The sequence below is a fragment of the Flavobacterium panici genome (assembly GCF_024499525.1).
GTDB classification, from domain to species: Bacteria; Bacteroidota; Bacteroidia; order Flavobacteriales; family Flavobacteriaceae; genus Flavobacterium; species Flavobacterium panici.
In genome coordinates this window covers 4,729,059-4,959,744 of sequence record NZ_CP100437.1, presented here as the reverse complement: position 1 = coordinate 4,959,744, position 230,686 = coordinate 4,729,059, and the positions used below count along the sequence as shown (strand labels likewise).

Genomic DNA, 230,686 nt, shown 5'->3' with positions numbered 1-230,686 from the left:
GTAAAATAGGGAAGCATAGCTTTTAAAACCCGTTCATCAACACGAGTGGTGGCATTATTATCAAGGTAAATATGTTTCTGATTTGGCATAGTAAAAACTTAATCTCGTAAAAATACAATTTTCAATGTAAATAATAAATCTGTTTCTGTGTCTGGTTTTTTTAACGCAAAGAGCGCAAAGGTTTTTATCGCAAAGCGCGCAAAGGTTTTTTTAAAGTTAATTATCTAGATAATTGCAAAGTTCGCAAAGCTTTATCAATCCCTGCTTTGCGAACTTTGCATTCGCTTAACATAAAATGAGATTAAAAATCTTTGCGCTCTTTGCGTTAAAAAAACACCCCAATATTCAAATCCCAGCTTTGCGAACTTTGCCTTCGCTTAACACAATGTGAGACAAAAAAACTTTGCGCTCTTTGCGTTAAAAAAAACATCCCAAATATCAATTCCAGCTTTGCGAACTTTGCCTTCGCTCAACACAATGTGAGATAAAAAACCTTTGCGCTCTTTGCGTTAAAAAAACACCCCAATATTCAAATCCCAGCTTTGCGAACTTTGACTTCGCTTAACACAATGTGAGACAAAAAACCTTAGCGTTCTTTGCGTTAAAACCCACACCGAAATTGTAATTATTCTAAATAAGCACAATGTTTGAATTTCATAACTTTTTGTGGATTAAGATTGTTAAATTTGTTAGAATACCCAAGAGTTTTTGCTAATTTAAAAGAGAGATGGAATGGCTTCTAAAAAAACAAATCCAGATAAAGTAACAGAGAATGACTCAAATTCCCGTCGCGACTTTATAAAAAAATCAGGACTTTTTACCGCCCTTGCTCTGGCGCCGCCTTCGCTGGTTATGGCTTCAGAGAATAAGTGGGATGAAAAAATAGCGGAGTATTTAGAAACAGTACCGCTTTCTATCGAAGTAAATGGCAAAAAACACAATCTTAATATCGAGCCTAGAACTACTTTACTCGATTTATTAAGAGAACAATTATTGCTGACCGGAACAAAAAAAGGCTGTGACCACGGACAATGCGGCGCGTGTACGGTTCACGTAAACGGAACCCGAATTTTGTCGTGTCTGACTTTGGCAACTATGCAGCAAAACGCTCAGGTGACTACAATCGAAGGACTTTCAAAAGGAAAAAAGCTACACCCAATGCAGGAAGCTTTTATCAAGCATGACGGATTTCAGTGCGGTTATTGCACGCCGGGACAAATCATGTCGGGAATTGCCTGTATCAAAGAAGGCCATGCCAACAGCCGCGAAGAAATTAGAGAATATATGAGCGGAAACATCTGTCGATGCGGTGCTTATCATAATATTGTTGATGCCATAACTGAAGTGAAGGAAGGAGGGAAAGAATTATGAAAAATTTTCAAATAATTAAAGCATTATCTTCAAGTTCGGCGGTATCGAACATCAGCAAAGAAAAAGAAGCTATGTTTATTGCCGGCGGAACAAATTTGGTAGATTTAATGAAAAAGAATGTGGTGGCTCCAGACAAACTGGTAGACATTACAGGATTAGATTTAAAGAAAATAGAATTCCTAACCGGAAAAGTTTCAATAGGAGCCTTGGCTAAAAACAGTCAGGTAGCCGAAGACGCATCGATAAAAGAAAAACATCCTTTACTGGCTTTGGCTTTAGCAGCCGGAGCATCCCAGCAAATCAGGCACATGGCAACTGTTGGCGGTAATATGCTGCAAAAAACACGATGCTCGTATTTTTATAATACAGATATGCCATGCAATAAAAGAACTCCCAAAAGCGGCTGTGGTGCCATTGGAGGTTCTAACAGAATGCATGCAATTTTTGGAGCTTCAGACAGCTGCATTGCCGTTCATCCGAGTGATATGTGCGTGGCATTGGCAGCATTAGATGCAAATGTTTTAGTCGAAGGTCCAAAAGGAAAACGACAAATAAAATTTACAGATTTTCATCGTCTGCCGGGAAATACTCCTGAGAAAGACAATACTTTAGAAAATAAAGAATTAATTACTTCGGTAGAAATTCCACATAATAATTTCACCAAAAATGTGCATTATTTAAAAGTTCGTGACAGGACGAGTTATGCTTTTGCATTAGTTTCTGTTGCTGCGGCTTTAGATTTAAAAAATAATGTAATAAATGATGTTCGACTGGCAATGGGCGGTGTAGCACATAAACCATGGAGATTAACTGAAGCAGAAGAATTCCTGAAAGGGAAAACAGTTTCGGAAGAGATATTTAGAAAAGCGGCAGATTTGTCAATGAAAGGTGCGAAAGCATTTGGAGGCAATGATTTTAAATTAACGCTTGGTCCCAATGCAATAACAGAAGCACTTACAATAGCAGCATCAAAATAATTAGAATTATGAGCAAGACAAGTAATATTAATAGAGTTGACGGATTTGCTAAAGTAACGGGATCAGCAACTTATTCTGCCGAATATAAAACGCCCGGAGTAGTGTATGCCTGTTTGGTTGGAAGTACAATTGCAAAAGGAAGGATCAAAACCATTGATACTAAAAAAGCAGAATGGGCGCCGGGAGTTCTGGCTGTCATTACGCATTTAAATGTGGATAAACCTTCCGGATATCAAAAAGCAAAAGACAAACATAATTTTGGACAGCCGTTGCAGATTTTCAAAGATGATTCGGTTTTGTATTACGATCAGCCAATTGCGTTGGTAATTGCCGATACTTTTGAGCGTATGCAATATGCAGCGAGTTTAATTAAAGCTGATTATTATAAAGAAGAACATTCAACTGAACTTCAAAAAGCCGCCGATAAAGAGAAAAAAGTTGAAACGGATAAAGGGAATGATTACCACAGAGGAGTTCATGACGGTTACAAAAATGCAGAAGTAATTTTAGAAGCCGATTATACGATCCCGACGGAAGTTCATAACCCAATGGAGCTTGCGAATATTATTGCAAAATGGGATGGAAACAAACCCATTTTATATACTAAAAGTCAAGGTGTTGAAGGAACGCGAAAAAGTGTTGCAGGAGTTTTTGGAGTGCCGGTTGAAGATGTAGAAGTACACTCTGAATATCTTGGAGGCGCATTTGGAATGGGATTACACACTTGGCCGTATGAAATTGCAGCATTAATTGGGGCAAAGAAATTGAACCGCCCTGTAAAATTAGTTTTGCACCGCGAGCAGATGTTTACCAATGTTGGTTTCAGACCTTATACCATTCAAAAAATGGGTCTTGGTGCAACAAAAGCTGGGAAACTTACAGGTTTGACTCACGAAGCCGTTGCGATGACTTCCAGTTATGAAGATTTCATGGAAGGAACGGTAAACATGTCCCGATTTATTTACGATTGTGAAAATGTTTCGACACGTTACAGAATTGTTCCGTTAGACACTTGTACGCCAATCTGGATGCGTGGTCCGGGCGAGGCAACAGGTTCTTTTGCATTAGAATGTGCAATGGACGAACTGGCCTATAAATTAAACTTAGATCCAATTGAATTTCGAAAGCTGAATTATGCCGAGAAAGATTTGGAACAAAATAAACCGTGGAGCAGTAAATATCTTTTAGAGTGTTATGAAGGCGGAATGGAACGCATTGGCTGGAAAAACCGTAAAAATGAACCAGGTTCTGTGAAAGAAGGAGACTGGCTTGTAGGTTACGGAATGGGAACCGGAACTTTTGGCTGTTATAGAAGTCCAACTTCTGTAAAAGCAAAATTTTTACCCGATGGAAATTTAGTGCTTCAGTGCAGTGTCAATGATATGGGTCCGGGAACGGCAACTATGATGACGGCGATTGGAGCTGAAATAACAGGTTTACCTGCAGAGAATGTAATTATTGAAATGGGAAAAAGCGGATTACCAAAAGGTCCAACACAAGGAGGATCGGCAACAACTTCGTCTGTTGGTTCTGCAGTTCATGATGCTTGTAATTTGCTAGTAAGTAAAGTGTTGGGATTAGCGACTGAAAATCCAGTTTTAAAGGGAACTCCAATTACAGATTTGACTTTTGCAAATGGAATCGTTTCTTCAACAAAAGATACTGCCAAAACTGTTGCTTTAACTTCTTTGCTTAGTGCTAATAAATTAGATGGATTAGAAGTTGAAAATCAATCAAAAGGAACGGATGAAGCTAAGAAATATTCGATTTATTCGTTTTCAGTTCACTTTGTAAAAGTATTAGTGAATCCGAATTTGGGTAAAATACGTTTGGCGCATGTTGTTTCTTGTGCGGATATCGGAACGGTTATCAACCAAAAAACTTCTGCGGGACAAATGTACGGTGGGGCAGTAGGAGGTATCGGAATGGGATTAATGGAAGCATTGGAAATCGATCATCGTTTTGGTCGTCCAATCAACAATAATTTCGCCGATTATCATGTTCCCGTAAATGCCGATATTGAAAAACAGGAAGTTTTCTTCGTTAATAAAAAAGACCCAATCAGTAATCCGATGGGAACAAAAGGTCTTGGTGAAACGGCTTTGGTAGGAATGGCTCCTGCAATTGCAAATGCTGTTTTTAATGCCACAGGAAAACGTGTACGAGATTTGCCAATTACGCTGGATAAAATTATAGAAACCGTTAAGGTTTAAAACAAAAAAGAGACATTGAAAAATGAACTGCCCCCAAATAGTGTCTAACTTTTTGGGGGCAGTTCAAAATGGCTCTTTTTTTTATATCTGAAAATGATTAATTATTTAACCGTAATAGGCAATTCAGCAGTTGTTTTATCCCACCCAATAACTAGATTAGCTACATTACCCTGAGTTGTAAAAGCAATTGACAAAGCTTCGATTACTTCATTTACTGGCTTTACAGGAACAGAAACTCTAATAACATCTTTGCTTTCGTCATAAGCATAACCGCCCCATAAATCTAATTCTTTATTGATAATGATAGTCCATTTATCTTTTTCAGGAATTGCAAATAAACTGTAAGTTCCTGCTGGAATATTTTTTCCGCCAATTGTTACTGCTTTGTAAAATTTAATTTCTGTATTTTCATTAGCACCAACTCTCCAGATTTCTCCGAATTTCACAACGTCACCAAAAATAGTTCTCCCTTTTACAGAAGGTCTTGCGTAGATAACTTTTACAACCGGACTAGGATTGTCTGTTTTTTTGAATTTAACAGATTTGTTTGGGAAATAAGAAATATCAACCGGACTTGCATCAAGCGGAGCAAATTTTACTACATCTTGAGCTTGAACTGTAAAGGCAGCAAATAAAGTAACTGCCATTAAATAAAATTTTTTCATAAGGTTACAATTTTTAGAATAACTACAAAGTAAGTTAATAATGAAGAAAAATCATATAAATACAGTCTGTTTTTTGTTAATGAATTGGTAATGGTTCTTAATTTATTTTTCTTCTTTTTTCTTTTTGTCGTACCAATTCTGCATAATGTAAAAAGCCTTTTTCTTTTCACCGTCATTTGAAATTAGACCTTTACGATTGTAACCGTCCTGAATACCCGGAAGAAGTCTTTTTGGCGATCTGAAATCAACTAAAATCCAAGGACTTAATCCGCTTAAATGAGGGATTTTTTCAATCATTTTCAAATTCTGAATGTATAAATATTCCTGATATTCTTCTGTCCAGCGTTCGGTTTTATCTCCGTGAAAGCCAGCTTTTGCATCACCTCCAAATTCTGAAACAAAAACAGGTTTGTTGTATGGAGTAGTCCAGAATGTTTTTTCGGCATTTTCTAAGTTACCGCCGTACCAGCCTAAATATTGGTTAAAAGCAATAATGTCAAGTGATTTACCAATTTCATCGTCAATTTTTCCGTTACGCGTTAATAAAGCCGCACTGATTAATCTTGTATTATCCAGTGATTTTGTATGCGTTACCAAATTCTTGATAAAAGTGTTTCTGGCATCAGAAATCGGAGTTTCATTTGCCATAGACCAAATCACGATACTAGCTCTGTTTTTATCTCTGGTAACAGCAGCAGTTAACTGATCTTGAGCATTTTTATAGGTATTTTCATTTTTAAATTCAACTGTCCAGTAAACCGGAATTTCTTCCCAAACCATTAATCCCATTTTATCAGCTTCTCTGATAATGTTTTCGTTATGTGGATAATGCGCCAAACGAACATAATTACAGCCTAATTCTTTTGCCCAGTTTAATAAACGTAAAGCATCTTCCTGAGAATTTGCACGTCCGCCTTTGGCATTTTCTTCGTGAATAGAAATTCCTCTTAAAAAAACCTGTTTTCCGTTTAATAAGATTTTATCTTCTTGTGTTTCAATCGTTCTAAAACCAATTTTATCATTTAATTTCTTTCCGTTAAAATCGATTGTAACATCATATAATTTCGGATTTTCCGGTGACCAATAGGAGGTTTTTTTAGCTGGAATTTCAAAATTTAAAATTCCGTCACCACCAATTTTTCCTTTGTAATTGATTTTTAATTCCGGAATAGAAATCGAAGCCTGATTTTGCGTAGGATTCAAATTATTGATTTTGATAAAACCAGAAATAATATTGGCATTATTCTTTTTAAGCTGAATGGTGTAATCTTCAATAAATGCAGATTCCTCTTCGATTAAAGTAACATCACGCGTAATTCCGCCATAATTCCACCAATCGGTATTAACTGTCGGTACATCTTCTTTATGACGCGTATTATCTACTTTAATAACCAAATAATTGTCTTTTGGTTTTACAATCGTAGTAACTTCATAATTAAACGGAGTAAAACCGCCTTCGTGAGTTCCCAGTTTTTTTCCGTTTAAATAAACATCGGCTTTGTAATTGATGGCTCCCAAATACACAAAAAGACGTTTATTAGCGGCCAAATTGTAGTCGAAAGATTTTTTAAACCAAACATTTCCTTCGTAATATTTTAGTTCTGTAATCTGCGAATTCCAGTCGCCCGGAATATTTATTGTTGGCGATTTATCAAAATCATATTCTACCAATTCCTGTTTGTTTTGCGCATGATAATTACTAAAAAATGCACCTTTTGGCGCTTTTTCCTGTTTATCATATTGATCAAGGTGAAAGCTGTAAAAGCCTGTTTGATACGGATCAACAATGTAATTCCAAACGCCGTTTAAAGATGTTGTGTTTCGGTTTGGAACGTTTGAAATTAAACCTTGAGATTGTCCGGCAGCGAACGTTGTCAGGAATAATAGTGTTAGGATTTTTTTCATTTTTTGTAATCTTTGGTTTGTGTAATATGTATAGTTCCTATGGAACATTATTTATGGGCGTAATATTCATTTCAACGGATTTCATCCGTTGCTACCGACCTGTCGTTCCTAACGGAACTTTTTAGATTGACCTTGGGCTTAGTTTGTCATTTCGAGGAACGAGAAATCGCACTAGAATTTCCACAATGTTAATCGCCAATCTTTGTCGATCCCCGCGTGCGATTTCTCGTTCCTCGAAATGACAAACTTCACGCTTATTTTTTAAAATCTTTTTAATCCTTTTAATCTGTGGCAAAAAAAACTTTCTGTCTTAGCGCTTTAGCGGCTAAAAATCTTATTGAACAGGTACTTTCAAATATTCACCTTTAAAGCTCTGATTTAAAGCCGTCATTTCAACAGGATCACCAGAACCATCAGGAATAACTTCAATAGACGCTTTTCCGTTTGCCATTTTTATCGATTCACTTCCAGTTGGTGTTCCTTGATTCTTCAAAGTTTTTCCACCTTTCAAACATTGAAAATAAACACTTTCTTCATAATCTAAGCAGCGTAAGTTGTTATTATCAATTGCAATTGCCGTAACCAGATAATTACCATTTTTTAGTTTCTCTGAAGACAATTGTAAAGACGAAGCCGTATCATTTTTATTGAAACGATAATTAACCTTAATCGTATCCGAAACCGTTTTACCGTCTTTATTTTTACCAATGGCAACTAAAACATTTTCTCCTTTTTTAAAGTTGACATCCCAAGTTAGCCCATTTGCAGGATATAGAGCAAGATTTCTTTGCTTTTCCCCAAGAGATTTTCCGTCATGAAATAAGGTAACTTTTTCGCAATTACTAAAAACATTTATAGTTCTTGGCGTATTTTCTGGACCTTGGCGTTCTGTCCAGGTGTGTGATTCTATGTAAGCGAAGGGCTCTTTACCCCAATAACTTTTAAAAACATAATATGCATCTTTAGGGTTTCCGTTTCGGTCAACCAATCCTTTTTGGTTCATATACGGAATATCATCTTCCGGACGTAAAGGCGTTGCAAAATCCTTAAATGCCCATTGTACATTTCCCACAAAATTTGGGTCATTCTCGGATATATGCAAGTGCCAGTCAAATAAATCAACGATATAATTTTCGCTCCAATCTCCAATTTGAGCAATATTGGCCACTTTAGTCTGTACAATTGCTTCTTCCCAGCCTTCTGCTTTTATAACATTTTCGCCTGTTACAGGGTTCTCGCTGTGACGTCCAACGTGACTGTCTCCGCCATATTCGGCGTGGATGAAATGTTTGTATTCTTTTTTGTAAACATCAATTGCTTTTTGGTAGCTTTTGTAACTTCCAGAATACCAGCCAGACCAGATAGAAGGGGAGAAGACATCCACAATATGTGAACCTTCATAATATTTTCTAATTGCCGTTTTTCTGGTTGGATCCAGTTTATGGGCAATGTCGTTTAGTTCCGTTAAAAAGACATTTGTTTTTTCTGTATTGTCTCCGTTTGGAAAATCAGGGAGCCAGTTCATTTCATTTCCAAGCGACCAAATTATGATACTTGGATGATTGTAATTTTGGTTGGTGATTTCTTTCAGCATATTTTTAGTATTCGTCTGCCAAAGTTCATCACCAATTCCACCGCGGCACCAAGGCAATTCATCCCAAACCAATAAACCTAATTCATCGCAGGCTTTATAAATTTCAGGATCTTGCGGATAATGTGCTAAACGAACAAAGTTAGCACCCATATCTTTTATTGATTTCATGTCGGCCCAATGTTGTGCATTGCTCATTGCCGCGCCAACTCCGGCTTGTTCTTCATGGCGATGTGTTCCGCGAATCAATAAACGTTTTCCGTTTAAATAGAAAGGACCATGATCTTTAAACTCAAACCATCTAAAACCTACTTTCTCAGAAACGCTGTCTTTAATTTGATTTTTTTCTGATAAAACAGCCGTTAAGGAATATAAATTTGGTTTTTCGGTATCCCAAAGTTCCGGGTTTTTGATGTTTTCGAAAGTGATTGTCGAAGTTTTATCAGAAACAGAAATAGTTTTACTCGCTACTTTTTTTCCTTTCGGATTTTTAAGTGTTACGGTTAACGATAAATCTTTTGAATTATCTGCATTTATAAAAGAAGAAACAATTTGTACCGAAGCTTTTTTAGCCGAAACTTCTGGCGTTGTAATCTTCAAATTATCAATATGATTTTTGTATTTCGAAACAAACCAAACATCGCGCGTGATTCCGCCATAAATGAAAAAATCACTTTTTTGAGATGGAATAATTTCGATGTCGTAACTATTATCAACACGAACAAAAATATCATTGTTTCCTTCTTTAATAAAGTTCGTAATGTCTATAGAAAAGCCAATGTAACCGCCAATGTGTCCGCCGGCTTCTTTTCCGTTTACATACACTTTTGTTGTAATATTTGAACCTTCAAAGTATAACGAATACACTTTGTTTTTATCAATTTGTGGAATATTTAATTTCTTTTGATACCAGCTTGCGTCACGTCGATAGCCCGGATATAAATCGGTTGCATCTTCGGCATTCCAGGTATGTGGTAAATTTATTGAAGTCCAGTTTGAAGCTTTTTGAGCTTCGGTAAGATTTGAAGTATGATTTTCAAGATACAGCCAGTTATCGTTTAAATTCATCTTTGTCTGAGCAAAACTGCTGCTCAGACAAATCTGAAAAAAAACAAAAAGCGCAAAAATTGAAAATGTATTGTGTAAATAATTCTTCATGTGTGTTTAGGTTCAAAGGTTCATAGGCTCAGAGGTTCAAAGGTTTTTAGGTTCAAAGGTTCAGAGGCTCAAAAGCTAAAACCTTTGTCGCTTTGTAACTCTGTACCTTTGTACCTTGTATCACTTTTTTCTAAGTACCGCTTCCAGAAAATAATAGTCGGCGTAGATTATTGGCTCGTCAATTTCATCATGTTTTGGCCAGTTTCCTGTGCTGTGATCGAATAGAAAAGGAGCCTTAATTTTAGAATCTAAAATATATTTATCAGTTTGAACCGATGCTATTAGTTTATCGGCAAAAGCCAGATAACTTTTATTTTGTGTATAACTATACAATTCATATAATCCTGATGCCATTACCATTGCGGCAGAAACATCTCGCGGCGAATTTGGAATACTCGGATCTTTTAAATCCCAATACGGAATTCCGTCTTCTGGCAGGTTTTTATTCGTCATAAAAAACTTTGCTGTCGCTTCGGCTTGTTTTAAATAAGCCGGATCTTTTGTATATCGGTACGACATTGTAAATCCGTAAACTGCCCAGCCTTGTCCTCGTGCCCAAACTGAATCGTCATTAAAACCTTGTAAAGTAGTTTTCTTTCTAACTTCACCCGTATTCGGATTATAATCAATTACGTGATAACAGCTGTTGTCTGCTCTAAATTGATTTTTTAAAGTCGTATTAGCGTGCTGAATGGCTACGTCACGGTATTTTGGATTTCTGGATATTTTAGAAGCTTCAAAAAGCAATTCCAAATTCATCATATTATCGATGATAACCGGATAATCCCAAATTTCTTTGTTAAAATCCCAGGAACGAATGGAACCCACTTTTGGATTAAACCTTGTGCATAAAGTTTCAGCGCCTTTAATAATTACCGCTTCGTACTCTTTCTTGTTTTCCACTTTCAGCGCTTCTCCAAAACTGCAAAACACTTTAAAACCTACGTCATGCGAATTACTGTTAACACTTTCCTTTTTGCTGAAAGGAGTCCATTTTTGAGCCTGTTCTTTATATTTTGAGTCGCCTGTTAATCGGTATAACTGCCAAAGATTTCCGGCAAAAAAACCGCTTGTCCAGTCTCTTGAAGGAACTTTGCGAATCTCATTGGTTTTGATATTCATGCTTCTTGGCATCGACAGAGAATCTACCGGATAATCGAGCAACATTTTGTAACGTGTTTCCAGTAAATTATTTGCCGCTGCAGTGCTTTTTGTTTGAGAATTAATCCCGGACTTGCACGCTGTTACCAGCGATGCAAACCCAAGGATTAAAATGAAACTAACTTTATTCATATTACTAATTAATCTAATTTTTAGTTTCTAGACTTTGTTTTTAGACGCGAATTTTACGGATTCGCATTCGCGAAAACGCTGATTGAATTTTTTTCTCTCGCAGATTTGGCAGATTTGGCAGATTTTTTTATTTCCTGCAGATTAAAAATGTTTTTTTAATTCAATCTGCTCAATCTGTCAAATCTGCGGGAGACAAATTATTAGTGACATAAAAAATCCGTTCAAATCTGCGTTTTCGCAAAGCGAATCTGTAAAATCCGCGTTCAATATAATTATGCTAAATTAATAACCCGGATTATTTGGTTTTAAATTTGGATTTATTGCCAATTCTGTTCCCGGCAATGGCCATAAATAATCTTTGTTTGGATCAAAATTTGCATGCGGTTCTAAACCAGCAGGACCAAATACTTCAGGACCATTTTTCAATCTTTTGATATCATACCATCTGATATATTCAAAAGCCAGTTCTAATCTTCTTTCGTCAATAACCATTTTTTTGAAATCAGCTTTTGACAAACCTGGTGTTACATTTGCAGGGAAAGAAACTTGTCTTCCTCCTTTATTTCTTGCTCTTGCACGAACTCGGTTTACATAACCATCAGCTTCTGTAGTTCCCGGATTAATTTCGTTTAAAGCTTCGGCAGCTGTCAATAAAACTTCGGCATAACGCATTGTAATATAATTATGCTGAGAAGTTCTTCCGTTTGCACCCGCTTTCCCCGGAAAACGGAAATATTTTGCAATATGCGGACGTGGCGCTTTTTCGTTGTCGCTTGAAGGATAAACCTGCAATGATCCGCCTGGACCGGTTTTCTTTCTAATAATAGTATCAAAACTTACGGCTCTTCTGTAATCTCTTTGATCCCAAGTATTAAACACTTTTAATGACGGAACGGCAACAGAAAATCCTTGTCCGTAGCTGTAACTATCATCTTTTAATGAACCTGTAAAAAACGCCGTATAATCCTGACCGTAATTTCCAGATGTTAAGTTATTAAAATCTACTGTAAATAATGGTTCTTTTAATGAAGCTGCTTTTGTAGCATTAAATAAATCCTGAAAATCTGCATCAAGACCTAAACCAAATTTTGTTTCGTTTGTAATAACATATTTTGCTTCGTCATACGCTTTTTGATATTGACCCAAAGTTAAATAAACAGAAGCTAAATATCCTGCTGCAGTCCCTTTTCCTGGAACGGCTTTTACTTTTGGTTTATCATCCAGCCATTGTTTTGCAAATTCTAAATCGGCAATAATTTTTGGATACACATCGGCTTCTTTTGTTTTAGTGATAGAGTTTACCTGAGAAACATCGTTTACCACAAAATCAATGTACGGAATATCTCCAAAAAGGCGTACTAAATGATAGTAAGTAAAGGCTCTTGCAAAATAAGCCTGAGCCACAATTGCGTTTACTTTTGCAGGATCTCCAGGCGTTTTTTTAGCACCTTCAATAGCCTGATTTGCTGCCGTAATGATAACATACGACTGTGGCCAAAAGTTTGCTACAAGTGCATTTGTATCATTCATACTCATATCGTTTACATCGATACGTGCGGCTTGTGTAGTTCTATCACCAATGTCAGACATATCGTCGCGAAGCATTAAGGCAATTGTAAATTCTCTTCCCCAATAATTGTTATGTGCAATGTTTGCAAAAGCTCCGTTTACAGCGGCCTGTAAATCGTCGGTATTATTGAAAAAGTTTTCTGGACGAATGACCCCCACCGGATGTTCTTCTAAATCAGAACATGCAAAAAAGGTAAGTGTTCCCAAGAAAAGAAAAGCTATATATTTTTTCATGATATTTTTATTGTTAGAATTTTACGTTTAGACCCATTGTAAACGTTCTCACGTTTGGATAACCTCCATAATCCAATCCTAAATTGGTATTACTTCTTGAGTTGTTGTCGTTTAAGTAACTCGTTTCAGGGTCAGTTCCCGGATAATCAGTAATGGTCCAAAGGTTTTGTGCACTGATGTAAAAACGAACTTTGCTTAATCCGAATTTAGAAACAACATTCTCACTTAAACTATATCCTAAAGAGATGTTTTTTAAACGGATGTAACTTCCGTCATAAACAAATCTAGACGTAACTCTTTTTGTTCTTGCTGCATTTTTAGGAACATTTGTATCTGTATTTGTTGGAGTCCAAGCATCTAAAACTTCTGTTGTAGCATTGTTGTTTCCAGATGCTAATTCCATTAAGGTATAGTTTAGGATTTGTCCGCCTTCTGAACCTTGAAAGAAAATATTCAAATCAAGATTTTTATACGTGAAATCATTGTTTAAACCAAAGATGAAATCAGGATTTGGATTTCCGATAATCGTTTTATCTTGTGAATCTAATTTTCCGTCACCATTGTAATCCCTGAATTTTTCACCACCCGGAGTAGTTTCAAAGTTTCCTGGTAAAACAGTTTCTCCCTGCTGAATTACACCATCATAAATAAATCCGAAGAAAGAACCAACCGGCTCACCAACTCTCAAAATTTGAGATTCTGTTGCCAAAAAGTGACCTGGAGTTGAGTTGATCAATAAATCTTTATTATCAGCTAATTTTAATACCTTGTTTTTGTTTGAAGAGATATTAAAACTTGTATTCCATGTAAAATCCTGACCAATAAAGTTTTTAGAATTAATACCCAATTCCCATCCTTTGTTTTCTAATTCTCCAACGTTTTGAAGCTGAGAAGCAATTCCAGAAACTCCCGGAAGCGGTCTGTTGAATAATAAATCTTTTGTGATCGTTTTATAATAATCTGCCGTAATGCTGATTCTGTTATCAAATAAACCTAAATCAATTCCGTAATCTTGTTGATAAGAAGTTTCCCATTTCAAATTCGGATTATCTAAAGATGTCAATTGAACCGCATTTACAATAACGTCACCGCTCACATCATAAATTTCAGAGAATCTTGATAAAGTAGAGTAGGCACCAATAGATGGATTTCCTGTTGCTCCGTAACTTGCTCTCAATTTAAGATTAGAAATTGTTTTGCTGTCTTTTAAGAAATTTTCTTTACCAATATTCCATCCAATTGCTCCAGAAGGGAAAGTTCCGTATTTGTAGTTTTTACTAAAGCTTGAAGAACCATCTCGTCTGGCCGTAAAAGTTAGTAAATACTTATCATCGTAATCAAAATTCAACCTTCCGAATGCAGAGATTAATTCAGTTTCAGATAAATTAGAATCTGGTTTTAAGAATACAGTTCCCGCGCCAAGATTTCTATATGAATTGGTATTTGTTAAAAATCCTCTTGAAGCAGCGTATGAACTTTCGTTTTTGTTTTTTTGGTAAGAGTAACCTCCAAGAACCGTTAAAACTCCTTTTTCGATAATTTCACGTTTAAAAGTCAAATAATTCTCTGTTAAGAAAGAAGAAAACCTTGTGTTGTTTACAGAAGCTTCTCCTTTGATATTTTTTCCTGCAATTAAAGTTGAAGGAATAAATCTTCCTGTTTGAGAGTTGTTATCCGTTAAACCTAAAGTCGTTTTAAAATCTAAATCTTTTGTGATTTTGTATTGTGCAAAGAAATTGTTTCTGTTTACAATAGAAACTGTTTCCAAAATATTTTCCATTGCCGTTGCATACGGATTGTCAATGTCATCACCAATCGGTGCAGTTGTTGTATACGTTCCGTCTTCGTTATAAATTCCTTTGTCTGGCATAAATCTGTAAGCCGATGCAATTACACCTGCAGCTCCAGTTCCTCCGGCTCCAGTCTGGCTCACAATTCCGTCTTTGTTTTGTTTACTCGTAAAAGTGTTTAAACCCACTTTAAATTTAGGAGATAAATCAGCTTCAAGATTGGCAACAATCGTATATCTGTCAATTCCTGAATTAATTACAACACCATTTTGGTTGAAATAAGTTCCGGAAACATAATATTTCACAGTATCAGATCCGCCTGAAAATGATAATTGTGTATTCGAAATCATTCCGTCACGATAAATAACATCCTGCCAGTCAGTGTTTGCAGGACCTTGTGTATGTGTTGTAAAACTTTTTCTGTAGGCCGCAAACTGATCTGCATCTAATAAATCAAGTTTATTGTTTACAGTCTGAATAGAAGTAGAGTTGCTGAATTCAATTACCGGTTTTCCTGGTTTTCCCTTTTTAGTCGTAACCATAATAACCCCGTTTGAACCTCTTGATCCGTAGATTGCCGTTGCCGAAGCATCTTTTAAAACCTCAATAGAAGCAATATCCTGAGGAGCAGGCATTGAAACTCCTGCAAAACCGTCAACCACAACAAGAGCATCTCCACTCGCATTAATAGAAGTTCCGCCACGAACCCTGATTTTTACAGGCGCACCCGGCTCACCTCCATTATTACTTTGTACCGAAACCCCTGCTGCACGACCTTGTAAAGCCTGTTCTGCACTTAAAACAGGATAAGCAGTCAATTCTTTTGCCGTTACAGAAGATACTGAACCTGTAATGTCGCTCTTTTTGCGAGTTCCATAACCTACTACAATTACTTCTTCAAGATTTTTAGTATCTGGTTTTAAACTTACATTGATGGCAGTTTTGTTTCCAACCGGAATTTCAACGCTTTGATATCCTACGAAATTGAATACTAAAACAGCATTTTTCTCAGAGACAAAAACAGTGTAATTTGCATCCATATCTGTAGTAGCTCCAACAGAGGAATTCTTGATATAGACATTAGCACCAGGTAAACCGAGTAAATCTTCGCTCGAAGTTACTTTTCCTGTAACTTTTCTCTCCTGTGCACTCATCATGATAGTTGCCAGTAAAAAAGTTACTAGTAAATACCATCTAAACGATTTAATTTGTTCGTCTGTAAACATTCATTTTTTGGTTTTAAGGTTAATGTTAGAGAAAGTAGAAAAACAATAGACTCATTCCGATTATCATAATGACAAACAAAATTTGCAGCAATAAAAAGTTTGTTTTCCTGATTTTCATATCGCAAATGTATAGGCCGAAAACGATATAGAAATACAAAAAAGGGTATCTAAAAATACAGATACCCTTTTTTAAGCCCTAAAAACAGTGGGATTTTTAAAATACGACAGTAGATTTATAAAATTTGTCAGCAAATTGTGACGGAGTTTCTCCGTATCTTTTTTGGAAGCATTTGCTAAAGTACTTCGGATTGTTAAAGCCGACTTTATAACTGATTTCTGAAACGTTTAATTTGTTTTGTTCCAATAATTGAGCGGCACGTTTTAACCTGATTTCATGAATGAATTCATTTGGCGTAAAATTAGTCCACGCTTTTACTTTTAAGAATAACATGGTACGGCTTACACCTAATTCTGAACAGAAAAACGGAATATCAAATTGTTCGTTCGAAATATTATCTTCTACAATTTTAAATGCTTTTTTCAATAATTCTTCGTCGAGAGATGAAACCGTAATTTCAGAAGGAATAAAACTGTCTTCGCTTGAAAATTTAAGTTTTAAACGTTCGGTTGAGTTTAAAAGATTTTTAACGCGAAGCCTGAATTCCATTAAATTAAATGGTTTACTAATGTAATCATCGGCACCGCTTTCCAGTCCTTCAAATTTATAAACTAATGAAGATCTCGAAGTCAGCAAAATAACCGGAATATGACTCGTTTTTAAGTTTTCTTTAATTTTAGAACAAAGTTCAGTTCCCACCATTTCGGGCATAATAACATCGCTAATAATCAAATTCGGAACAAATTTTAAAGCCTTTTCAAAAGCAATTTTTCCATTCTCGGCTTCAATAATATTATAATCTTTTTTGAGCAGGTTTTTCATGAACTTTCTCAAAACCTTATGATCTTCAACAAGCAGAATGGTTTGTTTTTCTTCATTAACAATTAAATCGTCAATGTCTTCATTTTCTATAGTTTCCGAAGGTTCAAGCTGCGCCGTGTATTGCGCAATATCATCGCTGATTTTAAAATCAGGAATAATCTCGCTGTCTAAAAGATGTTCACGACCAAGCGGAAGCGTTACTTTAAAAATAACACCACCCGAAGTTTTATTGGTAACATCGATTGTTCCTTTATGCAGTTTTACAATATTTTTTACAATCGAAAGCCCAATTCCGGTTCCTTTATTGTAATTTTTCTGAACCTGATTGTGTGTTGGTACTTCAAAAAACAAATCAAAAATTTTATCAATATGTTCTTCTGAAATTCCCACTCCAGAATCTTCAACCTCAATAAAAAGATTTTCAGGATCGTGATTTATTTTAATGTTGATCGTTCCGCCTTTAGGTGTATATCTAAACGCATTCGAAATCAAATTATAAAATACACGTTCCAATTTATATCGGTCAAAATAAACCGATATTTCTTCATCTGAAGTTTCAAAAGTATAATCGTAACCGCCGTCTTTGGCATATTCTATAAATGATAAAAAGATTTCTTTAGTGAATTTTACAATATTTCCGTTAGCAGATTCTAACGTAACCTGATCATTCTCCAATTTTCTAAAATCCATTAAACGGTTAATTAAACTTAAAAGATGATTCGCGCTTCCTTCAATTACCAAAAGCTTTTTGTACATTTCGTTCGTTCCGTTATAATCAGCCAGAATTTGCTGCAATGGCCCTAAAATCAACGTTAAAGGCGTTCTAAATTCATGCGAAATATTAGTGAAGAAATCTAGTTTTGCACGGTTATTTTCTTCAATACGTTTCGTTTCAAGATATTCCAGTTCTAATTTCTGTTTCAATCTCGCTTTCGATTTCATAATCCAGATCAAACCGTATAATCCTAAACCAATTACAATTCCGTACAATAAAAATGCCCAGATACTGCGCCACGGAGCCGGATTTACAACAACCGTAAGCGTTGCCGGAGTTTTGTTCCAAACGCCGTCGTTATTAGCACCGCGAACTTCAAAAACATAAGTTCCCGGATTTTGAATCGCAAAATTAGCTTCAGCATTTTTAGTCGTTGTCCAGTTATTTTCCAATCCAATTAATCGATAACTGTATTGATTGTTTTTTGATCGAATGTAATTTGGAATCGCAAAATTTATCGAGAAATTAGCTTTATCATAATCTAGCGTTATGGTTTGTGTAAAACCAATGCTTTTTTCTAAAATGCCGTCTTTATCTTCTGCATGAATAGTTTCGTTCTTGATTTTCAAATCGGTAATTAAAACCTGAGGTGAATATTGATTTAGGGAAATTTTTGCAGCATCAAAATAGGTTGCCCCAGACGGACTTCCGAAATAAAATTGATTCGAATCTAATTTTAAAGCCGAATTATCATTGAATTCATTACTAGCCAATCCGTCTTTTTGATCATAAATTACAATATTCTTTTTCGTTGTATTGTATTTGATAATTCCCAAATTAGTGCTGATCCAGAGATTTTTATCATCATCTTCTAAAATGGAATGAATAGAAGTAATTACCGTATTTCCTACTTTAAGATTAATGTGAATGAATTTTTTTCCGTCAAAATAATGTAAACCTTTAGCTTTTGTTCCCACCCAGATTTTATGTTGAGAATCCTGAAACAAAGTCAAAATATCATCACCGGACAAAGCGGCATGATCGTAAAAGAAATGCTGAATTTTATATTTTTGCGGATTGAAATTTTTTAACGGAATTCGGTTTAAACCATTTTGAGTTCCAACCCAAACGTAATTTTGTTTGTCAACTAAAATAGTTCGGACAATATTATTGGTCAGAAAAACGGGTTTTGTATTATCATTTCCAATAATTTGAAAAGTTCTACTTGCTGTATCGTAACGAATTAAGCCTTTTCCGAAAGTTCCAATCCATAAAACAGGACCTTCGGTTTTAAGCGAATAAACACCGCTTTCTTTCAATAAAGCCAGTAAATCTGGAGTAATTCGATTGTCTTCAATTCTTTTTGAAATCGTGTTGTATGCCGATAAACCTTTAGAAAAAGTTCCAATCCATAAAATATGATCGTCAGAAAGACACATTGATTTAATATCATTTTTATTGGATTGTCCGGTTTTGCTGTTAATGTAACTTACGGCTTCGGTATTTTGATTGAAAATCGTTATACCGCCGCCTTCTGTTCCAAAATAAATATTGTGATTTTTATCGGCAATGATCGAACTAACTACGTCAAAACTCATCGGAATCTTTTTCGAGTTCTGATTGTAATTAGAGAAATTGACATTTGAAACGTCCCAAAGATTCACGCCTTTGTAATAACAGCCAATCCAGATCGAACCTTTTTTATCCATATAAACAGATTTTACTTTATCGATTCCATTGTTGTTATTGCTGTTGTTTATTTTTTGCAGACTTTTATCTTGTCCTAAAATGTAAATTCCGTCATAAGCACCAATCCACAAAGAACCTTGTTTGTCAATTATCAAAGATCGAATGTCTGTATTGATTTCGCGGTATTTCGCAGTATCTAAAAAAGGAACATAAGCTTTTTGTTTTTGATCGAATTTTAAAAGTCCTTTATTTTTTGTCCCAACCCATAAATTACCTGTTTTATCTTCAATAACCGATTGCACCGTTAATAAATCAACAGGATTTAACGGATAATTTTTAAACGAAAATTTACTGCCTTTTCTGCTTGTCAACTGGCATAAACCTTTTGTAGTTCCAATCCAGATTTCACCTTTTTTGGTTTTTACAATGCTTAAAATATTATTGCTGGGAAGTGTAGAAGTATCTGTATCTGAATGAAAAACCGAAGTGAAATTTCCTGTCTTTTTATTCAAAATTGTCAATCCTTTTGAAGTTCCAAACCACATTTCGCTGCCAATTTCTTTAATCGTCCAAACCGCATTATTGCTTATCGTGTGATTGGCTTTGGTATGCAGATATCGGGTAAATTTGCCAGAAACAGGATCGTAACAATTTAAACCATTGTAAGTTCCAACCCAGATTTTTCCCGAATTGTCTTCAACAATTGCCAAAATATCATTGTTGCTGATGGAAGATTTATCATTGACATCATTCCTGAAAATAGTAAATCGGCTGCCGTCGTATTTATTCAATCCGTCGCGCGTACCAAACCACATCTGTCCAAACTTATCCTGATGTATGGCAATAACAGAACTCTGCGAAAGCCCGTCGGTTGTAGAAATATTTTTAAGGCGGTATTTATTTTGGGAAAACATATTTCCGAAAATAAGTACGGTTACGAGAAAAGCTATTTTGTATTTCATAGCGTTTATTTTTTTAGGTTCAAAGAGGCAAAGAATCAGAGGTGCAAAGGTTTTTATATTGATATAGAATTTAAAACATAGCCAGCGGTTTCAACCGCTGGAACGCAAAGTATTGTCTCATTTTTGTCATTTCGACGAAGGAGAAATCTCCACAAGTAGCTCGGCAACGAGAGTCCAATCTTTGTAGAGTTTCTCGAGGAGATTTGCTTCGCCTATTCGCTATCGCTCGGGTCTCCTTCGTCGAAATGACAAATAGTACTTATTAATCATTAAAATGAGCAAATAAAACTTTGCGTCTTAGCGACTTTGCGAGATTAAAAAAGAACTTTACTTCAATCGCTTTTTTAATTGATAATCATATAGCGACGGGATTTTTTCTATCGGCGTGTTTAAAAATTCAATATAGGGATCGACGTCGTATTTGATTTCAAATTTTGTATTTCCGTGTACGCCAATAATTCTGGCGAAAGCACCGTCTTTCATTCCGTATAATAGAACAGGTTTTGACTGATCTGGATTTTCGACCTGAACATTTAAATTCCAAAACGTACTGAAAGGTCCGTGCGAAGGTTTCCAATATTCAGCACCGCCGCCGCCAAATAAAAAGTAACTATTGTTTTTATCTGCCGTAATATGAACCGTGATATTATCAAACAAATTTTGATGATTTGCTCCAGAATGCTGATCTAAAAGCGCATCGGCAAATATTTCACAATCCTGATATACGTTTTTAGTAGAAAAAGTATTGAAACTCAACGGATGAACCGCTTTATTGTAGATTTTAAGATTCTTCACCAAAACATTATGAACGCCACCTAAAGTTACCGTATAATGCGACAAATGCGGTCCATCGGTAATAATATTCTGAACCGTAACATTTGAGATTTCTTCGCCTAAAATACCGCTGTCGGCATTTGTGATTTTTACATCATTCACCCAGCTGTTAAAAAGACGGGTCAGGAAAATAGCATTATTTCCCGGTTCAACATGATGCGCCACTCTCGGAATATCAGGAAAAGTAAAACGAAGATGTTCAATTCCTACTTCATTTAAATGTTTCCATTCTACCAATTGCGCCTGATAACTTGGTTTAATCGAAATCGTCAAAGGCGTTTTAATGGTAATTTTTGAATTTGAAATCTTCACAATTTCAACCTGCTGTCTTACAATAGGAAGTTTTGGAAACTGCCAGTGATGCGAGCCTGGTTTTACTTTTGCGCCCTGATATAAATCTTTAATGATTTCGCCGTTTTCACCATCTTTATTAAACAATTGCAATTCGACAATATCACCAACTTTCAAATTCTTTACATCAGAAACATTGATCGTAAATTCACCCATTTTCCCAGAACTGATTTTCGCGAAAACATTAGAATCCGGTTCATATTTATCCAGATAAGATTTTACGCGTTCACCCGGAACCTGTGTCCATATGAAACCGCCAGACCATGCATATTGTGAGAAAGGAAGATCAACATTATTTTCAGGTTCGCGCTGTCTTTTATCAAAAGTGGTAAGATATTCACGAAGTTCCGCCAAAGATTCAGGATCTTTAAGATACATCATTGGTCTTGGGCAGTAAATTTCAGTTCCATTTTCGCCAGAACCTGTACCGCGAAGTACAAAATTGCTTCTTTCGATATAGACAATTTCACTCAGAATAATTTTGCCTTGAGGTAATTGTAAAATAACATTTCCGTCAACAGCATTGGCTGCTTTTAAAGCCTTCAATAAAGCTTTTGAATCGTCAAGATTATCATTTGCTTTTACGCCAAAGTTAACAGCATTAATAATTTTTCCGTTACTTTCTGGAATTTGGCTTTCGCCGAAATGATATCCCGCAAAACTAAAATCAGGAAGATAATCTGTTTTTGAAGTAATAATTTTGGGTATTTCCTGCGCCAATACAGCATTCATAAAAAAGCTGCAGGATATAAGAATGGTTTGGCGAATCATGGTTTTGTGGTTTTTGTGGTTAGTTAGTTTTATTGTGGTTTGCCACGAAGGCACTAAGTTTTTTTTTCTCCCGCAGATCTCGCAGATTTAGTGGATTTTTTTGTCATTTCGACGTAAGGAGAAATCGCACTAGAAATTCCGTGTAGAAATTCTCCAATCTTTGTTGAGCTTGTGCGATTTCTCGTTCCTCGAAATGACAAACTAAACTTTTAAATTATCTGCTTAATCAGCAAAAATCTGCGAGAGAAAAAAAATCTTTTTAATCCTTTTAATCTGTGGCTTAAAAAAATCTTAGCGCCTTCGTGGCAAACCCATTATAATAAAGATCGCTTAATCCCTAATTCAAGTCCTCGTAATTCTGCAAGCCCTCGTAAACGTCCAATTGCAGAATACCCTGGATTTGTTTTTTTCTTTAAATCATCCAGCATTTGATGTCCGTGATCCGGGCGCATTGGCAATTTAGTTTTGTTTCTTTTCTCCACTTCTAAAATCGCTTTTACAACCTCGTACATATCAACATCTCCTTCAAGATGGTTTGCTTCATAGAAACTTCCTTCCTCATCTCTTTGTGTACTTCTTAAATGAATAAAATTCATTTTATCACCGTGACGTCTCACAATTCCCGGTAAATCATTATCAGCTCTAACGCCATATGAACCAGTACACATTGTAAACCCGTTTGATTTAGAAGGTGCTGCATTCATTAATTCAATCAAATCTTCCTCCGTACTAACAACTCTTGGTAAACCTAAAATTGGGTAGGGCGGATCGTCAGGATGAATTGCCATCAAAACACCTTTGCTTTCGGCTACCGGAATAATCTGTTGTAAAAAGTAGAATAAATTATCTTTTAAAGCCTGCCTGTCTATATGATGATAACCACTTAATGTAATTAGAAAATCTTCAACAGAATAAGCTTCTTCGGCACCCGGAAGTCCAGCCAGAATGTTTCTTTGCAGTTTTACTTTATCTTCATCCGTCATAGCCTGAAAATAGCTTTTGGCTTTTTGGGTCTGTTCTGCAGAATATTCTTTTTCTGCGCCCGGTCTTTTCAAAATGAATAATTCAAAAGCCGCAAAAGCATTAATGTCAAAACGTAAAGCTTTCGAACCGTCTTCAACTGTATAGGACAAATCAGTTCTTGACCAGTCTAAAACCGGCATGAAATTATAACACACACATTTAATTCCGCATAAAGCCAGATTGCGAATGCTTTCCTTATAATTTTCAATGTATTGAAGATAATTCCCCGTTTGTTTTTTAATGTCTTCGTGTACCGGAATACTTTCTACAACCGACCAAGTCAAACCCGAAGCACCTTTTTTAGGATCTCCGTTTTCGTGTTCAATCTCCACTTTTCGTTTAATAATTTCTTCAATACTCCAAACTTCTCCGTTTGGAATATGGTGTAAAGCCGTTACGATTCCGGTTGCTCCGGTTTGTGCAATATCTTGTAAAGAAACAGGATCATTTGGTCCGAACCATCTTAATGTTTGTTCCATTTGTTATGTGTTTTTGGTTTATTCTCCTGCAAGGTTTTCAAAACCTTGTAGGTATTTTAATTTATAATAGTCTATAATTTAGACCTACAAGGTTTTGAAAACCTTGCAGGACGTGAGAAATCTTAAATACTTGTTGCGGCAAAACCTCCGTCAACTTTTAGGATTGTTCCCGTTACGAATTTTGACATATCGCTGCATAAAAATAAAAGCGCACCGTCTATATCTTCAGGAGTTCCAAATCTTCCCATTGGTGTGTGATCAATAATTTTTTCGCCACGCGGAGTTAATTTTCCTTCTGGAGTCAATAATAATGCACGGTTTTGTTCTCCAATAAAAAATCCCGGTGAAATCGCATTTACACGAATTCCTTCGCCATATTTTTGAGCTAATTCAACCGCCATCCATTGTGTAAAATTGTCAATTGCCGCTTTTGAAGCAGAATATCCCACAACTCTAGTTAAAGGTCTTTGTGCCGATGCTGATGAAATATTAATGATATTTCCTGATTTTTGTTTGGCAAAAAGCTCCGCAAAAACCTGAGTTGGAAGCATAGTTCCAATGATATTCAAATCGACAACTTTTTGTAAATCATCTGTTTTCATATCATAAATGGCTTGATCCGGCTGAATCGTTGCGCCCGGCATATTTCCTCCTGCTGCATTAATCAGAATATCTAAACGACCGTACTTTTCAACGATAAAGTCTTTTGCTTTTTCTAATTCTTCTTTGCTTAAAACATTCGCCTGAATCGCAAATCCTTGTCCGCCATTTGCTTCTATATCCTTTACAGTTTTGTTTGCTTTTTCAATCGATTGAGAAACAATTCCCACAATTACGCCTTGTTTAGCCAAAACATTTGCAAAGTTGCTTCCTAATACTCCGGCACCGCCCGTTATAAGTGCAATTTTTCCTTTTAGATTAAATATTGAATCCATTCTTATTTTTATGATTTATAATTTTTTTGAACCTGAAATTTGAAACCTGAAACTTGAAATTTTTATATCTTAACTTTAAATACCAGTTTTTTCAAAAAACCTTCGCCAATCATCGCGGCATGAACATCTTCGGGAAATAAAATAGCAAATTGTTTTTCCTGAAGTTCAAAAAACATATCCGGTTTGTCGTGGAAAAAACGAACATCTCTTTCGTCGCTGTAATCGCCATTTGGACTAACACATTTTTCTCTTGGTTTCCATGCAAAAGTTTCAGGGCCTTGTATTGAAATTTGAATGTCAATGTTTTTATCGTGGCATTCAAAGCCTTTAATACTTTCTTCTCTCGTACTTCCGTCGCCGTGAATTACGATTAGTTTTAAGCCTTCATTAATTTCTATAGTTCCCGCTTCAAGATTGGCAATATCAGTTTGATTTACGTACTCAAAAGCTTTTTGAAAATTAGGATGCAGACTGTAATATTTAGCTGCATTATGTAATGAATCTACAATCATTGGGTAAAATTTTGTTTTGGTTTTCTAAATAATAATATAAAAATTGTCTGCCGTTTTTATATTATGTGTATTTTTACGTGTACGCACACGGTATTTTACAAATGTATGTAAATTGTAATGTAAAACAACTTATTTTTGCTAAAAAAAATAATTTATACCAAAGAGCTTTTATTATTTTAACTAAAAAAGAATCAATATCATAACAATTAAAAAAATTGCCGAATTAGCCAATGTTTCGCCCGGAACTGTTGACAGGATTATACATAATCGCGGTCAGGCTGCACAGGAAACTGTAGATAAAGTCAATGCTATAATTGAAGAATTTGGCTATAAGCGAAATATTCTCGCCAGTAATCTGGCCTTGAATAAGAAGTTTCATTTTGCGGTTTTTCTTCCTAAATATGAAAAATTAGAATATTGGAGAAGTCAGGTTGAAGGTATTGAGAAAGCCGCTTTGGAGTTTAGCAAATTCGGAATCGTTCTGGATTATTTCTTTTACGATTTTAACGCAGCTTCTTTTAAGGAATCTGTCAAAAAAGTCTTGGAGTTCGATTGCGACGGATTATTATTTGCTCCAATATTTTATGAAGATTCCGTTCAGTTTTTAAATGAATACAAAAAGAAAAATATTCCGGTTGTCATGATCGATTCGAATATTTCGAATGAAGATGATCATGCTTATGTAGGTCAGGATGCTTTTCAGAGCGGTTATCTGGCCGGAAGATTAATCAGTTTTGCGGTAAAAAACGAAAGACACGTTTTGATCTTTAAAATTACCCGTGAAATAGAAAGTACATCGGTTTACTTGCAGCGAATCGACGGATTTTATTCTTTCTTTAAAGGAAATGAAGAACTTACTAATTTTAAGTTTTCAGAAGTTACTATTAAAGATTCGGGAATCGATCAAATGAATCTGGAGATGTTTTCAGGAATCAGCAGTATTTTTGTACCGAATTCAAGGGCTTATATCGTCGCAAGATTTTTGGAACAAAATAATATAAAAGGCATCCGAATTATTGGTTACGATTTATTAAATGAAAATATCGAATACCTAAACAAAGGTGTAATTGATTTTCTAATCAACCAAAGACCCGAAAGCCAAGGTTATATGGGAATCAATTATTTATACAAAAAACTGGTTCTTCAGGAAGATGCAGAACGTACACATTATATTCCCTTAGAAATTATCTTAAAGGAGAATTATTTTCCTGCAAGGCGTTGAGTTTAATTGCCCACGGGTTTTACGGATTAAACTGATTGACGCAGATTATTTAAAAAAAAAACAGCGTAGACCCGTTCAATCCGTAAAACCCGTGGGCCAATCTTATTTCTTAACCTTCACGACTAAAGGATTATTTACTTTCTCTGCAAAAGAAGTCAAATAGGTTTCCCATTCTTGTTTGGTTTGAAACGGACTTCCTTTTTTCCATCCAAAACCAACATAATAAATTGCTTTGTTGTTTTTAACTGAGATATCTCCGTAAAGATTGCTCAAATCTTTCTCATCAGTAACATGATTATCAAAACTCGTTAATGTCCCTTTTGGAGCGACTAAACCTAAACCAATTTCAGAATCGTCGATTGGTTCCCAATAACTCAGCCAGCCATTTTTTAAATTAGTTCCAATAGTTCCTTTTTTCTCATGAAGCGTAATTCCCGCAGAAACTGTTTTAGTTCCGGTAATGTTGATTTCAAAACGTGAAAACTGACTTCCGTAATCTAAACTGATTAATTTCGATTCCGTTATTTTATTTCCTTTTGCATCCCAATCCGCATACGTTAAAATGAAACTCGTTCTGATTGGCCCGGTTGTAATGGTTTTCCAGCTTACGAAATTCTTAGAGAAATAATATTTACCATCTGCTTTTACAGCAATTCCGCCAATTCCGCGGCTGTCGCCAACATGGAAATTATCCAAACCTTCGCCAGTATCTTTGTGATATGTTCCCGTTCCGTTAGTTGCTTTTTCGTACCATTTATTGATAATAGGATAATCAACTCTTTTTAGCCAAGCGTCAATTCCGCTAGTTAACGTTCCGCCTGCGATATTGTCTTCAACCATTTTTTGAGCTACAGGCCCGTAAGTTCTAAACGCCACTTTATTGTTTTCCCAAGCATAATCATCTGTTCGTTCCGGAACAAATCTTGAATAACAACTCACAATTTTCGATGCCGAAGGATTAGTTCCAACAAAAACTTCAAAATCCTGTTTTGACGAGGCTTTTATTTTAGGTTGAAATAAAAGTACATCCGCAGTTCCGTCACCGTCATTGTCTACGGTTTGGGTTTCTAAAAATGAATTATTGCTGATGTCTTTTACAGCATAATTTTCAAGTTTAGAATCTGCAGCTAATCCGAGTGATTTTTTTGTGAGTTCAACGGTTTCAAATTCTCGATCAACTTTCAGATTATTGCTGACCGTTATGATTTTATTTTGAGCCTGAATGGTAAAACTTCCAGCCAGAATTGCGGTGAATAAAAAATGTTTTTTCAAAATATAATAGTTTTAATTTTTTGCTTTTTTTATTTCATAAAAATACAAATCTAAACGGCACTCTGAATACATAAAAGGAGTAATAATGTACAAATCGTTGATATTGAATTTTATATATGTATTTTTTTTCTACTTTTAAGAGATCAATTTAAATATTCTAAAACCATGAAAAATAGATATTTATCGATTATGATCTTCCTTTTGATTTTTACGAATTTAGAAGGACAAACTATTAAAAATACAGAGCAGTTAAAAGAGAAACTAAAAGCAATAAACAGCCAGATAACAGATTCTTTTTTACATAATGACAGTAATGTTATAATACAATATTATGATGATGCAGCGCCAGTTTGTATGCCCGAATATCATAAAGCATTATATACAAAAGAAGATATAAAATCCTATTATGAGCAATGGCTTTCTAACTTTAAAATAAATGCTTACAAACGAGATATTTTTGAAGTTCAGCTGATTGATAATTATGGAATTGAAATTGGAACTTTCCATATTGATGCAGTAAACGATAAAGGCAGTGCGCTGGTTTATGACGGAAAATATTTGAATGTATGGAAAATAGTAAAAGACGGGAAACTCACTTTGATATCAGAAATATGGGGAGCAAACAAAGCAATTGACGGAACTAATTTCGCTTCTATAAAAACAAAAGAAAGTGATATCCCAAAACCTGCTGTAAAAAAGTCTTTAGAGGATGAAGTCAATAAACGAAATAAACGCATCGCCGAACTCGTAACAAAAAGGGAAGGCGAGAAACATGCGGTTGAATTCTTTACAAAAGATGCTATTTACCTAACATACGATACGCCAATGTTTATTGGATTTGAAAATATAAAACCATATTTCGTTGAACACGAAAAACCAAATGGAGTTTCAATTGATTCGATATCCATTAAAGCAAGCAGAATTATTCCAGTAAAGAATTTTGTTATCGAGTACGGTTATTATTATGTCGATGTTTCGTGGGACAATAAAAAGGGAAGGGCAATTGTAACCGGAAAAAGCATTAATCTTTGGAAAAGGGATGAAAACGGAATCCTAATGCTTTATCGTCAAATGGTTAACCATAATTAATCTCTGATATTCCAAAAAGTATAACGATATTTATAGACTAGATTTTTGAAAAAATAAATAACAGCCTCATGAAGAAACAAAGCGCCGGCATATTACTGTATAAATTTGTAGACAAAACAATCTTTTTCTTTTTGGTGCATCCGGGCGGACCGCTTTGGAAAAACAAAGATTTAGAAAGCTGGTCGATTCCAAAAGGGGAGTTCACAGATGATGAAGATCCGCTTGACGCTGCTATACGCGAGTTTAAGGAAGAAACGAGTTTTGAGGTCGATGGTGATTTTATTAAACTGGAATACGTAAAACTAAAATCGGGTAAAATTGTTCATGCCTGGGCGGTTGAATTTGACGTGGATGAAACTTTGATAAAAAGCAATGATTTTGAAATGGAATGGCCTCCGAAATCCGGAAAAACAGAAAAGTTTCCCGAAGTTGACAGAGGCGAGTGGTTTCAAACTGCCGAAGCTTTAAAGAAAATAAATCCCGCACAAGCCGATTTTATAATTCAGATGGTTTCTAAAATTTCGGCTACGTTATAAATCAAAACTAGTTTTTGAATTAATTTTAGTAATTTCCATTTTGGTCATCTGGTTAAATTAATCAGAGTAATTAAAAGTTAAAAATAAGATATGGAAGTTAAAGGTATTATTTTCGATTGTGATGGAGTTTTAGTCGATACAGAAAAAATTGGTAACGGAATTCTGCTCGAAATGGCAGCAGAACATGGTTTTGAAATGGAACTTGAAGATGCCTATCGCAATTTTAACGGCCGTAATTTAAAAGACTGTTTCCGACATATTGAGGAAGCTATCGATCAAAAACTTCCCGAATCTTTCGAGTCAGATTACCGCCAGAAAAGTTTTGAGGCTTTTAAAACGCAGGTGAAACCAATGGAAGGTGTAGTTTCGTTTATCGAAAAATTAAAGATTCCGTATTGCGTGGCTTCGAGCGGTCCAGTTGATAAAATCAGATTGAATCTTGAAGTGGCTGGTTTACTGAATAAATTCGAAAACAAGATATTCAGTTCCTACCAAATTAGCAGTTGGAAACCAGATCCGGGAATCTTTTTATTTGCCGCCAAAGAAATGGGTTTTGATGTAAAAGAATGTGTTGTTTTAGAAGATAGTAAAGCGGGTGTAAAAGCGGGCGTAAGCAGCGGTTTTAAAGTTTATGGTTTTGCTAATGGTTATAATAATGCTGATTTAGAGGAAGAAGGAGCGGTTCTTTTTCATAGTTATGAAGAGTTGAGTGAGATGTTGGGAGTTTAGATTTTAGAATTCAGATTTTAGATTTATGCTTTGGGTTAAACCCGACAGGTTTTAAAAACCTGTCGGGTTTAGTCACAGGACGGGGCTTCGACTTCACTCAGCCTGACATGGCGGGAGATTAAGTTATTTAAGTTGTCAGCCTGAGCGAAGTCGAAGGCACACAAAGTATGTCCGCATTTTTTGTCGTTCCTCGCAATGACAAGATTGCGAATAAAAGCGCAGAACTTTGTCAAAGTTTAAAACTTTGACAAAGTTGACAACTGTCGATATTAGAATTTAATTTTTTGAAATTTTCCTCTTACAATTACTAATTTGTTTGATTAAATTGTAATTTGTTGCATTAAAATAAATTTTTATATATTTGAATTTCGACATTCTCTATTTTGGTTTGATAATAATGAATAATTGTTATTAATACATTTAAAAAATGAATGTTTTTTGCCTGGAAAAAGGCTTTCCCCAAGAGTCAATTTCCTAAAATGTGATTCCCAAAAATCACACAATAACCTACAGACAGAAACAAAATGACGAAATGTATAATTAGAATTTTAGTTTTATCGATAATACTCGTTCCTCCAATTGTAAAGGCGCAGATTAAAAAAATTGGAGTTCCTTTTATAACCAATTATAATCCGAAAACGTACAAAGCGGCTTCAGAAAACTGGGATGTTTTACAGGATTCTAAGGGGATGATGTTTTTTGCCAATCATTTCGGGATCATGCAGTTTGACGGTGTTCGCTGGAGCATTGTAACGCAGCCCGAAAACAAAAGTATGGTTCGTTCGCTTGCCATCGACAAAAAAGACAAAATGTATGTGGGCGCACAGGGCGATTTTGGTTACGCTATTCAATTGCCAAACGGGCAGTACCAATACACCTCTTTAGTAAAATTACTTCCGGAGTCGGCGCGAAATTTTGGTGACGTGGTACATACCGTTATCCGAAATAATGAAGTCATTTTTTTCTCTTATGAAGAAATATTTATCTACAAAAACAATAAAATCAAGGTTGTAAAGTCTAATGTAAAATTTGATGATTTCTTTGAAGTCAATAAGGAAATCTATGTTTTGGATAATGCAAAAGGTTTACTGCAGTTAAAAAATAATGCATTAACGGCGATTACAAACAGTGATCAATTTGCCGGAATGAAGATTCGAAAAATCTTTCAAACTAAAAATGGACTTTTGTTACTTTCACAAAAAAACGGACTTTTTACTTTTAAAGATAATCAGCTAAAGCCATTTGTAACAGAAGCAGACAATGTTTTGAAGCAAAATCAAATTTCTACAGGGATTCAGCTTTCTGATGGATATTTCGGAATTGGAACCCGACAATCGGGATTGATAGTCATAGATGGTTCGGGACATTTGATTCAGCATATTAACAAACAAATGGGTTTGCAAAATGATTATGTAACCAATTTAAAGGTTGATAAAGAAGGAAATTTGTGGGTTACATTAAAGGAGGGAATTTCGCTGATTCAGATTTCTTCGCCTTTATCCAGAGTTTTAGATACTTCAAATTCAGAAACCAAAATATACTGCAGTCAGATTTATCAGGACAAATTGTATATCGCTACAGATAACGGTTTGTTTTGGATGGATTGGCTTTCTTATAAAAACGGAAAACATGAAAATGCCAACTTTCAGCACGTTACGGGAATGTCTGAAAATGTTTGGAATATTGGTGTTTTTGGAAATTCACTTTTGGCTTTCGAAAAAAACGGAATCTTTGAAGTTTCCGGTAATTCGGCAAAATTATTGGCAAAAACAGATGGAGCGTGGAAAGGAATATTAGCTCCTAATCATCCTGATTTATTGATCGTTGGCGGTTATAACGGAATGTATCTTCTCAAAAAAACAAATAATACGTGGGTTTATCAAAATAAAATAAAAGGTTTTGAAGAAAGCAGCCGTGTTATCGAAACCGATAAAAACGGCGATTTTTGGATTGCTCACGGTTACAAAGGCATTTATAAAATTCAGTTTAATAAAACATTCGATGCGGTTTCAAAAGTGGAGTTTTACAATCAAAAGAATGGTTTTCCGTCGAGTTTGTTTTTGAATACTTTTAAAATTGATGATCAGATTCTTTTTGGAACAACAAAAGGAGTTTACAAACAAGATTCTCATTCGAAGAAAATGATTCCCGAACCCGTTTTCAGGAAATATCTTGGAATGGAAAACCATATTCGCTTATTAAAATCGGATAATCAGGATAATATCTGGTACGTTTCTGGAGAAAACACAGGAAAAATAACTAAAAACCCAAATGGAAGTTTTGAGGTTGAAGAACTGCCTTTTAGAAAACTCAGATATTTATACGTTCCGGGTTTTGAGAATATTCAAACCACAGCCAGCGGCGATGTGTTTTTTGGTACGCAGGATGGTTTAATTCATTATAACACTATTAAAAACAAGCAATATCAAACGAAATATAAAGCGGTAATTTCAGAGGTTAAATGTATTTTTCCGAAAGACAGTCTGTTATTTTCCAGCCGATTTGATGTACTTCCAAATAAAACAAAAGAAGCATGCGAAGAAATTTCCAATGTTTTATCGCATTCACATAATGCGCTTCATTTTTCTTTTTCATCGCTTTTTTATGATGAAGCCGATGCTACAAAATACGAATATTGGCTTGAAGGTTTTGAGCCAAAGTGGTCAGAATACAGCCTTCAGACAGAAAAAGAATATACAAACTTACCTGAAAACGAATATGTTTTTCATGTTAGGGCAAAAAATATTTATGATGTCGTAAGCGAAGAAGCCGTTTTTCGTTTTGAAGTTTTACCGCCTTGGTACAGAACAATCTGGGCTTATATTTTGTATTTAATACTTTATAGTGTTGTGATCTATTTTATTATTAGATATCAAAAATCTTTGGCTGAGCGTGATCGCCAGCAATTAATCCTAAATCAGGAAAAAGAATTGCTTCGAAGCCGTGCCGAGCTTAACGAACAAAGATTGACATTGGAACAAGAAAATATGGCCATTGTTCGTGAAAATCTTCAAACTACGATAAATCTTAAAAATGCCAAAGTAGCTTCGAATACCGTGAACCTTATTCATTTAAATGAAATCCTGCTTTCGATAAAAGAATTGATCGGACAGATGGATAAGAAAAACGACGCCAATGTGAACTTTAGTTTATTGACCAAAATAAACAAATTGATCGATCACGAATTGCAGGGTGATAAACATTGGAACGAATTTGAAGAAATCTTCAATCAATTGCATGATAATTTTATGCAGAGGATGAAAACAACTTATCCGGAATTGACTCCGCGCGATATGCGATTGTGTGCGTATCTGCGAATGAACTTTAATACAAAAGAAATTGCTCCGCTTTTAGGAATTTCTGTTCGCGGAGTTGAAGATACCCGATACAGAATTCGAAAAAAATTGCAGCTTCCGTCTGATGCAAATATCACAGAATTCATTCTAAATTTCTAGGCCATTATTTAAACACATAGGAACATAGTTTTACTTTGTCTAAAAAAAGGCGTTTCACTAGTTTAAACAAATAGCTATGTGTAAAAGCGAGCTTTTTTTATAATCTCAAATAAGAAGCAAGAAGAAAATCTATGTTTCTATGTGTTTAAAATTTTCACGCCTTTAAAATCTCTTGCAGCTTTTTACAAACTTTACAATTAAGAATAACTTCTAAAAAACGGGATTTCATCTCGTAAGTAATATCCTAAGTAGTTTTACGCCTTTTTTCTTCATTTTTTTTAAATCACCGTAGTCAAACCGTACTCGAAAATGTAAGTGTAGCCTGATTTATTTGTTAATATTGTCGGATTATTATTAGAATAAGAACCCATTTCTGCAAAATAGGTTTTTGTCGAGGTAATAAACTTTACTAACAAAAAACTAAAAAAAATGAATCAAAATGACCCTTTTTTCGGCCGACCACCGAAAGACAATTTCTATTATTTTAAACGATTTTTGGCTGCGGCAATATTTGTGTTGCTGCCAATTTTGAATGTCCAGGCACAATGTAAAACATTAGTTTGGTCAGATGAATTTAACGGTACTACTGTTGACCTAACCAAGTGGCAGAGTATTTCAGGAAACGGTTGTCCGGCGCTTTGCGGATTCGGAAATGCTGAGGCTCAGCGTTACGACCCAAATCAGGCGACAATTGTAAAAGAAGGAGCAAACAGTTATTTGAACATTCAGGCAAAATACGAGCCGAATGGTGCATTTCCTGATCAGCCTTACGCTTCTTCAAAATTAACTACAGAAGGAAAGTATTCCCTTAAATACGGAAGAGTTGAAGCCCGCATGAAGTTATCAAACGGACAAGGTGCATGGCCTGCGTTCTGGATGCTTCCGGTAGGAGGAAACTGGCCGTATACTGGTGAAATTGATATCATGGAAGCCAAACACAGAAACCCACAATCTGTAGACGGAACAATTCATTACGATGGAAACGGATATCATTTTACGGGAAGAAGTTATAGCTCTCCAACAGATTTATCTACAGACTTTCACGTGTATGCGGTAGAATGGGGACCAAATTTTATTAAATGGTATGTTGATGATGTTTTATTTCACACCGCAACTCCAAATACTACTGTAAACGGCGGATGGCCTTTTAACGATAATCAGTTTTATATTATTTTAAATCTTGCTGTTGGTAGTGCAGGAACACCTTATACAAGTGTAAATGGGGCAGGAGTAGCACCCGTTCCGGCTGATTTTCCGGCAAAATTGCAGATAGATTATGTTCGTGTTTATGACGGAAGTTATAAATATGGCGTTGCCGGAGATGCAAAAGTGTATCAAAATGAAACGGGTAAAACGTATTCTATAAATGCTATTACCGGTGCAACTTATAATTGGACAGTTCCTGCGGGAGCAACAATTACTGCCGGACAGGGAACAAATGCAGTAACTGTAAATTGGGGAACTGCAGGCGGAGATGTTTCGGTAACAGCAACAACTTCGGGCTGTACGGCAAATACATATAAACTGGCTGTAGCGACAGAACCTGCCATTCCTGTAGAGAAAATTCAGGAAGATTTTCAAACGAACAGAAATGTTGTTTACGGAAACAAAACGGGAGTTTTGACAGAAGCCGTAGCAAATCCTTCTGCAACCGGAATTAATACTTCGGCTTTGGTTGGAAGATATGTTCGTAACTCATCTGAATTGTACGATGTTTTCAATATCAAAAATGTAGTAATCAGCAATGCAAATGATTATGTATACGGAAGAAAAAGAATTTCTTTTGATTTGTATACTTCGGCTCCGGTTGGAACTAAAGTTTCATTGCAGTTAGAAAATAGCAATGTCACCACAGCGACAAATTATCCGTTAGGAAGACACAGCGGTTACAAAGCAACTACAACAGTTCAGAATAAATGGGAAACAATTGAGTTTGAATTCGAAAAAATTATCGATGCCAATACAAGCGCTTTGACGATTAATAATGTGGCTTTACTTTTTGAATCGAATTCAAATTCTGGCGCAACATATTATTTTGATAACCTGTTGACAAGAGCTACACCAGAAAAACCAATTGTTGCCACAGATATATTGCAGAATTACGACGGCATCAACAAAATTATAAAAGGAACTACAACAGGAACTTATTCGGTTGTGGCAAATCCGGGTTCAAATGCTGTTAACTCGTCTGCAAATGTGGCGAGATACGTTAGAAACGTAACCGAACAATACGATGTACTTTTCTTTAATACGCAAAGCACGATTGAAGATGCTGGTTTATTAAAAAACCAGACGAATAAAATCATGATTGATGTGTATACATCGGCACCAATTGGTACGGTTGTAAGTTTGAATTTAGAAAACAGCGCAACTTCACTTCCTGCTAATTACCCAACGGGAAGAAACAGTAATTATGTTGCGATTACGACGAAACAAAACCAATGGGAAACGTTGACTTTTTATTACAATTCAAGCCCAGATGCAGGAACTTCGAATTTGGCAGTAAACCAAATGGTTTTATTGTTTAACTCAGGTTCTTTTACAAGCGACACCTATTATTTTGATAATATCAGAATTGGAGCAACAAAACTTCCGGATACATTTACGCCTGGAGTTGTTTACGAAGATTATCAAACGGTTCACAATATTACATTTAGAGACGCTATCGGAACTTATACAGCAAACGTAGCAAATCCGAGTGCGACAGGAATTAATACTTCATCAAATGTTGGAAGATATGTTCGTAAGTCAACAGAATTATATGATAACTTCTCATTCAATACGACTTTAACCAATATAGGAGATTTCAAAGCGGGAACTAAAAAATTCGCTATGGATGTTTATACTTCTGCTCCGGTTGGATCTGTTATTTCATGGCAGGCAGAAAGCAGTGCTTCGGTTCCGTCAAATTATCCGGTAGGAAGACACAGTATTTATCAGGGAGTTGTAAAACAAACTAATACTTGGCATACGGTAACTTTTACGTATGTAAGCACGCCAGACGCTTCGACTTTAGACAGCGAAGTAAACCGTTTTGTTTTCTTATACGAGCCGGGAACAAATTCTGGAAACACGTATTATTTTGATAATTTAAGAGCTTTAAATTTAGTTTCGACAGAAACTCCAGTTGGATTACCTGCACCATGGGTTAGTACAGATTTGGGTGCGGTAACACCAGCGGGAGAAGCAACACATTCTAGCGGAACTTTCACTATAAAAGGTTCAGGAACTGATATTTGGGAAACCAGCGATCAATTTCAATTTGTAAATCAATCTATTACTGGTGATGCCGAAATTATTGCCAAAGTAAATTCGTTAACAAATACCAATACATACGCAAAAGCGGGAGTAATGTTTAGAGAAACACTTACAGCAACTTCTAAACATGCTATGACAGATGTTACACCGGCTGCAGGCGTTGAGTTTTTATCGAGAAATGCTACTTCGGGAGTAACGGTTGCAGATGTTGCCGCGGGAACAGCTCCAAAATGGGTTCGTGTGGTACGTGCAGGAAATGTATTTACTTCTTACACATCTGATAACGGTACAACGTGGACACAACTTGGAACTCCAAAAACAATTACAATGGCAAATACCATTTATGTTGGAATGGCGGTTACCTCTCACGCAAACGGAACTTTAGGAACGGGAGTTTTCAGCGATGTTATTGTTAGAAATATTACAGCAAACCCGAATGTAAATTTAGCTTTGTCAAAAACGGCAACGGCTTCTACAGAAGAAAATGCAACATTGTCAGCCAGTAAAGCTACAGACGGAGACGGAACAGTTTCAAGATGGGCAAGTTCTTTTGCAAATGCGACAGAATGGATTTATGTTGATTTAGGAAGTAACTACAACCTGAATCGTGTAGTATTGAAATGGGAAGCAGCTTTTGCAACGCAATACAAAGTACAGCTTTCTACAGATAATGTTTTTACCGAAAACGAAACAATCAACACACAAACTGCCAGCGATGGAGGAACGGATGATTTAACCGTAAGCGGAACTGGAAGATACCTGCGTATTTTATGTACAACAAAAGCTTTGGCTCCTTACGGATATTCATTGTATGAAATTGAAGCGTACGGATCTGCTTCTGCAGCTAAAAAAGCGAATATTATAGTTGAAGAAAGTGCTCCGGAAAGTGTTGTTTTTGCCATCTATCCAAATCCGGCAAGTAACTATATTCAAGTTGCCATTCCTGAAAATTTAGACAACAAAATCATCACGATTTATGACAATTCAGGAACGCTGGTTCTTCAGAATAAACCGGAGAAAGAAGCAAGTGAAAGCGTAATTGATTTGAGCAGACTGACAAAAGGAATTTATATACTGAATTTCAAATCAGATCAAAAAAGCTGGACAAAAAAGCTAATTAAGAAATAATTAAAAATCCGTTGGGTGTAGTTTGTTTTAAAATAAACCCTCTCATTCAATTGTAAGCTGGAATTAAATTTAAATGGATAGCACCAAATAATTGCACCTGACGGATGATTAAAAAGTCATGATTTAAAAATGACTTCAGTTTAGAATCTATTTACATAAACCCCACAATTATTTAGATATGAAAAAAAATAAACTTCAAAGATTTTCACTACTGACAGCACTGTTTTTGGTGTTTTCAAATTTTATGTTCGGGCAGGGAGCCATTCCTTTCACGATTAGTAATACTTCTACATTTAATGATAATGAATTGTATGTAGCCATTGTTGGTATCGATTATACCACCGGAAACCATGTTTGGGTAAATGCCAAAACAAGTCAGGTTTTACCAATGAGTTCTTCTTATAATACCGTTACGGGGCCAACAATTGGAGGAAATACCGGACCGGGACAAAATTCAAAATACGCAGCTTGTTTTACCAAGCTGAGTGAAATTCCAAACAAAACTTTCACGCTGCCATTAATTGCAGGCTGCCGAGTTTTTATTTCTAAAGGTTCGCAGTTGTATTTTTACTTTTTTGGTGCCAATGGAGCTCCTTCGGGATATACATCGCCAAATCCGCTGAATGCAACAGATCCAAATCAGGGAATTTTATATGAAATAATCGAATTAACGAACAATCAATATGGTTTCTTCGGAAATCCTTCGAGAGTAGATTCGTATAAATATCCAATGGGACTGGAATTATTTGGCGCAAACGGATATCAAAAGAAAGTTGGTGAACTAAAAAAACACGCTGATATTGTTGCTGCTTTTAAAGCCAATGTTCCATCAGAATTTCAAGGTTGTGTAAACAATACAACAGGTGAAATTACAGCTCCGTCAAAAACACCTGCTTTTGCAGATGGAACAGGAGGAACAACGGTTGGGCCACAAGCCAATTATTTAAAATCCTATATCGACGCGATCTGGAATAAATATAAAAATGAAGATTTAATCTTTTATGCCGGAGACGCCGGAGTTTTTAAAGGAAGAGTTATTGGCGAACAGCTTGAAATGGTTGGACAATCTGGAGGATTTGTTGGCCGTACAGGAAGGGTTCAATACAGACCAAGTACTCAGGAAGCTCTTGAAGGAAAAGGTGTTCTGGACAGAAGATTGGTTGACGGAGATTTAGATCTTGTGATTCAGGCGCAATTAACTGCTGCAATCAACAGACACGTTGTAAATACTACAACAGCAAATCCGGGACAGCAAAACTGGTACGATGCCTCAAAATACTATCAGGTAAACCCAACAAACCATTATTCTAAATTTTGGCATTTACCGGGAATCAGCATTGATAATTTAGCGTATGGATTTGCTTATGATGACGTTGCAGATCAGTCGCCATCATTGCATTCGCCACAGCCAACAAAAGTAATTGCCGTTTTTGGAGGTTATGCAGGAACGGTTCCTTCTGTTCCGGCTTCGACAGATGTTATTACAGTTTATAAAGATTGTAATTACACAGGTTTCTCTGGCGGATTAACTATTGGAGATTATAATTTAGCTCGTTTAAATACTTTAGGTGTTTTAAATGATGATATTTCTTCATTAAAAATCACACAAGGATATCAGGCCATTTTATATCAGGATGATAATTTTACCGGAGCTTCTACCGTAATTAATTCTGATAATTCTTGTTTAAACACTACTTGGAACGATAAAGTAACTTCTATCAGAATCCTTGCAAACGGAACTACAACTTTAGGAAACCAGACTTTCTTTTTACAAAACAGAAACAGCGGTTTATATATGGATGTTTGGAATGCAAGTTTATCTAACGGAGCAGGAATTAATCAAGGCGCGCTTAATTCTGGAAACAATCAAAAATTTACGTTTACACATTTAGGCGACGGATTGTATAAAATTATTGCCAACCACAGCAGCCAGTCTTTAGACATCAATAATTTTAATAAAGCAAACGGTGCACGTTTAGAGCAATATCCATACAATGCAACAACAAATCAGCAGTTTGTATTGGTTTCTACAGGCGATGGTTTCTATAAAATTGTAGCAAGACACAGTGGTAGAATTGTTGAGGTTGCAGGAGCAAGTACAGCTTCTGGAGCAATTATACAACAATGGGATAATAACAACCAAACTTGCGGACAATGGAAATTAGTTCCTGCTACAAGTTCGCAGACTTCAGTTTTAATTCAGGCCGAAGATTACTCAGCAATGAGTGGAATTCAGGTTGAAGCAACTACAGATACAGGCGGAGGCTCAAATGTAGGTTACACAGAAACAGGAGATTGGTTAGCGTATAACAGCATTAATTTCCCAACAACAGGTTCTTATTTAATTGAATACAGAGTGGCAAGTGCCGTTACTGGCGGCAGATTATCATCTGATTTAAACGGAGGAACAATTGTTTTAGGAAATGTTGATATTCCAAATACCGGAGGATGGCAAAACTGGCAGACGGTTTCGCAAACGGTAAATGTAAATGCAGGAACATACAATTTCGGAATTTACATTCAAAATACCGGAATGAACATCAACTGGATTAAAATTACTAAAGTTGGTGCGGGTGCAGCTGCTAAAACGGCTTCGGTTCAACCAGCAGAAGAACCGGTAGAAATTGCTTTAAATGTTTATCCAAGTCCGGTTGAAAATACATTGTATGTAACCACAGATCTTTCTGGCGGAAACGTAAAAATAGTCGATTCACAAACGGGATCTACTGTTGCCTCTCAAAAAATCAATAATAACAGTTTTGATGTTTCGCATTTGAAGCAAGGAATCTATTTTATTGTTTTTGAAAAAGAAGGCAAACAGACGATCAAACGTTTCATAAAAAAATAGTTTTAAAAACGATTTTAGGCTTTAGATTTTAGATAATAATTAGGGAGCGTTAGTTAGTTTGACCCAATTAGATTGCACTGCGATCAAATCTAAAATCTGAAGTTTGAAATCCAAAATTTTTCATTTCCCCCAATATTTACAAATTTTTATTAATCTATTAAACAATTTATTATGAAAAACAATTACCGAAGAATGCTGCAGAAATGCATTATTATTTTAGTGTTGGGTGTTTTTAACTTAGCTGCGGCCCAGCAGAAAAAAGTAATCGCTTATGTCCCGAACTGGGTTGATTTAAATGCTTTAGCAGGAACTATCCAGTACAGTAAATTAACGCACATTAATATTGCGTTCGAAAATCCTGATGCAAACGGATATTTAAGTTTTAATTCTGGAAATAATGCCATTATTAATACTGCACATGCTCAAAACGTTAAAGTTTTTGTTTCTCTTGGAGGAGGTGCCATTTCTGAAGGCGGTGCCATTCGTGACAATTATTTTAATTTAATTACGCCGGGAAACCGTACCGCTTTTATTCAAAAACTGTACGACTATGTGGTCGCTCACAATTTTGACGGAATCGACGTAGATTTAGAAGGTCCGGCAATTAACGGCGATTACGGCGGATTTGTTATTGCCTTGGCGAATAAATTACATGCCAATGGAAAATTGATTTCGTCAGCGCTTTCAGAAGGATATGGTGGTGCAAATGTACCTGCATCTACTTTTGCGGCTTACGACTGGATTAATATCATGGCATACGATGCAACTGGGCCATGGCAGCCAAATAACCCGGGACAGCATTCTCCATACAGCATGGCTGTAAATCAGTTTAATTACTGGACAGGAAGAGGATTACCTGCAAGTAAAGCAATCATTGGATTACCATTTTACGGATATGGCTTTGGAGCATCTGCAAATCAGGGAATTTCTTATGCTAATATCGTAGCTCAATATCCGGGAGCAGAAAATTTAGATCAGGTTGGAAATACAATTTACTATAACGGAATTCCAACAATTAAAGCAAAAACAACTTTTGCGATTCAAAACGCAGGCGGAGTTATGATTTGGGAATTATCTCAGGATGCAACAGGCTCTAAATCATTATTAACTGCCATCAATCAGGTTATTACAGGAAGTAATCCTCCTGGAACAGGAACTTTAATACAAGCCGAAAGTTATAATACAATGAGCGGTGTTCAAACAGAAGCTACAACAGATACAGGCGGAGGTTTAAATGTAGGTTATGCTGATACAGGAGACTGGATGGCATATTACAATATTAACTTTCCAACATCTGGTAATTATGTTATTGAATACAGAGTTGCAAGTGCTGTTAACGGAGCAAGATTATCATCTGATTTAAATGCCGGAACAATTCAGCTTGGTGCAGTTAATGTACCAAATACTGGCGGATGGCAAAACTGGCAGACAATTACGCAAACTGTAAATGTAAATGCCGGAACGTATAATTTCGGAATCTATATTCAAGCTTCAGGAGTAAATTTAAACTGGTTTAGAATAACGAAATCTGCTTCTGGTTTAGCGGCAAAATCGGTAGCTCCGGCTGCTGAAACTCCTGCAGATATTGCAAGCGTTACTATTTATCCAAACCCAACAGAAGATACACTTTTCTTTAGTTCAGAAGTTTCCGGAGCAAATGTAAGCGTTATCAATTCTGAAGGCGGCGCTACAGTTTCGTCACAAACAGTAAACAACAACAGTATCAATGTTGCTGATTTGAAAAAAGGAATTTACCTGATTTCATTAGAGAAAGATGGAATCAAAACGGTAAGACGTTTTATTAAAAAATAAGTTTTACATAAAGCACTTTTCTTCTTTGTTTCGGCAGAGAAGATTAGTGCTTTTGTTTATAGAGTATTTTTTAAACACATAGAAACATAGATTTTTTCTTCTGAAATAAAGGAAATTCAAAAAACTAGTTTTTACACATAGCTAAACGCAAAACACTATGATTGTTTATGCGAGTGAAACGTCTTTATCCATAATGAACTATGTATCTATGTGTTAAAAAAAGCTCCATTTAAATTGTAACCCCCTTTAACCCCAATTATATGAAAAATAATTACAGATTTCGGTTAAGTTTACTCTTGATAATTTCCTTTGGATATTTTGCCACGGCGCAGACTTCTTTAGGTTCGAGCAAAACATTTTTGAGCAAAGTAAAAAATGAATTAGTTACTTCTACGACTGCAAAAGGTATAGAAAAAACAATTCTGCTTCAGGCAGCCGATTCCAAAAGCTTTAACGGAAAAATAAATTATAAAGAATCAGATCAGTCAAGTGAATTTTTAATTGGAGAAATTAAAAATGTTGCAGAATCTTCTTTTTATATTAGAATAAAAGATCAATCTCTTGAAGGTCATATTATTTTAAAGAAAACCAGAGAAGCCTACAAATATTACTCTGATGCACAAGGAAATGCTTTTGTTTCTAAAGTTGATATTAATACTTTGGTTTGCATTGATTATAAAAACCTTCCATCAAAAGCAGCAAATAAAACATCAGCGACAGCAGAAATTGCTCCGGCATTGCTAAACCTACAAAGTTTACCGGGTGCAGCAGGCTGTGTTTTATTAGATTTTGATGGTTATTATATGCCTGCAGGAAATCTTTGGAACAATGGTAATGCGATTAACGCAGCTGCTTCAGGAATGAGTGATGCAGCAGTTCAGCAGCATTGGGAAGTAGTTTCAGAAGATTACAGACCTTTTAATCTAAACGTAACCACAAGCGAAGCTGTTTTTAATTCTTACCCAAGAAACAGAAGAATGCGTGTTGTAGTAACGCCAACAAATACGGCAGCTCCGGGCGCGGGTGGTGTAGCTTACATTGGTTCTTTTAACTGGGATAATGATGTGCCTTGCTGGGTATTTATTACTTCCGGGAAATCAGGTGGTGATGCTTCTTCTCATGAAATTGGTCATACTTTTGATCTTGGTCATGACGGACGTACGAATCCTGCCGAAGATTATTTCGTAGGTTTAGACGGAACTTCGTGGGCTCCAATTATGGGTGCAGGATATTACAGACCTGTTGTACAATGGAGTAAAGGCGAATACAATTTTGCTAATAATTTACAAGATGATGTAGCGATAATTGCAGGCTCTAAATTTGGAGTTGGATATCGCGGCGATGATTACGGAGATAATACTGCTTCTGCAGCCACTTTAGATTATAATGCAAGTGGAGCAATCAATCAAAAAAATGGAATTATTTCAAGTGCAGCTGATTATGATTTCTTCACTTTTACAACTGGCGGCGGAAATGTTTCTATAAATGCCAACACTGTTTCAAGAGACGGAAACCTGCATCTTTTATTAAGATTATATAATTCGGCAGGAACAGAAATGGGAACGTATTGGAATTCTGATCCGTTTGCTTTAAATGCTTCTATGAATGTAAATCTTCCGGCTGGTAAATATTTTGTCGGCGTTGATGGAAACGGAGCAGGAAATACCGGAAGCGGCGGTTATTCGGCTTATGGTTCTATCGGAAGTTATTCGGTTACAGGAACAATTCCTCCGGGAGGAAACATCAATCCAACTACTGGTGTAATTACTGCTTATAAAGATTGTAATTATACAGGTTTTTCAGGCGGATTAACTATTGGAGATTATAATTTGGCACGTTTAAATTCTTTAGGAATTTTAAATGATGATATTTCTTCGCTTAGAATTACGCAGGGATTTCAGGCTATTTTGTACCAGGATGATAATTTTACCGGAGCTTCAACTGTAATTAATTCTGATAATTCATGTTTGAATGCAACCTGGAATGATAAAGTAAGTTCGATTCGAATTTTGGCAAATGGAGTTACCACTTTAGGAAATCAAACTTTCTTCCTTCAAAACCGAAACAGCAATCTAAATATGGATGTTTGGAATGCCAGTTTAACAAACGGAGCAGGCATTAAACAAGGAACTGCAAATACTGGAAACAATCAAAAATTTACGTTTACACATTTAGGTGACGGTTTATACAAAATTATTGCCAATCACAGCGGACAATCATTAGACGTAAATGGTTTCAATACAGCAAATGGTGTAAGTGTAGAGCAATATCCGTATAACGGAACTACAAATCAGCAATTCATTCTGGTTTCTACAGGCGATGGCTTTTATAAAATTGTTGCCAGACACAGCGGAAGAATCGTTGAGGTTGCCGGAGCAAGTACTGCAAATGGTGCCAATGTGCAGCAATGGGACAATAACAACCAAACGTGCGGACAATGGAAATTAGTTCCTGCTACAAGTTCGCAGACTTCAGTTTTAATTCAGGCCGAAGATTACTCAGCAATGAGTGGAATTCAGGTTGAAGCAACTACAGATACAGGCGGAGGCTCAAATGTAGGTTACACAGAAACAGGAGATTGGTTAGCGTATAACAGCATTAATTTCCCAACAACAGGTTCTTATTTAATTGAATACAGAGTGGCAAGTGCCGTTACTGGCGGCAGATTATCATCTGATTTAAACGGAGGAACAATTGTTTTAGGAAATGTTGATATTCCAAATACCGGAGGATGGCAAAACTGGCAGACGGTTACACAAACGGTAAACGTAAATGCCGGAACATATAATTTCGGAATCTACATTCAAAATACCGGAATGAACATCAACTGGATCAGAATAACGAAAGTTGGAGCAGGAGCACCGGCTGCATCAAAAGATATAGATGAAAAAGTTGAAGAGGTTGTATTTAATGTTTATCCAAATCCGGTTTCAGAAACACTTTTCTTTACAAAAGATGTTTCGGGAGGAAATGTTAAAGTAATAGATTCTCAAGGTTCTGTAGTTTCATCACAAAAAAGCAATGACAATAGTCTGAATGTCTCGCATTTAAGACAGGGAATTTATTTTGTTGTTTTTGAAAAAGATGGACAAAAAACAATAAAACGTTTTATAAAGAAATAATCCATTTCGCCATAATGGTTTTATACATTAAATTTTAGGTTTTAATGTAAAGGCTGTCAGTAATGACAGCCTTTTTTTGTGATGAAAATTTTACCGCAAAGTCCGCAAAAAATACGCAAAGTTCGCTAAGATTTTATAAACATTCTGAGGACAGCTAACTAAAGTTCACAAAGCTTTGTGATCTTTAGTTTATTTAAAACTTACTTAAAAAAAACTTAGCGAACTTAGCGTAAATCTTTGTGGCTTTGCGTTAAAAAAAATAGAAATGACAGCCTTTTTTTTTGTTGTCAATATTTTATTTAGAGTTAGATAATTTTATGTGTAGTCCCTACGGGACATTTTTCGAGGGGCGATAATCTATGTTCTACCGATATTTAACCTCTAACGAGGTAAACTTACTGCAATTTAGAAAACTCCGTTAGGAGTTAAATATCGGTAGAAAAAAAAATGTGATCACAATATAATTGTCCTGTAGGGACTATACATTTTTTATAATAATTATTAGTTTGATTTTTATGCGGTAATTGCTAGGGGGTGTCCCTGCGGGACATTTTTCGAGGGGCGATAATTTCTGTTCTACCGATATTTAACCTTTAACGAGGTAAACTTATTACAATTTAGAAAACTCCGTTAGGAGTTAAATATCGGTAAAAAAAAAAATTTGACCACAATATAATTGTCCTGTAGGGACTATACATTTTTTATAATAATTATTAGTTTGATTTTTATGCGGTAATTGCTAGGGGGTGTCCCTGCGGGACATTTTTCGAGGGGCGATAATTTCTGTTCTACCGATATTTAACCTTTAACGAGGTAAACTTATTACAATTTAGAAAACTCCGTTAGGAGTTAAATATCGGTAAAAAAAAAAATTTGACCACAATATAATTGTCCCGTAGGGACTATACATTTTTTTATAATAAATTATTCGTTTGATTTTTATGCGGTAATTGCTAAGAGAGTTGTCCCTACAGGACAATTTTGCTTACGTCATATTCTTTTTTCTACCGACCAGAAATTCCTAACGGAGTTTTTAAAATTTTTGTAAAATTACCTCGTTAGAGGTAAATCGTCGGTAAAAAAATAAACGACTCGTTCCACAAATTGTCCCATAGGGACAACTGAAATTTTAACCAATCGAAAATTCCGCAAAGCACGCTAAGATTTTATAATATTTTGATTCGCAGCTAAATGAAGTTCGAAAAGCTTTGTGATCTTTAGTTTTTATTAAAAACTTACTTAAAAAATCTTCGTGAAATTTGCGAAAAACCTTTGCGAACTTTGCGTTAAAAAAACAACCTCAATAAAAACATTATCATTCGATAACAATAACATAAACTCATTTCATCTTTAAATCGATAAAATTGCTGCTTATTACTTTTAATAAATTCCCCATTTTGCAAAAGCTTAAACCCTATGAATTTAAAATTTACTTCGCCAATAATTATACTCTTTATAATAATCTTCAATCATACCATTTCAGCCCAAAACCAAAAGAATTTAGACGGCGTTCAGGTGGCATTTTTATCTGATGTTCATCTTCAGGATTTGTTTGGAAGCTTTTCTGATAATGATTTTAAAGGTGTTTTGAATACCAAAACCGGAAAATATGCGTTAATAAGAACGATGGCCTCGCAGTTACATTCGACGAGAATTTTCAATGAAAATTATTTTGCCTTCATCGCCGCTCTTGAAGATATTGCAAAAAGAAAAATAAAATATGTTGCACTTCCGGGCGATTACACCGATGACGGACAGCCGATACACGTGCGCGGATTGAAGAAAATTTTAGATCAGTACCAAAAAAAATATGGTATTGAATTTTTTATAACGACCGGAAATCATGATCCGGTTGGACCATTTGCTCAGGAATCGGGAAAAGAAGATTTTTTAGGAAAGGAAGGAAAAAGCCAACCCATTTTTAGCAAAGACGGCATGTATAAGCCAAACATGAATATCGAACAGCCAGTTGTCATAACAGCCGATATTGCTAAAATGGGTTATTTAGGCATAACTAATGATCTGCAAAACTTCGGATTTTATCCGAATAAAAAATACAAATTCTGGTCGACTCCTTTTGCCAGTTATAATTCCCAAAACTACAATTACAAAAAAGCCGTTGAAGCTTCACAATTAACCAAAAGAGTTTACAATGTTGCGCCTGGATTTGAAGTTCCGGATGTGAGTTATGTTGTGGAACCAATTGATGGCCTTTGGTTAATGGCAATTGACGGAAATGTTTATATTCCGAAGAAAACCGATGGTGATCCAAAAGATTCTAAAAGTTATTCAGAAGCCAGTACAGGTTATAATAATGTACTTTCAAATAAAAAACATCTTATAAAATGGGTTCAGGATATTTCGGCGGAAGCCAAACTTCGCGGTAAAACTTTAGTTGCTTTCAGTCATTTCCCAATGATTGATTTTAATGATGACGCTTCCGCGGAAATAAAAGAGTTATTAGGTCCGAATAAATGGCAGTTAAACCGAGTTCCTGTTGAAGAAGTAGCACAGGTTTTTGCCGATGCGGGTTTGAAGATTCATTTTGGCGGACACATGCACATCAACGATACAGGATTACGTACCACTGCAAAAGGTAATACTTTGGTCAATATCCAAACACCGTCGCTTGCGGCTTATATTCCGGCTTATAAATTATTGACGATTAAAAAAGATAATCTGGTCGATATTCAAACTATTACTATTGATGAGGTTAAAGGATTTGATGAACTTTTTGATTTGTATAAAATGGAATATCAGTTTTTGCAAAGTCAAAACGCAAAAGACATTTGGAATATCGATATTCTAAAAACTAAAAATTACCACGATTTTACCGATTTTCATTTGAAAGAATTGGTTCGTTTGAGATTTTTATCTGATGACTGGCCTTCTGCTTTTAAGGATTTTATTCTAAATGTTTCGGCTAATGATTTATTGGTTTTAGCAAATCTTCAATCGGATAAAGATTTTGATTTTATTCTGAAAAATAAATCACAGTTTCAAAATGAATGGAACGAAGCCGAATTGAAATCGGAACAAATTTTAGCTCAAAACAATCTCAAAAAAGAAGATTTTAATTGGACAGGAAATGATCTTTTAATTGACTTTTATCGTTTTAGAAGCGCTGATGAATTGGCTCTAGTTGATGTTGGAGAAAAGCGGGTGGCAGCTTATAAAGTTTTATCGAAGTTGTATTTAGAGAATTCTAAAGAAGAAGTTGCTAAGCCTCTGCAAAAACAGATGAAGTTATTTCTTGTCATCTTTAACAAATTCATGCATGAAGTTCCTGCAGATCATTTTACAGTTGATTTGGAAACGGGTGAAGTTAAAAGCTTGAAGTAATTTTAGCTTGTAGCTGTGATTTTTTTAACGCAAAGGGCGCAAAGGTTTTTCGCAAAGAACACAAAGTTTTTTAAAAGAAGATTTTATAAAAATCAAAGTTCACAAAGCTTTATCAATTATAGCTTTGTGAACTTTACGTTTATTAATAAACGCAAACAAAAACCTTTGTAAACTTTGCGAAAAAAACTTTGTGCTCTTTGCGTTAAAAAAAATCACAGTCACAATCTTGAAAACTGTGACTGCAACTGTAAACTAAAATCTAATTACCATTAACCGGATCAACTCTCACATAAGTCCCGTCATCATATTTAATTTGATAAGGAGAATTAAAGAAAGTACTTGGCAGGTAATAATCAGTAGTGATGATTTGTGCTCCTGAAGTTTTTGCAGCTTTGAAATGCGTGTAATCGTTTGCTCTTGCTTCTTTTGTGTCAGCATCGGCTCTGGTTCTTATAATGTAGCCTTTTTTAACTAAATCAGCTATTGTAGCGTCTTCAGGATTGTTTCTGAAAATTGTTGCCGCTTCTGGTTTTCCTGGCTCGGCGTTGATGAAAACCGCACGTCCTTTTAATGACGGATGATTTAAAGCATATAAATCTCTTTTTGCACCGTTATTATCCAAAATAAACAAGAATTTACCTTTTGCTTTTTTCAGCGTTGGCCAGTTGTTGTTTAAAACGGCTTCTTCCAGTGTTTTGTATTTTCCACGAACCATATCTGGCGTAATCAATTTATTTCCTAAACCTTTGCGAAGTTCTTTGTCTAAAGCATCAAAAAGTTCAGACGTGAATTTCTCAGCTTTTGTTCCCAAGTAGCTGTCATCGTCTTTTGGTTCTAAAGTAATAAAAACCGGAACGTGATCAGGATTTGCGTCAGACCATTTTTTTAGTTCTGCAAGACAGCCTTGAAGCGTGTAGCAAGAAGTTCTAAAATCGATATCAATCATATGAAAAACTTTAAAACCCGGTTTTTTCATTTCTCCATTTGGGTCGTAAGCTTCTTGTGATTTTACAATGTCAAGGCCTTTTGGATGTACAAATTTTCCACCTTGAGGATCGCCCTGAACATCAATTTCTAATTGGCGTAAACCTTTATTCAACTGATCTGTAAGACTGATATGTGTGTATTGTAAACCTTTCAGTGAACGTGTAGTATCTTTTGCCTGAATAAAATTGAATAAGTCAAGTTCGATATTATGACGATAACTGTTGTGCGAACCAATAACTTGTATCTGGTTGATTTTTAAATTCTCATTTTGCGCTTGACTCAATTGTACTGTCCCGGCAAAAAGCAATGCAAACAAAATTTGTTTCATGATTTTTAGATGAAATTAGGATTAAAAAGTATGGAGACGCAGCAAAAGAGAATTGCATTTTAGAGATTACTAATGTAGCGCCGCAATTTAATTTTTGTGTTAGCTAAACGAAAAGAAATCGCAAATCGATTATCATTTTTGCCCGAAAATCGTAGTATTAATAAAACAAAACATTTCAAAATTTAATTTAAAGATAACTTTCAGGCAAAAACTATTGGTATAACATTTCCTTATTTTACATCACTTAATGTGATTAAAATAACCAATGAAGAATCCTGAAATTTTTGAAAAAACGTATACTGATTACTGGCAGAAACTCAATGCCTTCTCCTATACGATGACTCAGGATAAAGACTTAGCGCAGAATATTGTTCAGGATGTTTTTATTGATTTATGGGAACGAAAAGACGATTTGAACATTAATGCAATCGAACCTTATTTATTCAGAGCAGTAAAAAATCAGATCTTTAAACATTATCAAAATAATCGGTTCGACAAGACGATTATGGAAGATAAATTTGAAGATTACATTATTGACAACTTTCAGTCAATTGATCCCGAATTAATGGATTTACTTTATTCCTTATTAGACCAACTTCCGGAGAAAAGAAAAGAGGTTTTATTAATGTATAAATTTCAGGATATGTCAATTGATCAAATTGCAGAAGAACTTGGGATTTCAAAACAAACGGTGAAAAACCAAATTTCATCGGCATTAAAACAATTACGCGAAGGCTTGAAAGATCTGGCCTGGATAGCTCCAATTATCTTTTTTAAGCAAAATTTTTAAGATAACTTTCTGTTAATGGTTTCATAATATTTCCGAATAGTACGATTTTAAACTTTCGGTACTTATAGGTAACAATAAGTATTATGATAAAAAGAATCAAGCATAGTTTAGAATATCTTATAGATAAAAGTTCTCGAAATAAAACTTCAGAGGCAGAAGAAAATCTGCTGCATAATTTTGCTTTAAGCGAATACCAAAATTCAAATTGGGATGAATCTTCAATGGGAAATTCTGTTGAAGTTTCTAAAAATATATACGACGGAATTCAACTTCGAATTGTACATAAAAAAACATTCAATTTTAATCCGTACCTAAAATATATGGCGGCTGCCAGTATTCTTTTTCTTGCTGGTTTAGGTTTTTTCTTTAAGCCTGATTTTGCAAAAGAAAAACAATTATCATTTAAAACGTCATCGAATCCCAAATCTATCAAATTAAGTGACGGCTCGAAAATTTATCTGGCAGCAAACTCATCATTTCAGTATCCTGAAAAATTCGAAGGCGACGAAAGAAAAGTCGTTTTATTAAAAGGGAATGCATTTTTTGAAATTGCCAAAGACAAAAAGCATCCTTTTATAATCACTTCGGGCGAGCTTAAAACGAGAGTTGTGGGAACTTCATTTCACATTCAAATGTCAAAATCAAAATGTGAAGTCATTGTTGTAACCGGAAAAGTAAATGTGACTTCAAAAGGGCAGAGCGTTGATTTAGTTCCAAATGAAGAAGCGCTTTTTGAATCACAAAAACTGACCAAACAACTGGCTGATAAATCATTTTTGGTCAATTGGTATAATACAGATGTGACGCTGGATCAGACTACACTTAAACACGTTATCACCATTTTACAATATAAATACGGAGTTTCATTTCAATATGATAATGAACAAGTATTAGCAACGCCGTTAACGGTATTCATTAAAAAAGACGCAGCATTAGAGAATGTTTTAGAACAAATAAATTATATCACAAACCTAAAATTCAAAGTTTATGGCGAAATAGTAAAAGTGGATTAAAAACAAAAAAGCAGTTGCTGAGAACAACTGCCATTAATAATTAAGTATCGTAAAAAAACCAATAACTTAAATCATGTATTTTAAACCTTCTTATTTAAATCTAAAGAGTTTCATCTTTTTAGTACTAGCGTTACTAACCATTCAGAGTGGTTTTAGTAAAACTATCTTAAAAAAATCAAAAGTAGAAAATAAAATAGAAAAAGCTACACTTGTTTCTATTTTTTCAAAATTAAGTCAGAAGACTGACTATAAGTTCAGTTACGGACAAGCTGTAATTGCTGATAACACATCGTATGTTGTAGATTATAGTAAAGAATCGGTTACATCAATTTTGAGTGATCTTTCAAAAAAAGCTAATTTCAATTATAACATCAACGGAAAATTAGTTTTAATTCAGAAAACAACTTCGGCTAAAATTTCTAAACCCGTAGATGCTGAGAAAATCAAAGTAAAAGGAAAAATTGTTGACGAGAACGCAGTGCCAATGCCCGGTGTAACGATTTTAGAAGCTACAACTAAAAATGCCGCAGTTAGTAATTTTGATGGAGAATTTGAACTTTCTGTTGAAGAAGGAAAAACGCTGGAAATTGCTTATTTAGGATATAAAACTAAAACGGTTACGGCTCAAAAAGGTTTTATGACTATTCAATTAGAACCAAACACTTCAGAATTAAGCGAAGTTTTAGTGGTAGGTTACGGAAAACAATCTAAAAAAGATGTTACAGGAGCGGTTACACAATTAGAAGCTGCAAATTTCAAACAAGGAGTTAACGTTTCTGTAGATAATTTAATCCAAGGAAAAGTTGCGGGTGTACGTGTGGTAAACACAAGTGGTGAGCCTGGAGCAGGAGTAAATGTTACCATTCGTGGAGTTGGATCTATCAGAAGTGGTAGTACACCTTTATTTGTTGTTGACGGAATGCCATTGACTAATGATGATGTGAGCCCTTCTGGAAGTAATGTTGGATTTGGTAACTCATCTGCAAAAAATCCATTAAACTTTTTGAATACAAGTGATATCGAATCGATTACAGTTCTTAAAGATGCTTCGGCTGCAGCAATTTACGGTGCAAGAGGATCTAACGGAGTTGTGTTAGTTACAACTAAAAAAGGTTCAAAAGGAGAAGGAACATTAACTGTTGACTCTTATATGGGAGTTTCGACTGTTGCTAACAAATTAGATGTTTTAAGTGCAAGTCAATATACAGGAGCTATTAAAGATAAAGCATTTGATCATGGTGGAAACACAGACTGGCAAGATGTAATTTACAGAAGTGCTATTACTAAAAACAATGCGTTGTCTTTTGCAAAACAAACAGAATCAGGGAATTATTATGCATCTGTTGCACAAATGGATCAGGAAGGTGTTATTCGTAACAGTAATTTCAAACGTCTTTCTGGTAGAATCAATGCTGTAGAATCATTTTTAGACAACAAACGTTTAAAAGTAAAAATGAATCTTACTGCAAGTGAAACTAAAGATGACGGTGTTCCTACAAGTGATGATGGTGGTTCAAACGGACAGTTAATTGTTCATACTTTAATGGCAAACCCAACAAGATCAGTTTTTGATGAAAACGGAAACTACACAAACTTTAACATGAATGCGCATTATAATCCTGCTTATTTATTGAGTATTTATGAGGATCAAACGCGTACGCTGCGAGTTTTAGGAAATTTTGAAGCTTCTTTGAGAATTATTGACGGATTAGAATATAAATTAAATGTTGGTCTGGATCGTTCTACAGCAGAAAGAAACACTACTATTTATCCAAACGTGACGGATTTGAACCCAAAAGGAAAATATGTTCAAAATAATTTAGATTCTAAAAACTCATTAGTAGAGCACTATTTGACTTATAATGTTGCATTAGATAAACATAAAATTGAAGCTTTAGGTGGTTTCTCTTATCAAAAATTTGAAAGATCAGGAACAAGTTTCAGTATTGACGGAATTGCTGCTCAGGGAGTGGGTATAAAACCATCAATTAACCCTGGATTTGCCGGAATTCAATCAGGAACTACAGGTTATGCTCAGGAAAATGAATTACAATCGTATTTTGGAAGATTAAATTATTCATTTAATGACAAATACCTTTTTACAGCTTCGATGAGAGCTGACGGTTCTACACGTTTTGGTGATAACAATAAATACGGTTACTTCCCGTCATTTGCTTTGGGATGGAATATTTCTAAAGAAAGTTTCTTAGAAGATGCAACCGCTATAAATAACTTAAAACTTAGAGCGAGCTGGGGACAAACAGGAAACCAGGAAGTTCAAAACAAATTGACTAAAGCAAGTTATTCATTATCTGGTCCAGACGGATATTATTTATATGATGATTTGAATTTGGTTAACGGAGTTTCTGTAACAAGAACAGCAAATCCTGATTTGAAATGGGAAGTTGTTACACAATACAATGTAGGTTTAGATTTCAGTTTATGGAATGATAAATTGTACGGAACTGTTGATTATTTCAACAAAACAACTACAGATGCGATCTTAAACGTTCCTTCAAGCCCTTTAAAACCAACAACAACTGTTTGGACAAATATTGACGGGAAAATTGTTAACAAAGGTTTTGAAATCATGTTAGGTTCAAAAATTATTGATACTAAAGATTTTAGCTGGAATGTTGATGCAAACGGAGCAACATTAAACAATAAAATCGAGGACTTACCAGTTTCAGAAATCTTAACAGGAACTATTTCAGGACCTGGACAATCTGGAGTAAATGCAAATATTTACAAAAGTGGTTATGCAGCAGGTTCATTTTATTTGCTACAACATGTTGGTTTTGATGATAAAGGCGGAAACATTTTTAAAGATCAAAACGGAGACGGTAAAATTGATAACAGCGACAGAATTATTATCGAAGGAGCTTTACCAACTTTTTACTACGGATTTAATAGTGATATGAGATATAAAAACTTTAGTTTTTCATTCTCAATCATTGGACAAACAGGTGGTTACTTATTGAATAATACAGGATTGAACGCATTAAATATTAACAACCTTGCTTCTGACAGAAACGTTGCTACAGGTTATTATGAGTCTGGTGCAAATCCAACAAACTCACCAATTTTATCTACACTTTTCTTAGAAAAGTCTGATTTTATTAGATTGAATGCAGCTCGTATTGGTTACAATTTTGATTTAAAAGGTCAAAACTGGATCAACGGATTAACACTTTATGTAACAGGAAATAACCTGATCACAATTACAAACTATACAGGATATGATCCGTTAATCAACAGTCCAAAATCAAACGGAGGAAATCAATCTATAGGTATTGATTACGCTGCTTACCCAACTTCGAGAACGTTCAGTTTTGGAGCAACTTTAAAACTATAATAAAATATGAAAACAAAGACATCTTTTAGCATAAAAATTATAACGATATTCTCTTTTATTTTTCTATTAAACAGCTGTACAGATCTTAATGAAGCTGTATTAGATGAAAAATTAGGAACAGATGCTACAGACCCTGCAGGTTCGCTTGCTGCCGCTTATGACAGACTTGGAGACGGAACTTTTACAGATCACGGAGCTGTTTTTGCAATGCAGGAATATACTACAGATGAGGCTATTTTACCAACTCGCGGAAGTGACTGGGGAGATGGTGGAAAATGGAGAGATATGCATGAATTTACATGGACTTCAAGTAATGCTATTATTGTAGGTAACTGGGATTTATTGACAAACGGAATTACACGTTCTTTAACGGCAATTAAATCATCTGAAGAAAATACTTTTCCTGAAAAGAAATTATTTTTAGCAGAAGCAAAAGCTCTTTTAGCCTATTATACCTATACTACATTAGATCTTTACGGACAAGCTCCATATAGAGATCCGTTGAATGTAGATGCACCGATACAAATTTTAAAAGCAGATACTCAAATTGACCAATTGATCAAAGATGTTGAAGCGATATTACCAGATTTGGCTGATATTGGAACTCAAAGAACTTACCACGGAAGATTTACAAAACAAGCTGGTTATGCTTTTTTAGCGACAATGTATTTAAATCGTGCGACATTTAAAGATCGTTACAATGCTTCATCAAACTTTAATTTTAATGAACCAGCTGTATCAGGTACAGGAACAGATATGGACCGTGTTATTTATTACACTTCATTACTAATTGATTCAGGGAAATTTAGTTTAGAAAGCGACTTTTTCAAAAACTTTGCAAGAGACAACGATAATGGTAAAGAGCTTATTTTTGCAATTTCTCAAAAGATAGATTATATCCGTAACGGATCTAACAGTTTTGCTTATGTATGTATGGAGCGTAACCAGAGAACATCTGCTTTAAACAGAGGAACAAATGCAGCATGTACAACTCCTGAATTTTACGCAAGCTGGGATGGAAATCATGACGATCCAAGATTTGAGCAGCATTATCAATATGCTGATGGTACATGGTTTATGAATGATGGTACAGATGTAAGTGTGCCTGCAACAGATATTGTTCCTAAAAGCAGCCCAGCACAACCTTGGTTCCATTTTAACAGAGGTATTCAGGCCGGACCACAATATGGTCCTGTATTATTGACTTCTGCATCTTTTCAAATGATTGGTAACCGTATTAAAGTTTCTCCATTAGTTATGGAAAAAAGTACTACTACGAGAATGGATTTTACACCATCATTAACGTTTGCAGATCCTACTAAATCTGTTTTTGCTCAAAATGAAATCAATCAGGGTGCTCGTGTATTTAAATATGAGTTTGATCCGGAAGGAGGAAACGGAAACAGTAATGTTGATATTCCTTTATTCCGTTTAGGTGGAATGTACGCTATGAGAGCTGAAGCACTTTACAGAAAAGGAAGCACAGGACCAGCAATGGATGATTTGAACAAATTGCGTACAAGCAGAAAAAGAGAATCATTATTTGCAAATGCTCCGGGAAAAGCGCTTACTTCATTAGATGGGGCGCAATTATATAAAGAATTAGGTTTCGAATTATACTGGGAATTACAAAGAAGACCAGAGAGCATCCGTTTTGGAAAATTTGATTTAGCTGGAACAGCAAAAGCTGCTACTCAGCCATTCAGAAGATATTTTCCAATTCCACAAACAGTTATCGATCAAAAACTGTTTAAACAAAACCAAGGATACAATTAAGAGTTTGTGTTAGTTTATTTTTTATTTTTTTTGAAAAAAGCCTGTCTTCGAAAGAAGCAGGTTTTTTCTTTTAAGGGACAAAGGTTTTTTTTGAAGGAGCAAAGGTTCAGAGGTTTTTTCTGTAGAGACGCACAGCAGTGCGTCTCCCGTCCAATATTCCGTTACAAGAATCCATTCTCAATAAAACGTGTTGTCTCACATAATTTTAGACGCACTGCTGTGCGTCTCTACGGAAAATCTTTGTCGAGTCGATGTGTTAACGTTTGATATTTGTTTGGAACTGTAGAGACGCACAGCAGTGCGTCTCCCGTCCAATATTCCGTTACAACAATCCATTCTCAATAAAACGTATTGTTTCACATAATGTTAGACGCACTGCTGTGCGTCTCTACGGAAAATCTTTGTCGATAAAATTATCAACATCCAATATCCCGTTCTAACAAAAAACCTTTGTCCTTTTGCACTCTAAACCTTTGTCTCTTTAAAAAAGAACCTTTAAAATATATAATAAACAATTAAGAAAAATGTAAGATTTAACTGTTTCAAAATGAGTAAATTTGAGTAGCATTTGATAGTGTATATCAAAAGAATAAAACAACTATTTAAATAACTCAAAAAGTGTAAAAACCATGATACATCAAATTGACACTACCGATAACATTGTTGCCTTTAGAGCATTGGCAGAAGTAACAAAAGAAGATTTTTTAACCGCTGTGGTTCCCGCAGTAGAACATTTAGTAAAGCAAACTAACGAAATCAATTTTTTATTGGTACTCGACACTGATATTAAAAATTTCACAGCCGGTGCATGGCTTCAGGATGCACTTTTAGGATTAAAACATTTAGGGAAATGGAATAGGGCGGCCATCGTAACAGATTCTGAAGATATTATCTCTTTCACAAACGGTTTCAGTTATGTAGTTCCCGGAGAATTCCACGGATTTAAAAAAGAAGCTTTCAACAAAGCCTTAAACTGGGTTGAAGGAAATATAAATTTGCCGGCTAATTAATAAATTAGCTAATTAGAGAATGCGACAATTAGATAATTGATCATCAGCAAATAAAAACAAACATGACATTAATAGAAAATGCCCGTTAGGTTTAAAACCTTAACGGGCATTTTCGCAATTAGCAAACGTTTTTCTTTTATTACTTTGCTACTTTTTTATAAACTGCTGCAGACAATAAAGGCAGTGCAAGACTTCCTACAATTGCGGCAGCTTTATTATGTCCGGTTTTCTTTAAAACAGCTCCAACTAAAATAGAACCAAATCCGGCAATAGCCAGCTGTTTTACAGAAAGATTAGCAGTATTATTTTCGATAGGTTTTATTCCGTGCAATAATGGGTCAATGAATTGTAAATTTTCCATGATTTTTATTTATTTAATTAATTTATTTAATTATACGTATTTCTATTTGTTAATATTCTTTTCGTTATCAGTTTCAGTCTCAATTTTTTCAATTTCCACTTTTTCTTTTTTTATAGCTTGTCGAAGAAGTGCAAAAAGACTCATATAGACATTTGCCATAAACACCAGCGAAAACCCGGCCAAAATATAACCGCGCCAGTCGTTTAACAAAAGTTTATAATCTGTCAAAAATAAAAAACCAATTGTAACGTAATGACTAAAGCAATATTCGCAGGTAAAAAGATAAAAGAACTTTCTCGTGAGTAAAAACTTCTCATTTTGAGACCGTTTTACACACCATTCATGAGGTTCTCTAAAAATCTCTTCGTGCGTTATAGTCCAGCTGATACAAGCTATGGGAACAGCCAGTATAAACAGCCAGAAAATTTGAGTTGCTATAGTCATAAACTGATAATGCTTTAACTAGTTTTTCTTATTCTCTCGGGTGATTTTCCGGATAATGTTCAGCGTCAAAATCGTCTAACTCTTCGTCATTATCAAGATCGCCGTCTTTTTCTAAATCATCATCAAAATCTAAATCCGGATCATACTCATCATCAAAATCATTTTCTTCACCTTCATTTGTAATGGCATCATCTTCATTTATTATTCTTTCCTCATTTGGAATATTTTCTGATCTAACATTAGAGTTTTTTTCGAAATCCTGTTCAGGATGTTTCAAATCTTCGATAAACTCTTCCTGATATTGATAAGGATCTTCATCTCTTGCATAATTGTCATTATCTATCAGTGTATTTTGCTCTATAACATCAGGATCGCTTTCGCCAAATTCCCAATTATTTTCTTTCTTTAAATCCTGTTTGTATTGATCTTCATTAGAATACGTCCCATCTACAAGCGTATTTTGATCTATAAAATCCGGATCCGTATGACCGTAGTCATAGTTGTTTTGCTTTTCCATGGCTTTACGTTTTAAAGTTGTGTTTTACAAAGTTAGCAAGCGCATAGACGGAATGTTTTACAGGAAAATAAATTATAGTTGCATAATTAACAGTTGGTTATATAATACAAAGTATTATTGAAAGAAATTGGTTTAGATAATTCTTCAGATGAGAATAAGCTTTTCACCCTAAATTAATATTTAAAGGACTTTTATGAGATATTCTAAATATTTGATGTTAGTTAATTTTATAGAAATTTCAATTCATAGAAATAACATGTTCCATCGGAACATTTCATTGGTAGACTTAAATAGCATTATTTTTTATTACGTTCCGTAGGAACGTTTGACAATATACACAAAGATGGCAAACACATACACACAATTACATATACAATTTGTATTCGCAGTAAAATTCAGAAAAGGATTAATTGCAGCAGAATGGAAAGACAGATTACATCAATATATAACAGGCATAATCCAATCAAATCAACATAAAATGCTTTGTATAAACAGCATGCCAGATCATATTCATATATTTATAGGAATGCGCCCGACGCAATCTGTTTCTTCACTAATTCAAAATGTAAAGACAGAAACAAGTAAATGGATTAAAGAACAAAAATTCTCTGTGAATTTTGCTTGGCAGGAAGGTTACGGAGCATTTTCATATTCAAGGAGTCATGTTCCGAATGTAATTCATTATATACAAAATCAGGAACAGCATCATAAAAAAGAAACATTCTTAGAAGAATATCAGAAGCTTTTAAAAGCATTTGAAATAGAATATGATGAAAAATATATTTTTAAAGAGCCACTCTTGTAATATCAAACGGATGTTCCATAGGAACATTTCATCGGTAGAAAAGAATAGATGAATGAAATAACGTTCCGTAGGAACGTTTGATTAATAATAGAGAACATTTTGTAATACAATTTTGAAACTGCCAATTATGTATTATCAAACGTTCCTATGGAACGTAATGAAAATGCACATACTTTTTTTTCTACCGATGAGATGTTCCTATGGAACATTCTATTGGTTAAAGATTTTTATGATCTGAGGATTATTAGAAATATTTTCTCCAGCTTTTTTATTTCATTAAATTTGACTTATCATAACACATTAAAACTTTTTGCAGGAAATGCAATGTTATAGACAATCCTAAATTTACTTGGATTAATACATAATTAAAGAATAAAAGAAATATGAAAAAGCAATTTTTAATTTTACTGTTTTTATTGCAAATCTCTGCAGTCTTTGCACAGAATCAGGCTGCTGAACCTTCATCAAAAAAAATTATCGGAACCTGGTATAATGATGCTAACCGAAATGCAAAATGGATATTTGGTTCAGATGGAAAATTGTATAATTATGACAAGGATACTTTTAAGGTTATGTTTCGCTATACTATTTCACATGCCTGCCAAAATAATTCAGATGATAATACCGAATTTATAACTTTAATGGATAAAGACGGAAATGAATTTTGTTTTAAAATAAATGCCATAAACGAAAATAAAAATGGGATTTTATCTTTAACCAAAATGGATACGATGCAGCCACTTCGTTTTGTCAATAATGTAAATATTAAAAGCGGAATGTAATTCCAAACGTTCCTAAGGAACGTAACGAAAACACGCATATTTTTTTCTACCAACGAAATGTTCCATAGGAACATTTTTTTTGTTTTGAGAAATAAAACTTTGCGTCTTTGCGCCTTTGTGGCAATTTTTTTTCCTGCATTAAATTTTCATTAACAAAAAGTAAGATTTCATTAGTTTATATTTGTAAGGCACAAATTAATCCTAAAGCACTGTACCTCATGAAAATCAAGTCTTTTTTGTATGTATTTCTATTTGGTATTTTTTCAATTTCAGCTTATAGTCAGAACGTGAAGCTGTTAAATATCAATCAGCTTAATGAAAGAATCAAAAATGGAAAAGACAGCACATATGTAGTGAATTTTTGGGCAACCTGGTGCGCACCCTGCATTAAAGAACTGCCGCATTTCGAAAAACTCAGCGCAGAACACAAATCCGAAAAATTGGCCGTTTTATTAGTAAGCCTTGATTTCAAATCGAAATTAAGTTCGAATGTCGTTCCTTTTGTGAAAAGAAAAAACCTTAAAAATGAAGTATATCTTTTAAACGAAAGCAGTCCGCAGGAATTTATCGACCGAATTGACCCAAGCTGGTCAGGAAGTATTCCTGCAACACTTTTTATCAAAGATGACAAACGAAAATTTGTAGAAAGTGAATTTACCTATGAACAATTATTAACTGAATATAAAAAACTGTAAACCCATAAACCATGAAAAAAATAATTCTATTATTCGCATTGGCACTTTCTGCCTTTTTAGCGCAGGCACAAACTGGAACAACTCTTAAAGCCGGAGATACCGCACCAGATTTTAAGTTAAAAAATGTAGACAATAAAGAAGTTTCTTTTGGAAGTTTTCCAAATGCAAAAGGATATATCGTTGTTTTTACTTGTAATACATGTCCATACGCTGTAGGTTACGAGCAAAGAATCATTGATTTAGATAAAAAATTCAAACCACAGGGATATCCGGTAATTGCAATTAATCCAAACGATCCCGAAGCTTCTACAGCAGATACTTTCAACAAAATGCAGAATTTAGCAAAAGAGAAAAAATATCCTTTCCCATATTTATTTGACGCAGGACAAAAAATTACTGACGAATACGGAGCAAAACGTACACCTCACATTTTTATCGTTTCTAAAACTGCAAAAGGAAATGTAGTAGAATATGTTGGAGCAATCGATAACGATCCGGAAGGAACAAAAGCAGAAAAAGTAAAATATGCCGAAGATGTAATTGCATCTTTAAAAAGCGGTCAAAAACCATCTGTAACACAGACTAAAGAAATTGGCTGTACAGTAAAAAGAAAAGCAAAAGCTTAATTATCAGAATTTAATTTGTTTAAAAAACGCCTCAGAATATGAGGCGTTTTTTTATACAATTGTTTCGCTGATTTTATGCTCTTTAAGTTCCAGTTCAGCAATAATTTGTCTTTTCATTATCGTCTGAATATAATCTTTTGCTTCAGCATAAGAAATATCATATTTACGTGGAATATCCTGAAAATGAATAGGAAAATCAGCTAATAATTTATCGTAATAAATATCTAGTTCTTTTTTGTTTGGCATTTCAAACTTTAATTTAATTTGAAATCTTCTTAGCAAAGCCGTATCAATACTGTTGTAAAAATTGGTAGCACAAATCAGTAAACTATCCGTTGGTAAATAATCAATAAGCTGAATAATTGTGTTTACCAAACGTCGCATTTCTGCAACATCTTTATCATCGCTTTCACGGCTTTTTCCAATTTGATCAAATTCATCCAGAAACAAAACAGCTTTTTCGCGAATCGCTTTGTCGAAAATCGCCTTTACATTTTTAGATGTTTCACCAATTTTAGCATTGATTAAAGTACTCAGGTTTATAATAACAATATTTTTATTCAAAGCCGTTGCAATAGCTTTTGCAGTTGTCGTTTTTCCGCAGCCCGAATGTCCGTGAAGCAGGATTTTATTATCAACTTTAAGGTTGTATTTTTTTAATTCCTCGATGTATTTATGCTCTTTTATGGTTTGAAGCAAAGCAGATTTATTCTCTTTGCTGAAAAGAAGATCTTCAAGCGCAATTTTTTCAGTATCGGTTACAACCAGTTCGTACAGATTCATTTGAGATTTTATTTGGTGCAAAATTAAACTTTATTCTGCAATATTTTCATTCCAGATTTCTTTCCCTAAAAATCGGTTTCCAAAAATAGAAGTTCCTATTCGTACAATATTTGAACCTTCGGCAATAGCCAATTCTAAATCCTGAGACATTCCCATCGAAAGTTTTAAATTCGTTATTCCTTCAATTTTGGCATCGTAAATTTCATCTCTTATTTCTCTAAGTAAACGAAGTGACGGACGCATTTTTTCTTTCTCCACATCTAATAAACCAATCGTCATTAATCCTTTGATTTTTAAAGTATCATATTTCCTGATTTCTTTTATAAAGGAAATAACTTCTGAAGGCTGCAATCCAAATTTACTTTCTTCAAAAGAAGTATTCACCTGAACAAAAACATCAAGATTTCGGTTTTCTTTTTGAAGCTGTTTGTGTAATTCTTCCGCAAGACTTAATCTATCAAGAGATTGAATACAACTTACATATTTCAAAACATCTTTGACTTTATTGGTTTGTAGATGACCAATAAAATGACGTTTGATTTTTAAATCTTTTAACTCTGAATCCTTATCTCTGAACTCCTGCATTTTATTTTCACCAATCAGGTTTTCTCCGGCTTCGATTGCAATTCGTATTCTCTCGGCAGGAACAGTTTTCGTTGCCAATAATAATTGCACATCAGAAACATTTCTGCCCGAAACTTTACAGGCATTTTCAATACGATCGTGAACCTGTTTCAAATTAAAAATAATATCCTCTTTCATACTCACAAAGGTATCACAATCGTGGAATACAAAAAAGATCCAGTTTTTTCTATATAAACTAGTCCAGTTTATTTGAAGAACCAGACCAGAAAATGCTCAGAAATGACAAAACTGGATTATTTAATGGTTAGGTATCCTGCCTAATTTTGTCTTGGCAATGAAGTCAAATTAAAATCAAATCAAAATGAGTAAATCAATTTTTTATCATGCAGGTTGTCCAGTTTGCGTAAGCGCAGAACATGACATTTTAAATTTAGTAAAAGATGTTGAAGTAGTAAACATCGGAGAAGACAGATCTCGAATTGCTGAAGCTCAAAAGGCTGGTATAAAATCTGTTCCGGCTTTGGTAACGCCAAACGGAAATGTATTGCACATTAATTTTGGTGCTTCTATGGAAGAAGTGATTGGGTAAATACAAATAGTCATCAAACTTTGTCAAAGTTTTAAACTTTGACAAAGTTGACTTATTAGAGCAAACAATATACTTAAAACAAAACAAGGAATTTAATTTTAAACACATAGAGACATAGTTTTTGAGAACGTAGTAAAAGGCGTTTCACTTGTTTAAACAAACATAGCTATGTGTGAGAAACTAGTTTCTTTTTGTACTCTTTAAAAAAGCAAAAAAAATCTATGTTTCTATGTGTTTAAAAATAACAACACAACAAATAAAAAAATAAAAATAAGATGAAAGTAGCAGTATGGGATACTTATGTAACCCGAAAAGACGGTAAAATAATGCATTTTGATATTTTAGTAGATGAAACTACGGAAGATGCAAATCAGGTTTTTGAATATGGAAAAGCATACCTTAAAACAGTTTTACAGGAAGGTCAGCCTTTGACCTCAAAAGAATGCAGATTTTGTCATATCGACAAAGCACCTGCAGATATCGAAAATCAAATTCTTAAAGACGGTTTTTCGATTATTGAAATGGAAAACTGTTATTAATTTTTCGCTTAGAATTATTAATTCATAGACTGAAAGTGTGGGGACTTTCAGTCTATTTTATTTGCTATAAATTATGAAAAACATCTTCAATTTAGAAACACAAAACAATAGTTTAGACGGAAAAATTACAGCAGGATTTGAACGCTTATCTCAGGTCTTCAGGATTTTGTTGTGGGAAAAAGCCAAGAAATACGATTTGAGTCCGATACAGATTCAGGTTTTGATATTTATAAAACATCACACCAAAAATAAAGCAACAGTAAGTTATCTGGCGAAAGAATTCCATTTAACAAAAGCTACAATAAGCGATACGATCAAAATTTTAGAACAAAAAGAATACATTATAAAAGTTGTAAATGCCAGCGATTCCAGAAGTTCTACAATTGAGCTCACGGCAAAAGGTTTAGAAATGGTTTTGGTAACCGAAGATTTTACAGATCCTTTATTTGATTTGGTAAAAATTGTACCCGAAAAGGAGAAATCGGTTTTATGGAAAAATCTTAGTTCTGTAATTGAGCAATTGCATAATCTGCAAGTTATAAATGTTCAGAGCACGTGTCACAATTGCGGGTATTTTGTACAGCAAAACGGAAATAAGTATTGCCGATTAATGGACATTCAATTAGAAACAAAAGATATCAGATTAGATTGCAACGATCACAAACCGGCTCGGTTATAAATATTTTGAAATTGCTTTTATTCCTTCTTCCATTTGTTCTTCTGTAAGCGATGCATATCCTAATCTAAATCCATTTATTGGAGTGCCAAAGCTGAATTTTTCCGGAAACATAATTTTGATTCCTTTAGAAAGCAATTCGGTACAGATTTTTTCTGAGTTAACAATTTTATTCGGAACAATCCAAAAAGCCAAACCGCCTTCTGGTTTAATAAAAGTAATTTTATCTTTTAAATGAAGTTTGCAAAGACTTTCAAAATGATCTCTTTTGGCTTTGTATATGAGGTTTGTTTTTTTAAGATGCCTTTTGATTTTTCCCTCATTAATAAGATGCAGAACGGCTTCTTCCATAATATTATCGCCCTGCACATCAATTATTCTGCGGTGATTGGCTATTTTTTCAATATTTTGAGAAGAACTTGCAACGTAACCAATTCGCAAAGCCGGAGCTACAATTTTACTCAAAGTTCCAATATAAATAAAGTTTTTCGCATTACTGTAACTCGAAATCGGCAGAATTGGACGCTGTCCGAAATGAAACTCATTATCATAATCATCTTCAATAATCGTAAATCCGTATTGATTCGAAAGTTCATTAAGTTTTAATCTTTTCTTTAAACTCATCGTAACGGTTGTTGGAAACTGGTGATGCGGCGTTACATAAATTGCTTTTACAGAAGAATGTTTTTTAAGATGATTTTCAACTTCTTCTAAATCCAAACCATCTTTGGTAACGCTAACCGGAAGCAGACTTGCACCGGCATTTTCAAAAGCTTCCCAGGCAGGTTTATAACCTGGATTTTCAATTATCACATAATCGCCTTTTGATAATAAACAATGCGCCGCCAGATACATCGCCATTTGACTGCCGCGCGTAATGCAGATTTCATCCACAGAAACATTCATTCCGCGTTTAAAATTCAACATTTGTACAATCGCTTTTCGAAACTCAATATTGCCAAGTTCATTGCTGTAACCCATAATCTGCCAGCGTGATTTTCTGTTGAAAATTTCACGATAAGCACGGGCCAGATCGTTCATAGGAGCCAGGCGGCTGTCGGGAAGCCCGTCATCAAAAACAAGATGCGGTTTATGGTTTTCGACTGCAACATTAACTTGGGTTTCTGCTTTTTTATTTATGCTGATTTCAGGAAGAATATCGGCAATAAAAGTTCCTTTTCGGTCCATCGTAATTAGCCAGCCTTCGGCAATCAAAACATCTAAAGCTTCGATTACCGTATTTCGGTTCACATTTAGTAGTCCGGCCAGCTGACGGCTTCCGGGCAAAGCATTTCCGCTGGTCAGTTTACCTGATTTTACCGCATTGATAATAGCATCAGCAATTTGCAGGTAAAGCGCTTTGTCTGATTTTTTATCTAAGTGGATTTCAAATTGCCAAGGTCTTAACATCTGGACTAGTAGTTTAAATTAAAAATGCATTTTGTGGATAGACCAAATTTACAATAATTTTGTCGTGCAGTAAATAAAAAAACAGCCAGAACTGATCATTAGTTTTGGCTGTTTTTTGGTTTTAGAATTCTCCTTTTTTCATATAAGGCTGACCCCAAAGTATACTTTGCATTAAAACACTTTTTACCCAGGCATTATACATTTTATCAACATCGGCGGCACTTGCTCCGGTTTTTGCCAAAAATGGTTTTAACGTCGTTGTAACCGGAATGGTTAAAGCCGGAATATAACGATAATTGATCACAGGAACAGAAGTAACATTGTCTGTTTTATTTTTCTTGGTGGTGTAATGTCTTAAACCAATTTCATATTGGTAATTAAGCCAATCCTGATCGTATTTTGCTTCGGCTGTTTGAAGAATCCACATTTTAAAACGACCTCTGACTTTTGCCAAATATTCTCCGTCTGGTTTTCCGGTTTTAGTGTTACCAAAAAAGTAAACCAATTGCGGTGTCGATCCCACAAATCCGTACCAAACATCCAAAATGGCATCTGTTTGACCTTCAAGAATGTCGTGGCTCATTTGTAAATACTTTACATCTTCTTCAGAAAAAAGTAAAGATTGTTCTAAAAGTTTTAATTCTTCAAGGGTAAACGGTGATTTTGCCACTTCTTTAGTTCCGTATGTATAACCGTGCGGTGCTTTTGTTTCCTGCGCTGCCGCTTGCAGGGTAATAACAAGTACTACTGCTAAAATTGCTTTTTTCATCTTTTTGATTTTTTGTTAGGACATTATCGTCATGACAAACTTAGGTAGGCATCCTAACTAAAAAATGATCCAGTTTTTTGATTTATAATGCTAAACTGGTTTAAAAAGCTGTAATTATTTTATACCAATTCCAATAATTTTTCAGTCGTAATTACTTCTGCAAATTCCTTATGCAGACTGGCTAAAGTAGTTTGATGAATTAATTCAGAATCGAATTTTTCTCCATTTATTCCTATTCGGTCAAACGTGGCTGTGGCATCGGCAATTAACAAAGTTTCATAACCATAATTACCGGCCATTCTGGTTGTTGTAGAAACGCAATGATTGGTAGTTAAACCCACAATAACAAGATCAGTGATATTTTGCGAGTCTAGTCTTTCTTTTAAATCTGTACCAATAAAAGCACTATTTACATTTTTTATGATTCCAGGTTCGCCATCAATTGGTTTTGCTTCATCTTTAATTTCAAATCCCGCATTAGAAGGATGTAATTTTGAATTTGGATGTACAGAACTGTGCACAATGTGAAAAATGGGCAATTGCAGTGTTCTCCATTTTTCAAGAATTTGTGCAATTTTGGTTTCAGCATCTTTATTGTTTCGGTTGCCGCCCCAAAAGTCTTCTTCATTAAAACCTTTTTGCACGTCAATTATGACCAAAGCGGGTTTTTTTTCTCTAAGTTTCATTTGTTTATCTATTTGATTAGATTACAAATGTACTTTGGAACTAAATGCAGAAAAAGGACAAACAATAGTCGGTTTAGGACAATAGGTTTTTGATGGAAGAACTTAAATTTTCACTATTTTGATGCAGTACAATTTTTAATTGTTTAGAAGTTTTATAACCGCACAAATGTGCAATATGTTCAATTTTATAATCAGAATTAGCGAGAAGACTTTTTGCTTTTTCAATTCTTAATTTGGTGCGGTAATCTGCAATTGTTACGCCTGTTTCTTTCTTAAAAATTCGGGTTAGATTTCGCGGACTTACATAAACTAATTCGGCTAGGAATTCAATAGTCGACGTTTTTTCTAAGTTGTAAATAATCCAATCCTGAATGGTATGGATTTTTTCATCGCGATGATTTCGGTATTGTAAATAAACACTTTCCTGTTCTTCGGTTCCGTTTCTTCTTTTATAAACTACAAGTTCTTTGGCAATTTTTGACGCGATTTCTTTACCGTGTCTTTCTTCAATTAGAAACAAAGCCAAATCAATTCCGGTAACAATTCCAGCACTTGTGTAAATGTTTTCAGACTTCGTATAAAGTGTATTTTTTTGTGTTTTTACAAGAGGAAAATCAGTTTTAAGTTTTTCAACAAATTTCCAGTGTGTCGTACATTCTTTATAATCTAAAAGTCCAGATTTTGCCAAAAGAAACGCTCCAGTACAAACGCTGCAAATTGTAGTTTGATTTTGATTTGCTTTATGCAGCCAGTCAAAAAAATCTGGATCATCAGAAATTGTATGTAAAGCGCGCGTGCTAAATCCGGAAATAAAAATAATATCTTCTTTCTGCGGACTAACTTTTGTAAAATGAATTAATGAAGAAAGTTCTAAACCAGAATTTGAACTTACAGAAGATTGCCCGCTAATAAATACCAGCTGATAATCCAAACCCAAATCACGAGCTTCCTGAAACACTTCGACAACACCGCTCAAATCAAGTAAAGTTACTTGCTTTGGGATATAGAAATAAACCGATGGTTTGGTTTTTGTCATTCTTGGAGAATTCTCGTTTATTTTTTCAGTTTGGTTTTAAAAAAATCGATAGTTCTCGTCCACGACAGCGTTGCCGCTGCTTCATCGTATCTTGGCGTTGTATTGTTATGAAAACCGTGATTTACATTTGGATAAAAATAAGCGGTATTTTCGACTTTATTTTTATTTAAAACTTCCTGAAATGCCGGCCAGCCTTCGTTTACGCGTGTGTCTAAACCTGCGTAATGCAATAGGAGCGAAGTTTTTATTTTTTCGGCTTCTTCTTTTGTTGGCTGTCCGCCGTAATACGGAACTGCTGCTTTTAAATCTGGAACTTTCACCGCCATCATATTCGAAATCCATCCGCCAAAACAAAACCCGACAACGCCAATATAACCGTTACAATCTGGGTGCGCTTTAAGATATTCGTAAGCAGCAATAAAGTCTTCGAGCATTTCTTCTTTGGTACGTTTCTTTTGCAGTTCTCGACCTTCGTCATCATTGCCGGGATAACCGCCTAATGGCGACAAGGCATCTGGTGCAAGAGTAATAAATCCTTCAATTGCCGCTCTTCTTCCCACATCTTCAATATACAGATTAAGTCCGCGATTTTCGTGAACCACAATTATTCCGGGTAATTTCTTTTTAGAATCAGCAGGCTGCGATAAAAGCCCTTTTATAGAACCTCCGCCTTTTGGAGAATCGTAGTTGATGTAGCCCGTTTTTAATCTAGGATCTGTTGGCTGCACCAAAATACTGTCGACATAATTGGGCGTCATAAAACTTAAAAGTGACGGAAGTGTAAGCGAACCAACCGCAAATATGGAAAGTTTTTCTACAAACTGTCTTCGGTTAATTTTATTATGTGCATAATCATCATATAAATCAAATACTTCCTGACTGATATCTTCTTTGGTTATTTTGTTATCCATGATCTTGATTTTTTGGGATAACTAAATTAGGGAATAAAAAGTTAATTGTTGATTATGAATTATGAATATTCCTTAGTGAATAGTTTTAGCTGGAGAAACTGAAAACTGTGAATGCGACTGAAAACTTCCGTTTAAAGACTTTTCAACTTCTTCATAAAAACTGGAAACACTTCATTCAATTCATCAAACAAAGGATTATTTCGGTGTTTCAATTTTATTTCGCTGAATAATTTTAAACCAAGTGCAAATTGTGTGGCTTCGTGCGGGTTTTCGAATATATTTTTGTCCTTTATTTTTTGGATGATTCCGAAAATTTCGTCGTGATTATCGAATTCTATTCCCAGTTCTTTTGCCGGATGCGTGTCGCCGTTGGCATATTCTTTTAAGCTTAGGGTTAGATAATATTTGTTGGATCTTTTTTGCATGATATTTTAATTTTCAATATTATTTCAGCCATTTATCGACAATAGTTTTAAATGTTTCTTTGTATTGTTCGCCCACAGTAATTTCCGTTTTTCCAATGAAAATTGAATTCTTGGTAATGGCGTTTATTTTGTCAAGAGAAACGATAAACGAACGATGAACACGCATAAATTTTGCCGATGGTAGTTTTTCTTCTAAAGCTTTTAAGGATATCAGCGAAAGCACTCCTTTTTGAGAATCGTCAAGATGTACTTTTACATAATCTTTTAAACTTTCGATATATAAAATTTCTTTAAGTGGAATTCGAACCCATTGGTATTCTACTTTTAAGAAAATAAATTCATCATCTGCCGCAACTGTCTGGAAGTTGTTTGAAGCTTCTTCTGTTATTTGCAATACTTTATTTGCAGCACGCAGAAACTCCTCATAACTAAAAGGTTTTAAAAGATAGTCGACTGCATTTACTTTATAACCTTCAATAGCATAATGATTGTAAGCCGTTGTAAAAACGATTTTTGGCACTAAACCCGGCTGTTCCTGCAAAAGTCTCGCCAGTTCCATTCCCGTTAAATTAGGCATATTGATATCCAGAAAAACAAGATCTGGCTGTTTTTCCCGAATTAAACTCATGGCTTCAACAGCATTATCACAGCTTGCCGTTAATTGTAAAAAAGGAGTTTGTTCGATAAAAGTTTCGACAAGTCTTAATGCGAGAGGTTCATCATCTACTGCTATACATTTTAATGTTGTCATTACTCTAAGTTTATTTGCAGTTTTACATCATACATTCCGTTTTTACCAATGCCGGCTGTCAGCGTATGTTTATTTGGGTAAATTAAATGAAGTCTGCGTTTTGTATTCGTTAAACCAATTCCGCCTTCATCAGTCGTTGCTGTTTTTTCGAAATAGGTGTTTTTTACCTCAAATTCAAGATTACTTCCGTCTTGTCTCAGCGAAATATAAATTTCACTTTTATCCGTAGCATGAATGCCGTGTTTAAAAGCATTTTCTACTAAAGGTAGTAATAACATCGGAACAATTGGGTAATCGTGTATCTTTTCCGGAATATCGGTTGTAATCGTTAATTTTTTGTTTGCACGAAGTTTCATCAGCGAGATAAAATCTCTCATAAACTCAGCTTCTTTCAGCAATGTCGTTGTTTCTTCGGTACTATAAAGTAAGTAGCGCATCATTCGGCTTAACGTATGAAGCGCATTTCTCGAATCTTCAATATTTGTATAAGTAAGTGAATAAATACTGTTTAGGGAATTAAAGAAAAAATGCGGATTGATCTGCGCTTTCAGCATCGCCAGTTCGGCCATCGTTTTATCCTGTTCCAGTTTTTGTTTGTGCTGTGCGGCTTTCTGCCAATGCTGTAACATTGCCCAGCTCGTGCTGATTCCTAAAACCAATAAAGTGAGCATTAATACATAATTGTCAAAATATGGATTTCGGTATTTTTTAAACCCTAAAACTAAACTGATTTTATTGTGAAGATCGGTTTGAGAAGTATAAAAATAAGCAATAACCTGCATGGCAAAAACGGTGAGAAAAGCCCAAATCAAAAACGGAGAAGTATTGTCTTTTATAATGGTTTTTGGAACTATGATTTTGGCATTAGAATAAAAAATGATAATTAGTAAAACCAATACAACGATCTGCCAAATCCAAAACACACCGGGAAGTATTACATTCCAGGTTAAAGGCATGTAAAACAACATGATAAATCCCAATAATACCCAGCTCAGAATATGAAGTCCGGTAAAATAATAAGGTCTGTATATTTTTGGTGCCATTTCGAATTTTATCTTTTTTTGACAATATTACTCTTTATTTAAATGCGATTTTGAACCAATCGCTAAAAACAGAATTACAGTCCGTAAAAACCATTTTTGAGCCGATGAGTTTAGGAATTAAACGCTTGTTTAACTTTTAAAAAATCCCATCGTGTGTCAGGCTATCTTTATCGATTGTCATTTGCTCTCCGTCTATTTCAAAATTTTTGCTTGTTATATTTTATTTCTTTTGTTGTCATATAATCGATAATTAGATATTATTTCAAATGAATAAGCAATCATTTTTAAGCATTCTCGCAGCATCAGTTCTTATCGCATCTTGCGGTAAAAATGATAAATCGGCTCAGGCCGGAGGCGCACCGCAGGTTAAAGAGTATAAAACGCTGACTTTACAGCCGGAATCTGCTACATTAAACAGCGATTACCCAGCCAGTATTCAGGGACAGCAGAATATAGAAATCCGACCTAGAGTTGAAGGATACATCGATAAAATCTTTGTTGATGAAGGAGCAGTTGTAAAAGCAGGGCAGCCATTATTTAAAATAAGCGCGCCAGAATATGAGCAGCAAGTTCGTACAGCATCTGCCAGTATTAAAAGTGCTCAGGCCGATTTAAGTGCAGCAAAACTGGCTGTAAACAAAGTAAGGCCATTGGTTGAAAAAGGAATTATAAGCAAATACGATTTAGAATCAGCACAATATACTTATGAATCTGCTGTAGCCTCTTTAGCTCAGGCAAATGCTGCTTTAGTAAATGCTAAAACTAATTTAGGATATACAACTGTAACAAGTCCGGTTGACGGCGTTGTAGGTTCGATCCCGTTTCGTTTAGGAAGTTTGGTAAGTTCTAATACAGCTGAACCTTTAACTACAGTTTCTAGCATTGGAAATGTGTATGCTTATTTTGCTTTAAATGAAAAAGCACTTTTGAATTTTACTAAAGATTCAGGAGCTTCATTAAACCAAAAAATCAAAAGTCTTCCGGCAGTTTCTTTATTGCTTTCAGATGGTTCAGCATACGATCAAAAAGGTAAAATAGAAACCGTAAACGGATTAATTAATACCGAAACCGGAACGGTAAATATCAGAGCTCGTTTCCCAAATCCAAGAGGAGTTATCAGAAGCGGAAGCAGTACAACTGTTAGAATTCCAAATGACGTTAAAGATGTAATTATAGTTCCTCAAAGTGCCACATTTGAACTTCAGGATAAAATATTCGCAGTAGTTTTAGGAAAAGACAATAAAACTAAAAATGTGAATATCACGGTACTTGAAAACACAACTAATAATTATTATGTAGTAACAAGCGGTTTAAAAGCAGGTGACGAAATTGTATTAGAAGGAGTTGCTGCTCTTAAAGAAGGAAGCGAGATTAAAGCTCAAAATCAAAAAGCAGAAACAGTATACGCCGATTTAAAATAAAAGAAATGTTTAAAAAATTTATACAAAGACCTGTACTCTCGACAGTAATATCTGTTATTATTGTCATTTTAGGTGTTTTGGGCCTAATTGAGTTACCTATTTCTCAGTATCCGGATATTGCGCCGCCTACGGTAAACGTGTCGGCAAGTTATACGGGTGCCAATGCAGATGTGGTATTAAAAAGTATTGTAATTCCGCTTGAAGAGCAAATTAATGGTGTAGAAAACATGACCTACATGACTTCTTCTGCAACCAATGACGGAAATGCATCGATCAAAATTTTCTTTAAAGTAGGAACAAACCCTGATTTAGCAGCGGTAAACGTTCAAAACAGGGTTTCAAGAGCAACAAGTTTACTGCCTGTAGAGGTAACTCAGGCTGGGGTTACAGTAACTAAAAGCCAGAGTAGTAACTTATTGATTTTCTCTTTATACAGTGAAGATAAAGCTTACGACCAGACATTCCTTCAAAATTATGCGAAGATCAACCTTGTACCGCAAATTCAGCGTGTAGTTGGAGTAGGAGATGTAACCGTTTTTGGTGCCAAAGATTATTCGATGAGAATCTGGCTGAAACCAGACGTAATGCAGCAATACAAACTGATTCCAAGCGATATTTCGGCTGCTTTGGCAGAACAAAATATCGAAGCTGCACCGGGTAAATTTGGTGAAAACGGAAATCAGGCTTTTCAATATGTAATTAAATACAAAGGACGTTTAACAAGTGCCCAGGAATTTGAGGATATTGTTATAAAATCTGTTGGAAACGGGCAAATGCTTCGCCTTAAAGATGTGGCTAAAGTTGAGTTAGGATCTTTAAGTTATGCTTCAACTATTAAAACAAATGGTGTAGAATCTGCAGCGATGGCAATCAGCCAGACTCCGGGATCGAATGCGCGTGACGTAATCAACAACTCTAAAAAGTTGATTGAAGAAGCAGCGAAGAGTTTTCCAAAAGGAGTAAAATATACGATTCTGGTTGACGTTAACGAAAACTTAGATGCCTCTATTGAAAAAGTAATTCATACTTTGATCGAAGCTTTTATACTGGTTTTCATTGTAGTATTTATTTTCCTTCAGGATTTTAGATCTACTTTAATTCCGGCAATTGCAGTTCCGGTTGCAATTGTGGGAACGTTTTTCTTCCTGAGTTTATTCGGGTTTACGATTAATTTATTGACACTTTTTGCAATGGTACTTGCCATTGGTATTGTGGTCGATGATGCGATTGTGGTCGTCGAGGCGGTGCACGCCAAACTCGATCACGGTTATAAATCGTCTAAGAAAGCTACGATAGATGCCATGAGCGAAATTTCGGGAGCCATTATTTCGATTACATTGGTAATGGCAGCGGTATTTATTCCGGTTACTTTTATCAACGGATCAACAGGGGTTTTCTACAAACAATTTGGTATCACGCTGGCTGTTGCGATTATTCTTTCGGCAGTAAACGCTTTGACTTTAAGCCCGGCTTTGTGTGCTTTGCTTTTAAAACCACACGCAGACGATCATAAACATAAAAGTTATTTACAAAGATTTTATACGTCGTTTAACGTTGCATTTGAAAATGTAACCGAAAGATACAAGCGTTCGGTAAGTTTCCTTTCGGTTAAAAAATGGATTGTATTAGCAGCTATTCTTATTGCTGGTGCCAGTTTATTTTATATGATGAAAACTACGCCGTCTGCTTTCGTTCCTGCGGAAGATCAGGGAACTGTTTTTGCCAATATTAGTTTACCACCTTCGGCTTCGATGGAACGTTCTGATGTAATTGCCAAGAAAGTAGACAGTATTGCGAAAACTATTCCGGGAGTAAAAAATACACTTCGTATTGTGGGACAGAACTTTACGGCTGGAGCAGGAAGTGCTTACAGTATGGTTATTGTAAAATTATATCCTTGGGATCAGCGTGAGTTAAGTGTTAATGATGTTATCGGACAGCTTTTTGCTAAAACAAGCGGTATTCGTGAAGCTAATATTTTCTTTATTTCACCGCCAACAATTCAGGGTTTTGGACAAAGTGGTGGATTCGAATTCCAGCTTCAGGATAAAGGCGGACACACGACTGCTGAATTCTTTAAAGTGAATACAGAGTTTTTAGAAAAATTATCAAAACGTCCGGAGATACAATACGCAACAACGCCGTTTAATCCTGGTTTTCCTCAATATATGATGGATATTAATTTGGCAAAAGCCAAAGATGCAGGAGTTTCGATAAATTCGATTTTATCAACAATGCAAGGATATTATGGAGGATTGTATGCGTCGAACTTTAATAAATTCGGAAAACAATATCGTGTAATGATTCAGGCTTCTCCTGAATTCCGAACCAATACCGAAGGACTGAACAAAATCTTTATTAGAAACAGTGCCGGAAACATGGCGCCAATTACAGAATTTGTAAAAATGACCAGAGTTTTTGGGCCGGAATCTATTTCAAGATTTAACCTTTTCTCTTCTATTGCTATTACAGGAGCGCCAAATCCTGGATTTAGTTCCGGTGATGCGATTAAAGCAATTCAAGAAGTGGCAGCAGAAGATCTTCCGGCGGGTTATGGATATGAGTTTTCAGGTTTAACACGTGAGGAACTAGCCTCTGGAAGTGAAACGATTTTCATCTTTATTTTGTGTTTGGTTTTCGTTTATTTCTTACTAAGTGCACAATACGAAAGTTACATTTTACCATTTGCGGTATTATTCTCGATTCCGTTTGGGTTAGCCGGAGCGTATTTATTCTCGATTATTTTTAAACTGAACAGTAATATTTACCTGCAGATTTCCTTAATCATGTTAATTGGACTTTTGGCCAAGAACGGTATTTTGATTGTCGAATTTGCTTTGGACAGAAGACGAAAAGGTCTGCCAATTGTACAAGCTGCAATTGAAGGAGCCGTGGCGCGTTTACGACCAATTTTGATGACTTCGTTCGCCTTTATTTTAGGATTAGTTCCGTTGATGTTTGCTACCGGAGCAGGAGCTGTGGGGAACAAATCGATTGGTACAGGAGCAGTTGGAGGGATGTTAATTGGAACCATTTTAGGAGTATTTGTTATTCCGGTTTTATTTATCATTTTCCAGACTTTACAAGAAAGAGTGAGCGGCCCTGCAAAAGATGGTTATGATGATGAAGACGATGACGAGGAAATTCAGTTAATAGAAGCTCACAAAGAGTAAAATTAAATTAAAACAGAGATGACTAATAGTTCAAATAAATATATTCTTATGGTAATTGCAGCCACGCTTTTAAGTGCGTGCTCGATTACCAAAAAGTACGAACGCCCAACAACACTCTCGACAGATAAACTGTATCGTGATGAAGCTTCTGCCGATTCGACTACGATTGCAGATATGCCGTGGCAGAGCGTTTTTAAAGATGAAAAACTGAATGCATTAATTCAAAAAGGATTAGACAATAACCTTAATTTGAAAAATGCAATTGAGAATATCATACAGGCACAAGCTTCACTTCGTCAAAGTAAATTAGCGTATTATCCAACCTTACAATTGGATGCCAATGCAACCCACACGAAACAATCAGAAGCAGGGCTAAACTTTCCCGCGGGAATCAACATTAATACCTTAACTACGACTTATAAATTAGGTTTAAGTACGTCTTGGGAAGCTGATATCTGGGGAAAACTGAGCAGTTCTAAAAGAGTGGCTTTAGCAGCTTATTTAGCTACAGATGCGGCGAAACAAGCGGTTCAGACGCAATTGATTTCAGATATTGCGAACAATTATTTTAGATTGCTGGCTTATGATAAATCTTTAAAAATCACACAGGAGACATTAGAAAGTCGTATTAAAAATGTGGCAACCATTAAAGATTTAAAAGAAGGCGCAATTGTAACAGGTGCGGCGGTTGTACAAAGTGAAGCTAATCAGTATGCGGCAGAAGTTTTGATTCCGGATTTGAAACAAAGTATTCGTGAAACCGAAAATGCTTTGAATATCTTATTAGGACAAGCTCCGGGACCAATTGACAGAGGTGAATTAGGAACGCAGGTTATTCCTGAAAATATCGCCGTTGGAGTGCCTTCGCAGTTATTACAAAACCGACCTGATGTTCGTCAGGCTGAGTTTAATTTTAGAGTTGCTTTTGAATCTACAAATTTGGCTAAAACCTATTTCTATCCAAGTTTAACGCTTACAGCAAGCGGTGGATTTTCGAATTTAGAGTTAAAAGATTTCTTTAGTAATTCTATTTTTTATTCGATTATTGGAGGATTAACACAGCCTATTTTTAATCAGGGAAAAAACAAATTGAGATTAACAACTGCGCAGTCGCAGCAATTACAAGCTTACAATAACTTTCAGCAGAGCCTTTTAACAGCGGGTCAGGAAGTTTCGAATGCTTTGTATTCGTATCAAATGGCCGTTGAAAAAGAAGATTCAAGACAAAAACAAATTGAAGCCCTTGAAAAAGCAGTCGATTTTACGCAGCAGCTTTTAGAATACAGCTCTGCAACTAACTATACAGATGTATTAACTTCTGAACAAAATCTTTTAGCGGCGCAATTAAGCGGAATCAACGATAATTTACAAAAATTGCAAGCCGTTGTGAACTTATACAGAGCTTTGGGCGGAGGCTGGAAATAAAATTGTTTCAATTTGAATATTACGTTCGTCGTCAAAATTCAGACCTTGGTCTAAAAGATAATTTAGTGTAAAAAAAAGATTATATTTTTGATTGGTTAAAAATATTAGTATATCCGCCATTAAATTAAATTGAAACATGACTAAAACGCCTCAGAAATGGGGCGTTTTAAATTTTAGTTCATTTGGTTTTTCTGCCTTTAATTTTTTGCAACTATTAATTGTCAAAGATTTGTCATTTCGACCGAAGGGAGAAATCGCACAAGATTGTCGACAAAGATTGGAGATATGCTTTACGGAGTTTCTAGTGCGATTTCTCCCTTCGGTCGAAATGACAAAACTATATATTGAAGCTTAAAAACATGAAAATAATTAACGATATATATCGGTTGAAAAGTACTCTTCGTCGATTGATTTAATGTTTTTGTATAATGGATATTGTAAATGTAGATTTTGGCACTACTTTAGATTAATATCTACTAAAATTAATATTTAAAACTCAAAATCATGAAAAAATTAGTATTCGCCTCAGTATTATTTATGAGTGTATTTTTTGCCCATGCTCAGGTATCAGTCAATGTAAACATTGGAACGCCTCCAAGCTGGGGACCAGAAGGGTACGATAACGACAGGTATTATTATTTGCCTGACATCGATGTGTATTATGATGTAAACCAAAGTGTATTTATTTACGACAACAGCGGAAATTGGACTCGTGCTAAAAGGCTTCCTTCAAGATACAGACAATATGATTTGTATTCAGGTTATAAAGTAGTTTTGACCAATTATAGAGGAGACGCTCCGTATACGTATCATACCAAACACAGAGCTAATTATCCAAAAGGTTATCACGGAAAACCTCAAAAAAACAGAGGCCCAAAACCGGAAAAGTACAACAAACCTAAAGGTGAGCATAAACACGATAATAAAAACAACAATAAATCTAAAAAAGATTCCAAAAAAGACCACGATCATTCCCTCAATGATCATCATTAATTAAATAAACATGACAAAAAACGCCTCAGTAATGAGGCGTTTTTTTATAAATAAAATTGATGTAAGATTTATTTTCATCATTCACAATTCACAATTAACCATTCGCAATTAACCATTCACAATTGATTGACATTTTTTACTTTATGCCCATACAAACCAAACGATAAAATAATCACAAAACAAACCAGAGGAATTATATATCCAGACTGAATATCATCGTGTTTCATATCAATTAAAGTTCCCATTGCGTATGGAAGAATCGCTCCGCCTACAATTGACATTACCAGCCATGAAGAACCCGTTTCAGTATTTGATTTTAAACCAACCAATCCTAAAGAGAAAATAGTTGGAAACATAATTGACATAAAAAATCCGATGCCGCCAAGTGCATAAATAACTACAATTCCGGTTCCGTAAATGGCTAATAAACAAAGTACAATACTGGCACCACAGTAAATCGAAAGTAAGATATAATCTTTTACAAACTTCAGGAAGAAAGTACCAATAAAACGCCCTGCCATAAACAAGAAACCATAAACACCAAGATAATATCCGGCTGTTTTTTCGTCTAAATGTGCACCTTGTTGTGCAATTCTAATAAAGAAACTCGTGATACAAACCTGTGCGCCAACATAAAAAAACTGCGCCACAACTGCCCAGCTTAAATGACGGAATTTTAAAACAGAGAAAAATCCCGGTTTAATTTCAGCTTCGGTATGTTGTGGTTTCATAGAAGGCAAATGCATGAAATAGAAAATAATCGCAACTAAAACCAATACACTTCCTAAAATAATATAAGGCATTTTTACTGCCGCAGCTTCACCTAATAAATAAGATGCTTTTTCAGCTTCAGGCATCGCTGCCATTTGTTGTGGAGTATGATTTTTTCCTGATAAGATAAATAACGAACCCACAATTGGAGCCACCATAGCTGCTAATCCGTTGAAAGAAGCCGCTAAATTCAATCTTTTAGAAGAAGATTCAGCAGGGCCCAAAATCGCAGCATACGGATTGGCACTTGTTTCCAGAATTGTTAATCCGCAGCCAATTACAAATAAGGCGAATAAAAACAATTCATAAGTTCTTGAATTGGCAGCAGGCACAAATAAAAACGCTCCGGCAGCGAAAACCAGTAATCCGGTAATGATGCTGTTTTTATAACCAAATCGTTTAATGAGCATTCCCGCAGGAATCGCCATTATAAAATAAGCAAAAAACACCGAAGTATCAATCAATGTCGATTGGCGGTTGTTTAATTCACACGCTTTTTTTAAATGCGGAATTAAAATAGAATCCAGATTATGTGCCATTCCCCAAAGGAAAAATAGGCTGGTAATTAAAATAAATGGCAGAAGATAGTTTGTTTTTCGGCCTTCGGTCGGCACTTCGTGAAGATCGCCTGTTTGGTTTGTTACTTGCATTTGTTAGATAGTTTTTTTAAAGGTTCTAAGGTTCTGAGGGACAAAGGTTCAAAGGTTTTTTCTGTAGAGTCGCACAGCAGTGCGTCTTTTCTAAAGGTATTGAGAGGAGAAAAAACCTCTGTCCCTTTGCCACTTTGAACCTTTGCACCTCAAAAAGAATTATTTCTTTTTGACCAAAAGAAGGTGGTCGCAGACCAAAACCACTTCACCTCTTTGGTTGATGATTTCGACATGTTCTGTTACGGTTCCCATTTCTGGATTTTTTGCTTCTCCTTTTTCTGAAATGGTAATTTCAGAATGAATTGTATCACCAATATGAACCGGTTTTACGAATCGCATTTTATCGTACCCTCTTGAAAAAGCTTCAGGATTTATTTCTGATGCCGTTAATCCGATACCAATAGCAAATACCATAGTTCCGTGTGCAATACGCTGTCCGAATGGCTGTGTTTTGCACCATTCCTCATCCATGTGATGCGGGAAAAAATCTCCCGTGTGTCCGGCATGAACCACAAAATCGGTTTCTGTAATGGTTCTTCCTAATGTAACTCTTTTATCGTCAAGTTGATAATCCTCGAAAAATGTTGATTTGAAATACATATATTTTTTGTTTTTTCACCATATAAGTTATATAAGGTAATTTAAGCAGTGCGTTGAGTTTAAGAGCGCTTATTTTAGGTCATAAAAGCTTTGCACAAAATGATTTAAATGAACTTATGTAACTTATATGGTTTTAAATTATTTATTGCTTTTTCCACAAAGTGATTAAATGAACTTATATCACTTATATGGTTTAAAATTTTATAGTTCAGTGAGAGAAATACCGCCGTTTGTATTGCTGATGTAGCAGGCTTCAACGACTTTCATGGTGTCTAAAACGTCCTGAACGCTTGCTAATAATTTAGAATCTGAGCCTTCTTTAAAGCGCATGAGATTCGACATTGTTCCAATAAAAGCTTCTGGAAACCATGAACCTTCAAGGTTGATTTTTTTCCATTCGTATTGACCTACTTCGTTCTCAATTGCATATTCAAAAATGTCAGGAAGTCCGTCGGGATAATTCATTAATAAACCCATTTTGGCTTTGATTGCGCCTTTTGTGCCTTCCCATTTAATGTAGCTTTCTTCATGATTTGGGCCAAAATGATGATCATGATTCGTATTGATCACCACATGTTTATCTTCGCCATAATCTAAAATAATCGTAGAACGGCTCGATGATAATTTTTTAAGCGGATGTTTGGCTGTTTTTGCCATCACACTTTTCGGATTTCCAAGAAACGAGCGAATGCAATCGATATAGTGAACACTATGAAAAAGAATTTCCAATCGAGGATGTTCCTTAATCAGTGGAAACAATTCCCAAGGCGTATTTACCGTCACTTTAAACTCAAAATCGTATAAATCACCAAGCAAACCTTCGTTAATTAAATATCTGGCAGCACTTACAAAAGGGGAGAATCGAAGCTGAAAATTGATCGCAGCCACAAGGTTTTTTCTTTCGCAGACTGCTACAATTTCTCTTGCCTGAGCCAAATCATTTCCCATTGGTTTCTGAATCAAAACCGCGGTACCGTCAGGGAGTTGCTCTAATATTTCGATATATTGATCAGGCAGAACCGTAATGTCGTAAACCGCATTTGATGGTGCATTTTTAACCGCATCGGCAACATTCTCAAAAACATGCTGAATCTCAAATTCTTTGGCTAAATCGTGTGCTTTTGCAATCGTTCTGTTGGTGATACCAAAAACTGTAAAACCAGCCATTTTATAAGCAGGCAAGTGTGCATCTTTTACGATTCCGCTTGCGCCGATAATGATAATTGGCTGTTTGGTTTCGGGCAGTAAGGGTTTATATGGAATATTCATTTTGTATTATGTTTAAGTTCAGTTAGCGGCGCAAACTTTGTCAAAGTTTTAAACTTTGACAAAGTTGACTACACGTAATCAGTTCGTTAGTTTTTCAATATTTTCCTGTGTTTCTTTTAAAAGTGTTTTCGACGAAATATCTGTTTCAATTGCTTTTAAAACCATTTGATCTATCAATTCGGCTACTTTTGGCCAAATTGGCGTTTGTGGCAAAGTCAAAGCATTTTCATGCAGCATTTCCAGTTTATGATAATATGGAATCGTTTTGTTGATTTCAGTATCATTCCAAGTTGATTTTCTGCACCCGATTCCGCCTTCGATTGTCAATAATTTATCGCTTTCTGCTGTTGTTGCAAATCGTAAAAAATCATAGGCAAGTCCTTTATTTTTACTTCCAATGCCAATTGTATAAAGCCAATACACATTTAATGAAGCCGTTTTGTGGTTTTCATCATGCGGTAATTCGGTAATATCCACTTTACCTTTTACTTTTGATTCTTCAATTACTTCACACATCGAAGCAAATCCAAACCAATTGATTGCCATTGCGGCTTGTCCTTCGGCGAAAGCCATTCCTGCTTCAACAGAACCAAAATTCTTCGAACCCGGATGAACTGCATTTTTATTATTAACGATTTCTCTATAATAATCTAAAGCTTCAATTGCTTGACTATGATTGATATTTATTTTGTTTAGAGGATTTAAAAGAGATCCCCCGCGCGTCCATAACTGCAGGCAGAAATCGAAAACCATATTATGACCGTCAGGATAATTGGCAAAAACACAGCCGAATAAGTTACTTTCCGGCCGATTAAAAAATATGGCAATTTGGGTGAATTGCTCCCAAGTTTTTGGAGGGAACAATTCGTAACCAAATTGTTTCTTGAAGTTTTCTTTTTCGGATAAATCTTCAAATAAATCTTTTCTATAAATCAAACATTCAGGTCCATCGTGAAACGGAAGTCCGTAAGTTCCGCCATTAATCTGCTGCAGATTTAATAACGATTGATGCCAGCCTTCAGGATAATCCTGCGGCGGATTTTGATTGATAAAAGAAGTTAAATCCAGAACAGCTCTTTCATTTGCGGCATCAAAAATCCAATCGGTATTTAAGTGTGCAATGTCCCATTTTCCGTTTTTTAAACCTTTATTGGTGATGGTTTCTTCATAAAGATCGTGCAATTCCAGCGGAATCATTTCAGCCTCAATCTCAATATTGTTTTTCAAACAAAATGCATCCCACAGTTTTTGCAGGGTACTTTCAAAAGGAGAAAATTTTCTAACAGCGATTCTAAATTTGTCCATACTTATGCTATAAATTCTTTTATAATTCGCTCGTTATCTTGTCCTAATTTTGGAGAACCTTTATCAGATGTAAAATATTCGCCATCAATTTTTATAGGACATCTTGTAGTTTTATACGAATAACCGTCAAGCATTTCAACTTGCTGCGTAAATTCTAAAACTTTAAAACCATCTTCTTTGAAAAGCTGTTCGTAGTTTAAAACTCCCGCACACCAAATATCTGCAGGTTCTAAAATATCCAACCAAAACTGGGTTTCCTGTGTCAATAGGTGAGAAGCCAGAATATTTTTTATTTCGTCTCTAAGCGTAAATTTATTCTCTGGAAATTGTAACAATTCATCACATTTTAGCAATGAAGCCAAAACGGGAATCGATCCCATTGCCAAAGCCAGATAACCGTTTTTAGTTTGGTAAATTCCGTATGGCGCGCCTAAATAAGCGTGCGCATTATTAGTTTTAGTTCTCACCGGCAATTCTCCGCCATCATTAAAGAAAGTGGTGATCGTTTCAAACTGAAAATCAAAAGCCGATTCCAACATACTTACCTGAACCGTTCCGCCTATATTTTGGGTTGCTTTTCGATACAAAGCCGCTAAAATTCCCTGTGCTAAATGTGCGCCGGCCAGCATGTCTACAATCGATAATCCCATTGGTACAGGACCATCTTCCTGATTACCACTTAACCAGGTTAAAGCCGTTAAAGATTGCAATAACAAATCCTGTCCGGGTAAATCTTTAAGTTCAGGATGATTTCCAAAACCTGAAATCGAACCATAAATCACCGTTGGATTTATCGCTTTTACGTCATCATAACTTAAACCAATGCGCTCCATAACGCCTGGTCTGAAATTATGCATGACCACATCGGCTTTAGCTAATATTTTTTTTAATTTTTGAAGTTCCTCCGGCTGTTTAAAATCAATAGCAAACGATTCTTTATTTCTGTTTATGGTATGAAAAACAGACGATTCGCCGTTCATGATTAAGTCAGAAGTATATAAGGTTCTGCAAATATCGCCAGTTCCCGGTTTTTCAATTTTTATAACGCGTGCGCCCAAATCTGCCAAGCGAAGACTCGCCGACGGACCCGAAAGAAACTGACTAAAATCTACAATTAAATAATCTTCTAAGGGTTTCATTCTACTCGTTTAAAAATTGTTCGTGTATTGCTAAATTATCTTCGCCCACTTTTGGGGCTGCTTTTGTACTGCTTAAAATTTTACCGTCAAGTTGAATCGGACTTCGGGTTGTAACCAAAATTTTGCCGTCTGAATTTTTTACAGTTTGTTTTAAGTGCAATTCTTTTACAAAAGGCTGTTGGTCTAAAGTTTCATAATTCAAAACTTTTCCGGCCCAAATACCTTGTTTTTGAAGTAATTCTAACCAATAATCTGCTTTTTGTTCGGCTAATTTATCGGCTAAAAGAATTCTGATTTCGTCTCTTTTTTCAAACCAAAGATGTTTATCAGCATATTGATTTAAATCGACTCCAAGCGTATTTCCAATGAAAAGTAAATCGCCCATTGCCAGCGAAATATAATCGTCTTGTGTTTTGTAAACTCCGTAAGGCGCACTTAAAAAAGCGTGTGCACTTCCTTTAATATCACCTCGTTCCGGCTGTTGTCCGCCATCGTTTAAGAAAGAAGTAATCGCTTCAAACTGAACATCTAAAATAGATTCCAGTAAACTAACTTCAACCAAAACACCTTTTCCGGTTTTGGCTCTTTTTAATAATGCAGCTAAAATTCCCTGTACGAAATGATTGCCGCACATTAAATCGGCTACAGCCAGTCCAAACGGAACGGGTCCCTGACTTTTTCGGCCGCTAAGCCAGCTTAAACCGGAAAGTGATTGCAAAAGCAAATCTTGTCCCGGTTTTTTTGCCCAAGGCCCTTTATTGCCGTAACCTGTTATGGTTCCGTATATTATCTTCGGATTTATGGTAAGCGTTGTAGTAAAATCCAATCCGATTTTTTCCATTACACCCGGTCTGAAATTATGTGTCATAACATCAGCCTTTTCGATTAGTTTTTTGATTAAAACCAAATCGTCGGGATTTTTTAAATCGGCTGCAAAAGATTCTTTATTTCTATTAATGGTGTGAAATAAAAGACTGCTGTCGTCAACAAAAAGATCTTTAATGCTTAATTGTCGGCACGCTTCGCCTTTTATAGGACGTTCAATTTTAATAACTCTTGCGCCTAAATCGGCTAACTTTAATCCGGCAGAAGGACCCGCCAAAAACTGGCAGAACTCTAATACAATTAATCCTTCTAATGGTTTCATGAATTTTGCAGTTTTAAGGATTTAGCATAAAGTCCATTTAATGTATCTAAAACCAGTTCCTCGTCGCCGCCATTCATTAAATAATCACGAACTACATCGCCGGCATGATCCTGAAAATACATGTGTCCGGAATATCTTGGTCGTAGAAAAGCTCTTTCTAAAGCAGGTAAAGTATTTTTGAAATAATTGTTGGTTATTGAATTGATTCGGTCGTTTTTCCAGGCTTGTAAATGTCCCGGCTGCCCTCCGTTATCGGCAAAAATATTCTGCTGTACTTGAGACGATCCTGTAAATTCAGCATAACGAATTGCTTCGGGAATATGTTTGCTGAAGGAAGAAACCGCTAATCCTGTTCCGCCCAGAGAACTAATCATAGGTGCATTATTCAGCTTAACCAAATCATAAAAATGAAGCAGATTTTTGCTGTATCCAGCTCTTGAATAATTAGAATATCCGTAAGCAAAAGGGCAGTAAGCAATTTCATTTGAATTGACCATTGCTTCGTAAACCTGAATTGGATTTCGGTTAAAATTCTTCGGATCAATTAATTGTGCCAACTCACGAAACATCTGCAAAGCTTTTTTTCCTGTTTCTACAGAAATAACTTTCTCTTCAGACTGAAACGGAGCTTCGCTTAAACTGCAGCAAAACATATAAAAACTCATTAAAACATCAACCGGAATTCCGGCAAATGCAACCAATCCTTTTTTGGCTAAAGCCAATAAATCATCATATGTCTGAGGCACTTCAAGTCCCTTTTTTTCTAAAATATCCAAACGTGCAGCAGCAACCGGAGTCGCGGCATCAATTGGCAAAGCCCATAATTTATTACTGAAAACATAACTTCCGTATGATTTACCTACGGTATTTATTTCCTGATCTTTAATATAATCAGCAGGCAGATAATCTGAGAGTGGGAGGATAGCATTTGTATGTGCTCCAAAACCAGTCCATGGATGATCGATAACCAACAAATCAAATCGTTTTGCTAAATCTTCGATCGAAGCATCTGCAAATTCTTGTAAACTTCTTTTCTCCCAGGTAATTTCGATATCCGGATTTAACTCGGTAAAGCGTTGTGCCGTTGCAACCATCGGTAATAAACCTCTTGTATGGTTCCACGTTATGCCTTTTAATACTGCCATTTTTCTTGAATTATGTATTTGGAAAATAATAAATGTAAAAAATACAATTACAAAATTAGGAATTAGATTGAATTGAGCAAGAAAATGTAACTTTTTACATTGATTTTTTTATCAAAAGTTTTGAACAAGGCATATTTTTTTACAAAGCAAATAAAAATTGTTATAATTTATTAAAGAATGATCATTTTATTATATTAGTAGAAAAATAAAATGCAAAATTATATTTAATCGATTACATTTGTAATTGTGTATTTTACATTTATTAAATTAACCACATTTATTGGTTCCATTAATTGAGATTCTTAAATATTAAATTATATTAAAATGTTTTCATTACAAAGTAAAAAAGCAGTCATAACAGGAGGCGGAAGCGGAATAGGAAGAGCAATTGCGGTCTTGTTTGCCAAACAGGGAGCAGAAGTTCATATTATTGATTTATCTATTGAAAGTGCGCAGGATGCTGTTGACGAAATTAAAAATGCAGGAGGAAATGTGTTTTCGTATGCGTGTAATGTTTCCAGTCAGGCTGATGTTAAAGCGACTTTTGAGAAAATAGGAAGCATTAATATCTTAATTAATAATGCCGGAATTGCCAATGTTGGAAAAGCCGACACGACTTCTGAAGCTGATTTTGATCGTGTAATTGACGTAAACGTAAAAGGAGTTTACAACTGTTTGTTTGCTGCGATTCCACAATTTAGACTTTCAGGTGGTGGTGTAATTTTGAACATGGCGTCAATTGCGGCGTGGGTTGGAATCTCAGACAGATTTGCTTATTCAACTGCAAAAGGAGCTGTTATGGCAATGACTTTATCTGTAGCGAGAGATTATTTAAGTGAAAATATCAGATGTAATTCTATTTCTCCGGCAAGGGTTCACACACCTTTTGTAGACGGATTTATCTCTAAAAATTACGCCGGAAAAGAAGAAGAAATGTTTGAAAAATTGTCTAAATCACAACCAATAGGCCGTATGGGAAAACCAGACGAAATCGCAGCTTTGGCTTTATACTTATGCAGCGAAGAAGCCGGATTCATCACCGGATGCGATTACCCAATCGACGGAGGATTTATTAAATTAAACAATTAGATACTGAGATTCTAAGATGTTAAAACTCTAAGAAAAAGCTCAGTATCTTAGAATCTCAGCATCTTAGCAACTTTTAAAAAATAACCTAAAAATAAGAATACAATGAAATTAATACGTTTTGGAGAAATCGGAAAAGAAAAACCAGGAGTTTTAATTAATGAAAAAAGATATGATGTTTCTTCTATCGTTTCAGACTTTAACGAAAGCTTTTTTGAAGATAATGGTTTAGAAAAATTACAAAAAGCATTAGAAAGCAATCCTTCTTTACCAGAAGTTAATGCAAGTGTACGTTTGGGATCTCCGGTTGCGAGACCTTCAAAAATAATCTGTATAGGATTAAATTATGTAGATCACTGTAAAGAAACTGGTGCTCCAATTCCAACAGAGCCAATCATCTTTTTTAAATCAACGACTTCTTTATGCGGTCCGGATGATGATGTAATTATTCCGAAAAACAGCGTAAAAACCGACTGGGAAGTGGAGTTAGCATTTGTTGTAGGCAAAAAAGCAAGTTATGTTGAAGAAGCAGAAGCTTTAGACTACGTTGCTGGTTATGCATTATTGAATGATTACAGCGAAAGAGAATTTCAAATTGAGCGCGGCGGACAATGGGCAAAAGGAAAAGGATGCGATACATTTGCGCCTCTTGGACCATTTTTGGCTACGAAAGATGAAGTAAAAGATGTTGATAATTTATCGATGTGGCTGAGTGTAAACGGTAAAAAATACCAAGACAGCAACACGTTGAATTTGGTTTTCAAAATTCCGTATTTAGTACATTATTTAAGTCAGTTTATGACTTTGCTTCCGGGCGATATTATTAGTACAGGAACGCCTCCGGGAGTTGGTTTGGGTATTAAACCAGATCCAATTTACTTAAAAGCAGGCGATGTTGTAGAACTTGGAATTGAAGGTTTGGGTACAAGTAAGCAGACTGCAGTTGCATATAAAAAGTAATTATTAACTCGTTGAGTATAATTTTTTTAACACATAGAGACATAGATATTCGATACTCAAAAAAAGGCGTTTCACTTTCAATAACAAATCCCGAAGCTTCGGGACTATGTGTAAATGATGTATCATTTATTTTGTCTTCTTGTTTAAAAAGAAAAAATCTATGTTTCTATGTGTTAAATAAAATTTCACGAATTGTGTTCTACGAGTATTTTAAAAAAATCAAAGATGAAATTTATTGTATGCGAAAAGCCGCAGGAATTTAAATTAAAAGAAAAAGAAATTCCCGAACCAAAAGACGGTGAAGTTCTCTTAAAAATAAAAAGAATTGGAATCTGCGGCACTGATATCCACGCTTTTGGCGGAACGCAGCCGTATTTTGAATATCCCAGAATTTTAGGCCACGAACTGGCTGCAGAATATGTAAAAGGAAATGCAGCAGGTTTTAAACCGGGCGATAAAGTAACTTTTATTCCGTATTTCAACTGCGGAACTTGCGTTGCCTGCCGAAACGGATTAACAAACTGCTGTGTAAATATCAAAGTTTTTGGAGTACACATTGACGGCGGAATGGCTGAATATGTAACGATTCCAGAGCAGTATTTACTTCACGGTCAGGGATTAGATTATGATGAACTGGCTTTGGTTGAACCATTGGCAATTGCAGCGCACGGAGTACGAAGAGCGGCTGTTAAGTCAACTGATACGGTTTTGGTAATGGGAGCAGGACCAATTGGAATTGGATTGATTCAATTTGCTAAAATTGCGGGTGCAAAAGTTATCGTAATGGATATCAACGATTACCGATTAAATTTCTGTAAAACAGAATTAAATGCTGATGAAACCATCAATCCGCTAAATGATGATGTAGCGGCTAAATTAGCTGAATTAACAAACGGTGATATGGCGAATGTAGTGATCGATGCGACTGGAAATCAAAAAGTAATGAACAGCGCTTTCAATTATATTTCGCATGGCGGAAGATTTGTTTTAGTTGGGCTTCAAAAAGGTGAATTGAGTTTCAGTCATCCTGATTTCCATAAAAGAGAATCTACTTTAATGAGCAGCAGAAATGCGACTATTGAAGACTTCGAATATGTAATGAAATGTTTGAAAGAAGGCAAAATAGATCCTAAAAAATACATTACGCACAGAACTAGTTTCTCAGAAATGATTACTGATTTCGGACAATTAATTGATCCTAAAAATAATGTAATCAAAGCGTTAATTGAGATAGAATAAGATTATAGTTAAAAATTTTACGCCACAGTTTGTCATTCCGAGGAACGAGGAATCTCCACGAGAAACTCTACAAAGATTGGCGAATTTCTAGAAGGAGTTTCTTGCGAAGATCCTTCCTTCGTCAGGATGACAAAAATGAGAAAAAATAAACACATAGAAACATAGATTTTTTTGTTCGTAAAAGAGAGTAAAAAAGAAACTAGTTTCTTAACACATAGCTATGTGTGTTGATGCAAGTGAAACGCCTTTTATTAAGTATCAAAATCTATGTTTCTATGTGTTTAAAAAACCTAACTACTATTAAACTTTAATAACCACAAAAATGGATTTAAATTTAAAAAATAAGATTGTTGTCGTTTCCGGTTCGGCTGGAAAGGAAGGCAGTATTGGAGAAACAATTATTAATCGAATTGCAGATGAAGGTGCGATTCCGGTTTTGGTAGACAGAAATGCAAGGGGTTTCGCTTACGCGGAAGCTTTCCAAAAAAGAGGAATAGATTCTTTATTTGTGCAGACCGACGTTACTGATCCTGTAGAAATCGAAAATGCGGTTAAAACAATCGTAGCAAAATACGGAAAAATCGACGCTGTTATCAACAATGTTGGTGTAAATGACGGTGCAGGATTAGATGCTTCTTATGAGGAATTTATGGATTCTTTGAAATTAAATGTCGTGAGTTACTTTTTGCTGGTTAAATACGCGCTTCCGTACTTAAAAGAATCAAAAGGAAATATCTTAAATATTGGTTCAAAAGTAGCTTTAACAGGGCAAGGAGGAACTTCTGGTTACGCTGCTGCAAAAGGCGGAGTTTTAGGACTCACAAGAGAATGGGCAGTAGATTTAATTCAATTTGGAATCCGTTCGAATGCGATTATTATTGCAGAAAGTTATACTCCGGCGTACGAAGACTGGATTAAAACATTGGCAGATGGAGAAACCGTTTTAAAGAAAATCAATAAAAGTATTCCGTTTGAAGGCAGAATGACCAAAACAGAAGAAATTGCAGATACGGCGCTTTTCATTATTTCTGATCGTTCTTCGCATACTACAGGACAATTTGTTTTTGTTGATGGCGGTTACGTGCATTTAGATCGTGCTTTAATCAACGATATTAACTAATTCAGGATGAATAACCGAATTGATTCTCATCAGCATTTTTGGATATTTGATCCTGTTAGAGACAGCTGGATTGATGAAAGTATGTCGAAAATTCAAAGTGATTTCCTGCCGGAAGATTTACTGCCTTTGCTTAAAGAAAACAAATTTTCGGGTTGTGTAGCGGTTCAGTCAAGTCAGTCTGAGGACGAAACCAATTTCCTTGCAGATTTGGCTTCAAAAAATGATTTTATAAAAGGAATTGTAGGCTGGGTTGATCTTCGTGCAGATAATATATCAGAACGTTTACTTCATTTTTCTTCGAATAAAACAATTAAAGGATTCCGACACGTTGTACAAGGTGAAGCCGATGATTTTATGTTTAGAGAAGATTTTCGAAACGGAATTTCTGCTTTAAAAGAGTTTAATTTTAGGTACGATATTCTGATTTTTCATCGTCAGTTACCGGCTGCGATAAGTTTGGTAAGAGATTTTCCAGACCAAAAGTTTGTGATTGATCATATTGCGAAACCTGATATTAAATCAGGCAATATTGATTCCTGGAAAAAGGGAATCGAAGAAATCGCAAAATACGACAATGTATGGTGTAAAGTCTCCGGAATGGTCACAGAAGCCGATTGGAAAAACTGGAAACCAGAAGATTTAAAACCATATTTAGATGTGATTTTTGAGAATTTCTCAACAGATAAAATACTATACGGTTCAGATTGGCCGGTTCTAAACGTAGCTTCTGATTATAAAGAGGTTGTAAAAACTTTAGAAGATTATATTTTGAAGTTTTCTATCGAAGATCAAAATAAGATTTGGTTTGAAAATGCGTTTGCTTTTTATAATCTCTAAGAGATTTTTTGCCACAGATTAAAATGATTTTCACAGATTTTTTTCTTTGTCAAAGTTCAAAACTTTGACAAAGATTTTCACTCATAAACTTGTCGAATATAGCCCGTGGTTTCAACCACGGGGACGTAATATTGTCACGCTTCGTATTGTGTTCCCGTGTTTGAAACCACGGGCTATGTTTGAAGATAGGAATTAAATTAGGTTATAGTTTGTCATTTCGACCGAAGGGAGAAATCGCACTAGAAATTCCGCAATCTGTATCGCCAATCTTTGCCGATTATTGTAGTGAGATTGCTTCGTTTCTCGCAATGACAAAGCGTTGTGTTTTTACTGTTTCAAAACATCATTCCCAGAATCCCATTTCTTCTGCCAGGCCGCATATTTCTTCAAAACCTTTTCTGGTCTATCCGTATACCACGAATAACCGCTTCTGCGCTCTCGGCTTACTTCTGCCAAAGAATACAAAAACTGACTGTCTCTATCGCAGAATAAAGGTTTATGAGTTCCTAATTCATAATATCTCGTCCAGATTGGCGGAGCTGTTGAATCGGTTACGATGCGTACATCGTTGGTGATTTTTTTATATTTAGATTCCATTTCCGGAGCTTTAAAACTTTCAACTCTGGTATTGTATATTTTAGAATCCTGAAACCATTTTACAGCACTTTGCACCGAGTTAATTATCTTCTCATTCGGATTGTCGAATGCCATTAAAAATAGCACAACATCAACACTTTCGGCATTGCAGATACTTGGCGGTTCAAACTTTCGTGCCCACGCAGGTAAAAGTGTAATTTCATCATGCTGCTGACACCAGGCCGTTAGTTTTCCATCGTCTTTAATCTGCATTTTTAAAATACAGGTAATGCCTTTTTCGTACGATGCTGTTACTTTTTTTCTGATTTTAGGGTCGATAAAAGCAAAATCAGGATCATTGTTTACAATCTTTTTTAAAAGATTCATAATGCCCATATAAGCGCCGTCATTAAACGTAATATGTCGGCTGTAACCTTTTTCTAAAGGAAAATATTGAGGCCAGCCACCGTTACCATATTGTGCTTCCAAAATAAAATCAATTCCTTTTAACGCACCGTCTTTATATTTAGCGTCTTTGGTCAAAGTATAAACCTGAGCCAGATAATTGACATGTGTGTAAGTTGTTTCATTGTCAAAAGTTGTATGCAGAATTGGTTTTGTTTTAATAACCGTATCGATTTGCTTTGGAGTTAGAATTGCTTTCATATCGTAATTCTTTGGCCATCCGCCATTATTACGCTGAAAAAGCAAAATATTATCAGCAATTTTCGCATAATCCGTTTCAGCATATTGAGGCTGATTCGGAACCGGATTTACAATATTGGTCGCATCTTTAATGTGATACCAATGATTGGTTCCATCTGTAAAAGGTTTTGTACTGATTATTGATTTTTCCTCTTTGTTAGTTTGTGCATTTAAATGTAGAAACGAAAAAGCACACAGACTTAAAACAACTGCTTTTGAACTATTGATAAAATTCATTTTTGAAATTGGGATTAAAATTTTACAGCTCCTTTTGGAACATCATTTCCAAGTGTAGTTGTTTTAGAAAAATCTAAATTTTTAGAAGAAACCAATTCGATATTAGCGTTTCCTTCACCATTGATATTTACAGCTTTGGCAGATGTAGAATTGAACTCGATATTGTTCAAAGACATATTTTTTGCATTGTAAACTTCGAATACCGTGCTGCTTTCTATATCCAGTTTAGCATTGGTGATTTTAATTCCGTTGGCATCAATAATCGAAAATCCTTTTTCTGCCGTAACTGTTAAGTTTGAGATTTCGATATTTTCTAAATTCATTTCAGGAAGACCTTGTAAAAATACCGCTTGCTGCGCACCTTTAATCGTAATGTTTTTGATTGAAATGTTTTTAAACTGAGGAGTTTCTTCGTTTACCGGAATCGCTTTTGTACTCACAGTATTTCCGCCTTCGGCTAAAGTTTCGGCGATCGATTTTCCTCCATAATATAAATCAAAGGAAATTGCCTGAGATGGAATATCAGTCATAAAAATATCCGAGATATAAATGTTCTCCACAATTCCGCCGCGTCCGCGAGTACTTTTAAAACGCAGCCCAACATCAGTTCCCATAAAAGTACAGTTTGAAACATGCAGGTTTTTTACACCGCCAGACATTTCACTTCCAACCGTTACACCACCGTGTCCGTGATATACAATGTTGTTTCTTACGATAATATTTTCGCACGGAATACCTCTTTCGCGTCCGTCTTTATCTTTGCCAGATTTAATGCAAATCGCATCGTCTCCGACATCAAAGCTTGAATTTTCAATTACTACATTTTTACAGGATTCTACATCAAGTCCATCGCCATTTTGAGAAAACCACGGATTTCTAACGGTTATATTTCGAACAATTAAATCTTCAATTAATAAAGGGTGAATATTCCACGCAGGAGAATTTTGGAAGACTGGTCCGTCAAATAGGACTCTTTTGCTGTTTTGAATACTAACTAAAACTGGACGTAAAAAATCGTGAATAGCTTCAAAATCTTCCTTTGTTTTCAAATCATGACGAATATTCTGATCGGCACCTTTAGCACCTTTTAAGTATTGTTCAGAAGGGAACCAGCTGTCTTTTTTTTCATTTAAAACTCCGCCAGAAGCGACAAATTTCTTCCATTGCTCATCTGTCAGTTTGCTCTTTTTAACTTGGCGCCAAGCTTCACCAGAACCATCCCAAACACCATTTCCTGTAAAAGCCACATTCTCTAAGTTCTTGCCGTAAATAGGAGAGATGCATCGCCAAGTATTTATGCCTTCAAAACTGGTTTCTATGATGGGATATAAAGTTTTATCTGTAGAGAATTTAATTAAAGCGCCAGTTTGAGCGTGAAGTTCGATATTGCTTTTTAGAATGATCGGACCACTCAGCCAAATCCCAGAAGGTATAATTAATTTCCCGCCACCTTTTTTAGAAAGCGCATCTATAGCATCAGCGAAAGCTTTTGTGTTTAAAACATAACCACCATTTACTGCTCCAAAGTCTTTTAAATTCACACTGTAGTTTGGAATTACAGGCTCTTGGACTTCAGCCATTTTAAACTCAATATTTTTATAAGTATCAGCAGATTTCTGTGCAGAAACTGTATTGAAACTCAAAGCAAAAGAGGCGAGAGCAATACATAAAAGGGTTTTTCGGTTAGTTTTCATTCGTATTATATTATAGTTAGTATTTAAGGTTCTGAGGTTCTAAGTCGCTAAGATGCTAAGATTCAAGTGAGAAACATAGTATCTTAGTGATTTAGTGTCTTAGGAACTTTTTTTAGATTTACTGGTAATTCAATTTTTTATGTTGTAAAATTTTATTTAATGAATAAAATTATGCGTTTTTAATTTGAAATATTTAATGTAATCGATTACACAAATCTATTGAAAAAATATTATGAAATACTAGTTTTTGCAGGTTTATCACAGATTTTTTATGAATTTAACTTTTTTGGATTGGGAAATCAGAAAATAATTAAAAGCCGAATTTTCTAAGTGAATGTCTCGAAGTCAATATTACAGGAGGGTACAGGATGCTTGTAATTTTATATTCTTTTAAATTGTCCCTGTTATTTGGTAAAAGTGTTAAAAATACAATTATTTGTAAAAATTATAGCGCTTTAAATAAATGCCTCGTAATTTTATCTCAAGAAAAAAATCAATACTATAAATAATGCGTTTAATTCCTTTCAACAAATTACTGATTGTTTTTTTAATGGTATTCACACTTTCGGCAAGTGGTGCTGAAATTTGGGTTTCGCCATCAGGAAAAGATTCAAACCTCGGAACAAAATCAAACCCGCTGGCAACAGTTCACATGGCAATGCGAAAAGCCAGAGAACTTCGTCGCTTAAAAGATCCGTCGATAAAAGGTGGTATCAGAATCATAGTAATGAACGGAACATATTATTTAAACGAACCATTATTTGTGCGCCCTGAAGATTCTGGAACAGCAGAAAGTCCAACAACAATTGAAGCCGATGTAAATGCAAGACCCATTATAAGCGGTGGAATCGAAATTAAAAACTGGACAAAATCGACAACGGTTATCAACGGACTTAAAAAAGGTGCTGTTTGGGTGGCTGATGCTCCTAAAAAAGCTGGAAGTTTGATTGATTACAGACAATTGTGGGTAAATGGCAAAAAAGCTGTAAGAGCTAAAAATACCGCCGGAACTACAATGGAACGTATTTTATCCTGGAATCATGAAGAACAAACCTGCTGGATTCCGTTTAAAGACAAGTCGGTTAAGTTCGAACCGGGAATGGAAATGTTTATCGTACAATGGTGGTCGATTGCGAATCTTCGAATTAAAAATATTGAAGTACAAAAAGACAGTGCCAGACTTTCATTTGAAGAACCAGAAAGCCGTATTCAAAGCGAACATCCGTGGCCTGCACCTTGGATTTCTAAAAACAACGGAAATTCAGCTTATTTCTTAAACAATGCTCTTTCACTTTTAAACGAGCCTGGAGAATGGTATTTGGACAAGAAAAATGCTAAAATCTATTATGTTTCGAGAGCTGGAGAAGATATTAATTCGGCAGGTATAACCGCACCAGTTTTAGAAAATCTAGTTGAAGTAAAAGGAACGATCGATTCTCCTGTAAGTCATTTTAGATTTAAAGGAATTTCATTTCAGTACAGCAATTGGCTTCGTCCTTCACAGCAAGGTCACGTTCCATTGCAGTCGGGTTTATATTTGTTAGACGCTTATAAATTGAAACAGCCGGGAACACCTAATCAGGCGAGTTTAGAAAATCAGGCTTGGGTGGGAAGACCACGTTCGGCGGTTGAAGTAAATTATGCTCATAATATTCAGTTTGAATCTTGTCGTTTTGAGCATTTGGCTTCGACTGGTTTAGATTTAAATAAAGGAACAAATCACAATACTGTAAAAGGAAATTTATTTAAAGATATTGGTGGAAGTGCCATCAATGTTGGAATTTTCTCTGAAGAAGCTTTTGAAGCGCATTTGCCTTTAATTATAAAAGATGAAAGAGAAATGTGTTCGGATGAAGTGATTTCGGATAATTTAATCACCAACGTAACCAATGAAGATTGGGGAACTTTAGGAATTAGTGCAGGTTTTGTTCGAAATATAACCATTGAACACAACGAAATTTCAGATGTATCGTATTCCGGAATGGCGATGGGCTGGGGTTGGACGCACACACCAAACGTGATGCAGAACAATAAAATTATAGCGAATAAAATTCATCATTACGCCAAACATTTACATGATGTTGCGGGAATTTATACGCTTTCGGCTCAGCCAAACAGCCGAATCGAAGAAAATTATATCGACAAAGTTTATAATAGTCCGTATGCACACGATCCGTTTTTATGGCTGTATTTATATACCGATGAAGGAAGCGAAGGTTTTACGATAAAAAACAACTGGATTGCCGAAAAGAAAATCCTTAAAAACCATAATGGTCCAAAAGGAAATATTTGGGAGCATAACGATCCGTATGTTAGTGCTAAAATTAAAAACAATGCCGGAATCAGAGCGCCTTACAAAGATTTAGAAAAAGAAGTCGTAATCGATGAAAAATGGGGATTGCAGGAAATGCCAAAACCGTACGCGATCGAATTGATAGGTTCTGATTTTGATATCGAAAAAATCAAATCGACTTTAGTTGGTTTTAGAATTGTAGGTCAGGAATTGTACCAATGGAAAAATCATTTGGTGATTTACGGAAAAATGAATCAGCCGGAAAGAACAAAACGAAAATTGGCGGGCGCTTTTCCTTCTTTAGAAATAAAAATCTATGAAGATTTAGTTTACGATTTCCAAAATTTTGAAAGATGTAAAGATTCAAAACCAGCATCAGATTGGGAAAATATTGTTTTAACAGCAAATCTTCCTGCTGATGAAAAAGGGCAAAAAGAATACGTGGAGTATCATAAAACGCAATTTGAAAAATGGCCAGAAGTAGCCAAGGGTTTCTGTAATGCCGATTTTCAGCAATTGCAGGTTTTCAAAAAAGACAGACAATTGATCTTGGTAATCAGTATTCCGAAGGGTGAAAATTTGGATAAACTAAATCCAAAAACAACCCAAAATAATCCACGTGTAGACGAATGGAACGCCTTAATGAAAAAATACCAAAGCGGAATCGAAGGCGCGAAACCAGATGAAACCTGGATTTTCTTAAACAAAGTAGAAGCGAAATAGTACGTTACGTTAAACCCGACAGGTTTTTAAAACCTGTCGGGTTTGTAATGCAGAAAATATTTTGCCACAGATTAAAAAGATTAAAATGATTTTTCTAATCTGTGAAAATCCTTTTAATCTGTGGCAAGAAAAAAAATCTAAAATCTAAAATCAACAATCTAAAATAACCACACCTCATGTTAAAAATAGCCATTCTGGGACTTGGAGAAGGACGAAGCACAATGTCTGCAGCAATCGAAAGTTCAAAACTAGAACTTGTTAAAATATGCGACCGAAACGAAGAATTGTGTAAACAACGAGCAAAAGAATTCGATTTTCATTCGTACACAACCAATTACGACGATTTATTAAACGATGCGTCAATTGATATTATCGCAATTTATACACCCGATCATCTTCATGCACAACATGTAAAACAAGCTTTGTTAAGTGGAAAACATGTTGTTTGTACAAAACCGTTTATTGATGATCTTTCGGATGCAAAAGAGCTTTTAGAATTAAGTAAATCAACTGGAAAGAAAGTTTTTATTGGGCAAAGTTCCCGTTTCTTCGAACCAGCAAAAAGACAAAGAGCTGATTTTGAAGCAGGTTTAATTGGAGATTTGATTACGATTGAAGCCCAATATCATGCCGATCACAGATGGTTTTTAAAGAAAGAATGGTCGCTTTTGCAATCGTTTAAATGGTTGTACGGAGGTTTGAGTCATCCTGTAGATTTCATTAGATGGTATTTGCCCAATATTCAGGAAGTAATGGGTTACGGAATGATCAGCAGTAACGGACAAAATGCAGGATTGAAGAATGAAGATACGATGCATTTTATCTTCAAAGCAACCGATGGAAGAATTGCCCGTGTAAGTGGTGTTTATACTTCGCCGACTCAGCCTGCGCAACGTGACAGCGGAATGAGCACAATTTTAAGAGCTACAGAAGGAGCAAGCCAAGCCGATTATCACGAATTGCGTTATGCCGTTACAGATAAAACTGGAGAAGAAAAAGTAATTACTTGGGGCGATAGTACGATAAAATATTATTTCCGTTTTGAAGGACAAAGTCATCACGGCGGAGAATATCAGAATTATTTAGAATATTTTGTAGATAGTATTGAGCAAGGTTTTGAAGCTTATCCAAACATGGAAGAAGGTATTGGAACCGTGGCTTTGTTACAAGCAATGGACAAATCTTTGCAAACTGGAATGCCGGTTAAAATTGCCGATATTCTTAACGAATACGGACTATGAACAGTATCTACGATAAGTTAACCACGCTCGATTTCGTAATTGTTACGGGTTATTTAGTGGCTTTATTAGTCATTGGATATGTGGTAAGTATGAAGCAGAGAAAGAAAAACGAAACGCTTTTTCTGGCCGGAAACTCCTTAAACTGGTACAGCATCGGGTTTAATATGTGGGGAACCAACGTTGGGCCTTCGTCATTGTTGGCTTTTGCGAGTATTGGTTACGCTACGGGAATTGTAGCCGGAAATTTCGAATGGTACGCTTTTGTGTTTTTACTGCTTTTAGCAATGGTTTTTGCACCAAGATATATTGCCAGCAAAGTAAGCACGATGCCCGAATATATGGGAAAACGCTACGGCGACAGTACGCAGAATATTTTAGCTTGGTACGCTTTGGTAAAAATATTAGTAAGCTGGCTGTCTTTAGGATTATTCAGCGGAGGCGTTTTAGTACGTCAGATTCTGGGAATCCCGATGTGGCAAAGTGTTACTGTTTTAGTGATTTTCTCTGGAATTTTTACCTTTGCAGGAGGATTAAAAGCGATTGCAAAAGTCAATGTTTTTCAGATGATTTTGCTGATTGTAGTTTCGTTAACGCTTTCCTTTTTAGGTTTACAAAAATTAGGCGGAATAGATGTTTTAATTGCCAAAACGCCATCTAACTTTTGGAATTTAGTACGTCCTTCTGATGATGCGCATTATCCATGGCCGGCTATTTTATTAGGATATCCCGTTGCTGCAGTTGCTTTTTTCTGTACAGATCAATCGATGGTGCAGAGTGTTTTGGGAGCTAAAAATTTGGAACAAGGACAATTGGGCGTAAACTTTATTGGATGGTTAAAAGTTATGGCGTTGCCGTTGTTTATTCTTCCCGGAATTTTGTGTTATGCATTATATCCCGAATTAGGAAGCAATTCTGATTTAGCTTATATGACCATGGTTACGAATCTTTTCCCAAGCGGAATGAACGGTTTGGTAATCTGTGTGATGATTGCGGTTTTGGTGGGAACAATTGGTTCTTCTTTAAACGCTTTGAGCACCGTTTTTACGAATGATATTTATGTAAAGAAAATAAATCCAACGGCGACGATTCAAGATCAAATTAAAATTGGCCGATTAACAATTGCTGCTGGATGTGTTTTTGCGATTCTGATTGCTGTTGCGATTGATAATATTAAGGGACAGAATTTATTCAACATTTTTCAGGCGGTTTTAGGTTTCTTGGCACCTTCTTTATCTGTTGTTTTCCTTTTGAGTGTCTTCTGGAAACACACTACCAAAAAAGCCGTAAATGCAACACTTTCTTGGGGTTCGGCATTTAGTTTGTTTGTAGGGGTTTTATATCTATGGATTTTCCCTGCCGATAAATATCCAGCTTGGCCTCACTTTTTATTGATTTCGTTTTACATTTTTGCTGTGCTTTTAATTACAGCGGTTATTATTTCTTTAACCGATAAAAATCCTGAAGTTAATGTTTCAGATGAAAGAGATATTCCTAAAACTAGTAAAAAGGTGAAGCTTTTGTTTGGTTTGTTGGGATTGATGATTTTGGCCTTGTATTTGGTTTTTAATGGGAATTAAATTCTCTTCGAACTCTTATAATTTTAAAAACGCTTCTTTGATAAAAGGAAGCGTTTTTTTATACTTTTTAAAAATTAACACATAATATAATAATTTAAAAAAGAAAGTTAATACTTGTTAAAAATTGAAATAAAATTGTAAGTTTGTTTTTATCGATAACTTTTTTTGAATAAAGAAAATAGAAATCTTGCGATAAAATTTAAATGGATTTAAAATGAACTATAAAGTAAAAGTTCGGTTTATATAAGAACTTTTAATTATCTTTGCTAAGTTGGTATTATGAGGATTATTGGGAAAAAGACGATTTTAAAAATTAAAAAGAAAAATATAGGCAATAAAAAATTATGCGATGAAATTGATAAGTTAATTGTTGATTTAGAAAGGTTTAATTCTAATGAAAATACTATTGACGAAATTAGAAATGATGCAGATTGTGTGCACAACGACGGTTTTTATTTCTTCAATATTAATATCCATAGAACACTTATATTAATTGAGTTTGATGATGATGGCGAGGCTACAATTGTATGGGCAGGAACGCATCAGGAATATGAATCAACATTTAAAAATAACAAAGCAACTATTGAAAAATGGTTACGTAAAAATAACTATATAGAATAATGAAAACACATTTTGATATAGAAAAAATAGTAGAAAGAGGCGTAATCACAAACGAACTTGATTATGAAAGAGCTCTTATTGCTGACCGAAAATTAAGGCTTTTGGCGAAAGATAATACACATTTTAAAAACTTAAGATCTAATTTGCGTGACATAATTGAGAAGTATGAAAATTCGGAATGGAATGATGTAGATAAAATTGATGATCAAAAAATTTTAGAAAGTGATAAATCTGAACGCATAGCAGAACTAGAGAGATTATTTCTTGAAAATAGAAAAAAAATAATAAGAAAGAAACTCAAAGAACTTGAATTGACTCAGGAAAACCTGGCTTTAATTTTAGGTCATAAAAGCAAAACGTATATGTCTGAACTTATGAATGGTATTAAACCATTTACTTTGAGAGATTTAATAGTGATAAATCGATTATTAAAAATAGAAATAGCGGTTTTGATTCCAGTATTCCTTTCAAAAGAAGATCAAGCTAAAGTACAAGAAGCTGTAATAAAATTGGGTAAACCAAAGGTAAAGCTAACCAGCACTGATTTAGTTTTGTCGTAAACTTTTAGAATTTTCAACTCATAAAAAAAACGCTTTCCTAATAAGAAAGCGTTTTTTTTATGATTTATTTCCAGTAGAAACCAACAACTCCCGAATATCAACCTTCAAATATTTAGCAACCTCATAAAGCGTTTCAATTGAAGGCTGATATTCATTAGTACACCAACGCGAAACAGTTGCTACTGTTTTACCTAAATGTTTGGCTAATTCCTTATTGCTTCTATTGTTTTCAACTAAAACAACTTTTATTCTATTTAATTTAAGTTTCGACACAATGATAATTTATTGCTATATTATGCAAATATGATGCATTTTAAATATAATAAAAAATATAATAATATTACTCAAAAGAGTCATGAAATTATAATTTAACAATATGTAATTATAATTTGTAGTATAATTTTTACTATTTTTGGTTCGTAAAAAGAGAAATATAATGAAACAATCAGCGAAAAGACGATTAAAAATACAGCCAAAACATATTGCAAGATCATATCATCGATACGTTATATTTCCAGAAATTCGTCTTTGCGGAAAATGGCTTCAGAAAATCGGTTTTAATTATGGGAATTTCGTAACGATTGAACATCAGCAAAATAAAATCATTATTACAACCAATAATGAAATTGAATCGAAACAAAAATCATCTATTTAAACATAACCCGTGGTTTCAACCACGTGGATGCAATAGATAACATTCCGTTTATCAAAATACGTTTCCCGTGGTTGAAACCACGGGCTATGTTTTGAAAAAGATTGCACACAAAGCAAGGCTATTTTATAAGTTGCCTCCAGTTTTAACTGGAGGTATATGTAAAAAGAATAGAAAAAGGCTTTAGCCAAATTGTTGATATTTTGGCTAAAGCCTTTTGAGCTTTGTATTTTTTCTCATCCCGATTTATCGGGACGCAATTAAAATCTTATATTAAAAATAAAAACTTTGCGTCTTAGCGGCTTTGTGGCATAAAAAAAATTACTCAAGCTTCTTTTTCTTCTCTAAATTAGGCAAGAACCCAGTAATAATCCCAATTAAAGGCAGGAACGCACAAATTTTAAATACATATTCGATACTTGTAGCATCGGCAATTTTTCCTAAAATAGCAGAACCTAAACCGCCCATTCCGAAAGCAAATCCGAAGAAAAGACCCGCTACAAGTCCGACTTTTCCAGGCATTAATTCAGTTGCGTAAACTAGAATCGCTGAGAATGCCGAAGAAAGAATCAACCCGATAATTACAGATAATGTTCCAACCCAAAATAAAGAAACGTAAGGTAACATCAAAGTAAACGGAGCAACACCTAAAATAGAAACCCAGATTACATATTTTCTGCCGTATCGATCACCAATTGGCCCTCCAATCAAAGTTCCTGCAGCAACTGCACCCGAGAACAAGAATAAATATACTTGTGATTGCTGAATCGTAATGTGAAATTTATCTATCAAGAAGAAAGTATAATAACTAGTAATACTGCTCATATAGAAATACTTAGAGAAAATCAGAACCAATAAAATAATCAACGAAGCAATTACACGGTTTTTAGACAAATGATGTGTTTCGATTTGGTGAGAAGCTTTATTCGCATTTCTTTCCGATAAATGTGCAGTGTACCAAATCGCAATTTTATACAAAGCAAAAACACCAACCAAAGCGATAATACAAAACCAAGCGATATAAGATTGTCCGTGCGGAATAACAATAAAAGCAGCTAATAAAGGTCCGATTGCACTTCCGGCATTTCCTCCCAATTGAAAAATAGATTGTGCCAAACCTCTTTTTCCGCCCGAAGCCAAATGCGCCACACGCGAAGATTCAGGATGGAAAATCGAAGACCCAATTCCGATTAAACTCACTGATAATAATAAGTAAACAAAACTAGAAGATATCGAAACCAGAAAAAGTCCAACCATTGTAAAACACATTCCAACAATCAGCGAATAAGGTTTTGAATTTTTATCGGTATACATTCCCACAAACGGCTGTAAAATAGAAGCCACCATTTGATAGGTTAAAGTAATAATACCAATTTGGGTAAAACTAAGATCAAAATTTTCTTTAATTAATGGATAAACTGAAGGTATAACAGCCTGTAAAAGATCATTAATTAAATGAGAAAAACTGATGATAAATAAGATCGAATAAGTGGTTTTTTTAACTATGTCAGGATTTGCTTTAATAGTGTCCATGAGATATTTTTTGATTTTTAAATTAGGTTAAAAAACAACAGCTGTATTATTTTTTGCAAAGATTAAAAGAATACTAATGTCAGAATTGCTATATTTGGACAATGAATAACCAGATTCGGACATATCGAATGGCGCAGGAATATGGATACAGAGTTGATCCATCGATTCCTGTTATTGGCTACACCGAAATGGTAACCAATGAAATGTGTATTTCGCACTCACATCCACGTGGACAACTTATTTATGCGACACGTGGTGTAATGAATGTTGTCGTGGGCAATCATATTTGGGTTGTAAATCCGTTGCAGGGCTTGTGGCTTCCGGGCGGAGTGGAACATCAGGTTACTTTTCAGAAAGACGTTAATTACTACAGCGTTTTTATCGATCCATCTGCAATGGAAGGATTGCCAACAAACAGTTTTTCTTTTGATATTCCGATGTTTTTAAAACAGTTGGTTTTTAAAATCATTTCTTTTGGAATCGAAGGAAATTTGACTCCACCACAAAAAAGAATCATTTCTGTTTTCTTGGATGAATTGGCTTTAATTGAGCCAAGCGCTACTTTCCTGCCAACAACCAATCACGAAAGACTTCAAAAAGTGGTTGAGCTTTTAATGGAAGATATTGCCAGCAAAAACACGATAGAATATTACGCCGAACTTTCTTTTATGAGTACTAGAACGTTATCCCGTTTATTTATTAAAGAATTGGGAATGAATTTCAGCGATTGGCGTACACGTTTAAAATTGTTAGAAGCCATAAAACGTTTAGGCGAAAAACAATCCATCAAAGAAATAGCCTTCAATTTAGGTTATGAAACTACAAGTGCTTTTATTTATATGTTTAAGAAGCATTTGGGCAAGACACCTTCTAATTATATTTTAGAAGATGAAAATGAATCTGAGAGGATGATTGCTTAGATTATAATTTATACAAAAATAACCACAATCATTGTCATTTCGACGAAGGAGAAATCTCCACAAGAGGCTCGACAAAGATTGAACATTCGTTGCGGAGTTACTTGCGAAGATTTCTCCTTCGTCGAAATGACAAAAAACACTAAAATAATTAGAATCCGTCTCATCAGCGTCCCATAAAATTGTAACATCATTTTTTTTAGTACTAAAAAAGTGATAAGCCATAATTTTTCCCTTAAAAAATTGTCAAAAAGTACTGTTTTTTATGAAATAGCAGGATAGTGCAGGTTGTGAAATGTAAAGATAACACTTATCTTTAGTCCCAAAATAAACTTACTATGCTAAACCGCTTTTCCATTTTTAAAATTTTACTTCTTTTTGTTGCTCTTTTTTCTTGTTCGCTATCATCAGCACAGGAAAAACCAAAAGAAGCGACATGGATCTGGTATCCAGGAGATTTTGAAGTTTGGTTAAGCAATAAAATGCAGGTAAGACGTACAGAACGCGAAGCTGTATTTCCACCGCTTTGGCAATATTACAGTCCTTATGCTTTGGTCACTTTTCAAACAGAAGTAGATATTCCACAACCAGACGAGGTAAAAATCTTCTCAGAAGGACCTTTTCAATTACTTTTAGATGGCGTTCAAATTTACGGACAGCCAAAATCAATTGCAGTTCCTGCCGGAAAACATAAAATTTCCTTTAAAGTTTACAATCAGGAAGTATTGCCAGCTATTTATATTTCAGGTCAATACGTTAAATCTGATGCTTCGTGGAAAGTAACCAATGAAGATAAACTTTGGATTGACGAAACGGGAAAAGCCCAACAATCTGGTACGCCTTGGGTTCCAGTTGGTTCTTGGAATTTTAATTCGCCGGAAAATAAACCTTCAGAATTTAAATTGACAACTAAACCTTTAAATGCAAAGAAAACCGAAAAAATAGGAACAGGTCAGTTAGTAGATTTTGGTAAAGAAACTTTTGGTTACATTAAAATTCACGGTTTAAAAGGAAAAGGAAAACTAGTATTGTATTATGGAGAATCTCGTGAAGAAGCGCTGGATTCTGCTAAATGCGAAACTTTAGATCATTTATCTTTTGATGGAAAACAGCCTGAAACTTATACACATGATGGTTCAAAAGCATTCCGTTATGTTCAGGTACAAGCAGATGCAGGAGTAAAATACGATTCTATTTCGATGCTTTATGAATATTTGCCATTAGATTATCGTGGTGCATTCAAATCATCTGATGAACAATTGAATAAAATTTGGGATGTGTCGGCTTATACGATGCATTTAACTTCTCGTGAATTTTTTATAGATGGAATCAAACGTGACCGTTGGGTTTGGTCTGGCGACGCTTATCAAAGTTATTTAATGAATTATTATTTGTTCTTTGATTCGGCTTCTGTAGAACGAACACTTTTAGCCCTTCGTGGAAAAGATCCTGTAACGGCTCACGTCAATATCATCATGGATTATTCACTCTATTGGTTTGTAGGCGTTTACGATTACTATTTACACACGGGCGACACGAAATTCATCAAAACTTTTTATCCAAGAATGAAATCACTTATGGATTTCTGTTTAGAAAGAAGAAACAAAAACGGATTTCTGGAACCACTAGAAGGAGATTGGGTTTTTATTGACTGGGCAGACGGACTTCCAAAAACAGGCGAAGTTAGTTTTGAACAAATGCTTTTAGCGAGAAGTTTAGAAGCGATGGCAGTTAGTGCAGAAATTGCTGGTAAAAGTGAAGATCAAAAACAATATCAAAAATTAGGGAATGATTTAAAAACAAAATTGTTTGATGTGTTTTGGGATAAAAAAGAAAACGTAATGAAGCATCAGCGTATAGACGGTAAAATGCAAAACATTGTAACCAGATATGCTAATATGTTCGGTATATTTTTTAATTATTTTACTGAAGAACAAAAACAAAGTGTGAAAAATAAAGTTTTGCTCAATAAAAATGTTCTTCAAATTACAACACCGTACATGCGTTTCTACGAATTGGAAGCCTTATGCGCAATGGGAGAACAAAACTACGTTTTAAAGGAAATGAAAGATTATTGGGGCGGAATGCTAAATGAAGGCGCAACCTCTTTCTGGGAAGAATACAATCCGAACAAAAAAGGAACGGAGCATTTAACGATGTACGGTCGCCCTTATGGAAAAAGCCTTTGCCACGCTTGGGGAGCAAGTCCGATTTATTTGTTAGGAAAATATTATTTAGGTGTAAAACCAACTGCACCAGGTTATTCAGAATATGAAATCAAACCAAATCTTGGCGGTTTAAAATGGATGGAAGGAAAAGTGCCAACACCAAACGGAGAAGTTACCGTGTATTGCAACACTAAAGAAATCAAAGTAAAAGCAGGCGAAGGAGAAGGAAAATTGATTTTTGAAAGTGCCAGCAAACCTAAAACAAACTCTGGAACAATTACAGAATTAGCAAAAAATAAATACCAGTTGATTGTAAAACCGAATGTGGAGTATAAAGTGAGTTATAAAGCGATTTAGTTCTTAGTCCTTAGTACCTAGTAATTAGTAATTAGTTTAGTTTGTTACGTTTAGTTTGTCATTTCGACGAAGGAGAAATCTTCGCAAGTTGCTCCGCAAAGTTTGATCTGCAAAGCGTGCTCAGCAAACGAAGATTTCTCCTCCGTCGAAATGACAAGATTGGGGAAATTTAGAAGTCAATAAAAAATAAAAAACCAATGTTTCCAAAAAACACAAAATACAACTTCAAATTAAAAACCACATTCCTAATGCTGTTAACTGTCTGCATTCAAGGCACAGCACAAACGACATGGAAAACAGCATCATTTGAAATCGTAAAATCCAATTACAAAACTTTCAAAACCACTCAATACGCTCACGTATTTTCGGGAAGTAAACATAATATAGTTCGTTTAGCTCCAGAATTACAAGGTTTAACGGGAATTGAACTTCCTTTGGATCAATATAAAAATGGAACAAATGCCCCTTTACAATTAAAATTTAAAGAGCCTGTTCAGGTTTTAATTGGTGTTTTTCAAGAAAATAATTCAGAATATCTTCAAGCTGATAAACTTCAAAAGTCTAAATTAATTTTAGAAAACGGATTGACGATTACAGGTTTAGCTCCAGTAAATGTTTATGCGATTTCATTTCCAAAAGGAACACAAACTTTAAATCTTGGAAAAGGATTATTTGCTGTTTTAGGAGTTGTAAAAGCTTCTGAAAAGCTAGAACCAAGAAATGCCAATTTTCCAGACGGAAAACTTTGGAATCCAACTTTTATCGTTGAAGGATTTTCAGATGAAAAACCACTTTTCGAAATTATCGGCGGAGAAAATAAACCCGTTATTGATGAAGGAATGTCTGGAACAGAAGGAATTCAAGGAGGTTTTGAAGGAGGACGTGTGGTAAAAGTCGGAGATACGTATCATATGTTTCCAACTGAAAGAGCAGGAGAAAAAGGTGTTGATTACTATTACGATCGTGTAAAAACCAAAATTGGACATTGGACAAGTAAAGATGCCATTCATTGGAAAAGAGAATCAACCATTTATCAAGCAAGCGGAACTTACGCCGTTACAGAAGATGATAATCCAATGAACGATCGTCGTGCAGCCATCTGGTCGTATATGCCGGTTTTTAATGAAAAAGCAAACAAATGGTACGGCTATTATTTGGCTTATACAGTAAGTAAAACAATAGAACCAAATCATTCATTCGGAAGAATTTGGCGTTGTGAATCAACTGTAGACGGAATCAATGGAATTGGCGGCCCTTATAAAGATATGGGAATCATTATGGAACCCGGATTAGATTCTCAGCCTTGGGAAGGACGTCAGGGTGTTGCGTCATTTTTTCCATACCAAGTGGGCGATAAATATTTCGGCTTTTACAGCGGCGCTTATCCGTTTAATTCTTGGGCAGATTATCCAAAGAAATCGGGAAAAGGCTGGTTTGTGGCTTTAGCCGAATCCAAAAGTTTAGAAGGTCCTTGGTTGAGAATGAACAAAGGTCTGGAACCTATTAAAACCATGCATCCGCAGTTTGTAGAAAATCCAATTGTAAGTCAATTACCAAACGGTCTGTACATCGCTATTTTCGACGGTGGCCCAGACGGCTGGGGACACCATTTACCTAACATGATTGCGTATTCGTTATCGGCTGACGGAGTGAATTGGGCAGAAGCACATTATTTACCAATAGAAACCAAAGTTGATAAATGGTGGGATATTATGAGAACGCCTTTGTGCTTAATCCCAGAAGGAAATGACGTTTACACAATAGTTTATAATGCAATCGACTTAAAAAGAAGATTTCATCCAACAGGAATGGTAAAAGTAAAATTGAATAGAGATGTGATGGATTCTAAATTAAAAGAGTTGAAGAAATAAAAGAGAGTGGGAAGAAGAAAGATGCAAGAAGCAAGATTTTAGAATATAGAAAATAGAGAATAGAAAATAGAGAATAGAGAATAGAGAATAGAGAATAGAGAATAGAGAATAGAGAATAGAGAATAGAGAATAGAAAGTAAAAACTTTGCGACTCTGCGACTTTGCGAGATTAAATCTTTCCAAAACAAAAACTTAGAGCCTTAGCGCCTTCGTGGCAAAAAAACATAAAAATGAAAATTAAATACCTAATTCTAACCATTTCAGCACTTGCTATAACCAGCTGTGCGACCAAATACAAGAAAAGAGAAATTACCGACAGCGTAATGCAGGAGATTTACGAGGAAATTAAAACACCTTATAAATACGGTTTGGTAATGGTTCCAACTGACAACTCATACAAAATGGATTGTCCGAGTGTATTTAGAAAAGACGGCAAATGGTATATGACCTATTTAATTTATGACGGAAGAGGTTATGAAACTTGGTTAGCAGAAAGTGACAATCTTTTAGACTGGAAATATCTAGGAAAAGTAATGTCTTTCTCAGAAAACGAAAAACACTGGGATGTCAATCAAAAAGCAGGATATATTTCGTTGCAAGATCCAACTTGGGGCGGAAGTTACGAATGGGAAAAATACGATGATAAATACTGGATGAGTTATTTTGGTGGAGACAGCAAAGGTTATGAAGCCGGCGTTTTATCAATTGGAATGGCATATACTAAAGAAGCGCCAACAAAACCACACGAATTTCAGAGATTAGAAAATCCGGTTTTGACTCCAAAAGACAAAGACGCCAGATGGTGGGATAATAGTACGATGTACAAAAACAGTGTGATTCGGGATAAAGATAAATTAACAGGACACAATTTTATCATGTACTATAATGCCCGTGGCGATAGTATAAATCCCGCTAAAGGCGCTGAACGTATTGCTATGGCTGTATCAAACGACATGAAAGAATGGAAACGTTACGGCAATAAACCATTAATCAACCATCATAAAGGAATTTCGGGAGATGCTTATATTCAGCGTATTAATGATACTTGGGTAATGTTCTATTTTGGAGCTTTCTGGACGGGTTGGAATCAAGGTGCATTTAACCGTTTTGCCGTTTCAAATGATTTAGTAAACTGGACGGACTGGAAAGGCGACGATTTAGTTAAATCATCTGAACCTTACGATGATATGTTTGCTCATAAATCATTTGCCGTAAAACACGACGGAGTAGTTTATCATTTTTACTGTGCCGTTAACAAAGCAGAACAAAGAGGAATTGCAATTGCAACTTCTAAAGATCTAGGAAAAAGCAAATTGAATTTTGTGGCTCCGCCGGAGAAAAAAGTGAAGAAGAATTAAGACTATAGTACAAAGTATTAAGATAAAGTATGTTTTAAACCTGTCAGGTTTAATTCCACAAAATAAATAAAGACCCAGTTTGTCATTTCGAGGAACGAGAAATCACACTTGTAACCATAAAAATTGTCGATTATAGTTGCGGAATTTATAGTGCGATTCCTCCTTCGTCGGAATGACAAAAAAACTAAAAATAAAATAATGTTTCAGTCAATTCAAAATAATAACTTTTCAAGGTTTCGATTTTCGATACCAACATCGGTATTCACATTTTTCATCTTACTTCTAACAACTTACACTCAGGCCCAATCCGTAACAGGAGAACCAGCAGGAATCCCTGAATTGCATAAAAAATATGAATTCGCTCCTTGGGAAGATCCAACGGTTACAAGCATCAACAGACAGCCATCAAGAGTGACTGCTTATTCATATGCAAGTGTTGAAGACGCTTTAAAAGGTGATAGAACCAAAAGCCGAATCCAGATGCTAAATGGCGATTGGGATTTTAAATATGCCGTAAATTTAAAAGAAGCATCAAAAGATTTTTATAAAAATACCGTTTCAGGCTGGGACAAAATCGAAGTGCCTTCGAATTGGGAAATGAAAGGATATGATAATCCAATTTACAAAAGTGCCGTTTATCCGTTTAGACCCATAAATCCACCTTATATTCCTAAAGATTATAACGGAGTTGGTTCTTACCAAAGAAGTTTTACGGTTCCAGAAAACTGGAAAGATATGACCGTTACTTTACATTTCGGAGCTGTAAGTTCAGGTTTTGAGGTTTGGTTAAATGGAGAATTTTTAGGTTATGGCGAAGACAGTTTTCTGCCATCAGAATTTGATATTACGCCTTACTTGAAAGCAGGAGAAAATGTAGTTTCAGTTCGTGTAATCCGTTGGACAGATGGTTCTTATTTAGAAGATCAGGATCACTGGCGCATGAGTGGAATCCAGCGTGAGGTTTTCATTATGGCCGAGCCAAAACTGCGTATTCAGGATTTCTTTGTTCAAACCAAATTAGATAAACAATACACAGATGCGATTTTTAAACTGCGTCCGAAAGTGGAGAATTTAACAGGAGAAAAAATAAAAGATTACACGATGAATGTTCAATTGTATGATGGTAATAATACGGCAATGTTCAAAGAACCGCTTCAAAGACCTGTGATTGATTTGATCAACGAAAGTTATCCTCGTCTGGATAATGTACGTTTCGGATTCTTTCAAGAAACCATTAAAAATCCAAAGAAATGGAGTTCAGAAGAACCGAATTTATACACAATGGTCATTTCCATAAAAGATAAAAACGGAAATGTTACCGAAGCCAAAAGTTGTAAAGTTGGTTTCCGTTCAATTGAATTTTCGAAAGAAAATGGAAAAATGCTCATTAACGGAAAAGAAACCTATGTATATGGCGTAAACCGTCACGACCATCATCCAACAAGAGGAAAAGCGGTTACGAGAGCAGATATCAAACAAGATATTACCACGATTAAAAAGTTCAATTTCAATTTTATACGCACAAGCCATTATCCAAACGATCCTTATTTCTACGAATTATGCGATCAATACGGAATTATGGTCATGGACGAAGCCAATCAGGAAACACACGGAATTGGCGGAAAACTAAGCAACGATCCAAAATGGACAAATGCTTATTTGGAGCGTATGACGAGAATGGTTGAAAGAGATAAAAACCATCCATCGGTTGTCATGTGGAGTTTAGGAAATGAAGGTGGAAAAGGACCAAATCATTCGGCAATGTCGGGCTGGGTTCACGATTTTGATATTACACGTCCCGTACATTACGAACCAGCGCAGGGAAATGCAAAATTAGACGGTTATATCGATCCGCTTGATCCGGGATATCCAAAAACAATTGATCATGCGTACCGATTCGAAAATCCGCAGGATGATTCGTATGTTGATATGGTCAGCCGTTTTTATCCGGGCGTTTTCACACCGAAATTTTTAGTCGATCAAAAGAAAGATACTCGTCCGATTATTTTCGTTGAATATTCTCATGCAATGGGAAATTCAGTTGGAAATTTAAAAGAATTATGGGATGAATTTCGTTCGCTTCCAAGAGTTATCGGAGGCTGTATCTGGGAATTTAAAGATCAGGGATTAGTGAAATTTGATTCCAGATCTGGTCAGAATTATTTTGCTCACGGAGGAGATTTTGGAGAAAAATACCACGACGGAAACTTCAATACAAAAGGAATTGTAGATTCTAACGGAAAACCAAAAGGTTCTATTTTTGAGAATAAATGGGTGTATCAGCCAGCGGTTTCGACTTTAAACGGAAATCAGTTAGAAATCAAAAATCGTCAATCGGTTAAATCATTAGAGGGTTACATTCCCGTTTTAAAAGTGTTGGAAAACGGAAACGTAATCAAAACTCAGATTTTAAAACCATTTAAAGTAGAAGCAGGACAATCAACAACCTTAGATATCAGCTCTTATCTTCCAAAAATGAAAGCCGATGCAGAATATATTTTAAATATAGAATTCCAGCTTTCAAAAGATGAATTGTGGGCTTCAAAAGGTTATGCTGTCGCGGAAGATCAGTTTATATTAAAAAAGAAAGAAGCCGTTTCTCCAGAATCTAAAAAAGAAATTTTAAACGTTTCTGAATCCGATTCAGATTTTAAAATCAAAGGAAAAACTTTTGATATTACGATTGGAAAAACAAACGGAGCTTTGAGTTCTTATATTTTTAACGGAGAAGAACAAGTTTTTGCACCGCTATTGCCAAACTTCGTAAGACCACTTACAGACAATGATAAACGTGGTTGGAAATCGCAAAAGTTGCTGAAACAATGGTACAAAGCAAAACCAAAATTGGTCAACATTTCAATTGATAAATCAGCTTCTGAAATTAAAATAACAAGCGATTACGAAGTTATAAAAGATAGTGCGAGCGTAAAAGTGATCTATAATATTTTTCCAAACGGATTAATAAAAGTAGATTACAGCTTAAAAGCATCAAACAAATTACCAAACATTCCAAAAATCGGAATGCAGATGGGAGTTCAAAGAAAATTCGATCAGATTTCATGGTACGGAAAGGGAGAATTAGAAAATTACAGCGACAGAAATTTTGGTTCGTTTGTTGGGAAATATTCGCTTCCAATAAATGATTTCATAGAACATTACCCAAAACCGCAGGAAAACGGAAACAGATGTGATGTAAGATGGATGGCATTAAGTACTCCACAAAAAAATAATGGTTTTTTGGTTGTAAACGATTCTAAAGTTTTAAGCATGAGTGCATGGCCTTATACACAGGAAAATCTAAGTTCGGCAGGTCATACATATGATTTGAAAGATCCAGGATTTTTAACAGTAAACATCGATTTAATTCAAATGGGAGTGGGAGGAAATGATAGTTGGACGATTGTTGCACAGCCATTAGAACAATATCAGATTAAATCAGGAGATTATCAATATAGTTTTTATTTGACGCCTTTCAGTGGTTCAAAAAAACAATTGGAAAGTAGTTTGAAGCAGTTTAAATATTAGTAATTTATAATTAAAAATTAAAAGGTATAGTTTGTCATTTCGAGGAACGAGAAATCGCACACGTATGTCGACAAAGATTGAGATTTCGTTTGAGGAGTTTCTAATGCGATTTCTCCTTACGTCGAAATGACAAATAAAAACGAATATTAAAACCTGTCGGGTTTACAAACGAAAATAAAACAGTAAAAATGTTTCAAAAAAAACACCTCTTTTTTATCCTCCTTTTTGCAAGCTTCGTCTCCGCACAGGAAATCTATAAAAAAGAAAATACCTTTTTTCAGCCTACCAAAGAATCCTCAAAACCGTGGACGTATTGGTATTGGATGCAAAGCGCGTATTCTAAAGAAGGCATCACAGCCGATTTAGAAGCGATGAAAAGGGCAGGTATTGAAGGTGCGTATTTAATGACGATTAAAGGACCAGCAAATCCGCCTTTGATTGATCCGCCTGTTTTGCAGTTAAGCAAAGAATTCTGGGATTTAGTGCATTGGGCTTTAACAGAAGCCGATCGGGTTGGAGTAAAAATTGGATTTCATCCTGCCGATGGTTTTGCCGTTGCCGGAGGCCCTTGGATAACGCCCGAAATGTCAATGCAAAAGGTAGTTTGGAAAGATACTATTGTTAGCGGAAACAACTTTAAAAATCTAAAATTAGCCGTTCCAAATCATTACAAAGACTATTATCAAGATATTGCAACTTTTGCTATTCCGGTAAAAGAAAGTTTTATTACTTCGGATAAAAAACGTCCAAAAATAACATCAACCAATCCCGAATCTGATGCGACTATTTTAAGTTCATCAGATAAAGACGGATTATTTAGAATGCCCAAAAAGGGTTGGATTCAGTATGAATTTGATGAACCTTTTTTATGCAAATCCATTCAAATTGAAACCAAAGGAAACAATTATCAGGCGCATCGTTTACTAATTGAAGTCAGCGATGATGGAAAAAACTTCAGAAGTTTAGGAAGATTAACAACACCGCGTCACGGCTGGCAGGATGTTGATGCATTTTATACGCATAGTATTGTTCCCACAAAAGCTAAATATTTTAGATTCGTTTACGATCCCGAAGGAACAGAACCAGGCGCAGAAGATTTAGATCCTGCAAAATGGAATCAAGGTTTAAAAGTGTCAAAAATCTATTTATCAAACGAACCTTTAATTGACAATTACGAAGGAAAATCGGGAGCTATTTGGCGATTAAGTCCGCAGACAACCGAAAAAGAAATTAGTGCTGCAGATTGTATCGATCCATCAAAAATGATTAATATTTCGAAGTTTGTACATGCAAACGGCGTTTTAAATTGGAACGCTTCCGCGAAAGCGAATTGGAGAATTATTCGTTTTGGGCATACTTCAACAGGACATGAAAATGCAACAGCAGGAGCGGGAAGAGGCTTGGAAGTTGACAAATTTAATGCTGAAGCCATTCGTTTTCAGCTGGATCATTGGTTTGGCGAAATGCTTCGTGTTGCGGGTCCAGAATTAGCTTCAAAAGTGGTTAGAATTCTACATATGGACAGCTGGGAATGTGGAAGCCAAAACTGGTCGCCTGTTTTTAGAAACGAATTTAAAACCCGCAGAGGGTATGATATTGTAGATTATCTGCCTGTTATGGCGGGAATTCCTGTAAAAAATATCCAGACTTCAGAGAAGGTTTTATATGATGTTCGAAAAACAATTTCAGAATTGGCCGCCGAGAATTTCTTTGGGACTTTACGACAAATTGCTGACGATGCTAATGTAAAATTCAGTTCAGAAAATGTGGCGCCAACTATGATGAGCGACGGACTTTTGCATTTTAAATATATTGATTATCCAAGTGGTGAATTTTGGCTGAAAAGCCCAACACACGACAAACCAAACGATATGTTAGATGCTATTTCGGGCGGGCATATTTATGGAAAAGATATTATTCAGGCAGAAGCTTTTACGGCTTTAAAAATGGATTGGGACGAACATCCGGGAAATTTAAAAGTGGTTGCCGACAGAAATTATGCTCTGGGAATTAACCGTTTTTTCTACCACGTTTTTGTACATAATCCGTGGCTGGACAGAAAACCCGGAATGACTTTAGACGGAATTGGATCGTATTTTCAAAGAGACCAAACTTGGTGGGAACCCGGAAAAGCCTGGTTTGAATATTGCCAGAGAGTGCAGTTTCAGTTACAAAAAGGAAAACCCGTTATTGATTTAGCTGTGTTTATTGGCGAAGATTTACCGTCTCGTTCAATGCTTCCGGATCGTTTAGTACCTTTTATTCCGAATGTTTTTGGAAAGGAAAGAATTGAAAGTGAAGTCATTCGTTTGAAAAATGAAGGACAGCCAAGCGCTAAAATGCCAAAAGAAGTTAGCTTTTCTAAAAACTCAACCGATTTATCGCAATGGATCAACGCGATGAATGGTTACCAATACGATTCGTTCAATTCAGATGTTTTGATAAACCGCGCAAAAGTAGAGAACGGAAAAATCTCTTTTGGAGGCGGAATTGAATATGGAGCTTTATTGTTTCCGGGAAGTCATAAAATGGCACCAAATAAGCTGCTTTCTTTGGCTTCCGCCGAAAAAATATTGCAATTAGTAAAAGATGGTGCAACGATTTTTGTTGATGAAAAACCAAATTTACAACCGGGTTTACAATCGGATTCAGAGTTTAAAAAGTGGCAGAATGTAATTGATGAAATTTGGAACAACTCCAATTCTTCTAAATGGAAAATCGGAAAAGGAACTGTTGTTAAATTGCCATATTTAGGAAATGATTTTACTTCTATCGGAATTGCTCAAGATGTTTATTTTCCAAATTTAAATAGAGCTGATTCTGAAACATTAGCTTGGGCACATCGTAAATCGGAGACGGAAGATATTTATTTTATTTCCAACCAAAAAGCTGAAAAAAGAACGTTTGATGCATCTTTCAGAATTTCAGGAAAAGTGCCACAATGGTATAATCCTGTGACAGATAAAACTTCTGTTTTAGCCAATTGGAAAATAGAAAACGGAAGAACAATTGTTTCGATAACATTTGATGCCAACGAATCTGGTTTTGTGATTTTTAAACAGGAAACACAAGAAGTTTTAGTAAAAGGAAAATCTTCTGAATTTGAAAAAGTTCAGACTTTAGATGAAAACTGGGAATTACAGTTTGATGCGAAATTTAAAGATCCGAAAGAAGTCGTAAAAATCGATAAACTTTTCGACTGGAGTACTTCCGATAATGATCAAATTAAGTATTATTCGGGAACTGTGGTTTATAAAAAAGAGTTTGTCTGGAAAGGAAAAGATGCCGATAAAATCTGGCTTTATTTGGGTGAAATTGCGAATATCGCAGAAATCAAAATCAATGGAAAAGATTGTGGGACGCTTTGGACTTTCCCTTTCAAAACAGATATTTCAAAAGCTTTACAAAAAGGAAAAAATATTATAGAAATAAAAATCACAAATACTTGGGCAAACCGACTAATGGGCGACCAAAAATTTCCAAAAGAAGAACGATTAACATGGACAAATGCGACATTTCGTTTGGAAGGAGAACCGTTGCTTAAAGCTGGATTATTTGGCCCAGTTTTGCTTGTGAAAGAAAAGATTAAATAATTTTTTTGCCACAGATTAAAAGGATTAAAAAGATTTTCTAATCTGTGATAAAAGAAAAGAAAATTAATTGCCTCCAGCTTTAGCTGGAGGTTTAAAAAGATAATAAAATAAGGGCTTTAGCCCAAAAAAATAGTTTGGTTAAAGCCTAAGATGTTGAAGAATGTAACCTCCAGCTAAAGCTGGAGGCAATTGAAAAATAAAAATATCCGCAGATTAATAATCTTTTTTAATCCATTTAATCTGTGGCAAAAAAAATATAGAAATGAAAAGATCAATTATTGTATTAGTAGCGATTTTAGCCAGTTTTCAAATCAATGCCAAAATCAAATTACCAGCTTTGTTTACTGATAACATGATGTTGCAGCAAAAATCAAATGCGCCAATTTGGGGCTGGGCAGAAAAGAACGCTAACATTGTAATCAAAACGTCATGGAATTCTAAAATCTATAAAGTAAAAGCAGACAATTCAGGTAAATGGAAAACAGAATTACAAACGCCATCATTTGGCGGGCCATTTGTAATTGAAGTTTCAGAAGGAACTGAAAAAGTGACCATCAAAAATATTTTGATTGGTGAAGTTTGGTTGTGTTCAGGACAATCCAATATGGAAATGCCATTGAAAGGATTTCAAGGACAGCCCGTTAGAAATGGAAATGAAATTATCGTAAGATCAGCAAATAAAAACATTCGGATAATCACCATTCCGCGTGCTACTGTTTTAGAACCTTTGCAGGATTTTGAAGGAAAATGGGAAGTAGCTTCTCCAAAATCAACTTCAAATTTTAGTGCAACGGCTTGGTATTTTGGTTCACTTTTGCAAGAAGTTTTAGACGTTCCGGTTGGATTAATTCATGTTTCGTACGGAGGTTCAAGTATGGAAGCGTGGATGAATCAGGAAATGCTGAAAGATTTTACAAGTGCTAAAATTCCGACTACAAAAGAAGAATTGGCAAAAGATCCAAATCGTGTTCCGACGACTTTATTTAACGGAATGCTTTCGCCTGTAATTGGTTATGGAATAAAAGGCTGTATTTGGTATCAGGGAGAATCGAATTATGAAAGAGCTTCTGAGTATACTTCTCTGATGAAAAAAATGGTTTCAAGTTGGAGAGCTTTATGGAAACAAGGCGATTTTCCTTTTTACTATGCTCAGATTGCACCGTTTAATTATGCTTCTTTTCATCCAAAAGATTATTTAGAAAAATACAATTCGGCTTATATAAGAGAAGCGCAGTTGAAAGCTTCAAAGGAAATTCCGAATTCAGGAATGGCTGTTTTAATGGATGTTGGTGAAGAAAATAATATTCATCCAATGGATAAAGAAAAAGGAGGGAATAGATTAGCTTTTCAGGCTTTGGCAAGAACGTACGGAATTGAAGGTTTTGAATTTGAAAGTCCGAAATATAAATCTATGGAAATAAAAGACGGTTCGGTTACGGTTTCTTTTGATGATGTTGCAAACGGAATTACATCTTATGACAAAGAGGTTTTAGGTTTTGAAATAGCAGGAGAAGACAAAGTTTTTTATCCCGCAAAAACGGTTTTAAGAAGGAAATCAGTTGTTCTGACTTCAGATAAAGTTAAAAATCCAGTTGCTGTTCGCTATTTATGGAAAGATTTTGCAAAAGCGGAATTGTTTAGTGCAGGCGGTTTGCCGATTTCTTCGTTTAGAACGGATGAATGGTAATATACGGAAGCTCCTGCAAGGTTTTCAAAACCTTGTAGGTGTCTGATTGACTGTCAACTTAAAAAAAATATACCTACAAGGTTTTGGAAACCTTGCAGGAAAGAAAACGATGAAAAATAATATAATATTTATACTTCTCTTCACAACGCTTTGTATCAAAGCGCAAATTCCTGCGCTCGATAATTATAATCAGGTTTGGAATACGCAGAGCAGCAATTCATCAGAATCTATGCCTTTGGGAGGCGGAGATATTGGTATGAATGTCTGGGTTGAAAATGGCGATTTGTATTTTTATTTTTTACGAAGCGGAACTTTTGATGAACATAATACTTTATTAAAATTAGGTCGGGTAAAAGTGACTTTAAGTCCGAATCCTTTTGCCGGAAAAGAAGGTTTTCATCAGGAATTAAAACTCAAAGACGGATATATCTTAATAGGGCAGAATGACACTAAAATCAAACTCTGGGTAGATGTTTTTAAACCAATAATCCATTTAGATTTAAAAAGTAAAACTTCGCTTAAAATGACGGCATCTTATGAAAACTGGCGTTATAAAAATCGCGATTCAAAAGGAAAAGCTAATAATGCGAATTCTTATAAATGGGCACCTCAGGGGGATATTATTACCTATAAAGATTCCATTTCATTTGAAAATAACGGAATAAAATTCTATCACAGAAACAGAGAAAATACCGTTTTTGATGTAGCGGTTAAACAGCAGAAGATGGAATCGGTAAAAGGGCAAATGCTGAACCCGATTGCGAATTTAACTTTCGGTGGACTTATGACTGGCGATAATCTAAAACCTAATGGAACGTATTTAGGAAAATACCAATCGACAGATTTTAAAGGTTTTACTTTATCAAGTATAAAACCATCTAAAAAGCATTCTTTAGAAATTTATTTAAACACCAGCCAATCTGATTTAAATACTTGGAATACTGGACTGCAGCATCAGATTTCATCCAATAAAAATACTTCAAAACAAGCAGAAAAAAACACTATAAAATGGTGGAATGATTTCTGGAACCGCAGTTTTATTTTTACTCAAAAAAATCAATCGATTGAGAAAGATTCGGTTTATCAAATTGGACAGAATTATCAGTTGTTTCGATATATGTTAGGATGCAATGCGTATGGAAAATATCCAACAAAATTCAACGGCGGATTATTTACGGTTGATCCTGTTTTTACTAATGCAGCTTTAGATTTTACACCCGATTTCAGGAATTGGGGCGGAGGAACGATGACGGCTCAAAACCAGCGATTGGTTTATTTCCCGATGGTAAAAAGCGGTGATTTTGATATGATGAAATCGAAGCTGGATTATTATTTGAGTTTACAGAAAAATGCTGAGTTAAGAAGCAAAGTTTACTGGAACCATAACGGTGCATCTTTCACCGAACAATTAGAAAATTTCGGATTGCCAAATCCAGCAGAATACGAATGGAAACGCCCCGCAGATTACGATCCGGGAATGGAATACAATGCATGGCTGGAATATGAATGGGATACGGTATTTGAATTCTGTCAAATGATGTTACAGCAAAAACAATACGCAGGGGAAGATATTCAGAAATACAATTCGTTTATTATAAGCTGTCTTCGATTTTTTGATGAGCATTATCAATATCTGGCGAAACAGCGAGGAAGAAAAGCTTTGGACGGAAATGGAAAATTAATTTTATATCCGGGTTCGGGCGCTGAAACTTATAAAATGGCGTATAATTCTAATAGTACAATTTCGGCTTTACAAGTTATTACAGATAATCTTTTAGAACTTTCTTCGGAACAATTATCAAAAGAAGAATTAGAATATGTAAAAGGATTTCAAACGAGAATTCCGCCTTTAAACTTCGGAGAAATCGATAATAATAAAGTATTAGTTCCGGCAAAATCTTGGGAAAGAGTTAATAATTCTGAGGTGCCGCAATTGTATCCTGTTTATCCTTGGGGGATTTATGGCATTGGAAAACCTGATTTAGAAACCGCGTTAAATACATGGAAATACGACTCTGATGCTTTAAAATTCAGAAGTCATATTGGATGGAAACAAGATAATATTTTTTCGGCTCGTTTGGGTTTAACCGAAGAAGCAGCAAAATATAATACTTTAAAAATGGCGAATTCAGAACGACGTTTCCCTGCATTTTGGGGTCCGGGATTTGACTGGGTTCCAGATCATAATTGGGGCGGATCGGGAATGATTGGCATGCAGGAAATGCTTTTACAGGAAACGGATGGGAAAATTTATCTTTTTCCTGCATGGCCAAAAGATTGGAATGTTCATTTCAAATTACATGCAAAACAAAATACTACAATTGAAGCCGAACTTCTAAATGGAGAATTGAAGTTTTTAAAAGTAATTCCGGAACAAAGGAAAAAAGACATTATAAATCTGTTAGGAATTTCAATAGAAAAAAAGAAAAAATTAAACTAACTAACTATTACCAAATAAAATGATTAAGAAATTACTAAGTGCTGCAGTTTTGTCTATGCTTTTGACAGCAAACGGACAAGCACAATCAGTTCAAAATACTGATAAACAAATTGTAAAAGTAGACTTCGATTTTTTTCAAAGAAAATTGGAAGAAGTTCATGATGTAAGTTATGATTCCTGGGTTGTCAGCGATCAAAAAGAAGCCGAAAAAACGTTTAATAATGTAGCATTTAAACTAAAAGGAAACTTTACCTCAAAATGGTATAAAGTGGGGATGAACGCTCCGTTTTATAATAAATTAGGAAGCGACGGTTTGGTTACGGCTGAAAATTTAGAAATGAAAATCAGCGGATTAAAAGCGGGAAAACACACGCTTTTGACTTTTCATAATACTTTTGATGTAATTACAGGAAAAACTTTTTCGCCTATAAAAATATATGTAAACGGAAAGTTTGAGCAGACTGTAAATGCAAGCCAAAGAGCCAATGCTAAAATTGATGCAGCGATGGCGTATATCACTTTTAATGCAGAAGCAGGCAAAGATGTAATTGTTCGTTTTGAGATTGATCCAGCTTCAAATCCAGAAGTTATAAAACAGATTGTAATCAATGGTTTTGAAATTGATACGCCAAACTTGATGAATCAGGCGCGTACTCCGGAACCAAGAAACAGAGACGAACATGTTGAAGTAAGTAAAAATTTGATTTTAAAATGGGATGCTGTAAAAAATGTGGCATTTCATAAGTTGTATTTTGGGGAAGATAAAAATGCGGTAGAGAATGCAACAGAATCTTCAAAAGAATTTAAAGGAAAATTGACTGATAAATCATATTCAGTTTCTGATTTATATTCAGGAACAACTTATTACTGGAGAGTGGATGAAGTAGATAATAATGGTCAGGTAACTTTAGGAAATGTTTGGTCGTTTAAACCTGCACAATTGGCTTTTCCGGGAGCAGAAGGTTACGGACGTTATGCTGTGGGAGGACGCGGCGGAAAAGTAATTGAAGTAACAAACTTAAATGACGATGGACCGGGAAGCTTACGTGATGCAATCAATCAGGAAATTGGACCGAGAACAATTGTTTTTAATGTTTCGGGAAATATAAAACTGGCTTCGAGATTAGTGGCAAATCAGCCTTATATTACTATTGCAGGACAAACTGCTCCGGGAGAAGGAATTACGATCAGCAGAGCGCCAATTGGATTAACAGGAAATGATGGCGTTGTCCGATTTTTAAAAGTGAGAATTGGCGGCGGAACTACTTATGACGGAATGGGATTAACGGGTGCTGATTACAGTATTATTGATCATTGTTCTATCAGCTGGACAATTGATGAATCTTTTAGTTCGCGTGGTGCGCATCATATTTCTTTACAAAGAACTTTAATTTCTGAAGCTTTGAATGTCGCTGGACATGATAAATATGAAGTTGGGAAAATGCACGGATTTGCGGCTACAATTGGCGGTGATATTGGAAGTTTTCATCACAATTTACTGGCTCATAATTACGGAAGAAACTGGAGTATTGGTGGTGGTTTAAACGGAGATGGTTATTATACAGGAAGATTGGATATTACAAATAATGTGGTTTACAATTGGGGACAAAGAACTACAGACGGTGGTGCAAACGAGGTAAATTTTGTAAATAATTATTACAAACCGGGCGCTTCGACTAAAATATTTGTAGCGTTAAATGCGCAGCACGAAGGAGTTGGAAAAGGAATGCAGCGTTATTATTTCAACGGTAATATAATGCCAGGTTATTTTGATGAGAAATCTCAGGAAAAAGGGAGAAAATCTACTATAAGCCATAATGAGAAAGTAGAATATGAAACATTTGTTGACAAGCCATTTTTTCCTTCTTATATAGAAACACAATCGGCGAAAGCGGCCTATAAAAATGTACTTTCAGATGTTGGTGCAAATCAGCCGTTTTTTGATAAACATGATAACAGAATTATTGATGAAACTTTAAAAGGAACGTTTAGTTTTAAAGGAAGCAAAAGTGGTTTAGGTGGAATGATAGATAATGAACAAGATGCAGGCGGATGGCCAAATTTCGCTTCAGAAACGCGTCCGGCAGATTGGGATACAGATCACGATGGATTACCAAACTGGTGGGAAAAAGCTTTTGGCTTAAATGAAAATTCAAAAGCGGGAGATTTTTCAGATGCTAATCAAGATACAGATAAAGACGGTTTTACGCAGTTGGATAATTATTTAGATTGGCTTGCTCAGCCTCATTATTTTGTAAATTCAGGAGAGAAGAAAGTTTTAAACGCTGCGGATTATTTCAAAGGTTATGAAAATAAACCGGCGTATACTTTCTCTGATCTTAAAAATGGAAAAGTGGTTTTAAAAGGAAAGGAAATTGAGTTTACAACCGTTGAAAAAGGATTCGCTTCTTTCGTCCTAACCGTAAAAGATACAGACGGAGATTCAATGAGCAGAACGATTAATTTCTTTGTAAAATAGAAAAGAGTCTGCCACGAATTACACGAATTTTCACTAATTTTTTACGCAGTATAGTAAAAAACAATTCGCGGAAATTCGTGTAATTCGTGGCAAAATAAAAATCCGTATAAATCCGCGTTTTGCCAAAGGCAATCCGTGTCATCAGCGTTACAAATTCATCACAATAAGAAAAAATGAAAAAGAACATCATCATCTCAAGTTTGTTTCTTTCAACCGTAATCTTTGCACAGAATAAAGGTTTGGTTGCGAATTCAGAAAGCCCGTATTCAAAACTGCAAAGTGTAGGTTTGCAAGATGTAAAATGGACAAATGGTTTCTGGAAAGAACAATTTGATATAGAAACCAAAAATACATTGCCGTATATGTGGGATTTGTATCATAATGAAACTTCGCATGCTTACAAAAACTTCGAAATTGCAGCAGGTTTAAGCAAAGGAACTTTCAAAGGACCTTCATTTCATGATGGTGATTTCTATAAGATTTTTGAAGGAATGGCAGCAACGTATGCCGTTACAAAAGATAAAAAACTGGATGCCGAAATGGATAAAGCCATTGCGCTTTTTGCAAAAGTACAACGCAAAGATGGTTATATTCATACCCCCGTTTTAATCGACGAACGCTGGGGAACTTTAGGCCCGGAAGAAGTAAAAAAACAATTGGGTTTTGAGAAATACAATATGGGACATTTAATGACTGCAGCTTGCATTCATTATCGTGCTACAGGAAAAACAAACTTTTTGAATATTGCAAAAGGTGTTGCCGATTTCTTGTATGATTTCTACAAAAAAGCTTCACCAGAATTAGCTCGAAATGCGATTTGTCCATCACATTATATGGGAATTGTCGAAATGTACAGAACGACTAAAAATCCAAAATATCTGGAATTAGCCAATAATTTAATTGACATTAGAGGAACCACAAATGACGGAACCGATGATAATCAGGATCGAATTCCATTTAGACAACAGACAACTGCAATGGGTCACGCTGTAAGAGCGAACTACCTATACGCCGGAGTTGCAGATTTATATGCAGAAACGGGAGAAAAGAAATTATTAGACAATTTAGAATCCATTTGGGATGATATAACGTATCGAAAAATGTACATTACAGGAGGTTGCGGATCTTTATACGATGGAGTTTCGCCGGACGGAACGTCTTATAATCCTGCCGATGTACAAAAAATTCACCAAGCATACGGAAGGCCTTTTCAATTGCCAAATGCAACGGCTCATACGGAAACCTGTGCCAATATTGGAAATGTGTTATGGAACTGGAGAATGCTTCAAATTACGGGCGATGCCAAATATGCTGATATTGTAGAATTGGCATTATACAACAGCGTTCTTTCTGGAATGGATTTAGAGGGAGAAAAATTCCTGTATAACAATCCGCTGAATGTTTCTAATGATTTACCATTTCACCAACGTTGGGGAAATGAACGTGAAGGCTATATTGCATTATCAAACTGCTGTGCGCCAAACGTAACGAGAACAGTTGCTGAAATAGGAAATTATGCTTACAATATTTCGAAAGAAGGTTTGTATGTCAATTTATATGGAAGTAATCAATTGAAAACAAAATCTTTAAATGGAGAAGAAATCGAAATTGAACAGCAAACCAATTATCCTTGGGACGGAAAAATAACCTTGAAAATCGTAAAAGCTCCAAAAGATTTACAAAATTTCTTTTTAAGAATTCCAGGTTGGAGTCAGAATGCTTCGATTTCAGTTAATAATTCAAAAATTATTGATAAAATCGTTTCTGGAACTTATCTGAAATTAAACCAAAAATGGAAAAAAGGAGATGTAATTGAATTGAATCTCCCGATGCCAGTTGAATTAATGGAAGCTAATCCGTTGGTGGAAGAAGTTAAAAATCAGGTTGCTGTAAAAAGAGGACCTTTGGTATATTGCTTAGAATCAGACCAACTTCCTGCGAAAATAAGCGTAAATGATGTGGCTTTGAATTTGAAATCAAATTTTGCGACCAACAATTTCACATTGAACAATAGAAACTTAGTAAGCATTGATGCGGAAGCCGTTATAAATTCGAATAATTCATGGAATAAATCTTTGTACAAACCACTTTCTTCTAAAGATGCAACGGCTGTACAAGTTAAATTGATTCCGTATTTTGCATGGGGAAATAAAGGAAAAGGAGAAATGACGGTTTGGATGTCGCATTAAAATTATATATAGATTCCTGTTTTTTCGTAGAGACGCACCGCAGTGCGTCTAACGTAACGTAGCCACAATGTTTGATATACATGGCGTAGACGCACTGCGGTGCGTCTCTACAGATAAACTTTGTCTAAAAATCCTAACATTAAATACTATGAAACATATTCTGTTTTTATTTCTAATAACACTTTCAATATCAGCCCAAACACTAGATAATAAATTGATATTAACCGTTGCTCAAGATGGTTCTGGAGATTTTAAAACCATTCAGGAAGCGGTAAATAATGTCAAGGACAATTCAGAAAAACGAGTTGTAATAACAATTAAGCCAGGAAAGTATGTTGAAAAATTGGAAATTCCAGCTTCAAAACCATTCATTACTTTAAAAGGTCTTGACCGAAATAAAACCATTATTTCATTTGACGATTATTCGGGAAAACCGCTTCGTGAAAATGATCTGTCTGGAAAGAAGACTTTTGGAACTTCAACTTCGTATTCTTTCTTGATTAAAGGAAATGACTGTACACTTGAAAATCTTACCATTGAAAACACAGCAGGAAGAGTAGGACAGGCGGTGGCGCTACATATAAAAAGTGATCGGGTTATTGTAAAGAACTGTAATATTTTAGGAAATCAGGATACGTTATTTTTATCACAGGAAAATACCCGCGCTTATTTTGAAAACTGTTTTATAAATGGTACAACCGATTTTATCTTCGGAGCGGCAACAGCTTATTTTTATAAATGTACAATTGAAAGTTTAGCGAATTCCTATATTACAGCCGCTTCAACTCCGCAAGGTCAGGCATATGGATTTGTTTTAACAGATTGTAAACTTACTGCAAAGGACAAATCGGTAGATAAAGTTTTTTTAGGAAGACCGTGGAGACCTTATGCACAAACGGTTTTTATAAACACAGATATTGGTTCGCATATCATACCAGAAGGCTGGAACGCATGGATTGATACCAGATTTCCTGATAAAGATAAAACAGCTTATTATGCAGAATACGGCAGTAAAGGTTCTAGCGCAAAAGATTTGTCACAACGAGTATCCTGGTCGCATCAGTTGAAAAAAGGGGATATTAAAAAATACAATCGAGATTTGGTTTTAAATGGATGGAATCCAAATAAATAATGATCAGTTTTAGGACTATAGGTTTTTTTTAGATTTTGTATCAAAAAAAGCACTTCGATTTTTTTATTGGTCAGATTTTACGTTTAAAAAAAATATTTTTTTAGTAAAATTTTAAGGAATGTTTTGTAAAGCGAAAACGTTTTCAGGTTGTAAGATTTCTACTTTAAAAAATGGCTTTTCTTTAAAAAGAGAAGCCATTTTTTCGTTTAATAATGCTAAACTTAACTCATTAAATAACAGTATTTCAGTACCTGATTTTGCAGAAAAAACAGCTATTTTTTGTTTTTAATGCTAATTCTTCTGTATTTGTTTTAAAAGCAGTTCTTCTATTTAATTATACTCAAACTTATTACTCGTTTTTTCTATTTTGTCTATTTTTTCCTTCTTTTTTTTATTAATATTGTTTTTTTGAGTTAGTTTTTTTTAGATAATGCCAGTAAAGCAGGATAGAACAGGACGGTTCTAATTCGTCATCGTTATATTTTTGGTATACAAAATAAATGTGTTTTTAACATTTAATTTAAAGCCTATTAAACTTTTTTTAATTTTTGATATCTTTAAGTGAAACACATTTAACATGACTAACTAACACTAAATAAAACCTAACCAAAACAAAAACATTTATGAAACAAGCACTTTTAAAGAGATGTAGCTTTCTTTTGTTTACACTGATGAGTGTGATGAGTTATGCTCAAAACTCAAATCTAGTTACAGTAACAGGAACTGTGACTGATCATGTGTCTGGTTTACTTCCAGGAGTAAACGTAACAGAGAAATCTACAAAGAATAATGTTACGACAGATTTTAATGGTCAATTTCAAATTAAAGTTAAGCCAAATGCAACTTTAGTTTTTTCTTTTATCGGAATGAGAAAACAAGAAGTAGCAATTGGAACACGTACAACTGTAAATGTTAAACTAACAGAAGATTCAAACGAATTACAGAATATTGTTGTAGTTGGATATGGTTCTCAGAAAAAAGAGAAACTTACAGGAGCTATTGCTACAATTAATGCAACAGATATTCAGGAGCTTCCGGTGTCAAATTTATCAGATGCCTTAAGAGGTTTAGTGCCTGGTTTGAGCGTTATAGATGGAGGCGGGCGTCCAGGCGATGCAGGGTCAATCGAAATTCGTCAAACTTATGGTTTCTCAAAAGATGGTAGTTCAAAAACACCATTAATTGTAATTGATGATATGATTCAGGTAGATCCTGTTACAGGTAGAGCTTCTTTGGAAGCATTTAATAGATTAGATCCTTCAGAGATAGAAAGCATGACTGTTTTGAAAGATGCTTCAGCTGCAATTTATGGATCTCGTGCATCTCAAGGAGCAATTGTTATTAAAACTAAAAGAGGAAAAAGCGGTGTGCCTTCATTTTCATATTTTAGTCAGTTTGCTGTAAACGATGCTGTTAGTCACAGTAAAACGATGAGTGCATATGACTATGGTGTTTTTTCTAATAGATTTTTTACTGGAGGAAATAATATTGGTACTAATGGATCATACCTTTTTACTCCAGCAGAATTAGAAGAAATGAAAGGATTGAATTATGACTGGTTAGAAGAAGCATGGAAGCCTGCAATACAGCAAAAACATACTTTAAGTGTAAATGGCGGTACAGAAAAAGCAACTTATTTTGCTGGGATCAATTACTTTACGCAAGGAGCAAATTTAGGAAAGCAAGATTATAATAAATGGAATTTCCGTACGGGTATGACAGCAAAAATCTCAAGTTCTTTAGATTTTTCTGCAGCAGTTTCCGGAAATTCAGGTGATATTGAAAAATCATTTACTAAAGCTTCATCTGGTATTAATGATAGTAGTTATGCTTCTGCATCAGGTGGAGAACAGGCAGATTACGGATTTTTGCTTCATATGCCAAAATATATTCCGTGGGAAACTGTTGTAGATGGCAAGGAGTATTATATGTCACCATTTGCTCGTACAGATCGTACATTAGGTAGTGCAAATGCAAATAATACAATTGCAGGATATAATTATTTTGCTTCCATAAATAATGGTTCTAAACAAATTTCAAGTGATTTTTCTTATAATGTAAATATGTCACTTAACTGGAAAGTTCCATTTATTAAAGGATTGTCTATTAAAGGAACTTATTCAAGAACACAAAATTCAGAAAGTACAGAGCAAGTACAATTACCATACGATTTGGCAAGAATAATGGGGTATGAAAAATTAGACAGCCATTTAGCTAGTGCAGCATTGCCAACAACTACAAATAATGGAGTTGATAATTATTATGTAATTGAAACTAATACTCGTAGTTCAAGAGTATACTATGATAGTTTTAATTCTAAAGCTATGCAAGCCAACTTTTTTATAGATTACAATAGAACATTTGATAACCATGAAATAGGTGCTATGTTCTCTGTAGAACGTTCAGAAACAGAATTCAACAGCACGCGTTTAGCATTTGAAAATACAGGTAAAGATTATGCAGGTTCTTACCAAACTGCAGGTACCTTAACTACAAATTCAACGGCATTAAAAGGAGAGCAAGGAACTTTGTCTTATTTAGGACGTGTTAATTATAGCTATAAATCACGATATATGCTTCAGTTCCTTTTTAGAAGTGATGCATCTACAAAATTTGCACCAGAAAACTATTGGGGATTCTTCCCTTCACTGCAAGCAGGATGGATTGTTTCAAAAGAAGACTGGTTTACTAATAACGTATCATGGATAGATTTTCTTAAGGTGCGTTATTCAATTGGAAAAACAGGAAATGATAACATTAATCCGTGGAGATGGATGAAATTGTATGATGTAAATGCAGACAAAGGATTTCAGTTTGGATCAAACGGAGGAATGTTAGGAGGATCTGTAACACCTAGAGTAGAACCAAACAGAAATGTAGGATGGGATGCGACTGTAAAAAATAACTTGGGTATTGATTTAGCGGTATTAAAAAACAGATTGTCTTTAACAGCTGATTTTTACTATGATAAGTCTAAAAACATGTTAACAGGTATGGCTGGTGTAGTTGGTGTACCAATTTCTGTAGGTGGAGGATTCGCTGAAGAAAATTACGCAGCGGTTGATTCTTGGGGAGCAGAGTTTAGCTTGGCATGGAAAGATAAGATTAATAAAGACTTTAATTATAATGTTGGCGTAAACTTTGGTTTATCTGATAATGAAATTAAGAAATATCCTGAACCAGCTTTAATGCATCCATCTAATAACCTGACACAAGCCGGTCAGTCTACATTTTTCCCACAATGGGGATTCAGAACATGGAAAGGAACTTCAACAGGAGATGGTATCTTACGTACAGATGAAGATGTTACTAACTACTGGAATTATTTAACAGCAAATGCAGCAGCAGTTGGTGGGGCACCAAATTACATGGGAATTTCTTCTGTATCAAATATGAGACGAGGAATGCTTGCTTACGAAGATGCCGGAGGACAGTTTAATGATAAAGACGGTACTCAGGCAGGGCCAAACGGGCAAATTCAAAAAAATGAAGACTACGTAAAATTGGTTAACAAAAACAGAACTTACGGATTTACTACAAATTTAGGAGCAAGATATAAATCGTTTTTCTTCAAAACACAAATTGCTACATCTTGGGGAGGTTATCGCGCTATAGATGTTGTAAAACAAGGAACAGGATCTACTCATAATATGTGGGCACGTGAAACTTTTTGGAATGATATGTATGCAGATGACAATCCAAATGGAAAATATCCAAATTTAGCTAATCAGGATTATATTGCTGTTCCATCTGATTTCTGGCAGTTAGATACATTCCGTTGTACAGTAAGAAACTTAACATTAGGGTTTGACATGCCAAAAGAGATTTTAGATAAAGTTAAAATTGCAAAATGGTCAATTGGTGTAACGGGTAATAATCTTTGGGATTTATATAACCCTTATCCAGATCACTACCGTAATATGTACGATAGTTCTTCTGAGAATTATCCAACATTAAGAACATGGGCCGTTACATTTAATATTACATTCTAATTTAATTAATACTAAAGATGAAACTAAAAATTAATAAATATATAACTTTAGCACTTGTTGCAGTGTTAAGTGCTTCTTGTAGTGATAGTTTTTTGGAAGAAAAGAAAAATTACGGAAGTGTAGATGATTCATTTTATGAAAGCCAGGAAAAAGCTAACTGGTATGTTAATAATGTTTACTTTGATTATTATTCTGCTTTTAAGTCTCCTAACCAAAGTTTAGTTGGGTCTTTTACAGATGTATATTCTAAAATGACCGAAGAAATAGGAGGAATACAGCCCCTTATTAATCCAACAATTACGTATGTAAATGCAGCTGATGGATCTGGTTATTACGGAGGAAAATTGGAAGACAAAATTAATAATGTTCCTTATAACAGAATTAGAGACTGTAACTCTTTTATTAGGGATATAGATGTAAAAGGAGCTAATTTAGACAAAACATTTCGCGATCAGGCAAAAGGGCAGTTATATTATTTACGCGCTGTTCAGTACTTTGATTTGATGAAAGTATATGGAGGTGTTCCAATTGTTACAGAAGTTCAGACTCCAAATTCAGAAAACGAAGAAATTAAAGTACCTAGAGCTACAGTAACTCAAGTTGTAGAGCAAATCGTAAAAGATTTAGATATGGCGGCAAGTTTATTGCCTCCAAATTGGACAGGCGAATATGGACGTGTTACAAAAGGTGCAGCTTTAGCAGTAAAATCTAGAGTATTGTTAACATATGCAAGTCCATTATTTAATAAAAACTGGGATAATTCTAACGAACGTTGGGAAGCAGCATTAAAAGCTGGTTTAGAAGCTGAAACGGCATTAACAGCAGCAGGCTATGGACTTTATGGAAACTCAGCCAAAGACTGGCAGAATATGTTTGCCCTTGGCGGTAATGCTTTCTGTTCTGAAGCGATTACAACACAGCTTTTAACAGTTACTAATAGTAATGTAGCAATGAATAACTCTTGGGAAAAGGCTATTCGCCCAATAAGCCAGGGTGGAACAGGTTCTCTTGAAGCCCCTAAAGAAATGATTGATTTATTTCCTATGGATAATGGTGCAAGACCAACAACTGCAAATGGTTATAATTCATTTCTTTTCTTCATGAAACGTGACCCAAGATTTTACAGAACATTTGCTTTTTCTGGAGTTAAATGGGATTATAAAGAAAGTGCAAAACCAGTTGTTTGGGCTTATCGTTGGTTAGACGGTTCAAATAAATCTTACTATAGCGATTCAAACAATGAGACAAGTCCAGCTTTAGTTAGAAAAATGACAGATGTAACGGCTACTAATGCAAGTAGTTTTCAATATTCTGGAAATGATATTTTAGAATATCGTTATGCAGAATTATTATTGAATATTGCTGAATGTTATGCTGCATTAGGACAAACAGGTAATGCTACAGCTTATTTAGGAAGAATTAGAAAAAGAGTAGGTATCAGTGCTACAAATAATTACGGAATAGGAACACTATCAGATAAATATGCAGCAATAGAAGCCGTATTATACGAAAGAAGAGTTGAGTTAGCTTACGAAGGAAAACGTTTTTGGGATATTCAACGCTGGATGCTTTATGATAACGCTACAGTTTCGGGAACGACTAGCGGAAGTACTATTACTAAATTAGGGTTACAGCCAATAAATGGTACACAAAGAACAGGAAACTATTTGCAATATAAAAATACAGCAACAAACGCAGATCCTTTAGCAGCAGCTCGTGCAAGTATTTCAGCAGATCCGGATTCAGCTAATTTCCAAACACAGTTAACAGCTTTAGCAACATTCTATACAGATAACTTCGTATTTGTAGCGCCGCCAACTCCTATGGATAATGTTAATAATGCAGCGGTTAAAATTAAATTTAATCCGAACTATTACATTATGGGATTACAAAATACAGTTTTATCACAAAACCCTTGGTTGAAACAAACAGTCGGTTGGAAAGATGCTTCTGGTGGTGATGGAGATTATAATTATCAAGAATAAGATAAGCACGATGAATTGCCCTAAATCATTAAGCATATCTAATAATAAAAAACAAAATTAAACATGACAAACCTTCACCTGTATTCTACTTAGATGCAGGTGATTTGTTTAAACAGAATTACCAAAATCAAAATTAACATGAAAAATTCCGCATTATTTATCTTGACACTCCTGTTTTTGGGAAATGCAAAATGTTTCGCTCAGTATCCAAAACTAAGTGCAGAAGTTCAGGCGCAGGAAAAAGCTATTAAAGACGAAGCAAACAGACTTTCTGATGAAGCTTGGACGAAAGCTTTAGTAGTTATTGAAGAAGAAGCAAAACACGGCAAACCATACATTCCGTGGGCATCTCGACCAAATGATTTACCTCAGGCAGAAATTCCTGCTTTCCCGGGTGCAGAAGGAGGAGGAATGTTCACTTTTGGAGGTCGCGGCGGAAAAGTGTACACGGTAACAAGTTTAGAAGACCGCGGACCAGGAACGCTTCGTGATGCATGTGAACAAGGAGGAGCAAGAATAATAGTATTTAATGTTTCAGGAATTATCAGAATCAAAAGTCCATTAATTATTCGTGCACCATATATTACGATTGCAGGACAAACAGCTCCCGGAGACGGAATTTGTGTTGCCGGAGAATCAGTTTGGATTGATACACACGACGTAATTATCAGACACATGCGTTTCCGCAGAGGAGAAACTTTCGTTGGGCGTCGTGATGATGCAATTGGAGGAAATCCTGTTGGAAACATTATGATCGACCACGTATCAGCAACTTGGGGATTAGACGAAAATATGTCAATTTACAGACACATTTACAGCCCGGGCCCAGGCTATCCAGATATAAAAGTGGGAACCGTAAATATTACAATCCAAAATAGTTTATTTGGAGAAGCTTTGGATACTTACAACCACGCTTTCGGAAGTACTTTAGGTGGTGAAAACTGCTCATTTATGAGAAACATGTGGGCTAATAATGCAGGAAGAAACCCTTCTATCGGTTGGAACGGAATTTTCAATTTTGTGAACAATGTGGTTTTCAACTGGTACAACAGATCTACAGACGGAGGTGATTACACAGCAAATTACAACATCATCAACAACTTTTACAAACCAGGTCCGGTTACCGATTTATCTCAGCCAATCAGCTATAGAATCTTAAAACCAGAATCAGGAAGAAGTAAATTACCTTATATGGTTTTTGGTAGAGTTTACGCAAACGGAAACGTCATAAACAATAACGAAAAAGTAACAAAAGACAACTGGGACGGCGGAATTCAACTTGAAAATAAAAAAGGAGAATTAATGTCTTATGATGAAGCAAAAGTTTATTTCGATAAAATGAAAGCAGACAAACCTTTCCCAATGCCTTGGTTCAACAAATTCATGACAGCAGAAGAATCGTATGAATTTGTACTTAAAAATGTTGGAGCAACTTTACCAATTAGAGATAAAGTTGACGAAAGAATAGTAAGAACAGTAAAAACAGGAGTTCCTGAATATGCAAAAGGATTAGAGAAAAAAGAATTCTATCAATTCGAACACAGACGTTTACCGATGGATTCTTATAAAAAAGGAATCATTACAGATATTTCTCAAGTTGGAGGATATCCGGAATACAAAGGAAAACCTTATGTAGATACAGATAAAGATGGAATGCCGGATGCATGGGAGAAAAAATACGGATTAAATCCAAACGATCCATCTGATGCACAAGGAGATTTAAACGAAGACGGATATACAAATATTGAAGATTACATCAACGGTGTAAACCCTGCAATAAAAGTAAACTGGAAAGATCTTGCTAATAATAAAGAAACATTAGTTCGACCAATATTAGATTTAAAATAAGAAACATTTTGAAAACATTCTTGTTTCGCAATGAAATGAGAATGTTTTTAAATATTAAAATAGCACGAAAAGATGGCATTAAGAAAATTTAATATCAGTTTTTTAGCATTGGTTTTTGCAGTTTCAGCTTTAAATGCACAGCAGCATATAGATCCCGAATACATCAAAGTAACCAATGAAAGAGCAGCAAAAATCGTTGCCAAATTAGACTTAAAAGATGCTAAAAAAGAAACATCAGTTTCAAATATTATAGCACAGCAATTTAGAGATTTAAGCGAAATTCAGGATGGAAGAGACGCTGAAATCAAAAAAGTGAAAGAAGATACAGGTTTAGCAAAAGAAAAGCAAAACGAAAAGGTTGATAAACTGAAATCAAAAGCAGACGAATCAATTGAAAAACTGCATAAATCTTATCTTAAAAAACTAAGTAAAGAATTATCAGAAGACAAAATTACTGAAGTTAAAAACGGAATGACGTATGGCGTACTCCCAATAACTGTTGCAGGTTATAACGATATGCTTCCAAATTTAACTGCAGAGCAAAAAGATTATATCTACAAAGCTTTAGTAGAAGCCAGAGAACATGCAATGGACGGTGGCTCATCTAAAGAAAAACACGGATGGTTTGGTAAGTACAAAGGGAGAATCAACAACTATTTATCAAAACAAGGTTACGATCTAAACAAGGAAAGTGCTGACTGGCACAAACGTATTGAAGAAAGAGAAAAAAGTAAAGTGAAAGATTCTACTTCAAAAGAATAATACACTATAAACTTTACACCAAAAACTATAAACCTTAGATTATCTTTTCATGCAGACTATCTTCCCAATAACCACATTAAAAAGAACCATGATGATTTTTTCATTTTGTTCTTTCTTTACTTCAGCATATGCACAATATCCGGAAATTCCCAAACCGCTTCAAGACAAAGCCGATGCAATATTGGCCGATGAAGAAAAAAGGTTAGCCGAAATCTGGAAAAATAATTACAGTACAATACAGGCAGAAGCTAAACAAGGAAAACCTTATTTACCTTGGGCATCTTACCCTAAAGATTTTGTTCAGGCAGATATTCCTGCTTTTCCGGGAGCCGAAGGCGGCGGAGCTTTTACACAAGGCGGACGCGGCGGAAAAATATTTGTAGTAACCAGCTTGGAAGACAGCGGAAAAGGAACTTTTCGTGAAGCATGCGAAGCTGTTGGAGCCAGAACAATCGTATTCAATGTTTCTGGAATAATTCAGTTAAAAAAGAGAATCAGCATGCGTGCGCCGTACGTTACAATAGCAGGACAAACTGCTCCGGGCGATGGAATTTGCATAGCAGGAGAAACTTTGGAAATTGATACACACGACGTAATTATCAGACATATGCGTTTCCGTCGTGGAGCAACAGAAGTAACCAGAAGAGATGACGCACTTGGCGGAAATCCAATAGGAAATATAATCGTAGACCATTGCTCTGTAAGCTGGGGATTAGACGAAAATATTTCATTATACAGACATCAGTTTGCGGCAAATGAAAAATCAAAATTAGAAAAACTGCCAGCTTGTAATATTACCATTCAAAACACCATTTCTTCAGAAGGTTTAGATACTTACAATCATGCCTTCGGAAGTACAATTGGCGGATTAAACAGCACGTTTATGCGTAATTTATGGGCCGATAATATTTCAAGAAATGCCTCAATCGGAATGTACGGTGATTTTAATTTCGTAAACAATGTGATTTTCAATTGGTGGAATCGTTCACTTGACGGAGGAGATTATCGTTCAATGTTCAACATTATCAATAATTATTTCAAACCGGGACCAATAACACCAACAGATCAGCCAATTCGTTACAGAATTCTAAAACCGGAATCAGGATATATGAAACCAAAAACATACGGAAGAGCTTATGTTTCTGGAAACTTTATCGTTGGTTCCCCAGAAGTTACAGCCGATAACTGGAATGGTGGTGTACAATTAGAAGACCTTCCTGAAGCAGAAGTAAAATCATATTTAGAATATATCAAACAGCCAAAAGCTTTTACAATGCCTCATATTACGATTATGAAAGCAGAAGAAGCCTATGAATTTGTTTTAAATAATGTGGGAGCAACAATCCCTAAAAGAGATATTGTTGACGAAAGAATCATCAAACAAGTTCGCACAGGAAAAATTGAAGTTAAAGACGGTTTAGAAAACGCAATAGGAAAAGATTTTATTAAAAGAAGATTACCTGCAGACTCTTATAAAAAAGGAATAATTACACATCCTGATCAAGTAGGAGGTTATCCAGTTTACAAAGGAAAAGCCTATAAAGATTCTGATAATGACGGAATTCCAGATGCTTGGGAAAAGAAAAACGGTTTAAACCCGAATGATCCTTCAGACGCCAACAAAGATGCAAACGGCGACGGATACACAAACATCGAGAAATATTTTAACGGAATTGATCCAAACAGTAAAATAGACTGGACAAAAACCGAAAACAATACAGATACATTAGCAAAATCAAAAGGGTTATTGCAATAATGATTTAATCTCAAACAATATATATCCATTTAGTTTGTCATTTCGAGGAACGAGAAATCTCCGCAAGAAACTCCGCAAAGTTTATTAATTTTTGTCGATCCAGCAACGAAGATTTCTCCTTCGTCGAAATGACAAGATTGGAGAAAGTAGGATTTTATAAATTTATTGTTTCTTAAATGGCTAATTTTAAAAATCTAAAATCTAAACTCTGAAATTTAAAATAAGAAAAAGTGAATTTCAATCAACTAAAAAATATAATCTTCCTTCAAAAAGATAAAATAGTTTTGTCTGGTTTGGCGTTGTTTTTCAGCATCAACATCACAGCACAAAACAATTTCCCAGCTATTGTCAAAACCAAAGAAGGAAAACTTTCTTTTACTGCAGACAATAAAGGAAATCAAATACCTGATTTTTCATATGCAGGATATATGGCTTCCGAAAAAGCAATTCCAAATGTGGAGAATAAAATTTTTGTTCCGAAACAAGAAGAAGACGCTACCGAAAGAATTCAGGCAGCAATTGATTATGTGAGCAATTTGAAGCCAAATAAATCAGGTTTCCGTGGAACTATACTTTTAGACAAAGGAACTTTCAAAATTAGTGGAACTTTATTCATTAAAAAATCAGGAGTCGTTTTACGAGGAAGCGGAAATACTGAAAACGGAACAATTCTATTAGGAACCGGATTAAAACGAGAAGCACTAATTAGAATTTTAGGAATTGATGATAAAAAATTAGGCGAGACTTTTGAATTCAATACAGCTTATACACCACTTGGAACAAAAAAAATCCAATTAAAAAACACCTCTAAATTAAAACCATCTGATGAAATTATCATCAGTAAACCTTTAACCGATAATTGGATTAAAGAATTAAAAATGGATGATTTTGGAGCAGAAACCGGTTGGGTTGGTTGGAAGAAAAATGATTGGGATATCACATGGAATAGAGTCGTAACCAACATTAATGGCAACGAGGTAACGCTAAACGCACCATTGACAATGACTCTTGATGATGTTTACGGAACTGCAAAAGTAACTTTATACACTTGGTCAGGAAGAATTGAACAAATCGGGATCGAAAATATTCTGATGAAATCAACTTATGATCAGTCAAAACCAAAAGACGAAGAACACAGATGGCTAGGAATCAGCATCGAAAACACAAAAAATGCGTGGGTAAAACAAGTAAATTTCAAGCATTTTTCTGGAGGAGCAGTCGCTTTATTAAAATCAGCGCAGCAAATTACAGTTGAAGATTGTATTGTAACCGAACCAATTTCTGAAATTGCAGGTTTTAGACGTCATACTTTTTATACCGAAGGGCAGCAAACATTATTTCAACGTTGTTATTCAGAATATGGTTATCACGATTTTGCAGTAGGCGGATTTGGAACGACAGGTCCGAATGCGTTTATCCAATGCGAGTCGTTTTTGCCTTTCAATAATAGTGGCGCAATAGGAAGTTGGGCAACAGGAGTATTATTTGAAGTTTCGTATATAGACGGACATGCTTTAAGTTATAACAATAGAGAACAAAATGGCAGAGGCGCAGGATGGACAGCTGCAAATAGTGTAATCTGGGAAACATCAGCCTCTAAAATAGAATGTTACAGTCCGCCAACAGCGCAAAACTGGGCTTTTGGAACTTGGGGCGGAATCATGGCTGGCGACGGTCATTGGAAAGATGTAAACGGTCATATCAATCCGAGAAGTTTGTTTTATGCACAATTAGAAAATCGTTTAGGACAACTTCCTGTAAAACCTTTTATATACGATTTAGGTTCAGAACCTTCATCAAGTCCCGAAGTAGAAGCAGCACAACAATTAACTAAAAATTCAGTTGCTCCAAAGGAAAGTTTACTGGAATGGATTGCCGAAGTTTCAAAAGCGAATCCAATTGATACGAGCAATTCAGGACTTAAAAACGCCAATGATTTAAAAATAAATGCAGCACAAAATGTAATTTCCAATAACAAAGTAGTAGCAAAAAACGGCTGGCTTACTTATGATAATAAAGTAATAGCAGGAAACCGATTAAGTGTACCGTGGTGGAGAGGAAGCCTTAGAGACAGCGATATTTCTAAATCATTGCCAGACGTTACCAGATTTGTTCCCGGCAGAACTGGAACAGGTTTTACAGATAATATCAACGAAGTAACAGATTATTTGAACACCAATAATATGGTCGCTTTAGAACATAATTACGGATTATGGTACGAGCGAAGAATGGACGATCACGAACGAGTTCGCCGTTTTGATGCCGATGTTTGGCCGCCATTCTACGAACAGCCATTCGCAAGAAGCGGACAAGATTTAGCCTGGGATCAATTAAGTAAATATGATTTGACAAAATTCAATGATTGGTATTGGGATCGTTTATCTCTTTTTGCAGATTTAGCCGAAACCAAAGGACAATTGTTAATCAATCAACAATACTTTCAACATAATATTATAGAAGCCGGAGCGCATTGGGCGAGTTCACCTTGGCGTTCCGCAAACAATATAAACAGTACAGGTTTTCCGGAACCGCCGCCATATGCGGGAGACAAACGTATTTTTATGGCAGAACAATTTTACGATGTTAATAATCCTGCCAGAAGAAAATTGCACCAAGGATTTATTCGTAAATCATTAGAAAATTTTCAGGAAAACAGCAACGTAATTCAGTTAACAAGTGCCGAATATACGGGGCCGCTTCATTTCATGCAGTTTTGGATTGATGAAGTTCAAAAATGGAAAGACGAAACAGGCAAAAAAGGAATCATTGGTTTAAGTGCGACAAAAGATGTTCAGGATGCTATTTTAAATGATGTACAAAGAGCCAAAACAGTAGATCTAATTGACATTCGTTATTGGTATTACAAAGAAGACGGATCGGCATACGCGCCCCAAGGCGGATTAAATTTAGCACCAAGACAACACGCCAGAAAACTAAAAACAGGAAAAGAAACAGACGATCAGGTATATCGTGCAGTTCGTGAATACAGAGAGAAATATCCTGAAAAAGTAATTCTATATTCGACAGATGCGTCGCCAAGATTTGGATGGCCGGCTTTAATGGCAGGAGCTTCAATGCCTAATATTCCAAAAATTGCACTTCCTGAATTTTATTCCGCTTTAAGCGAAATGAAATTAGTTGAAGGAAACACATTTTCAGATAATCTTTGGAAATTAGAAAATAAAGGAAAAAGCTATCTTTTCTATTTAAAAAACAATCAAGATATCACAATTGATTTATCAAATGAAAAAGGAACTTTCGAAGTATATGCAATAAACGCCACAACAGGAATTATCACAAAAAAAGCAAACATAAACGGAGGAAAACAAGTAACAATCCCACAATCTGAAATAAAAGAAAAAGTGCTTTTTGTAGTGAAAAAATAATTGCCCACGGATGGAACTGATAAAACAGATTTACACAGATAATTTTAAAAATTAAAGATTAAGAATTAAAAATTAAAAAATAAATCTGTTCAATCTACATGAAAAGAATAAACCAGCGAAAACCCGTTCAATCAGTTAAACCTGTGGCCCAACCAAAAAAACATAAATTCAAAATAAACCAAAATGAATCTGAAAATTAAATATTTATTCGTCTTAAGTATAAGCTTTTTGCTGGCAGCACAAAGCGGATTTTCGCAATCAACAAAAGGCGCACTGCCTCAAATCAAAGTTTCTAAAAATCAGCATTATTTTATTACCGAAGATGGAAAACCATTTTTCTGGTTAGGTGACACAGGCTGGCTGACATTCGGAAAACTAGACAGAGCAGGCGTTGATAAATATTTTAAAGACAGAAAAGAAAAAGGATTCAATGTTGTTCAGGTAATGGTTTTACATAATATAAATGCCGTTAACGTTTATGGCGATGCAGCTTTAATCAATGAAGACGTTTCAAAACCATTAACAACACCAGGCAGCAATTTTAATGATCAGGCTGAATACGATTACTGGGATCACGTAGATTATACTTTAGATGTGGCTCAAAAAAACGGAATTTACCTAGCAATGGTTCCGGTTTGGGGAACAAACGTTTCAAAAGGAAATAAAGTAAGCAAAGAACAAGCAATTATATACGCTAAATTCTTAGCTGACAGATATAAAAGCAGAACCAACGTCATTTGGTTAAACGGAGGAGATACTCACGGAAATGAATTTCAGGATATCTGGAACGCCATTGGAAATACTTTAAAAAGCAACAATCCGAATCAATTAGTTACTTTTCATCCTTTCGGAAGAACCGATTCTTCAGAAAACTTCCACAACGAAAAATGGCTGGATTTTAATATGTTTCAATCAGGACACAGAAGATACGATCAGGATTCATCAAAAACGAATTTCAAAGAAGACAATTACAAATTTGTGCTAAGAGATTTCGAATTAAAACCAACAAAACCAACACTTGACGGAGAACCATCTTACGAAGGAATTCCACACGGCTTACACGACACTTTACAACCAAAATGGACGTCAAATGATGTTCGTCGTTACGGATATTGGTCAGTACTTTCAGGTGCCGCAGGTTACACATACGGACACAACGCTGTAATGCAGATGTTCAGAAAAGGTGATAAACCAGCTTACGGAAACAAAGAATTATGGACATCGGCGCTTAACGCTCCCGGAGCAAAACAAATGATTTACATCAAAAAACTAATGCTAGAATTCCCATTTTTAGAAGGTGTTCCAGATGTTTCGTTAGTGGTGAATCAAGGAGAAAAATACGATTATATTCCAGCCATAAGAGGAGAAAAATACGCTTTACTATACACCTACAATGGAAGAATAATAGAAGTAAAACTAGGGAAAATTGCTGGTGATAAATTCGAAGCAACTTGGTACAATCCAAGAAATGGCAAGAAAACTAAAATAGGAACATTTGATAATAAAGGAACTCAAAATTTTCAGCCAGAAGGTAAAAAAGAAGATGGTAATGACTGGGTTTTGATTTTACGGTCGAACTAGTGAAAATAATTCGTGAATTCGTGGCACTTACCCACAATCTTGTCATTTCGACGAAGGAGAAATCTTCGCAAGAAACTCTACAAAGTTACTCAAGCATGAGGAACTGCTAACGGAGATTTCTCCTTCGTCGAAATGACAAAAAAAATGAGAAAACAACACAATTATGAAAATTAAAAACATACTAATAATTCTCTGCTTCATAACCGGATTAAACACCGCTCTAGCAAACGACGGCTGGTTAAATATCCTAAACGAAGGCGGAAACAACAAAGGAATAAAATGCACCGAAGCCATTCAAAATGCCATAGAAAAAGCATCTAAAAACGGCGGCGGAACAATTTTTTTTCCTGCAGGAGAATATTTGACTGGAGCATTAAAACTAAAAAGCAACATTACAATCCATTTAGATTCAGGCGCACTTTTAAAATTTTCAGACAATTTTGATGATTATCTCCCATATGTAGAAATGCGTTACGAAGGATTAGTAATGAAATCTTTCTCACCATTATTTTATGCCAAAGATGCTGAAAATATCACCATAAAAGGAAGAGGAGTAATTGAAGGACAAGGAAAAGCTTGGTGGAATGAAGTCTACAGAATCGAAACCGCAAAAGAGCCGATTCCGTTAACGAAATATCAAAAAATGTGGGACGAACAAAATCAGGGAATCGTCTATTCTGATTATTATAAAAGAACGATTGATAAAAAGTTTTTCAGACCATCATTCTTTCAGGCTTATGGCTGCAAAAATATTTTAATCGAAGGCGTAACGTTTCAAAATTCACCATTTTGGACAATCAATCCTGAATTCTGCGATAATGTAACCGTTACCGGAATCACAATTTTTAATCCGCATTCGCCAAATACAGACGGAATTAATCCATCGTCATGTAAAAATGTTCATATTTCAAATTGTCACATCAGCGTTGGAGACGATTGTATTACCATCAAATCAGGAAGAGACGAAGACGGACGTAAATATGGAGTTCCAACAGAAAATGTTACGATTACAAATTGCACCATGTTAAGCGGTCACGGCGGCGTTGTTATTGGAAGCGAAATGTCGGGCGGAATCAAGAAAATCACAATTTCAAACTGCGTTTTCGACGGAACAGACCGCGGAATCCGTATTAAAGCAGCACGAGGAAGAGGTGGTGTTGTAGAAGATATTCGTGTAGATAATATCGTAATGAAAAACATCAAAGAAGAAGCAATCGTATTGAGTCTTTTTTATGATAAAGATACCAAAGTGGAGCCCGTAACTGAAAAAACCCCGATTTTCAGAAATATTCATATGAGCAATATTACAGCTTCAAGCGTGAATAAAGCGGGCACTATTTTAGGAATTACCGAAATGCCAATTCAAAACATCACGTTCTCTAACATCAATATGGATGGAAAAGAAGGTTTTACAGTAAGCACGGCGACAGATGTTGAATTTCATGATGTAAAAGTAAATGCGACAATTGGTTCTTCTTTCAAAATTTCAGATTCAAAAAATATCATTTTAGATAATGTTGGATCTTCAACACCAATAAAAGGCGTTCCGGTTATTAAATTAGACAATGTTTCAAATACAATGATCAACAATAATTTTCCATTTAATGCAACCGATATTTTTATCGAAGCAAATGGAAAAGAAACAAAGAATATTTTCCTGAAAAACAATGTGTTTAATAATGTAACAACAGTAGTTAAAAAAGGGACAGCTTTAGATAAAAAAGCAATTATAGAATAGATTATAATAACACAGATTTCACGAATTTACACCAATTTAATTCGTGATAATTCGTGAAATCTGTGTTTAATTTGACAACATGAAAAAAATATTCATCATATTAACTCTTTTAATTTTCACGATCAGTTATTCGCAGAAAAAGAAAGATTTATATCTTTTTACGTCGTTTCGAGAACCTGCAACAGAAGGTTTGCATTTGGCCTACAGCGAAGACGGTTACAATTGGAAAGGACTTCAAGGATCATTTTTAAAACCAGAAATCGGAGCCAGTAAAATTATGCGTGACCCGTCAATCACAAAAGGAGGTGATGGAACCTATCACATGGTTTGGACAACAGACTGGAAAGGTGGAAACGGTTTTGGCTACGCAAGTTCAAAAGATTTGATTCATTGGTCAAAACAAGAATACATTCCGGTAATGAAAAACGAACCGGAAGTAGTAAACGTTTGGGCGCCGGAGATTTTTTATGATGATGTCAAAAAAGAATACATTATTATTTGGGCATCGACAATTCCGTTTAGATTTGAAAAAGGAGTTGAAGAAGAGAAAAATAATCACAGAATGTATTATGTAACGACAAAAGATTTTAAAACTTTTTCAGATACAAAATTATATTACGATCCAGGTTTCAGCGTCATTGACTGTGTGATTGTAAAGAAAAGCAAGAAAGATTATGTCTTGGTTTTGAAAGACAATACGAGACCCATGCGAAACATAAAAGTAGCTTTCGGAAAATCGCCTTTAGGTCCGTTTCAAAAAAGTTCTAAACCTTTAACCGAATATTTATCTGAAGGTCCAACGGTAGTGAAAGTCGGTAAAAACTGGCTGTTGTATTATGATAATTACGGTTCAAAAAATTATAAAGCTTTAAGCACAACAGATTTTGTTCATTTTGAAGACGTTTCATCAAAAATAAGCCTTCCAGAAGGACACAAACACGGAACGATTACAACAATCTCTGAAGAAGTTTTAAAAGAATTAATTGAAAGAAAATAAAAGAAAAGGCCACAGATTTCACAGATTAAAATGATTTTTATAGTATTTAATAATCAAAAAAATAAATCTGCGTAATCTGCCAAATCTGCGAGACAAAATTTTTCTCCCGCAGATTTTGCAGATCAAGCAGAAAAAAAATCTTTTTTAATCTGTGAAATCTGTGGCAAAAAAATAAATAACATGATTGCTTTCCAAAACATAAAAACCAACATCGCAATTACAGCTACAATCCTTTTGACTTGTACAGCTGTAAATGCGCAAAATGATACCGTGCGTTATGTTGGTAAAACACTTTCAAACATCGATTATCACCACGGACAATTAAGTCCAGCAGTTGGAGTTCACGCTACGCAGATTATGCGTGCAAGCCGTGAACATCCAGAAAAAGCAGATGGTTTTGGATGGACATACAATCACCAGCCTACAATGGCATATTGGAATGATACTTTTTATCTGCAATATTTGAGTGATCCTGCGGGAGAACATATTCCGCCGAGCCAGACTTTAATTATGACTTCAAAAGACGGCGTAAGCTGGAAAATGCCAAAAGTAATTTTTCCAATTTATCATATTCCTGACGGATGGAAAAAAGAAGGCGTAGAGGGTGTTGCCAAAAATCTTGATGCGATTATGCACCAGAGAATGGGTTTTTATACCTCAAAAGACAAACGACTTTATGCTTTAGCGTATTACGGAATCGCAATGGATGAAAAAGATGATCCAAACGACGGAAAAGGAATTGGACGTGTGATTCGTGAAATCAAAATAGACGGAAGTTTTGGTGAAATTTATTTCATCAGATACAATAAATCTTGGGATAAATCGAAATCGGCATTTCCCTTTTATGCACAAGCAAAAGACAAAGGTTTAAAAAAAGCCTGCGAAGAAATTCTATCTGATCCTTTGATTTTACAGCAATGGGTTGAAGAAGCAGATCGTGATGACGAATTGATTCCGCTAAAAAAACCTTATAAAGCTTTAAGTTCATACCATTTACCAAATGGAAATGTGGTTGGTTTATGGAAACACGCTTTAACTTCAATCAGTAAAGATGGCGGAAAAACATGGGAATATAATCCACTTCGTGCTCCCGGTTTTGTGAACAGCAACGCTAAAATCTGGGGACAAAAAACCTCTGACAATCGTTATGCAACGGTTTACAATCCGTCAGAATATCGTTGGCCTTTAGCTATTTCAACAAGTGATGACGGTTTGACTTACAAAGATTTATTATTGGTTCACGGCGAAATTAGTCCGATGCGTTATGGTGGAAATTACAAATCAGCAGGACCTCAATATGTACGTGGAATCTCAGAAGGTGACGGAACTCCGCCTGACGGAAAACTTTGGATTAGTTATAGTATGAACAAAGAAGATATTTGGGTAGCGTCGATTCCGGTTCCGGTTACTTCGGTTGTTACTGAAAATGCAAATGATATTTTTAACGATCTTCCTGACGGACAAGAATTAAAATTATGGAATACTTATGACCTTTCCTGGGCTTCAACTAAAATCGAAAAAAAAGCCGATGGCAAAAAATGGCTGACATTAAGAGATCAGGATAATTTTGATTATGCGCGCGCAGAACGTGTTACTCCGTTTGCAGAAAAAATGGAAGTGACTTTTACAGTAAAACCAGAGCAAAATAACCACGGTTTATTACAGGTTGAATTTCAAAATAAACAAGGATTACCAGCGGTAAGATTGGTTTTTGATTCGGATGGACAATTAAAAGCAAAAAATGGCGCTCGTTTTGGTGGAATTACAAAGTACGAAGCCGGAAAAGAATATAAAGTAAACGTGAAACTGAACGTTAAAACCCGCTCGTATACGATAAAAGTAAACGACGAAAAAGAATCAACGAGAATTTTTTATGCTCCGGTTGATGGTTTTGAGCGAATTATGTTTCGCACAGGTGATCAAAGATATTCTCCAAATGCAGACACAGAACCAGACACAGACGATTATGATGATTTACCCCAAACCGGAAAATTAATCCCGGAAGCGGTATTTAATATTCAATCGTTGATTACGAAAAAGTTATAAAAAATAGAACGCGGATGATACGGATTCGCTATCGCGAAGACGCAGATTTACACAGATTTTATATTTTTAAAGAAATAAAAATCAGTTTTTGTCCGCGTCTTTACGAAGTAAATCCGCATCATTCGCGTGCTAATCTCAACAATAAGAAATGAAGCATTTTAAAATTATACTATTCCTTTTAGTCACTTTCATTTCAAATGGACAAATTTTGCCTGTCCATTTAACCACAGAAATGGCTGAAAATCCATTAGCAGTAGTTCAGAATCAGCCGAGATTTAGCTGGCAGTTGGTTTCAAAAGAATCTAATGCATCACAAATTGCCTATATTATTTTGGTTGCTTCTTCTGAAGAAAAATTGCAAAATGACGAAGGTGATATCTGGAATTCTGGAAGAGTAGATTCTAATAAAAACCTGCATATTTTTTATAATGGAAAACCATTAAAAAGTGAAACCAAATATTTCTGGAAAGTTAAAGTTTGGAATCAAAAGGGAAAAGTTTCTAAATGGAGTAAAACTGCTTCTTTTAGAACCGCTTCGTTAGAATCAGATTTAAATCCGGTTTGGATTGGAGCAATCACAAAAGCAGACAGCCATCTGCCGGAAGGCCGAAATTATCATTCGGCAACTTTCAATAGAGAAAAAAAGAACTCATTTATCAACGCTTCAGATTCATTGTCCGGCAGAAGCATAATACTTCGTAAGCCTTTTGAAATTAAAAAAGAAATCAAAGAAGCGGTTATTTATATTTCAGGTTTAGGGCATTACGAATTGACTATCAACGGGAAAAAAGTTGGAAACAGCCAATTCGCACCTTTATGGACGGATTACGATAAAACAGTAAATTACAACGTTTACGAATTAGGCGCCAAAGAATTTCAAAAAGGCGATAACGTAATTGGTGTTCTATTAGGAAACGGAATGTACAATACACTTGCCGAAAGATATACCAAATTCTTCGTGAGTTTTGGTCCGCCGACTTTATTCTTTAAAATGAAAATCAAATATAATGATGGTTCAGAAGAAATTATAAAGTCAGATGAAACTTGGAAATACAGCAAAAGTCCAATTACCTACAATAGTATTTTTGGAGGAGAAGATTACAATGCTAATTTAGAACAAAAAGGATGGAACAGTAAAGGTTTTAAAGATTCGAATTGGAAAAAAGTTGTCGTTCAGGAAGCGCCAAAAGGAATTTTAAGACCGCAAATTGCACCGCCGGTTACGATTCAGAAACAATATGAAGTTAAAATCGTAAAAGAGCTGAAACCAAATTTCTATGTTTTTGATATGGCGCAGAATCTTTCGGGATTTCCAACGATCAAAGTAAAAGGCAAAAAAGGGCAAACCATTCGTGTTTGGGTTGCTGAAGGATTAAATGAAGAAGGCACAATTGCTCAGGGAAGATCTGGAAAACCATACTATTACGATTATACATTAAAGGGAAAAGATGTAGAAGAATGGACACCAAAATTCAGTTTCTATGGTTATCAATATGTTCAGATAGAAAACATTAATTATAAAGAAGATAAAAATGCAGCGCTTCCAACTTTGGTAGAGTTGAAATCGAATTTTATTTATAATTCGGCTGGAGAAGGAGGAAGTTTTGCATGTTCTAATGAAATTTTCAATAAAACACACGAGCTGATAAACAACTCCATAAAAAGCAATTTCCAAAGTGTTTTTACCGATTGTCCGCAACGTGAAAAATTAGGCTGGCTGGAAGAGATTCAGTTGAATGGTCCAGGTTTAATGTTCAATTATAACTTGCAGACTTTCCTTCCGGCAACAATGCAGAATATTTCTGATTCACAGCGTGATAACGGTTTGATTCCAACAATAGTTCCTGAATATGTAATTTTTGGAGGTGACTTTACCGATTCTCCAGAATGGGGCGTAACAGGCGTAATTCTGCCTTGGATGTATTATGAATATTACGGAGACGCTTCTTTATTAGAAAAATATTTTCCTGTAATGAAAAATTACGTGGATTATTTAGGAACAAAAGCAACCGATCATATTGTGTCGCACGGATTAGGCGATTGGTACGATTACGGAACACATGCCGCAGGATATTCTAAAAACAGTCCAATTGCGCTTTCTGCGACTTCACATTATTATTACGGAGCTTATTTAGTAGCAAAAGCGGCGAAATTATTAGGCAAAACAGAAGATATTGAAAAGTATGAAACATTGGCTTCTGATATCAAAACAGCTTTTAATGCGAAGTTTTTTAATGCTGAAACTAAACAATATGGAACAAATAGTCAGTTTAGTAATGCTGTACCGATTTTTATGAATATTGTCGAACCGCAGTATAAAGAAGCTGTAATGCAGAATTTGCTAGCCGATATTAAAGAAAAAGGCGATCGTTTGACAACGGGAGATGTTGGAAATCGTTATTTATTCCAGACTCTGGCGAGAAACGGCGAAAACGAAACCATGTTCAGAATGCATAATCATTATGATGCGCCGGGTTATGGTTTTCAGATTAAATTTGGCTTGACCACTTTAACCGAACAATGGGATCCGAGAAAAGGAAATTCTTGGAATCACTTTATGTTAGGGCAAATAGAAGAATGGTTTTATCAAAGTTTAGCCGGAATCATGTCTGATCCTGAGAAGCCTGGGTTCAAACATTTCTTTATTCAACCGGAAATGGTGGGCGATATGGCTTTCGCGAAAGCGGACTATCAATCGGTCTATGGGAAAATTGCTTCTTCGTGGGAGAAAAAAGATGGTAAATTTATTCTGAATGTTCAGATTCCTGTGAATACAACGGCGACAATAAAGTTACCTGTTTCTAAAGAATCAGAAATAAGAATTGATAATAAAAAAGTGAGAACAGGTTTTGATGAAAAAGCTCAAAAGCCAGTTTTGGAATTTGGATCTGGAAATTATATAATAGAATGCAAAATATAGAACGCAGATGACGCAGATTCGCTATCGCGAAGACGCGGATTTTTACGGATTTTTTTATCTCTTTTGCGATAATAAATATTTTAAAAAAATCCGCTTTAATCCGCGTCTTTACGAAGTAAATCCGTGTCATCAGCGTTCAATTTTAAGTTAGTTTAACACAACGAAACAATGAAAATTAAAAACATATATATAACAATTTTATTTTTTGCTTTGACATTTGCCAATGCGCAAAGTACTTCTGATACTAATTTTAGAAAACCAGTTTCAGAAACACTAAAAAAAATAGAGACTGTTTTTAAAGTCACGATCAACGATGATAGAGGTTTATTAAAAGGAAAAGAACTCGACTATGCCGACTGGAGAATTGAACCGGGAAATTTGGCAGTTTCGTTAACTAATATTTTGGCACCGTTTGAATTGATGTATTTCAAACAGCCGGATGGAACCTACATTATTCGTAAATATGAAAACCATAAAGTTTCAGTTGATAAAGGAAAAGAACGCCTGTTTTATTTGGAAAGCCTTTATTCGACTAAAGAACAATGGGAGAAACGCAAAACGGAGTTAAAAGCTTGTATGATAACCTCATTTGGTTTAGATAAGGCGCCCCCAACACCAAAATCTAAACCACTTTTAACTCCAAAGAGAATTTATAAAGATTACAGTGTTGAAAATATCGCTTTGGAAATCCTTCCAGATGTTTATGCAACAGGTTCTATTTATAAACCATATCCATTAAATAAAAAAGCAGCAGTTATTTTAACTCCTGACGGACATTTTGGGGATGGACGATATAGAAAAGACGAGCAGTACCGTTGTGCTATTATGGCTAAAATGGGTGCAATTGTTGTGTCGTATGATTTATTTGCCTGGGGAGAATCATTATTGCAATTTCCGGAAGAAACGCATAGAAACAGCATTGCATCGACGGTACAGGTTTTAACCGGAATTCGTTTTCTGGATTATTTAGCAACTGTAAAAAATGCTGATATGTCGAGAGTTGGCGTTACTGGTGGTTCTGGTGGAGGTTCTCATACCATGTTTTTAGCAGCGATTGATGATCGTGTAAAAGTTTCAGCTCCAGTTGTAATGGTTTCTTCTCATTTTTCAGGAGGTTGTCCATGTGAAAGCGGACGCGGCATTCACCTTTGCGGAAACGGAACAAACAACGCGGAAATCTCAGCTATGATGGCGCCAAAACCACAATTGATTGTTTCAGATGGAAAAGACTGGACTTTAGCAGTTCCGGAATTGGAATTTCCTTTTATTCAAAGAACGTATGAATTGTACGGGAAGAAAGATTTAGTGGAGAATGCTCATTTTGCAAAAGAAGGACACGATTTCGGAATTTCGAAACGGATGGCTTTGTATCCATTTATGGCGAAATATTTAAATTTAGATTTGAATAAAGTAAAGAATGAAAAAGGCGAAATTGACGAATCGACTTGTGTAATTGAACCTTATGAGAAATTATATGTTTTTGGAAATAAAGCTGAAAATCTGCCGAAAAACGCACTGAAAGACATCAACAAATTATATGAAATGTTTGGAGAAAAAAATCTGAAAGTTTACGAGGTTAAGAAGTAAAAGAGTTTGCCACTAATTTCACGAATTGGCACGAATTATTTTTTCTGCCACAGATTAAAAGGATTAAAAGGATTTTTTATCTCCCTAATCTGCTAAATCTGCGAGAGTAATTTTTTTTTCACGCAGATTTAGCAGATCTAGCAGATTTTTTAATCAGTGGAAATCCATTAATATATGGCAAATAAATTAGAGAAATTGAAAAAAAAATTAAAAAAGAAATTAGTGCAATTCGTGTAATTCGTGGCTAAAAAAAAATATACTATGAAGTTAAAAATTAAAATAACGACAATCTTTATCGGAATTTTTTCCTTGACTGCAACAGCACAAAGTGACTTAAAACTTTGGTACGATAAACCGGCTGCAATCTGGAACGAAGCTTTGCCTTTGGGTAACGGACGTTTGGGAGCAATGGTTTTTGGCGATCCGGCAGTAGAACGTTTACAGTTGAATGAAGAAACGATTTGGGCGGGTTCTCCAAATAGTAACGCACATTCCAAATCAATCGAGGCTTTGCCAAAAGTAAGGCAACTTATTTTTGATGGAAAATTTGATGAGGCACAGGATTTGGCGACACAAGATATCATGTCGCAAACCAATGACGGAATGCCGTATCAGACTTTCGGGAGCGTTTATATTTCATTCGCTGGACATCAAAAATATACTGATTATTATCGAGATTTAGATATCAGTAATGCTACAGCAAAAGTAAAATACAAAGTAAACGGCGTTGAATTTACGAGAGAAATTTTAACCGCATTTTCAGATCAGGTTATTGTGGTAAAACTTTCTGCGAGTCAGCCGGGACAAATTACGTGTAACGTTTTTATGAACAGTCCGATTGATAAAACAATCGCTTCCACAGAAGGTAACCAAATTATACTTTCGGGTTTAGGAAGTAATTTTGAAGGTGTAAAAGGAAAAGTAAAGTTTCAGGGAAGATTATCGGCTAAAAATAAAGGCGGAGAAATTGATGCCAGCAACGGAGTTTTAAGCATTAACAAAGCTGATGAAGTGATTTTGTATATTTCGATTGCAACCAATTTTAAAGATTATAAGGATATTTCGGGAGATGAAATTGCGAAAAGCAAAGACTATTTGGCGAAAGCCGAAGTGAAAGATTTTGAAACGATTAAGAAAGCTCACATTGATTTTTACCAAAAATTATTTAATAGAGTTTCTTTAAATTTAGGTTCAAATGATTTAGTTAAGAAACCAACAAACGAGCGAATCAGGGATTTTTCGAAACAATTCGATCCGCAATTGGCTTCGTTATATTTCCAGTTTGGGCGTTATCTTTTAATTTCAAGTTCACAGCCGGGCGGACAGCCAGCGAATTTACAAGGAATTTGGAATGATATGGTCACTCCACCTTGGGACAGCAAATACACCACAAACATTAATGCCGAAATGAATTATTGGCCTGCACAGGTAACCAATTTGCAGGAAATGCATGAACCATTTCTTCAGATGGCAAAAGAGTTAGCTGTAACTGGCGCAGAAACGGCTAAAACGATGTACAATGCAAATGGCTGGGTTTTACACCACAATACTGATATCTGGCGTGTTACAGCTCCGGTAGATGCTGCTGCTTCAGGAATGTGGCCGACGGGTGGTGCCTGGGTTTGTCAGGATTTATGGGAAAGATATTTATACACGGGAGATAAGAAATATTTAGCAGAAATTTATCCAATCATGAAAGGCGCAGCCGATTTCTTTTTGGATTTTATGGTTATTGATCCTAATACAAAATATTTAGTAGTCGTTCCGTCAAGTTCTCCTGAAAACACACATGCTGGAGGAACAGGAAAAGCAACAATTGCTTCTGGAACTACAATGGATAATCAGCTGGTTTTTGATTTGTTTACGCATGTTATGGAAGCTTCGGCTTTGGTTTCTCCAGATGCTGCTTATACTAAAAAAATAAGCGATGCTTTGGCTAAAATGCCTCCGATGAAAGTGGGTAAATACAATCAATTGCAAGAATGGCAGGACGATTGGGACAATCCGAAAGACAATCATCGACACGTTTCGCATTTGTATGGATTGTATCCGAGTAATCAGATTTCGGCAATTAAAACACCTGAATTATTTGAAGCTGCAAAACAATCTCTAATTTACAGAACAGACGAATCTACAGGCTGGTCAATGGGATGGAAAGTGAATTTGTGGGCGAGATTATTAGACGGAAATCATGCTTATAAATTGATTCAGGATCAATTGCATTTGGTAACAGCAGACCAAAGAAAAGGCGGCGGAACGTATCCGAATATGTTAGATGCACATCAGCCGTTTCAAATTGATGGAAATTTTGGATGTACAGCCGGTTTTGCCGAAATGTTAATGCAGAGTCAGGAAGATGCCATTCATTTATTGCCTGCTTTGCCAACCGTTTGGAAAGACGGAAGCATTAAAGGTTTGGTTGCCAGAGGCGGATTTGTAATTGATATGACTTGGAAAAACAATAAAGTTTCGGAATTGAAAATTTATTCAAAAATAGGAGGAAACTGCCGATTGAAAGTTGAGAATACTTTAAAAGGTTCTTCAATCAAAAAAGCAAAAGGAAAAAATTCTAATCCGTTGTTTTATGATGTGGAAGTGAAGAAACCGATTATTTCTAAAGAAGCAAAATTACCTAAGGTACAATTGCCAAATTACAATATTTACGATGTGAATATGAAAGCAGGGCAGACGTATACTTTTACTGGAAATTAATATTTTTAAACCATATAAGTGATTTAAGAAAATATAATAGTGCGTCATATTTGTCATTTCGACGAAGGAGAAATCTCCGCAAGTAACTCCGCAAAGTGAGTCGCCAATCTTTGTCGAATTTCTAACGAAGATTTCTCCTTCGTCGAAATGACAAGATTGAGTAAAAAAAATAAAAACAAAACTAATGTTGACAAATTTCAAATATAAAATAATAACACTTTCAATAGTAATCGCTTGTATAAGCAGCGGTTGTAAATCTGGTGCATCACATTCACAAAAAGGAAAATCGGCTATTTTAAAAGAAAAAAACTTCAAACATTATGTTGATTATTTCAACACGATGGAAGATGAGAATTTAAAATTTGTGATTCCGAATGACAGTGCTTGGACTTGGATGGAAAAGAATATTCCGTTGTTTGAATGTCCGCAGCAGAATTTTGAGGAAATCTATTATTTCAGATGGTGGAGCGTTAGAAAACACATTAAAAATACACCGCAGGGATTTGCAATTACAGAGTTTTTGGTTGATCGTTCGTATGCTGATAAATACAATATGATCAGCTGTGCTTTGGGGCATCATATTAACGAATTCAGATGGGTTCATGATCCGCAGTATATTGAGCAGGATGTTCATTTATGGTTTAGAGGGAATGATGGTAAACCAATGAAAAAATTGCGAACTTTTAGCAGTTGGACGGCTGATGCTTTGTATAATAGATATTTAGTAAATAAAGACGAAAAGTTTTTATTGGATATGTATCCTGATTTATTTGCAGAATATATTGCTTGGGAAGAAGACAGACAACGAAAAGATGGTTTGTTTTGGCAATTTGATGTAAAAGACGGAATGGAAGAATCGCTTAGCGGAGCTAGAAAACTTAGAAATGCCCGCCCAACAATTAACAGTTATATGTTTGGAAATGCAGTAGCGTTGTCTAAAATAGCGGTTATGAAAGGCGATAAAGCAGGAGAAATAGTGTTCAAAGCTAGAGCTGCTGTTTTACAGCAATTAGTGGAAACCAAATTATGGAATCAGAAAAGCGAGTTTTTTGAAACTCTAACGGAAAAAGATACATTGGCTCAGGTTCGAGAAGCCATCGGATTTATTCCGTGGTATTTTAATCTTCCTGAAAAGGGAAAAGGTTTTGAGAAAGCCTGGGAGCAAATTAAGGACGAAAAAGGATTTTCGGCTCCGTTTGGTTTAACAACGGCAGAAAGAAGAAGTCCGCGTTTTAGAACACACGGAACCGGAACCTGCGAGTGGGACGGTGCGATTTGGCCATTTGCAAGTTCGCAGACGTTAACAGCTTTAGCCAATGTTTTAAATAATTACAACCAGAATTTTGTTGCGAAAACAGATTATTTCAAGCAAATGGATTTGTATGTGCAATCGCAATATTACCGCGGAAAACCCTATTTAGGAGAATATTTAGACGAAACAACGGGTTATTGGTTAATGGGCGACAGAGAACGCAGCCGTTATTATAATCATTCGACTTTCAACGATTTGGTAATTACCGGTTTGGTTGGTTTACGTCCGAGAGTTGATGAAAAAATAGAAGTAAATCCGTTGATTCCTCAAGAAAAATGGGATTGGTTTTGTTTGGATAATGTTTTGTATCATGGCAATATTATCACGATTCTTTGGGATAAAACAGGAGAAAAATATAAAAAAGGAAAAGGTTTCAGGATCTTTAAAAACGGGAAGGAAATTGCGACTTCTGAGAAATTGGAGCGTGTGATTTCTGAGTAAAATTTTTAGCCCACGGGTTTGACGGATTAAACAGGTTTGCGCTAATGTTTTAATCTAGTTGAGACAAAAAAAATCTATGTGCACTAGTTTAAATCAGTAAAATCAGTGGCCAAAAATCACCAGCATATTACATTACGCTTAAAACAATATTATGAAAAAGTTTTTTTTACATCTTACCTTAATCATTTCACTTTTTACATTTTCGGCGAAAGCCCAAAACAAAATCAGTGTGAGCGATTTAAAATGCGAAATGCTGACGAATCCGGAAGGAATTGATGTTTTACAGCCAAGATTGAGCTGGAAAATAAAAGCGAACGTAAATGATGTAAAACAAACTCATTATCAAATTTTAGCATCTTCATCTTTAGAAAAACTAACTGCAGGAAACGCAGATTTATGGGACAGCGGAAAAGTACAAAGTGACGAATCTGTAAATGTAATTTATAACGGAAAAAAACTAAATGATAGACAAGACGTTTATTGGAAAGTAATTGTTTTTACCAATAGAGGCGAAGTAAAATCGACAGAAACAGCACATTTCAGCATCGGAATTTTAACTTATTCTGAATGGAAATCTACACGCTGGATTGGTTATGAAAAAACGTCTCCGGGAGATAGTATTTCGCAGTATTCAAGATTATCGGCAAGATATTTACGAAAAGAAATCGACTTAAAAAAGAAAGTAAAAAGCGCCAAGGTTTATATCATGGGAATGGGCTTGTACGAGTTATATATCAACGGAAATAAAATTGGCGATCAGGTTTTAGCTCCTGTTCCTACGGATTATACTAAGAATGTAAAATACAATGTTTTTGATGTGACTTCGCAATTGCAGGAAGGTAGAAATGCATTGGGAACGATTTTAGGAAACGGACGTTTTTTTACCATGCGTCAGGATTATAAACCTTATAAAATCAAAACTTTTGGTTACCCGAAAATGGCTTTGCAGTTGTTTGTAGAATATGCTGATGGAAGCAAAGAAGTGATTAGAACCGATGATACTTGGAAAATTACAACTGATGGACCAATCTTATCTAACAACGAATACGACGGTGAAGAATATGATGCCCGTAAAGAAATGAAAGGCTGGAATACCATCAATTTTAATGATAAAAAATGGCTTTCGGCAGAATATGTTCAGGAACCGGGCGGATTCTATGAAGGACAGATGTCGGCGAATATGAAAATTAAACGCGAAGTAAAACCAATTTCAATCAAACAGACTCCAAAAGGAACTTATATCTTGGATATGGGACAGAATATGGTGGGATGGTTGCAATTAAAAGTAAAAGGAAATCCGGGCGATAAAATAACCATGAAATTTGCTGAATCTTTACAGGCAGATGGTTCGTTGTACATTGCGAATCTCCGTGATGCGAAAACGACTGATATTTATACTTTAAAAGGCGACGGTGAAGAAGTTTGGGAACCTCGTTTTATTTTTCACGGATTTCGATTTGTGGAGATTTCAGGTTTCAAAACCAAACCGACTTTAGAGAATTTCGTTGGAAAAGTGGTTTATGATGATATCGCTACAACGGGAACTTTTGATTCTTCAAACCCAATAATGAATCAGATTTTTAAGAATGCTTGGTGGGGAATCAGCGGGAATTATAAAGGAATGCCAATTGATTGTCCGCAACGAAATGAGCGTCAGCCTTGGTTGGGAGATAGAACAACTGGTGCTTACGGAGAAAGTTTTTTATTCGATAATCAGACTTTGTACGCAAAATGGTTAGATGATATTAAAAATGCTCAAACAATTGACGGCGGACTTCCGGATGTTGCGCCAGCTTTTTGGCGTTATTATGGCGATAATGTGACTTGGCCTGGAACGTATATCACAGTTGCGGATATGTTGTATCAACAATTTGGCGATAAAAAAGTGGTAGAAAAACAATATCCGTCTATGAAAAAATGGATGGATTATATGGAAGAAAACTATCTGGTTGATGATATTATGACCAAAGATAAATACGGTGATTGGTGTGTTCCACCAGAATCGTTGGAATTAATCCGTTCAAAAGATCCTTCTCGTTTAACAGACGGCGAATTGATTTCGAGTGCGTTTTATTATCAGCTTTTAAATATTATGAAAAAGTTTGCGGTAATCGCAAATTCACAAAATGATATTAAACATTACGACGAATTAGCTTTAAGGATCAAAAAAGCATTCAATGCCAAATATTTTAATACAGCAAAAAACAATTACGCCAATAATACCGTAACAGCCAATTTATTGCCATTGACTTTTGGAATGGTTTCTGAAGGATTAGAGCAAAAAGTTTTTGAAAACTTAGTGCATGAAGTTGAAGTGATTAAAAACGGTCATGTCAGCACTGGTGTTATCGGAACTCAGTTTTTAATGCGAACGTTAACCAATTTTGGTCGTGGCGATTTGGCCTTCAAATTAGCCTCAAACAAAACGTATCCAAGCTGGGGTTATATGGTTGAAAACGGTGCAACAACTATTTGGGAACTTTGGAACGGAAACACGGCTGATCCTGCTATGAATTCCCAAAATCACGTGATGCTATTAGGCGATTTATTGATTTGGTATTACGAAAATATGGCAGGAATTAAGAGCAATCCAGAAACTCCCGGTTTCAAACAAATCATTATGAAACCAGATTTTAATGCGGGATTAACTTATGTAAATGCTTCTTACGAATCGATTTATGGAACAATTAAAAGCGATTGGAAAAAAGATAAAAAAGCTTTGGTTTGGAATATTACCATTCCGGCAAATACTTCTGCAATAGTTTATCTTCCAAGAACTGATATTTCGGCTGTTTCAATTGATAAACAAAAATTAGATAAAACGTCGCATTCTTATAAAGCAGAAAAAAGTAATCTAGTTATTACACTTTCATCAGGTTCTTATATTTTAAACGTTAAATAGTCAGCATTTTCAACAATTCGGGACAGTACAGGATACATCTTTAATTTTTTAGTGTCATTTTTACATTTATTAAATAATTTTGTGCGAAAAATTATTAGTAATGTATTTATAATCAAAAATTTTAATTCATAATAAAATTAAAAATGAGAATAATAAAATTGACATTTGTCTTGTTTGGACTTTTCCTTTTAGGAAGTTGTAAATCGGCTTTAGAAAAAAAGACCTGGAAAGAGGGGATTTTGGTAGATGAATTTATTTATGATAAAGCGCCTTATCCGTCTTGCCACGCCGTTACAATTGTCGAAGCAACAAATGGCGATTTAGTTTCATCCTGGTTTGGAGGAACTGCAGAAAGAAATCCTGATGTCTGCATTTATGTAGCAATCAAACCTAAAGGAAGCGATAAATGGGGCGAAGGCGTAAAAGTAGCCGATGGCGTGATGAAAGAAGGACCGAGATTACCAACATGGAATCCGGTTTTATATCAAATTCAGGGTGGTGATTTAATATTATTCTACAAAATAGGGCCAAAACCATCTGAATGGTGGGGCGTAATCAGAACTTCATCTGATGGCGGAAAAACTTGGTCAGAGGCGCAAAAAATGCCAGACGGTTTCTTAGGGCCAATCAAAAATAAACCAGTTTTATTAAGTAACGGAACTTTATTATGTCCGTCAAGTATTGAAGGCGATGGCTGGAGACTTCGTATGGAATCTACTCCAGATTTCGGAAAAACCTGGATCATGGGTGATACACTTGCTAGAGGAAAACAAAAAATCAATGCGATTCAGCCAAGTATTTTATTTCATAAAGACGGAAGTATTCAGGCTATCGGAAGAACGAGAAACAGAGCTATTTTCAGTACATTTTCAAAAGACAACGGAAAAACATGGTCGGATGTAGAGTTAATCGGACTTCCAAATAACAATTCAGGAACAGATGCTGTAACACTTAAAGACGGAAGACATTTATTAGTTTACAATCACGTTCTTCCTCCGGGAAAAGAAGCAAAAGGGCCAAGAACGCCATTGAATGTTTCTGTTTCTAAAGATGGGATAAATTGGAACGCTGCTTTGGTTTTAGAAGATTCAAAAATCAGCCAATATTCATATCCATCCATAATTCAAAGTTCTGACGGAATGGTTCATATTGTTTACACTTGGAGAAGAGAAAAACTGAAATATGTAAAAATTGATCCAAGTAAACTGGTGGCGCTTCCAATTAAAAACGGAATCTGGCCGGGCGACGAAAACAAAGTTGTTACAGCAGTAAAAGCGGAAGAAGAGTAAAGAAAAGTTCGCCACGAATTTCACTAATTTCCACAAATTTTTTTAAATATTAATTCGTAAAAATTGGTGCAATTCTTGGCAAAAAATATAAAGCCACAGATTAAAAGGATTAAAATGATTTTTTGTTGTAGTTAATCTCCAAAATCTCCAAAATCTGCTCAATCTGCGAGAGTAAATTTTTTTCACGCTCCCGATAGCTATCGGGATAGCAGATCGAGCAGATTTTTTTAATCCATTTAATCTTTATAATCTGTGGCAAAAAAATATATAAGCATGAAATCTAAAATAAATTTATTTATTGCAATACTTGTTGTTTTATCAACAACATTTAATAGTTGTGTAACGGCTCAGTCTTCCAATAAAAAGCAAAAATACAAAGTAGCAGTTTGCGACTGGATGATTTTAAAAAGACAAAAATTAGGTGCTTTTGGTTTGGCAGCTGAATTAAAAGCTGATGGAATAGAACTGGATATGGGAGGTTTAGGAGCCCGTCCGACTTTTGACAGCAAATTAGGCGATCCAGTTGAAAGACAAAAGTTTTTAGATAAATCGAAAGAAACCGGAGTTGGAATCAGTTCTATTGCCATGTCAGGATTTTATGCACAGTCTTTTGCTACAAGAGAAATAACACCAATGATTACGGATTGTATTCAGACTATGAAAAACATGAAAGTAAAAGTGGCTTATCTTCCATTAGGAACACAGACAGATTTGGTTAAAAATCCGGAATTACGTCCAGAAGTGATTAAAAGACTGCAATGGGCAGGAAAAGAAGTCGGTAAAATTGGAGGGGTTATCGCAATTGAAACTTCTTTGAGTGCTACAGAAGAGAAAAAACTTTTAGACGAAGTGGGTTCAAAATACATTAAAAGCTCTTTCAATTTTGCCAATGCTTTAGATAATAAAAGAGATATTTCATCTGAATTGAAAATATTAGGAAAGAAATATTTAGCTCAGATTCACGCTTCAAATACTGATCAATTTTGGTTAGAAAACGACAAAGCAATCGATATGCCAAAAATCAAACAAACTTTGGACGAAATGAAATGGAGCGGATGGCTTATCGTAGAACGTTCTCGTGACGTAAGACAAGTGCATAATGTAAAAGCGAATTACGGTGCAAATGTGGCCTATTTAAAGAAGATTTTCCAAAACTAAAATCAAAAAATATCTGCTAAATCTGCGGGAAAAAAATACTCTCGCAGATTTAGCAGATCAAGCAGATTAATTCATTTTGCAGAATAAATCATATTACCATGAAATATTTACAATTACTTTTTTTATGTCTTTATGTCTCTTTCGCGACAGCACAAAACATCACTATTGTTAGTGATGCAACTTCGCCTAGAGCAAAATTCGGAGCAGAGAAATTATCAGAAACCCTTACTGCAAAAGGATTCAGCGTAACTTCTTCTGATAAATTCAAAAAATCAAAAGATAAAATAATTGTAATTGGAGAAAAAGGAACTGATTTCTGGAAACAAAATGCTAAAAGCGCTAAAATTGACGACAGTAAATTAGGTAAAAAAGAAGGCTTTCAAATTCGCACTCAAAAAAATATCATTTACATTGAAGGAGCAGACGCAAGTGGAACATTATACGGTGCATTAGAATTAACAGATAAAATTAAAGTCTCAGGAAAATTTCCTTCAGAAATTAATATTGAAGACAGTCCAGAAATGGTTTTGCGTGGAGCTTGTATCGGAATGCAGAAACCTGTTTATCTTCCGAGTCGTGACGTTTACGAATATCCATATACACCAGAAACTTTTCCATGGTTTTATGATAAAAAATTATGGGTAAAGTATTTAGATATGTTGGTAGAAAACCGTATGAACTCTTTATATTTATGGAACGGTCATCCTTTTGCTTCTTTAGTAAAATTAAAAGAATATCCGTTTGCGGTTGAAGTCAGCGACGAAGACTTCAAAAAGAACGAAGAAATCTATAAATTCTTAACTGTAGAAGCTAACAAACGTGGAATCTGGGTAATTCAGATGTTCTATAATATTATTGTTTCTAAGCCATTTGCAGAGCATTATAACATAAAAACACAAGATCGTTCAAGACCGATAACACCTTTATTGTCAGATTATACCAGAAAATCTATTGCTGCTTTCATCGAAAAATATCCAAATGTTGGTTTAATGGTTTGTTTGGGAGAAGCCATCAATACCGTTGATGATGATGTAGAATGGTTTACCAAAACGATTATTCCGGGTGTTCGTGACGGTTTACAAGCATTAGGAAAAACAGAAGAACCGCCAATTATTTTGCGTTCTCACGATACAGACGGACCTTTGGTTATGGAAAAATCACTTCCGTTATATAAAAACCTTTACACAGAAAGTAAATACACAGGAGAATCTTTAACGACGTATACGCCCGGCGGACCTTGGGGAGAAACGCACAAACAGTTGAGTGCTCTTAAATCGATTCATATTGAAAATGTTCACATTTTGGCTAATTTAGAACCTTTTAGATACGGGTCGCCAGATTTTATTCAGAAAACGGTAAAAGCGATGCACAGCGTTCACGGTGCTAATGCATTACACTTATATCCGCAGGCTTCTTATTGGGATTGGCCGTATTCGGCAGATAAAACAAAAACTGGAGAACGTTTACTTGAAATGGATCGTGACTGGATCTGGTACAAAGCCTGGGCTAGATATGCTTGGGATAGCAAAAGAGATAGAAATGAAGAAGTTAAATTCTGGGATAATGATTTAGCTGCAAAATTCGGAACGAGTCAAGAGGCAGCAAATAACATTTTAAAAGCCTACGAAGAAACAGGAGAAATTGCTCCAAAAACATTAAGACGATTCGGAATTACAGAAGGAAATCGTCAGACTTTATTGTTAGGAATGTTCGAAAGTCAGCTGGTAAATCCGTCAAAATGGAGAGTTTATCCGGGATTCCATGAATCTTGTGGACCAGCGGGCGAATTGCTTTTAGAATATGCTAAAAAAGAGTGGAATAAAGAAGCGCATTCGGGCGAACTTCCAACTCAGATTATTGCTGAAATTACAGAACATGGTAGATTAGCGGTTGAAGCCATCGACAAAGCTGAAGCAAGTGTAACGAAAGACAAAGAAGAATTTGAACGTCTTAAAAATGATATTCACGCCTATAAGGCTTTCGCCGATTTCTTTTCAGAAAAAGTAAAAGCAGCCTTATTAGTTTTAAGATACAGTTATTCCAACGATATTGCCGATTTAGATAAAGCTTTGCCTCATTTGGAAAAAAGCATCGAATACTATGAGTTATTGGTAAATCTGACGAAAGACACGTATTACTATGCAAATAGTATGCAGACTGCTCAACGTAGAATCCCAATTGGAGGTGACGACGGAAACAACAAAACTTGGGCTGAATTGTTACCACATTACGAACGTGAATTAGCTAATTTCAAAAGAAATCTAGAGAAGCTAAAATCTTCAAAAGATGGAAAAATTGAAACCAAAGAAGGAAAACCTTGGAAAACGGCAGAAGTAACTTTCATTGATGAAAAGCCTGGAACATATCTAGTTAAAACAGGAACAAAAGTTTACGGAACAGATATTTCTGAGTTAACTAAAATTGCTCCGGAGCTTCAAAACCTTAGAGGATATTCGTTTGTAGAAAACGATCAAAACGAAAAAGGAACACATTTGAAGTTTAGAAATACAAAAGCAGTTAAATTAGTTGTCGGGTATTTCAATTCAGATCAAAAGAGATTTTTATTACCGCCAAGTTTAGAAACCGATGCAGCAGGAAATGCGCACGGTCAAGCCGAAGTGATTCTAGCAAGTGCAATTAATTTAAAAGATTTACCACGTGTAAACATTCATACTTATACTTTCCAGCCAGGCGAGAATAAATTAGATTTAGGAAAAGGAAAAGTATTGATTTTAGGTTTCATCGATGCAGATCAAACGATAACGTCACGTGATGTTGGATATATTGATGCAGGAGAAAAAGCTGCTATAGACTGGTTGTTTTATTAATCTGCGTTCCTGCAAGGTTTTCAAAACCTTGTAGGTATTCTAAATGAATGTTAAAAAGTAAACCTACAAGGTTTTGAAAACCTTGCAGGAAATAGAAAATATGAATAGAATAGTTTTTTTTATTTTTTGTTTTTTTTCAAGTCTTTGCTTTGTTTGGAGTCAGAGCAAAGATTCGGGGAAGTTTCGTAAAGAAATTTCGCTGAATTCGTCTTGGGAAACCGTAATACTGGATAATCTTCCGCTGAAAGAAGAAGATTTTGTAGAAAATCCAAAAACTGATTCCAATTGGCAAAAGGTAAGTGTGCCTCACAATTGGGATCAGTATTATGGTTTCAGAAGAACAAAACATGGAAATTTACATGGTACTGCATGGTACAAAAAATCGCTAAAACTTGATAAAAAAGAGAGTTCAAAACAGCATTTTCTCTATTTCGAAGGTGTAAGTTCGTATGCGACTGTTTGGGTAAATGGCAAAAAAGTAGGCGAACACAAAGGCGGACGAACGACTTTTACACTAGATATTACAAAGTCAGTTTCTTTCGATAAAACAAATACAATTTTAGTTAAAGCAGCGCATCCATCCTTTATTGCAGATCTTCCCTGGGTTTGCGGTGGCTGTTCTGGAGAATGGGGATTTTCAGAAGGTTCTCAACCAATGGGAATTTTCAGACCAGTATCTTTGGTTATCACAAATGATGTTCGAATAGAACCTTTCGGCGTTCATATCTGGAACGATAAATCGGTTTCAAAACAAAAAGCTATTCTTCATGCAACAACCGAAATCAAGAATTACGGTACTTCAAACAGAAACTTAACGATTGAAAATATACTATTTGATGCTGCAGGAAAGAAAGTTGTTGAAACAAAAAGTGATATCAAAAACGTCTCTGTAGAAACAAAAGAAATAGTGCAGATACTTCCGGAAATTGTAAATCCAAAATTATGGTCGCCGTCAAATCCGTATTTGTATAAATTGGTGACTTCTGTTTATGAAAACGGAAAAATAATCGATCATTTAACAACTCCTTACGGAATTCGCTGGGTGAGCTGGCCTGTTAGTCGTGATGGAAAAGACAATCGTTTTTTTATTAATGATGAACCTGTTTTTATAAATGGCGTTTGCGAATATGAACACTTAATTGGAAACAGTCATTCGTTTTCTGATGAAATGATTCATTCCAGAATCGAGCAGATAAAAGCAGGCGGATTTAATGCTTTTAGAGAAGCGCATCAGCCTCATAATTTAAAATATCAGGAAGAATTAGATAAAAACGGAATTCTGTTTTGGAGTCAGTTTTCGGCACATATTTGGTACGATACGCCTGAGTTTAAAGAAAATTTTAAAACTCTGTTACGAGAATGGATTAAAGAGCGCAGGAACAGTCCTTCGGTTGTCATGTGGGGATTGCAGAATGAAAGTACAATTCCGAAGGAATTTGCAGAAGAATGCACAAAGATAATCCGCGAAATGGATCCGTTATCAGCTTCGCAACGCATTGTAACGACTTGTAACGGTGGAGAAGGAACAGATTGGAATGTCGTTCAAAACTGGTCAGGAACTTATGGCGGAGATCCGTTAAAATACCATTTAGAAATGACGACTCAGTTATTAAATGGTGAATACGGCGCATGGCGTTCTACCGATTTACATACCGAAGGTGAGTTTGATCAAAAAGGAACTTTGAGCGAAAACCGTTTTTCTCAGTTAATGGAAATTAAAGTCCGTGAAGCTGAATCTGTAAAAGATAAAATTGCCGGACAATTTAACTGGCTTTTTGCTTCGCATGAAAATCCGGGACGCGTACAAAATGGAGAAGGGTTTAGAGATATTGATAAAGTTGGACCGGTAAACTACAAAGGACTTTTTACGATTTGGGGCGAACCTCTGGATGCGTTTTATATGTACCGTGCTAATTATGTTTCAAACAAAACCAATCCGATGGTTTATATTGTTTCGCACACTTGGCCAAGCCGTTGGGAAAAACCGGGAATCAAAAACGGAATCGATATTTATTCGAATTGCGACGAAGTAGAATTGTTCAACGATGTGAATAAATCTTCTTTAGGGAAACTAAAAAATCCAGGAATAGGACAGCATTTTCAGTTTAATAATGTCAATATTCAATACAGTGTTTTATATGCTGTTGGATATGTGAATGGAAAGGCTGTTGCCAAAGATTATATCGTTTTAAATACACTTCCGAAAGCCCCAAACATTGATGCTTTAACAATGGATAAAACCGATATTACAAAAGCCAAAAGCGGCTATAATTACATTTACAGAGTAAATTGCGGTGGTTCTGAATTGACAGATTCTGCTGGAAATACATGGTTTAGCGATACTCATAAAAACGGACAGCATACTTGGGGATCTTTATCCTGGACAGATAATTTTGAGAAACTCCCAGACTTTTTTGCGAGCCAAAGAAGAATTTTTGATCCAATAAACGGTACAAAAGATCCAGAATTATTTCAAAGTTTTAGATATGGCGTTGACAAATTGCGTTATGAATTTCCTGCACCAGACGGAGAATATTTGGTAGAATTATATTTCACAGAACCGTGGTATGGAACCGGAGGCGGAATGGATTGCAAAGGCTGGCGTTTGTTTGACGTTGCCATCAACGAAAATGTGGTTTTAAAAGATTTTGATATTTGGGCAGAAGCTGGACATGATCATGCGCTGAAAAAAACATTTAAAGTAAAAAGTAAAAACGGAAAGATTGTGATTTCGTTTCCAAATGTAAAAGCTTCGCAGGCGATAATTTCGGCAATTGCAATTGCTACAAAAGATATTCATGCAAGACCAGCAGCCGAATCTCCAAAAAACATAGAAAATTATGTACAAGAGACTTATAATAAAAGCCGTAACACGATAGCTTCCTGGCTGGATATTAATTCAAAACAATATTCAGATTCGGATGTTGTTTTTACCGAATTGCCTTCTGAAGTTTTTGGTGCAGATTATTTACAATTTTCTGATCATTCTAAAATTAAAGGATCGTTTACGGCTAAAGAAGATTCGGATTTATATCTTTTTATAGATAATAAAAATTTGAATTTAGAGAAGTTTACAGATTATAAAAAGTTAGAAGAAAAAGCTAAAAACAGTAATCAAACCGAATTTATAATTTTTACTAAAAAGGTAAAAAAGGGCGAAAAAATTTCTTTTGATAATAGTGAAGAGATAACTACAATTGCGATCATTCCAACTTATGATATGGGCGAAAAAGACGATTCAAGGCCTGTAGTAATTATTGAAGCGGAAAATGCCAAAACCACGGGAATCGGAATTGAAAAAGGAAATTTCAAAAAAGCTGATTATATTGAGTTTACTCAAAAAGCAAATAACAGTATTCAGTTTGAAGTAAAACCAGGCGTTGCGGGAATTTATTTAATGCGATTTAAATTTATGAATAGAAATGAAACGCCATTAAAAGTCAAATTCAAAATGGAAGATGCGTACGGAATTTTAATGCGAAATGATATGATTGAGTTTTTTCCGTCGCCTGAAAAATGGAAGGTATTAAATACGACTTCTGGTGGATATATTAATGCAGGAACGTATAAAATAACTTTGGAAGGAGATGATTTGAAGGGATTGATGTTGGATAATTTTGAGTTTCAATAAATGGCGGTTTGCCACAAAGGCACAAAGGCGCAAAGGTTTTTTTAACGAATTTTGATTGTAGAGACGCACAGCAGTGCGTCTACGTTCCAATTGTCGATACTGTGTGTTAGACGCACTGCTGTGCGTCTCTACGGAAAAATGGATGTAAAAAAAATGGCAAATAATATCAACGCAAAGCATATCGTAGAGACGCACAGCAGTGCGTCTACGTTCCAAATGTTCATACTGTGTGTTAGACGCACTGCTGTGCGTCTCTACGGAGAAACTTTGTGGAGTTTCGAGCGTGGGCTTCGACTTCGCTCAGCCTGACAAAACGGTATCAAAAATAAGATTAGAATAAAAAACATATTTATGATTAAACATAAAAACATATTTCAAAAAGTTACAATTGCGTTGTTGTTTTCAATATCAATTTTTGCACAAAAACAAGCAAGAATTGTAGAAGACTTCAATAAAAACTGGAACTTCAAATTAGGAGATTATCCTGAAGCAGTCAATGCTAATTATAATGTGTCAGATTGGAGAATACTTCAACTGCCGCACGATTGGAGCATTGAAGGTACTTTTGACAAAGACAGCAAAACCAAACAAGCGCAAGGCTTTTTACCTGCGGGAAAAGGATGGTATCGTAAAGTTTTTACTATTCCAGCGAGTTGGAAAAGCAAAACGATTTCGATTGAATTTGACGGTGTTTTTAAGAATAGCGAAGTTTTCATTAATGGAAAATCATTAGGAATTCGTCCGAATGGTTATATCTCTTTTAGTTATGATTTGTCTCCGTATTTAAATTATGGACAAGCCAATACTATTGCTGTCAAAGTTGATAACGATGCTCAGCCAAACTCAAGATGGTATACAGGTTCTGGAATTTACAGAAATGTAAGATTGGTGACAAGTGAAAAATTGCATGTCGGAAAGTGGGGGACTTTTGTTACTACGCCTGAAGTTTCAACAAAGAAATCAAAAGTACATTTAGAAGTTACGATTGATAATGATAATGATACTGCCAGAGAATTTACATTGGTCACTTCTATTTTAGATGCAAAGAATAAAGAAGTAGCTAATAAGATTTCCACAGAGAAAATTGAAGCTAAAACATTTGAAACGAAGGTACATAATCTTGATGTTCTAGAGCCACAATTATGGAATACTGAAAATCCGTATTTGTATAAAGTAATTACTAAAATCTACGAGAAATCTCTACTAGTCGATAATTATGAAACGCCGCTCGGATTTAGATTTTTTAATTTCGATTCAGAGAAAGGGTTTTCATTAAATGGTGTTCCAACAAAAATATTAGGAGTTTGCCTGCATCATGATAATGGTGCTTTAGGTTCGGTAGAAAATATTCATGCGGTTAGAAGAAAACTGACTTTGATGAAAGAAATGGGAGCAAACGCAATCAGAATGTCACATAATCCGCATTCGTTGGAAATGATGCAATTGTGCGACGAAATGGGATTCATCGTTCAGGACGAAGCTTTTGACGTTTGGAAGAAGAAAAAAGTAACCAACGATTACCATAAAGATTGGGATGCCTGGCACAAACAAGATTTAGTAGATTTTATTAAAAGAGACCGTAATCATCCATCGGTTATGATGTGGAGTATTGGTAACGAAATCAGGGAACAATTTGATTCTACGGGAATTGCGATTACCAGAGAATTAGCTAAAATTGTAAAATCTTTAGACACAACACGTCCTGTAACTTCGGCTTTGACCGAAAATATTATTGAGAAGAATTTCATTTACCAATCAGGAGCTTTGGATCTTTTAGGATTTAATTATAAACACGAAGATTACAAAGATTTTCCGGAACGTTTTAAAGGACAGAAAATATTAGCTTCTGAAAGTGTTTCGGCTTTAGAAACCCGTGGACATTATGATTTTCCTGACGGAATTAAAGCCTGGCCAACCAAACACGGCGCTCCGTTTGACGGAAATGCCGATTGGACAGTTTCGGCTTACGATCAGGTGAAATCGTATTGGGGCGCAACACATGAAGAAAACTGGAAAACAATCAAAAAACAGGATTTCATGGCAGGAACTTTTATCTGGACAGGTTTTGATTATATCGGCGAACCCGATCCATATCCATATCCTGCAAGAAGTTCTTATTTCGGAATTGTTGATTTAGCGGGACTTCCAAAAGATGTTTATTATATGTACCAAAGTGAATGGTCTAACAAAACTGTTCTGCATATTTTCCCGCATTGGAACTGGAAAAAAGATCAGGAAGTTGATGTTTGGGCGTATTACAATAATGCTGATGAAGTGGAATTATTCTTAAACGGAAAATCTCTCGGCATAAAATCAAAACAAAATGATGATTTACATATTTCTTGGAAAGTAAAATTTGAACCGGGAACGTTAAAAGCAATTTCAAGAAAGAACGGAAAAGTTGTTTTAGAAAAGGAAATTCACACAGCTGGTGAAGCATTTAAAATAGATTTAAAAGCAGATAAAACTACCATTAAAAATGATACTTATGATTTGGTTTATGTAACGGTTTCAATAGTTGATGCAGCTGGAAACTTATTACCAAACGCTGCAGATTTAATCAATTTTGAAGTGACTGGCGGAGGAAAATTAGTTGGAGTCGATAATGGTTATCAAGCTAATTTAGATTCTTTTAAAGCGAATTCCTGCAAGCTTTTCAGTGGAAAATGTATTGCGATAATTCAATCGAATGGGAGGAAAGAAAATATTCAATTGAAAGCAACGACAGCTGGTTTACAAGCTTCTGTAATTGAGGTAAAAGTAAAGTAAATTCATCTCTCGCAAAGTCGCAGAGCCGCAAAGTTTTTTTGAACCATATAAGTTATATAAGTTAATTTAAGTTTTTTCTTAATTGGGCTTATATAACTTATATGGTTTATTTTTATGAAGCTTGAATAAAATTAGGTTTGCTATTTTTGTAGAATAAAACTTATATTAGCATTTGAAAATAATATAAAAGCCATCAAATGATTTGCACTATTTATTCACATCATTTAGGAATTCAAAAGATAAAAGAAATATTTCTATCTCATGTGCCTAAAGGAACTTTTTCAGGAACAAGTGAGTTTCTGGATTTTGAAATTAAAGGAGGAATATTAAGTCCTTCAAAAAAAATAAAAATTTCTTATAGACAAAGGGCAGTTCCATCGTATAAAATTCCTGAACTTGATGATTCGGATTTAACTGCCAATCTGAAAGGATTATATGGATTTGTAAATTCACTGCCAACTGTAAATGAAAAAGTAAAAGGTTTATTTCTTCATAAAATACAAACTATAAATTCTGAATTTTCAATTAGTCAGGAAAAAGGGGAGGTTAAAGAATTAAAAGCAATTTTAGCAGAAATTGCAAAAGAGTTTGATGCAATTGTATTTGTTGAGCCAGATGCTATTATCAGTAAATCGGATTCACAGCATTTTTTAGATAAAAATCTAAACCTGATTATTGATACAAACGGTAATTGTGAAATCGATGATTTGGGAGTAAGTATAAACTCTGAATATTTTGATAATGATCAGAGTCAATTAGACGAAGATCAAATAGCCAGAAAAGAAAAAAGCGAAAAAATCCTCGAAAAAGAAAATATAAAGATCAATATACATTTGCCATGCATTGAGTCTGAGAGTGAAACTACACTTAGAACACCTAAAAAAATTGCAGAAAGAGTCAGTGTATTGGCTATAACGAACTTAGTTGCATTTAATACTATTTCTGCTGAAGAAGCAGTTGAATATTTGCAGCATAATAAGCTTTGGGATTTTACGACCGATGGAGAAAAAGAATTTCTTACCGATCCTACCGAGGACAGAAAAATGTATGAAACATGGAAATGCGAAGGAATTTGGACTTTAATGTGGGCTTTGAATAAAGTTGAAAATTTAGATTTTCCGAGTGAATTTTGCAATCTGGAAAATATCAATTCTGATGATTATCCTGTTGGAAAAGATAAAGATCCTTTTGATTTTATTAATTCGATAAATTCAACACGAACGAAAAGCGAAATTTTAGATGCTGCCGATTTATATTACCGTTATAATTGGGCTTGTGTTGATGCAAGAATTAACGGAAAACAAATTGAAGCAATAAATCCGGGAATTGTTTATGAAAGGCAATATGCCCTAAACTGGCTTATAAACTATATGGATCAGGATTGGGATGATGTTACCTGCGATACTTAATAAGAATTAAAAATCAGCAATTATTTTATAACTGAATCTACAGGCTTAGCTAATATAAAATTTGGCTAAAGCCTTTTGTTTGGCTTTATATATCCTCCAGCTTTAGCTGGAGGCAATTAAAGACTTTGCGACTTAGCGTCTTTGCGAGATTAAAAACATAAAAGCTTAATTCATAAACTTATAACTCACAACTCATAATTGAACTTATAACTTATAAGAAAAATTCTTAGACTTAATAACCTTCCCATTATCCGTAATCATTACACAGCTGTAATCAGGGAATTTTTGAAGTAGGAGCAAACCTTCCTTTTGGCCTAAAACCATTAAAGAAGTACTTAATCCGTTTGCGGTTTCGGCGTTGGGACCAAAGACTGTCACACTGCATAAACCAGTTGCAGGATATCCGGTTGCAGGATTTATAATATGTGAATATCGTTTTCCGTTAAAGACAACGAATTTTTCATAACTGCCGGATGTTGTTACAGCACCTTGATTTAGTGGAACAACGGCCAAAACTTTTTCAGGTTTAAACGGATTTGTAATTCCTATTTTCCAAGGCTGTCCGTTAGGTTGTTTTCCCCAAGTACTCATATCTCCAGAACCGTTTATGATTCCGGCTTGAATACCTTTTGCAATCATCATGGCGCGGCATTTATCAGTTGCGTAGCCTTCGCCAAGAGCACCAAAACCAATTTTCATTCCTTTTAATTTTAGGAAGATTGTCGATTCAACGCTGTCCAGAATAATATTTTTATAGCCCACTTTCTCAACCGATTTTTTTATGGCTTCCGCCGAAGGCATTTCGGTCATTGATCCGTCAAATTTCCAGATTCTGTCCATGGCGGCAAAACTAACGTCGAAACCGCCATTTGTTATTTGAGATAATTTTATGGCTCTTTGTGTGAGTTCAAAAACTTCACGATCTACTTTTATGGGTTTTATTCCGGCATTTTGATTGACTTGAGAAACTTGAGAATCCGGTTTCCAGTCGGAGATTAAATTTTCAATTCGGGTAATTTCTGCAATTACTTCGTTGATGTTTTGCTCGGCAGTTAAAGAATCTTTGGCAACAATACTAATGTCAAAACGTCCTCCCATAAGTAAAGTTGTTCTTTTTCGTAATATTTGCGAATGTGCTGATAAACAACAGCTAATCGCAAAAACACATAAAACTTTATTTAGGAAAGATATCTTTGTCATAATTTTATTAATAGCAATCGGTTAATAATTGCCCACTTTCTTTATATTCTAGGAGACTTTTAGTTCCATTTGCAAGGCACAATTCATCCAGAATTGTTTCAACATCTTTTTGCATCGCAAGAGATCCGCAAATCATAATAACCCCGCCTTGTTTCAATAAATCAATAAAAAAAGCAGTATCCCTTTTTATTAAATCCATTACATAAATATGTTCTGCTTCGCGCGATAAAGCAACGTGAAAATTATCCAAATGTTCCTTTTGAATCATTATTCCGGCAAACTTTTTATAAGCCTGAAGTGTTGGTGTTTCCATTCTAAATCCGCTGTACAACTGTATTTCTTTCTTAGCACTATTTTGTTCGATCATTCCTAAGAAAGGCGCTATTCCGGTTCCGTTGGAAATGAAAGCCACTTTTGGAGCTTTATTCGGAAAATGAAAAGTTTTATTATTGATAATTCTGGCTTTAATTGTATCTCCAATTTCCAAATTATTTAAAAATCCAGAACCTAAGCCGTTTGGATGCAGTTTTACGACCAATTGTACGTTTCCGGAATGATTTCCGATAGAATAAAGACGTTCTCTTGAATCATTCGCCGGATAAATAGCCAGTAAATCACCCGAAGCAAATTTCGTTCTGCTATTGGCGCGTAAAGTCAATATAAAAGTATGTTCTGTATCAGAAATTGGCGTTTTATCTAAAACCATTAATTTCTGCAAACCTTTGGGGACATGATTGTATAAAGATGGAGTAGTGGCAAGCGGAATTTCAGCTTTGGCACTCCATAATTTTATCCATTCTACAAATTCTACAGCCGATTTATCATTAACTGTCTGTAAATCTAAAAAGCGTTCTGCCCAGCTTTGAGTTTCCAAAAACTGATCAATTTCAATTGCAAATTGGCAGAAATCCGAATATGATTTGGAACCGAAACCAACAACAGAGAATTTAATTTTCTGTTCCTGATTTTGTTTCTGTAAAAGTGCTTTAAATTTTGTTCCGTTTGATGGTGCATCTCCTAAACCGTGTGTTGATGAAAAAACAATAATATGTTCTGCTTTCGGGTAAACCGAAAAACTATTTAATTCTGCAATAAAAGCTTTTTTTCCGTGTCCGATTAGTTGTTTCAGAATCGCATTGGCAAATCTAAAAGAACTTCCGTTTTCAGAACCAACTAAAAGAATGTATTTACTTTCATTGGCTTTGAATTTATTTTTAATTCGGCTTGATCTTCTTTTTAAAGTAATAGCAAAACCAGAATAAATAAAGAAAAGGATATTGATACAGGCAATAGCCAAAATAACGGCCCAAATTCCGTTAATTCTTCCTGTATGAAGGTCAAGGCTTAAAGCTGCAAACTGAATTGTCTTTGGCGAAAGCTTTTCAGAAATAACAGTTCCATCAACCTGATTTACTTCAATTTCACGATCTTTAAGTTCAATGATATAATATTCTTCTGGATCATCAGTAAAAGGAAATTCGATTTTTTTTACGTCAGACAGCAATGTGGTTTTAAATATTGAAGTTTTTTTGGCTTCCGCCGAAAGCTCTGTTTTTACAGGTTTTGGTTTTTCTTCGCCCATAAAAAAGTTGAATCTTTCGAGCGATAAATACGTTCCGGTAAGTGCAATAATAAAAATCGGAATTAAAGCCAGACGTCCTAAAAGAACATGATAATACTGAGCAAAATATTCTTTTATAACTTTTGAAAAGAAATTACGGATTCCTCTTTGTCTTTTTAAAACCAATACAAAACCCGAAATGGAAATTAATAACAAACAAAAAGAGATTACGCCCACAAAAAAACGTCCGGTTTCATGAAGAAACAGCGAACGGTGAAAACCGGTAACCCATTGAATAAATTCGCTCTTTTTTTCAGGCTTTCCTAATGCTTTTCCGGTTTTGGGATCAATGTAAACATTAATATCATTTCCGTCTGCATCAATTGCCTGCAGCGTTACAAATTGATTATGATCGACACTTAATTCTGTAATTTCTGAATACTCTTTTTTCAATATTGGCAATGTTTCTCCCAACGTTATTTTATCAAAATTGGCAGCTTTATACGGAAGTGTTTTTTCCTGTACGGCATCGACAGCCAGAATGATTCCGGTAACAGATGCTAAAAGCAGAAATATCGAAGAAAATAAGGCTAAAGCCAAATGTGCGTAACGCCAGAAAGAAAGAGTCATTTAGTGTATTCTAGAAATGTAATAAAATATTTAAAGCTTTGCCAAAATTAAAAACTTTGACAAAGCCTGAATTCAAGTTTAAGCAGAAAAAATAAAATTCATGCTTATTATGAGGTTAAGAAATAATTACTAAAAATTATATTTTGTTTAGTCGTACATATTTGATGTACCCTTTTCCGTCTGTTTTATCAGCTAAACCTTCTGTTGAAAGCGGAATTTCAAGATCACTTACGTAATATTTCTGGTCTTCAACGGCAGTTTCAAAACGTAATTTGTAACCTTTATTGATTTTTGAATCTTCAATTTCTATTGTTGTTACGCTGCGATCTCCGCCAGTTACAGATGCGCCTGTTTTTGCACTGATATCTTCTCCTTTTTGAGCGTGAAATTTATTCCATTCTTTTAAAGATTTGTACCATTTTTTATCGTCGCCCATTACATAAAGCGTTTTTTCGTATCCGCCTGTTGGGTTAATAAGCGAAACTACGATATAGGCACCTTCTCCCATATAATTTGTCATTTGAAGCATGCATTTGTATTTACTTGATTGTGCATTTGCTTGTAAAGTAACAAGAAAGATAAGAGCGCTTGTAAGTACAATTTTGAATATTGATTTCATTTTTTAATTGGAATTTGGAATTTTATTTTTTGAATTTTAAGACTTATTTTAAAAAGTCAATTGATACGTTGTTTTTTGTAAGTAGTTCATTTTCTTTTGCCAAAGCATAAGCCGTTTCATCAAATTCTGTATTAATGTCTTTCTTTGCTCCGGCAGAAATAAGATATTTTAAAACTGCATCATCTTTAGATGTCATTGCCGCTCTGTGCAAAGCGGTTAAACCATCTTTGTTTTTAGCATTAATGTCTACTTTTAAATCTGTTATTTTTTTAAGAAGTGCGATATCATTTTTTGTAATTGCTAAATGATACAAAGTATTTCCGTCTTTTTGAGCTGTTGCTAAGTTTAATCCTTTGTCCTGAAGCAATTTTGCTTTTGCATCAAAAGGATCAGCAGTCGTTTCTTTTCCGGCAGGTTTGTATGATTGAACCAAATAAACACCTAAATTGTTTCCGTCTTTATCTTTTACATTTACATCGGCACCTTTATTTAAAAGTAAAGTTACAGCTTCTGGAGTTCCAGATCGTACTGCATTTGTTAAAGCCGATTCTCCCTTTAAGTTTTGTACATTAATATTTTTTGTTGTTGGAAGTAAAATTTCTAAAACCGCAGTTTCTTTAGCCGAAGCCGCAGCCATTAAAGGAGTATTTTCTTCTTTATCAGCTTTATTTGCATCGGCACCTTTGCTTAAAAAATATGTAACGATTTCAGCCTGATTTGGTTTTCCTGCTAAAATATGCAATACATTTTGTGCTGCTTTATTTTGCGCATTTGCTTTTAATTTTACTTCTTCAACTAAATATTTATAAGTTTCAATTGTATTGGTTTCTCTGCGGCTTCCTTGTGCAGCAGTAAAAAGCGCGTTATCATTTGGTTTTATTCCTTTTTCAATAAGTTTTTTCAGGAAAGGAATGTTTCCAGATCGTGCAGCGTATGTAAAAGCAGTATTTCCGTCACTATCAACATCTTTAAGAGATAATCCTTTTGTAGAAAAATATTCAGCAGCTTTTAAATCTTTATCAGAAGAAATGGCCAAAAGCAATAAGTTTGCTCCGTTTGCATATTTTTTCTTCGGATCGATTCCGGCTTTAAAGAAAGCTTCATATAAAGCAGGATTTGCCTGCCCGTTTGAAGCTGCAAAATCTGCAGGAGCTGTACCGTGGCTGTCTTCAAAATTAACGTCAGAACCTTTTTTAATTAAATATTCAACTAATTCTGTATTTCCTCTGTAAGCTGCCCAGTGTAAATATATACGATTGTCGTGCGTTAATTTTGTTATGGAATTTCCAGGCTGATCGATTAAGAATTTGATTGTTTCATTTGGAGCATCGTTGTTGATTGCCAGCGTAGTAACATCAAAAGCATTTATGTTAGCTTCTGCCGGATTGTTTCCTTTTGCTATTTCTGTTTTTACTGTTTCGACGTTTGGAGACGTTTTCCAGAATGATGCTTCTAAAAGTGTATTTTTTTGCTGTGCATTAACAAATGAAACAGCTGCAAATGCTAAAGAAATAAAAAGATTCTTTTTCATATTTTGTTATGTTGTTTATTGGAGTTCTTGTTCCAAAAATTATAGATGAGATTAAAGTCTATTTAGAATAAATCAAAATAATAGCAAATGTAAAGATTAATATTTTTATAGCAAGTTTTATTGCTTTTAAAAGTTTAATTCTAATGAATTTTAATCTAATCCTAAGTTTTCAATTGTCTTTTTTCTGCAACAGCTATTTTTCAAAATTGTAAGACAGCGGTTTTATATTTTGGTTTAATAAGTGTTTAATGTTTTTTATTATTTTAAATTTTAAATATCTGAAGATTAGTTTGTTAATATTTTTAAAAGTAGAACATTTTCTAAATTTCAGATTTTATTTTCTATCAGATGAAACTCTTTTAAGAGGAAATTTGACGTTTACTTTTGTTCAAATTTGAATCAAAAAAGTCCAAATTTGAATTTTGGATGTTAATAAGTGTTTTTCCATTCTACGGTTTTTTTTCAATTTTTATGTTGACAACTCTATTTAGATTTAGTATAAATAACTGGTATTTGGGCAACTACGAAAAATTATTTGCTTGTTAATAAATTGTTTTTTTAATGGTTTTCCATCTCATTTTTTCCTGTTGATAATTGTTCGGATTTTTAACATCAAAACCTAGTCTAAAGGAGAATCGTGGGTTAATTTTGTAGGTATAGAAAACGCAGTTCCCCACCTCAAATCCTGTAATTTTCTATTCTTACTTAGTCACCGTTAAATACTATATATATGTCTATATTTGATAAAAGAGTCAATTATAAACCTTTTGAATACCCGGAGGTTTTGCAATTTACAGAAGCGATAAATAAAGCGTATTGGGTTCATACAGAAGTTGATTTTACTGCTGATACTCAGGATTTTCATGCTCATTTAACAACAGCAGAAAAAACGGCTGTAAAAAATAGTTTACTGGCAATTGCACAGATTGAGGTAGCTGTAAAAAGTTTTTGGGGAAACATCTATGAACACTTTCCAAAACCTGAATTTAATGGTTTAGGAACCACTTTTGCTGAGTGTGAATTCAGACATTCTGAAGCCTATTCCCGTCTTCTTGAAGTATTAGGTTACAACGATGAATTTGAAAAACTTTTGGACGTTCCGGTTATTCGCAGACGTGTAGATTATCTTTCAAATGTTTTAAAAGATACGCGCTCTCAGGATAACAGAAAATATATGGTTTCGCTGATCTTATTCAGTATTTTAATTGAAAACGTTTCGCTTTTCAGCCAGTTTGCTATTCTGCTTTCTTTTACAAGATTTAAAGGTTACATGAAAAATGTAAGCAACATTATCGCATGGACTTCTATTGATGAACAGATCCATGCTAATGGGGGAATTTTCATCATCAATAAAATCAGAGAAGAATTTCCGGATTATTTTGATGCTGATACTTTAGAATTAATTAGAGAAACGGTTAAGGATTCTATTGCAGTCGAATCAGACATATTAGACTGGATATTTGAAGAAGGTGAAATTGAAAGTATTAAAAAAGGTGATTTAGTGAATTTTATGAAATTTAGACTTGACGAAAGTTTAAAACAAATTGGAATCCCAACCATATTCAACGTTAATATGGAAGATTACAAAGCTTTGGCCTGGTTTGAAGAAGAAGTTTTTGCAAACAGTCTGGATGATTTTTTTGCAAAACGTCCGGTAGAATATACCAAACACGATAAAAGTATTACGGCAAACGATCTTTTCTAATAGCAAAACAGTATGAGTACAATAGATATAAATGAAGTAAATAGTCTTCCACAAAATGAAGCAGGAACCAAAATGTGGTGGAAGAACTCTGAGAGTGAACAAATTTTAAACCGCGGTTATCTTTTAAAAGGAGAAACGGTAGAAGGTGCAATTGACAGAATTTGTACGGCTGCCGCAAGAAGATTGTATAAACCGGAATTAAAAGAGTCTTTTGTAGAAATGATCGAACGCGGCTGGATGAGTATCAGTTCGCCGGTTTGGGCCAATATGGGAACCGAAAGAGGTTTGCCTATTTCTTGTTTTAACGTACACGTTCCGGATAAAATTGAAGGAATTACACATAAATTGGGCGAAGTTATTATGCAGACTAAAATAGGCGGCGGAACGTCTGGTTATTTTGGGGAATTGCGTGAACGCGGAAGTGCGGTAACGGATAACGGAAAGAGTAGTGGAGCGGTAAGTTTTATGAAACTTTTTGATACGGCTATGGACACGATTTCGCAAGGCGGAGTTCGTCGTGGTGCATTTGCGGCGTATTTAGATATCGATCATCCGGATATTGAAGAATTTTTGAAAATTAAAAGTATTGGAAATCCAATTCAGAATTTGTTTACGGGAATTTGTGTTCCTGATTATTGGATGCAGGAAATGATTGATGGTGATAATGATAAAAGACAAATTTGGGCAAAGGTTTTAGAAAGCCGTCAGCAAAAGGGACTGCCTTATATCTTTTTCAGTGATAACGTAAATAAAAGCAAACCGCAGGTTTATAAAGATCAAAACCTGAGAATCAACGCGAGTAATTTATGCAGTGAGATTATGCTGCCGTCAACTCAGGACGAATCGTTTATCTGCTGTTTATCATCTATGAATTTGGAGCTTTACGAAGAATGGAAAGATACTGAAGCGGTAAAACTGGCTATCTTTTTCCTTGATGCAGTATTACAGGAATTCATTGAAAAAACTGAAGGTAACTATTATCTTTCTGCAGCGAATAAATTTGCTAAAAGACACCGTGCATTAGGTTTGGGTGTTTTAGGATGGCATTCTTATTTGCAGAAAAATATGATTCCGTTTGAAGGAATGGAAGCTAAATTGAAAACGACTGAAATTTTTAAACATATAAGCGATAAAGCAAATAAAGCAACTCAGGAATTAGCCAGAATTTATGGTGAACCAGAATTGTTAAAAGGTTACGGAAGACGTAATACAACGACAATGGCTATTGCGCCAACGACTTCTTCTTCGGCAATTTTAGGGCAGACTTCTCCGGGAATCGAACCTTTTAGCAGTAACTATTATAAAGCTGGTTTGAGTAAAGGTAATTTTATGCGTAAAAATAAATACCTGAAAAAACTGCTTGAAGAAAAAGGCTTGGATAATGAAGAAGTTTGGAGAGAAATTATGCTAAATGGCGGAAGTGTTCAGCATATGTCTCAGCTTTCTCAAACGGAGAAAGATGTTTTTAAAACTTTTAAAGAAATCAGTCAGCTGGAAATTGTACAGCAGGCAGGAATTCGCCAGAAGTTTGTAGATCAGGGACAGAGTTTAAATCTTAATATTCCGGCAGAACTGCCAATTAAGGAAGTAAACCGTTTAATGATCGAAGCATGGCAATTGGGTGTAAAAAGTTTGTATTACCAAAGAAGCCAAAGTGTTTCTAAAGAATTGGTAACAAGTTTGGTCACTTGTAGTAGTTGTGAATCGTAAAAAATAAATTTACTTATAAAATAGTGGAAATTTAATTTCTAATTTTTCAAAAAATTGATGCAAATGCCTCAAGAGCTTATTAACTCTTGAGGCATTTTTTTATGTATATTGTTTATTTTGTTTTCTTTTTCTTACATTATTTAGAAAAAAGTGTTATATTCACATTTTAAATGTAGTATTTTATTTACTATATATAAACGGTAAAATACTTATAACATCCGATCAAAATCAATTTAGTAACCATTAAATAAATAAACAAAATGAGTTTTTTAGCAAAATTAGAATTAGATAATGAAATTTTCAATGTTTTAGAATTTGACGTCAGCTTTAATCAAAGTATTGATAATAATGGAAAACCTGCTAATAAAGCAAAAGGAGGTCAGGTTAGGCTAGTTGTAGAGAGTACAAGTACAGATTTATTTTCGGACTGGATGGTTTCACATACCAGCACTAAAGACGGAAAAGTTATTTTTTATCGCAGAGATGCCATGAGTACAATGAAAAATATAACTTTTAAAAAAGCCTATTGTATTTCGTTTCATAAAAGCTTTCGCAGTGAAGGAACAGTTCCTATGAGAACAGAGATAACAATTACCTCTAATGAAATAAAAATTGGGAATACTTTATTTGAGAATAATTGGAAGAATTCTTAAAGAAAACGAAACTCAATACCAATAACTAAACCATGATAAAAAATAACCAGTTTCATATTATAAAAGCTTCCTTATTGTTTTTGCTATTGTCAGTAAGCTGTAAAAAAGAGCCGGAGCGATGGAAAGAAAAACACATTATATATAAAGATAGTTTATATAAAATTCCTTTAGACACCATTTTAGTGTTTGAAAAAGATAGCAACTTCATAAAAAAGGATGGTTACTACAAGATCTTTTATGTATACCATACAAGTGATTATTTTATAGGTAGAATTAAATATCATAAAAAAGTAGGTTTATGGAAATATTATCATAGTAACGCTTTGGAAGGTGAAGATAACTATAACGATAAGGGAGAATTAGACGGATTCCAGATGGTATACGATCATATTACAGGTAAATTCATTTCGGTCTACCATTTTGTAAATGGAGAACAGGAAGGAATTCAGAAAGAATATCATCCCGAAAATAACACGTTAGCCAGAGTATATACTTTATATAAAAGTTCTTATTACAGAGGTGAATATATCTGCTATAATCTAAATGGAAAAATTATTTATCAGGAGAATTTTGGTAAAGACGGAACTGGTTATTATAAAGAGTTTAGCAATGATTCTTTATATCGAGAAGGTGCGATTCTTAAAGACAGGTATGTGGGTATGCATACTGAGCATGTTCGTTTTTATGAAGGATTACCGTTGACGATCCAGACGTTTAATAATCAAAAGGGGGATTTATATATGGTTAAAAAATTTGGCAATCTATATATCTATAAGACAAAAGGGGACTCTATGGTTTACTATTATTCAAAGAATAAAACTAAAAGGGTAACTTTTTTAAAAGGAAAAATAATTAAAAAGGAACAATATAAAGATACGATATGGCCATAACTTATTATTGGCAGGTAAAGTTTCTGTGAATCAAAGAAAATTATAAATAATGAGAATAGAAAAAATAGCAATAGAAGCGGAGAACTTAGGCAACGATCCTATTATGATGAATAGTTATAGAGATTTCTATAACAATAAGGGTTATGTTTTAACGAAAAATTCATTCTTGAAAGATGCAAGCCCCAAAATATCAAAATTTCCAAATCAAGCACAATTTCTCTATGATTGGAAACATTTATTTACAAATGCCCAGAGAGTATATTTATTGGATTTATCAGGTGTAAATGAGAAAGATGTAAATCTTAAAACGTATGACAAAATAAAGTATGCAAGCGATATGAAGTGGTCAAATAAATACTTTGTAGTTAATTATGGTACAAACGCAATATGGGCTTGTAACATATTTGTTGGGGAGGCTTTATTTAATGCAGGATATAAATTTTTGAATGCAGATAAGAAATATTACTCGGCAAAGCAAATCTGGAATGCTGAAGGTCCTTTTAAAATCGTCGATAAAAAAAATGTTAAGAGAGGACATATTGCAGCATTTAATGGCAGCCATGTCGAGATAGTTACAAAAGTTAATAGAGGTCAAAAACTCTTTGATGATGATTTTTGTTCAAGAGGCGTCGGTCGAGGTCCATTTGATTTTGGTACAGAAAAATGTGAAGGGATATTTGGGAATAAAAGGGAAATTGATAATGAAGAGATTCGGTTTTTAACTCTTAGATGATATGAGATACCCATTATTTCATTATTTAGGAGGTTTTCTTTGGTGGATATTAATTAGGTTTTGGAATACAAAACTTGAAAATGAACAATCTGATGATAAGTGGAGCAGGAATATTTTTTTTCTAATTGTTATTGGAATTTTTACAGCATTCATTACAATTAGATTTTTTTAATGATCAACTTATTCATAATACAAATTTAGAGTACAATTCCAAACAAAAGTTGACAATAAAGATTTACTAAAACAAAATACAAAATGGCATTACAAACAAACACAACAATAAAAATTGGTGAAACAATAATTAAAAATTTCAGCCACTTAAAAATTAATCAGGAAATACACGATCATCATACTTTTTCTATAGAAGTGCGACATGATTTATTGGTAAGCGAATTTGAAAGCGTTATGCCGGTTTCGCAACGGCTTAGCGGCGAAAAAATAAGCATAGAAATAAAAGCGGTACCAGATCTTGATGATCTTATGGTAGTTACAAATCCGCAGGATTATATCATGCAGTTTTATGGAATTGTTACAAAAGTAACCATGAGAAAATCACGTATGATGAGCATGGAAGAGACAATTTTGATTGAAGGATATAGTGAATCTATTATTTTAGACAGTGGTCCAGAATCACATTCCTTTACGAGTATGTCGATGGAAGCAATTGTCAATAAAGTTATGGCAGAATATGATATTGCTAAGGAAGTCAATCCTTTTCACAGTGACAATCTTCCTTACACGGTACAGTATAACGAAAGTGATTTTGATTTCTTAAACCGTTTAGCAATGCGCTATGGACAATGGTTTTTTTATAACGGTCGTATGATGGTTTTTGGAGGTCCAGGAGGTGGGATACCTCCAAAACTAATGTACGGAGTCAATATGCATGATTTTAGTTATGATATCAAGTTGGCACCTGCTTTATTTAAAGTTATAGAAGATGACAACAGAAAAGGGCAGCATTCTGTAGATCAAACCTTGCAATATAGAAATGAAGTCGATGGATTTCATCAAAATTTCATTAATAAATCTAATCTGGTTTTTAGCAAAGAAACGGTTGTACAGTTAAATCAGAATGCTGTTGGCGGTTATGGAGATAGTGCTTCTAAAGAATATGCCAAAAACAAAATGCGTTCGGCAATGAGCAGCATGATGCAGGTTGAAGCCTCGAGTGAAGTTCCCGGAATAACCGTAGGAAGTAATGTGCGTATAAGTGGTGTAGACATACAATTAGAGAGTACATACAGAGTAACCCAAATTACACATACCTGCGATGATGGCGGCAGTTACGAAAACTATTTTACAGCAGTAAACTTTAGCGGTGCGGTTTTCTCACCAAGAACAAATCCAGATTTGATTCCGCGTTGTGAGAGTCAGTCGGCTGTAATTATTTCCAATAATGATCCTGATGGTCTAGGTGGTTTAAAAGTACAAATGCTGTGGCAGGAAGCCAAAGGAGAAACAACACCATTTATACCAATGGTACAACCCCACGGAGGCGGAGGTAAAGGATTTTACTTTATTCCGGAAGTAGGGGAAAGAGTTTTCCTGGATTTTCAGTCAGGTAATGCCGAAATGCCCGTTGTAGTAGGAACCTTGTCCAGTAAAAATTCCAAAACTACTTACCATTCACCAAATAATGACATTAAAGGTATCAGAACCCGAAGCGGTATTGAAACCTTAAGTAATGATGCAAAAGGAAGCTGGAAACAAAGTACACCAGATGGTAATTATATAGAACTGGATGGAAGTAGGAATATTACAAATAATGCAGTTGTAAATATGACCAATAATGTTGGAGAAAAAATGAGTATTAATGTAGGAGGAAATGAACAATCTCCAACTCAATGTATAGTTGAAATGGATAATGAAGGGCGATTTCTTATGACAACTGAAAAGAATGTTGCCATTTATGCTAAAGAAAATATAACGTTTCAAGTAGGTAAAAGTAGTATCACTATTACAAAGGGGGGAATAGAATTAAAAAGTGACAGTATTGCTTTAAGAAGTATACAAACTGCGATCTATGGTAAAGGATCAGCGAGAGCTATTTTTAATGATACCACTCAAATTGATGGTTCACAAGTGTTTATAAAATAAAATTTTATTTAAATGTATAAAGATTAGTTATATATCATAAAAAAAATAAAAAGAATGGCATACGAAATTTATAAAATAGTTGCAGAGGAAAAAATAGCTGAAGTAGCTGCTAAATTTAAAACTACAGTTGCAGAAATAAAAAGGTTGAATCCTGATGTAAGGTATTTTACGGCATTTTTTGGTCCTGAATATATTAGCGCCTTGCAGAATATAAAAGTTCCTGCAAGAGACATTCCTCTTAAACAATTAACAGAAGATGCAAAACTGGGAGTAGATAATTTATCGTTTACCAATCAAGCCAGATACAGATGCGAGCAAAGTGTTGTAACTAAAATTAATGGTGTCGTTCAAAATCATGCTGATACTAAAACGGAGTTTATAGTAGGAAAACAAGAAACAAAAGACGGTCTTTTTATAAAGGTACAAATGACAGATAATATTCTGCAAATGTATCCAGACGAAATGGAAGAGACTATTACGCTTGTTAATGACATAGAAAATGTAAAAAGTGATGCCATTTTTCTTGTAAACCCAAATACAGGAAAAATAAGGAAGGTAATTAACCATCATGAAATAGTTTTTAAATGGAAACAACACCGTGAACATCTCCAGAGCAAATATGCTTTTATACGATCTAAAGAAAACAAAGAGAATCTGGAAAAATTTATAGAAATGGCAGGAAATCAGATTTTATCTGAAGCTAATTTGATTATAGATTATGAGAGTAAACTCTTTCACCAGCTTTTTTTTGATAAGTATCTCGTAACAAATAAAGATTTGCTTGAGCCTTATAAAAAGACTTTTTACTCACAATTATTTACCGGACTTTCTGTAGATCTCGAGTTTAGACAAGATATGCTTTCAGAAACAGAACACACCATTGGGGTACGAAAAGTAGGCGATATGCCCAAAACTTACGATCATAGTAAGCTAGAGCAAATGTATAATGACAAGTTTCTGCCTTTGATTAAATACAAATTCTCAGAATTTAATTTTAGTTACAGACAGCGGGATGCTATTAATACCACGGAAAAATGGATTGAAAGTTCAGATGTAACTATGATTGAACAAGTAAAAAACAACATACAGATCTTGATAGATTATAAACTTAAAAAAATAGAACTATAATGTCACAATCATTTGTACCTCAAGGGACATCAGTAATTTGCACTATGATGACTTGTGGCTCTCCACAAGAAATAGGAATTACAAGAACGGCATATAATATTCATACTGAAAAAGGACAGCCACTTCTTAATATTAATGACAAAAAGTTATCTGCAGAATTTGGATGTAAAAAACCTGCAAAATTTTGGGGAGGACTAAAAGCATTATGTATTGGGATTGCCATTGCCGCTGCAGTCGTTTTAACTGGTGGAGCTGCAATAGCTATAGTAGCAGTGGCTTTAACAGTAGCAGTGGCTGCTGGTGTAACATCTATATACAAAACAGCACATGCCTGCGATGTAATTTCTTCTTATGAATGGGTATTTTTTCATGAAACAGTTTATATAGAAGGAGCTAGTGCTTTATTAAACAGTTCTCAAATGACCTGCATAGAAGGAAAAGGCTTAATAAATATTATTATGGATCCTGTTATAGCTCGAGATGCGGCAGAATATATAAGTAATAATAATAACAAAGAAATTTTAGCTCAAGAGGGATCTATGCTCGCTATGGGATTTATTGGTGTTTACTCAGCAGCAGTGTTGGCACCAACAGCCGCACTAGCATTATCAGCAGTATCTGTTTCTGCTGTCGTTTCTCTAGCGATGTATGCTCCCGGTGAATGGATGGGAGATAATATTTCGAATGAAGCAGGTGCAAATGTTGCATCAAATGTGACTGGTGATCTTGTTGGTACAGCCGTAACTGCAGGTGAATCTGGAGTGTTAAAAGAAGTAGCAATAGGCGTTGCCGAAAATACAGCTAACAAAAGTTTACCAAGTATGGTAAGAGGTTTAGCTCAATATGGGGCTGGATCTGTAATGGATGATATAGGAAAAAGCCTTGAAGGTGCTATACGCTATGCTGTTGGGAAAACTAAATTTAACTTTTCTATAGATACGCCAAGTTTAGGCGGTATGTTATGCAATATTATTATTGGAACTGCATCTGATAACTATGAGAATGGGTTAAAGGATGCTACAGAGAAAGCAAGTGATAAATTCAATACAGATGATAAATCAAATGGAATAAGTGTAATTGCTTTAACAAAATAAGAATGGTAAAAATGAAGAACTTTTTTATAAGTGCATTAGCAATGCTATCCATTATAGGATGTTTGAATGGCATCATTAATTATTTTTTCCTATGGGAAAATAATGGGAAAAAATATTGTAAACAATATATTGAGAATTCAAAAAAAATTAAGGTTAGAGTTGATGAAAAGAATTTCGATGAAAAGTTTGGTTATACTAATTATCTTAAATACACCATTTTTTATAAAGGAATAACAGGGGGAAGCAAAGATTATATGTTTTTAGACAATTACACCCATAAATATTTTAAAATCATGCGTTTTGATATACATGATTTGTCTATTACATCTGGTCAAATTTCACAAATTGATGGCAAAGAATTATATATAATGGTAAATAATGAAGAAATAAATGATAAGTCTTACGGTACATTTTCCAACCCAATACATGTTTTTTATTATAAAGGAGTCGAAAAGCCAATTCAAAAATATTGGTTTTCAAGAGAAGAAAACAAAATTGTTTATGAAAGTATCGAACCTACACAAAAAGAATACGAATACAATGTAACTCAATATTTAACCTATGTAATGTCAGGAAAAGAGTTTAAGGAAAAGTTCGAGAAATAGTTTGAAATAAGGTAGAAGGTGTTATACGTTATGTTATTTTAACCCAATATATGTATTTAGTTTCAAAGGTGTGAACGAAAAAATACAGATGAATACCGAGACTGATGATGGAACAATTGAATGGATAAATTTAGAGCCTACCCAAAAAGAATACGAGTCAAATGTAATTAGTATTTGACCTATGTAATGTCAGGAAAAGAGTTTAAGAAAAGATTTGAAAAATAATGAAAAAAGCACAAAGTTTTTTATCAATGTATTGACAATGTTAACAATAATAAGTCTCTTAAAATGGTATCATCAATTATTTTTTTCTTTGGAAAAATGATGGCACTAAATATTATAAAAAATATATCCAAAATTCTAAAGAAATTAAAGTGAAAGTTAGTAACAAGAGATTTTGATATACTAATTATTTGAAATATACTATTTTTTATAAAGGAATAACAGGTGGAAGTGAAGATCAGATGCCTTTAGATAATTGCACTCATTAATATTTTAAAATCATGCGTTTTGATATACATGATTTGTCTATTGCATCTGGTCAGATTTCAAATTGATGGCAGAGAACTGTATGTAATGGTAAATAATTAAGAAATAAATAATTCGACTTATGGCACAATTGTTAATAAAATACATGTTTTTTACTATAAAAGAGTTGAAAAACCAATTCGGAAATATTGGTTTTCAAGAGTAGAAAACAATATTGTTTATGAAAGTATCGAACCTGCACAAAAAAAATACGAATAAAATGTTACTCAATTTTTAACTTATGGAATGACAGCAAAAATGTTTAAGGAAAGGTTTGATAAAAATAAGTCTTAAAAATTACAAATAAAGAAAAAGAGTAAAATATATAAATTCTATGGTGTAGATTTTCGAACAGAATTATTACTAGGATTTATCGCAGGTTTTGTTTGCATTCTGTTTTGTTTTTTTATTTGTAAGTTGAGTGGAGTAGTAGTGCTTTGTGTAACGGTAACTTGTTCTACGAGGGGTTTCATAACCGGTAAGAGAAATTTGTGGCATATACGTTCCCAGTTTTAATTTTGAATGATATTCTAATTTAATTATCATAAAATATTAATTTAGCAACTAGAAATTATCATCCAAAACAAATAAATACCCGCAGTAAATGGAAAATATCACAGTAATTATAATGTTACTTTTTGGCGTAGCTTTTCTTAGTTTAGTAAGTAAAAGATATAATTTTCCAATACCAATTGTACTGGTACTTTGTGGTGTAATTATTAGTGTTGTACCGGGACTTCCGGTTATTGCGCTGAGTCCTGAGGTTGTTTTTATTATATTTCTTCCGCCTCTTTTATATCACGCCGCATGGCATACAAGCTGGTCTGATTTTAAACAGACAATCCGCCCGATAACTTTGGCGGCTGTTGGTTTGGTTTTTTTTACTACAGGATTGGTTGCTGTTGTTGCACACTGGCTTATAGATGATATTTCCTGGCCGTTAGCTTTTTTACTTGGCGCTATTGTTTCGCCTCCTGATGCGGTTTCTGCGACGTCTATTACTAAAGGTTTAGGTCTGCATCCAAGATTAATCGCCATTCTTGAAGGTGAGAGTTTAGTAAATGATGCTAGTGGTCTTGTGGCGTATAAATATGCTTTAACTGCCATTACAGCTGGAAATTTTGTTTTATGGCAGGCGGGATTAAACTTTGTTTTAATGTCGGTTTTAGGAATTGCAATAGGTTTGGCTGTTGGTTTTATAATGTATTATATCCATAAAAGATTTGTTTGTGATGACATTATTGAGGTAACACTTACGTTATTGACTCCTTTTTCATCTTATTTAATTGCAGAGCATTTTCATGGCTCCGGAGTTCTGGCAGTTGTAGCTACCGGACTTTTTTTGGCAGCAAGATCTGGTACTATTTTTTCGCATGAAAGCCGAATCATGACCAATACAATATGGGATGTTTTGAGTAATATTCTAAACGGTTTAATCTTTATTTTAATTGGATTACAATTGAGACAGATTATTGAAGGAATCAGTAATTATTCTGGAGATTCGTTATTTATCTGGGGTGCCGTAATTAGTATTGTTGTGATTGTTGTTCGCTTTTTATGGGTAGTTCCGGCAACGATGATTCCGAGAATGCTCAGTAAAAAAATCCGAATGAAGGAAGAATTTGATTATCGAAACATGATTGTTTTCGGGTGGTCGGGAATGCGCGGCGTGGTTTCAATGGCTGCGGCTTTGGCACTGCCATTGATGCTGAATAAAACCGAAGAGTTTCCGCTTAGAAACCTAATTATTTATTTGGTTTTTTGTGTGATTCTTTCCACTTTGGTAATTCAGGGACTTACGCTTCCGTGGTTAATTAAAAAGCTTAAAATTGAACGTTATTCTATTTTGGCTGAAGAATATGATGTTCGAAATATTATCGTTTCTGAAACCATTGCACATATCGAAGATAATTTATCGCTCCTGGATGATGAATTGCTGCATAATATTAAAAGTAAATATGAAGTAAAATTTAATCGCTTGCAGAAAACGGAACTTCCAGCCAACTTTTTTGGAAACGGAAAAGTATTTGGAAATGAAATTTTTAATGATTTTACCAAAATTCAAATTGATCTTTTGAATGTAGAACGTAGTAAACTCGAAGTTATGCATAAAGCGGGTTCCGTAAACGAAGAGATTTTTAGAAAAATAGAAAAAGAACTTGATCTTGAAGAAACGCGCCTTTGGATGGAAATGTATGAGGAATAGATTTTAAATAAGCTGTAAATCTTTATTTGACTTGAATTTTGTTCAGATCGTTTTTTGCAGGGCCATTTATAACTGTACCGTCGGCGGCAAATCTTGAACCGTGGCAAGGACAGTCAAATGATTTTTCATCGGGATTCCACTGCACAATACAGCCTAAATGTGGGCAGACTGCAGAAAAAGCTTGGAGCGTATTATCATAATCCCGATATGCAGCAATCTTTTTTAATCCAAGTGAGAGAATCCCGCCTTCGCCGGCTTTTAAGTCTGCCGTATTATTTATATCAGATGCGGTAATCCAATCCAGATATTGTGCTGCCATATTTCCGGCTTCTTTCATAAAATCTCCTAAGGCTTTAAAAGTGATTCGGGATGGATTGTATAAATCTTCCCATTTATTTTTAATTCCCAAAATTTGATCTGTAATAATCATCGCGCCAATTGTGGCGTGTGTCATACCATTTCCAGAATCCCCAGTGATAATATATATGTTTTCATCGCCGGGATTTTTACCCATAAACCCTAAAGAATCGAAAGGTTCCATAACCTGCCCAGACCATTTATAGTTAATTTCGTCCAGCATTGGAAAATATTTTCTGGTCCAGATTTCCAGCTTTTCATATCTTGATAATGCAGATATTCCTTCTTCATCTTCTTGTCCGGTTTTATGATCTTCTCCGCCTGAAATCAGCAAATCGTATTGATCATCAAATTTTTCTAAACGAACATAATGATAGGGCTGCGAAACCCATTTTGATTCCATATCGCCCGTGTCCCACCACAGGGAATAGGGAATGACTCCTTTAGGAATTTTTCCGGCAATAACATAAGTCCTGTAAGCGTGCTGTTTGGTATGCATAGTTAAAACATCGTTGACTGGCGTGTTGGTTGCCACAACAATGTGTTTTGCAGTAAAATTGAAACCATTTACTGAAGCTCCTTCTTTTGTAATACTGTCTGCATGTGCTTCAGTGAAAATGGTTCCACCGAGAGCTGTAACAGCTTCGGCAAGTCCTTTTAAATAATGTAAAACATGAAACTGTCCCTGATTTCTAAATTCAATAGATCTTTGGTTTTGAGCTCCGTCTAGATATGGTGTATTGTTTAATAGTGAGGTTTGGAGTCCGGCATCTTTTGATGCCTGAAATTCTTTGTCGATATTTTCTTCTTTATCGCTTGGATGAAGAAATAAATAACCCTTTACTCTTTTAAAATCGCAGTCTATATTTAATGTAGTAACTATTTTTTCAATTTCATCAATTGCTGCGGTATGGCTTTCAGCTGCAAGGTGAGCACTTTCTTTGCCAAATGTATTTTCAAGATAGTAATATCTGTCATCGAGGGCACAGGTTAAATGTGCAGTAGTTCTTCCGGTTTCGCCGCTTCCTATAAATCCATCTTCGACTAAAACTACTTTTTTTCCTGCTTTTAAAAGTTTATATGCAGTTGTTAAGCCGGCAATTCCGCCGCCAATGATAAGTACTTCAGTTGAAATATCCTCACTTGGTTTATCAAAAGACAAAATTGGAGTTGTATCAATCCAAAAGGAAACATTATCGCCAGAAGTTATACTTCCTTCATTTAGGTTATCTGAATTATTCATATTGTAGTTTTAAATAAATGAAAATCATATAAGTACACTCAAAGCTACAACGAAGAATAAAAAAGAGGCTTACATTTTTATTGTCAATATTTTATAGTATTTCCAGTCAGAATAGGAGTAAGTCAAAATTTCAGTATTAAAAAATTTATATTTTTAAATTAAACTCCGGTTTCCATGTTGGGAGCATCTACGGGTTTTGATTGAGAAGAGCCAATTTGGCGTAGGTATATAGATAATATTACGATAGCAAATACTGATAGAAATTCGCTCTGCCAATTTTGAAAGGATTCAAACCAAAATCTTGAATTTTTTATAAAGGAGGAAATCGTTTCTAATTGTTTTCCTTCCAAAAGTAATTTTTCATTTTCGTCTTTAAGACTTCCATAAAAATGAAGTATTAATGAAATAAGAAATAGTAACAATAGTGAAGCTGATAGGGAATGTTTGTATAGTGTCAAAATAAAGCCTCCTTTTTTAACGGGCCATGGAGCATTTTTTCGGTTAGGATCTGGTTCCCGGTCTACTTCTTCTTTTTGATTAATTTTTTTTGATTCTGATGACCCTTTTTGTTTTAAGAAAATAGTAAATACAACAAAAAGGCCCATTTGAAGAAATTCACTTTCCCAGTTTTCAAAAGTAGATTCAATGAAATGTCCTGATAAAAGATACGAGCTCAGATTTATTATTTTTCCTCCTTCGCTAATAAGTTCTTTATTGTGTTCTTCAAAACCAAATAAAATCTGACCAATTAAAGTTCCTCCAAATAGTATCAAAAAGCAGATACTTAAACCATTATTGCGAAAATAAGTTTTCATTTTAATATTGTTTCTACAAATTTCACAAAATCACCGTTTATGCAGTTATATAATTAAATTTTCAATTTATACATTTTGCATTGTATAACAATAGTTTAACACATTTCTTTGATTCATATAAAGGATTGCAGAAATTATGTAATAGTTTTGATATTCAGAAAGTTAAATTTGAAATATTAAAATGAATGCAAATGCAAACAGAAAAAAATATAATTATGAAAACGATATTAAAAATTAAAATTGCAATGTTGGTTCTGTTAACTGGATTAGCATTTTCTTGTAAAAAGAATGAACCAACAATAGAGTCTCAAAACAGTATAGATTCGACTGAAGCTATTATTGATACTGTAGGACCAGATGTTGATACAGTTACAAATGATACGGTTAGAACTATTACTACAGATTCTGTTAAGAAATAGAATATAAATAGCAATCGAAATTAGAAAAACCTGTAATGGATTAGTCCGTTACAGGTTTTTGTTATTTATAATGATTATAAGTTTTTTTAATAGTCAAAACAGTATTTTTGGTTATAAAAAACAAATTTATGAAAATGACAAACTTTATTAAAATTTTATCTTTTACTTTATTGATAGTAAGTATTGTGAGCTGCAGTGTTCATAACTCTTCTTCATCATCAGGAAAAATTCCTCCTGGACAGGCTAAAAAAGCGTCTGGAAGTAAAAGTGCAAAAGCTTATGCTCCGGGTCAGCAAAAGAAGAGAAGATAATTGCTCTGGATTTATTTATAAAACAAAAAAGCTATTCAATACTGAATAGCTTTTTTTAATTGGTCAAAAATTATTATCGCAATGCAAATCTTAATTTAAGACCGTATGAAACAAGTCTGGCACTGCTGCTTAAAGGAGAATTAAGTAAGGTATCATATCCTAATTGTACGGGTTGTTGAGCATTGTATATAACAATTTGCCCGTTTCCGGTTTTGTCATAGATATTATTTAGACCATATTCAAAATAGGCACCAATATAAAAAGAATTTCTAGTTCCTAATTCTTGTTTTAAACCAGTTTCAAAAGTGGCTGAATAAGAAACTTCTGTATTAAGATCTTGTTTACCGGTTACTAAATCATTTGTACTTGCAAAACCTGCAAAAGCCGGACTAAACAATTCTACATTGTATTGTGGATAGTAACCGCTTGTAGTTAGATTTTGAAAAGTTGTTTGGTAACTTCCGCTTGACGCGAAACCAATTTTAGCCCCCGCAGCGACATATAATTTAGATGTTCCCGGAGTTTCAAATTGAACATTAATTGGCACATTGATATAAGCCAGTTTTTGTTCTTCTCTCACATTCGTACCTTTGTATCTAAATTGAAAATTCTCATTTTCAGCGTCAGTAGCAGCGTATGCTCCTGCAAAGAAATTATATTTTAAATCTGAATTGTAGGTTTGATATTCAACTCCAATTCCTAAGCTTAAACTTTCGCTTAAATAATAAGAATAACGAAGACCTGCATTAACGCCAATTCCCGGTACTGTTTTTCCGGAAGAATTAGCATCGATATAAGAAAATGGCCCTCCCAAAGAAATCGAAAATTCTTGTTTTTTATCCTGGCCATAACTATTTAAAGACGCTGCTAAAAATGCCGTGAAAATGGCAATGGATGTGATATAGCTGTAAATATTTTTTTTCATCTTAAGTTATATTATGCCAGTACTATTTTTATCTAGTACTGGCAGGGTTTATTTATTTTACAATTACTTTGAAAGTTTTTTTGATGTTAGGCGTTTCAAGAACTACCATGTACATATTGCTCTCAGTTGTTTGAGGTAATTGTATTTCAGTTTTAGCTGTAGATGATTGTACAGTTTTTACCAATTGACCTGTAACAGTGTAAAGGCTAATTTGCATTTTCGCTAATTCTTCCTCAGGGAAATCTGCTTCAACAGTAACTACTTTTCCAATTTCAATTGGGTTAGGATAAACTTTAGCCAGCAGCGTATTTGTCAATGTAACTTTAGAAGCACATACATATAGTACTTTTCCATCTTTAGTTGTCATTTTTACACTATAATCTGCCGTTGGATCTAATAATGAAGTAATGCTGTTTCCTGCAGAATAATACTGACCAGTTCCTATTGGCTCATCGTTTTTGAACCATTCGTAAGAAGCAAACTCATAACCGCCATTTGTCTGTGGATTGTTATTTACAAGGAGTACGTTATTAAATTTCTGTTTAACAATGTCAAAGAAATTAAATGGTTTCACAACTACTAAAGAGTAAGTTGCAGATAAACTTCCATCTTGTGATGTAATTGTTACATTCTGGCTGTAAATTCCCGGTTTAGGAGTTTGAATTGTAAAATTAGAAGAAGGAGTTATTATTGCACCTGATTCATTTAAGATAGATACATTTGGATTTGTTTCTCCACATGGAAGTACATAAAAAATTGTTTTTCCAGGGTTATCAAAAACTTTCGTTCCAATAGTGATTTTCTTAACATCGATATTGTTATTTAAGATCACTAACAACTGTGAAACATCGGCAGCAGGAAGATAGTTATTATCTCCAGGCTGATGAGCCGTAATTAATACATCACCAGATCTTAACATATTTACCACGCCTGTAGCAGAAACTGTTGCAGGAGCTAATGGTGCAGTATATGTTGATGTGTAAGTAACAGCTAAATTTGAATTTGAAGTCGCTGTTAAATTAAAGGTATTATTTGCTCCAAGTGTTTTAACCGGAATTGCATTAAATGTAATTTGCTGTGCTGCTTTATTAATAACCAGATTAGCTGTCAGCGTTACTACTGCACAATTTGGCGCGCTGGCTGATGGTGTTACTGTCGCAGTAACTACATAAGTGCCAGCATTTGTTGACGTATTATTAGCAGAATAGGTAACAGTTGCTCCAGTTGGCAGATTCGCAACTTGCAATGCATGAGCATTTCCATCGTATGTAAATTGAGCACCGCTAAAAGTTACAGCATTCAATGGAGAAGCAAGTACTTTTACTGTTTGCGGTTGTGTTGTAATGTTTCCATTTCCGTCATCATATTTCCATGTAATTACATAAGTTCCTACTGCATTGTAGCTTAAAGGATCTGTTGTTGTTCCATTTAAAATTCCTGCACAATTATCTGTAGCAGTTGGAATAGCGATATCTGATGCTGAAACTGCACAATAATTACTTATTTCAGGAAGACTAGCTACAGTTGGTACTGGCGCTGTTGCATCTGGAGTTGTAATAATAGTTATTGTTTGAGTTAATAAACATCCATTAGCATCTGTAATTGTTACAGAGTAAGTTCCTGCGCTTAATCCAGTTGCTGTTGCAGATGTTCCGCCAGAAGGTGACCAAGCATAAGTATATGGCGCTGTTCCTCCAGTTGCAGTTACTGTTGCAGTTCCGTTAGTTCCTCCGTTGCAAGAAACATCAGTTTTAGATATTGTTGCAGCAAGAATTGTTGGTTGAGCAATAGTAACAGATTGTGTTGTAGTACAACCGTTAGCGTCTGTAATTGTAGCAGTGTAAGTTCCTGCGCTTAATCCAGTTGCTGTTGCAGCTGTTCCACCTGATGGTGACCAAGAATAAGTATAAGCTCCAGTTCCTCCAGTTGCAGTTACCGTTGCAGATCCATTATTTCCTCCGTTGCAAGAAACATCTGTTTTAGATGTTGTTGCAGCAAGAATTGTTGGTTGAGCAATAATAACAGATTGTGTTGTTGTACAACCGTTAGCATCTGTAATAGTTGCAGTATAAGTTCCTGCGCTTAATCCAGTTGCTGTTGTAGCTGTTCCTCCTGATGGTGCCCAAGAATAAGTATAAGCCCCAGTTCCTCCGGTTACATTTACAGTTGCAGATCCGTTAGTTCCTCCGTTACAAGAAACATCTGTTTTAGATGATGTTACAGAAAGGGCAGAAGGTTCACTGATTGTTACTGTTTGTGTTGTAGAACATCCGTTAGCATCTGTAATAGTTGCAGTATAAGTTCCTGCACTTAATCCAGAAGCTGTTGCAGCTGTTCCTCCAGTTGGTGACCAAGAATAAGTATATGGTGCTGTTCCTCCAGCTGCAGTTACAGTTGCAGTTCCGTTAGTTCCTGCGTTACAAGAAACATCAATTTTAGATGATGTTGCAGCAAGAATTGTAGGTTCTGTAATTGTAACAGATTGTGTTGTAGTACATCCGTTAGCATCTGTAATAGTTGCAGTATAAGTTCCTACAGCAAGACCAGAAGCTGTTGCAGCTGTTCCTCCAGATGGTGACCAAGAATAAGTATATGGTGCTGTTCCTCCAGTTGGAGTTACTGTTGCAGTTCCGTTAGTTCCTCCATTACAAGAAACATCTGTTTGTGATGCTGTTGCAGAAAGAATTGCAGGTTCAGTAATAATAATACTTTGTGTTGTCTGACACGCGTTTGCATCTGTTACAGTTACTGTATAAGTTCCTGCGTTTAATCCAGTTGCTATTGCAGCTGTTCCTCCAAAAGGTGCCCAAGAATAAGTATAAGCTCCAGTTCCTCCAGTTACAGTTACAGTCGCAGTTCCGTTAGTTCCTGCGTTGCAAGAAACATCTGTTTTAGATATTGTTGCAGCGAGGATTGTAGGTTCAGCAATAGTAACAGATTGAGTTGTAGTACATCCGTTAGCATCTGTAATTGTTGCAGTATATGTTCCTGCACTTAATCCATTTGCTGTTGCATTTGTTCCTCCAGATGGAGCCCAAGAGTATGTATAACCAGGAGTTCCTCCAGTTACATTTACAGTTGCAGATCCGTTAGCTCCTCCGTTACAAGAAACATCTGTTTTAGATGTTGTTACAGAAAGGGCAGAAGGCTCAGTGATTGTAACAGATTGAGTTGTAATACATCCGTTAGCATCTGTAATTGTTGCAGTATAAGTTCCAGCACTTAATCCAGAAGCTGTTGCAGCTGTTCCACCAGATGGTGACCAAGAATAAGTATATGGTGCTGTTCCTCCGGTTGCAGTTACAGTGGCAGTTCCGTTAGTTCCTGCATTACAAGAAACATCTGTTTGAGATGCACTTGCAGTAAGGATTGTAGGTTCAGTAATAGTAACAGATTGTGTTGTAGTACATCCGTTAGCATCAGTTACAGTTACTGTATAAGTTCCTGCGCTTAATCCAGTTGCTGTTGCAGCTGTTCCACCTGATGGTGACCAAGAATAAGTATATGGTGCAGTTCCTCCAGTTGCAGTTACAGTTGCAGTTCCGTTAGTCCCTCCGTTGCAAGAAACATCTGTTTGAGATATTGTTGCAGAAAGAACAGCTGGTTCAATGATTGTTACTGTTTGTATTGTTTGACATCCATTAGCATCAGTAATGGTTGCTGTAAAAAGTCCAGCGGCAAGACCTGTTGCAGTCGCAGCAGTTCCTCCATAAGGAGACCAAGAGTAAGTATATGCTCCAGTTCCTCCAGACACAGTTACAGTTGCAGTTCCGTTTGTTGCACCATTACAAGAAATATCTGTTTGTGATGCAGATGTTGTCATAGCAGTTGGTTCTGTTATAACAATAGATTCAGTTGCGGTGCAACCATTAGCGTCTGTAACGGTTACAGTGTAAGTTCCTGGAATAAGATTGTTTATCAATGCAGTAGTTTCTCCAGAAGGACTCCAAGAATAAGTGTAAGGAGCAGTTCCTCCAGCAGGAGTTATAGTTGCAGTTCCGTTTGCCCCTCCATTACAAGAAACATCTGTATGAGATGGAGTTAAAGTAAGTAGAGTAGGTTCTGTAATTGTAACAGATTGAGTTGTAAAACAACCGTTAGCATCTGTAATTGTTGCTGTATAAGTTCCAGGACTTAATCCAGAAGCAGTAGCTGCTGTTCCACCTGATGGTGACCAAGAATAAGTATATGGTAAAGTACCTCCAGTTGGAATTACTGTAGCAGTTCCGTTGTTTAATCCATTACAAGTAACATCAGTTTGAGATGCTGTTGTAGCAAGACTAGCTGGTTCTGTAATAGTAACAGATGCAGATATCTGACAGAAGTTAACATCTTGTACCGTTACTGTATAGGTTCCTGCGGCAAGACCAGAAGCAGTTGCTGCATTTCCTCCAGTTGGAGCCCAAGAGTATGTGTAAGCACCAGTTCCTCCAGTTACATTTACTGTAGCAGTTCCATTAGTTCCTCCGTTGCAGGAAACATCTGTTTGTGATGTTGTTGCAGCAAGAATTGTTGGTTCAGTAATAGTAAAACTTTGTGTTTTGGTACATAAGTTAGCGTCTGTAACAGTTACAGTATAAGTTCCTGCAGAAAGACCATTTGCTGTTGCAGCTGTTCCTCCAGATGGAGCCCAAGAATAGGTATAACCTCCGGTTCCTCCTGTAACGGTAACACTTGCAGATCCGTTTGCTCCTCCATTACAAGAAGTATTTATTTGCGGATTTGGAGTTACTATAAGTTCAGTTGGTTCTGTAATAGTAAAGTTTTTTACAATAGAACATCCGTTAGCAGATGTAATTGTTACAGAATAATTACCCGCTGTAAGATTAGTTGCTGTATCAGCATTTCCGCCAGAAGGTGACCATACGTAAGTAAAAGGTCCAGGTGCTCCGCTTGGAACTACAGAAGCAGATCCTGTATTTGTCCCAAAACATAATACATCAGTTTGTGAAGTAGTTGCAACTAAAGTATTTGTTGTAGTAATTGTAAAGTTTTTTGTTATTGTACAACCATTAGCATCAGTAATTAGAACACTATTAGCTCCGGCAGTTAATCCGGTTGCTATTGCAGTTGTATCACCAGATGGTGACCATAAATAAGAATATGGAGTTGTACCACCGCTAACACTTACGGCTGCCTGACCACCAGTTGAACAAGTTGCATTTATTTGACTTTGTGTAGCAAATAAGGCGCTTGGCTGTGTGATTGTAAAACTTTGTGTTATTGAACAGCCATTAGAGTCTGTTACTAAAACACTATAGTTCCCTATTGCTAATCCTGTAGCAGTTGCAGCAGTTCCTCCAGTAGGTGACCATAAATAAGTATATGGAGATGTACCTCCAGATACAACTACTGAAGCCGTTCCCGTTGCACCGCCATTGCAAAGAACATCGGTTTGTGATGATGTTAACGATAAAATTGCAGGTTCAGTAATAGTAAAACTTTGTGTACTTTGACATACATTAGCATCTGTAACAGTTACTGTGTAAGTTCCTTGTGCTAAACCAGACGCTGTAGCAGCATTTCCTCCGGTTGGTGACCATGAGTAAGTGTAAGCTCCGGTTCCACCAGTTACATTTACAGTTGCAGTACCATTTGTACCACCGTTACACGAAACATTAGTTTGAGAACCAAAACTTGCTACTAGAGCAGCAGGTTCCGTAATAGTAAAGCTTTGAGTAGTCTGACATCCATTTGCATCGGTAACCGTAACAGTATAGGTTCCTGCCGATAGTCCATTTGCACTAGCAGTATTTCCTCCGGTTGGAGCCCAAGAATAAGTATATCCAGGAGTTCCTCCGCTTACAGAAACTGTAGCAGTTCCATTTGCACCTCCATTACATGAAACATCTGTTTGTCCAACAGCAGTAGCTGTAAGTGCAGCAGCAGGTTCAGTAAGTGTAAAACTTTGAGTTGCTTGGCATAAATTACTATCTGTAACTGTAACAGTATATGTTCCAGCTGTTAATCCTGTAGCTGTTGAAGCAGTTCCCCCAGAAGGTGACCAAGAATAAGTATATCCTCCAGTTCCTCCAGTTGCACTTATAGTTGCCGACCCGGTGTTACCACCAAAGCAAGCTATGTTAGTTTGTGCTACTGGTGATGCTACTAAAGCAGCAGGTTCTGTAATAGTAAAACTTTGTGTTATCTGACAGCTATTAGCATCAGTAACTGTAACAGTATATGTTCCTGCTGTTAGTCCAGTTGCAGTTGCAGCAGTTCCTCCAGAAGGTGACCAAGAATAAGTGTAAGCACTAGTTCCTCCTGAAACGGCTACACTAGCAGATCCAGTTGCAGCACCGTTACATAAAACATCAGTTTGTGATGGTACAACCGCAAGAGCAGCTGGTTCTGAAATAGTAAAACTTTGTGTCGTTTGACAGTTATTAGCGTCGGTAACAGTAACAGTATAAGTTCCTGCAGCCAGACCAGAAGCAGTAGCTGCCGTTCCTCCAGAAGGAGACCATGAATAAGTATAACCAGGAGTTCCTCCAGTTACTACTACTGTTGCTGTTCCGTTTGTTCCAGAGTTACAGCTTACATTATTTATAGTTCCCTGAGAAGCCACTAATAAAGGTGGTTCATTTATGGTAAAGTTTAATATTTTTTCGCATAGAATAGCATCTTTTATACTAACAGTATAATTTCCAGGTGCTAAATTACTAATAGAAGAAGATGTAGCAGCATTTGACCAAAGATAAGTGTAAGATCCTACACCTCCTAATGGTACAACTGATAAGGAACCATTAGCAGCTCCATTGCAGCTAATGTCTACTTTTGTTGAAGATGCACCTATATTAGAAACTTGTAATGTAACTGCATTTGAAACTGCAGCTGGAGTACAATTTCCAGTTGCAATTAAACGATATTGATAATTATTTAATGAAGCAGTTGCGCCTGTTATGGTAAGCGTTGCAGTAGTTTCTCCAGAGTAAGGAGCACCACTTGTAACATTACTAAATCCAGCTCCTGAGTTTACCTGCCATTGATATCCTGTAGCATTGGAAACTCCAGCGCTAAATGTTGTATTAGATCCAGAACAAATAGCACTGTCAGTTGGCTGTGCTGTGATAGATGGAGCAGTATTGACAGTTAAAGAAGCACTGTTTGAAGTTGCATCAGGCGTACATAAACCTGTAGCAACAACTCTATATATATATCCATTTAATCCCGCAGTTGCGCCAGTGATAGTTAATGTTGCAGTAGTTGTACCAGAATATGGTGCAGCGGCTGGAACATTAGCAAAACCAGCACCCTGATCTACTTGCCACTGATATCCTGTAGCATTTGCAGCTGTTGCAGAGAAAGTAGTATTAGCCCCTGCACAAATTGTACTTGCAGATGGCTGAGCAGTGATTGCCGGAGCTTGATTTACAGTTAAAGCAGCACCGTTTGAAGTTGCATTAGGTGTACATGAACCAGTAGCAACAACTCTGTAAACGTACCCGTTTAATCCCGCAGTTGCACCTGTGATAGTTAGTGTTGCAGAAGTTGTACCAGAATATGGTGCAGCAGCTGGAACATTAGCATAACCAGCACCCTGATCTACCTGCCATTGATAGCCTGTAGCATTTGATGCTGTTGCAGAGAAAGTAGTATTAGCACCTGCACAAATTGTACTTGCAGATGGCTGTGCAGTAATTGCCGGTGCTTGATTTACCGTTAAAGATGCACTATTTGAAGTTGCATTAGGAGTACATGCACCTGTAGCAACAACTCTGTAGATATAGCCGCTTAATCCCGCAGTTGCACCAGTGATAGTTAATGTTGCACTAGTTGTACCAGAATATGGCGCAGCAGCCGGAACATTAGCAAAACCAGCACCCTGATCTACCTGCCATTGATAACCTGTAGCACCTGAGGCTGTTGCAGAAAAAGTTGTATTAGCACCTGCACAAATTGTACTTGCAGATGGCTGTGCTGTAATAGCCGGAGCCGTGTTAATAGTCAAAGCTGCGTTGTTTGAAGTGGCAGATGGACATGTTCCTGAAGCTACAACTCTGTAGATATATCCGTTTAACCCAGCAGTTGCGCCAGTAATAGTTAATGTTGCAGTAGTTGTACCAGAATATGGCGCAGCAGCTGGAACATTAGCAAAACCAGCACCCTGATCTACTTGCCATTGATATCCTGTAGCATTTGAAGCTGTAGCTGTGAAAGTTGTATTAGCCCCTGCACAAATTATACTTGCAGATGGCTGAGCTGTAAAAGCTATAGTATTCATACTTCCTGTAACCGCAACATTTTTAGTTGTTATACCTGTTGAAGAAACAGTAATATTACCAGATGGCGTTCCTGTAGCTGATGCCGCTAAACGAGCATATATGGTTTTAGTTGTTACAACACCGCCTACGTTAGGAAAAGAAATATTGTTAGTGTAAATACCAGCTACTGATGTAGAAATTTCAAAACCAGTAGGAGCTAATACATCCAATGATGAAGTCAAACCACCACCCTGAATAGTAAAACTCTGCGCGGTAGAAGCTCCACTGCAGCTTGTAAAAGCACTCAATGATGTTGTTGATACAATAGATCCTGCAGGTTCAGTAATAGTTACAGTTTGAGTTTTATTACAACCGCCAAGGCCATTAGGAGTACTATCAGTAATGGTTACGGTATAAGTACCTGCACTAAGACCAGAAGCAGTAGCCGCTGTTCCTCCAGATGGAGACCATGAATAGAAATAAGGAGTAGTTCCGCCCGTAACACTAATCGTAGCCGAACCATTATTAGCACCGTATGTACTCGCATTACTTTGTGATGAAATTGAACTGCTAAGTGCCGTTGGAACGGTTAATGTTGCAGAATTCGAATTTACAGAAGAAGCTACACATCGGTAAATATAACCGGTCATTGTAGATGTAACACCAGTTATAGTTAATGTAGAGGTGCTGCTTGTACCTATAGTAGTTGATATGGAATAAACACCACCATTAGAAATATTAGTAAAACCACTTCCGTCATTAACCTGCCACTGAAGACTTGAAGCATCAGTTGCTGCAACTGAAAATGTAGTGTTAGCACCAGGACAAATTGTTTTGCTGGTTGGTTGCAAAGTAAAATTAGGAGCTGCACAAGTAACATTTGGTGTATAATTACTAGGTAAAATTCCCGGATCAGTTGCGAGAATATCCCAGTTAGTAGTATTAACTGTATTAATACTTGCTCTTAAAGCAGAAGCAGAACCTGTTAAAGTACCTTTATATTTTGCAAAAAACTGAGTTGCTTCGGTTGTTCCTGGAAACAGAGCTACACAATTAACTCCATCAGTAAGTCCTGGAGGTATTATACTTTCGGCACCACCTCCAGTACCTGTTAACGAAGCGCTATTCCAGTGTGTAGTACTGTCATAATTTGCAGCATTGTAATCACCGTGAATTCCAGCTATAAATGTTATAGTAGCTGGAGTAACTGCAGGTCTCATACTATTATCAGCACTTTGATAGGCCAGCATTTGATCTCCTGCAGATAAATTAAAATTATAAACGGAACCTACAGGATTAATCACAAAATCACTAGCAGATCCTCCTGTTACGGTAAAGGTGTTTGCTGTTACAGTACTTTCTATAACAGAAATAATTTTTCCGCAGGTTACCCCCGCAGGAACTGTCCATTTTATATGAGGCTCTGAACTGTTTATCCAGCCACCGCTATATAAACCTTCTTCGGTAAAATATACTATTTCACCAGCAGGAATATTTTTCAGGGCAATAAAACTAAAGCCATCCGGACCTCCGATATTAAAACCTATAAAGGCTATATCACCAGGTGCTAAAGTCTGCGCTTTTGCATTTTGGAACGCGCCAAAAATGAAAAAGAGCGAAATAAATAATAGTAATTTTTTTTTCATAACATACGTTTTAGTTAATGACATAAATAAGCATTCTGCCAACCGCCTTGTTGATCAGGCTTTGTAAATGAAGTGAAAGCCTTAATAAAATTTCCGTCATTTATCAATGTCTCAATTTTTCTAAAGCTTATATTATTAAGGGAATCTAAATTTAATTCGTAGATATAATGATTAAATATTGTTCTGTTTGTTTCCTTGTCAAAGCAAATAGCCCCTCTGGGACCCACAATATTTAATTCGTTTATCTCTTCAATTAAAGAATTCAAACTAAAGTCTTTTGCATTTAGAAGAATGTTCTTTAATATCAGTCCGTTTTCATATCCTAAAATTGAAAATACTGATGGACTTTCAGAATAAGTATTTAGATATTCGGAGGTGAAATCTAATGTTTCAGTATCATTTTGCATCCATGAACTTACTACATAAAGATTGTGTGGATTGGTTTTGTAATTTTCTAATATTTTATCATTGATAAAAAAAGGAGTTACATAAAAAGGATATTTTTGCGTAATCTTATTTTGACTTACAAAACCAGCATTTTCTTCGGCATATGTACCGCTGTAAAATGCAAAAACGGCATCAGGTTCTTGATTATTAATATTCTGATCCATATATATGGCTTCATCTTCTCTTGGTACAAAAGGAGTAATGTAATGTCCTGAAAAATTACTTTCTTCCTTAAATGCATATTCAATAGCACTCAGCATACCATAACCAGAATCATAGAATGAAGTCGAAGTGGCAATTTTTTTATACTTTTTGCTTGTTGTTAAATAATTTCCTAAATGATAGCAGGATTCAGTTAATCCAAATGAATTAATGTAAACCCCTTTTGGAGTTACAGTTTCATAAGGTAATGTCGCTCCTAAATCTGCTGCTATTAATAAAATATCATTGTTTGAAGCATATTTATAAACTTCGTCTACATTGTAATGACCAAAAAAACCTATAATAATAGATACATCTTCCTGAAAATTTAATTTCTGAATTTTCTCAATTATTATTTTATCGTCTGCAGCAATACCTATACTTTCGACAAAAAATTTTGTTTTGAGATTGTTAAGTTTTAAACCTCGCATAAAATCTTTATCCAGGCCAGGATACTGTTGTGACTTTGGAATTAAAATTCCTATTTTGATGTCGTTATCCATAAAATGAGATTAAAAAAACAGAGGTAAAAATTTTCACCCCTGTTTTTATAAATTGATATTAGTTTCGTGAAGGGAAAATTCCTTCCATAGCAATACAATAATTAATACCTAAATATGGATCTCTAATACTAAATGCCTGAGAACCTCCTGCAATAGCTGTAGAACCAGATATAGCTGAAGTTATACCTCCAATTTTAGTAGTACCTGTACCTGGCTCACTATAAATATTTGGTGTTGAGCCACCTGCTGCAAAAGAATTTGCCCCGTTGTCAGTGTCATTAGCAATTGCTCCACCTGTAGCAGCAAGTGCATTGGTAGCTACATTTACCTGACCAGCTAAAGTTCCAGGAATAAGCTGGTGATTGTGCTGTGGCATATTGTTTATTGTTAGTGTAGTAGTTTCAGTTCCACCAACTTGTCCATAAACAACAGGAGTTAAGCCAGGTCCGTTACCAACACCAATCATCGTACGACCTCTTAAATCTGGCAAAGCAAAAGTAGTTTGTCCATTTCCTCCGTAAGTAGTACCAAGTAATGAAAAAAGGGCAGTGTTTTGAGCTATTGATATTAATTGGCCGCTGCAAGTTTGCCAGCCTCTAGGATTAAAAGTAAATCCAAAAGCCAAAATTGCTCCTAAGAAAGGTTCATTCATAATCTTTTAATTTAATAGTTAGTATTAGTTTTTTTGATTTATTTATAATTTGCCAGATTTGGTTAAAAAAAATACTCTGACAGTTTTTTATTACAATGCTAAGTTACTTGAATGTAACTGTTTTTAAAACAGGTGTTTATACCTGATTTTTAAAGTAGAGAATATTTTGCTAAAAAAATAGTTCCTACATTTTTAAATTGAATCACTAAACTTTTATGGTTTTAATTCAGGATTAAAATTAGATTTCAAATAGGTTAACAAGGAAAAATATGTCATAGAACAGGTTTTTCTTGTCATGAAATGGCATTTTAATAAAGGCGTGTAAGGTTTATTTTATAAGGCTTTTTGGTATAAATAAAGTTAAAAACACAAACGATTCCATTTGCAGTTTTTAGTTTGTAAGTTTCTTCGTTAATAAAGAATAAAATAAAGATAAATAAAGCTTACAAATAAAAATTAAATATTTGTCAGATTTTTTCGAGGTAAATAAAAAATATTATTGTATAATATACTGATTCAGAGTATAAATAAAAACAAACTGTCAGGAACTATATCTTCATTACCTTATTACTAAGGCTTTCGAAAAATGTTCCTGACAGTTTATTTAAAGAATATCCTAAAAGGTGGATATTGATGCAGTTTAGAGATTTGAAGAATAACTTCAGTATGCGATTTGCTAATTTTTAAACTTCACAAGACGAAAGTTCATCTATTATAGTTTTGACACTGCGAATAAAAATTTCAGTGTTTTTAGTTTCCTCCTTAATATAGATATCATAATCGGTTAAATTAAACTGTTCCAGCATATCTTTTTTAAGATACTTTATCATCGATTCAATACTTCGTGTATCGTTATCGTTTTGTCTTTTTAGTTCACGATGTTTGCTCTCCAGATATAATAAAGTCTTTTTTAATCTTTGAATGCTCAATTTATCCACGTTTCAATCTTTTAAAATTAATAGAAAATAATGATCGACTAAATATCTAATCCTTCGTACTTACGATTAAATCGATAATTCAGTTTTAATAATTTTCGAGAGTTTTAAAATATTTTATTTGAAGATGGTTTAACTTTTTGAATATCTTTTAGTTAAGATATATGTAGAGTGAAAAAAAACTTTTTGTTTCTTAAGAAAAAACTTAAATGACCAATTATTAGCTTGAATTTCTAATACTATAAGAAATATTCTAAACTTCTTGTTCTCTATTCTTAATATGGTTTCGATGTGAAATTCCCCATTTAATCATTTCTAAAATTATAGGCCCGAAGGATTGGCAATAAGAAGTTGATTCATAAAGTATAGGAACTTCTGCATCACGATCTTCGGTTCTTTTTACCAAATTATTCAGTTCCATATCCTTTAATTCCTTCGATAACATTCGCGAAGTAATTCTAGGAATACTTTCCTTAATATCCTTAAATCTATTATTTCCGTTACAGATAGAATTTATAATAGGCAGTTTCCATTTTCCACCTAAAACATATATAGTATCCTGAAGAGCCTGAACTTCTTCTTTTTGATTTCTTGCCATATTTTTTAAACCATATAAGTTATATAAAAAATTTAAGTTTTTTGTTTTTCGTATTAATCTCAAAAGATCATTTTAATCCTTTAATCTGTGGCATAAAAAAACTTTGCGTCTTAGTGCCTTCGTGGCATTAACCAAACAAAAGTATAAAATAAATCATAAAATTAAATAAATGTTTTTATTTATGTATTTAACTACGTAGTTTTGTAATATAAAAAATAAAATATCATGGAGCCAAAAATTAAACCTATAGAAAACCAATATTCAAATGTTATTGTCGATTTAATATTAAACATTCAGCAAAAAGAATTTAATGTTCCTATTACTATCGAAGACCAGCCAGACCTGCTTACTATTGATGATTTTTATTATGCCAGCGGAGGAGGTTTTTGGGGAGCTTTTATAAAGGAAGAATTAGTTGGGACAATTGCTTTGGTAAAATTTTCTGATACAGAAGCCGCAATTCGAAAGATGTTTGTAAAGAAAGAATATCGCGGAAAAGAATTTTCAATCGCTCAGAAATTATTAGAGACACTAATAAGTTATTGCAAAGAAAATGGAATCAATGATTTATATTTGGGAACCGTTTCTATATTAGAAGCAGCATTGCGTTTTTATGAAAAGAATGATTTCGTGCGAATTCAAAAAGATAAGCTTCCAAAAGCATTTCCTTTAATGGCGCCAGACAATGTATTCTGTCATTTAACTCTAAAGAAATAAAGATGAACATTATAGACGAATCAGGAATATTGGCCCTTTCAACACGATTGCAGCGATTGAGCGAACAATTGCGAAAAGACGGCGCCTTGTTTTACAAGTCATACGGAATTGATTTTGAACCCAAATGGTTTCCCGTAATTTATACTTTATATCATAAAGAAGTTTTAAGTGTGGTAGAAATTGCTAATGAAATAGGTTATACACATCCATCAACCATAAGTTTATTAAAAGAACTCGAAAAACAAAAACTGATTCGTTCTAAAAAAGATAAAATCGACGAGCGAAAAAGACTCCTTCAGCTTACAGCAAAAGGTCAGGAACTAATCGAGCAGATGAAACCTGTTTGGGATGTTATGAAAAAAGCCTTAAGCGAAATTGCCGATAATCAAAATAATCTGCTTCAGGCCATTAATGAAGCCGAAAATAAAATTGTTCATCAGAGTTTTTTACAAAGAGCTTTACAATTAAAAAGTGAAGAAAAGCAGTAATTCCTCATATTCGAAATATCATAAGCATTGAAAAAAATACCCATATACAATCAGAGTCCCGAAGCTGTTGGCGGTATTTTTATCGCCTATCATTCTGCAGACGATCTGGCCAATTTCGATGCTAAATTAGAAGCGCACCGTGATGATTTTTTTATATTTTTTGTGCTTACAAAAGGACATGCCATTCTAAAATGTGACATGATCGATATCGAAATAAAAGCCATTAATGTACTGATGATCAAACCGCTTCAAATTCATCACGGACAGGATGGTTCGATAGACGCAGCAGGATACTATATTGGTGTGGCTCCATTTCTTATTCCGAATAATTGTATCGAGATTTTCCAGAATTTAAAAACTTCCGAACAGTTAAATACAATTAATACGGAATATAAAGAAGAACTTTTGGATACCATCGATTTATTGCATCGTTCGTTTAAAAGTAAAAACAAGAACAAACCGCAAATTATTAATGGACTTTTTAATGCGCTGATTTATCATTTTGCCAATATCTATTCTGGCTCACAAAATCCTGTAAAAGAAATAAAAAATCAGTCGGCCGTGATTTATGCTGATTTCAAAAAGCTTATTTCAGATCATACCTTTCTCAAAAGCCCGTCATATTTTGCAAAGAAATTAAATATCACAACTTCCCATCTCAATGACTGTGTCAATGCTTCTTCGGGAAAATCGGTGACTTATTGGCTGCAAAACGCTATGATTACCGAAGCCCAGAGACTTCTTTATTATACTGATAATGAAGTAAAGGAAATTGCTTTTGCACTCGGATTTGAAGATCATACTTACTTTTCGCGATTATTTAAAAAAATAACCAAAGAAACCCCGCTTGCCTTTCGTAAAAAATTCCGTGAATAGTCCAATCATTGCCATTTATTATTCAATGTCTTTTTAGTGCTTTATGTTCAATTTTGAATTGAATTTTAAAACCTGAAAATTATGAGTTCAATGCCTAAAATTATTGGCGATTTTATGGAAATGGCCTTTGCCGGTAAAATTTCCAAAGTAAGCGTGATGACTATAGAAACACCAAGCCCGAATATAAAAATAATCAATTTTAAAGGTACTTTTCCGCATGTTAAATTCAAGCTCGGGCAAGCCATAGTAATTCGGATTAACGATACCAATTATCGCAATTATACCCCAAGTAAATGGAACAGCGAAAACGGAACATTTGAAGTTATCTTTCATATTCACAATAACGGCCCGGGAAGCGCATTTATAAATAATTTGAAAACAAATGATCAAATTACCGTTGGCCTGCCAAGAGGTTTTAAGATTTTTAATAAAGAAGCGCAATACCATTTCTTTTTTGGAGACGAAACTTGTATTAGTGTTTTTAAAAGTATGAAAGACGAAATTAACCGAAGTGAAAACAATTATTTAGGTATTTTAGAACTGGATGAACTTTCAGTTGAAATTCCTAAAAAGCTAGGGCTAAATGTAGATATCGTTCCAAAATCAATCCGCAAAGCAGAATCGGCAATAAAATCACTTCAAAATCTCGATGCCGAAATCTGGAACTTATGGAAAAATGGATATTTCTATTTAATGGGAAATGCCAAGTCCATTCAGGCATTTCGAAAAGCGTTAAGAGAAAAAGGCGTTTCAAACAAAAACATTCACACACAGCCCTATTGGGCAGAAGGAAAAGTTGGACTTTAATTTCCTGAAGTAACAAAAAGAAAAAAGCGATCTTATTGGGATCGCTTTCTTGGTTAAAATATTAAGTGGAACATCAACGATATTATAAGAATGATAAACCCAATATGCTCCAAAAACAAATACCATTTGAATTTACGCCCATTCTCTAACACCATTTCATATATGTACGATAAATTCTATATTTTTGGTTTTGAAATATAGGTGTTTTTGTAAAACTTTAACATAAGTACACAATCTTGTCATTCCGAGGAACGAGGAATCGCACTAGTAATTCCATAAAGATTGGCGACAAACTATGTAGAAATTCTTGTGCGATTCCTCGTTCCTCGGAATGACAAACTTTGTGAAAACAAAAACCGCCAACAAAAAAGAAAAAAATCTTAGTAACTTAGCATCTTAGAAACTCCACAAATGACCATTCAGCAATTAAAATATATAGTAGCTTTAGATGACGAACGCCATTTTGCAAGAGCGGCCGAAGTCTGCATGGTAACGCAGCCCGGATTAACGATTCAGTTAAAAAATCTCGAAGAAGAAATTGGAATCAAGATTTTTGACCGAAATAAAGTGCCTTTAACGCCAACAATCCTCGGAACTGAAATAATCAACAAAGCCAGAAAAATTCTTCGCGAAGCCGATGAAATCCGTGATTTTGTAGTAAATGAAAAAAATCTTCTGGAAGGAGAATTAAAGCTCGGAATCATTTCAACTTTATCGCCTTATTTAATTCCGTTGTTTATAAATGCCATGAAAGAAGCGGCACCAAAAGTGCATTTTATTATTAAAGAAGGTTACACGGGACATTTAATGAGAGATCTGGAAATTGGTGCGATTGATGTAGCTATTATGGCGACACCAACGGGAAATTCCAATTTAATTGAACATGTTATTTTTAAAGAGCCTTTTGTAGCTTATTTAAATGAATCACATCCAATGGCAAAAGAAGATTTTTATGAACTTCAGCCCGGTGACAAAACCGAACTGTTGCTGCTGCATCATGAATATTGTTACAACGCACAGCTTCTGGATATCTGCGGATTAAAATCATCAGATAAAATTAAAGAACAGTTTACCTACGATATCAATTCAATAGAAACCTTAAAAAACCTCGTTCGCGCACATTTAGGATTTGCGATTATTCCGCAGCTTTCTATTTTAAACGAAGCACAATCGCAGCTTTTTAAACCTTTCAAAGAACCCATTCCGGTAAGGGAAATCAGTTTAGTAGTTTCAGATTCTTTTTCGAAAAAATTATTATTAGAAAAAATGAACGAAGCCGTTTGGAACTGCCTTCCGGATGAACTTAAAAAAGATTTCGCATACAAAAAAATCCGCTGGAACGATTCACCGTATTTTGTAAAAGCGATTAGTAAAGTTTCTTAAAGGGAAATTCCAATATAAAAAATTCCAAATTTCAAGGAAAATTCCAATAAAAAAAATCCAAATTCCAAATTTGTTAAGGCTTGGAATTTGGAATTTTTCTGTTTTTGTCATTCCGAGGAACGAGGAATCTCCGCAAGAAACTCCGTATAGAATGTCGCCAATCTTTGTAGACCTAGTTATAGTTATAGACAAAGTAATGTCATTTCGACGGAGGAGACTCGAGCGATAGCGAACAGGCGAAGCAAATCTCCACAAGAAACTCCGTATAGAATGTCGCCAATCTTTGTAGAGCTACTCGCGGAGATTTGCTTCGCCTGTTGGCTATCGCTCGAGTCTCCTCCGTCGAAATGACAAGATTATGAATATTTTGAAATTTCAATTCCCATTTTTTTTTGGAATTTGGAATTTAAATTTTGGAATTTTACTCCATTTTTGGAATTTATTTTTTCGAAGCCGCAATAATCACATCAGCAACTTTTGCCGGTTGAGAAATAAAAACCACATGGCTTCCTTTTATTTCTGTAATTTTTGTGTTAGAACGTTTGTACATTGCACGTTCGATATCAGGATTGATACTTTTATCTTCAGTTGCTACGATTCCGTAAGAAGGTTTAGTTCTCCATGCTGCTTTAGTAATTGGAGTTCCAAAGCCCTGAGCATGAAATGCACCTTGCGAAGCAAACATAAATTCAGCATCTTCTTTACTTAAATCACCTGCAAAACCAGCGTGAAATTTAGCTTTATCATAATAAGCAATTCCTTTGTCATCTGGAGGCAATACACCATTTTCCGGAGCAGGAGGCGCAGTTTGTAACCATTGAATAGAGTTTTCTCCGTTATCAGGCTGTAAAGCGGCAACATAAACTAAAGCCGCAACTTTTGGGTGATTTCCGGCTTCTGTAATTACAGTTCCACCCCAAGAATGTCCCACTAAAATTGTTGGTCCGTCTTGTTTGTCAAGAGCTAAATTTGTTGCTTTAACATCATCTTCTAAAGAGCTTAACGGATTTTGAACAATAGTTACATTATATCCTTTTTTGGTTAAAATCTGGTACAAACCTTTCCATCCGGAACCGTCTGCAAAAGCACCGTGTACTAATACTACATTTTTAATTTGTGGAGCAGCTTGTGCGTTTACATTTGCTGATGTAAATACTAAACTAAAGATTATTGCTGCGAATGCTAAAAAGCTTTTAATTGTTTTCATGTTTAAAATTTTAGATTGTTGATTTTTAGATTTTAGATTGTTGTGTTGTTTTATTTGAAAATTCAACACAATCTTGTCATTTCGACGGAGGAGAAATCTTCACAAGAAGCTCTACAAAGATTGGATGCTTACCAAGCGGAGTTACTTACGAAGATTCTTCGTTCCTCAGAATGACAAGATTGTGTTGAAATTTTATTATCTAGAAATTAATTTAACGTTACCGCCAAAGTAATTTCAGTGTTCAATAATTTCGAAATTGGACAAATTTCTTTTGCTTTTTGAGCTGCTTGTTGAAAATCTTCTGCAGAAATTCCAGGAACTTTTCCAGTCAATTCTAATTGGATTAAAGTAATAGTTCCGTCTTCAAAAGTTACTTTAGCAGTTGTATCTAAATCTTCCGGAACAAAACCAGCCTCAGATAATAAAAAGCTTAACTGCATGGTGAAACATCCTGAATGTGCCGCTGCGATTAATTCTTCTGGGTTTGTTCCAACACCTTGCTCGAAGCGGGTTTTAAAAGATAATTGTGCATTATCTAAAGTTGTGCTTTGAGTACTAATAGTACCTTTTCCTTCCATTCCTGTACCTTTCCAGTTTGCGTTTGCTCTTCTTGTAAATTTCATAATTTCTATTTTTTAAAGTTATTTTTTAAGATGATCAAATCATTTGTTTGATTTTGATGAGACAAATTTATGGCGACAATACTTATTGATCAAATTAATAATTTTTAGTACTTATAAAAATAATTTATAATGATAGATTTTACTGGGCTGGATCAAAACTTTAGTTTATAATTTTTTTTCAGATAAATTTTAAATCTAAGGAGAAAGGATGATTATTTATCTCTTTTTTGGTTTCAAGTTAGAATTTGAAACCAACTAAATAGCTGAATAATAGTTTTATATGTTCTATGGATTTAATTTTATTCGAAACAATTTTACAGGAATACCCCAGAGAATAAATTTTTAATGAATAATCTAACTTTTAAATTTATGAAAAAAGCTTTTCTAATAATTGTAGTTTGCCTGAGTACAGTTTTGTTCTCTTGCAAAAAAGATAAAGATACTGCCCAATCAAATCCAGAAGATGTAAAGTCTGATACTGCCGATTCTGCATTTGCCGATAACGGCTGGCCGCGCGAAACTGAAAATAACGGCACAAAACTCGTTTATTATCAGCCTCAGGTTGACGACTGGAAAGATTATAAAGAAATCACAGCCCGACTTGCTTTTTCTTTAACTCCAAAAGACGGCAAACAAGTTATAGGTGTAGCTTCTTTAAAAGCAGAAACATTGGTAGATAAAGACAACCGAAGTGCCTACATTAAAAACCTTCAGGTAACCGATGTGCGTTTCCCGGCTCTCGACGAAAAGAAAGTTCCCGAAATGGAAAAACTCTTTAAAGAAGCACTGCCTAAAAGCGGAGATCCTATTTCTGTAGATCGTATTCTGGCAGATTTAAGCCAAACCAAAAGCCCGGCAAAAGGAATTACGGCTAAGAACGATCCTCCCGCAATTTTTTACAGTACCAATCCTGCAATTTTATTAATTGTGCAGGGAGAAACAGTTTTAGTTCCAGTAGAAAAAACAGATATTCAATATGTAGTCAATACAAACTGGGATTTATTTTTTGATAAAACTTCTAAAGATTATTATCTGTTGACTGAGAATGTCTGGCTGACTTCCAAAAAAATAGACGGTAAATGGATTAAAACAGGAAAATTGCCTTCGGGGTTAATTAACCTGCCTTCGGGACAGAATTTTGATGATGTTAAAAAGATGATTCCGCCTCCTTCAACAGGAACTGCGCCAGAAGTTTTTTACAGCAATAAACCAGCTGAATTAATTGCCGTATACGGAAATCCAAAATTTATCAAGATTCCGGGAACTAAATTAATGTACATTGATAATACCGAAAATGATATTTTTGCGAATGAAGCTGATGGACAATATTATGTACTATTCTCCGGAAGATGGTTTAAATCGAAAGACTTAACCGGACCGTGGACGTATGCCGGAAATAACCTTCCTGCTGATTTTGCCAAAATTCCTAAAGATTCGCCGCGTGCCAATGTATTATCATCTGTGCCCGGAACTCAGGAAGCCAAAGATGCCGTTATGCTGGCACAAGTTCCCACAACAGCTATTTTAAAGAAATCTGATGCCGAAGCCAAAGTAAAAGTAACGTACGACGGAGCGCCTCAGTTTAAACCTATTGAAGGAACAAAAATGCAATATGCGAGCAATACGCAGGAGAAAATTATAAAAGTAGGCGATTTGTATTATTTGTGTTTTCAGGCTGTTTGGTTCATGTCGACAAGTCCTAACGGACCTTGGAAAACTGCCGATTCTGTTCCGAAAGAAATTTATACCATTCCGCCAAGTTCTCCCGTATATAATGTAACCTATGTTACACAAACCACAACCGATACAACTGTCGAAAGCAGTTCAACAGCAGGATATTTAGGTGGCTTTTATTATAGGTGCTACAGTTGGTGCTATATTAACGTATGGCACAGGATGGTATTATCCGCCTTATGTGTATTATGGCGGATTATACCCAATTTATCGTCCGTGGCCTTATGCGTATGGAGCAGGAGCAGTTTACAATCCGTGGACTGGCGGTTATGCTGTCGGAAGACGGGTTTACGGACCTTATGGTGCTGCAGGAACTTCGGCCTGGTATAATCCCGCAACGGGAAGATACGGACGTTCTGCAAGTGTGCAGGGCTGGTATGGCGGTCGTACTGCTGCAAGTACTTATAATCCGTGGACGGGAAATTACGCCAGAACCAATCAAGGACATAATGCGTATGCGCAATGGGGACATTCTGCCGCTACAAATGGAAATCAATGGGTGCAGACAGGACACGTTACAACCCGACGCGGAACGGCAATTGGTTATGAAACTTCGGGAGGAAATAAAGGTGTAATTACGCATCGCAGAGGCGGAGGAACTACTATTCATACCAATAATAATGTATACGCAGGCCACGACGGACATGTCTATAAAAAAGATGCAAACGGAAACTGGAGTCATTATAATAACGGAAACGGCGGCTGGTCGCAAGCAGGAACTTTAGGTTCGACAAACAAATCTGGCGGAGCTGTTGAGCGTAATAAACCAAATCAGGGATTGGGAGCAAATGGAGCAGGAGAGAAGATTCAGCGTGATAACTTGCCGAAACCGGAACAAAACCTAGGTGGCGAAACCCGATTAGGCAACAGAACCCAACATGATAATTTCCCAAAAGCAGATCAAACCCTCGGACAACCGAATAAACCGCTCGGCGAAGCCGGACGTCCTGATATTACAAACGATCTTGATCGCTCAGCATTATCCAGAGACCGCGGAGAATCTCAAACCCGAAATTTCCAAAACTTCCAGCATCAAGGAGGTTTCAGCGGTGGTGGATTTACAGGCGGCGGAGGCTTTAGAGGCAGAAGATAAATAAAAGTAAAGGTTGATTATTTTTTAAATTCCAATTTTTAAATTCCAAATTCCAATCGCTCGTATTGGAATTCAGGATTTGAGAGTTGGAATTTATTTTTGAAATCAAGATTTTTGAATTTAGAATTTAACCACAATCTTGTCATTTCGACGGAGGAGAAATCTCCGCAAGAAACTCTACAAAGATTAGCGAAATTCATTAAAAATTCCAATTTTTAAATCCCAAATCCCAACGCAATCTTGTCATTTCGAGGAACGAGAAATCGCACTAGAAACTCCACAAAGATTGGCAAAATTTATTAAAAATCTCAATTTAAAAATCCCAAATCCCAATGCAATCTTGTCATTTCGACGAAGGAGACTCGAGCGATAGCGAACAGGCGAAGCAAATCTCCACAAGAAAAACTCTACAAAGATTGGCGGCATTTATTAAAAATCCCAAATCCCAACCCAATCTTGTCATTTCGACGGAGGAGAAATCTTCGCAAGAAACTCTACAAAGATTGGCGACATTCTGTACGGAGCTACTAGCGAAGATTTCTCGTTCCTCGAAATGACAAGATTGTGAAAAATTTGAATCGTTCTAAAACGAGCAAAGCGAGAAACGAAACATGAAACATGAAACATGAAACATGAAACATGAAACATGAAACATGAAACTTCAAACAAAACAAATTCCCTATATTTAATAAAAAAATCAGACAAATGAACTCTAACAAACTTTTACTTTGTCTTTTATTCACAATGCAAATAGCATTAGGACAAACCAACCCCAACATTACCTTAAAACAATTAAGCAAACAGCATCAATATGCTAAAATGGATAGTTTAAACAATAAGGAAAAAGGCAAAGACTATTATTTCTATAAAGGATTATATGCCAATGTCTGCAATAAACCCAAGTTGTCAAACCAGTATTTAGATAGTTTGAAAAACAACGAACTGACCAATAGTTACGAATTTGCGAAGCTGAAAAATGACAATTATATCAAACTCTTTAATTACAATTTGGCTTATACGGCTTCTAAAGTTTTGACGCTTAAATTTCAAAAACAGTATACCGAAGTCGAACTTCAGGACGAATTAAATACACAGCGAATCTGGCAGACTTTACGCAATACTCGCGCGCAGACAATCGATAAATTTTCGACAATTTCAGTTGCTGCGGTAAAAGACAAAGCGGGTTTAATTACAACAGAAGTCAAGGCAAATGAAACGCAGTCTAGTTTTGTTTTTGATACCGGAGCAGGAATTAGCTGTATTACCGAAAGTATGGCAAAGAAAATGGGAGTTAAAATTCTGACGGATAATAATATTTCGGTGGCGAGTTTTACGGGACAAAAAAACAAAGTTCGTATAGGTGTAGCGCCCGAAATTAATTTAGGAGAATTGAAAATTCATAATGCGGTGTTTTTAGTATATCCTGATAAGGCTTTTACATTTGCAGATGGCGCTTATGTCATTAACGGAATTATTGGTTTTCCTATAGTAAAAGAGTTAGGAACGATTACGATTGAAAAAGATAAACTTACCTTTTCTAAAGAATTAGAGACCAATACAACCGAAAAAAACTTATTTGTAGACGAACTCAGAGCGATTGTAATGCTTACGTATAAAGGCAAAACCCTGCCATTTAATTTTGACAGCGGAGCCAAAGAAAGCCTTTTCAACAAAGCGTTTTACGAAACCTTCAAAACCGACCTTGACCGTATAGGCACTTTAGAAACGTCTAAATCCTCCAGCGCTGGCGCAGAAGTAGTTTCTACAGAAGTTTTGGTTTTAAAAGACCAGCAAATTTATCTTGGAAAAAAACTAATTCAACTCCCAAAAATGGAAATTGACCAAAAAGATTATGGCGTTTATGGCGAAGTAAATTTTGGAAATATTGGACAAGATGTATTGGGGCAATATGAAAAGGTTGTGATTAGTTTTGATGGGAATTATTTGAGGTTGGAGGATTAAGTGTTTTAGTTTTTTTGTGTTGGTGCAAGGAACATATCATTAAAGTATACCCATCATACTCATCAGGCTTTAATTTTTTAAAATAATAACACTTTCTCTTAGTTTATCAATATCAGGGCTATTTTTAGTTTTTCTTTTATGAATTTCTCTTAAGACTCCAATTTCTTTTAAGTTCCAACCAACTTGAACTGCAATGTCTGCAAGAATCAAATCTACTGGAATATGAACATTTGCATAAGCAGAAGTTGATACCACAAACCAGAGACTTGCTCCCTTTTCAGCTTTTTCTTTTAAACTTACAAATATTTTTTTCATGTCTTCAAAATATGCCAATATCATATAAGGAATATTTTTATGCATTAACATTTCAGGGTTAGACTTGATTTTGTTGTATACTTCATCAAATGAATAACCATAAGATTGCTCTTTAGGCATTTTCCAATTTGCTTGAACATGTGACCGTAGAGTTTTAAGTCTTAAATTATATAATTCTTCATTACTTCGAATAAAATCACCTATAAAAAGTTCTGGTCTATAAATATCAGTATAGTCAAAAGTATTCAAGTATGGAGGGGAAGTTATGCATAGCTTAAATTTTTTATCCAATTTATCAATATGCTTTCTACAATCAACATTATATATTTTTGGTTTTACCTTTACCTGATTATCTAAATCTTCTTTTATTAGGTTCGTTTCATTAATAAATGTTTCTAGAAAAGATTCATTATTATAACCTAATCTATCCCAATTCTTCTTATATCTAACACATTTCCCATCTTTTTTTACATTACTATTTTTCATTGCTGCTGAAATAAGAGCAAGTTTTAATAGTTTTGAATTATAATGGTTCTCATTTTTGAGATTTAAATGACCAGCTTCAAAAGTTCTTAATACATTTTGGTTGAAAAGCCATTTATCTCTTTTAGTAGATTCAGAAAATGTTGAAAAGGATTCTAAATTTGAAATTTTTTGCTCTTTACAACTTTCAATTGTTCTTATAACTGATTTGTCAAAGCCCTTTATGCTAGTATTTATAATTTTAGTTTGAGCAATAAAGCATGTAAAAGGATTTACTTCAAATCCAATTGAATTGTATCCTTCTGTGGAAGCGGTAAGAGTTACTGTTCCACTTCCGTTAAAAGGGTCAAGTATTATATCTTCTTCTAATAATTCAGCTTCTTTAATAGCAGATTTAACTAGCTCTGGAGAAAAACCTTCCTTATAATAATACCAACGATGCCTAGATAAATTTATAGTATCTAAAGCATTCGATACTCCTGTATTATTTAGGTTAAAATTATTGTTAATCATGATTAATTACAAATTGGTTCTGCAAACATTCGTATGGGAGATTCAATGTTCAAATATGTTTTGTGGTATTGATATTCTGCATCAATATTTAGTTCAGTGTTAGCGTAATGAAAACCATTTGAAATATCTATAGAGCTTATTTTTGGATCAATATTTCTCCTTCTACCATCTATAACTGTTAAATACCCTTTATTGATAACAGTAGGAGAATCTGAATTAACTAAATCCATATATTCTTTAATTTGTTTCATTCCGTCATTCGCTCTACTATTTGTATAATTTGTAGAGTTTAGATTTCCTGACATATCGAGACAACGTCCCATTAATTTTACTTCAATTATGGCCGCTCTGTTAGCTTCGCGCCAATAAACTCTTATATCAACAGGTTTTGATGCTCCTAGATTATATTCTCTTACCACATCAACTCCTCTAATGCTGTTTTTTAAATATTCTGACAATGCGTTCTGTATTGAATTTTCAGGACTTGAAATGAAATAAATATATTTTTCATCAGCCCAACTGTTTTTAAACAGTTCACAAGAAACTTTGCGAATACGTTCATTTTTATAAGATAATAAAGCTTCGTTTAAAAAATGATATTGTAAAGCATATATACTAGAACAACTAAATTTATTTGTTATTTTTATTTCATTTTTATTCACATAAAAATATTCTTTTTTGTTTTTGTATACATAGGTTATGTAATTATCTGAATCTATAAGTTCCTGAATATTTTGCGTTGGAATATTAGTATATATTTTTGGTAATTGTTCATCTTGAAAGATTTGAAAGACCATATTGGTAAAATTATGATTTAATATATTTGAATCCCAATAATCAATACCTTCTTCGTTATCAAACAATAAAGTGTCGTCATTTTTGATAAAAACATATAGCTCTCCTTCATAGTGACTAGGTTCAATAAATCTATAAATATTTTGTACAAATTTTACAATTTGTGTAGTATGTTGAACTGATTTACTATCTCTAGTTAGAGTAAAGACTTTCAGAGTGTAGTCTTCTTCTCTTATAATATCTACTAATTTATCTGACATATAATTAATTTTTATTTTCTATTTGAATTATTAGAAGTCTTATCCAAGTTATGGCAGAAATTGTTAAATCATCCAATGACGCACCTAGTGATGTAGATATTGTTTTAAGATTTTCGTACTGAAAATCAACCCAACTATCGTTTTGAATAGATCGTGCTTTCTGGATATTAATATCATTTAACAAGGCATATTCTGTCTCCTTATATGGAATTAAAATACTTGTATTACAAGCTGCATCAATAAACTCTTCTCTTTTCTTGAGATTGCTTAATTCGATGAAATTTTTATATTCATCTGTTCCCCTAGAAGTTATGGATAAAAAACTACCACGTATTTCAAAAGCTCCAACATTGATATGTCTTTCAATTGCATCGTCAATAGATTTAGAGTGAGGAAAACCATCCATTGTACTTACGATAAAACCATAATCCCAATCTTCGGCTGGATTTCCCTTATAGTGAGACAAAAAAGCTGAGAAATAACAAAAAAGATGAATCTCTTCTCGCTTAAAACCATCTAAAAAATTATCTAACTTATGCGCTACAGATAAACTGTCATAAAACGCATTGATGTTTATTTGAATACTCATTGTTTTAAAGCTGATTCTATATTAGTAAATACTTGGGTAAATAAATGTTCTCCTTCTTTTTGTATACTATTTAATTCAGTCCATTCAAGCATACGACGAAATTTCATTTTAGATTCTGTACACTCTTCTGCCAATGATATTAATAGTCGAGAAGCATTAATGTTGGCTGTCATAATTATATTTTGACCATGTTCAACTATATATTTTGCAAACATTTTTCCAACCCTATTTTCATATGCAATGTCTAGTGAACCTTCAGGTGTGTCAATTAGCATTGTTGCAGGATTGTCATTAGATGAAAGGTAAATAGTTAATGCCATTCTTAAAGCTATATCTAAAAAGAAACGTTGACTTTCTGAAAGTTGGAAAGAAGAAGTTCTTGCGGAATTGTTCATTTCAAAATATAAAATAAAATCTCTTCCTTTTTTGTCAGAATAAACATTTAAATCTAAACCAATAAAACTTTTAGCTAATTCTTTAAAAAGAGGAACAAAAAGTTCTTCAGCTTCTTTATATGCATTATCAACCCTTTTTAATAAATTATCATATTCTGGTTGAAGGTTATCTCTTTTAGTATAAGAATCTTTTGATTTTTTGTCAAAATCCTTAAATTGTGCTTCATAGTTTTCAATTAAAACATCAATTGAAGCATTTCCAGTTTTAGAAAAAGAAATTTTGCTATTGCTTTTAAGAAAATCATCTAATTTTTGTTTTGAAGAATTTATTTGGATAGTTATTTTGTCAAATTCTAATTTTTTTGTTTCTGTTTCTAAAACTATTTCTTCTAGAAAATTGCTTTTCAGTATTAATTCCTTGTCAATCTGCTTAATTTTATCAAGCAATGATTCTTGCATTTTTGTATCCTCGTTGTTTATTTTAGTATCACATGCAGGACAATTATCATTGTATAACTTTCTTTCAATGCTTTCAATAATATTTTGTCCATGAGCACCACACATGAAGCATGTATGATTTGCTTTCGCTAGCTTAATAGTTGGATTTTCTAGTAATTTGCTTCTTGGTTCAGAATATTCTGAAAATAATTTTTTGTATTTTGTCTTAAGGTTTAAAATCTCAGCATTAATAATATTCTGTCTTTTTAATAATACATCATATTCATTATTAATCTCTCCATACATTTTTTCGTGCTCATCTACTTCATTGATAAGTTCGTCATATTCTTTTTTTAAATCATCATAATTTTGACTATTGAGACTGGTTTTTGTTTTTAAAAGCTCATCGACTTGTTTTTTAAGTTGAGTAGCTTGCCATCTTGCATTTCGACCATCTGACTCATGCTTGTCCATATCTCTTTTAATACTTAAAAGCCTATCAGTATTTTCCAAATCATCGTTGAATGCAATAGAAAGAGCGTTGTTTGCGGCTCTTTCATCCCAAAAGAGTAATTTTTTATTTTCATCAAATGTTAAAACATATAATTGATAAAATAAAAAATAATTAAATTTTCCAAAAGAAGTTTCCTTAGTTATGATACTTTCATATAAGTTTAATAGCTCTTTTGGGTCTAAATCGTCAGTATTTACAAGTGATATTTCCCTATTGTTTTCCTTTTTATAGAATTTTAATGATTTAAGTTCATCTCTATTTGAAAAGCCCCTAACAATTCTGATATACTTATTATTAATTTTTATAGATAATTCTACATCGGCAAGATTTGAAAATTCTGCTTTGATTCTTCCTTTAAAATATCTTTCTGTAAATGATTTATTGAGTTTAATTATTTCGTCTGGAGATAAAACATTTTTATTAGGTTCAAGAACTATTCCTGTTAGTGCATAGTTTATTATACTTAAAAAAGTAGTTTTTCCAAGCCCATTAGCACCAGCAAGACAATAAACTCCACTGTCAAAGTTTTCATTTATTGTTGAACAAACATTTTCTATTGAATATAAAGAGAAATTTTTAATAACAATAGATTCTATTTTAGGAAAATTAAATTTCATTATGTAGAAATATAAATGATATGATTTTTATTTAATAAAGCAGAAAGCGCAGGTAATAGTACAAAAAATAAAATGAATAATTTAGATTTGCTTTTTTATTTGTAGGTAAAAGTTTATTTTTTGTTTTTATTCCATTTCCTCTTTGCCATTACAAATATATGATTGATTCTGATAAATATCTTGAAACTTTAAATAAGCTTAATACTCTATCTATAATCTCTTTTTTGCTTGTTTGTTTTTAAACTTGATTTATAATCATTTTAATTTAGACAAATATTAATATTATTTATCTTGTATTATTACGGTAAACCGTAATTCATTTAAAATTATCTTGACAAGTGTAATAATAATTAAAAATAAAGCATAGAGTATTTATACGGTATTTTCAAACCAGTCTAAAAAAATAAAACCATCAATCATAAAAATGATCAAGGGTTTTAATTTCAAAAGCAAAATAATTTTACTCCACATCCAAATAAGGATTCAAAATGTGGCTAGTTCATTGAGCCAGTAAAAGCTGTTTTCAAGTTTGGGTATTTCGTTTTCGATCGAAAAGATTAATAATTTTACTTCTTACCAATTAATATGGATTAGGTTTTGTAAACGATTCCTGTGAAACAATACATTCAATCATATCAATTTCAGCAGATGCTGTTTTTAGTTTTATAGAAACTCCCTTAGTTTCCCGTGGTTTAGTATTTCGATTTATATCAATTACAAATTTGATAGATTCGCTAGTTTTTATATTCTCGAAAATGGCTTTCGATTTTTTTTCATCAAAGAAAATATCACTTTCCATTCGTCTATCATTCATATCATGCCAGACAATATTTATTTTTCTAGGAACGGCGCGTTCTTTTATTGGTATCAAATTATCGTTTAAGCTCAAAAAAACAGATTCAAATTCACCGTTGATGTAGTTAATTTTAATAGTCTCAACTTTATCTTCTGTCTTGACCATAGGTGTAATAGGATATTTTTTAAAAAGAGTTTCCCAATAATCAAATGGTATTGTTCCTTGTTTCATTTGGTCTTTTATTTCTTGAGGAAATCTACTTACTATATCTGCTACAAATTCGTCCATCTCATTGTTATCTTTCATTTGTGGAAACGCGACTTTCCAGTTTACATTTTTGTCTTCATGTGCCTGATAGCGACCAACAATAGTCATGTTAGAGGGACTAAAAACATATAAAACTGCCATTCCACCCGGAAACAAACCAACATTAACAGCAAAATTATAATCTTTAACAATCTCAATTTTTTTTGTTTCCTGATCCCAAACAGGTCTTTCGCTGCCGTTTTTCATTAAAGATTCTATCTTTTCGTAATCGAGTTTAAAAATACCTGAGTAGCTTTTGTTTTCAACAAAAGACATCCAAGTTATATCGAGTATTTTAGGCGGTATTCCTGTTGCTTGACCAGATGAAGAACCATCATTGTCACCTAGATGATGACTATTTATAATATCATCAAATGGCATATATACATAGCTGCTTTGAAGTGTATTTCCTAAGATTAAATGACCGGAAAAAATTAATGCGGGATAATTTTTTGGAGTACATACAGAAGCATCCCAGAAATATTTTTTTTGTTCCATATTTTTTTGACATGAGATTAAAGCTACATTGCTTAATGTTAATAATAAAACGAGAAAAATTATTTTTTTTGTCATCATCCTGATATTATTTTTCGTTTTCTGATAATATTACTCAAATTATCTAGTTGAGGTTCCATGCCCACACCATCCATATTTGCAGAACAATGAAGGTATTGTTTGCGTAAAACCATTAACGTTCTATAAGTTTTACAAGTAAATCGAATTCAATAGTTTTATATCAATTTTGACAATTTTCTGATCTTTTTTTTCTTTTAAAATTCTTAAATTTTAAAATTTGATTTAGTTCCGAATCTTCGAAATAATCAAAATTTTCTTTTATGACAGGAGTTTTTTTTATTTCAATTAATGTTCCTAATCCATACCAGGTATATGGACCAACACGCCCATAATAATGAGGATATATGTATATAAATTCTTTATTATTAAGAGACATAAAAACTAGAGATTCATAATATTGAACATCTTTAAAGCAATAAATTATCTGATTATTAAGGAATATTTGATCATTAAAAAAATATATTTTTAGATTATACTTATTTCTAAAAAAAATGGAATCCTTTGGACCAAATCCTTCTAATTTCTCATTCTCAAATATCTGTTCTCTATAAAAAAATGATTTTTCGTTTTGAATAGAATATTTGATAATAACATTTTTTAATTGCGAAAAGACAGTAAAGTGAAATAATAGAATAACTATTAAAATAAAATTATTTTTTTTCATAAGAAATTTTAATAAATGAATGTCTTCTATATTTTATTCCAACAGATTCCCAATAATGATCTTTTTTAGTAGTTATATTTCCGTAAACCTTTCCATCTGCTCTGTAAAGATTACTCTCATTAACGTTACCGCTATTTTTACTTTCCTTGTCTTTTTCATCTTGATTATATAATTTATCTCCAGATCCTCGCCAGTTGTTATACCCTTCATTTATTAAATCTCCCAAAAAAGAGTTAATAACACCTTTAATTGCAATATTCATTTTCGGATTCTTATTCAAATCAGTAAAATTTCGTTTTGCTATAGCAAATGCTTTTGCATTACTACCATTATATGTTCCATTTAAATAATCTGGATATAAAGTTTTGGGAGGATTACCATGCGACATTGTCATTCTGTACATTTCTTCATCAGAACTAAATGGCTTAGGACCATAGCCAGAACGACCAGAAAGTCTAAGATTTTTAATTGTCATAGCATATCTATCTGCAAACGCTCCTCCACCTTCTCCGAAAACCCAATTGGCTCGATTAAGAAATTGTTCGTTATTCAATTCTGATTTTAAAGTAAAATCAGTAATTTTATCACTAGCATCTTTTCCTTTTTGTACTTCTAAAAATGTAGCCTGATCGGTTATATAAACATTATTGCCTGTTCCAATTTTTCCAAGATAAACACCTTCTTTAGTATAAAAATATCCGCTAATAATACTGTTTATAAGTTTTTTTGCAGTAGGCTCTGGCGCATCCTCAGGTTCTCCATATATAATTTGATTATCGGCAGTTTCTCTAATAAAACCGCCGGCATTAGTAACAATATTACCATTAGAATACATACAATGATTTCCTCCAGTAGTTTTTGTTATGGTTCCTTTTACAAATCTTCTTCTCATAATTTAATTATGTGTAGTGTTTTCACCGCTATTATTTTGTAAATCATTTTTTGCATGTTTGCTAACATCTTTTTCGCTATAATTTTGAATACCATCTAATCCTATTTCATGTCTTTCTTTGTCAGTATGTGATTTAAGATTTCCATCAATTTGCTCATCAAAATTTCCAGCTACATATATCATTTTATCCAAGCCAATACTTGTATGCATATTTCCTCCAACGTTGATTGATTTATTAATAACTGCGGTTTCAGAAATATTAGTTCCGGCACTAAACATTATACTTTCCGTAGCCTCAAAAACAATATTTTTTGCTTTTATTGTAAACGTTTCAGGTGTAGTAGCATTTATATTTTTATTCTCTTCATCCAAATGAATTTCATTCCCGCTTGGGTCAGAAAGCCAGATTCCGACTTTTTCAATAAACTTGAATAACATTCCAAAGCGGAGTTTCCAACCTTTTATCATATTTTGCGGATCGAAAAAGTCCGGTTTTTCCTGTCCGTTATAATAAGTTCCCGATACATAAGGGCATTCGGCGTTTCCGCCTTCAAATCCTATTTGTACTTCTTCGCCAATTTCAGGTCTGAAATAGTTTCCTTTTCCTGAACCTGCGTAAGATTGTACGAGACGCATCCAGTCGCTTTCTGAATTCCATCCTGCCCAATAAAATTTTACTTTAACTCGTCCTAGTTTTTCAGGATCATTATTGTCTATTACTTTGGCAGACTGGCTTTCGGCAAGTGCAAATACTTTTACATTTGTATAATGCGGAGCTTCAACATCTGATGGAATTGCTTTGAATTCACAGCTGTAATTTCCATTTATTTGAGAGAGATGCGTAACTTCAATAGCAATTAATTCGTGTTGTACGTTTTCATTCTGGATGGTAAAAATCTGTCCAAGTCCGATAGGCAGATAAGAAGTTCCGCTGTAAAAAACACTATTTGCGTCGCGGCCTGCAGTATGCAGTTTTACCATTTCTTCTATTTCTTCTTTGTTTTGTGCGTTGTTAGTGTAAGAACCCAAACCTAAATCATCACGCACTATAGATCCTTGATTCCATCCCATTGAAACGGCGAATCTGTCCCTGCTTCCTGTTGATGTTCGTTGTGCAGAATTGCGAATATTGGTTACCGAATTATAATCATAACCTCCAAATGCGACTTTATTAGATATTAAATTTGTTTCGATTGTAAAATTATGAAGTGATGATCCGTTGATTAATTTTACCTTGCTTGCTTTTATTTGCCCAAATTGCATTCGCATTCCGTCAAAATAAAACCATTGTCCGTAACGTGCCGAAAGCCTTTTCATGAAATTGAAATT

General features: G+C 34.9%; 151 protein-coding genes (2 of these 151 only partly in view). 91 read left to right on the top strand and 60 right to left on the bottom strand.

What is annotated here, in order from left to right; all coding sequences use genetic code 11:
- Positions 1–89: the 5' portion of a cysteine desulfurase family protein gene (locus NLJ00_RS20760; RefSeq protein WP_256635250.1), read on the bottom strand. Its footprint begins 1,063 nt before the window's first position; the window shows 89 of its 1,152 coding nt (coding positions 1–89); it begins with the start codon at positions 87–89; its stop codon lies off the left edge, out of view.
- Positions 90–732: 643 nt separating this feature from the next.
- Here NLJ00_RS20760 and NLJ00_RS20755 point away from each other — a divergent pair.
- From NLJ00_RS20755 to NLJ00_RS20745, 3 genes are read left to right on the top strand one after another with little or no spacing between them, the layout of a single operon-like run.
- On the top strand, positions 733–1,371 hold the full coding sequence (locus NLJ00_RS20755) for a 2Fe-2S iron-sulfur cluster-binding protein (RefSeq protein ID WP_180856682.1): 639 nt from the start codon (positions 733–735) through the stop codon (positions 1,369–1,371).
- The gene (locus NLJ00_RS20750) at positions 1,368–2,348 is read left to right on the top strand and encodes an FAD binding domain-containing protein (RefSeq protein ID WP_256635249.1); all 981 of its coding nucleotides are present in this window, start codon (positions 1,368–1,370) and stop codon (positions 2,346–2,348) included. Before NLJ00_RS20755 ends, NLJ00_RS20750 begins: the two co-directional genes overlap by 4 nt.
- Positions 2,349–2,356: 8 nt before the next feature.
- Positions 2,357–4,561 carry a xanthine dehydrogenase family protein molybdopterin-binding subunit gene (locus tag NLJ00_RS20745; protein ID WP_256635248.1) on the top strand — a complete coding sequence of 735 codons (2,205 nt, stop codon included), beginning with the start codon at positions 2,357–2,359 and terminating at the stop codon, positions 4,559–4,561.
- 101 nt (positions 4,562–4,662) lie between these two features.
- Here the strand turns inward: NLJ00_RS20745 and NLJ00_RS20740 are convergent, their stop codons facing one another.
- The 11 genes from NLJ00_RS20740 to NLJ00_RS20690 form a co-directional block, all read right to left on the bottom strand.
- Positions 4,663–5,226, bottom strand: coding sequence for a DUF2911 domain-containing protein (locus NLJ00_RS20740; protein ID WP_256635247.1), 564 nt, complete (start codon positions 5,224–5,226; stop codon positions 4,663–4,665).
- 102 nt (positions 5,227–5,328) lie between these two features.
- Positions 5,329–7,131 carry a glycoside hydrolase family 2 protein gene (locus NLJ00_RS20735; RefSeq protein ID WP_256635246.1) on the bottom strand — a complete coding sequence of 601 codons (1,803 nt, stop codon included), beginning with the start codon at positions 7,129–7,131 and terminating at the stop codon, positions 5,329–5,331.
- 334 nt (positions 7,132–7,465) lie between these two features.
- A complete protein-coding gene (locus NLJ00_RS20730) occupies positions 7,466–9,790 on the bottom strand; it encodes a glycoside hydrolase family 2 protein (RefSeq protein ID WP_256635245.1) in 2,325 nt (774 codons plus the stop codon).
- A gap of 210 nt (positions 9,791–10,000) precedes the next feature.
- Positions 10,001–11,173 carry a glycoside hydrolase family 88 protein gene (locus tag NLJ00_RS20725; RefSeq protein WP_256635244.1) on the bottom strand — a complete coding sequence of 391 codons (1,173 nt, stop codon included), beginning with the start codon at positions 11,171–11,173 and terminating at the stop codon, positions 10,001–10,003.
- 282 nt (positions 11,174–11,455) lie between these two features.
- Complete coding sequence (locus NLJ00_RS20720; protein ID WP_256635243.1) at positions 11,456–12,976, bottom strand: RagB/SusD family nutrient uptake outer membrane protein; 1,521 nt, start codon at positions 12,974–12,976, stop codon at positions 11,456–11,458.
- Positions 12,977–12,989: 13 nt separating this feature from the next.
- A complete protein-coding gene (locus NLJ00_RS20715; protein WP_256635242.1) occupies positions 12,990–15,992 on the bottom strand; it encodes a SusC/RagA family TonB-linked outer membrane protein in 3,003 nt (1,000 codons plus the stop codon).
- Positions 15,993–16,206: 214 nt separating this feature from the next.
- Positions 16,207–20,298 carry a two-component regulator propeller domain-containing protein gene (locus NLJ00_RS20710; RefSeq protein ID WP_256635241.1) on the bottom strand — a complete coding sequence of 1,364 codons (4,092 nt, stop codon included), beginning with the start codon at positions 20,296–20,298 and terminating at the stop codon, positions 16,207–16,209.
- A 327-nt stretch (positions 20,299–20,625) separates the two neighbouring features.
- Positions 20,626–22,254 carry a DUF4955 domain-containing protein gene (locus NLJ00_RS20705; protein ID WP_256635240.1) on the bottom strand — a complete coding sequence of 543 codons (1,629 nt, stop codon included), beginning with the start codon at positions 22,252–22,254 and terminating at the stop codon, positions 20,626–20,628.
- Positions 22,255–22,568: 314 nt separating this feature from the next.
- Positions 22,569–23,756 (bottom strand): mannonate dehydratase, encoded by a 1,188-nt coding sequence (gene uxuA / locus NLJ00_RS20700; RefSeq protein WP_256635239.1) that lies wholly within the window; start codon positions 23,754–23,756, stop codon positions 22,569–22,571.
- 122 nt (positions 23,757–23,878) lie between these two features.
- The gene (locus NLJ00_RS20695) at positions 23,879–24,691 is read right to left on the bottom strand and encodes an SDR family oxidoreductase (RefSeq protein ID WP_256635238.1); all 813 of its coding nucleotides are present in this window, start codon (positions 24,689–24,691) and stop codon (positions 23,879–23,881) included.
- A gap of 62 nt (positions 24,692–24,753) precedes the next feature.
- Positions 24,754–25,203, bottom strand: coding sequence for a YhcH/YjgK/YiaL family protein (locus tag NLJ00_RS20690; protein ID WP_256635237.1), 450 nt, complete (start codon positions 25,201–25,203; stop codon positions 24,754–24,756).
- A gap of 190 nt (positions 25,204–25,393) precedes the next feature.
- Here NLJ00_RS20690 and NLJ00_RS20685 point away from each other — a divergent pair, with 190 nt between their 5' ends.
- The gene (locus tag NLJ00_RS20685; protein WP_317169640.1) at positions 25,394–26,425 is read left to right on the top strand and encodes a LacI family DNA-binding transcriptional regulator; all 1,032 of its coding nucleotides are present in this window, start codon (positions 25,394–25,396) and stop codon (positions 26,423–26,425) included.
- A gap of 102 nt (positions 26,426–26,527) precedes the next feature.
- On the opposite strand, the gene NLJ00_RS20680 is transcribed toward NLJ00_RS20685, so the two are convergent.
- Positions 26,528–27,697 carry a DUF4861 family protein gene (locus tag NLJ00_RS20680; RefSeq protein ID WP_256635236.1) on the bottom strand — a complete coding sequence of 390 codons (1,170 nt, stop codon included), beginning with the start codon at positions 27,695–27,697 and terminating at the stop codon, positions 26,528–26,530.
- 165 nt (positions 27,698–27,862) lie between these two features.
- On the opposite strand from NLJ00_RS20680, the gene NLJ00_RS20675 reads away from it, so the two are divergent.
- From NLJ00_RS20675 to NLJ00_RS20635, 9 genes are all read left to right on the top strand, one after another.
- Positions 27,863–28,786 carry a DUF4440 domain-containing protein gene (locus NLJ00_RS20675; RefSeq protein ID WP_256635235.1) on the top strand — a complete coding sequence of 308 codons (924 nt, stop codon included), beginning with the start codon at positions 27,863–27,865 and terminating at the stop codon, positions 28,784–28,786.
- A gap of 68 nt (positions 28,787–28,854) precedes the next feature.
- The gene (locus NLJ00_RS20670) at positions 28,855–29,322 is read left to right on the top strand and encodes an NUDIX hydrolase (protein ID WP_256635234.1); all 468 of its coding nucleotides are present in this window, start codon (positions 28,855–28,857) and stop codon (positions 29,320–29,322) included.
- Positions 29,323–29,412: 90 nt separating this feature from the next.
- Positions 29,413–30,051, top strand: a complete 639-nt coding sequence (locus NLJ00_RS20665; RefSeq protein WP_256635233.1) for an HAD family hydrolase — start codon at positions 29,413–29,415, stop codon at positions 30,049–30,051.
- 524 nt (positions 30,052–30,575) lie between these two features.
- Positions 30,576–33,506 (top strand): triple tyrosine motif-containing protein, encoded by a 2,931-nt coding sequence (locus tag NLJ00_RS20660; protein WP_256635232.1) that lies wholly within the window; start codon positions 30,576–30,578, stop codon positions 33,504–33,506.
- Between the two features lie 429 nt (positions 33,507–33,935).
- Complete coding sequence (locus NLJ00_RS20655) at positions 33,936–37,892, top strand: family 16 glycosylhydrolase (RefSeq protein ID WP_256635231.1); 3,957 nt, start codon at positions 33,936–33,938, stop codon at positions 37,890–37,892.
- Between the two features lie 178 nt (positions 37,893–38,070).
- Positions 38,071–40,740: a beta-1,3-glucanase family protein gene (locus tag NLJ00_RS20650; protein ID WP_256635230.1), complete on the top strand. Its 2,670-nt coding sequence runs from the start codon at positions 38,071–38,073 to the stop codon at positions 40,738–40,740.
- A 171-nt stretch (positions 40,741–40,911) separates the two neighbouring features.
- Complete coding sequence (locus NLJ00_RS20645; RefSeq protein WP_256635229.1) at positions 40,912–42,552, top strand: glycosyl hydrolase family 18 protein; 1,641 nt, start codon at positions 40,912–40,914, stop codon at positions 42,550–42,552.
- 260 nt (positions 42,553–42,812) lie between these two features.
- Positions 42,813–45,674: an RICIN domain-containing protein gene (locus tag NLJ00_RS20640; RefSeq protein WP_256635228.1), complete on the top strand. Its 2,862-nt coding sequence runs from the start codon at positions 42,813–42,815 to the stop codon at positions 45,672–45,674.
- Positions 45,675–47,090: 1,416 nt separating this feature from the next.
- Positions 47,091–49,016 (top strand): metallophosphoesterase family protein, encoded by a 1,926-nt coding sequence (locus NLJ00_RS20635; protein WP_256635227.1) that lies wholly within the window; start codon positions 47,091–47,093, stop codon positions 49,014–49,016.
- A 259-nt stretch (positions 49,017–49,275) separates the two neighbouring features.
- Here the strand turns inward: NLJ00_RS20635 and NLJ00_RS20630 are convergent, their stop codons facing one another.
- Positions 49,276–50,331, bottom strand: coding sequence for a phosphatidylinositol-specific phospholipase C1-like protein (locus tag NLJ00_RS20630; RefSeq protein ID WP_256635226.1), 1,056 nt, complete (start codon positions 50,329–50,331; stop codon positions 49,276–49,278).
- Positions 50,332–50,596: 265 nt separating this feature from the next.
- Between NLJ00_RS20630 and NLJ00_RS20625 the strand changes: the two genes are divergently transcribed.
- The 5 genes from NLJ00_RS20625 to NLJ00_RS20605 all read left to right on the top strand — a co-directional run bounded on the left by NLJ00_RS20625 (position 50,597) and on the right by NLJ00_RS20605 (position 58,275).
- Positions 50,597–51,121, top strand: a complete 525-nt coding sequence (locus NLJ00_RS20625; RefSeq protein WP_256635225.1) for an RNA polymerase sigma-70 factor — start codon at positions 50,597–50,599, stop codon at positions 51,119–51,121.
- Positions 51,122–51,204: 83 nt separating this feature from the next.
- Positions 51,205–52,134 carry a FecR family protein gene (locus tag NLJ00_RS20620; protein ID WP_256635224.1) on the top strand — a complete coding sequence of 310 codons (930 nt, stop codon included), beginning with the start codon at positions 51,205–51,207 and terminating at the stop codon, positions 52,132–52,134.
- Positions 52,135–52,207: 73 nt separating this feature from the next.
- Complete coding sequence (locus NLJ00_RS20615) at positions 52,208–55,489, top strand: SusC/RagA family TonB-linked outer membrane protein (RefSeq protein ID WP_256635223.1); 3,282 nt, start codon at positions 52,208–52,210, stop codon at positions 55,487–55,489.
- A gap of 6 nt (positions 55,490–55,495) precedes the next feature.
- A complete protein-coding gene (locus NLJ00_RS20610; RefSeq protein WP_256635222.1) occupies positions 55,496–57,265 on the top strand; it encodes a RagB/SusD family nutrient uptake outer membrane protein in 1,770 nt (589 codons plus the stop codon).
- 629 nt (positions 57,266–57,894) lie between these two features.
- On the top strand, positions 57,895–58,275 hold the full coding sequence (locus tag NLJ00_RS20605; protein ID WP_053471925.1) for a SpoIIAA family protein: 381 nt from the start codon (positions 57,895–57,897) through the stop codon (positions 58,273–58,275).
- 139 nt (positions 58,276–58,414) lie between these two features.
- Here NLJ00_RS20605 and NLJ00_RS20600 read toward each other — a convergent pair whose 3' ends face one another.
- The 3 genes from NLJ00_RS20600 to NLJ00_RS20590 are packed head-to-tail and all read right to left on the bottom strand — an operon-like array spanning position 58,415 to position 59,597.
- Positions 58,415–58,636, bottom strand: coding sequence for a hypothetical protein (locus tag NLJ00_RS20600; protein ID WP_053471924.1), 222 nt, complete (start codon positions 58,634–58,636; stop codon positions 58,415–58,417).
- Between the two features lie 42 nt (positions 58,637–58,678).
- A complete protein-coding gene (locus tag NLJ00_RS20595) occupies positions 58,679–59,080 on the bottom strand; it encodes a hypothetical protein (RefSeq protein ID WP_256635221.1) in 402 nt (133 codons plus the stop codon).
- 28 nt (positions 59,081–59,108) lie between these two features.
- A complete protein-coding gene (locus NLJ00_RS20590) occupies positions 59,109–59,597 on the bottom strand; it encodes a hypothetical protein (protein WP_256635220.1) in 489 nt (162 codons plus the stop codon).
- 343 nt (positions 59,598–59,940) lie between these two features.
- On the opposite strand from NLJ00_RS20590, the gene tnpA reads away from it, so the two are divergent.
- The 4 genes from tnpA to NLJ00_RS20570 all read left to right on the top strand — a co-directional run bounded on the left by tnpA (position 59,941) and on the right by NLJ00_RS20570 (position 62,505).
- On the top strand, positions 59,941–60,402 hold the full coding sequence (tnpA, locus tag NLJ00_RS20585) for an IS200/IS605 family transposase (RefSeq protein WP_256635219.1): 462 nt from the start codon (positions 59,941–59,943) through the stop codon (positions 60,400–60,402).
- 383 nt (positions 60,403–60,785) lie between these two features.
- On the top strand, positions 60,786–61,184 hold the full coding sequence (locus NLJ00_RS20580; protein ID WP_256635218.1) for a hypothetical protein: 399 nt from the start codon (positions 60,786–60,788) through the stop codon (positions 61,182–61,184).
- 218 nt (positions 61,185–61,402) lie between these two features.
- On the top strand, positions 61,403–61,879 hold the full coding sequence (locus tag NLJ00_RS20575) for a TlpA family protein disulfide reductase (RefSeq protein WP_256635217.1): 477 nt from the start codon (positions 61,403–61,405) through the stop codon (positions 61,877–61,879).
- A gap of 11 nt (positions 61,880–61,890) precedes the next feature.
- Entirely contained in the window at positions 61,891–62,505 is a 615-nt protein-coding gene (locus NLJ00_RS20570; protein WP_256635216.1) for a thioredoxin family protein, read from the top strand.
- Between the two features lie 51 nt (positions 62,506–62,556).
- Here the strand turns inward: NLJ00_RS20570 and NLJ00_RS20565 are convergent, their stop codons facing one another.
- Together NLJ00_RS20565 and NLJ00_RS20560 are read right to left on the bottom strand one after the other, a co-directional pair.
- A complete protein-coding gene (locus NLJ00_RS20565; RefSeq protein ID WP_256635215.1) occupies positions 62,557–63,288 on the bottom strand; it encodes an AAA family ATPase in 732 nt (243 codons plus the stop codon).
- Between the two features lie 30 nt (positions 63,289–63,318).
- Positions 63,319–64,050, bottom strand: coding sequence for a YggS family pyridoxal phosphate-dependent enzyme (locus NLJ00_RS20560; protein ID WP_256635214.1), 732 nt, complete (start codon positions 64,048–64,050; stop codon positions 63,319–63,321).
- Positions 64,051–64,234: 184 nt separating this feature from the next.
- On the opposite strand from NLJ00_RS20560, the gene NLJ00_RS20555 reads away from it, so the two are divergent.
- The 3 genes from NLJ00_RS20555 to NLJ00_RS20545 all read left to right on the top strand — a co-directional run bounded on the left by NLJ00_RS20555 (position 64,235) and on the right by NLJ00_RS20545 (position 65,680).
- Positions 64,235–64,462 (top strand): thioredoxin, encoded by a 228-nt coding sequence (locus NLJ00_RS20555; protein WP_053471916.1) that lies wholly within the window; start codon positions 64,235–64,237, stop codon positions 64,460–64,462.
- Positions 64,463–64,737: 275 nt separating this feature from the next.
- A complete protein-coding gene (locus NLJ00_RS20550) occupies positions 64,738–65,001 on the top strand; it encodes a DUF2024 family protein (protein WP_256635213.1) in 264 nt (87 codons plus the stop codon).
- A 73-nt stretch (positions 65,002–65,074) separates the two neighbouring features.
- A complete protein-coding gene (locus NLJ00_RS20545; RefSeq protein WP_256635212.1) occupies positions 65,075–65,680 on the top strand; it encodes a MarR family winged helix-turn-helix transcriptional regulator in 606 nt (201 codons plus the stop codon).
- On the opposite strand, the gene pdxR is transcribed toward NLJ00_RS20545, so the two are convergent.
- The 8 genes from pdxR to NLJ00_RS20505 all read right to left on the bottom strand — a co-directional run bounded on the left by pdxR (position 65,675) and on the right by NLJ00_RS20505 (position 72,708).
- Positions 65,675–67,087, bottom strand: a complete 1,413-nt coding sequence (gene pdxR / locus NLJ00_RS20540) for a MocR-like pyridoxine biosynthesis transcription factor PdxR (RefSeq protein WP_256635211.1) — start codon at positions 67,085–67,087, stop codon at positions 65,675–65,677. The two genes, NLJ00_RS20545 and pdxR, sit on opposite strands and share 6 nt — an antisense overlap.
- Positions 67,088–67,208: 121 nt before the next feature.
- Positions 67,209–67,856, bottom strand: a complete 648-nt coding sequence (locus NLJ00_RS20535) for a protoglobin domain-containing protein (protein WP_256635210.1) — start codon at positions 67,854–67,856, stop codon at positions 67,209–67,211.
- A 119-nt stretch (positions 67,857–67,975) separates the two neighbouring features.
- A complete protein-coding gene (locus tag NLJ00_RS20530) occupies positions 67,976–68,542 on the bottom strand; it encodes a cysteine hydrolase family protein (RefSeq protein ID WP_256635209.1) in 567 nt (188 codons plus the stop codon).
- A gap of 73 nt (positions 68,543–68,615) precedes the next feature.
- Entirely contained in the window at positions 68,616–69,578 is a 963-nt protein-coding gene (locus tag NLJ00_RS20525; protein WP_256635208.1) for a GlxA family transcriptional regulator, read from the bottom strand.
- 17 nt (positions 69,579–69,595) lie between these two features.
- Entirely contained in the window at positions 69,596–70,489 is an 894-nt protein-coding gene (locus NLJ00_RS20520; protein ID WP_256635207.1) for a dienelactone hydrolase family protein, read from the bottom strand.
- 131 nt (positions 70,490–70,620) lie between these two features.
- Positions 70,621–70,914: a DUF3861 family protein gene (locus tag NLJ00_RS20515; RefSeq protein ID WP_053471908.1), complete on the bottom strand. Its 294-nt coding sequence runs from the start codon at positions 70,912–70,914 to the stop codon at positions 70,621–70,623.
- Positions 70,915–70,933: 19 nt separating this feature from the next.
- Complete coding sequence (locus NLJ00_RS20510) at positions 70,934–71,665, bottom strand: LytR/AlgR family response regulator transcription factor (RefSeq protein WP_256635206.1); 732 nt, start codon at positions 71,663–71,665, stop codon at positions 70,934–70,936.
- Positions 71,665–72,708 carry a sensor histidine kinase gene (locus tag NLJ00_RS20505; RefSeq protein WP_180856641.1) on the bottom strand — a complete coding sequence of 348 codons (1,044 nt, stop codon included), beginning with the start codon at positions 72,706–72,708 and terminating at the stop codon, positions 71,665–71,667. The genes NLJ00_RS20510 and NLJ00_RS20505 overlap by 1 nt, the downstream gene beginning before the upstream one ends.
- A 266-nt stretch (positions 72,709–72,974) precedes the next feature.
- Here NLJ00_RS20505 and NLJ00_RS20500 point away from each other — a divergent pair, with 266 nt between their 5' ends.
- The 4 genes from NLJ00_RS20500 (at position 72,975) to NLJ00_RS20485 (ending at position 79,720) form a co-directional block, all read left to right on the top strand.
- Positions 72,975–74,129 (top strand): efflux RND transporter periplasmic adaptor subunit, encoded by a 1,155-nt coding sequence (locus tag NLJ00_RS20500; protein ID WP_256635205.1) that lies wholly within the window; start codon positions 72,975–72,977, stop codon positions 74,127–74,129.
- Positions 74,130–74,134: 5 nt separating this feature from the next.
- The gene (locus NLJ00_RS20495) at positions 74,135–77,302 is read left to right on the top strand and encodes an efflux RND transporter permease subunit (protein WP_256635204.1); all 3,168 of its coding nucleotides are present in this window, start codon (positions 74,135–74,137) and stop codon (positions 77,300–77,302) included.
- Between the two features lie 18 nt (positions 77,303–77,320).
- A complete protein-coding gene (locus NLJ00_RS20490) occupies positions 77,321–78,727 on the top strand; it encodes an efflux transporter outer membrane subunit (RefSeq protein ID WP_256635203.1) in 1,407 nt (468 codons plus the stop codon).
- Positions 78,728–79,231: 504 nt separating this feature from the next.
- Positions 79,232–79,720 (top strand): hypothetical protein, encoded by a 489-nt coding sequence (locus NLJ00_RS20485; protein ID WP_256635202.1) that lies wholly within the window; start codon positions 79,232–79,234, stop codon positions 79,718–79,720.
- 116 nt (positions 79,721–79,836) lie between these two features.
- Here the strand turns inward: NLJ00_RS20485 and fucP are convergent, their stop codons facing one another.
- The 7 genes from fucP to NLJ00_RS20450 all read right to left on the bottom strand — a co-directional run bounded on the left by fucP (position 79,837) and on the right by NLJ00_RS20450 (position 87,746).
- Positions 79,837–81,141 (bottom strand): L-fucose:H+ symporter permease, encoded by a 1,305-nt coding sequence (gene fucP / locus NLJ00_RS20480; protein WP_256635201.1) that lies wholly within the window; start codon positions 81,139–81,141, stop codon positions 79,837–79,839.
- A gap of 159 nt (positions 81,142–81,300) precedes the next feature.
- The gene (locus NLJ00_RS20475; protein ID WP_256635200.1) at positions 81,301–81,741 is read right to left on the bottom strand and encodes a MaoC/PaaZ C-terminal domain-containing protein; all 441 of its coding nucleotides are present in this window, start codon (positions 81,739–81,741) and stop codon (positions 81,301–81,303) included.
- Between the two features lie 201 nt (positions 81,742–81,942).
- Positions 81,943–83,010, bottom strand: a complete 1,068-nt coding sequence (locus tag NLJ00_RS20470) for a Gfo/Idh/MocA family protein (protein WP_256635199.1) — start codon at positions 83,008–83,010, stop codon at positions 81,943–81,945.
- Positions 83,011–83,088: 78 nt separating this feature from the next.
- Entirely contained in the window at positions 83,089–84,315 is a 1,227-nt protein-coding gene (locus NLJ00_RS20465) for an extracellular solute-binding protein (RefSeq protein ID WP_256635198.1), read from the bottom strand.
- Positions 84,316–84,317: 2 nt separating this feature from the next.
- The gene (locus NLJ00_RS20460) at positions 84,318–85,454 is read right to left on the bottom strand and encodes a CaiB/BaiF CoA transferase family protein (protein ID WP_256635197.1); all 1,137 of its coding nucleotides are present in this window, start codon (positions 85,452–85,454) and stop codon (positions 84,318–84,320) included.
- A gap of 1 nt (position 85,455) precedes the next feature.
- Complete coding sequence (locus NLJ00_RS20455) at positions 85,456–86,601, bottom strand: CaiB/BaiF CoA transferase family protein (protein ID WP_256635196.1); 1,146 nt, start codon at positions 86,599–86,601, stop codon at positions 85,456–85,458.
- Positions 86,598–87,746 carry an ABC transporter substrate-binding protein gene (locus tag NLJ00_RS20450; protein ID WP_256635195.1) on the bottom strand — a complete coding sequence of 383 codons (1,149 nt, stop codon included), beginning with the start codon at positions 87,744–87,746 and terminating at the stop codon, positions 86,598–86,600. The genes NLJ00_RS20455 and NLJ00_RS20450 overlap by 4 nt, the downstream gene beginning before the upstream one ends.
- A 324-nt stretch (positions 87,747–88,070) precedes the next feature.
- Between NLJ00_RS20450 and NLJ00_RS20445 the strand changes: the two genes are divergently transcribed.
- The 5 genes from NLJ00_RS20445 to NLJ00_RS20425 all read left to right on the top strand — a co-directional run bounded on the left by NLJ00_RS20445 (position 88,071) and on the right by NLJ00_RS20425 (position 92,988).
- Positions 88,071–88,835, top strand: coding sequence for an SDR family NAD(P)-dependent oxidoreductase (locus tag NLJ00_RS20445; RefSeq protein WP_256635194.1), 765 nt, complete (start codon positions 88,071–88,073; stop codon positions 88,833–88,835).
- Between the two features lie 102 nt (positions 88,836–88,937).
- Complete coding sequence (locus tag NLJ00_RS20440; RefSeq protein ID WP_256635193.1) at positions 88,938–89,792, top strand: fumarylacetoacetate hydrolase family protein; 855 nt, start codon at positions 88,938–88,940, stop codon at positions 89,790–89,792.
- Positions 89,793–90,017: 225 nt separating this feature from the next.
- Complete coding sequence (locus NLJ00_RS20435; RefSeq protein ID WP_180856628.1) at positions 90,018–91,031, top strand: zinc-binding alcohol dehydrogenase family protein; 1,014 nt, start codon at positions 90,018–90,020, stop codon at positions 91,029–91,031.
- Positions 91,032–91,353: 322 nt separating this feature from the next.
- Positions 91,354–92,151 (top strand): SDR family oxidoreductase, encoded by a 798-nt coding sequence (locus NLJ00_RS20430; protein WP_180856627.1) that lies wholly within the window; start codon positions 91,354–91,356, stop codon positions 92,149–92,151.
- 6 nt (positions 92,152–92,157) lie between these two features.
- Positions 92,158–92,988, top strand: a complete 831-nt coding sequence (locus NLJ00_RS20425) for an amidohydrolase family protein (protein WP_180856626.1) — start codon at positions 92,158–92,160, stop codon at positions 92,986–92,988.
- 327 nt (positions 92,989–93,315) lie between these two features.
- On the opposite strand, the gene pelA is transcribed toward NLJ00_RS20425, so the two are convergent.
- Both pelA and NLJ00_RS20415 read right to left on the bottom strand, forming a co-directional pair.
- On the bottom strand, positions 93,316–94,506 hold the full coding sequence (gene pelA, locus NLJ00_RS20420; protein ID WP_256635192.1) for a pectate lyase: 1,191 nt from the start codon (positions 94,504–94,506) through the stop codon (positions 93,316–93,318).
- A 14-nt stretch (positions 94,507–94,520) separates the two neighbouring features.
- Positions 94,521–96,200, bottom strand: a complete 1,680-nt coding sequence (locus NLJ00_RS20415) for a glycoside hydrolase family 28 protein (RefSeq protein ID WP_256635191.1) — start codon at positions 96,198–96,200, stop codon at positions 94,521–94,523.
- Between the two features lie 508 nt (positions 96,201–96,708).
- Here NLJ00_RS20415 and NLJ00_RS20410 point away from each other — a divergent pair.
- From NLJ00_RS20410 to NLJ00_RS20390, 5 genes are all read left to right on the top strand, one after another.
- A complete protein-coding gene (locus tag NLJ00_RS20410) occupies positions 96,709–99,216 on the top strand; it encodes an L-rhamnose mutarotase (RefSeq protein ID WP_256635190.1) in 2,508 nt (835 codons plus the stop codon).
- Between the two features lie 176 nt (positions 99,217–99,392).
- Positions 99,393–100,457, top strand: a complete 1,065-nt coding sequence (locus NLJ00_RS20405; protein WP_256635189.1) for a Gfo/Idh/MocA family protein — start codon at positions 99,393–99,395, stop codon at positions 100,455–100,457.
- On the top strand, positions 100,454–102,034 hold the full coding sequence (locus NLJ00_RS20400; protein WP_256635188.1) for a sodium:solute symporter: 1,581 nt from the start codon (positions 100,454–100,456) through the stop codon (positions 102,032–102,034). Before NLJ00_RS20405 ends, NLJ00_RS20400 begins: the two co-directional genes overlap by 4 nt.
- Before the next feature lie 279 nt (positions 102,035–102,313).
- Positions 102,314–102,655 carry a type II toxin-antitoxin system HigB family toxin gene (locus NLJ00_RS20395; RefSeq protein WP_256635187.1) on the top strand — a complete coding sequence of 114 codons (342 nt, stop codon included), beginning with the start codon at positions 102,314–102,316 and terminating at the stop codon, positions 102,653–102,655.
- On the top strand, positions 102,655–103,215 hold the full coding sequence (locus tag NLJ00_RS20390) for a helix-turn-helix domain-containing protein (protein WP_256635186.1): 561 nt from the start codon (positions 102,655–102,657) through the stop codon (positions 103,213–103,215). The genes NLJ00_RS20395 and NLJ00_RS20390 overlap by 1 nt, the downstream gene beginning before the upstream one ends.
- Positions 103,216–103,272: 57 nt before the next feature.
- On the opposite strand, the gene NLJ00_RS20385 is transcribed toward NLJ00_RS20390, so the two are convergent.
- A complete protein-coding gene (locus tag NLJ00_RS20385; protein ID WP_256635185.1) occupies positions 103,273–103,488 on the bottom strand; it encodes a helix-turn-helix transcriptional regulator in 216 nt (71 codons plus the stop codon).
- A 163-nt stretch (positions 103,489–103,651) separates the two neighbouring features.
- On the opposite strand from NLJ00_RS20385, the gene NLJ00_RS20380 reads away from it, so the two are divergent.
- Complete coding sequence (locus tag NLJ00_RS20380; RefSeq protein WP_256635184.1) at positions 103,652–103,870, top strand: SymE family type I addiction module toxin; 219 nt, start codon at positions 103,652–103,654, stop codon at positions 103,868–103,870.
- A gap of 318 nt (positions 103,871–104,188) precedes the next feature.
- Here the strand turns inward: NLJ00_RS20380 and NLJ00_RS20375 are convergent, their stop codons facing one another.
- Entirely contained in the window at positions 104,189–105,400 is a 1,212-nt protein-coding gene (locus tag NLJ00_RS20375) for an MFS transporter (protein ID WP_256635183.1), read from the bottom strand.
- Positions 105,401–105,501: 101 nt separating this feature from the next.
- Here NLJ00_RS20375 and NLJ00_RS20370 point away from each other — a divergent pair, with 101 nt between their 5' ends.
- From NLJ00_RS20370 to NLJ00_RS20215, 32 genes are all read left to right on the top strand, one after another.
- Positions 105,502–106,320 (top strand): AraC family transcriptional regulator, encoded by an 819-nt coding sequence (locus tag NLJ00_RS20370; RefSeq protein WP_256635182.1) that lies wholly within the window; start codon positions 105,502–105,504, stop codon positions 106,318–106,320.
- Between the two features lie 335 nt (positions 106,321–106,655).
- Complete coding sequence (locus tag NLJ00_RS20365; protein WP_256635181.1) at positions 106,656–108,842, top strand: alpha-L-rhamnosidase-related protein; 2,187 nt, start codon at positions 106,656–106,658, stop codon at positions 108,840–108,842.
- Positions 108,843–109,039: 197 nt separating this feature from the next.
- On the top strand, positions 109,040–110,713 hold the full coding sequence (locus tag NLJ00_RS20360) for a glycoside hydrolase family protein (protein ID WP_256635180.1): 1,674 nt from the start codon (positions 109,040–109,042) through the stop codon (positions 110,711–110,713).
- Positions 110,714–110,943: 230 nt separating this feature from the next.
- On the top strand, positions 110,944–112,071 hold the full coding sequence (locus tag NLJ00_RS20355; protein ID WP_256635179.1) for a glycoside hydrolase family protein: 1,128 nt from the start codon (positions 110,944–110,946) through the stop codon (positions 112,069–112,071).
- Positions 112,072–112,269: 198 nt separating this feature from the next.
- Complete coding sequence (locus NLJ00_RS20350) at positions 112,270–115,596, top strand: glycoside hydrolase family 2 TIM barrel-domain containing protein (protein ID WP_256635178.1); 3,327 nt, start codon at positions 112,270–112,272, stop codon at positions 115,594–115,596.
- Between the two features lie 188 nt (positions 115,597–115,784).
- Entirely contained in the window at positions 115,785–119,189 is a 3,405-nt protein-coding gene (locus tag NLJ00_RS20345) for a glycosyl hydrolase (RefSeq protein ID WP_256635177.1), read from the top strand.
- Between the two features lie 262 nt (positions 119,190–119,451).
- Positions 119,452–120,876, top strand: a complete 1,425-nt coding sequence (locus NLJ00_RS20340) for a sialate O-acetylesterase (protein WP_256635176.1) — start codon at positions 119,452–119,454, stop codon at positions 120,874–120,876.
- A gap of 109 nt (positions 120,877–120,985) precedes the next feature.
- Entirely contained in the window at positions 120,986–123,316 is a 2,331-nt protein-coding gene (locus tag NLJ00_RS20335) for a DUF5703 domain-containing protein (RefSeq protein WP_256635175.1), read from the top strand.
- A 19-nt stretch (positions 123,317–123,335) separates the two neighbouring features.
- Positions 123,336–125,795: a pectate lyase family protein gene (locus NLJ00_RS20330; RefSeq protein WP_256635174.1), complete on the top strand. Its 2,460-nt coding sequence runs from the start codon at positions 123,336–123,338 to the stop codon at positions 125,793–125,795.
- A 173-nt stretch (positions 125,796–125,968) separates the two neighbouring features.
- Complete coding sequence (locus NLJ00_RS20325) at positions 125,969–127,984, top strand: aceric acid hydrolase (protein ID WP_256635173.1); 2,016 nt, start codon at positions 125,969–125,971, stop codon at positions 127,982–127,984.
- A gap of 148 nt (positions 127,985–128,132) precedes the next feature.
- The gene (locus NLJ00_RS20320) at positions 128,133–129,116 is read left to right on the top strand and encodes a pectinesterase family protein (RefSeq protein ID WP_256635172.1); all 984 of its coding nucleotides are present in this window, start codon (positions 128,133–128,135) and stop codon (positions 129,114–129,116) included.
- Positions 129,117–129,739: 623 nt separating this feature from the next.
- Positions 129,740–133,108, top strand: a complete 3,369-nt coding sequence (locus NLJ00_RS20315) for a SusC/RagA family TonB-linked outer membrane protein (RefSeq protein ID WP_256635171.1) — start codon at positions 129,740–129,742, stop codon at positions 133,106–133,108.
- A 17-nt stretch (positions 133,109–133,125) separates the two neighbouring features.
- Entirely contained in the window at positions 133,126–135,093 is a 1,968-nt protein-coding gene (locus NLJ00_RS20310) for a RagB/SusD family nutrient uptake outer membrane protein (protein WP_256635170.1), read from the top strand.
- Positions 135,094–135,231: 138 nt separating this feature from the next.
- Positions 135,232–136,941, top strand: a complete 1,710-nt coding sequence (locus NLJ00_RS20305; RefSeq protein WP_256635169.1) for a polysaccharide lyase — start codon at positions 135,232–135,234, stop codon at positions 136,939–136,941.
- Positions 136,942–137,013: 72 nt separating this feature from the next.
- Positions 137,014–137,703: a DUF3826 domain-containing protein gene (locus NLJ00_RS20300; protein WP_256635168.1), complete on the top strand. Its 690-nt coding sequence runs from the start codon at positions 137,014–137,016 to the stop codon at positions 137,701–137,703.
- A gap of 49 nt (positions 137,704–137,752) precedes the next feature.
- On the top strand, positions 137,753–139,459 hold the full coding sequence (locus NLJ00_RS20295) for a polysaccharide lyase (protein WP_256635167.1): 1,707 nt from the start codon (positions 137,753–137,755) through the stop codon (positions 139,457–139,459).
- Between the two features lie 230 nt (positions 139,460–139,689).
- The gene (locus NLJ00_RS20290; RefSeq protein ID WP_256635166.1) at positions 139,690–142,845 is read left to right on the top strand and encodes a DUF6298 domain-containing protein; all 3,156 of its coding nucleotides are present in this window, start codon (positions 139,690–139,692) and stop codon (positions 142,843–142,845) included.
- A 183-nt stretch (positions 142,846–143,028) separates the two neighbouring features.
- Positions 143,029–144,426 carry a glycoside hydrolase family 140 protein gene (locus NLJ00_RS20285; RefSeq protein WP_256635165.1) on the top strand — a complete coding sequence of 466 codons (1,398 nt, stop codon included), beginning with the start codon at positions 143,029–143,031 and terminating at the stop codon, positions 144,424–144,426.
- A 163-nt stretch (positions 144,427–144,589) separates the two neighbouring features.
- Complete coding sequence (locus tag NLJ00_RS20280; RefSeq protein WP_256635164.1) at positions 144,590–146,164, top strand: glycoside hydrolase family 28 protein; 1,575 nt, start codon at positions 144,590–144,592, stop codon at positions 146,162–146,164.
- Between the two features lie 79 nt (positions 146,165–146,243).
- Positions 146,244–147,161 (top strand): glycoside hydrolase family 43 protein, encoded by a 918-nt coding sequence (locus NLJ00_RS20275; protein WP_053471863.1) that lies wholly within the window; start codon positions 146,244–146,246, stop codon positions 147,159–147,161.
- A gap of 180 nt (positions 147,162–147,341) precedes the next feature.
- Positions 147,342–149,207 carry an exo-alpha-sialidase gene (locus NLJ00_RS20270; RefSeq protein WP_256635163.1) on the top strand — a complete coding sequence of 622 codons (1,866 nt, stop codon included), beginning with the start codon at positions 147,342–147,344 and terminating at the stop codon, positions 149,205–149,207.
- A 148-nt stretch (positions 149,208–149,355) separates the two neighbouring features.
- On the top strand, positions 149,356–152,127 hold the full coding sequence (locus NLJ00_RS20265; protein WP_053471861.1) for a glycoside hydrolase family 78 protein: 2,772 nt from the start codon (positions 149,356–149,358) through the stop codon (positions 152,125–152,127).
- A gap of 168 nt (positions 152,128–152,295) precedes the next feature.
- Positions 152,296–153,714 (top strand): acetylxylan esterase, encoded by a 1,419-nt coding sequence (locus tag NLJ00_RS20260; RefSeq protein ID WP_053471860.1) that lies wholly within the window; start codon positions 152,296–152,298, stop codon positions 153,712–153,714.
- A gap of 261 nt (positions 153,715–153,975) precedes the next feature.
- A complete protein-coding gene (locus NLJ00_RS20255; protein ID WP_256635162.1) occupies positions 153,976–156,426 on the top strand; it encodes a glycoside hydrolase family 95 protein in 2,451 nt (816 codons plus the stop codon).
- A gap of 184 nt (positions 156,427–156,610) precedes the next feature.
- Positions 156,611–158,179 (top strand): MGH1-like glycoside hydrolase domain-containing protein, encoded by a 1,569-nt coding sequence (locus NLJ00_RS20250; protein ID WP_256635161.1) that lies wholly within the window; start codon positions 156,611–156,613, stop codon positions 158,177–158,179.
- Between the two features lie 151 nt (positions 158,180–158,330).
- Entirely contained in the window at positions 158,331–161,081 is a 2,751-nt protein-coding gene (locus tag NLJ00_RS20245; protein ID WP_256635160.1) for a glycoside hydrolase family 78 protein, read from the top strand.
- A 143-nt stretch (positions 161,082–161,224) separates the two neighbouring features.
- Positions 161,225–162,370, top strand: coding sequence for a sialidase family protein (locus NLJ00_RS20240; protein ID WP_256635159.1), 1,146 nt, complete (start codon positions 161,225–161,227; stop codon positions 162,368–162,370).
- A gap of 273 nt (positions 162,371–162,643) precedes the next feature.
- Positions 162,644–163,528 carry a sugar phosphate isomerase/epimerase family protein gene (locus NLJ00_RS20235; protein WP_256635158.1) on the top strand — a complete coding sequence of 295 codons (885 nt, stop codon included), beginning with the start codon at positions 162,644–162,646 and terminating at the stop codon, positions 163,526–163,528.
- A 98-nt stretch (positions 163,529–163,626) separates the two neighbouring features.
- Complete coding sequence (locus NLJ00_RS20230; protein ID WP_256635157.1) at positions 163,627–166,356, top strand: alpha-d-galacturonidase; 2,730 nt, start codon at positions 163,627–163,629, stop codon at positions 166,354–166,356.
- A 100-nt stretch (positions 166,357–166,456) separates the two neighbouring features.
- Positions 166,457–169,987, top strand: coding sequence for a malectin domain-containing carbohydrate-binding protein (locus NLJ00_RS20225; protein WP_256635156.1), 3,531 nt, complete (start codon positions 166,457–166,459; stop codon positions 169,985–169,987).
- A gap of 351 nt (positions 169,988–170,338) precedes the next feature.
- Positions 170,339–172,756 (top strand): sugar-binding domain-containing protein, encoded by a 2,418-nt coding sequence (locus tag NLJ00_RS20220; protein WP_256635155.1) that lies wholly within the window; start codon positions 170,339–170,341, stop codon positions 172,754–172,756.
- A gap of 197 nt (positions 172,757–172,953) precedes the next feature.
- Positions 172,954–174,165, top strand: coding sequence for a DUF4272 domain-containing protein (locus NLJ00_RS20215; RefSeq protein WP_256635154.1), 1,212 nt, complete (start codon positions 172,954–172,956; stop codon positions 174,163–174,165).
- A gap of 204 nt (positions 174,166–174,369) precedes the next feature.
- Here NLJ00_RS20215 and NLJ00_RS20210 read toward each other — a convergent pair whose 3' ends face one another.
- From NLJ00_RS20210 to NLJ00_RS20195, 4 genes are all read right to left on the bottom strand, one after another.
- A complete protein-coding gene (locus NLJ00_RS20210; RefSeq protein ID WP_256635153.1) occupies positions 174,370–175,365 on the bottom strand; it encodes an FAD:protein FMN transferase in 996 nt (331 codons plus the stop codon).
- A 7-nt stretch (positions 175,366–175,372) separates the two neighbouring features.
- On the bottom strand, positions 175,373–177,556 hold the full coding sequence (locus NLJ00_RS20205; protein ID WP_256635152.1) for a PepSY domain-containing protein: 2,184 nt from the start codon (positions 177,554–177,556) through the stop codon (positions 175,373–175,375).
- A gap of 136 nt (positions 177,557–177,692) precedes the next feature.
- Entirely contained in the window at positions 177,693–178,175 is a 483-nt protein-coding gene (locus NLJ00_RS20200; protein WP_256635151.1) for a DUF2271 domain-containing protein, read from the bottom strand.
- Between the two features lie 43 nt (positions 178,176–178,218).
- Positions 178,219–179,706 carry an ankyrin repeat domain-containing protein gene (locus tag NLJ00_RS20195; RefSeq protein ID WP_256635150.1) on the bottom strand — a complete coding sequence of 496 codons (1,488 nt, stop codon included), beginning with the start codon at positions 179,704–179,706 and terminating at the stop codon, positions 178,219–178,221.
- Between the two features lie 730 nt (positions 179,707–180,436).
- Between NLJ00_RS20195 and NLJ00_RS20190 the strand changes: the two genes are divergently transcribed.
- The 10 genes from NLJ00_RS20190 (at position 180,437) to NLJ00_RS20145 (ending at position 193,058) form a co-directional block, all read left to right on the top strand.
- Positions 180,437–181,411 (top strand): ribonucleotide-diphosphate reductase subunit beta, encoded by a 975-nt coding sequence (locus tag NLJ00_RS20190; RefSeq protein ID WP_256635149.1) that lies wholly within the window; start codon positions 180,437–180,439, stop codon positions 181,409–181,411.
- A gap of 12 nt (positions 181,412–181,423) precedes the next feature.
- Positions 181,424–183,121 carry a ribonucleoside-diphosphate reductase subunit alpha gene (locus tag NLJ00_RS20185; RefSeq protein ID WP_256635148.1) on the top strand — a complete coding sequence of 566 codons (1,698 nt, stop codon included), beginning with the start codon at positions 181,424–181,426 and terminating at the stop codon, positions 183,119–183,121.
- A 260-nt stretch (positions 183,122–183,381) separates the two neighbouring features.
- A complete protein-coding gene (gene tssD / locus NLJ00_RS20180) occupies positions 183,382–183,774 on the top strand; it encodes a type VI secretion system tube protein TssD (protein WP_180856581.1) in 393 nt (130 codons plus the stop codon).
- A 32-nt stretch (positions 183,775–183,806) separates the two neighbouring features.
- The gene (locus NLJ00_RS20175; RefSeq protein ID WP_256635147.1) at positions 183,807–184,664 is read left to right on the top strand and encodes a hypothetical protein; all 858 of its coding nucleotides are present in this window, start codon (positions 183,807–183,809) and stop codon (positions 184,662–184,664) included.
- Between the two features lie 49 nt (positions 184,665–184,713).
- On the top strand, positions 184,714–185,397 hold the full coding sequence (locus tag NLJ00_RS20170; RefSeq protein ID WP_256635146.1) for a hypothetical protein: 684 nt from the start codon (positions 184,714–184,716) through the stop codon (positions 185,395–185,397).
- Positions 185,398–185,652: 255 nt separating this feature from the next.
- Entirely contained in the window at positions 185,653–187,497 is a 1,845-nt protein-coding gene (locus NLJ00_RS20165) for a contractile injection system protein, VgrG/Pvc8 family (RefSeq protein WP_256635145.1), read from the top strand.
- Positions 187,498–187,551: 54 nt separating this feature from the next.
- Positions 187,552–188,625, top strand: coding sequence for a hypothetical protein (locus tag NLJ00_RS20160; protein ID WP_256635144.1), 1,074 nt, complete (start codon positions 187,552–187,554; stop codon positions 188,623–188,625).
- A complete protein-coding gene (locus NLJ00_RS20155; RefSeq protein ID WP_256635143.1) occupies positions 188,625–189,719 on the top strand; it encodes a PAAR-like protein in 1,095 nt (364 codons plus the stop codon). Before NLJ00_RS20160 ends, NLJ00_RS20155 begins: the two co-directional genes overlap by 1 nt.
- Before the next feature lie 11 nt (positions 189,720–189,730).
- Positions 189,731–190,324 carry a hypothetical protein gene (locus NLJ00_RS20150; protein ID WP_256635142.1) on the top strand — a complete coding sequence of 198 codons (594 nt, stop codon included), beginning with the start codon at positions 189,731–189,733 and terminating at the stop codon, positions 190,322–190,324.
- A gap of 1,132 nt (positions 190,325–191,456) precedes the next feature.
- A complete protein-coding gene (locus NLJ00_RS20145) occupies positions 191,457–193,058 on the top strand; it encodes a Na+/H+ antiporter (protein WP_053471844.1) in 1,602 nt (533 codons plus the stop codon).
- Between the two features lie 22 nt (positions 193,059–193,080).
- Here NLJ00_RS20145 and NLJ00_RS20140 read toward each other — a convergent pair whose 3' ends face one another.
- Together NLJ00_RS20140 and NLJ00_RS20135 are read right to left on the bottom strand one after the other, a co-directional pair.
- Positions 193,081–194,658: an FAD-dependent oxidoreductase gene (locus NLJ00_RS20140; RefSeq protein WP_256635141.1), complete on the bottom strand. Its 1,578-nt coding sequence runs from the start codon at positions 194,656–194,658 to the stop codon at positions 193,081–193,083.
- 158 nt (positions 194,659–194,816) lie between these two features.
- A complete protein-coding gene (locus NLJ00_RS20135) occupies positions 194,817–195,473 on the bottom strand; it encodes a DUF6766 family protein (protein ID WP_256635140.1) in 657 nt (218 codons plus the stop codon).
- A gap of 215 nt (positions 195,474–195,688) precedes the next feature.
- Between NLJ00_RS20135 and NLJ00_RS20130 the strand changes: the two genes are divergently transcribed.
- Positions 195,689–195,892, top strand: coding sequence for a hypothetical protein (locus tag NLJ00_RS20130; protein ID WP_180856571.1), 204 nt, complete (start codon positions 195,689–195,691; stop codon positions 195,890–195,892).
- Between the two features lie 128 nt (positions 195,893–196,020).
- Positions 196,021–196,203, top strand: a complete 183-nt coding sequence (locus tag NLJ00_RS20125; protein ID WP_180856570.1) for a hypothetical protein — start codon at positions 196,021–196,023, stop codon at positions 196,201–196,203.
- Between the two features lie 73 nt (positions 196,204–196,276).
- Here NLJ00_RS20125 and NLJ00_RS20120 read toward each other — a convergent pair whose 3' ends face one another.
- The 6 genes from NLJ00_RS20120 to NLJ00_RS20095 all read right to left on the bottom strand — a co-directional run bounded on the left by NLJ00_RS20120 (position 196,277) and on the right by NLJ00_RS20095 (position 210,314).
- Positions 196,277–197,128 (bottom strand): outer membrane beta-barrel protein, encoded by an 852-nt coding sequence (locus tag NLJ00_RS20120; protein WP_053471839.1) that lies wholly within the window; start codon positions 197,126–197,128, stop codon positions 196,277–196,279.
- A gap of 52 nt (positions 197,129–197,180) precedes the next feature.
- The gene (locus NLJ00_RS20115) at positions 197,181–206,978 is read right to left on the bottom strand and encodes a T9SS type A sorting domain-containing protein (RefSeq protein ID WP_256635139.1); all 9,798 of its coding nucleotides are present in this window, start codon (positions 206,976–206,978) and stop codon (positions 197,181–197,183) included.
- Between the two features lie 14 nt (positions 206,979–206,992).
- Complete coding sequence (locus NLJ00_RS20110) at positions 206,993–208,129, bottom strand: ABC transporter substrate-binding protein (protein ID WP_256635138.1); 1,137 nt, start codon at positions 208,127–208,129, stop codon at positions 206,993–206,995.
- A 58-nt stretch (positions 208,130–208,187) separates the two neighbouring features.
- Positions 208,188–208,781, bottom strand: coding sequence for a phage tail protein (locus NLJ00_RS20105; protein ID WP_256635137.1), 594 nt, complete (start codon positions 208,779–208,781; stop codon positions 208,188–208,190).
- Between the two features lie 683 nt (positions 208,782–209,464).
- Positions 209,465–209,719: a hypothetical protein gene (locus NLJ00_RS20100; RefSeq protein ID WP_180856564.1), complete on the bottom strand. Its 255-nt coding sequence runs from the start codon at positions 209,717–209,719 to the stop codon at positions 209,465–209,467.
- Between the two features lie 250 nt (positions 209,720–209,969).
- A complete protein-coding gene (locus tag NLJ00_RS20095; protein WP_256635136.1) occupies positions 209,970–210,314 on the bottom strand; it encodes a winged helix-turn-helix transcriptional regulator in 345 nt (114 codons plus the stop codon).
- 225 nt (positions 210,315–210,539) lie between these two features.
- On the opposite strand from NLJ00_RS20095, the gene NLJ00_RS20090 reads away from it, so the two are divergent.
- From NLJ00_RS20090 to NLJ00_RS20070, 5 genes are all read left to right on the top strand, one after another.
- Positions 210,540–211,031: a GNAT family N-acetyltransferase gene (locus tag NLJ00_RS20090; RefSeq protein WP_256635135.1), complete on the top strand. Its 492-nt coding sequence runs from the start codon at positions 210,540–210,542 to the stop codon at positions 211,029–211,031.
- A gap of 2 nt (positions 211,032–211,033) precedes the next feature.
- Complete coding sequence (locus NLJ00_RS20085; RefSeq protein ID WP_256635134.1) at positions 211,034–211,519, top strand: MarR family winged helix-turn-helix transcriptional regulator; 486 nt, start codon at positions 211,034–211,036, stop codon at positions 211,517–211,519.
- Between the two features lie 27 nt (positions 211,520–211,546).
- A complete protein-coding gene (locus NLJ00_RS20080) occupies positions 211,547–212,395 on the top strand; it encodes a helix-turn-helix domain-containing protein (RefSeq protein ID WP_256635133.1) in 849 nt (282 codons plus the stop codon).
- Between the two features lie 81 nt (positions 212,396–212,476).
- On the top strand, positions 212,477–213,202 hold the full coding sequence (locus NLJ00_RS20075) for a siderophore-interacting protein (protein ID WP_256635132.1): 726 nt from the start codon (positions 212,477–212,479) through the stop codon (positions 213,200–213,202).
- A 411-nt stretch (positions 213,203–213,613) separates the two neighbouring features.
- Positions 213,614–214,585, top strand: a complete 972-nt coding sequence (locus NLJ00_RS20070) for a hydrogen peroxide-inducible genes activator (RefSeq protein WP_256635131.1) — start codon at positions 213,614–213,616, stop codon at positions 214,583–214,585.
- A gap of 439 nt (positions 214,586–215,024) precedes the next feature.
- Here NLJ00_RS20070 and NLJ00_RS20065 read toward each other — a convergent pair whose 3' ends face one another.
- A complete protein-coding gene (locus NLJ00_RS20065; protein WP_180856558.1) occupies positions 215,025–215,792 on the bottom strand; it encodes an alpha/beta hydrolase in 768 nt (255 codons plus the stop codon).
- 206 nt (positions 215,793–215,998) lie between these two features.
- Positions 215,999–216,415, bottom strand: coding sequence for an OsmC family protein (locus NLJ00_RS20060; protein WP_053471827.1), 417 nt, complete (start codon positions 216,413–216,415; stop codon positions 215,999–216,001).
- Between the two features lie 369 nt (positions 216,416–216,784).
- Between NLJ00_RS20060 and NLJ00_RS20055 the strand changes: the two genes are divergently transcribed.
- Positions 216,785–218,479 carry a hypothetical protein gene (locus NLJ00_RS20055; RefSeq protein WP_256635130.1) on the top strand — a complete coding sequence of 565 codons (1,695 nt, stop codon included), beginning with the start codon at positions 216,785–216,787 and terminating at the stop codon, positions 218,477–218,479.
- Between the two features lie 1,468 nt (positions 218,480–219,947).
- Positions 219,948–221,204: a retropepsin-like aspartic protease gene (locus NLJ00_RS20050; protein WP_256635129.1), complete on the top strand. Its 1,257-nt coding sequence runs from the start codon at positions 219,948–219,950 to the stop codon at positions 221,202–221,204.
- 69 nt (positions 221,205–221,273) lie between these two features.
- Here NLJ00_RS20050 and NLJ00_RS20045 read toward each other — a convergent pair whose 3' ends face one another.
- From NLJ00_RS20045 to NLJ00_RS20010, 8 genes are all read right to left on the bottom strand, one after another.
- Positions 221,274–222,515 carry a DNA methyltransferase gene (locus NLJ00_RS20045; RefSeq protein ID WP_256635128.1) on the bottom strand — a complete coding sequence of 414 codons (1,242 nt, stop codon included), beginning with the start codon at positions 222,513–222,515 and terminating at the stop codon, positions 221,274–221,276.
- A 2-nt stretch (positions 222,516–222,517) separates the two neighbouring features.
- Positions 222,518–223,570, bottom strand: a complete 1,053-nt coding sequence (locus NLJ00_RS20040; protein WP_256635127.1) for a hypothetical protein — start codon at positions 223,568–223,570, stop codon at positions 222,518–222,520.
- Positions 223,571–223,574: 4 nt separating this feature from the next.
- Positions 223,575–224,159: a hypothetical protein gene (locus tag NLJ00_RS20035; RefSeq protein WP_256635126.1), complete on the bottom strand. Its 585-nt coding sequence runs from the start codon at positions 224,157–224,159 to the stop codon at positions 223,575–223,577.
- The gene (locus NLJ00_RS20030) at positions 224,156–226,123 is read right to left on the bottom strand and encodes an AAA family ATPase (RefSeq protein WP_256635125.1); all 1,968 of its coding nucleotides are present in this window, start codon (positions 226,121–226,123) and stop codon (positions 224,156–224,158) included. The genes NLJ00_RS20035 and NLJ00_RS20030 overlap by 4 nt, the downstream gene beginning before the upstream one ends.
- Before the next feature lie 580 nt (positions 226,124–226,703).
- On the bottom strand, positions 226,704–227,801 hold the full coding sequence (locus NLJ00_RS20025; RefSeq protein WP_256635124.1) for a DUF2931 family protein: 1,098 nt from the start codon (positions 227,799–227,801) through the stop codon (positions 226,704–226,706).
- Between the two features lie 160 nt (positions 227,802–227,961).
- Positions 227,962–228,465 (bottom strand): hypothetical protein, encoded by a 504-nt coding sequence (locus NLJ00_RS20020; RefSeq protein WP_256635123.1) that lies wholly within the window; start codon positions 228,463–228,465, stop codon positions 227,962–227,964.
- Positions 228,452–229,357 carry a hypothetical protein gene (locus tag NLJ00_RS20015; RefSeq protein WP_256635122.1) on the bottom strand — a complete coding sequence of 302 codons (906 nt, stop codon included), beginning with the start codon at positions 229,355–229,357 and terminating at the stop codon, positions 228,452–228,454. Before NLJ00_RS20015 ends, NLJ00_RS20020 begins: the two co-directional genes overlap by 14 nt.
- Before the next feature lie 3 nt (positions 229,358–229,360).
- Positions 229,361–230,686: the 3' portion of a type VI secretion system Vgr family protein gene (locus NLJ00_RS20010; RefSeq protein ID WP_256635121.1), read on the bottom strand. 483 nt of this gene lie beyond the right edge of the window; 1,326 of the gene's 1,809 nt are visible here — the last part of the coding sequence; its start codon lies beyond the right edge, outside the window — the gene reads right to left on this strand; its stop codon occupies positions 229,361–229,363.

Coding starts and splice junctions, on each gene's coding strand:
- NLJ00_RS20755 (WP_180856682.1), top strand. CDS start 733: ATGGCTTCTAAAAAAACAAATCCAGATAAAGTAACAGAGAATGACTCA.
- NLJ00_RS20750 (WP_256635249.1), top strand. CDS start 1,368: ATGAAAAATTTTCAAATAATTAAAGCATTATCTTCAAGTTCGGCGGTA.
- NLJ00_RS20745 (WP_256635248.1), top strand. CDS start 2,357: ATGAGCAAGACAAGTAATATTAATAGAGTTGACGGATTTGCTAAAGTA.
- NLJ00_RS20740 (WP_256635247.1), bottom strand. CDS start 5,226: ATGAAAAAATTTTATTTAATGGCAGTTACTTTATTTGCTGCCTTTACA.
- NLJ00_RS20735 (WP_256635246.1), bottom strand. CDS start 7,131: ATGAAAAAAATCCTAACACTATTATTCCTGACAACGTTCGCTGCCGGA.
- NLJ00_RS20730 (WP_256635245.1), bottom strand. CDS start 9,790: ATGAATTTAAACGATAACTGGCTGTATCTTGAAAATCATACTTCAAAT.
- NLJ00_RS20725 (WP_256635244.1), bottom strand. CDS start 11,173: ATGAATAAAGTTAGTTTCATTTTAATCCTTGGGTTTGCATCGCTGGTA.
- NLJ00_RS20720 (WP_256635243.1), bottom strand. CDS start 12,976: ATGAAAAAATATATAGCTTTTCTTTTCTTGGGAACACTTACCTTTTTT.
- NLJ00_RS20715 (WP_256635242.1), bottom strand. CDS start 15,992: ATGTTTACAGACGAACAAATTAAATCGTTTAGATGGTATTTACTAGTA.
- NLJ00_RS20710 (WP_256635241.1), bottom strand. CDS start 20,298: ATGAAATACAAAATAGCTTTTCTCGTAACCGTACTTATTTTCGGAAAT.
- NLJ00_RS20705 (WP_256635240.1), bottom strand. CDS start 22,254: ATGATTCGCCAAACCATTCTTATATCCTGCAGCTTTTTTATGAATGCT.
- uxuA (WP_256635239.1), bottom strand. CDS start 23,756: ATGGAACAAACATTAAGATGGTTCGGACCAAATGATCCTGTTTCTTTA.
- NLJ00_RS20695 (WP_256635238.1), bottom strand. CDS start 24,691: ATGGATTCAATATTTAATCTAAAAGGAAAAATTGCACTTATAACGGGC.
- NLJ00_RS20690 (WP_256635237.1), bottom strand. CDS start 25,203: ATGATTGTAGATTCATTACATAATGCAGCTAAATATTACAGTCTGCAT.
- NLJ00_RS20675 (WP_256635235.1), top strand. CDS start 27,863: ATGAAAAATAGATATTTATCGATTATGATCTTCCTTTTGATTTTTACG.
- NLJ00_RS20670 (WP_256635234.1), top strand. CDS start 28,855: ATGAAGAAACAAAGCGCCGGCATATTACTGTATAAATTTGTAGACAAA.
- NLJ00_RS20665 (WP_256635233.1), top strand. CDS start 29,413: ATGGAAGTTAAAGGTATTATTTTCGATTGTGATGGAGTTTTAGTCGAT.
- NLJ00_RS20660 (WP_256635232.1), top strand. CDS start 30,576: ATGACGAAATGTATAATTAGAATTTTAGTTTTATCGATAATACTCGTT.
- NLJ00_RS20655 (WP_256635231.1), top strand. CDS start 33,936: ATGAATCAAAATGACCCTTTTTTCGGCCGACCACCGAAAGACAATTTC.
- NLJ00_RS20650 (WP_256635230.1), top strand. CDS start 38,071: ATGAAAAAAAATAAACTTCAAAGATTTTCACTACTGACAGCACTGTTT.
- NLJ00_RS20645 (WP_256635229.1), top strand. CDS start 40,912: ATGAAAAACAATTACCGAAGAATGCTGCAGAAATGCATTATTATTTTA.
- NLJ00_RS20640 (WP_256635228.1), top strand. CDS start 42,813: ATGAAAAATAATTACAGATTTCGGTTAAGTTTACTCTTGATAATTTCC.
- NLJ00_RS20635 (WP_256635227.1), top strand. CDS start 47,091: ATGAATTTAAAATTTACTTCGCCAATAATTATACTCTTTATAATAATC.
- NLJ00_RS20630 (WP_256635226.1), bottom strand. CDS start 50,331: ATGAAACAAATTTTGTTTGCATTGCTTTTTGCCGGGACAGTACAATTG.
- NLJ00_RS20625 (WP_256635225.1), top strand. CDS start 50,597: ATGAAGAATCCTGAAATTTTTGAAAAAACGTATACTGATTACTGGCAG.
- NLJ00_RS20620 (WP_256635224.1), top strand. CDS start 51,205: ATGATAAAAAGAATCAAGCATAGTTTAGAATATCTTATAGATAAAAGT.
- NLJ00_RS20615 (WP_256635223.1), top strand. CDS start 52,208: ATGTATTTTAAACCTTCTTATTTAAATCTAAAGAGTTTCATCTTTTTA.
- NLJ00_RS20610 (WP_256635222.1), top strand. CDS start 55,496: ATGAAAACAAAGACATCTTTTAGCATAAAAATTATAACGATATTCTCT.
- NLJ00_RS20605 (WP_053471925.1), top strand. CDS start 57,895: ATGATACATCAAATTGACACTACCGATAACATTGTTGCCTTTAGAGCA.
- NLJ00_RS20600 (WP_053471924.1), bottom strand. CDS start 58,636: ATGGAAAATTTACAATTCATTGACCCATTATTGCACGGAATAAAACCT.
- NLJ00_RS20595 (WP_256635221.1), bottom strand. CDS start 59,080: ATGACTATAGCAACTCAAATTTTCTGGCTGTTTATACTGGCTGTTCCC.
- NLJ00_RS20590 (WP_256635220.1), bottom strand. CDS start 59,597: ATGGAAAAGCAAAACAACTATGACTACGGTCATACGGATCCGGATTTT.
- tnpA (WP_256635219.1), top strand. CDS start 59,941: ATGGCAAACACATACACACAATTACATATACAATTTGTATTCGCAGTA.
- NLJ00_RS20580 (WP_256635218.1), top strand. CDS start 60,786: ATGAAAAAGCAATTTTTAATTTTACTGTTTTTATTGCAAATCTCTGCA.
- NLJ00_RS20575 (WP_256635217.1), top strand. CDS start 61,403: ATGAAAATCAAGTCTTTTTTGTATGTATTTCTATTTGGTATTTTTTCA.
- NLJ00_RS20570 (WP_256635216.1), top strand. CDS start 61,891: ATGAAAAAAATAATTCTATTATTCGCATTGGCACTTTCTGCCTTTTTA.
- NLJ00_RS20565 (WP_256635215.1), bottom strand. CDS start 63,288: ATGAATCTGTACGAACTGGTTGTAACCGATACTGAAAAAATTGCGCTT.
- NLJ00_RS20560 (WP_256635214.1), bottom strand. CDS start 64,050: ATGAAAGAGGATATTATTTTTAATTTGAAACAGGTTCACGATCGTATT.
- NLJ00_RS20555 (WP_053471916.1), top strand. CDS start 64,235: ATGAGTAAATCAATTTTTTATCATGCAGGTTGTCCAGTTTGCGTAAGC.
- NLJ00_RS20550 (WP_256635213.1), top strand. CDS start 64,738: ATGAAAGTAGCAGTATGGGATACTTATGTAACCCGAAAAGACGGTAAA.
- NLJ00_RS20545 (WP_256635212.1), top strand. CDS start 65,075: ATGAAAAACATCTTCAATTTAGAAACACAAAACAATAGTTTAGACGGA.
- pdxR (WP_256635211.1), bottom strand. CDS start 67,087: ATGTTAAGACCTTGGCAATTTGAAATCCACTTAGATAAAAAATCAGAC.
- NLJ00_RS20535 (WP_256635210.1), bottom strand. CDS start 67,856: ATGAAAAAAGCAATTTTAGCAGTAGTACTTGTTATTACCCTGCAAGCG.
- NLJ00_RS20530 (WP_256635209.1), bottom strand. CDS start 68,542: ATGAAACTTAGAGAAAAAAAACCCGCTTTGGTCATAATTGACGTGCAA.
- NLJ00_RS20525 (WP_256635208.1), bottom strand. CDS start 69,578: ATGACAAAAACCAAACCATCGGTTTATTTCTATATCCCAAAGCAAGTA.
- NLJ00_RS20520 (WP_256635207.1), bottom strand. CDS start 70,489: ATGGATAACAAAATAACCAAAGAAGATATCAGTCAGGAAGTATTTGAT.
- NLJ00_RS20515 (WP_053471908.1), bottom strand. CDS start 70,914: ATGCAAAAAAGATCCAACAAATATTATCTAACCCTAAGCTTAAAAGAA.
- NLJ00_RS20510 (WP_256635206.1), bottom strand. CDS start 71,665: ATGACAACATTAAAATGTATAGCAGTAGATGATGAACCTCTCGCATTA.
- NLJ00_RS20505 (WP_180856641.1), bottom strand. CDS start 72,708: ATGGCACCAAAAATATACAGACCTTATTATTTTACCGGACTTCATATT.
- NLJ00_RS20500 (WP_256635205.1), top strand. CDS start 72,975: ATGAATAAGCAATCATTTTTAAGCATTCTCGCAGCATCAGTTCTTATC.
- NLJ00_RS20495 (WP_256635204.1), top strand. CDS start 74,135: ATGTTTAAAAAATTTATACAAAGACCTGTACTCTCGACAGTAATATCT.
- NLJ00_RS20490 (WP_256635203.1), top strand. CDS start 77,321: ATGACTAATAGTTCAAATAAATATATTCTTATGGTAATTGCAGCCACG.
- NLJ00_RS20485 (WP_256635202.1), top strand. CDS start 79,232: ATGAAAAAATTAGTATTCGCCTCAGTATTATTTATGAGTGTATTTTTT.
- fucP (WP_256635201.1), bottom strand. CDS start 81,141: ATGCAAGTAACAAACCAAACAGGCGATCTTCACGAAGTGCCGACCGAA.
- NLJ00_RS20475 (WP_256635200.1), bottom strand. CDS start 81,741: ATGTATTTCAAATCAACATTTTTCGAGGATTATCAACTTGACGATAAA.
- NLJ00_RS20470 (WP_256635199.1), bottom strand. CDS start 83,010: ATGAATATTCCATATAAACCCTTACTGCCCGAAACCAAACAGCCAATT.
- NLJ00_RS20465 (WP_256635198.1), bottom strand. CDS start 84,315: ATGGACAAATTTAGAATCGCTGTTAGAAAATTTTCTCCTTTTGAAAGT.
- NLJ00_RS20460 (WP_256635197.1), bottom strand. CDS start 85,454: ATGAAACCCTTAGAAGATTATTTAATTGTAGATTTTAGTCAGTTTCTT.
- NLJ00_RS20455 (WP_256635196.1), bottom strand. CDS start 86,601: ATGAAACCATTAGAAGGATTAATTGTATTAGAGTTCTGCCAGTTTTTG.
- NLJ00_RS20450 (WP_256635195.1), bottom strand. CDS start 87,746: ATGGCAGTATTAAAAGGCATAACGTGGAACCATACAAGAGGTTTATTA.
- NLJ00_RS20445 (WP_256635194.1), top strand. CDS start 88,071: ATGTTTTCATTACAAAGTAAAAAAGCAGTCATAACAGGAGGCGGAAGC.
- NLJ00_RS20440 (WP_256635193.1), top strand. CDS start 88,938: ATGAAATTAATACGTTTTGGAGAAATCGGAAAAGAAAAACCAGGAGTT.
- NLJ00_RS20435 (WP_180856628.1), top strand. CDS start 90,018: ATGAAATTTATTGTATGCGAAAAGCCGCAGGAATTTAAATTAAAAGAA.
- NLJ00_RS20430 (WP_180856627.1), top strand. CDS start 91,354: ATGGATTTAAATTTAAAAAATAAGATTGTTGTCGTTTCCGGTTCGGCT.
- NLJ00_RS20425 (WP_180856626.1), top strand. CDS start 92,158: ATGAATAACCGAATTGATTCTCATCAGCATTTTTGGATATTTGATCCT.
- pelA (WP_256635192.1), bottom strand. CDS start 94,506: ATGAATTTTATCAATAGTTCAAAAGCAGTTGTTTTAAGTCTGTGTGCT.
- NLJ00_RS20415 (WP_256635191.1), bottom strand. CDS start 96,200: ATGAAAACTAACCGAAAAACCCTTTTATGTATTGCTCTCGCCTCTTTT.
- NLJ00_RS20410 (WP_256635190.1), top strand. CDS start 96,709: ATGCGTTTAATTCCTTTCAACAAATTACTGATTGTTTTTTTAATGGTA.
- NLJ00_RS20405 (WP_256635189.1), top strand. CDS start 99,393: ATGTTAAAAATAGCCATTCTGGGACTTGGAGAAGGACGAAGCACAATG.
- NLJ00_RS20400 (WP_256635188.1), top strand. CDS start 100,454: ATGAACAGTATCTACGATAAGTTAACCACGCTCGATTTCGTAATTGTT.
- NLJ00_RS20395 (WP_256635187.1), top strand. CDS start 102,314: ATGAGGATTATTGGGAAAAAGACGATTTTAAAAATTAAAAAGAAAAAT.
- NLJ00_RS20390 (WP_256635186.1), top strand. CDS start 102,655: ATGAAAACACATTTTGATATAGAAAAAATAGTAGAAAGAGGCGTAATC.
- NLJ00_RS20380 (WP_256635184.1), top strand. CDS start 103,652: ATGAAACAATCAGCGAAAAGACGATTAAAAATACAGCCAAAACATATT.
- NLJ00_RS20375 (WP_256635183.1), bottom strand. CDS start 105,400: ATGGACACTATTAAAGCAAATCCTGACATAGTTAAAAAAACCACTTAT.
- NLJ00_RS20370 (WP_256635182.1), top strand. CDS start 105,502: ATGAATAACCAGATTCGGACATATCGAATGGCGCAGGAATATGGATAC.
- NLJ00_RS20365 (WP_256635181.1), top strand. CDS start 106,656: ATGCTAAACCGCTTTTCCATTTTTAAAATTTTACTTCTTTTTGTTGCT.
- NLJ00_RS20360 (WP_256635180.1), top strand. CDS start 109,040: ATGTTTCCAAAAAACACAAAATACAACTTCAAATTAAAAACCACATTC.
- NLJ00_RS20355 (WP_256635179.1), top strand. CDS start 110,944: ATGAAAATTAAATACCTAATTCTAACCATTTCAGCACTTGCTATAACC.
- NLJ00_RS20350 (WP_256635178.1), top strand. CDS start 112,270: ATGTTTCAGTCAATTCAAAATAATAACTTTTCAAGGTTTCGATTTTCG.
- NLJ00_RS20345 (WP_256635177.1), top strand. CDS start 115,785: ATGTTTCAAAAAAAACACCTCTTTTTTATCCTCCTTTTTGCAAGCTTC.
- NLJ00_RS20340 (WP_256635176.1), top strand. CDS start 119,452: ATGAAAAGATCAATTATTGTATTAGTAGCGATTTTAGCCAGTTTTCAA.
- NLJ00_RS20335 (WP_256635175.1), top strand. CDS start 120,986: ATGAAAAATAATATAATATTTATACTTCTCTTCACAACGCTTTGTATC.
- NLJ00_RS20330 (WP_256635174.1), top strand. CDS start 123,336: ATGATTAAGAAATTACTAAGTGCTGCAGTTTTGTCTATGCTTTTGACA.
- NLJ00_RS20325 (WP_256635173.1), top strand. CDS start 125,969: ATGAAAAAGAACATCATCATCTCAAGTTTGTTTCTTTCAACCGTAATC.
- NLJ00_RS20320 (WP_256635172.1), top strand. CDS start 128,133: ATGAAACATATTCTGTTTTTATTTCTAATAACACTTTCAATATCAGCC.
- NLJ00_RS20315 (WP_256635171.1), top strand. CDS start 129,740: ATGAAACAAGCACTTTTAAAGAGATGTAGCTTTCTTTTGTTTACACTG.
- NLJ00_RS20310 (WP_256635170.1), top strand. CDS start 133,126: ATGAAACTAAAAATTAATAAATATATAACTTTAGCACTTGTTGCAGTG.
- NLJ00_RS20305 (WP_256635169.1), top strand. CDS start 135,232: ATGAAAAATTCCGCATTATTTATCTTGACACTCCTGTTTTTGGGAAAT.
- NLJ00_RS20300 (WP_256635168.1), top strand. CDS start 137,014: ATGGCATTAAGAAAATTTAATATCAGTTTTTTAGCATTGGTTTTTGCA.
- NLJ00_RS20295 (WP_256635167.1), top strand. CDS start 137,753: ATGCAGACTATCTTCCCAATAACCACATTAAAAAGAACCATGATGATT.
- NLJ00_RS20285 (WP_256635165.1), top strand. CDS start 143,029: ATGAATCTGAAAATTAAATATTTATTCGTCTTAAGTATAAGCTTTTTG.
- NLJ00_RS20280 (WP_256635164.1), top strand. CDS start 144,590: ATGAAAATTAAAAACATACTAATAATTCTCTGCTTCATAACCGGATTA.
- NLJ00_RS20275 (WP_053471863.1), top strand. CDS start 146,244: ATGAAAAAAATATTCATCATATTAACTCTTTTAATTTTCACGATCAGT.
- NLJ00_RS20270 (WP_256635163.1), top strand. CDS start 147,342: ATGATTGCTTTCCAAAACATAAAAACCAACATCGCAATTACAGCTACA.
- NLJ00_RS20265 (WP_053471861.1), top strand. CDS start 149,356: ATGAAGCATTTTAAAATTATACTATTCCTTTTAGTCACTTTCATTTCA.
- NLJ00_RS20260 (WP_053471860.1), top strand. CDS start 152,296: ATGAAAATTAAAAACATATATATAACAATTTTATTTTTTGCTTTGACA.
- NLJ00_RS20255 (WP_256635162.1), top strand. CDS start 153,976: ATGAAGTTAAAAATTAAAATAACGACAATCTTTATCGGAATTTTTTCC.
- NLJ00_RS20250 (WP_256635161.1), top strand. CDS start 156,611: ATGTTGACAAATTTCAAATATAAAATAATAACACTTTCAATAGTAATC.
- NLJ00_RS20245 (WP_256635160.1), top strand. CDS start 158,331: ATGAAAAAGTTTTTTTTACATCTTACCTTAATCATTTCACTTTTTACA.
- NLJ00_RS20240 (WP_256635159.1), top strand. CDS start 161,225: ATGAGAATAATAAAATTGACATTTGTCTTGTTTGGACTTTTCCTTTTA.
- NLJ00_RS20235 (WP_256635158.1), top strand. CDS start 162,644: ATGAAATCTAAAATAAATTTATTTATTGCAATACTTGTTGTTTTATCA.
- NLJ00_RS20230 (WP_256635157.1), top strand. CDS start 163,627: ATGAAATATTTACAATTACTTTTTTTATGTCTTTATGTCTCTTTCGCG.
- NLJ00_RS20225 (WP_256635156.1), top strand. CDS start 166,457: ATGAATAGAATAGTTTTTTTTATTTTTTGTTTTTTTTCAAGTCTTTGC.
- NLJ00_RS20220 (WP_256635155.1), top strand. CDS start 170,339: ATGATTAAACATAAAAACATATTTCAAAAAGTTACAATTGCGTTGTTG.
- NLJ00_RS20215 (WP_256635154.1), top strand. CDS start 172,954: ATGATTTGCACTATTTATTCACATCATTTAGGAATTCAAAAGATAAAA.
- NLJ00_RS20210 (WP_256635153.1), bottom strand. CDS start 175,365: ATGACAAAGATATCTTTCCTAAATAAAGTTTTATGTGTTTTTGCGATT.
- NLJ00_RS20205 (WP_256635152.1), bottom strand. CDS start 177,556: ATGACTCTTTCTTTCTGGCGTTACGCACATTTGGCTTTAGCCTTATTT.
- NLJ00_RS20200 (WP_256635151.1), bottom strand. CDS start 178,175: ATGAAATCAATATTCAAAATTGTACTTACAAGCGCTCTTATCTTTCTT.
- NLJ00_RS20195 (WP_256635150.1), bottom strand. CDS start 179,706: ATGAAAAAGAATCTTTTTATTTCTTTAGCATTTGCAGCTGTTTCATTT.
- NLJ00_RS20190 (WP_256635149.1), top strand. CDS start 180,437: ATGTCTATATTTGATAAAAGAGTCAATTATAAACCTTTTGAATACCCG.
- NLJ00_RS20185 (WP_256635148.1), top strand. CDS start 181,424: ATGAGTACAATAGATATAAATGAAGTAAATAGTCTTCCACAAAATGAA.
- tssD (WP_180856581.1), top strand. CDS start 183,382: ATGAGTTTTTTAGCAAAATTAGAATTAGATAATGAAATTTTCAATGTT.
- NLJ00_RS20175 (WP_256635147.1), top strand. CDS start 183,807: ATGATAAAAAATAACCAGTTTCATATTATAAAAGCTTCCTTATTGTTT.
- NLJ00_RS20170 (WP_256635146.1), top strand. CDS start 184,714: ATGAGAATAGAAAAAATAGCAATAGAAGCGGAGAACTTAGGCAACGAT.
- NLJ00_RS20165 (WP_256635145.1), top strand. CDS start 185,653: ATGGCATTACAAACAAACACAACAATAAAAATTGGTGAAACAATAATT.
- NLJ00_RS20160 (WP_256635144.1), top strand. CDS start 187,552: ATGGCATACGAAATTTATAAAATAGTTGCAGAGGAAAAAATAGCTGAA.
- NLJ00_RS20155 (WP_256635143.1), top strand. CDS start 188,625: ATGTCACAATCATTTGTACCTCAAGGGACATCAGTAATTTGCACTATG.
- NLJ00_RS20150 (WP_256635142.1), top strand. CDS start 189,731: ATGAAGAACTTTTTTATAAGTGCATTAGCAATGCTATCCATTATAGGA.
- NLJ00_RS20145 (WP_053471844.1), top strand. CDS start 191,457: ATGGAAAATATCACAGTAATTATAATGTTACTTTTTGGCGTAGCTTTT.
- NLJ00_RS20140 (WP_256635141.1), bottom strand. CDS start 194,658: ATGAATAATTCAGATAACCTAAATGAAGGAAGTATAACTTCTGGCGAT.
- NLJ00_RS20135 (WP_256635140.1), bottom strand. CDS start 195,473: ATGAAAACTTATTTTCGCAATAATGGTTTAAGTATCTGCTTTTTGATA.
- NLJ00_RS20130 (WP_180856571.1), top strand. CDS start 195,689: ATGAAAACGATATTAAAAATTAAAATTGCAATGTTGGTTCTGTTAACT.
- NLJ00_RS20125 (WP_180856570.1), top strand. CDS start 196,021: ATGAAAATGACAAACTTTATTAAAATTTTATCTTTTACTTTATTGATA.
- NLJ00_RS20120 (WP_053471839.1), bottom strand. CDS start 197,128: ATGAAAAAAAATATTTACAGCTATATCACATCCATTGCCATTTTCACG.
- NLJ00_RS20115 (WP_256635139.1), bottom strand. CDS start 206,978: ATGAAAAAAAAATTACTATTATTTATTTCGCTCTTTTTCATTTTTGGC.
- NLJ00_RS20110 (WP_256635138.1), bottom strand. CDS start 208,129: ATGGATAACGACATCAAAATAGGAATTTTAATTCCAAAGTCACAACAG.
- NLJ00_RS20105 (WP_256635137.1), bottom strand. CDS start 208,781: ATGAATGAACCTTTCTTAGGAGCAATTTTGGCTTTTGGATTTACTTTT.
- NLJ00_RS20095 (WP_256635136.1), bottom strand. CDS start 210,314: ATGGCAAGAAATCAAAAAGAAGAAGTTCAGGCTCTTCAGGATACTATA.
- NLJ00_RS20090 (WP_256635135.1), top strand. CDS start 210,540: ATGGAGCCAAAAATTAAACCTATAGAAAACCAATATTCAAATGTTATT.
- NLJ00_RS20085 (WP_256635134.1), top strand. CDS start 211,034: ATGAACATTATAGACGAATCAGGAATATTGGCCCTTTCAACACGATTG.
- NLJ00_RS20075 (WP_256635132.1), top strand. CDS start 212,477: ATGAGTTCAATGCCTAAAATTATTGGCGATTTTATGGAAATGGCCTTT.
- NLJ00_RS20070 (WP_256635131.1), top strand. CDS start 213,614: ATGACCATTCAGCAATTAAAATATATAGTAGCTTTAGATGACGAACGC.
- NLJ00_RS20065 (WP_180856558.1), bottom strand. CDS start 215,792: ATGAAAACAATTAAAAGCTTTTTAGCATTCGCAGCAATAATCTTTAGT.
- NLJ00_RS20060 (WP_053471827.1), bottom strand. CDS start 216,415: ATGAAATTTACAAGAAGAGCAAACGCAAACTGGAAAGGTACAGGAATG.
- NLJ00_RS20055 (WP_256635130.1), top strand. CDS start 216,785: ATGAAAAAAGCTTTTCTAATAATTGTAGTTTGCCTGAGTACAGTTTTG.
- NLJ00_RS20050 (WP_256635129.1), top strand. CDS start 219,948: ATGAACTCTAACAAACTTTTACTTTGTCTTTTATTCACAATGCAAATA.
- NLJ00_RS20045 (WP_256635128.1), bottom strand. CDS start 222,515: ATGATTAACAATAATTTTAACCTAAATAATACAGGAGTATCGAATGCT.
- NLJ00_RS20040 (WP_256635127.1), bottom strand. CDS start 223,570: ATGTCAGATAAATTAGTAGATATTATAAGAGAAGAAGACTACACTCTG.
- NLJ00_RS20035 (WP_256635126.1), bottom strand. CDS start 224,159: ATGAGTATTCAAATAAACATCAATGCGTTTTATGACAGTTTATCTGTA.
- NLJ00_RS20030 (WP_256635125.1), bottom strand. CDS start 226,123: ATGAAATTTAATTTTCCTAAAATAGAATCTATTGTTATTAAAAATTTC.
- NLJ00_RS20025 (WP_256635124.1), bottom strand. CDS start 227,801: ATGATGACAAAAAAAATAATTTTTCTCGTTTTATTATTAACATTAAGC.
- NLJ00_RS20020 (WP_256635123.1), bottom strand. CDS start 228,465: ATGAAAAAAAATAATTTTATTTTAATAGTTATTCTATTATTTCACTTT.
- NLJ00_RS20015 (WP_256635122.1), bottom strand. CDS start 229,357: ATGAGAAGAAGATTTGTAAAAGGAACCATAACAAAAACTACTGGAGGA.